At 51.2% G+C, this 230,686-nt stretch carries 221 protein-coding genes, 5 tRNA genes, 5 pseudogenes and 1 riboswitch (2 of these 232 only partly in view); of the genes and pseudogenes, 136 read left to right on the top strand and 95 right to left on the bottom strand.

The annotated features are described in order from the left end of the window. A protein-coding gene (gene sulA / locus HV350_RS15640) for an SOS-induced cell division inhibitor SulA (protein WP_181628870.1) crosses the window boundary here: on the bottom strand, positions 1–126 show its beginning. Its footprint begins 384 nt before the window's first position; the window shows 126 of its 510 coding nt (coding positions 1–126); the start codon lies at positions 124–126; the stop codon falls past the left edge of the window. Between the two features lie 216 nt (positions 127–342). On the opposite strand from sulA, the gene HV350_RS15635 reads away from it, so the two are divergent. After that, positions 343–957 carry a TfoX/Sxy family DNA transformation protein gene (locus HV350_RS15635; RefSeq protein WP_103766104.1) on the top strand — a complete coding sequence of 205 codons (615 nt, stop codon included), beginning with the start codon at positions 343–345 and terminating at the stop codon, positions 955–957. On the opposite strand, the gene yccS is transcribed toward HV350_RS15635, so the two are convergent. Both yccS and HV350_RS15625 read right to left on the bottom strand, forming a co-directional pair. Next, positions 935–3,088: a YccS family putative transporter gene (gene yccS / locus HV350_RS15630; RefSeq protein WP_016152484.1), complete on the bottom strand. Its 2,154-nt coding sequence runs from the start codon at positions 3,086–3,088 to the stop codon at positions 935–937. The genes HV350_RS15635 and yccS overlap by 23 nt on opposite strands. A gap of 18 nt (positions 3,089–3,106) precedes the next feature. Next, a complete protein-coding gene (locus HV350_RS15625; RefSeq protein ID WP_181628868.1) occupies positions 3,107–3,553 on the bottom strand; it encodes a YccF domain-containing protein in 447 nt (148 codons plus the stop codon). Positions 3,554–3,678: 125 nt separating this feature from the next. Between HV350_RS15625 and helD the strand changes: the two genes are divergently transcribed. Continuing rightward, positions 3,679–5,733: a DNA helicase IV gene (gene helD / locus HV350_RS15620; protein ID WP_181628867.1), complete on the top strand. Its 2,055-nt coding sequence runs from the start codon at positions 3,679–3,681 to the stop codon at positions 5,731–5,733. 32 nt (positions 5,734–5,765) lie between these two features. Here helD and mgsA read toward each other — a convergent pair whose 3' ends face one another. Beyond that, positions 5,766–6,224, bottom strand: coding sequence for a methylglyoxal synthase (gene mgsA / locus HV350_RS15615; RefSeq protein WP_016152487.1), 459 nt, complete (start codon positions 6,222–6,224; stop codon positions 5,766–5,768). Positions 6,225–6,317: 93 nt separating this feature from the next. Further along, positions 6,318–6,980, bottom strand: a complete 663-nt coding sequence (locus HV350_RS15610; protein ID WP_019076417.1) for a DUF2057 family protein — start codon at positions 6,978–6,980, stop codon at positions 6,318–6,320. A gap of 171 nt (positions 6,981–7,151) precedes the next feature. On the opposite strand from HV350_RS15610, the gene HV350_RS15605 reads away from it, so the two are divergent. Next, entirely contained in the window at positions 7,152–7,565 is a 414-nt protein-coding gene (locus HV350_RS15605; protein ID WP_016152489.1) for a CoA-binding protein, read from the top strand. Between the two features lie 67 nt (positions 7,566–7,632). On the opposite strand, the gene hspQ is transcribed toward HV350_RS15605, so the two are convergent. Then, on the bottom strand, positions 7,633–7,950 hold the full coding sequence (gene hspQ, locus HV350_RS15600) for a heat shock protein HspQ (RefSeq protein WP_016152490.1): 318 nt from the start codon (positions 7,948–7,950) through the stop codon (positions 7,633–7,635). A 57-nt stretch (positions 7,951–8,007) separates the two neighbouring features. Further along, entirely contained in the window at positions 8,008–9,219 is a 1,212-nt protein-coding gene (rlmI, locus tag HV350_RS15595; RefSeq protein ID WP_181628866.1) for a 23S rRNA (cytosine(1962)-C(5))-methyltransferase RlmI, read from the bottom strand. Positions 9,220–9,332: 113 nt separating this feature from the next. Here rlmI and HV350_RS26690 point away from each other — a divergent pair. Further along, a pseudogene (locus HV350_RS26690) lies at positions 9,333–9,515 on the top strand (hypothetical protein); the annotation flags it as partial. Beyond that, positions 9,514–9,795: an acylphosphatase gene (yccX, locus tag HV350_RS15590; RefSeq protein WP_016152492.1), complete on the top strand. Its 282-nt coding sequence runs from the start codon at positions 9,514–9,516 to the stop codon at positions 9,793–9,795. The pseudogene HV350_RS26690 and the gene yccX, both read left to right, overlap by 2 nt. Here yccX and tusE read toward each other — a convergent pair. The 6 genes from tusE to HV350_RS15560 form a co-directional block, all read right to left on the bottom strand. Beyond that, entirely contained in the window at positions 9,792–10,121 is a 330-nt protein-coding gene (gene tusE, locus HV350_RS15585; protein WP_016152493.1) for a sulfurtransferase TusE, read from the bottom strand. The two genes, yccX and tusE, sit on opposite strands and share 4 nt — an antisense overlap. Positions 10,122–10,190: 69 nt before the next feature. Continuing rightward, positions 10,191–10,742: a LuxR C-terminal-related transcriptional regulator gene (locus HV350_RS15580; RefSeq protein ID WP_016156140.1), complete on the bottom strand. Its 552-nt coding sequence runs from the start codon at positions 10,740–10,742 to the stop codon at positions 10,191–10,193. A gap of 10 nt (positions 10,743–10,752) precedes the next feature. Further along, a complete protein-coding gene (locus HV350_RS15575; protein WP_153690547.1) occupies positions 10,753–11,910 on the bottom strand; it encodes a CfaE/CblD family pilus tip adhesin in 1,158 nt (385 codons plus the stop codon). Between the two features lies 1 nt (position 11,911). After that, positions 11,912–14,629, bottom strand: coding sequence for a TcfC E-set like domain-containing protein (locus tag HV350_RS15570; protein ID WP_181628864.1), 2,718 nt, complete (start codon positions 14,627–14,629; stop codon positions 11,912–11,914). Between the two features lie 72 nt (positions 14,630–14,701). Next, entirely contained in the window at positions 14,702–15,208 is a 507-nt protein-coding gene (locus tag HV350_RS15565) for a CS1 type fimbrial major subunit (RefSeq protein WP_016152497.1), read from the bottom strand. 74 nt (positions 15,209–15,282) lie between these two features. Further along, positions 15,283–16,026 (bottom strand): fimbrial protein, encoded by a 744-nt coding sequence (locus tag HV350_RS15560; protein WP_181628862.1) that lies wholly within the window; start codon positions 16,024–16,026, stop codon positions 15,283–15,285. 308 nt (positions 16,027–16,334) lie between these two features. Between HV350_RS15560 and HV350_RS15555 the strand changes: the two genes are divergently transcribed. Beyond that, positions 16,335–17,090, top strand: coding sequence for a winged helix-turn-helix domain-containing protein (locus HV350_RS15555; RefSeq protein ID WP_181628860.1), 756 nt, complete (start codon positions 16,335–16,337; stop codon positions 17,088–17,090). After that, positions 17,087–17,563, top strand: coding sequence for a hypothetical protein (locus HV350_RS15550; RefSeq protein WP_181628858.1), 477 nt, complete (start codon positions 17,087–17,089; stop codon positions 17,561–17,563). The genes HV350_RS15555 and HV350_RS15550 overlap by 4 nt, the downstream gene beginning before the upstream one ends. A gap of 56 nt (positions 17,564–17,619) precedes the next feature. Here the strand turns inward: HV350_RS15550 and yccA are convergent, their stop codons facing one another. Then, positions 17,620–18,279, bottom strand: a complete 660-nt coding sequence (gene yccA / locus HV350_RS15545; RefSeq protein WP_016152501.1) for an FtsH protease modulator YccA — start codon at positions 18,277–18,279, stop codon at positions 17,620–17,622. Positions 18,280–18,549: 270 nt separating this feature from the next. Between yccA and HV350_RS15540 the strand changes: the two genes are divergently transcribed. Together HV350_RS15540 and HV350_RS15535 are read left to right on the top strand one after the other, a co-directional pair. After that, positions 18,550–20,178, top strand: coding sequence for an ABC transporter substrate-binding protein (locus HV350_RS15540; protein ID WP_181628856.1), 1,629 nt, complete (start codon positions 18,550–18,552; stop codon positions 20,176–20,178). 142 nt (positions 20,179–20,320) lie between these two features. Beyond that, a tRNA-Ser gene (locus HV350_RS15535) sits at positions 20,321–20,408 on the top strand. A gap of 156 nt (positions 20,409–20,564) precedes the next feature. On the opposite strand, the gene HV350_RS15530 is transcribed toward HV350_RS15535, so the two are convergent. The 8 genes from HV350_RS15530 to HV350_RS15495 all read right to left on the bottom strand — a co-directional run bounded on the left by HV350_RS15530 (position 20,565) and on the right by HV350_RS15495 (position 27,760). After that, entirely contained in the window at positions 20,565–21,368 is an 804-nt protein-coding gene (locus HV350_RS15530) for a cytochrome c1 (RefSeq protein ID WP_181630669.1), read from the bottom strand. Positions 21,369–21,370: 2 nt separating this feature from the next. Next, positions 21,371–22,531 (bottom strand): cytochrome b N-terminal domain-containing protein, encoded by a 1,161-nt coding sequence (locus tag HV350_RS15525; RefSeq protein WP_181628854.1) that lies wholly within the window; start codon positions 22,529–22,531, stop codon positions 21,371–21,373. A gap of 1 nt (position 22,532) precedes the next feature. Beyond that, a complete protein-coding gene (petA, locus tag HV350_RS15520; protein ID WP_101700007.1) occupies positions 22,533–23,084 on the bottom strand; it encodes a ubiquinol-cytochrome c reductase iron-sulfur subunit in 552 nt (183 codons plus the stop codon). A gap of 27 nt (positions 23,085–23,111) precedes the next feature. Next, positions 23,112–23,552, bottom strand: coding sequence for a pseudoazurin (locus HV350_RS15515; RefSeq protein ID WP_103766115.1), 441 nt, complete (start codon positions 23,550–23,552; stop codon positions 23,112–23,114). A 10-nt stretch (positions 23,553–23,562) separates the two neighbouring features. Further along, the gene (locus HV350_RS15510; protein WP_181628853.1) at positions 23,563–24,378 is read right to left on the bottom strand and encodes an ABC transporter ATP-binding protein; all 816 of its coding nucleotides are present in this window, start codon (positions 24,376–24,378) and stop codon (positions 23,563–23,565) included. Next, positions 24,375–25,442 (bottom strand): iron ABC transporter permease, encoded by a 1,068-nt coding sequence (locus HV350_RS15505; RefSeq protein ID WP_016156150.1) that lies wholly within the window; start codon positions 25,440–25,442, stop codon positions 24,375–24,377. The genes HV350_RS15510 and HV350_RS15505 overlap by 4 nt, the downstream gene beginning before the upstream one ends. A 66-nt stretch (positions 25,443–25,508) precedes the next feature. Next, a complete protein-coding gene (locus tag HV350_RS15500) occupies positions 25,509–26,564 on the bottom strand; it encodes an ABC transporter substrate-binding protein (RefSeq protein ID WP_181628851.1) in 1,056 nt (351 codons plus the stop codon). A gap of 220 nt (positions 26,565–26,784) precedes the next feature. Next, positions 26,785–27,009: riboswitch (cobalamin riboswitch) on the bottom strand. Between the two features lie 211 nt (positions 27,010–27,220). Beyond that, on the bottom strand, positions 27,221–27,760 hold the full coding sequence (locus HV350_RS15495) for a GNAT family N-acetyltransferase (protein ID WP_181630668.1): 540 nt from the start codon (positions 27,758–27,760) through the stop codon (positions 27,221–27,223). Positions 27,761–28,312: 552 nt separating this feature from the next. Here HV350_RS15495 and HV350_RS15490 point away from each other — a divergent pair. The 5 genes and pseudogenes from HV350_RS15490 to HV350_RS15475 all read left to right on the top strand — a co-directional run bounded on the left by HV350_RS15490 (position 28,313) and on the right by HV350_RS15475 (position 32,394). Continuing rightward, positions 28,313–29,122, top strand: a complete 810-nt coding sequence (locus HV350_RS15490) for a CatB-related O-acetyltransferase (RefSeq protein WP_181628850.1) — start codon at positions 28,313–28,315, stop codon at positions 29,120–29,122. Between the two features lie 147 nt (positions 29,123–29,269). Next, a pseudogene (locus HV350_RS26685) lies at positions 29,270–29,377 on the top strand (hypothetical protein); the annotation flags it as partial. Between the two features lie 184 nt (positions 29,378–29,561). Next, complete coding sequence (deoD, locus tag HV350_RS15485) at positions 29,562–30,269, top strand: purine-nucleoside phosphorylase (protein WP_016152566.1); 708 nt, start codon at positions 29,562–29,564, stop codon at positions 30,267–30,269. Between the two features lie 38 nt (positions 30,270–30,307). Continuing rightward, positions 30,308–31,462: an MFS transporter TsgA gene (gene tsgA, locus HV350_RS15480; RefSeq protein WP_181628848.1), complete on the top strand. Its 1,155-nt coding sequence runs from the start codon at positions 30,308–30,310 to the stop codon at positions 31,460–31,462. Between the two features lie 95 nt (positions 31,463–31,557). Further along, positions 31,558–32,394, top strand: a complete 837-nt coding sequence (locus HV350_RS15475) for an outer membrane protein OmpK (RefSeq protein WP_016152568.1) — start codon at positions 31,558–31,560, stop codon at positions 32,392–32,394. Positions 32,395–32,441: 47 nt separating this feature from the next. Here the strand turns inward: HV350_RS15475 and HV350_RS15470 are convergent, their stop codons facing one another. From HV350_RS15470 to dsbA, 4 genes are all read right to left on the bottom strand, one after another. Then, complete coding sequence (locus HV350_RS15470) at positions 32,442–33,128, bottom strand: Crp/Fnr family transcriptional regulator (RefSeq protein ID WP_016152569.1); 687 nt, start codon at positions 33,126–33,128, stop codon at positions 32,442–32,444. Between the two features lie 121 nt (positions 33,129–33,249). Continuing rightward, positions 33,250–33,543 (bottom strand): chaperone modulator CbpM, encoded by a 294-nt coding sequence (gene cbpM / locus HV350_RS15465; RefSeq protein WP_016152570.1) that lies wholly within the window; start codon positions 33,541–33,543, stop codon positions 33,250–33,252. Then, positions 33,543–34,463, bottom strand: coding sequence for a curved DNA-binding protein (gene cbpA / locus HV350_RS15460; protein ID WP_016152571.1), 921 nt, complete (start codon positions 34,461–34,463; stop codon positions 33,543–33,545). The genes cbpM and cbpA overlap by 1 nt, the downstream gene beginning before the upstream one ends. 206 nt (positions 34,464–34,669) lie before the next feature. Then, positions 34,670–35,293: a thiol:disulfide interchange protein DsbA gene (dsbA, locus tag HV350_RS15455; RefSeq protein WP_016156157.1), complete on the bottom strand. Its 624-nt coding sequence runs from the start codon at positions 35,291–35,293 to the stop codon at positions 34,670–34,672. A gap of 397 nt (positions 35,294–35,690) precedes the next feature. On the opposite strand from dsbA, the gene HV350_RS15450 reads away from it, so the two are divergent. The 8 genes from HV350_RS15450 (at position 35,691) to agp (ending at position 42,569) form a co-directional block, all read left to right on the top strand. Further along, positions 35,691–36,095 (top strand): VOC family protein, encoded by a 405-nt coding sequence (locus HV350_RS15450; protein ID WP_016156158.1) that lies wholly within the window; start codon positions 35,691–35,693, stop codon positions 36,093–36,095. 70 nt (positions 36,096–36,165) lie between these two features. Then, positions 36,166–36,528, top strand: coding sequence for a hypothetical protein (locus HV350_RS15445; RefSeq protein ID WP_016152574.1), 363 nt, complete (start codon positions 36,166–36,168; stop codon positions 36,526–36,528). Positions 36,529–36,576: 48 nt separating this feature from the next. Beyond that, entirely contained in the window at positions 36,577–38,457 is a 1,881-nt protein-coding gene (locus HV350_RS15440) for a protein-disulfide reductase DsbD domain-containing protein (RefSeq protein WP_181628846.1), read from the top strand. Continuing rightward, a complete protein-coding gene (locus HV350_RS15435; RefSeq protein WP_046274457.1) occupies positions 38,454–39,077 on the top strand; it encodes a DsbA family protein in 624 nt (207 codons plus the stop codon). The genes HV350_RS15440 and HV350_RS15435 overlap by 4 nt, the downstream gene beginning before the upstream one ends. Then, entirely contained in the window at positions 39,067–39,573 is a 507-nt protein-coding gene (locus HV350_RS15430) for a protein disulfide oxidoreductase (protein ID WP_181628844.1), read from the top strand. Before HV350_RS15435 ends, HV350_RS15430 begins: the two co-directional genes overlap by 11 nt. A gap of 134 nt (positions 39,574–39,707) precedes the next feature. Then, positions 39,708–40,463: a sulfite exporter TauE/SafE family protein gene (locus tag HV350_RS15425; RefSeq protein WP_016156161.1), complete on the top strand. Its 756-nt coding sequence runs from the start codon at positions 39,708–39,710 to the stop codon at positions 40,461–40,463. A gap of 69 nt (positions 40,464–40,532) precedes the next feature. Further along, a complete protein-coding gene (locus tag HV350_RS15420) occupies positions 40,533–41,240 on the top strand; it encodes a winged helix-turn-helix domain-containing protein (RefSeq protein ID WP_016152579.1) in 708 nt (235 codons plus the stop codon). A gap of 87 nt (positions 41,241–41,327) precedes the next feature. Further along, positions 41,328–42,569, top strand: coding sequence for a bifunctional glucose-1-phosphatase/inositol phosphatase (gene agp, locus HV350_RS15415; RefSeq protein ID WP_181628842.1), 1,242 nt, complete (start codon positions 41,328–41,330; stop codon positions 42,567–42,569). A gap of 38 nt (positions 42,570–42,607) precedes the next feature. On the opposite strand, the gene HV350_RS15410 is transcribed toward agp, so the two are convergent. Then, positions 42,608–42,835: a YccJ family protein gene (locus HV350_RS15410; protein ID WP_016152581.1), complete on the bottom strand. Its 228-nt coding sequence runs from the start codon at positions 42,833–42,835 to the stop codon at positions 42,608–42,610. Between the two features lie 20 nt (positions 42,836–42,855). Continuing rightward, positions 42,856–43,452, bottom strand: coding sequence for an NAD(P)H:quinone oxidoreductase (gene wrbA / locus HV350_RS15405; protein ID WP_003832057.1), 597 nt, complete (start codon positions 43,450–43,452; stop codon positions 42,856–42,858). Positions 43,453–43,838: 386 nt separating this feature from the next. Between wrbA and HV350_RS15400 the strand changes: the two genes are divergently transcribed. The 3 genes from HV350_RS15400 (at position 43,839) to rutR (ending at position 45,789) form a co-directional block, all read left to right on the top strand. Continuing rightward, positions 43,839–44,012, top strand: coding sequence for a general stress protein (locus HV350_RS15400; protein WP_003036022.1), 174 nt, complete (start codon positions 43,839–43,841; stop codon positions 44,010–44,012). A gap of 165 nt (positions 44,013–44,177) precedes the next feature. Further along, entirely contained in the window at positions 44,178–45,092 is a 915-nt protein-coding gene (locus HV350_RS15395) for a DMT family transporter (protein ID WP_181628841.1), read from the top strand. Positions 45,093–45,150: 58 nt separating this feature from the next. Further along, positions 45,151–45,789, top strand: a complete 639-nt coding sequence (gene rutR / locus HV350_RS15390) for an HTH-type transcriptional regulator RutR (protein ID WP_016152583.1) — start codon at positions 45,151–45,153, stop codon at positions 45,787–45,789. On the opposite strand, the gene HV350_RS15385 is transcribed toward rutR, so the two are convergent. Together HV350_RS15385 and putA are read right to left on the bottom strand one after the other, a co-directional pair. Continuing rightward, positions 45,786–46,181 carry a lysozyme inhibitor LprI family protein gene (locus HV350_RS15385; RefSeq protein ID WP_016152584.1) on the bottom strand — a complete coding sequence of 132 codons (396 nt, stop codon included), beginning with the start codon at positions 46,179–46,181 and terminating at the stop codon, positions 45,786–45,788. The genes rutR and HV350_RS15385 overlap by 4 nt on opposite strands. Before the next feature lie 777 nt (positions 46,182–46,958). Continuing rightward, complete coding sequence (putA, locus tag HV350_RS15380; protein ID WP_019076440.1) at positions 46,959–50,921, bottom strand: trifunctional transcriptional regulator/proline dehydrogenase/L-glutamate gamma-semialdehyde dehydrogenase; 3,963 nt, start codon at positions 50,919–50,921, stop codon at positions 46,959–46,961. A gap of 422 nt (positions 50,922–51,343) precedes the next feature. On the opposite strand from putA, the gene putP reads away from it, so the two are divergent. The 6 genes from putP to phoH all read left to right on the top strand — a co-directional run bounded on the left by putP (position 51,344) and on the right by phoH (position 57,685). Continuing rightward, positions 51,344–52,852, top strand: a complete 1,509-nt coding sequence (putP, locus tag HV350_RS15375; RefSeq protein ID WP_016152586.1) for a sodium/proline symporter PutP — start codon at positions 51,344–51,346, stop codon at positions 52,850–52,852. A 214-nt stretch (positions 52,853–53,066) separates the two neighbouring features. Further along, positions 53,067–53,900, top strand: coding sequence for an iron uptake transporter permease EfeU (gene efeU / locus HV350_RS15370; protein ID WP_019076441.1), 834 nt, complete (start codon positions 53,067–53,069; stop codon positions 53,898–53,900). 58 nt (positions 53,901–53,958) lie between these two features. Next, positions 53,959–55,086 (top strand): iron uptake system protein EfeO, encoded by a 1,128-nt coding sequence (gene efeO / locus HV350_RS15365; protein WP_016152589.1) that lies wholly within the window; start codon positions 53,959–53,961, stop codon positions 55,084–55,086. Positions 55,087–55,091: 5 nt separating this feature from the next. Then, on the top strand, positions 55,092–56,375 hold the full coding sequence (efeB, locus tag HV350_RS15360) for an iron uptake transporter deferrochelatase/peroxidase subunit (RefSeq protein WP_181628839.1): 1,284 nt from the start codon (positions 55,092–55,094) through the stop codon (positions 56,373–56,375). A 246-nt stretch (positions 56,376–56,621) separates the two neighbouring features. After that, positions 56,622–56,918: a hypothetical protein gene (locus HV350_RS15355; protein ID WP_016152591.1), complete on the top strand. Its 297-nt coding sequence runs from the start codon at positions 56,622–56,624 to the stop codon at positions 56,916–56,918. Next, positions 56,897–57,685: a phosphate starvation-inducible protein PhoH gene (gene phoH / locus HV350_RS15350; RefSeq protein WP_016152592.1), complete on the top strand. Its 789-nt coding sequence runs from the start codon at positions 56,897–56,899 to the stop codon at positions 57,683–57,685. Before HV350_RS15355 ends, phoH begins: the two co-directional genes overlap by 22 nt. Before the next feature lie 57 nt (positions 57,686–57,742). On the opposite strand, the gene HV350_RS15345 is transcribed toward phoH, so the two are convergent. Together HV350_RS15345 and HV350_RS15340 are read right to left on the bottom strand one after the other, a co-directional pair. Next, positions 57,743–58,111 carry a hypothetical protein gene (locus HV350_RS15345; RefSeq protein WP_181628837.1) on the bottom strand — a complete coding sequence of 123 codons (369 nt, stop codon included), beginning with the start codon at positions 58,109–58,111 and terminating at the stop codon, positions 57,743–57,745. A gap of 187 nt (positions 58,112–58,298) precedes the next feature. Next, positions 58,299–58,386 (bottom strand) — tRNA-Ser (locus HV350_RS15340). 235 nt (positions 58,387–58,621) lie between these two features. On the opposite strand from HV350_RS15340, the gene ghrA reads away from it, so the two are divergent. The 4 genes from ghrA (at position 58,622) to HV350_RS15320 (ending at position 61,546) form a co-directional block, all read left to right on the top strand. After that, a complete protein-coding gene (ghrA, locus tag HV350_RS15335; RefSeq protein WP_016152594.1) occupies positions 58,622–59,560 on the top strand; it encodes a glyoxylate/hydroxypyruvate reductase GhrA in 939 nt (312 codons plus the stop codon). Between the two features lie 86 nt (positions 59,561–59,646). Continuing rightward, positions 59,647–60,384 carry a phosphatase gene (locus tag HV350_RS15330; protein ID WP_016156173.1) on the top strand — a complete coding sequence of 246 codons (738 nt, stop codon included), beginning with the start codon at positions 59,647–59,649 and terminating at the stop codon, positions 60,382–60,384. A 23-nt stretch (positions 60,385–60,407) separates the two neighbouring features. Then, positions 60,408–60,962 (top strand): molecular chaperone, encoded by a 555-nt coding sequence (locus tag HV350_RS15325; protein ID WP_016152596.1) that lies wholly within the window; start codon positions 60,408–60,410, stop codon positions 60,960–60,962. Positions 60,963–61,063: 101 nt separating this feature from the next. Beyond that, positions 61,064–61,546, top strand: a complete 483-nt coding sequence (locus HV350_RS15320) for a DUF1097 domain-containing protein (protein ID WP_016156175.1) — start codon at positions 61,064–61,066, stop codon at positions 61,544–61,546. Between the two features lie 47 nt (positions 61,547–61,593). Here the strand turns inward: HV350_RS15320 and csgG are convergent, their stop codons facing one another. The 4 genes from csgG to csgD are packed head-to-tail and all read right to left on the bottom strand — an operon-like array spanning position 61,594 to position 63,939. Then, complete coding sequence (csgG, locus tag HV350_RS15315; protein ID WP_181628835.1) at positions 61,594–62,427, bottom strand: curli production assembly/transport protein CsgG; 834 nt, start codon at positions 62,425–62,427, stop codon at positions 61,594–61,596. 25 nt (positions 62,428–62,452) lie between these two features. Then, a complete protein-coding gene (gene csgF, locus HV350_RS15310; protein WP_016152599.1) occupies positions 62,453–62,866 on the bottom strand; it encodes a curli production assembly/transport protein CsgF in 414 nt (137 codons plus the stop codon). 25 nt (positions 62,867–62,891) lie between these two features. After that, positions 62,892–63,284: a curli production assembly/transport protein CsgE gene (gene csgE / locus HV350_RS15305; protein ID WP_016152600.1), complete on the bottom strand. Its 393-nt coding sequence runs from the start codon at positions 63,282–63,284 to the stop codon at positions 62,892–62,894. A gap of 4 nt (positions 63,285–63,288) precedes the next feature. After that, the gene (csgD, locus tag HV350_RS15300; RefSeq protein ID WP_003036091.1) at positions 63,289–63,939 is read right to left on the bottom strand and encodes a biofilm master transcriptional regulator CsgD; all 651 of its coding nucleotides are present in this window, start codon (positions 63,937–63,939) and stop codon (positions 63,289–63,291) included. Between the two features lie 759 nt (positions 63,940–64,698). Between csgD and csgB the strand changes: the two genes are divergently transcribed. From csgB to HV350_RS15270, 6 genes are all read left to right on the top strand, one after another. Continuing rightward, on the top strand, positions 64,699–65,154 hold the full coding sequence (gene csgB / locus HV350_RS15295; RefSeq protein ID WP_019076446.1) for a curli minor subunit CsgB: 456 nt from the start codon (positions 64,699–64,701) through the stop codon (positions 65,152–65,154). 40 nt (positions 65,155–65,194) lie between these two features. Beyond that, on the top strand, positions 65,195–65,644 hold the full coding sequence (gene csgA, locus HV350_RS15290; protein ID WP_016156176.1) for a curli major subunit CsgA: 450 nt from the start codon (positions 65,195–65,197) through the stop codon (positions 65,642–65,644). A gap of 61 nt (positions 65,645–65,705) precedes the next feature. Beyond that, positions 65,706–66,038 (top strand): curli assembly chaperone CsgC, encoded by a 333-nt coding sequence (gene csgC, locus HV350_RS15285; RefSeq protein ID WP_046274771.1) that lies wholly within the window; start codon positions 65,706–65,708, stop codon positions 66,036–66,038. Positions 66,039–66,189: 151 nt separating this feature from the next. Then, positions 66,190–66,510 (top strand): type 1 fimbrial protein, encoded by a 321-nt coding sequence (locus HV350_RS15280; RefSeq protein WP_016152603.1) that lies wholly within the window; start codon positions 66,190–66,192, stop codon positions 66,508–66,510. A gap of 100 nt (positions 66,511–66,610) precedes the next feature. Next, on the top strand, positions 66,611–67,153 hold the full coding sequence (gene ymdB / locus HV350_RS15275; protein WP_016156177.1) for an O-acetyl-ADP-ribose deacetylase: 543 nt from the start codon (positions 66,611–66,613) through the stop codon (positions 67,151–67,153). After that, positions 67,137–68,576 carry a phospholipase D family protein gene (locus HV350_RS15270; protein WP_275370809.1) on the top strand — a complete coding sequence of 480 codons (1,440 nt, stop codon included), beginning with the start codon at positions 67,137–67,139 and terminating at the stop codon, positions 68,574–68,576. The genes ymdB and HV350_RS15270 overlap by 17 nt, the downstream gene beginning before the upstream one ends. Before the next feature lie 24 nt (positions 68,577–68,600). On the opposite strand, the gene mdoC is transcribed toward HV350_RS15270, so the two are convergent. Next, complete coding sequence (gene mdoC / locus HV350_RS15265; protein ID WP_181628834.1) at positions 68,601–69,761, bottom strand: glucans biosynthesis protein MdoC; 1,161 nt, start codon at positions 69,759–69,761, stop codon at positions 68,601–68,603. Positions 69,762–70,032: 271 nt separating this feature from the next. Between mdoC and mdoG the strand changes: the two genes are divergently transcribed. The 3 genes from mdoG to HV350_RS15250 all read left to right on the top strand — a co-directional run bounded on the left by mdoG (position 70,033) and on the right by HV350_RS15250 (position 74,392). After that, complete coding sequence (gene mdoG / locus HV350_RS15260) at positions 70,033–71,568, top strand: glucans biosynthesis protein MdoG (RefSeq protein WP_085951042.1); 1,536 nt, start codon at positions 70,033–70,035, stop codon at positions 71,566–71,568. Continuing rightward, a complete protein-coding gene (gene mdoH, locus HV350_RS15255) occupies positions 71,561–74,089 on the top strand; it encodes a glucans biosynthesis glucosyltransferase MdoH (protein ID WP_019076449.1) in 2,529 nt (842 codons plus the stop codon). Before mdoG ends, mdoH begins: the two co-directional genes overlap by 8 nt. A 75-nt stretch (positions 74,090–74,164) precedes the next feature. Continuing rightward, positions 74,165–74,392 carry a YceK/YidQ family lipoprotein gene (locus tag HV350_RS15250; RefSeq protein ID WP_016152609.1) on the top strand — a complete coding sequence of 76 codons (228 nt, stop codon included), beginning with the start codon at positions 74,165–74,167 and terminating at the stop codon, positions 74,390–74,392. A 1-nt stretch (position 74,393) separates the two neighbouring features. Here the strand turns inward: HV350_RS15250 and HV350_RS15245 are convergent, their stop codons facing one another. The 3 genes from HV350_RS15245 to HV350_RS15235 all read right to left on the bottom strand — a co-directional run bounded on the left by HV350_RS15245 (position 74,394) and on the right by HV350_RS15235 (position 77,149). Continuing rightward, on the bottom strand, positions 74,394–74,771 hold the full coding sequence (locus HV350_RS15245; protein WP_016152610.1) for a MysB family protein: 378 nt from the start codon (positions 74,769–74,771) through the stop codon (positions 74,394–74,396). Between the two features lie 81 nt (positions 74,772–74,852). After that, the gene (gene mdtG, locus HV350_RS15240) at positions 74,853–76,073 is read right to left on the bottom strand and encodes a multidrug efflux MFS transporter MdtG (RefSeq protein ID WP_046274768.1); all 1,221 of its coding nucleotides are present in this window, start codon (positions 76,071–76,073) and stop codon (positions 74,853–74,855) included. A 155-nt stretch (positions 76,074–76,228) separates the two neighbouring features. Next, entirely contained in the window at positions 76,229–77,149 is a 921-nt protein-coding gene (locus HV350_RS15235; protein WP_049282344.1) for a Kdo(2)-lipid IV(A) acyltransferase, read from the bottom strand. A gap of 219 nt (positions 77,150–77,368) precedes the next feature. Between HV350_RS15235 and HV350_RS15230 the strand changes: the two genes are divergently transcribed. After that, positions 77,369–78,421 carry a rhodanese-related sulfurtransferase gene (locus HV350_RS15230; RefSeq protein ID WP_016152613.1) on the top strand — a complete coding sequence of 351 codons (1,053 nt, stop codon included), beginning with the start codon at positions 77,369–77,371 and terminating at the stop codon, positions 78,419–78,421. A gap of 46 nt (positions 78,422–78,467) precedes the next feature. On the opposite strand, the gene HV350_RS15225 is transcribed toward HV350_RS15230, so the two are convergent. From HV350_RS15225 to mdtH, 9 genes are all read right to left on the bottom strand, one after another. Next, the gene (locus HV350_RS15225; RefSeq protein ID WP_016152614.1) at positions 78,468–79,043 is read right to left on the bottom strand and encodes a YceI family protein; all 576 of its coding nucleotides are present in this window, start codon (positions 79,041–79,043) and stop codon (positions 78,468–78,470) included. A 1-nt stretch (position 79,044) separates the two neighbouring features. Then, a complete protein-coding gene (locus HV350_RS15220; protein WP_016152615.1) occupies positions 79,045–79,611 on the bottom strand; it encodes a cytochrome b in 567 nt (188 codons plus the stop codon). Between the two features lie 261 nt (positions 79,612–79,872). Then, complete coding sequence (locus HV350_RS15215; protein ID WP_003036148.1) at positions 79,873–79,986, bottom strand: YceO family protein; 114 nt, start codon at positions 79,984–79,986, stop codon at positions 79,873–79,875. A gap of 52 nt (positions 79,987–80,038) precedes the next feature. Next, the gene (solA, locus tag HV350_RS15210) at positions 80,039–81,157 is read right to left on the bottom strand and encodes an N-methyl-L-tryptophan oxidase (RefSeq protein WP_181628832.1); all 1,119 of its coding nucleotides are present in this window, start codon (positions 81,155–81,157) and stop codon (positions 80,039–80,041) included. Positions 81,158–81,271: 114 nt separating this feature from the next. Further along, positions 81,272–81,526, bottom strand: coding sequence for a biofilm formation regulator BssS (gene bssS / locus HV350_RS15205; RefSeq protein WP_003036154.1), 255 nt, complete (start codon positions 81,524–81,526; stop codon positions 81,272–81,274). 339 nt (positions 81,527–81,865) lie between these two features. After that, the gene (gene dinI / locus HV350_RS15200) at positions 81,866–82,111 is read right to left on the bottom strand and encodes a DNA damage-inducible protein I (RefSeq protein WP_003036157.1); all 246 of its coding nucleotides are present in this window, start codon (positions 82,109–82,111) and stop codon (positions 81,866–81,868) included. Between the two features lie 65 nt (positions 82,112–82,176). Then, positions 82,177–83,223: a dihydroorotase gene (pyrC, locus tag HV350_RS15195; RefSeq protein ID WP_049259720.1), complete on the bottom strand. Its 1,047-nt coding sequence runs from the start codon at positions 83,221–83,223 to the stop codon at positions 82,177–82,179. A gap of 105 nt (positions 83,224–83,328) precedes the next feature. Further along, positions 83,329–83,889 (bottom strand): lipoprotein, encoded by a 561-nt coding sequence (locus tag HV350_RS15190; protein WP_016152618.1) that lies wholly within the window; start codon positions 83,887–83,889, stop codon positions 83,329–83,331. Between the two features lie 114 nt (positions 83,890–84,003). After that, the gene (mdtH, locus tag HV350_RS15185; RefSeq protein WP_049040972.1) at positions 84,004–85,212 is read right to left on the bottom strand and encodes a multidrug efflux MFS transporter MdtH; all 1,209 of its coding nucleotides are present in this window, start codon (positions 85,210–85,212) and stop codon (positions 84,004–84,006) included. Between the two features lie 259 nt (positions 85,213–85,471). On the opposite strand from mdtH, the gene rimJ reads away from it, so the two are divergent. The 4 genes from rimJ (at position 85,472) to murJ (ending at position 89,422) form a co-directional block, all read left to right on the top strand. After that, a complete protein-coding gene (rimJ, locus tag HV350_RS15180) occupies positions 85,472–86,056 on the top strand; it encodes a ribosomal protein S5-alanine N-acetyltransferase (RefSeq protein WP_006685101.1) in 585 nt (194 codons plus the stop codon). Between the two features lie 34 nt (positions 86,057–86,090). Then, positions 86,091–86,738, top strand: coding sequence for a YceH family protein (locus tag HV350_RS15175; RefSeq protein WP_181545791.1), 648 nt, complete (start codon positions 86,091–86,093; stop codon positions 86,736–86,738). A gap of 1 nt (position 86,739) precedes the next feature. Beyond that, a complete protein-coding gene (locus tag HV350_RS15170; protein ID WP_181628831.1) occupies positions 86,740–87,663 on the top strand; it encodes a Gfo/Idh/MocA family oxidoreductase in 924 nt (307 codons plus the stop codon). Between the two features lie 223 nt (positions 87,664–87,886). Then, positions 87,887–89,422: a murein biosynthesis integral membrane protein MurJ gene (murJ, locus tag HV350_RS15165; RefSeq protein ID WP_016152622.1), complete on the top strand. Its 1,536-nt coding sequence runs from the start codon at positions 87,887–87,889 to the stop codon at positions 89,420–89,422. A gap of 85 nt (positions 89,423–89,507) precedes the next feature. Here the strand turns inward: murJ and flgN are convergent, their stop codons facing one another. From flgN to flgA, 3 genes are all read right to left on the bottom strand, one after another. Continuing rightward, positions 89,508–89,930, bottom strand: a complete 423-nt coding sequence (flgN, locus tag HV350_RS15160) for a flagella biosynthesis chaperone FlgN (RefSeq protein WP_016152623.1) — start codon at positions 89,928–89,930, stop codon at positions 89,508–89,510. Between the two features lie 3 nt (positions 89,931–89,933). Then, complete coding sequence (flgM, locus tag HV350_RS15155; RefSeq protein WP_016152624.1) at positions 89,934–90,227, bottom strand: flagellar biosynthesis anti-sigma factor FlgM; 294 nt, start codon at positions 90,225–90,227, stop codon at positions 89,934–89,936. Between the two features lie 93 nt (positions 90,228–90,320). Then, positions 90,321–90,980: a flagellar basal body P-ring formation chaperone FlgA gene (flgA, locus tag HV350_RS15150; protein WP_016156187.1), complete on the bottom strand. Its 660-nt coding sequence runs from the start codon at positions 90,978–90,980 to the stop codon at positions 90,321–90,323. A gap of 157 nt (positions 90,981–91,137) precedes the next feature. On the opposite strand from flgA, the gene flgB reads away from it, so the two are divergent. From flgB to flgL, 11 genes are all read left to right on the top strand, one after another. Continuing rightward, positions 91,138–91,554 (top strand): flagellar basal body rod protein FlgB, encoded by a 417-nt coding sequence (gene flgB / locus HV350_RS15145; protein ID WP_016152626.1) that lies wholly within the window; start codon positions 91,138–91,140, stop codon positions 91,552–91,554. A 3-nt stretch (positions 91,555–91,557) separates the two neighbouring features. Next, positions 91,558–91,962, top strand: coding sequence for a flagellar basal body rod protein FlgC (flgC, locus tag HV350_RS15140; RefSeq protein ID WP_006685091.1), 405 nt, complete (start codon positions 91,558–91,560; stop codon positions 91,960–91,962). A gap of 12 nt (positions 91,963–91,974) precedes the next feature. Then, complete coding sequence (flgD, locus tag HV350_RS15135) at positions 91,975–92,673, top strand: flagellar hook assembly protein FlgD (protein ID WP_016152627.1); 699 nt, start codon at positions 91,975–91,977, stop codon at positions 92,671–92,673. Positions 92,674–92,699: 26 nt separating this feature from the next. Next, positions 92,700–93,953 carry a flagellar hook protein FlgE gene (flgE, locus tag HV350_RS15130; RefSeq protein WP_181628829.1) on the top strand — a complete coding sequence of 418 codons (1,254 nt, stop codon included), beginning with the start codon at positions 92,700–92,702 and terminating at the stop codon, positions 93,951–93,953. A 20-nt stretch (positions 93,954–93,973) separates the two neighbouring features. After that, positions 93,974–94,729: a flagellar basal body rod protein FlgF gene (locus HV350_RS15125; RefSeq protein WP_016156188.1), complete on the top strand. Its 756-nt coding sequence runs from the start codon at positions 93,974–93,976 to the stop codon at positions 94,727–94,729. A 13-nt stretch (positions 94,730–94,742) separates the two neighbouring features. Continuing rightward, positions 94,743–95,525, top strand: coding sequence for a flagellar basal-body rod protein FlgG (gene flgG, locus HV350_RS15120; protein ID WP_003036202.1), 783 nt, complete (start codon positions 94,743–94,745; stop codon positions 95,523–95,525). A 57-nt stretch (positions 95,526–95,582) separates the two neighbouring features. Further along, on the top strand, positions 95,583–96,281 hold the full coding sequence (gene flgH, locus HV350_RS15115; protein WP_016152630.1) for a flagellar basal body L-ring protein FlgH: 699 nt from the start codon (positions 95,583–95,585) through the stop codon (positions 96,279–96,281). Between the two features lie 33 nt (positions 96,282–96,314). Next, positions 96,315–97,391: a flagellar basal body P-ring protein FlgI gene (locus HV350_RS15110; RefSeq protein WP_019076467.1), complete on the top strand. Its 1,077-nt coding sequence runs from the start codon at positions 96,315–96,317 to the stop codon at positions 97,389–97,391. Further along, positions 97,391–98,341: a flagellar assembly peptidoglycan hydrolase FlgJ gene (flgJ, locus tag HV350_RS15105; RefSeq protein WP_016152632.1), complete on the top strand. Its 951-nt coding sequence runs from the start codon at positions 97,391–97,393 to the stop codon at positions 98,339–98,341. The genes HV350_RS15110 and flgJ overlap by 1 nt, the downstream gene beginning before the upstream one ends. A 64-nt stretch (positions 98,342–98,405) precedes the next feature. Beyond that, positions 98,406–100,064: a flagellar hook-associated protein FlgK gene (gene flgK, locus HV350_RS15100; protein WP_046274758.1), complete on the top strand. Its 1,659-nt coding sequence runs from the start codon at positions 98,406–98,408 to the stop codon at positions 100,062–100,064. 14 nt (positions 100,065–100,078) lie between these two features. Beyond that, on the top strand, positions 100,079–101,032 hold the full coding sequence (gene flgL, locus HV350_RS15095) for a flagellar hook-associated protein FlgL (RefSeq protein WP_016152634.1): 954 nt from the start codon (positions 100,079–100,081) through the stop codon (positions 101,030–101,032). A 242-nt stretch (positions 101,033–101,274) separates the two neighbouring features. Here the strand turns inward: flgL and rne are convergent, their stop codons facing one another. Continuing rightward, on the bottom strand, positions 101,275–104,505 hold the full coding sequence (gene rne, locus HV350_RS15090; RefSeq protein ID WP_181628827.1) for a ribonuclease E: 3,231 nt from the start codon (positions 104,503–104,505) through the stop codon (positions 101,275–101,277). A gap of 698 nt (positions 104,506–105,203) precedes the next feature. On the opposite strand from rne, the gene rluC reads away from it, so the two are divergent. Then, complete coding sequence (gene rluC, locus HV350_RS15085) at positions 105,204–106,157, top strand: 23S rRNA pseudouridine(955/2504/2580) synthase RluC (RefSeq protein WP_049259723.1); 954 nt, start codon at positions 105,204–105,206, stop codon at positions 106,155–106,157. 90 nt (positions 106,158–106,247) lie between these two features. On the opposite strand, the gene HV350_RS15080 is transcribed toward rluC, so the two are convergent. Continuing rightward, positions 106,248–106,832, bottom strand: coding sequence for a nucleoside triphosphate pyrophosphatase (locus HV350_RS15080; RefSeq protein ID WP_016152637.1), 585 nt, complete (start codon positions 106,830–106,832; stop codon positions 106,248–106,250). Positions 106,833–107,029: 197 nt separating this feature from the next. On the opposite strand from HV350_RS15080, the gene yceD reads away from it, so the two are divergent. The 14 genes from yceD to ptsG all read left to right on the top strand — a co-directional run bounded on the left by yceD (position 107,030) and on the right by ptsG (position 119,523). Then, positions 107,030–107,551 carry a 23S rRNA accumulation protein YceD gene (gene yceD / locus HV350_RS15075; RefSeq protein ID WP_003036239.1) on the top strand — a complete coding sequence of 174 codons (522 nt, stop codon included), beginning with the start codon at positions 107,030–107,032 and terminating at the stop codon, positions 107,549–107,551. A 16-nt stretch (positions 107,552–107,567) separates the two neighbouring features. Continuing rightward, entirely contained in the window at positions 107,568–107,741 is a 174-nt protein-coding gene (gene rpmF / locus HV350_RS15070) for a 50S ribosomal protein L32 (RefSeq protein WP_003036242.1), read from the top strand. Between the two features lie 122 nt (positions 107,742–107,863). Beyond that, positions 107,864–108,943, top strand: a complete 1,080-nt coding sequence (gene plsX / locus HV350_RS15065; RefSeq protein ID WP_072161016.1) for a phosphate acyltransferase PlsX — start codon at positions 107,864–107,866, stop codon at positions 108,941–108,943. Positions 108,944–109,020: 77 nt separating this feature from the next. Next, the gene (gene fabH / locus HV350_RS15060) at positions 109,021–109,974 is read left to right on the top strand and encodes a beta-ketoacyl-ACP synthase III (RefSeq protein WP_181628825.1); all 954 of its coding nucleotides are present in this window, start codon (positions 109,021–109,023) and stop codon (positions 109,972–109,974) included. A 15-nt stretch (positions 109,975–109,989) separates the two neighbouring features. Then, the gene (gene fabD / locus HV350_RS15055) at positions 109,990–110,919 is read left to right on the top strand and encodes an ACP S-malonyltransferase (RefSeq protein WP_016152640.1); all 930 of its coding nucleotides are present in this window, start codon (positions 109,990–109,992) and stop codon (positions 110,917–110,919) included. A 12-nt stretch (positions 110,920–110,931) separates the two neighbouring features. After that, entirely contained in the window at positions 110,932–111,666 is a 735-nt protein-coding gene (gene fabG / locus HV350_RS15050; RefSeq protein ID WP_016152641.1) for a 3-oxoacyl-ACP reductase FabG, read from the top strand. 155 nt (positions 111,667–111,821) lie between these two features. Beyond that, entirely contained in the window at positions 111,822–112,058 is a 237-nt protein-coding gene (acpP, locus tag HV350_RS15045) for an acyl carrier protein (protein ID WP_000103754.1), read from the top strand. A gap of 85 nt (positions 112,059–112,143) precedes the next feature. Continuing rightward, a complete protein-coding gene (gene fabF / locus HV350_RS15040; RefSeq protein WP_003036260.1) occupies positions 112,144–113,385 on the top strand; it encodes a beta-ketoacyl-ACP synthase II in 1,242 nt (413 codons plus the stop codon). Between the two features lie 135 nt (positions 113,386–113,520). Further along, positions 113,521–114,330, top strand: coding sequence for an aminodeoxychorismate lyase (gene pabC, locus HV350_RS15035; RefSeq protein ID WP_181628823.1), 810 nt, complete (start codon positions 113,521–113,523; stop codon positions 114,328–114,330). A 2-nt stretch (positions 114,331–114,332) separates the two neighbouring features. Further along, entirely contained in the window at positions 114,333–115,355 is a 1,023-nt protein-coding gene (yceG, locus tag HV350_RS15030; protein WP_019076480.1) for a cell division protein YceG, read from the top strand. After that, on the top strand, positions 115,345–115,986 hold the full coding sequence (tmk, locus tag HV350_RS15025; RefSeq protein WP_016156195.1) for a dTMP kinase: 642 nt from the start codon (positions 115,345–115,347) through the stop codon (positions 115,984–115,986). Before yceG ends, tmk begins: the two co-directional genes overlap by 11 nt. Next, on the top strand, positions 115,983–116,987 hold the full coding sequence (gene holB / locus HV350_RS15020) for a DNA polymerase III subunit delta' (protein ID WP_181628821.1): 1,005 nt from the start codon (positions 115,983–115,985) through the stop codon (positions 116,985–116,987). The genes tmk and holB overlap by 4 nt, the downstream gene beginning before the upstream one ends. 10 nt (positions 116,988–116,997) lie before the next feature. After that, on the top strand, positions 116,998–117,795 hold the full coding sequence (locus tag HV350_RS15015) for a metal-dependent hydrolase (RefSeq protein ID WP_016156196.1): 798 nt from the start codon (positions 116,998–117,000) through the stop codon (positions 117,793–117,795). Between the two features lie 294 nt (positions 117,796–118,089). After that, positions 118,090–119,523, top strand: a complete 1,434-nt coding sequence (ptsG, locus tag HV350_RS15010; protein WP_016152655.1) for a PTS glucose transporter subunit IIBC — start codon at positions 118,090–118,092, stop codon at positions 119,521–119,523. A gap of 55 nt (positions 119,524–119,578) precedes the next feature. Here the strand turns inward: ptsG and HV350_RS15005 are convergent, their stop codons facing one another. The 5 genes from HV350_RS15005 to HV350_RS14985 form a co-directional block, all read right to left on the bottom strand. Beyond that, positions 119,579–121,357, bottom strand: a complete 1,779-nt coding sequence (locus HV350_RS15005) for an aminopeptidase P family protein (RefSeq protein ID WP_181628819.1) — start codon at positions 121,355–121,357, stop codon at positions 119,579–119,581. Between the two features lie 15 nt (positions 121,358–121,372). Further along, on the bottom strand, positions 121,373–122,827 hold the full coding sequence (locus HV350_RS15000) for an AMP nucleosidase (protein ID WP_016152657.1): 1,455 nt from the start codon (positions 122,825–122,827) through the stop codon (positions 121,373–121,375). A 118-nt stretch (positions 122,828–122,945) separates the two neighbouring features. After that, a complete protein-coding gene (shiA, locus tag HV350_RS14995; protein WP_181628818.1) occupies positions 122,946–124,262 on the bottom strand; it encodes a shikimate transporter in 1,317 nt (438 codons plus the stop codon). Positions 124,263–124,475: 213 nt separating this feature from the next. Further along, positions 124,476–124,551, bottom strand: a tRNA-Asn gene (locus tag HV350_RS14990). 113 nt (positions 124,552–124,664) lie between these two features. Beyond that, on the bottom strand, positions 124,665–124,817 hold the full coding sequence (locus tag HV350_RS14985) for a hypothetical protein (protein WP_016152659.1): 153 nt from the start codon (positions 124,815–124,817) through the stop codon (positions 124,665–124,667). A gap of 59 nt (positions 124,818–124,876) precedes the next feature. Between HV350_RS14985 and nac the strand changes: the two genes are divergently transcribed. Next, positions 124,877–125,794, top strand: coding sequence for a nitrogen assimilation transcriptional regulator NAC (gene nac, locus HV350_RS14980; RefSeq protein WP_016156200.1), 918 nt, complete (start codon positions 124,877–124,879; stop codon positions 125,792–125,794). Positions 125,795–125,895: 101 nt separating this feature from the next. Beyond that, positions 125,896–126,846, top strand: a complete 951-nt coding sequence (gene cbl, locus HV350_RS14975) for an HTH-type transcriptional regulator Cbl (protein WP_016152661.1) — start codon at positions 125,896–125,898, stop codon at positions 126,844–126,846. Positions 126,847–127,024: 178 nt separating this feature from the next. On the opposite strand, the gene HV350_RS14970 is transcribed toward cbl, so the two are convergent. The 4 genes from HV350_RS14970 to HV350_RS26675 all read right to left on the bottom strand — a co-directional run bounded on the left by HV350_RS14970 (position 127,025) and on the right by HV350_RS26675 (position 133,651). Then, positions 127,025–127,156 carry an AAA family ATPase gene (locus HV350_RS14970; protein ID WP_223870083.1) on the bottom strand — a complete coding sequence of 44 codons (132 nt, stop codon included), beginning with the start codon at positions 127,154–127,156 and terminating at the stop codon, positions 127,025–127,027. A gap of 131 nt (positions 127,157–127,287) precedes the next feature. Then, a complete protein-coding gene (locus HV350_RS14965; RefSeq protein ID WP_181628816.1) occupies positions 127,288–129,747 on the bottom strand; it encodes a hypothetical protein in 2,460 nt (819 codons plus the stop codon). Positions 129,748–129,751: 4 nt separating this feature from the next. Next, a complete protein-coding gene (locus HV350_RS26680; RefSeq protein ID WP_225623020.1) occupies positions 129,752–131,809 on the bottom strand; it encodes a hypothetical protein in 2,058 nt (685 codons plus the stop codon). 54 nt (positions 131,810–131,863) lie between these two features. Further along, positions 131,864–133,651 carry a hypothetical protein gene (locus tag HV350_RS26675; RefSeq protein WP_249418015.1) on the bottom strand — a complete coding sequence of 596 codons (1,788 nt, stop codon included), beginning with the start codon at positions 133,649–133,651 and terminating at the stop codon, positions 131,864–131,866. A gap of 611 nt (positions 133,652–134,262) precedes the next feature. Between HV350_RS26675 and HV350_RS14955 the strand changes: the two genes are divergently transcribed. After that, positions 134,263–134,520 carry an antitoxin gene (locus tag HV350_RS14955; protein WP_049282110.1) on the top strand — a complete coding sequence of 86 codons (258 nt, stop codon included), beginning with the start codon at positions 134,263–134,265 and terminating at the stop codon, positions 134,518–134,520. Further along, the gene (locus HV350_RS14950; RefSeq protein WP_049282111.1) at positions 134,521–134,853 is read left to right on the top strand and encodes a type II toxin-antitoxin system PemK/MazF family toxin; all 333 of its coding nucleotides are present in this window, start codon (positions 134,521–134,523) and stop codon (positions 134,851–134,853) included. A 72-nt stretch (positions 134,854–134,925) separates the two neighbouring features. On the opposite strand, the gene HV350_RS14945 is transcribed toward HV350_RS14950, so the two are convergent. Further along, a tRNA-Asn gene (locus HV350_RS14945) sits at positions 134,926–135,001 on the bottom strand. A 99-nt stretch (positions 135,002–135,100) separates the two neighbouring features. Next, positions 135,101–136,588, bottom strand: coding sequence for an EmmdR/YeeO family multidrug/toxin efflux MATE transporter (locus HV350_RS14940; RefSeq protein WP_306459930.1), 1,488 nt, complete (start codon positions 136,586–136,588; stop codon positions 135,101–135,103). 160 nt (positions 136,589–136,748) lie between these two features. Here HV350_RS14940 and HV350_RS14935 point away from each other — a divergent pair. After that, positions 136,749–136,824: transfer RNA gene (locus tag HV350_RS14935), tRNA-Asn, on the top strand. 98 nt (positions 136,825–136,922) lie between these two features. On the opposite strand, the gene fhuE is transcribed toward HV350_RS14935, so the two are convergent. Next, positions 136,923–139,109 (bottom strand): ferric-rhodotorulic acid/ferric-coprogen receptor FhuE, encoded by a 2,187-nt coding sequence (gene fhuE / locus HV350_RS14930; RefSeq protein ID WP_181628813.1) that lies wholly within the window; start codon positions 139,107–139,109, stop codon positions 136,923–136,925. A gap of 348 nt (positions 139,110–139,457) precedes the next feature. Between fhuE and hinT the strand changes: the two genes are divergently transcribed. From hinT to HV350_RS14890, 8 genes are all read left to right on the top strand, one after another. Further along, complete coding sequence (gene hinT, locus HV350_RS14925; protein ID WP_016156204.1) at positions 139,458–139,817, top strand: purine nucleoside phosphoramidase; 360 nt, start codon at positions 139,458–139,460, stop codon at positions 139,815–139,817. Between the two features lie 2 nt (positions 139,818–139,819). Continuing rightward, entirely contained in the window at positions 139,820–140,194 is a 375-nt protein-coding gene (locus HV350_RS14920) for a YcfL family protein (RefSeq protein ID WP_019076489.1), read from the top strand. A gap of 13 nt (positions 140,195–140,207) precedes the next feature. After that, positions 140,208–140,849: a penicillin-binding protein activator LpoB gene (lpoB, locus tag HV350_RS14915; protein ID WP_016152673.1), complete on the top strand. Its 642-nt coding sequence runs from the start codon at positions 140,208–140,210 to the stop codon at positions 140,847–140,849. Then, complete coding sequence (gene thiK, locus HV350_RS14910; RefSeq protein WP_053390188.1) at positions 140,830–141,654, top strand: thiamine kinase; 825 nt, start codon at positions 140,830–140,832, stop codon at positions 141,652–141,654. The genes lpoB and thiK overlap by 20 nt, the downstream gene beginning before the upstream one ends. A 10-nt stretch (positions 141,655–141,664) precedes the next feature. Beyond that, a complete protein-coding gene (gene nagZ / locus HV350_RS14905) occupies positions 141,665–142,690 on the top strand; it encodes a beta-N-acetylhexosaminidase (RefSeq protein WP_016152675.1) in 1,026 nt (341 codons plus the stop codon). Between the two features lie 21 nt (positions 142,691–142,711). Then, positions 142,712–143,254, top strand: coding sequence for an alpha/beta hydrolase YcfP (gene ycfP, locus HV350_RS14900; RefSeq protein ID WP_003030817.1), 543 nt, complete (start codon positions 142,712–142,714; stop codon positions 143,252–143,254). Positions 143,255–143,490: 236 nt separating this feature from the next. After that, positions 143,491–144,795, top strand: a complete 1,305-nt coding sequence (gene ndh, locus HV350_RS14895) for an NADH-quinone dehydrogenase (protein ID WP_016152676.1) — start codon at positions 143,491–143,493, stop codon at positions 144,793–144,795. A gap of 167 nt (positions 144,796–144,962) precedes the next feature. Next, entirely contained in the window at positions 144,963–145,502 is a 540-nt protein-coding gene (locus tag HV350_RS14890; RefSeq protein ID WP_003030814.1) for a glycine zipper 2TM domain-containing protein, read from the top strand. A 57-nt stretch (positions 145,503–145,559) separates the two neighbouring features. Here the strand turns inward: HV350_RS14890 and HV350_RS14885 are convergent, their stop codons facing one another. Further along, positions 145,560–147,740, bottom strand: a complete 2,181-nt coding sequence (locus tag HV350_RS14885) for a TonB-dependent siderophore receptor (RefSeq protein WP_181628811.1) — start codon at positions 147,738–147,740, stop codon at positions 145,560–145,562. Positions 147,741–147,993: 253 nt separating this feature from the next. After that, the gene (gene comR, locus HV350_RS14880; protein WP_016156207.1) at positions 147,994–148,629 is read right to left on the bottom strand and encodes a TetR family copper-responsive transcriptional repressor ComR; all 636 of its coding nucleotides are present in this window, start codon (positions 148,627–148,629) and stop codon (positions 147,994–147,996) included. A 243-nt stretch (positions 148,630–148,872) separates the two neighbouring features. Between comR and bhsA the strand changes: the two genes are divergently transcribed. Beyond that, positions 148,873–149,130: a multiple stress resistance protein BhsA gene (gene bhsA / locus HV350_RS14875; protein WP_029139491.1), complete on the top strand. Its 258-nt coding sequence runs from the start codon at positions 148,873–148,875 to the stop codon at positions 149,128–149,130. Positions 149,131–149,214: 84 nt separating this feature from the next. Here the strand turns inward: bhsA and HV350_RS14870 are convergent, their stop codons facing one another. The 3 genes from HV350_RS14870 to HV350_RS14860 all read right to left on the bottom strand — a co-directional run bounded on the left by HV350_RS14870 (position 149,215) and on the right by HV350_RS14860 (position 154,958). Then, complete coding sequence (locus HV350_RS14870; RefSeq protein ID WP_181628810.1) at positions 149,215–150,180, bottom strand: L,D-transpeptidase family protein; 966 nt, start codon at positions 150,178–150,180, stop codon at positions 149,215–149,217. Positions 150,181–150,328: 148 nt separating this feature from the next. Then, complete coding sequence (gene mfd, locus HV350_RS14865; RefSeq protein WP_016152681.1) at positions 150,329–153,775, bottom strand: transcription-repair coupling factor; 3,447 nt, start codon at positions 153,773–153,775, stop codon at positions 150,329–150,331. Positions 153,776–153,893: 118 nt separating this feature from the next. Continuing rightward, positions 153,894–154,958 (bottom strand): acyltransferase family protein, encoded by a 1,065-nt coding sequence (locus HV350_RS14860; protein WP_181628808.1) that lies wholly within the window; start codon positions 154,956–154,958, stop codon positions 153,894–153,896. 261 nt (positions 154,959–155,219) lie between these two features. On the opposite strand from HV350_RS14860, the gene lolC reads away from it, so the two are divergent. From lolC to cobB, 5 genes are all read left to right on the top strand, one after another. After that, the gene (lolC, locus tag HV350_RS14855; protein WP_003030806.1) at positions 155,220–156,419 is read left to right on the top strand and encodes a lipoprotein-releasing ABC transporter permease subunit LolC; all 1,200 of its coding nucleotides are present in this window, start codon (positions 155,220–155,222) and stop codon (positions 156,417–156,419) included. Next, complete coding sequence (lolD, locus tag HV350_RS14850; RefSeq protein WP_003832278.1) at positions 156,412–157,113, top strand: lipoprotein-releasing ABC transporter ATP-binding protein LolD; 702 nt, start codon at positions 156,412–156,414, stop codon at positions 157,111–157,113. Before lolC ends, lolD begins: the two co-directional genes overlap by 8 nt. Next, positions 157,113–158,357: a lipoprotein-releasing ABC transporter permease subunit LolE gene (lolE, locus tag HV350_RS14845; protein WP_016152683.1), complete on the top strand. Its 1,245-nt coding sequence runs from the start codon at positions 157,113–157,115 to the stop codon at positions 158,355–158,357. Before lolD ends, lolE begins: the two co-directional genes overlap by 1 nt. Before the next feature lie 141 nt (positions 158,358–158,498). Next, positions 158,499–159,410 (top strand): N-acetylglucosamine kinase, encoded by a 912-nt coding sequence (gene nagK, locus HV350_RS14840; protein WP_016152684.1) that lies wholly within the window; start codon positions 158,499–158,501, stop codon positions 159,408–159,410. A 15-nt stretch (positions 159,411–159,425) separates the two neighbouring features. After that, complete coding sequence (gene cobB, locus HV350_RS14835) at positions 159,426–160,247, top strand: Sir2 family NAD+-dependent deacetylase (protein WP_016152685.1); 822 nt, start codon at positions 159,426–159,428, stop codon at positions 160,245–160,247. A gap of 51 nt (positions 160,248–160,298) precedes the next feature. Here cobB and potD read toward each other — a convergent pair whose 3' ends face one another. Next, entirely contained in the window at positions 160,299–161,345 is a 1,047-nt protein-coding gene (gene potD, locus HV350_RS14830; protein WP_029139492.1) for a spermidine/putrescine ABC transporter substrate-binding protein PotD, read from the bottom strand. Positions 161,346–161,372: 27 nt separating this feature from the next. Further along, entirely contained in the window at positions 161,373–162,152 is a 780-nt protein-coding gene (potC, locus tag HV350_RS14825; RefSeq protein ID WP_003030794.1) for a spermidine/putrescine ABC transporter permease PotC, read from the bottom strand. A 238-nt stretch (positions 162,153–162,390) separates the two neighbouring features. On the opposite strand from potC, the pseudogene HV350_RS14820 reads away from it, so the two are divergent. Next, positions 162,391–162,498 (top strand): annotated as a pseudogene (locus HV350_RS14820) (antitermination protein); the annotation flags it as partial. A gap of 138 nt (positions 162,499–162,636) precedes the next feature. On the opposite strand, the gene HV350_RS14815 reads toward HV350_RS14820, so the two are convergent. Beyond that, a complete protein-coding gene (locus HV350_RS14815) occupies positions 162,637–162,849 on the bottom strand; it encodes a KTSC domain-containing protein (protein WP_016152687.1) in 213 nt (70 codons plus the stop codon). Between the two features lie 553 nt (positions 162,850–163,402). Here HV350_RS14815 and HV350_RS14810 point away from each other — a divergent pair. From HV350_RS14810 to HV350_RS14800, 3 genes are all read left to right on the top strand, one after another. Beyond that, positions 163,403–163,615, top strand: a complete 213-nt coding sequence (locus HV350_RS14810) for a cold-shock protein (RefSeq protein ID WP_005127641.1) — start codon at positions 163,403–163,405, stop codon at positions 163,613–163,615. Between the two features lie 428 nt (positions 163,616–164,043). After that, entirely contained in the window at positions 164,044–164,232 is a 189-nt protein-coding gene (locus HV350_RS14805; protein ID WP_071600303.1) for a cold-shock protein, read from the top strand. Positions 164,233–164,574: 342 nt separating this feature from the next. Then, the gene (locus HV350_RS14800; protein WP_223949811.1) at positions 164,575–164,745 is read left to right on the top strand and encodes a hypothetical protein; all 171 of its coding nucleotides are present in this window, start codon (positions 164,575–164,577) and stop codon (positions 164,743–164,745) included. A 203-nt stretch (positions 164,746–164,948) separates the two neighbouring features. On the opposite strand, the gene HV350_RS14795 is transcribed toward HV350_RS14800, so the two are convergent. Beyond that, complete coding sequence (locus HV350_RS14795) at positions 164,949–166,034, bottom strand: FUSC family protein (protein WP_047359316.1); 1,086 nt, start codon at positions 166,032–166,034, stop codon at positions 164,949–164,951. Positions 166,035–167,374: 1,340 nt separating this feature from the next. Here HV350_RS14795 and cspG point away from each other — a divergent pair. The 6 genes from cspG to HV350_RS14770 all read left to right on the top strand — a co-directional run bounded on the left by cspG (position 167,375) and on the right by HV350_RS14770 (position 178,071). Continuing rightward, positions 167,375–167,587 (top strand): cold shock protein CspG, encoded by a 213-nt coding sequence (cspG, locus tag HV350_RS14790; RefSeq protein ID WP_047359315.1) that lies wholly within the window; start codon positions 167,375–167,377, stop codon positions 167,585–167,587. 10 nt (positions 167,588–167,597) lie between these two features. After that, complete coding sequence (locus tag HV350_RS14785) at positions 167,598–167,786, top strand: cold-shock protein (RefSeq protein ID WP_087121842.1); 189 nt, start codon at positions 167,598–167,600, stop codon at positions 167,784–167,786. Between the two features lie 73 nt (positions 167,787–167,859). Continuing rightward, the gene (locus HV350_RS14780; protein ID WP_019076503.1) at positions 167,860–168,090 is read left to right on the top strand and encodes a hypothetical protein; all 231 of its coding nucleotides are present in this window, start codon (positions 167,860–167,862) and stop codon (positions 168,088–168,090) included. Positions 168,091–168,296: 206 nt separating this feature from the next. Beyond that, positions 168,297–168,470, top strand: coding sequence for an addiction module toxin, GnsA/GnsB family (locus tag HV350_RS14775; protein ID WP_016152691.1), 174 nt, complete (start codon positions 168,297–168,299; stop codon positions 168,468–168,470). A 697-nt stretch (positions 168,471–169,167) separates the two neighbouring features. Continuing rightward, complete coding sequence (locus HV350_RS26530) at positions 169,168–169,332, top strand: YnfU family zinc-binding protein (protein ID WP_175299807.1); 165 nt, start codon at positions 169,168–169,170, stop codon at positions 169,330–169,332. Positions 169,333–169,488: 156 nt separating this feature from the next. Continuing rightward, entirely contained in the window at positions 169,489–178,071 is an 8,583-nt protein-coding gene (locus tag HV350_RS14770; protein WP_181628807.1) for a glucoamylase family protein, read from the top strand. 19 nt (positions 178,072–178,090) lie between these two features. Here the strand turns inward: HV350_RS14770 and HV350_RS14765 are convergent, their stop codons facing one another. Next, positions 178,091–178,324 (bottom strand): hypothetical protein, encoded by a 234-nt coding sequence (locus tag HV350_RS14765; protein ID WP_029139493.1) that lies wholly within the window; start codon positions 178,322–178,324, stop codon positions 178,091–178,093. Positions 178,325–178,727: 403 nt separating this feature from the next. Between HV350_RS14765 and HV350_RS14760 the strand changes: the two genes are divergently transcribed. Beyond that, positions 178,728–179,006 carry a hypothetical protein gene (locus tag HV350_RS14760; protein ID WP_227021707.1) on the top strand — a complete coding sequence of 93 codons (279 nt, stop codon included), beginning with the start codon at positions 178,728–178,730 and terminating at the stop codon, positions 179,004–179,006. A gap of 150 nt (positions 179,007–179,156) precedes the next feature. On the opposite strand, the gene potB is transcribed toward HV350_RS14760, so the two are convergent. Together potB and potA are read right to left on the bottom strand one after the other, a co-directional pair. Continuing rightward, positions 179,157–180,020, bottom strand: a complete 864-nt coding sequence (gene potB / locus HV350_RS14755; protein WP_016150058.1) for a spermidine/putrescine ABC transporter permease PotB — start codon at positions 180,018–180,020, stop codon at positions 179,157–179,159. Continuing rightward, positions 180,004–181,140, bottom strand: coding sequence for a spermidine/putrescine ABC transporter ATP-binding protein PotA (potA, locus tag HV350_RS14750; RefSeq protein ID WP_016152695.1), 1,137 nt, complete (start codon positions 181,138–181,140; stop codon positions 180,004–180,006). The genes potB and potA overlap by 17 nt, the downstream gene beginning before the upstream one ends. 250 nt (positions 181,141–181,390) lie before the next feature. Between potA and pepT the strand changes: the two genes are divergently transcribed. Next, positions 181,391–182,617, top strand: coding sequence for a peptidase T (pepT, locus tag HV350_RS14745; RefSeq protein ID WP_016152696.1), 1,227 nt, complete (start codon positions 181,391–181,393; stop codon positions 182,615–182,617). A gap of 104 nt (positions 182,618–182,721) precedes the next feature. Here the strand turns inward: pepT and roxA are convergent, their stop codons facing one another. The 5 genes from roxA to znuC form a co-directional block, all read right to left on the bottom strand. Then, positions 182,722–183,843: a [50S ribosomal protein L16]-arginine 3-hydroxylase gene (gene roxA / locus HV350_RS14740; RefSeq protein WP_181628805.1), complete on the bottom strand. Its 1,122-nt coding sequence runs from the start codon at positions 183,841–183,843 to the stop codon at positions 182,722–182,724. A gap of 92 nt (positions 183,844–183,935) precedes the next feature. Next, the gene (gene phoQ, locus HV350_RS14735) at positions 183,936–185,399 is read right to left on the bottom strand and encodes a two-component system sensor histidine kinase PhoQ (protein WP_181628803.1); all 1,464 of its coding nucleotides are present in this window, start codon (positions 185,397–185,399) and stop codon (positions 183,936–183,938) included. Next, positions 185,399–186,070, bottom strand: coding sequence for a two-component system response regulator PhoP (phoP, locus tag HV350_RS14730; protein ID WP_003846709.1), 672 nt, complete (start codon positions 186,068–186,070; stop codon positions 185,399–185,401). Before phoP ends, phoQ begins: the two co-directional genes overlap by 1 nt. A gap of 153 nt (positions 186,071–186,223) precedes the next feature. After that, entirely contained in the window at positions 186,224–187,009 is a 786-nt protein-coding gene (gene znuB, locus HV350_RS14725) for a zinc ABC transporter permease subunit ZnuB (protein ID WP_016152760.1), read from the bottom strand. After that, on the bottom strand, positions 187,006–187,761 hold the full coding sequence (gene znuC, locus HV350_RS14720; protein WP_016152761.1) for a zinc ABC transporter ATP-binding protein ZnuC: 756 nt from the start codon (positions 187,759–187,761) through the stop codon (positions 187,006–187,008). The genes znuB and znuC overlap by 4 nt, the downstream gene beginning before the upstream one ends. A 78-nt stretch (positions 187,762–187,839) precedes the next feature. Between znuC and znuA the strand changes: the two genes are divergently transcribed. The 3 genes from znuA to lpxM all read left to right on the top strand — a co-directional run bounded on the left by znuA (position 187,840) and on the right by lpxM (position 191,210). Then, positions 187,840–188,784 carry a zinc ABC transporter substrate-binding protein ZnuA gene (gene znuA / locus HV350_RS14715; protein ID WP_181628801.1) on the top strand — a complete coding sequence of 315 codons (945 nt, stop codon included), beginning with the start codon at positions 187,840–187,842 and terminating at the stop codon, positions 188,782–188,784. 15 nt (positions 188,785–188,799) lie between these two features. Then, on the top strand, positions 188,800–190,119 hold the full coding sequence (mepM, locus tag HV350_RS14710) for a murein DD-endopeptidase MepM (protein WP_016152763.1): 1,320 nt from the start codon (positions 188,800–188,802) through the stop codon (positions 190,117–190,119). A gap of 119 nt (positions 190,120–190,238) precedes the next feature. Continuing rightward, positions 190,239–191,210 (top strand): lauroyl-Kdo(2)-lipid IV(A) myristoyltransferase, encoded by a 972-nt coding sequence (lpxM, locus tag HV350_RS14705; protein ID WP_047501988.1) that lies wholly within the window; start codon positions 190,239–190,241, stop codon positions 191,208–191,210. 44 nt (positions 191,211–191,254) lie between these two features. Here the strand turns inward: lpxM and pyk are convergent, their stop codons facing one another. Both pyk and HV350_RS14695 read right to left on the bottom strand, forming a co-directional pair. After that, positions 191,255–192,697, bottom strand: coding sequence for a pyruvate kinase (gene pyk, locus HV350_RS14700; RefSeq protein ID WP_016152765.1), 1,443 nt, complete (start codon positions 192,695–192,697; stop codon positions 191,255–191,257). 118 nt (positions 192,698–192,815) lie between these two features. Continuing rightward, a complete protein-coding gene (locus HV350_RS14695; protein ID WP_181630666.1) occupies positions 192,816–193,685 on the bottom strand; it encodes a MurR/RpiR family transcriptional regulator in 870 nt (289 codons plus the stop codon). Positions 193,686–194,053: 368 nt separating this feature from the next. Between HV350_RS14695 and zwf the strand changes: the two genes are divergently transcribed. The 3 genes from zwf (at position 194,054) to kdgA (ending at position 198,249) form a co-directional block, all read left to right on the top strand. Continuing rightward, positions 194,054–195,529 (top strand): glucose-6-phosphate dehydrogenase, encoded by a 1,476-nt coding sequence (gene zwf / locus HV350_RS14690; RefSeq protein ID WP_003034896.1) that lies wholly within the window; start codon positions 194,054–194,056, stop codon positions 195,527–195,529. A 232-nt stretch (positions 195,530–195,761) separates the two neighbouring features. Then, on the top strand, positions 195,762–197,573 hold the full coding sequence (gene edd / locus HV350_RS14685) for a phosphogluconate dehydratase (protein ID WP_049271196.1): 1,812 nt from the start codon (positions 195,762–195,764) through the stop codon (positions 197,571–197,573). A gap of 34 nt (positions 197,574–197,607) precedes the next feature. After that, on the top strand, positions 197,608–198,249 hold the full coding sequence (gene kdgA / locus HV350_RS14680; RefSeq protein WP_016152768.1) for a bifunctional 4-hydroxy-2-oxoglutarate aldolase/2-dehydro-3-deoxy-phosphogluconate aldolase: 642 nt from the start codon (positions 197,608–197,610) through the stop codon (positions 198,247–198,249). Between the two features lie 66 nt (positions 198,250–198,315). Here the strand turns inward: kdgA and purT are convergent, their stop codons facing one another. Continuing rightward, positions 198,316–199,494: a formate-dependent phosphoribosylglycinamide formyltransferase gene (purT, locus tag HV350_RS14675; protein WP_047501996.1), complete on the bottom strand. Its 1,179-nt coding sequence runs from the start codon at positions 199,492–199,494 to the stop codon at positions 198,316–198,318. Positions 199,495–199,626: 132 nt separating this feature from the next. On the opposite strand from purT, the gene yebG reads away from it, so the two are divergent. The 4 genes from yebG to ptrB all read left to right on the top strand — a co-directional run bounded on the left by yebG (position 199,627) and on the right by ptrB (position 203,314). Continuing rightward, positions 199,627–199,917, top strand: coding sequence for a DNA damage-inducible protein YebG (gene yebG, locus HV350_RS14670; RefSeq protein ID WP_003833810.1), 291 nt, complete (start codon positions 199,627–199,629; stop codon positions 199,915–199,917). A 121-nt stretch (positions 199,918–200,038) separates the two neighbouring features. Further along, positions 200,039–200,392, top strand: a complete 354-nt coding sequence (yebF, locus tag HV350_RS14665) for a protein YebF (protein ID WP_016152770.1) — start codon at positions 200,039–200,041, stop codon at positions 200,390–200,392. Positions 200,393–200,492: 100 nt separating this feature from the next. Next, on the top strand, positions 200,493–201,152 hold the full coding sequence (locus HV350_RS14660) for a tellurite resistance TerB family protein (RefSeq protein WP_181628800.1): 660 nt from the start codon (positions 200,493–200,495) through the stop codon (positions 201,150–201,152). A gap of 86 nt (positions 201,153–201,238) precedes the next feature. Beyond that, a complete protein-coding gene (ptrB, locus tag HV350_RS14655) occupies positions 201,239–203,314 on the top strand; it encodes an oligopeptidase B (protein WP_181628799.1) in 2,076 nt (691 codons plus the stop codon). Here ptrB and exoX read toward each other — a convergent pair. The 3 genes from exoX to HV350_RS14640 form a co-directional block, all read right to left on the bottom strand. Beyond that, on the bottom strand, positions 203,296–203,958 hold the full coding sequence (gene exoX / locus HV350_RS14650) for an exodeoxyribonuclease X (protein WP_016152773.1): 663 nt from the start codon (positions 203,956–203,958) through the stop codon (positions 203,296–203,298). The two genes, ptrB and exoX, sit on opposite strands and share 19 nt — an antisense overlap. 23 nt (positions 203,959–203,981) lie before the next feature. Beyond that, positions 203,982–204,638, bottom strand: coding sequence for a carbon-nitrogen hydrolase family protein (locus tag HV350_RS14645; RefSeq protein ID WP_016156222.1), 657 nt, complete (start codon positions 204,636–204,638; stop codon positions 203,982–203,984). A gap of 106 nt (positions 204,639–204,744) precedes the next feature. Then, on the bottom strand, positions 204,745–204,975 hold the full coding sequence (locus HV350_RS14640) for a DNA polymerase III subunit theta (protein ID WP_003034925.1): 231 nt from the start codon (positions 204,973–204,975) through the stop codon (positions 204,745–204,747). A 143-nt stretch (positions 204,976–205,118) separates the two neighbouring features. Between HV350_RS14640 and yobA the strand changes: the two genes are divergently transcribed. From yobA to pphA, 5 genes and pseudogenes are all read left to right on the top strand, one after another. Continuing rightward, positions 205,119–205,493: a CopC domain-containing protein YobA gene (gene yobA, locus HV350_RS14635; protein ID WP_181628797.1), complete on the top strand. Its 375-nt coding sequence runs from the start codon at positions 205,119–205,121 to the stop codon at positions 205,491–205,493. Between the two features lie 3 nt (positions 205,494–205,496). Then, on the top strand, positions 205,497–206,369 hold the full coding sequence (gene copD, locus HV350_RS14630; protein WP_137379898.1) for a copper homeostasis membrane protein CopD: 873 nt from the start codon (positions 205,497–205,499) through the stop codon (positions 206,367–206,369). Positions 206,370–206,389: 20 nt separating this feature from the next. Further along, positions 206,390–206,728 (top strand): YebY family protein, encoded by a 339-nt coding sequence (locus HV350_RS14625; protein WP_003833793.1) that lies wholly within the window; start codon positions 206,390–206,392, stop codon positions 206,726–206,728. 613 nt (positions 206,729–207,341) lie between these two features. After that, positions 207,342–207,941 (top strand): annotated as a pseudogene (locus HV350_RS14615) (GIY-YIG nuclease family protein). A gap of 321 nt (positions 207,942–208,262) precedes the next feature. Beyond that, a pseudogene (gene pphA, locus HV350_RS14610) lies at positions 208,263–208,904 on the top strand (protein-serine/threonine phosphatase). On the opposite strand, the gene HV350_RS14605 reads toward pphA, so the two are convergent. From HV350_RS14605 to yebS, 5 genes are all read right to left on the bottom strand, one after another. Further along, positions 208,905–209,096 carry a YebW family protein gene (locus HV350_RS14605; RefSeq protein ID WP_016152779.1) on the bottom strand — a complete coding sequence of 64 codons (192 nt, stop codon included), beginning with the start codon at positions 209,094–209,096 and terminating at the stop codon, positions 208,905–208,907. Between the two features lie 102 nt (positions 209,097–209,198). Further along, positions 209,199–209,435, bottom strand: coding sequence for a YebV family protein (locus tag HV350_RS14600; RefSeq protein ID WP_029139506.1), 237 nt, complete (start codon positions 209,433–209,435; stop codon positions 209,199–209,201). A 100-nt stretch (positions 209,436–209,535) separates the two neighbouring features. Continuing rightward, entirely contained in the window at positions 209,536–210,957 is a 1,422-nt protein-coding gene (gene rsmF, locus HV350_RS14595) for a 16S rRNA (cytosine(1407)-C(5))-methyltransferase RsmF (RefSeq protein ID WP_225622958.1), read from the bottom strand. An 83-nt stretch (positions 210,958–211,040) separates the two neighbouring features. Further along, on the bottom strand, positions 211,041–213,674 hold the full coding sequence (locus tag HV350_RS14590) for a PqiB family protein (protein WP_181628794.1): 2,634 nt from the start codon (positions 213,672–213,674) through the stop codon (positions 211,041–211,043). Beyond that, complete coding sequence (yebS, locus tag HV350_RS14585; RefSeq protein ID WP_181628793.1) at positions 213,643–214,926, bottom strand: membrane integrity lipid transport subunit YebS; 1,284 nt, start codon at positions 214,924–214,926, stop codon at positions 213,643–213,645. Before yebS ends, HV350_RS14590 begins: the two co-directional genes overlap by 32 nt. Positions 214,927–215,054: 128 nt before the next feature. Between yebS and HV350_RS14580 the strand changes: the two genes are divergently transcribed. From HV350_RS14580 to htpX, 5 genes are all read left to right on the top strand, one after another. Beyond that, the gene (locus HV350_RS14580) at positions 215,055–215,552 is read left to right on the top strand and encodes a GAF domain-containing protein (protein ID WP_016152783.1); all 498 of its coding nucleotides are present in this window, start codon (positions 215,055–215,057) and stop codon (positions 215,550–215,552) included. A gap of 96 nt (positions 215,553–215,648) precedes the next feature. Then, complete coding sequence (gene proQ / locus HV350_RS14575) at positions 215,649–216,335, top strand: RNA chaperone ProQ (RefSeq protein WP_003833781.1); 687 nt, start codon at positions 215,649–215,651, stop codon at positions 216,333–216,335. 19 nt (positions 216,336–216,354) lie between these two features. Next, entirely contained in the window at positions 216,355–218,403 is a 2,049-nt protein-coding gene (prc, locus tag HV350_RS14570) for a carboxy terminal-processing peptidase (RefSeq protein WP_181628791.1), read from the top strand. A gap of 178 nt (positions 218,404–218,581) precedes the next feature. Continuing rightward, positions 218,582–219,040: an IS200/IS605 family transposase gene (tnpA, locus tag HV350_RS14565; RefSeq protein ID WP_181628790.1), complete on the top strand. Its 459-nt coding sequence runs from the start codon at positions 218,582–218,584 to the stop codon at positions 219,038–219,040. 266 nt (positions 219,041–219,306) lie between these two features. Next, on the top strand, positions 219,307–220,188 hold the full coding sequence (htpX, locus tag HV350_RS14560; RefSeq protein WP_003034964.1) for a protease HtpX: 882 nt from the start codon (positions 219,307–219,309) through the stop codon (positions 220,186–220,188). Between the two features lie 284 nt (positions 220,189–220,472). Here htpX and HV350_RS14555 read toward each other — a convergent pair whose 3' ends face one another. Continuing rightward, positions 220,473–222,560, bottom strand: coding sequence for a TonB-dependent receptor (locus HV350_RS14555; protein WP_181628788.1), 2,088 nt, complete (start codon positions 222,558–222,560; stop codon positions 220,473–220,475). A 432-nt stretch (positions 222,561–222,992) separates the two neighbouring features. Here HV350_RS14555 and HV350_RS14550 point away from each other — a divergent pair, with 432 nt between their 5' ends. The 10 genes from HV350_RS14550 to HV350_RS14505 form a co-directional block, all read left to right on the top strand. After that, complete coding sequence (locus HV350_RS14550) at positions 222,993–224,579, top strand: ABC transporter substrate-binding protein (RefSeq protein WP_137381114.1); 1,587 nt, start codon at positions 222,993–222,995, stop codon at positions 224,577–224,579. Next, the gene (locus HV350_RS14545) at positions 224,579–225,553 is read left to right on the top strand and encodes an ABC transporter permease (protein WP_016156289.1); all 975 of its coding nucleotides are present in this window, start codon (positions 224,579–224,581) and stop codon (positions 225,551–225,553) included. The genes HV350_RS14550 and HV350_RS14545 overlap by 1 nt, the downstream gene beginning before the upstream one ends. After that, positions 225,543–226,355 carry an ABC transporter permease gene (locus tag HV350_RS14540; protein ID WP_181628787.1) on the top strand — a complete coding sequence of 271 codons (813 nt, stop codon included), beginning with the start codon at positions 225,543–225,545 and terminating at the stop codon, positions 226,353–226,355. The genes HV350_RS14545 and HV350_RS14540 overlap by 11 nt, the downstream gene beginning before the upstream one ends. Continuing rightward, positions 226,349–227,143, top strand: coding sequence for an ATP-binding cassette domain-containing protein (locus HV350_RS14535; RefSeq protein WP_131348377.1), 795 nt, complete (start codon positions 226,349–226,351; stop codon positions 227,141–227,143). The genes HV350_RS14540 and HV350_RS14535 overlap by 7 nt, the downstream gene beginning before the upstream one ends. Beyond that, positions 227,127–227,717: an ATP-binding cassette domain-containing protein gene (locus HV350_RS14530; RefSeq protein WP_016156291.1), complete on the top strand. Its 591-nt coding sequence runs from the start codon at positions 227,127–227,129 to the stop codon at positions 227,715–227,717. The genes HV350_RS14535 and HV350_RS14530 overlap by 17 nt, the downstream gene beginning before the upstream one ends. Before the next feature lie 124 nt (positions 227,718–227,841). Then, positions 227,842–228,453, top strand: coding sequence for a metal-binding protein ZinT (gene zinT, locus HV350_RS14525; protein WP_230330239.1), 612 nt, complete (start codon positions 227,842–227,844; stop codon positions 228,451–228,453). A gap of 140 nt (positions 228,454–228,593) precedes the next feature. Continuing rightward, positions 228,594–229,232: a leucine efflux protein LeuE gene (gene leuE, locus HV350_RS14520; protein ID WP_016152793.1), complete on the top strand. Its 639-nt coding sequence runs from the start codon at positions 228,594–228,596 to the stop codon at positions 229,230–229,232. A gap of 173 nt (positions 229,233–229,405) precedes the next feature. Continuing rightward, positions 229,406–229,768 (top strand): DUF1971 domain-containing protein YeaR, encoded by a 363-nt coding sequence (gene yeaR / locus HV350_RS14515; RefSeq protein ID WP_005120376.1) that lies wholly within the window; start codon positions 229,406–229,408, stop codon positions 229,766–229,768. Positions 229,769–229,771: 3 nt separating this feature from the next. Further along, on the top strand, positions 229,772–229,954 hold the full coding sequence (locus HV350_RS14510) for a DUF1869 domain-containing protein (protein ID WP_003832433.1): 183 nt from the start codon (positions 229,772–229,774) through the stop codon (positions 229,952–229,954). 216 nt (positions 229,955–230,170) lie between these two features. Beyond that, positions 230,171–230,686, top strand: partial view of a hypothetical protein gene (locus tag HV350_RS14505; protein WP_181628785.1) — the 5' portion only. The gene runs 132 nt beyond the window's last position; the window shows 516 of its 648 coding nt (coding positions 1–516); its start codon is at positions 230,171–230,173; its stop codon lies beyond the right edge, outside the window.

Here is a 230,686-nt window from a genome sequence, read left to right as displayed (position 1 = left end):
CTGGTCCTCGCGATAGACCACTTCACTAATAAGCCCAGCGGTAGCGTTCTCTGCTGAAACGCGCGCAATGCTGCTCGATGCGGAAGAGAACGACGAAGAACGATTTGCATAACCTAAAGTGTACATAATCAATCCAGCCCTGTGAGTTACTGTATGGATATACAGTAACCCTGCCATCAATAAAGATCAACCTTATTTTCGGAAACAGGTTCGCAATTTTTAGTCATCATCACGGGAAAAATAAAATTCATCTTGCCCCATACGCATAAGTTGCCTATTTTCGTCATTAACGGATCTGCTACTGCAAATTATTTGCTTACGTTATGATTTAAAAGGATTTTTATGAAAGAAAAATCTTATGCAAGAATCTATAAATCACAAGAATATCTGGCTTCTCTGGGAACAATTCACTACCGCTCACTGTTTGGCAGCTATAGTCTGACGGTTGGTGATACGGTCTTTGCCATGGTTGCCAGCGGTGAGTTATATCTTCGCGCCTGTGAGCAGAGCGCCCAGTACTGTGTAAAAAATTCTCCTGTCTGGCTAACATTTATCAAGCGCGGGCGTCCGGTTGTACTCAATTATTACCAGGTGAACGATACCCTGTGGCAGAACCAGCAGCAGTTAGTGTCGCTATCACAATTTTCACTCGATGCAGCCGTTAAGGAAAAACAGAGTCGCTTTGCACAACATCGCCTGCGGGAATTACCGAATATGACGTTTCATCTCGAGACCTTGCTAAATGAAGCAGGAATTACGGATGAGGGGACATTGCGATCGCTGGGAGCTCAGATGTGCTGGTTGAAACTTCGGCAAAATAACCCTGCCTTAACGGTAAAAATACTCTATGCCCTTGAAGGGGCGGTTGACGGGGTGCATGAAGCCGCTCTCCCGGCGACGCGTCGCCAGGAGCTGGTGGAGTGGGTGAGTTCTCTTACGCCGGAACCGGGGTATTAGATGGCAGCACAGCAATTTGTTGCTGTAATCGCCGAATCTCCGGGAGCAGGGCAATCAGTAACCCAACTTGCTGTACGACCAGCGGCTCTTTACTGTCCGGACGTGGCTCGAGATGCTGAATTCGCTGCTTCAGATCTTCCAGCGCCTGGTATACGCGCTGCTCATCAGCAGGTTGATGGTGAAGCGCATCATCTACATAGCAGACGGCATCATCCAGCAATGCCAGGACGTCAGGATTGGTTAACTGCTCGCGATGTGCGCCGAGGGCGGAAATATAGCTGGTAAACGTATGGTTAAGACACAGCAAGCGGAACGCCGTTTCGCGTGTTTGGGCCGTGACATCCGGTTCACTCGACATGTTCGACACCACCGAAGCAAGTTCCGCATCACGATTGTGCGCGTCACGGCGGGCGATACGGTATGCCAGACGATTATCACGCCCCTGATGATATTGTTCGAGAATAGCATCAAGATAACGACAGTTAGCGTCAGTGGCCCGTTCAATCACTCGCGGCAGATTCCGAAAACGCCAGTCTGGCCAGATAAAGCTGACAGCAGCCCAGGCGATGGCACAGCCGATCAACGTATCGATGACGCGCGGAAGTGCAACTTCAAAACCTTCACCGAGCAGGTTAAAGCACAGCAGCACCAGCAGCGTGATAAACATGGTGGCATGCGCGTACTGGACGTTACGAAAGGCAAAGAACAACACGCCGGTGATCACCAGAAGGATCAATTGCCCTTCGAGAGAAGGTACAAACCACAGGATCGGTAACCCAATGGCGATCCCGACTAATGTGCCGATAATCCTTAGTGCCAGACGATGTCGGGTGGCGTTGTAGTTTGGCTGGCAGACAAACAGACTGGTCAACAGGATCCAGTACCCGTGGTTCATTCCGGTTATCTGGATAATGGCATAGCCGACGCATAGCACCAGCGACATGCGAACAGCATGACGAAACAGGGCGGACTCAGGCGTGAAATTACGGCTCAGACGCAACCAGATATCACTGAACCCATGCGGGCTGTCATCGGCAAGCTGATTTTCAGACTCATTGCGCGAAAGTACCTGAGCCTGTTCGGACTCAATGGTAGCCAACTGGGCATCAATGGCCCGCAGGTTTGACAGCAAAAATCCCAACGTGTTGAGCAGGTCGGCAGGCTCACCACTCGCGCGCATGCGCTCAAGTGCAGCATCAATATGGGTGAAGACGCGCTCAAAGTGCGGATCGTGCTGATAAGGCGTGCGTAATAAAATACAGCGAGACAGTTGCGAACACGCTTGCCCCTGCATCGACATCAGGCGCTGGAAGCGGAACATCACGTCGCTGTGGCGGAAATGGTCGCGCAGCGTTTGGTACTGAATATGCGAGGAGCTTGCGCGTTCGTGAATATCCTGCGCCACAAAATAGTAATGTAGCGTGCGACGTGTTCCTCGCTGTCCGCGGTCGCCGCGCAGGCGGGTCAGCAGCGACACCTTTGTCTGGTTTAGGGTCGCCATCAGTTGCCCATTCGCAAGAGCTAGATCATACAACGGCGCCTGGCTTTCATCTTCTATGTCGGGATCAAAAAGACGCGATTTCAGTTCCAGATAGTGCGCTAACTGTTCATAGCTACGCGCCAGATTGTCCTGCAACGGGCGAATAGGGAACAGAAGATGTCCGGTCAGGGTTAACAGGTTGTACCAAATGGCGCCCGCGAGCAGCAGGATTGGCTGCTGATACCACTGATCGTAAAGCGAGGTGCCGAGCATCGTGTAAATGGCGATCAGCAACGCGCCAAAGGCGATGGTTGCATAGCGCTGCCCTAATCCCCCCAGCAGTATAAAGCCGCTGGTGGAAAGCGTTAACCCAAGGGCAAACAGCCATGGCCATGGGAAGAGCAGTTCGACCGAGGCCGAGGCAATGAAAAAGCACACCAGCGTGATGATCAAATTGCGCAGGCGGCCTGCAAGACGATCGTCCAGGTCGGTAAGCGCGGCTGCGACCATACCCAGCGTGAGCGGGATGGTCAGCTTAACGTCACCCAGCCACCAGGGCAGCGCTGTTGTGCCGCAAAGCGCGATAAAAATCCGCACGTAGTACAGCCAGGTGCTGTTCCAGGTATAGCGTTTGAGCAGAGGACTTAACATAAAGGCCATCGGTCCTGATTATTCGAAGCGACGACGCGCGTTGGTTTCACGCGCTGCGCGAGCAACTTCAACTGACACTACCCGGCGACCCACCGGCCACAGTGCAATCGCCGCGATTTTGAAATTCGCAATGCCAACGGGGATACCAATAATCGTAATGCACTGGGCAATACCGGAGACAATGTGCATCAGGCACAACCACCAGCCGAAGAAAATCAGCCAGAAAATATTGAGCACGGTGCCTCCGGTATTCAACAGGACGTTTTTGCCCGCTGGATTAAGCTCATCGACATGAATCGCTTCGTTACCGTAGGGAAACAGCGAGAGTCGGGTTATTTCCCAGCATGAGCGGGTCAGGGGGAGAGTAAAAATCAGCACAATACTGACCAGCGTAGCCAGTAACCAGGCTAAGGTGGTGGCGAATCCCCCGAGCACAAAATTTAAAATATTCAGAACAGTACGCATAAACCCTCGGTTAACTCTGGTTTTCTGTGAATTCGGCAATTGTAACGTTTTTTTGGGCTGGAGCACGTTTTCTCTGGCGGTTACACTGATAAGCAAACCTCTTCGTGTGGATCCGCTTGAGTCTTATGGAACTGAAAGCAACTTCTCTTGGAAAACGTCTGGCACAACACCCTTACGATCGGGCCGTTATTCTCAATGCCGGGATTAAGGTTTCCGGCGATCGTCACGAGTATCTTATTCCCTTCAATCAGTTACTGGCTATTCATTGTAAACGCGGCCTGGTATGGGGTGAGCTGGAGTTTGTGCTCCCGGATGATAAGGTGGTTCGTCTTCACGGCACTGAATGGGCTGAAACCCAGCGCTTCCATCACCATTTGAATTCGCTCTGGCAGCAGTGGAGTCAGGAAATGAGCGACGTCGCTGCGGGAGTTTTACAGCAGCAGTTGGAGGCGATCGCCACCCGTACCAGTGAGAATAAATGGCTGACGCGCGAACAGACGTCAGGGCTACAGCAGCAGATCCGCCGCGCCTTTGCCGCATTGCCGCTCCCGATCAACCGGCTGGAAGAATTTGAAAATTGCCGTGAGGCGTTACGTCAATGCCAGGCATGGTTGAAGGACATTGAAGCTTGTCGCTTGCAGCACAACCAGGCGTATACCGATGCCATGCTGGAAGAACATGCCGATTTTTTCCAGCAAATTGAGTCCTCGCCGCTGAATCCGGCCCAGGCGCGGGCGGTGGTGAACGGCGAACAATCATTACTGGTTCTTGCGGGGGCCGGAAGCGGCAAAACATCCGTATTGGTCGCCCGTGCGGGCTGGCTCCTTGCGCGAGGGGAAGCGGCGGCCGAACAAATCCTGCTGCTGGCGTTTGGACGCAAAGCGGCCCAGGAGATGGACGATCGCATCCGTGAACGTCTGCATACGGAAGAGATCACCGCGAGGACGTTTCATTCACTGGCGTTGCACATTATTTCTCAGGGGAGCAAAAAAGTCCCGACGGTTAGCAAGCTGGAAAATGATGTTGCCGCGCGTAGCAAACTTTTTATCACGACCTGGCGTCAGCAGTGCAGTGAGAAAAAAGCACAAGCCAAAGGCTGGCGGCAATGGTTAGAAGAAGAGATGCAGTGGTCTGTACCCGAAGGTAACTTCTGGGATGACGAAAAATTACAGCGCCGGCTGGCTTCCCGGCTGGATCGTTGGGTTAGCCTGATGCGTATGCATGGCGGAGCGCAGGCGGAGATGATCGCCAATGCTCCGGAGGAGATTCGCGATCTGTTCAGTAAACGCATTAAGCTGATGTCTCCCCTGCTCAAGGCCTGGAAGGGCGCCCTGAAGGATGAGAATGCCGTCGATTTTTCCGGGCTGATTCATCAGGCCATTGTCATTCTGGAAAAAGGCCGGTTTATCAGTCCGTGGAAACACATTCTGGTCGACGAATTTCAGGACATTTCTCCTCAGCGTGCCGCCCTGTTAGCCGCACTGCGCAAGCAAAACTCACAGACTACGCTGTTCGCCGTAGGGGATGACTGGCAGGCAATTTACCGGTTCAGCGGAGCACAGCTTTCGTTGACCACCGCATTCCAGCAAAACTTCGGCGAGGGCGACCGTTGTAATCTGGATACGACTTACCGTTTTAATAGCCGCATTGGTGAAGTCGCAAACCAGTTTATCCAGCAAAACCCTCATCAGCTTACGAAACCGCTCAACAGTCTGATAGCAGGCGATAAAAAAGCCGTCACGTTGCTCGATGAAAGCCAGCTGGATCTGCTACTGGATAAGCTGTCGGGATTTGTGAAGGCAGAAGAGAGAATTCTGGTGCTGGCGCGATACCATCACCTGAAACCTGCCAGTCTGGAGAAAGCAGCTACCCGTTGGCCTAAGCTACAGCTGGATTTCATGACTATCCATGCCAGTAAGGGACAGCAGGCAGATTACGTTATTGTTGTGGGGCTTCATGATGGGAATGACGGTTTTCCCGCCCCGGCCCGCGAGTCGATTATGGAAGAGGCGTTGCTTCCGGCGGTGGAGGATTTCCCGGATGCTGAAGAGAGACGCTTGCTGTATGTGGCGCTAACGCGGGCACGGCATCGGGTATGGCTGCTGTTTAATAAAGAAACACCGTCGTGCTTTGTGGATGAGCTTAAACAACTGGATGTTCCGGTAGCAAGAAAACCCTGAATAGCAGGCGGCAATTGCCGCCTGCCCGGCGTTTATTTGAGGCGCTCTGCCAGATAGCGGGCGTAATCTGGGATCAAGATGTCCGTTGCATCGTTGAAGTTTGGCGACTGGATAATAAAATCGGCGGTCGACACGTTGGTGGCAACCGGAATGTTCCATACCGTCGCCAGGCGCAGTAGCGCTTTGACATCAGGATCGTGAGGTACGGCGTTCAGCGGGTCCCAGAAGAAAATCAGCACATCAATTTTCCCTTCTGAAATCAGCGCACCCACCTGCTGGTCACCCCCCATCGGACCGCTCAGCATGGCGTTGACGTCCATTCCCGTTGCGCGTTGGATTAAGTTTCCCGTCGTGCCTGTGGCGTACAGAACGTGCTTTTCCAGCAACGGCTGGTGGCGTTCCACCCAGCTCATCAACATCTTTTTACAGTGATCGTGTGCAACCAGCGCAATATGTTTACGCGCTGGCAATGTGCGAGTTGTTAATTCCATAGTACAGCTCCCAAGTTAACCTGGTTACAGAGTACTGGAAGCTCTTGACGCTGCAAGAGAAAGACAAAAAAAATGCGTATGCGAACATAAATGTCATGAAGGAGGCTGTTTCTGAGCCCATTGCAAAAAGTTACTTCGCGTTTGTGCGTCGGCCTGCTGGTACCAATATTTTAAGCGCTGTTCGGTCAGCGTTTGCGACTGAGGCGGCACGCGATCCAGTTCAGATACCCCGGAAAGCAGCGAGCTGTCATCGGCCATCATCGTAGCAAACTGCGGTAATGACGCATGTTTAGCCGCTTTGTTATAGCGTTCAGTTTCCATTTCATAATTCACGATTTTCGCTGTGGATGTGATTGACAGAATATCCAGCTTGACGGGGATAGGCATGGAGTCCCCATCCAGCAATTCCACACGTGGAACGTCATCAAAATGCGCTGTATCCCGCTCATTGTTCAGACGCGGGAGGTGGAAATTAACCTGGCTGACGAGTTGCGTATCAAAGCTGATGACCAGCGGAGGCGAAATATACAGACGTTCTTCGTGGCTGGACAAGCGAATGGTTTTTTCTACGCGAAATACGAGCTGGTGGCGACCATTTTCCAGCTCGATACTGTCGGCGCCACGCAGTAATGAGCTGGAGACTTTTTTTCCGTCCAGCACCAAAAGGTCAATATCATTAGACAGGCGTAATGAGGTAGCAAAAACGGTTACCGGCAAACACAGGGCAATTAAGGCTGTCACAATGCCGGCTTTCATAGGTTTCTCCTGTCCAGAAAATAGCTGCAAACATGTATCTAAATTTTTCGATAATCACGTTTACTAACATATAGACATATTTTTGAGTTTAGCTCTCATACGCCAGTATGGGATGAATGGTTGCGGGGGCAGGTTTGTCGTACACTTTGTTAAACAGCCTGGAGGAAAACGATGAAAGAGACCGATATTGCTGGCATTTTGACATCTACCCGTACGATTGCACTGGTTGGCGCAAGCGATAAACCCGATCGCCCAAGCTATCGCGTGATGAAGTATTTACTCGATCAGGGCTATCACGTTATTCCCGTTTCACCGAAGGTTGCCGGGAAAATGCTGCTGGGGCAGCAGGGCTATGCAACGCTGGCGGATGTGCCAGAGAAAGTGGATATGGTCGATGTCTTCCGTAATTCTGAAGCGGCGTGGGGCGTCGCTCAGGAGGCTATCGCCATTGGCGCGAAGACGCTATGGATGCAGCTTGGCGTAATTAACGAGCAGGCGGCCGTGCTGGCGCGTGATGCGGGGCTGACGGTGGTGATGGATCGTTGCCCGGCGATTGAGATCCCGCGACTGGGACTGGCGAAGTAAAGTTTGACTGTCGCCGGATGAAACGCACAGGCCCGATAAGCGAAGCGCCATCGGGCCTGTGTTAGTATCAATTACGCAGGCGCGGAGCCTGAAGCTGTTTACGGATTGTGCGCGCCAGTTCATCCATTGACGGTTGCTCCGGATGTTCTTCCTGTAGCTCGCTACTCAGTTGCGCTTCGGCCAGATACGTATGCACTGGCAGACCATTATCGTCTTCCATCACCACGTGATACCAGGGAGCGGCGCGAAGTTCGCTGTTAACCGCCAACTCATCGGCTGACGGCTCATCAAGCGAATATTCCGGGTCGATATCCACGACCACTCCGAGGTAACCTAACAGGGAATGGCGGACCTGCTGGCCGATACCGAATTTGCTGGCAATCATAGTCACCTCCCGGGAAATAGATACCCTCTATGTAAGGGTAATATTCCACTTTTCAAGTTACATGATGCGACAGGCAAACCCTTTCAGATACAGCCCTTCCGGGTAGGTAGCGATCACCGGATGATCGGCGGCCTGACGGAACTGCTCTATAAATTGTACATCACGACCAGCATCTATTGCGGCATCAGCGATGATTTTCTGAAATAAATCGGTCGTCATCAGCCCGGAGCAGGAAAATGTTAGCAGTACGCCGCCTGGGTTCAGCAACTGAATAGCCAGCATATTGATGTCCTTATAACCGCGGCAGGCGCCCATCAACTGGCTTTTGTTTTCGACAAATTTCGGCGGATCCATCACGATGACATCAAATTTCTCACCGCGATCGCGATAGGCGCGCAGCAGTTTGAACACATCATCTCGCACGAACTCGGCTTTACTCAGATCCAGCTTGTTCAGTTCCACGTTCTGGCGGGCAATATCGAGTGCTTCCTGAGAGGTGTCGACGCTGACCACCTGACGGCATCCGCCCATTAATGCTGAGACCGCAAAGCCGCCGGTATAGGAGAAACAGTTCAGGACACGCTGGTTTTCCACATAACGACGCGTAGCCAGGCGGCTATCGCGTTGATCGAGGTAATAGCCGGTTTTGTGACCGTGCTGAATATCAACCAGCAGCTTCATCCCGTGTTCTTCGATAGGCAGCAGAGCAGGCGGCAGTTCGCCCGTGACGGGCCCTTGAGTCAGCTCCATACCTTCTTTTTTACGCACGGCCACATCGCTACGGTCATAAATAGCGCAGTCCGGGAAAACAATTTGCAGAGCACTAATCAGCGCGGCGCGTTGGTATTCAGCCCCCGCGCTGAGCAACTGCAATACCAGGAAGTTGCCGAAGCGGTCAATAGTGACACCTGGCAGGCCGTCGGATTCTCCGGCGATCAGACGGTAGCTGTCCAGACCGTCCTTTTTCGCCAGCCAGTCACGCCATGTCTGCGCCTTCTGCAGACGACGGGTAAAGAAATCGATGTCGATGGATTCAGACTTATCGAAGCTCCAGACGCGCGCACGGATCTGCGACGCCGGAGAAAACGCACCGCGCGCTAACCATTTCCCCTGGTGGTCAACAATATCAACGGTTTCACCGAGGTTGGCTTTACCTTCCATACGTGCGACAGCACCGGAAAATACCCATGGATGGCGGCGAAGTAATGATTTTTCGCGCCCCTTGGCTAACACTAAACGAGGATAATGTGGAATTGTAGATTCAGTCATGCGGAGCAACCTCTCACAAACAGTGACGCGGGTTGGATGAAAGTACCAACCTGAAACCATTAAAATAAAATGGCGCGTAGAGTAGCACAGATGATGAGGTCAATCATCAGCGTCTGGCGCTACTGCATGATGGTATGGCGGGGCCTCTGCTTATCGAGCGACGGTTTAATCTCACTGAACAGGTGCGACAACTTATTCTGTTATCCCCTGCTAATCTATGGACAGATCAGGAGATTGCCGGTCATCTGTCCATCGGTACCTGTTCTTTCATTTATGTTGATAAGGAGAACCGCAATGTCGAAAGTCTGCATCATCGCCTGGGTCTATGGCCGGGTTCAGGGGGTAGGATTTCGCTACACCACCCAGCATGAAGCGCAACGGCTGGGGTTGACCGGCTATGCGAAGAATATGGATGACGGCAGCGTAGAAGTTGTCGCCTGTGGCGAAAGCGAGCGGGTGGAACAACTGATGAAGTGGTTGAAAGCCGGGGGACCGCGCAGCGCCAGGGTTGATCGGGTTCTCAGCGAACCGCACCGCCCTGGCGACGAGCTAAAGGGATTTAGTATCCGCTATTAAATACATTTCACCGGTTTCGGCAGGCCGGCAATTTTAGTTGCCTGCTTAGCTGGGCCTTTCGGAAACAGGCGATAGAGATAACGGCTGTTGCCTTTTTCTTCGCCAAACTTGTTGGCCATCGCTTTTACCAGCATGCGGATAGCGGGGGAGGTATTAAACTCCAGATAAAACTCGCGAACGAAACGCACCACTTCCCAGTGTTCGGGGGAGAGAACGATACCTTCGTTTTCGGCGATTTTCTCCGCCAGCGGCTCGCTCCATTGCGTAGTGTCTTTCAGATAGCCTTCGCTATCGGTCTCAATTTCATGGCCTGCAAAAATGAACATAGTGCTCTGTCGATAAAGTAAAAACCGCCCTTAGTTTAGCAAATAAGGGGCGGCGTGAGAAACCTCGACCTACAGAAGTAGCTGTAGCAGATTGTTGGCATTAAGCTTCTTCAGCGCGTTGCATTTATACGTCGAAACCTGTTTTTCGCTAATCTGCGTCATTTGCGCAACATGTTTTACCGATTGACCGTTAACCAGCCTGTCGAGAACATTGAACTCCATGCCAGTCAGGCAGCAATTCAGACTGCGTACCCGACGGGGCTCTTTAGCAAGCAGATACGCCGCATCCACGACGGCAATTCTGTCATCAATGATATGTAAGGTCAGCGTGGCAAAACGCTTTCGTAAATGCGTGGCCAGTGCCCAGCCTTTTTCATTGCACACCAGATAAACCGTTCCCTCCCAGCGCCTGGCCTCCAGTTGAAGCAGAATGTCGACCAGCGCCAGATGCGTCCTCGCGACGGAAAAGCGGCAACGCACAACGAGGGTGTCGCAGGCCAACAGCGAACGGTGCCACTGTAACGCGCCACTCTCAACTTGAGTGTGAGCGTTACGGCGCAGAAGGGCGTAGCGCAACCCTTCGGCATAAAAACGATTATTATCAAGAATGACGTAATTCACGGCGGCCTCTTTATAACGTACTGGGTGTGTAGATGATGCGTAGCGTGCCGGTGTAATCCCCGGCGTTTTTACTGCTGGCTGCAAACGCTGGGGTTTTCAGAACAATAGGGGCAGGTACGCACAGTACGCTCTCACGTCCGCCGGGCAGGACGACCTGACGCAGATGCTGCGGATCGTTGGTGCCTTGCCAGACTAGGGTTTTACCGTTGGCGACGGTTTCGGTTGCGCCCGTGACGGGATTAGTGACGAAAACCTGATAGTCGAGACGATCCCGCGCATCGGTCTGACTTCCGCCGCGTCGCCGGATTGAAAATGCCTCTTCAGCACGGTCCGTTGAGGGGAGTCCGTCGTCCTCAAACCGAAGATAAGTGCGGGTGCTGGTACTGTTTTTGCCGTCGTACAGGCACATATCCAGCGTGTTTTCACCCTGGATTTCACTGCCACCCGGCCGCCCCGGGAAGTTGGTCAGGTTGAGGTTAACGATAGGCGTTGAGTGCGGAAATGCCGGCAGATAAATCTGCTGATTACCCGGATCGACAACCTCAATGCGCATCGTGGCCTGCCAGCTAGCAATGGCGCGATAGCCTGGACATCCGGTATTGGGGTCAGCGAAGTTCCCGCCGCAGTTGCCACTATCCCATTGACGCAGGTTCTGCCTCAGCGTTGCGGTCCAGATACCCGGCAGAGCGAGCTTTTCCAGTTCGCTTTTCACGATATAGAAATCGAAGTAGGGTTCTCTGGTCCAGTTTGCAACAATCTCTGTCCCTCCCGTGATAAAACTGGGATAGGTAAAGACTTTATTATTGAAAAACATGTAGTGGTCGCCATAGACCTTAAGATCCACCGTTTTGCTGGTAAGGGCATGCGTAAAACGTAAATTGATGGCATAAGGTGTCCCCGGGTTCGCCGTGAACCAGGCCGGGGCGGTCATGCAGGCGCCAACTGCGGAGTCGGTACGGGACAGACACGTCAGAGTATTACGTCCCCACTTTTGCGGATCGGCGACATCATAGCCGCTCGGTTCATGAACCCAGATATCAAAGCGCGCGGGGGGGGCCATGCGATCGAAGCTGATATCGACGCTGGTGTTTCTTCCGGCAGGGGCCGCTGCCTGAGTCTGACCCGCCCACAGGCTTAAAAAAAGTAAAATAATTAAGTGCTTGTTCACATCATTTCCCTTTTGTGACGTTGTCTGCATTCATGGCAGTTGGACCCGTTGGTACCGGTCGTCCGGCGAGCATCAGCTGTGCCTGTTGCTGGACAGTATCCGGCAGGGCAGAGAAGGTTAATTCCCGGCAAGGGATCGACCCGACGTAACGCACGACGTCGCGCATACTCTTTACATTCAGCTCGCACTGATAAAACTGCTGCTGACGCACCAGGTAGAGGTTATGCAGCAGAGCGTCGCTTTGAGCGCTAAACCCGCCGTTGCCAAGGTCGCTCCAGCCGTTAACGTTCAGTGGCACGCCGCCGATAAACGGCGAATGTTGCTCGTCAGTTAACTGGCCGAGCCAGGTGTAGCTTGCCGTGGTTTGCACGTCCCGGCGGAGCAGTTTGCCAGGCACCATAAACAACGTTCTGCTGCCTGAACCTTGTGTGATTTCACTGCTGGCACCCCGCGAGACATCCAGCGATTCGTTAATCGTCAACGTAGTCTGCTGATAGCCCGGCACGGCGAAGAGGGCGCGGCTATTGCCTGGAATGTCTGCACTGCCGCCGTTATCCAGCGACACGGCAATGCTCGGATCCTGGGAATCTTCCGGTGTGGCAACGTTAACCGCGATGGCTGAAGCAGGACGTCCGTCGCTCCAGCGGCCCAGCCACAGACCAGAGCGCGACAGCGCAAGCGTGGAGTTGTAATTGCCGCTGCTGCTCAGGGTATGGCGCCGATCCTGACGATCCCAGGCATCGCTGACTGTCAGGCTCCCGTTGCCATATCGTCCGCCCTGGCGCGTGTAGGCAGAGGTATTGAGTGAATCGCTGTTAATACCTGATGCGCTCAGTCCATACTCATTTTCACCACGTGCGTCGGCATACCAGTTGTGCGCCACGTTATAGCTCAGCTGGTTTTTATCATGCTGCTGGTGCTGCCATGTCGCGCCCAGAGAGGTATAGCTTGTCGCATTGCCCTGACGGTTATGCGCCATTGACAGACTCACGCTCAGGTAGCCGCCTTTATCCCTGCCTTCGCGCGAGTCATCGTTACGCATGAAAAGGTTAATACTGCTGTTGATGTTCAGACCGCGCGTGCTGAAAGCCGTACTCAAGCCACCCTGCCAGGCCCGCGTGCGTGAGCGGGTCATATAAACCGACTCCCAGGGCAAGCCTGCATCGTGGCGATCGTCACTGTCCGGGAGTTCCCGACGAGAAACGTATCGTCCTTCGTTGCGGTTATCCGAATATCCCAGGCTGGCGTACCAGGTGCCGACAGGGACGGAGAACATCACCGACAGGCTTCGGTAACAGCCATTTACGGCGTCATATCCCGCGCTTCGGGTATTGCAGTTTTCCGCTGATAACGCGTTGCGATAGAAGCTCAGTGAAAAACCGTCGTTATAGCTGATTTGCTGAATATTGCCGCGTTGTCCTTCGCTGCCGTAAAGGTAGCTAAACCGGGTCGAGAGTACGCCATCGATCGGACCCGCATTGAAACCACGACTCCAGTCGAGTGCATTTTCCAGAAAACGTTGGTTTTTCTTTATCGCTGCGCCACTGGTGAGTGCCAGCGTTGGAGTGACAGGCAGGCGGACACCCGCCTGCGCGACCGCGCTGCGTTCATCGTTTTGATTGTTATTGTCGGTTTCGCCCGCCTGCAGGAACCACTCGACACGGTCAAACGGCGTAATGCCGGTGCGGGTAAACGGTATCTGCTCGGTACGTGTCAGCCGGTTATTTTCATAGACGGACAGCGTCACGGTATAGCTCCCATCGGGGAACGATCGCGTGTCCAGGGTCTGAGCCCCGGCATAGAGATAAAAACTGGCCAGCAGCTGATTGCCCCGGCGGGCGTCAATACGCGCATCATGGGAAAGCAGCACGGTGATGGGGGTACCCTTTGACTGCTGAACCGGATTGATCCATGCCCTTGTCGAGCCTGTGCGCAGGCCGCGAATTTTGCCCAGCGGCAGTTGGCTGAGGTTGATATTCCCACCAGCATTACTGAACAGATCGCGGGTATCCATCTCGCCTAACTGAATATAGTACTGACGCCAGATATCCTGGCGAAACCAGGCATTGTTGACGGTTATTTCTTGTTGCTGCTGGTGCCTTGAACGCTGCCCCAGCCAGGTCCAGTCGAGATTAAAGTAGCCGTCCTGCGTCATGGCCAGCGCGCCATTGCCCTGAACGGTGGCTGACTGGTAATCCCTGTCGGCAACAAAATTGATATTCTGTTGATGGATCAACGCATTCTCAGTGCCCTGCGTAGGCTGATACCACTGGTTTTCTGTGGTCTGTTTAGGCAGAAATTTCTTGTCCAAAAACAGGCTAATGCGCGCGTTATTCTCATCATAGATAATGGCCGCGCGATGGGTATCAATGTAATCACATCCCGTTGCGGAGCCATTGCTGCTGCACGCCAGGTTGCCGTTACGGGCAAGTGGAACGGCGAGAGCTGCAGACACGGTGGCAACGAGGGCAGGAGCGTCATTAAACTGACGTTTGATAGCCGCGACCACGGTTTCGGGTGCGACAAAACTTACCGATTCAAGTGTGATATCCGTTTCAAAAAGGCCAAGCGATTCGCCATAGAGGTTAACCTCTATCCACAGGCGCTGCGTTTTCGCCAGATCTTCAAACCCTGCCGGGACGGCCATCTCGGCGCAGGCGAGTTGGATGGATGCGGGTAATAAAGCAACTAAGAGGAGAGTATTTCTGTGAAACGCCATGACCAAGCCTCGACATCATCCTGACGTCAGAGGGTGGGCACCCTCTGACGTTATCCCTTATGTACTGTGGTGTTACGCACCGCCTTCCGTGGTCGTCGCCTGCGTCAGCATCAGGCTGACAACGCCGCTGTACTGACCGGTTTTCAGAATGCCTTTGGTGGTCTGAGAAATGGTCAGTGGCAGTACCGCTGAACCGTTTTCAATGCTGCCTGGGAACAGTTCAGTTCCGGTAAATTCGGCATCGGTGGTAGACAGTGTTTTATCACCCAGAATCACCGTCATCGGTACAGTCTCGTCGCCATCCATATTGGTGAGCTTAGCTGCGCTAACGAGGCGCACTTTGACATTGCTGGTGGCGGAGTTCGACCACACCTTGGTGTTCAGGCGGTAGCTTTCCAGCCCACGACCTGGCAGGTACTGCATGTCGATGCTGGCCGGCAGTGGCGTGTTATCGGCCTGAGTCATATCCAACTGTGAGTCAACGCTGGCGTTGACGGTAATATCTTTTTGAATCGCCAGCGCGCTAAAGGACGAGGCCATCGCGGCAACAATCATCAGAGGTTTAATATAGTTACGCATTGATATCTCCATATTTACAAATGAGCACCTTGGCTCTTTAAACAAACTACGTGGGTTTTTACTGTGCCGTCGTGTTATTGCACGACGGGTAAATCAGCTTCTTCAGCGGTTTTATTCACCCAGTTGAAGTAGCGGAACTTATATTTCTGACCCTGTTTCATAGTGAGCGTTTTTAATTTCCGTTCAGTGTCCGGATAAATCGTCGCGTCTTCTTTTATCCATTTACACGATGAAACAGCATCACAAATACCAATCTCTCTGAGCGGCACACGCAATGTGCCGTTGTTTTTTAACGTTCCCCGGCGAGGGTCAATCGACAGTGAAATTACGTTTTCTTCTGGAGCAATGTGGACCAGTGCACCCCAGATCACATTGACACCTAATGTCGCCATTGCTGCAGGGGTTTTTGCCTTGCCCGGAATAATGCTGTCAGGTTGTTTTACCCCTTCAAAATAGACACGCCAGGTGGTCTCTTTTTTCGGCGGTATAAGCGATACCAGACGAACAACGCGCATCGCGCCTGCAGCCAGAGCAAATTTCTCGGGCGTAACCACCACGCCACCTTCTTTCCACGAAGCGACGTCAATTTCTTTTTCCTGGGCTGTTCCGGGATTAAGAATTTTCTTTTGCCTCACCCGAATGAACTGAATATCATCCGTTTTTGAAGCCACCTTAATTTGCGCCGCACCGGATCTGTCTACATTCAGCTCCATGGGATACACGCTCATATTGGCCATTGTCATTTCTGAGAAAAATGGCAATGACAGCGCGGCGACATAAAAGGCGGTTGTCATGCTCACTCTTTTTTTCTGTTTCACAATCAGTCTGCCTGCTCTGAGTTTAAAGGCGGCGCGTTAACACCAGGACACCGTCTGCTTTCGTATCGCTTCAGGGCAGGGAAACTTTAACCAGAACAGCGATTTGTGAAAATTTGTATTAGTTAACTCGTTATATACAGTTTTTTATCCTGCTTTTCTGGCTTTAAGGTTGTATAGTTAAGCGAAAATACCGCGGCCAAGGATGGGAGGAAAATTCCTTCTGATGAAAAAATAAGCAGGTCAGGGGGCGGTTTTCATATCGACGTACCAGGGAATAAAAAGCATGCGGTAACAGCCGAGAATAAAAGATGTTTTTTATATGCAATAATTCGTTGTTATTTGATCCTGAAGCACATGCAATAAGTCTTGTTGGACAACCCGAGTCTGTATTAACACTTTCGGCGCCAGCCGTTCGTCTTTTACAGGAATTCATTAAACACCGAGGACGCAACTTAAGCCGGGAGGAATTGATCGCTCGCGTGTGGGAAGAATTTGGCTTTACGCCATCAGGAAATAATCTCAATAAAGCGGTAAGCGAACTGCGTAAAAGCTTCCAGTCTCTGGGAGAGGGGCACGAATTGATCGTCACTGTCCCGCGCTATGGTTTCCGTTTTGATGCTGATGTGATTTTTCAGCCTGGAGAGAAAATTCAAGCCGTTGATCCGCAACCCCCCTCAGCGCAACAAGATGTACTGCCCCGGCGAGTATCCCTGAAAAAGTGGTTCAGAATAGGGGCATTGATTGCCGTGCCGTTGGGAGCGATCTTTTACGTTAGCCGCCCGCAGGAGATAACTGTTCCGGCGAAATTAAAGCCGGTCCAGGAAAAAATCGCGCGTTGTAGTATCTGGGTTATCGAAGATCATGGACGGCCGTTAGTGCTATCAAAATTAGCTGAGCGACTGGAGGCCAATGACGTGGCTTGCGAGCGCGAGGAGTATGCTATTTATTTTTTCAGCGCCCGTTTTTCGCTTGCAACTGCTGATGAACTGTTTATCGGGGCCTGCCCGGTCAATAAAACACGTCTGTGCAAGACCATTCGCTATAAAAACGGGGCTGGAAAATGAAAATAAGGCTTCTTTTTGGACTGGGCGGAGCCCTGGTCGGCGGCGCGCTGGCGCTGTTTTACTATTGCGGCGCGACGGGAAAAAGTGATGTGCTGGCCTGCAGCACTGAATTTAACTTTACGCGCAATGAGGGGAAAACAAGTGAAGTGAAGGTAAATGCCCTTGCTCAGTTCTATTTTCATCGGGACGGTACAGGGTTGACCACCTATAAAGGTGCGGCAAGAGCTGGCGGGCAAAATTTTATCGTTGACAGGGATGTAGACTTTACGTGGGAGCAGCGGGACGATGACAACGTCATTGTATTGACCTACACCAAAACCTGGCTTCGCCACAGTGACAATACGCCGAATGCCCAATGGGGGAGCTTCGCCTATCCGACCTCACGCTACTACCTGACGATCTCTGAACTTTCACCTGCTGTGTGGCTTATTCAGGACCGGCGCTATCCTACCTATATCTGCCGGGGTCAATAAGGTATAAAAAAAGAGAATGCCATTGGCATTCTCTTTTTTCGTATCAGTGATGCTGATTAATCGCGGCTGGCGAAGCCCAAAATGCTCAGCAGGCTGACGAAGATGTTGTACAGCGAAACGTACAGGCTGACGGTGGCACGGATGTAGTTGGTTTCACCGCCACGGATGATATTACTGGTTTCAAACAGGATTGCGCCTGAAGAAATCAGAATAAACACCGCGCTGATCGCCAGATGTAAAGCAGGCAACTGCAGGAAGATATTCGCAACCATACCAATCAGCACCACCACGATCCCTGCCATCAGCATACCGCCGAGGAAAGACATGTCTTTCCGCGTGGTCAGCACGTAGGCTGAGCAGCTGAAGAAGACCAGCGCCGTACCGCCCAAAGCCATGGCGATAACATCACCCATGCCCGCAGACAGGTATGTGTTCAGGATCGGTCCCAGAATGTAGCCCAGGAAGCCGGTGAAAGCGAAAGCTGACAGAATACCAACCGGTTTATCCGCCGTTTTATAGGTCAGGAACATCAGACCATACATACCCACCAGCGTCAGGATAAGCCCCGGAGAGGGCAACATCAGTACGGTACTGGCAGTCGCAGTGAGCGCCGAAAACGCCAGCGTCAGGCTGAGCAGGAAATAGGTATTGCGCAGCACCTTATGCGTGCTGAGTAGCGATGTACGATCGCGTGAAGAACTAATAATACGATCCATGAGTCACTCTCTTATGACAGATGTAATTAATGATGGAGGATAATGAAATCAAGGGGAATGACACAGCGGTTTTACCCATCTTTACGCATTTTAACCCGCCAGGCTTAAGCATATTATTTCAACAAAAGCTCCCGAATCAGATGTTAGCACTATATGTGTAAAAATGCCTGTTAGATATCTGCCAGGTAACTGAAAAATATTGCGTTATTCCTGTTTCTCTCTGACAGTGACAGCGGTGTCTACATAAAACAGAGCAATAAGGTAAAGGGAATGATTCAACATAAATCGAAGATATTGACGTTTACGCTGTTGACTGTCTGTTTGATGTCTATCAACGGCGCGGCGATGGCGGCAAATGTTCCCGCAGGAACAATACTTGCAGAAAAACAGGAACTGGTCAGAAACAATGGCAGTGAGCCAGCGTCGCTGGATCCGCATAAAGTCGAAAGCAACGTTGAGTTTAATTTAATCAGCGATATGTTCGACGGACTGGTGGCGGTTAAGTCGGATGGGTCTATCGAACCCCGGCTGGCCGCGTCCTGGGAGAACAAAGACAACACCGTCTGGACCTTTCATTTACGTCCGGGCATAACCTGGTCAGATGGGTCTGCCATTACCGCACAGGATGTCGTCTGGAGCTGGCAGCGTCTGGTCTCACCGCAAACAGCTTCACCTTATTCCTCGTATCTGGGCAATATGCACGTAGCAAACGCCCTCGATATTGCCCAAGGGAAAAAAGATCCTGTCGATATCGGGGTCAAAGCCCTGGATGATAGCACACTGGAAATTACCCTGACGCAGCCAACGGCGGCTTTTCTGGCGATGCTGGCGCACCCGTCACTGGTTCCGCTGGATAAAGTGCTGATCGGCCGCTTTGGTGATAAGTGGACCCGGCCAGAACATTTTGTCTGCAGCGGGGCGTACAAGTTATCGCAGTGGGTAGTCAATGAGCGCATCGTTGCCGTGCGTAACCCGCATTATTGGGACGATCGGCACACCGTCATTGATAAGGTCACTTATTTGCCCATCAGTTCAGAGTCCGCAGACGTTAACCGCTATAAGGCCGGCGAAATCGACATTGTGTATAGCGTCCCGGTCAATCAGTTTGCGCAGTTGAAAAAGACGATGGGCAATGAACTCCATGTCTCACCTCAGCTTTCAACCTATTACTATCAGTTCAATACGACTCGAGCGCCGTTTAATGACCCGCGCGTGCGCCGGGCGCTGAATATGGCGTTAGATAAAGACATCATCGCACAAAAGGTGATGGGGCAGGGGCAACGCGCGGCGTGGGTTATCAGCCAGCCGGAAATAGGGGGAGTGCAACTGCATGCGCTGGAATATGCGGCGTGGCCGCTCGAAAAACGCATTACCGAGGCTAAGAAACTGCTGGCTGAAGCCGGTTATGGCCCTGAGCATCCGCTTAGCCTAAATCTGCTCTATAACACCTTCGAAACGCACCAGCGTATTGCCATTGCCGCATCGTCAATGTGGAAGAAAAACCTCGGCGTAGAGGCGAAGCTGCAAAATCAGGAATGGAAAACCATGCTGGATACCATGCACACCGGTAATTTTGACGTCGTGCGCTACGCATGGATCGCCGATTATGATGATGCCTCAAGTTTCCTCAATATTTTCCGTACCGGAGATAGCGAGAATACCACCAGGTACAGCAATCCCGCTTTTGATGACGCGATGCGCAAGGCGGCGAAAGCAACTTCGCTGGAGGAGCGAGGCAAATACTACCAGCAGGCTGAAGACCTTTTAGGAGAGGATGTGCCAGCGATTCCGGTTTACCACTATGTCCGCACGCATCTTGTGAAGCCGTGGGTGGGAGGATTTGCGCCAGATAACCGGGGAAATTACTACACCAAAGATATGTTCATCAAAAAACATTAAGCGCTGTAGCCAGTATTTGTGCTGAATAAACGGTCAATCTGTTGTTATTTCAGTCGATTAACAATATTTTGGCTGTTTTTCAGGCAAACGAACGCATTGGTGCTTTACAGGTCCGTTCGGGATGTTTATAGTGCGCCTCATTGGAAGCGTGGCCGAGCGGTTGAAGGCACCGGTCTTGAAAACCGGCGACCCGAGAGGGTTCTAGAGTTCGAATCTCTACGCTTCCGCCAAACATAAACCCCGAGCTATTTAATAGCTCGGGGTTTTTTCGTTTTGTGCAGTTTATGTCATGCCATCTTTCACCAGCCTTAGTCGCGCAAGGGCAACTCAGCGCTGCTGCCCGGCGGAAAGCTGACGAACTGAATCATCTTCATATCTGGCAATGCCTACATGAGCGAACGTCTTTTCATTCGTCGTAATATCCATAGCAGCCCCAGCATAAAGGCCAGGTAGCCCATAACGTAATATCCCTGCTGTCTTCGTTCTGCGAGCGTTGGGTCGGCTGCCCATGCCAGAAAGGCGGTAACATCCCTGGCATATTGCTCCTCCGTTTCAGCTTGTAGCGACGCCGGGCGCCATTGAATCTCTCCGCTGGTTAGCGGTTTCGGCATGTTAATCACGCCACCGGGAAAATAGCGATTAGCCTTCAGTTCGGGATCGGCAGGTTGATAGCCGGTTAGCAGCGCGTAGACGTAATCTGATCCCTGGTCCGTGTAGGGCAGAAAAGCATCCAACAGAAATTGCGGGAATCCGCGATCGTATGAACGGGCACGCACGATATAGCTCAGGTCAACGGGAGAAGCGCCATTGTTAAGGTATCGTGCTTCCTGCTCGTTTAGATACGGCGAGATGAAGCTGTCATTTAGCGTCCCGTCTCGCTCGCCAATCTGGCCGTCATCCTGAATCTCAGGAAACTGATAGCCGCTGGCGATACTTCTTGCTTCTTCAGCCGTGAGTTCCGGACCGCCGGGCCTGGTCAACGACCGAAAGCTAAGGTGCTTTATGCCGTGACAAGCGCGACACTTCTCTTCATAAACCTGCAGGCCACGCCGAAGCTGCGCTTTATCATACTGGCCATTGATGCCGCTGAAGCTCCATTCCTGCCGTTCAGGCGTGGCTTCCTGCGCATAGGAGGAACCCAGTCCCAACAGAGAAAAGGACAGAATGCTGATTTTCAATAGTTGTTTCATCATCAGTCCTGTTTTTCCAGAAAACGACGGCAAGGTAATACGATTAAAAACCAGGCAAACCAAATCAGAGTCGAAAGCTGCGATGCGGCACGGATCCAGCCCTCTTCGTTACGGAAACCGTCAATAAGATCGGGGCCAACAAGCGCTTTCGACCCTAACCAGCCTAAAAAGCAGGCATTAATGACCCACAGCCAGAATCCGCATTTAACCAGTTTGCTGTAATGGCGAAAACGAGCCCGGGAAGTATCAAGCCAGGGAAGGAAATAGAAAATCAGTACCGAGCTGCACATTGCGGCTAAGCCAACGAATTCATTTGGGAAGCAACGCAAGATGGAGAAGAAGGGGAGAAAATACCATTCCGGCGCAACAATCGCGGGTGTAACTGTTGGATCCGCAGGAATAAAGTTATCGGCGCTGCTCAGATAGTGCGGCGCGAAGAATAAGAACCAGACGAAGATCATCAAAAAAAGGATGATTTTGATGGCATCAAGATCGGTAATTTTGTAATCGAACAGCAGGCTCCTGGACTCTTTCTCGCTAAACCTCTTTTTCATCGCCTGTGCAAACGCCGACTGTACGGTGCGAATATGAAAAACCGTTGCGCCGGCAATCACAAAGGGAAGAATAAAGTGGAGAACAAAAAAGCGGCCAAGCATCGGCGTTCCTGGAGTATGGCTGCCGACTAAATATGCGTAAAGGGTATCACCCACCAGTGGAATGGCCTGGGCAAAGCGGGTAATTACCATGACCGCCCAGTAGCTTTTTTGCCCCCAGATAAGGCTATAACCAAGAAATGCGGTCATCATCAGCAGGATATACAGCGTAACGCTAATCATCCACATTGTCGTCCAGGGCTTGCGGTAAACGCTGTAGTACATGCCACGAAAAATATGCAGATAACAGGCAAAGAAAAAGAGCGACGCGCCAATAGCATGCATGTTGCGTAACAGTTCTCCATGGCGAACCGCACGCATAATATGAATAATGGAGTCAAATGCCAGCTCGGCCGTCGGTACGTAAAACATCGCCAGCACGATACCCGTAAGGATCTGCACACCGAGTATAACCAGCAGGATGGCGCCGATTGCGAATACCCAGAGTCCGGCAATCGAGCGAGGAAACGGGATACGCCAGCGAAGCGAATAGACGCGCTCACTCCTCATTTCAGGCTTCCTTCGTGCCGATACGCACGGCCTGACCATCCGAATGAATAACATAGTCCGGGATTGCCAGGTTGGTCGTCGCGGGGCCGCGCGTCACGCGCCCGGAGGTATCAAACTCTGAGCCGTGGCACGGACAGATCCAACCCACGCCTCCTGGTCGGGCGTTGGGTACGCACCCGGCATGTGGACAATACCCTTGAACCACCAGCCATTGAGGATGAGCTGCTGAGACCCTCTCGCTGTCCGGTTGTGGGTCGATAAGCGTATGCCAGTCGGCACTTCTGGCAGTAATAATCTCATCCTGGGTGCGATGGTGAATAAGAATCAGCTTTCCCTGCCATACGCGTCTGACGGTTTGTCCAGCAGCAACCCCCGCAAGAGAGACATCAATCGGTTCATTTTCCGCAAGAGTCTTCTCATCCGGGCCCAGGGCCGAAACCAGCGGCCAGACGGCAGCAGCGACGCCTGCCGCGCCGACGAATTTTGTCAGTTTACACAGGCATTCCCGGCGCTGTTCCTGGATTTCGCCATCTGCAAGTTTATTCTCTGTCACCTCGTATTTCTCCCTGAGTATCGCGGATTAACGTTTGTCGATACGCGCGTAAATTTCCTGAAAGCGCTTATCAGCAATACCCGGCGCTTTGAATGCCCGATAGCTTGCTGGTAACGTGGCATCTCCAACCTTTATCAGCATCACCATGCCCTGAGCGTAATGTGGTGTACATTTGATGCCGTAAAATCCGGCATTGTCATAAGTTACTTCGATCTCTTCATCTATTTTTCCCATAAAACCGGGATAGTTAGCCGGAGACAATTCAGCGATTGAAGCCGCGTTGTGGCTCTTATGTTTACGGATAAACTTCACCGTATCCCCGGGCTGGATCTCCAGATAATCCGGCTCATAGACCATTGGTCCCGCAGACCCACGATTTTTCATCAAAACGTCGTGAGTTTGTGCGAAGGTTGAAGAGGCGAGGGCGAGTAAACATAAAACTTTCAGACTCTGTTTGAGATATTTCATCGATTCTTCCTTAAAATTCATCAGGTCTTTGATAACGGATAAAACAGTTTTCAGCGCCTGTTTCATGTTCAACAATGGCGTCGATACCAAACCAGGCATGGAGGTTTTCTCGGGTAAACACGGTGCAAGGAGTCCCCTGCATCGCCATATGCCCGGATGTCATGACGATGATGCGATCGCAGAACATCGCGGCATGATTGAGGTCGTGCAGAGCGGCAATGACCGTGAGCTTTTCACGTTTAACCAGACTAAGCAGGCCAATCTGATGTTGAATGTCGAGATGGTTGGTGGGTTCATCCATCAGTAACAACTGCGGCTGCTGCGCCAGCGCCCGGGCGATATGCAGGCGCTGTTTTTCTCCCCCGGAAAAGGTATGCCAGCATCGGTGCTGTAATTCACGGAGATCGACCTTCTCCAGCATAGTTTGCACGATATCGTCATCTTTGGTGGACCAGGGCGAGAGCAGGCTAAGCCAGGGCGTCCGCCCCAAAGAAACGGCTTGTAAAGCGGTAAGACGCTCGCTGGTTTCTGCCTGTTGTTCGACCAACGCCACTCGCTGCGCAAGGTGACGCCGCGAATAATGCTGGAGCGCCTTTTGCTGCAGGGTGATACGCCCGGAAGTTGGCTTCAGCAAACCGGCCAGCAGTGAAATCAGTGACGTTTTGCCCGAGCCGTTGGGACCGATGATGCCGACAAACTCGCCGGGCGTTACGCTGAGTGAAATATCTTCAACAATCGTCTTACCTTTTACCTTCCAGTACAAATTACAGGCTTCAATAACGGCTTGCGCAGAGGTAACGAGTGGCTGTACGAGATTCACCGTCATTTGTTCTGGTTTCCTCTAATCAGAATGATTGAAAACGCAGGAGCGCCAACCAGAGCCGTGATCACGCCTATTGGGAGTACCTGACCGGGTAGTAACGTGCGGGAAATAACATCAGCGATAATGAGGAAAATAGCTCCGGTAAGCGCACTAACCGGCAGCAGTCGATGATGCTGGTTGCCGACCAGCAGACGAGCAGCATGAGGGATCACCAGACCGACAAAGCCGATCGCACCCACAATGGAGACCATAATCGCCGTCATGCCGGTGACGGCGGCAATCAGTACTGCACGGGTACGTTTTACCGGAATGCCCAGCGATGCCGCAGACTCCGCACCAAAGGAGAAAGCATCAAGATGGCGGGCATAACAGAAGCACAGCGCGATACCGACCAGAGCGGTAGGAATGGCTAAGACTACATCGGGCCAGCGTACACCGCTCAAATTGCCCAACAGCCAGAACATAATACCGCGTGCTTGCTCGGCGTTTGCTGAGCGGGTGATGATAAGCGATGTAATCGCATTGAAAAGCTGGGAGCTGGCGATCCCGGCAAGGATGATTTGGGTTGTTACACCCCCACCTTGTCTACCGCCAGCGGCCATCGCCAATAGCGCAACGAACAGAAATGCCGTCAGCGCACCAATGAAAGCGCCCAATGACATACTGATGATGCCAGCCCCAAGTCCAGTGAGGGCAATCAGCACCGCACCGGTGGACGCTCCGGCAGAAATCCCCAGTAGATAGGGTTCGGCGAGCGCATTGCGTAGCAGCGACTGTAACACTACGCCGGAAACAGCCAGGCACGCGCCGCAACTGGCCGAGACCAGCGCTCGGGTCAGGCGGTAGTTCCAGACGATCCCTGCATCCAGCGCATCGACAGGATAGTGTGTATCAAAAAGATGATTTGCCAGCGTGCTGAGAACATGCTGCCAGGGGATAAGCGTTTCGCCGATGGAAATCCCCGCCAGCAGCACGCCACACATTAGCGCACTGACCCAAACGGCATGCCCACTGACTCTCACCGCAAGCTGACCAACAGCGCGACGCATCCTGCGTGAATCACTCATGATTATCTGCGTTCCTGAGTAACGGAGATGCGCTACACCGTGCGAGGATATAGCGCAAAACGTAGATTAATGAGCAGCCTGCGGATGTGCTAAGCCATATTCAACAAGGGCATCAGCCAGTTTTTCCACACCATCAATAGTTCTGATCCCGGCATTCATGGTCTGTACGTCAATGACCGGTAGATGGTTTTCCTTGACGGCAGGAACCAGTTTGGCGACAGGATCGGACTTGAGGTATTCCATCTTGACCTTCCAGTCATCCGCCGGGAAGCGGCGACGGCTCATCTCACCGAGCACAATGAGTGAAGGATTCGCTTTTGCGATGGTTTCCCAACCCACCGTTGGCCACTCTTCAGCAGAATCAATCACATTCTTCACTCCCAGCGTTTGGGCGATCCATGCCGCCGGACCAAACTTCCCGGCAACGTAAGGGTCAAGCTGGAGGTCGGCGCTTGAGAACCAGAACACGGCGGAAACATTCTCATTCATTCCGGTAATTTTGTTTTTCGCTGCGGCTTCACGTGCTTTAAGGCTGGCAATCAGCGCCTCGCCTTTATCCTGAACATCGAAGATTTTCGCCAGATCGGCGACTTCCTGATACACCATGGCAATATCAAACATGCCCTTACGGACACCATCACCACCATCTTCGTTATCTTTCGCGCAGTCAGCTGGCGCGGTGTAAACAGGAATTTTTAGTTCACGAAACTGTTCGTAAGAGGCAACCGTGCCAGCAGGGCCGATTTGCCACTCAAACTGACTGGCGATCAGATCCGGTTTTTTCGCCACGATCCCTTCAAAGCTTGGAATATTTTGCGCGATAACGGCGACTTTTTCGTTTGCTGTTTTATAAGCCTCCAGTACCGGGCCAAACCACAGCGAAGTACCCACGACGCGATCGGCCAGCCCCAGTGAATAGAGAATCTCGGTACTGTTCTGACCCACCGTCGCCACGCGCGTTGGTGCCTGATTGAAGGTAATATCGCGGCCACAGTTTTTAATCGTCAGAGGATATTCGGTTTTTGCTGCCTCGGAAAAACCGGAAGTAAGCAGGAGAGCAGTCGTGCCAAAAATAGCCAGAAGCGTTTTTTTAGAGAAGTAAAAGGTAGAATTAGCGTGCATTATCATCGTCCCGTTGATGCCAGAATCTTAAGGTCTGGTCATGGCTTATTTCATTCCATATATCGGGAGGAGACATGAAGATAGATGACATTGAATCGTGAAATTTAAGAATGAAGATATGCAAAAAATGCAAATAAGCTTTACTCAGCCAAAATCTTATTCATAAATACACTACCGCTTGCGTCAAATAATTCATCCCATGGACCATCCCGTCCACTCAATGGCATACACCTTTGACAGCAGGTCTCCTGACTCACGGTAATCAGAATATCGGCCTTCCCATAAAGATGAACTTTACAGTGACCTGTGGTTTATGAGCCACACAGGGATATTCTGCATCCGCCTACAGTTGCGGGGGCAGTTATGGAATTGAATTGAATAATTCTCACCATATTCCTATTCATATACAAAAATGTAATGAAATGCTGTCGAAAGCGACTCTAGCGGCAATTGTTAACAAGGTCAACCATAGAGGGTAAGAGATAAAAGGTAGTGGTGTAGAAAAAAATACCCATTTAATACAGTGAGTTATGATTTTGTTGGTTACTGCGATGTTGTAAATGAAAATAACAACAGGAAGCTAAATGAGAATTGGTTGATATTGATCAAATTACACGCATGCTGAAACTTCTGTGTATGAAACATATTGATCACCATCAAAAGTTCCGCATATCAGCGCTTGACTCTTTTTTTTGTGTACTCTCCATATGTACCAATTGCCATTCATCCTGCATATCCATAATCACGTTAAAATTGTTACGCAACCAGAAATAATACCCTCCGGGTAAAAAATGATGTGTGTGGAGATACAATGTCTTATATTGATGTTTCTGACAGAATACCTCAGCTAAAGCAAACAACTGACTTCCGATCCCCTGTCTGCGGTAGCGCTCATCCACGTAGCAACGACAAATTTCCGCCGTTTCAGACAAGTTATAGCGACCACGTAGTTCAGTAATACGATCATCATATTGACATACCGCCAGTGTGGCGATTAATTCCTGGTTTTCACTCCACGCGCAAAGTAATGAATTCCTTTCCTGCAAGATATACTGTTGTTCGAGATCAAAGAGATCTTCTTCGGCAGAAGGCATGGCTCTACCGGCATTGAAGAATAAATTAAGATGCTCAACAAGAAACGACTGAACAGCAGGAATATCGGTGGGAGTCATCTCACTAAACCTAAATGGGATCATGGCAGCATAACTCAAATTTAGAACGGAAAATGATAATAACAATAAGACCACTTTAAAAACAATATTGAGCAGTAAGAGACAGATTCGCAATTGCATACGGAGCTATTCTCATTACGGGTTATAAGTGGTTGTTTGGGCGGTCTCCATAGAGTGCAATCAGGCAGAAACACTTAACAAAACTCTTCGCGCAGAAGGTCAGGCTGTCGCGAGAACTAAGGTTTTCAGCGTCTTCTTGGGACAGAAAAAAGAATTGCATCCTATTGGGCTGCCAGGCATTTGCAACTGGGGCTGCATTTTTTTCTTCATTACCTGAATTGCCCTTATAGAAAAGCATCTGACATTTTGTTTTTGAAAACGACGTCTCAAAACATATCTGTATTCATTCTCTAAGCAGAATATTATAGAAACTAAATTATGAGTGGTAAGAGGAAATGTCACAACAAGGTGATTTACAATATGTATTATTTCATACTGTAATAGTTGATTAAGGTTAGGGTTTAGAGTATCTTTAATCTAATCGTAGATTTTCAAATAAAAGCAGACAATAACAGTATGAAAACCAGACTCTATAATTTTTCAGAAGACACAAATGAAATTTTTGTTTTTAGATGGACTCGGAAGCACTATGAATTTTGCATGGATAACGATATCTTTTTGAATCATAGAGGTAAGAAAGTTTATAAAGAAAGGAATTTGTTACTGTTCTCGAAAGGTGACAAAATTAGAATTGAAGCTGATGTTATTGCTGAACAATATTCCACAATGCCAGTAAAAAGTTTTTCTAGCGTTGGTGCGTTTTCATTTCCAACCTGTTATTTTCCGGGTAATGTAAATATCGGAAGATTTTGTAGTATTGCATCAAACGTAAAAATCATGGGAGGAAACCATCCTATGAATCGTTTTACAACTCATATGCTTACTTATAATGGCGAGTTTGATAAATATGCTGCCAACGAGTTCGGGCAAAACTGGGTATTGAAACCATTTATTACAAAGCCTAAAAATACAACGATTGGCAATGATGTCTGGATTGGCAATGATGTCGTTTTAAAAGGTGGTATTTCAATTGGTGATGGTGCTGTTGTTGCAGCAAATTCCGTTGTTACTAAAGATGTGCCTCCATATGCTATTGTCGCAGGGGTTCCTGCGAAAATTATCAAATACAGATTTGAGTCAGATATTATTGAACAGCTGTTAAAAATAAAATGGTGGAACTATAATTACACCGATTTACCCGATAACAGCAAGTGTGATGATATTATGAATTTTGTCACTGAAATGAGCACGTTGATATCGAATGGCACTATAAAAGAAAAAGCATATAAAAAATTTAACCTTACCGAAATATTTACAACTCTTTAGTTTAATAGGTCATTGTTGGGACTGTTATCCGGCGCAAGCAAAATGAGATAAGGACAACACGATGACAAAAGTTAGCATCTTGCTAGCGATGAGCGTTTTGCCATTGTCAGCATACGCAGCAACGACCGGACTAACCAGACTGGCACCGAGCGTCTGTGTAGAAACGATCGCTATTTCGGGCCAGATGGTAAGCGTAGCGGGAAAGTGAATACTCGTTACACCGCTCTATTGTTCAGACAGAACGATAAATCCTGATAGTCCTGCGCGCTTTCCCTGCCTGCGCGGCGGGGACGCCGTTTTCTGCTTTTCCATCTGCCCGCAACACTAACTCTCAGAAATGAGAGGCCGATCCTCTGAGCAGGACTTTTGTCCTCAATCCTGTGCAATCCTCTGGTTACAATCCCTGCATATCTTCAATACCCATAATTCAGGAATTGTTATGACTGCACATATTAATGCCAAAGCGGGTGATTTTGCGCCAACCGTTATTATGCCGGGCGATCCGCTTCGCGCTAAGTTTATTGCCGAAAATTATCTAATGGATTACCGCGAAGTCACCAATGTACGCAATATGCTGGGCTATACCGGTCTTTATTTTGGGCAACCTGTTTCGGTGATGGGACATGGCATGGGTATTCCGTCAATGACGCTTTATGCTCATGAACTGGTACATGACTTCGGTGTACAGAGAATTATTCGTGTTGGCAGTCTTGGGGCAACACAACATCATGTCAAAATGCGAGATATTATTCTTGCCGTCGCCGCCGGAACGGATTCCGTCACAAATTTAAAACGTAGCGCGGGCTACACGATGGCGACATCTGCCCATTTTCCATTATTGCAGCAGGCGTGGGCATTGGCGCAGAAGGCCGGTATTGACGTTAAAGTCGGCAATGTCTTCAGTGGCGATCTTTATTACGATCCTGACGAAAATTTAATACCTGCACTGGAAAAGTTTGGTGTGCTGGGTGTGGATATGGAAGTGGCAGGGTTATACGCTTTAGCGCATCAGTTTAATATTGAAGCGTTGGCTATATTAACCGTATCCGACCATTGCCTGACAGGAGAAGAAACAACGGCGGAAGAACGGCAGTTAACCTTTAAAAATATGATAGAGCTGGCGCTAAATACAGCTGTTACGGCTTAGCATCAGCATTTAAATGAACCAATCAGAGATGGCATTATATGAAGAATAAAATAGCACTTACGCTGATTAGTTTTCTGGCAAATTTTATTATGGCAGGATTTGCCAGTCAGTTTGGCATGCTGATTGAACCGATTGCAGTACGCTACAGTGCCGATGTGAATACCGTCGCCTCGATATTTTCGTTGCTTAACGGTGGGGCGTTAGCCGGGACCATCGCCGCCTTTTTCCTGATTGAGAAAATCGGCGTTAAGCGTATGACGTTCATTATCTATTCGATAGTGTTCCTCTGCGCTCTGGCAATGCACTTAAGCCCTGGCTTATGGCCGGTGATGGTCGCCATGACCCTGGTGGGTTTCTGCGGCGGGATTGGTCTGTGCGTGGCGGGAACGATCGTGGTGTCGGTTTGGCAGGATCGCATTCAAAGTACGATGCTGGTGGTGCAGGACGCCACCTTTAACGTCGCGGGCGTAGTTTTCCCGCTGATTACCACCTTCGCCCTGACGCACAATATGTCGTGGAGTTACAGCTATCTGAGCGTAGGCATAGTGGCCTTACTCACGCTGGGCGTTGTGGCTCTCACCCGCTTTACCGCCTGTGAAACGGCTCCTGCAGCGGACAGCGCAGACCCGGTGAAATCCGAGTGGAATCCAGGGATTATCAGCGGAGGCATTGGCCTGTTCTTAGGTATGTTGGCGCTGTATACCTTCCTGACCTGGGCACCATTATTTGTGAAGAACAAATTTGGTATTCCCTTCGAAGAAGCAGGTAATATTATTACGCAATACTGGGGTGCTGCGCTGGTCGGCGCGTTAGTCTCAACCGTTATTGTTTCCCGCGTAAAGATACATTATTTTCTGCTTAGCATTATTTTGTTAGCTTGCGTTATTACTACCATCATTGTCACGAAGGAAAATATCTCCGGGCTTGATTATCTGGCCTATAGTTACGGGTTTGTCTGCGCAGCGCTGTATAACTCCTTTATTGCCTACGGGGTTTCTTTCGTGAAGCGCGCGAGTAGCCAGAACGTTTCTTATATTTTAATTAGCGGTAGTGCTGGCGCCATGTTTAGTCCGGCGATCAGTGCGCTAATGGAAAAAACTATGGGATTGCAGAAAATTATGTACGCAATACCGGTGTTGTATTTAATTATCTTTATTATGTTGATGGGTACATTAAAACTCAAACGTAATTAAAAAGTGTAATAACGCTTACCTCTTTAATTAGAAAGCCCGCCGTCACGCCATTTAACTGGTGGGGCGACACTCAACTTTGCTCAAAGGAATTGAAAATGCTGAAGAAAAATAAATCAATGATGAAAAAAACAGTTCTGGGTGCGGTAATTGCGATGTGCTGTACGCAAGCGCTTGCGGCTGATTATGCCGATGGCAACATCCGCAAAAATGATTTTAACTGGATGCAGATGAACTTAATGCAAAGTGTGGATGCGAAAGTGCCTTATGGTATTCGTAATGACACCTATCTTGAGCTGGAGTTTGGCGCACGATCCGGGATTATCGATCTGTATGGTTATGTGGATTTCTTTGATATTTTGGATCGCGAGCAGGACGATCGTCACGGGGGTGATAACTTCTTTGCCAAGATATCTCCACGTTTTTCCCTCGACGCCATTTTTAATAAAGATTTATCCGTTGGGCCATTTAACGAATTCTATATCGCAACGGTAAATAACATTGGTGACCGGGAATTATTTGAGCATTACGTTGGTCTTGGCACGGATGTTAAAGTGCCGTGGTTTGGTCTGGTGGGAATGAACATTTATGCGCACTATGTACGTGAAAATTACGGTGCGGATAACGAAGGCAAGTGGGATGGTTACATGTTCTCGACCAACTGGTCGACGCCGTTCTATACGTTCGCCAACGGCAGTTATTTGAACTATCAGGGTTACTTTGACTACCAGTTCGCCGCGAACAAGATTGCTAACCAGCCGTTATATAGCAATAACGCGATTGAATGGTATAACGGCATCTACTGGCATTCAGAGCATTATGCGGTAGGTTATGGCTTAAAATATTTCCGCAACATGGCATTGATGGAAAACCACGGTGGAGCAGGGCGTACCACCGGGCTGGGTCACTATTTCAACCTCACCTATAAGTTCTGATTGCGCTGAAATGACACACCAATGCTCCGTTTGCCAGGGTTGGTGTGTCAGTCAATGATGTCATTGCCGAGAAATTTACGCAGCCCATCCAGATCCTTAATCTCCAGTCCTTGCTTCGTGCGCGTTACCAGCCCGGCATCCGTCAGCGCTTTCACCGCCCGTCGATAGACCCGGTCGGTGGTGCCGAATCGCTCAGCTTCCTGGTATTTTTTATGAAAACCATCCATTGGCTGCTTGTCCTGATGCTGGCGATACAGGTCATACGCTACGTTATGTACGATAGGGTAGAGCATCCGGTGCAGGAAGATTTCCAGCATATCCTGATAATCAACGGCCATTGCGCTGGCGAAAAATATCGCCAGTCTGGGGTGCTGGTTCAGCGCTTCCTCCAGACGGTCACAGTTGCATACCGCCACGGTCAGCGGTTCTTCGGCTACGATATCAAGCTGGCAACGATACCCGGTAAAAAACTCCATTTCGCCAAACAGTTGCTCATCACATTCCATTGCACCCAGTTGGAAACGGCGACCATTCTCCGCGCTATAACGCAGAGAAATTCTCCCTGACTGCACCATGATTAGTCGATCGACTACCTGTCCCTGGCGGTAAAGATAGTCATCTTCCTGGATAATCTGTGTTTCAGAGAGCAACTCCTGGAATATCTTCTCAATTAAGGCATCATCTTGCTGCCAGATATTGTGAAAACGACCTTTTGTGAGGGGCTTAAGCTGCATGGCTCAACGTCTTATTGTTTGAGATAATTCTTATCGCTGACTGTATGCCATCTGCTGCGCAATGTCATTAAGAGCGGGTTGCGGATAATAAAAGGGCCAGCATCATGCTGGCCTTGACACATTAAGGATGGCTGATAAAACGAGACAATCGCTGGCGCAGCAGGCGGTTTTCCTGCCGCAGTTGAGCGTTCTCTTCCAGCAATGTCAGCGCAACGGCAATTCCCGGCCAGTCAAGTTCCAGCTCCTGACGCAGGCGTATCGCGCGACGCATGACGGTCAGCGCATGATCGTCAAAAGTCTCGTCTTCATGAGGTTCTATCACCCCTAAGCCGACAATCTCATGTAGCTCTTCTTCTGACACACCGGTGTACAGACAAAACTCGGTAATGGTAAAGGTGACGGTGACGTTAGCCATTATGCTTTCCCCCACTCTTTGCGCGGATCAAAGGTCTTTTGTGCATCCGCCAGCTGCTGCCACAGGGCGGCGCTGGCGTCGTCAGGTTTCGGCGGCATGACGATTTTGATCACCGCATACAAATCGCCGGTATGTTTTTTACTTACCAGACCTTTGCCCTTAATGCGTAACCGCTGCCCGGCCTGGCTGCCTGCAGGAATGGTCAGCAGGATGCTCTCTTTTAACGTCGGAACGGTTACTTTCGCGCCCAGCGCGGCTTCCCACGGCGCCAGAGGAACGACCACTTCCAGATCCTGATTAACGATATCGAACAGCGGATGTGGCGCGATATGAATCACCAGCCACAAATCACCGTTTGGTCCGCCGTTTTCACCGGGGGTGCCCTGGCCTTTCAGACGAATACGCTGACCGTTACCGACGCCAGCCGGAATTTTCACATTCAACGTTTTAGGAATTTCACGTTCGACCATGCCGAACGCATTGTAAACCGGCAGGGTGTAACTGATCGTGCGGCTATGCTCAGTAAGCGTTTCTTCGAGGAATACGGCGACTTCAATTTCAATATCGTGCCCGCGGCTGGCATGACGCTGGCGAGACTGTTGCGCATGCTGACCAAAAATGGAGGAGAAGATATCGTCGAAATCTTCGGCGTTATAGCGTTGATTCTCTCCTTGTTGGAATTGACGGTTGAACTGTGGGTCGTTGCGGTGCTGCCACAACTGGTCGTACTCGGCGCGTCGCTGTTCATCACTCAGGACTTCCCAGGCTTCAGCAACCTCTTTAAACCGGGCCTCCGCGTCAGTCTCTTTGCTGACATCAGGATGATATTTACGGGCGAGTCGACGATAGGCGGTCTTGATTGTCTTGAGATCGTCTGTCGGTTTCACGCCCATAATGGCGTAATAATCCTTTAATTCCATAGCGTTCTCTCGTGTAAATCAACACTTGCAGAAGGTGAACCCTGACAACAGGTATCACCGCTAAGTTTAGGGTAATCCTGATAACGGAGAATGCCAACCGGGAAGGGAGGATATTGCTATAAACGATGCGGGCGTTGCACCACCAACAGCGCTTTTTAACGTTATGGCGTCTGTTGTGTGGTGCGAATAGAGAGATTAGCTAAACATCAGGATTTAGTGATCAGGAAGCGGACCGTATCAGCATAGTTTTGTACGAACGCGTTAAGGTCATCAGATTTCAGTCCTTTCGGATTGATCATATATTTACCGTTGATAAAAATGGCGGGCACCCCGGTTAAATCTACGGCTTTAGCCATTTCTTGCTGTTTGGCGGTTAGTGATTTTACGGCAAAACTATTCCATGCGGCATCATAATCACTGGCACTGACGCCCGCGCTGATAAATACGTTACGAATATCGTCCGCCGATTTAATGGTTTGTTTTTTCTGCACGGCATCAAAAAGCAACGGTTTAACTTTATCTTGCACGTTCAACAGCATGGCGACGGACCAGGCGTGCGTCATGTCTTGCCCCAGAGGGCCTAAAAAGTCGACGTGGTATTCGGTGAGTTTGACGTCAGCAGGCAAAACTTTTTTCACGTTATCAGTGATTTCAAAAACTTCATCGTACTGATAGCAGGAAGGACAATAGAATGAGAAAAACTTCAGCGCTGCCGGGGCTGAAGCGACGGGTTTTTCCAGTGAGATAAACTCTTTGCCGTCGGTAAATGGTGCTGCCTGAGCGCTAACGGTAAAAAGTAACCCAATCAGGGGTAATAAATATTTTTTCATTTCCATATACTCTAAATAACATTCAATAAACAAATTTTCTGCGAATGAATACGCTCTTCATTGCGTCGGGCTATAATACGATAATCACCTAAAAATGCGCTGACCCTTACTTTCATTTACGCATCAATACGTAGCGGGACAGTATTTATGTACTGTTCTGCGAATATCCTTTGGTACTCTTCGTAAATAGTGAATGATCACTTCCGTGATATTTTCGCAATTATTTTGGCAATGTTATATTGTAATAAATAAAAACGAAAATATGATTAATTATCATTTAATTTATAAAACGTGAGCCGCAACGCCTTGCGCTATGTTCTGTCAACGCAGCCGTAAGATTCTCTTTTTCTTGTAGCGTGTGAATGAATAGGGTAAGTGTCTGAGATGAGCAACCAAAATGGATATCGCTATGATTGACCACCTGGATCATCTGGTATTGACCTCCAATAATGAAGAGGCATGCGTTCGTTTTTATGTCGAACTTTTAGGGATGAGGCTGGAAACCTTCGCGCAAGGGCGGAAAGCCTTCGTCTTTGGCAATCAGAAAATTAACCTCCACATTCGGGGAAAAGAGTTTGAACCCAAAGCTTACGCGCCAACGCCGGGGGCGCTGGATTTGTGTTTTATCACCACACGTGCGCTGGAAGAGGTGATAGCCACGTTTCAAACGCACGGGGTAGATATTGTTGAGGGACCGGTTGCACGAACCGGTGCGATGGGACCGATTCGCTCGGTTTATGTCAGAGATCCCGATCTCAATCTGATTGAAATCGCGGTATATCCTGCTGATGACAGGACATAACTTTACAGCGCAAAGGTTGCCAAAACCTGGTGAGTGGTTAAGATAACTCGCATCAATCAGTGAGGGTATAATGGCGAAACGTCAACGGATGGGATGGTGGTTCCTCTGTCTGGCATGTGTTGTGGTGATGGTTTGTACCGCACAACGCATGGCGGGCCTGCACGCGTTGCAGATGGACACCGTTGCCACAAGCGTGGTCGTAAGCGCACAAGCGCAGACCGATGAGGCCTCGTCCGTTACCCCTTGTGAACTGAGTGCGAAGTCATTACTGGCGGCGCCCCCGGTACTGTTCGAAGGCGCTATTCTGGTGCTGTGTCTGCTACTGTCGCTGCTGGCGCCAGTGCGGGCGTTTCGTCTGCCTTTTTTCCCACCGCGAGCCATCTCGCCGCCCACGCTAAGGGTACATCTGCGATTTTGCGTCTTCCGTGAATGACAGAACAGCCGTTGCTGACTGTTAGATAATTATTCACGGAGAAAATATATGATGACTGTTTTCAGGCAGGCGCTGCTCTGTCTGTTATTGCTATGGCTGCCCGTATCCTGGGCGGCTGAACCCGGCTGGCTGCGTTCACCCGATAACGATCACGCCAGCGTGCGGTTACGCGCTGATACGTCCTCAGGCGGCGAAACTCGTCTGTTGCTGGATGTTAAACTGGAGGACGGCTGGAAAACCTACTGGCGTTCGCCGGGCGAGGGAGGCGTCGCGCCATCTATCTCCTGGCAAGGGGAAATACCTGCGGTCGACTGGTTCTGGCCAACCCCTGCACGCTTTGAGGTCGCTAATATCACGACCCAGGGCTATCACGATAATGTGACGTTCCCGATGGTTGTGCGCGGCAGATCGCCCGCCACGCTTAGCGGTGTTTTGACGCTATCCACCTGTAGCAACGTTTGCCTGTTGACGGATTTTCCTTTTTCCGTGACCTCCACGACCCAGGACCCGACTTTTGCGCATGACTATGCGCAGGCAATGGGGCAGATCCCGCTTGCCAGCGGCCTGACCGATACTTTGCGCGCTGGCGCACGGGCCGGCGAGCTGGTCGTCGAGGCTCACCGCGCGGGAGGCTGGACTGCGCCTGGGCTGTATCTGGACGCCGTTGATGATGCTGATTTTGGCATGCCGCAAATTCACGTCGCAGGTGAGACGTTACGCGCCACGGTACCCGTTCATGACGGTTGGGGGGAAGGCGCGCCGGATTTACGCGGTAAGTCGGTCACGCTGGTGCTGGCAGATAACGGTGTTGCCCAGGAAAGTCGTCTTGCGATTGGCGAAGCCCCGGTTATTGAGAACGCCTCACTCCCATTGTGGCAGGTGGTGCTAATGGCGCTGCTGGGCGGTTTGATCCTCAACCTGATGCCCTGTGTGTTACCGGTTCTCGGCATGAAACTGGGCTCTATTTTGCTGGTTGAGGAAAAAAGCCGTCGCCAGATCCGCCGTCAGTTCCTCGCATCGGTAGCCGGGATCCTGGTCTCCTTTATGGCCCTGGCGCTATTGATGACGGTGCTACGTTTAACCAATCAGGCGCTGGGTTGGGGGATCCAGTTTCAGAACCCGTGGTTCATTGGCGTCATGGTCGTGGTGATGCTGACATTCAGCGCCAGCCTGTTCGGGTGGTTTGAATTCCGCCTGCCTTCGGCGATGACCACCACGCTGGCGACTCACGGTGGCAACGGCTTGTCGGGACATTTCTGGCAAGGCGCATTTGCGACCCTGCTCGCCACGCCGTGCAGCGCCCCGTTTCTGGGAACAGCGGTAGCGGTGGCATTGACCGCTTCGCTGCCAACGTTGTGGGGACTGTTTATCGCACTTGGTCTGGGGATGAGCTTGCCGTGGCTGCTGGTGGCTCTGCGTCCCGGTCTGGCGCTGCGTTTGCCGCGTCCGGGACGCTGGATGAATATTTTGCGGCGTCTTCTCGGTGTCATGATGCTGGGTTCGGCTATCTGGCTTGCGACGTTGCTGCTCCCACATTTAGGGCTGGCCGGACACGCTAGCGCTAAAGAAAGCGTGAACTGGCAACCGCTTAGCGAGCAGGCGATTGAGGATGCGCTGGCGCAACATAAGCGAGTGTTCATTGACGTCACTGCCGACTGGTGCATCACTTGTAAGGTCAACAAATACAACGTGTTGCATAAAGATGACGTACAGGCCGCGTTGCAACAGCCGGATGTAGTGGCGCTGCGCGGCGACTGGACGCTCCCTTCTGAAGCCATCACCGAATTTCTGAAAAAACGCGGCCAGGTTGCTGTGCCGTATAACCAAATTTATGGCCCCGGTCTGCCGGAAGGCCAGGCGTTACCAACGTTGTTGACCCGCGATGCGGTATTGCAAACGTTGACCGATGCCAAAGGAGTAACCCCATGAAAATAATGATTGTTCTGCTGTTAACCCTGTTTTCTGCCGTCAGCGTAGCGAAAGAGCCTGCACCGTTTACCCCGGAACAGGAAAAGCAAATTGAAGCATTAATCCAGGAGGCTCTGTTTAACGATCCCAACAGCCCGCGGATTGGCGCTAAGCAGGCGAAACTGACCCTGATAAACTTCACCGATTACAACTGCCCGTACTGCAAGCAACTGGATCCCATGCTGGAAAAAATTGTGCAGAAATATCCTGACGTGGCGGTAGTGATTAAACCGCTGCCGTTTAAAGGGGAAAGTTCGGAACTGGCGGCGCGGACCGTGCTGACTACCTGGCTTGAGCATCCGCAGCAGTTTCTGGCGCTACATGAAAAACTGATGCAGAAAAAGGGTTACCATACCGATGTCAGTATCAAACAGGCGCAGGAAAAATCGGGAGCCAGTCCGGTGACGTTGGATGCCCAAAGTGCTGAAACGCTAAGCACTAACCTGCAATTGGCGCGACTGGTGGGCGTGCAGGGCACCCCCGCAACGATTATTGGTGATGAGCTTATTCCCGGTGCGGTGCCGTGGGAAACCCTTGAGGAAGTGGTCAAAGAAAAGCTGGCGGCGGCCAATGCTCAGTAAACTGCGCCGCTGGCTGCGCGAAGGGCTGATCTTACTGGCGCTGTTGGCAGGGGCGATGCTGCTGATGGATGTCTGGCGCGCGCCGCAGCTCCCTGGCTCTTTTGACAGCACGCCTTTGCAAACGCTGGATGGTGAAACCGTCACGCTGGCGGCGCTCAGCAAAGACGAGCCGGTGCTGCTTTATTTCTGGGCGAGCTGGTGCGGCGTTTGCCGCTTCACAACGCCGGAAGTCGCCAGGCTGCGTTCGGAAGGGGCAAACGTGATGACCATTACGTTACGCTCCGGCAGTGAAGCTGAGGTGTCTCGTTGGCTGTCGCGTAAAGGCGTGGACTTTCCGGTCATCAATGATGCGAACGGGGCAATCTCCCGCAGTTGGGCGATTAGCGTCACGCCCACGCTGGTGGTAGTGTCACAAGGTCGGGTGGTGTCAACAACCAGCGGCTGGACCAGCTACTGGGGCATGAAGCTGCGGCTGTGGTGGGCAAAAACGTTCTGATAATGTGCCGGGGAAACCCGGCATTTTTTATATTATTACCCGTAAGCGGGAAGACATATTTCGTTGTCTGGCGAAGCGAGCACCGCGATTAACGTCCAGAATGGGTCATCTTCTCTTTTTCAGGAAAGTGCAACATGACGAGTTCGTTAGCGTTTGGGCCCGCTCTGGTGATGATGATTGCCGCCACGTTTGTCCTCGCCGGGATGGTAAAAGGCGTCACTGGTATGGGATTGCCCACCGTGGCTATGGGGATCCTCGGATCGCTTATTTCGCCGGTTGCGGCGGCGGCCATGCTGCTGTTGCCTTCGCTGATTAGCAATCTGTTTCAGTTTGGCGGTGGCGGAAATACGCGTCAATTAGTCAAACGACTGTGGCCGATGTTATTGACGGTGGTGGTGGCGACACTGCTTGCCAGCGCCTGGATTACCGGCGGCGATACCACCCGTACCCAGTTTGCGCTCGGCGTGGCGCTGGTGGCTTACGCTATCTGGACGCTGGCCGGAAAGAAAATCGCAGTGGCTCCGCAGCATGAAAAACCGTACTCCCTCGTCATAGGATTTGTTACTGGCTTATTGACTGGCGGAACCGGTGTATTTGTGATGCCCGCAGTGCCCTGGATCCAGTCATTGGGTTTTGAGAAAGATGAGCTGGTTCAGGCGCTCGGGATCTCTTTTACGTTTTCGACATTGGCTTTGGCGCTTGGTCTGTGGTGGCACAACGCGCTGCCCGTACAGTCGTTGAGCTTATCGGCTTTGGCCATTGTTCCTGCGCTGATTGGTCAGTGGTTAGGAACCCGTGTACGACGGGTTATTTCTCCGCTCGTGTTTAAACGCTGTTTTCTGTTTTGTTTGGTCGGGTTGGGTATCGAGATGATGCTGCGTGCGGTGTGACCTGTGCGGTGACTTTAGAACGCATTCATGGCATCGTTAATTCAGACATTCAGGGTCAAAGAGGTCGCTATGGCATCAGTGATGTTAAGTGAGGAAGAGGGCGCTCTGGAGTCGCGAATGGCGCTCACCGCGGCGGCGATGGCCGATAAATCGCGCTCGCGAATGTTGTGCGCCCTGATGGATGGCCGCGCCTGGACCGCGACCGAGCTCAGCGCAGTGGCGGATGTGTCAGCGTCAACCGCCAGTGCGCATCTGGCGCGTCTGTGCGAACAACGTTTTGTTGTGGCGCTCGCGCAGGGCAGGCATCGTTATTTTCGCCTTGCAGGCTCTGATATCGCTGAACTGCTGGAGCGCCTGATGGGCGTGGCGTGGGCTACATCTACGCCACGAAAAATCACGACGCCGCCAGGCTTACGACATGCCCGAACCTGCTACGATCATCTCGCTGGCGAGGTGGCGGTGAGGCTGTTCGATACGCTGGTTTCCCGTCAGTGGTTAACGCCGGATGGTGAAACGCTGACCTCTCTTGGGCAGGAAAAACTGGCACAAATGGGGATTGTCCTTGCTGCGAGCGCATCGCGGCGGAAATTAACCTGCGGTTGTCTGGACTGGAGTGAACGACGTTACCATCCCGGCGGCGTTCTTGGCGCATCGCTGCTACGCTGGTTGATTGAAAAACGATGGATAAAAACGGAGCTGAGTGGTCGCCGCGTCACCTTCACCCCGCTTGGCATTCGCAAATTAGAAACCGAGTTCGGTATTAAAACGACACCATAGATGGTGCGTTTTGCGAAAGCGTTCCGGGAAATATGTCATATTTCTGTCACACTCTGTTGTGATTGATAACAACAAGAGGTCGTAGGGATGAATAAATCGTTAATCGCCGCAGCCGTGGCAGGGGCTGTATTAATGTCAACCGCCGCGCAGGCGCAGACCGCGCCGGAAGGCTATCAGCTTCAGCAAGTATTGATGATGAGTCGGCATAACTTACGCGCACCTTTAGCCAATAATGGCAGTGTTCTTGAGCAGTCCACCCCCAAACAATGGCCAGAATGGGATGTCCCCGGCGGACAACTCACCACCAAAGGCGGCGTGCTGGAAATCTATATGGGCCACTATATGCGAGACTGGCTGGCAGAGCAGGGGATGGTGAAATCGGGCGAATGTCCGGCGCCGGGTACGGTCTATACCTATGCTAACAGCCTGCAGCGTACGGTCGCGACGGCGCAGTTCTTTGTCACCGGTGCTTTCCCGGGTTGCGACGTCCCGGTCCATCATCAGGAAAAAATGGGCACCATGGATCCCACCTTTAACCCGGTGATCACCGATGATTCCGCCGCCTTCAGCCAGCAGGCGGTTCAGGCAATGGAGAAAGAGCGTAGCCAAATGCAGCTCAACGACAGCTATCAGTTGCTTGAGCAAATGACCGACTACAAAGACTCTCCATCCTGCAAAGAAAAACAGCAGTGTTCCCTGACCGATGCCAAAGATACGTTTAGCGCGAAATACCAGCAGGAGCCTGGGGTTTCGGGGCCGCTGAAGGTCGGGAATTCGCTGGTTGATGCCTTCACTCTGCAATATTACGAAGGCTTCCCGATGGACAAGGTCGCCTGGGGCGAGATTAAATCCGATCAACAGTGGAAGGTTCTGTCGAAGCTGAAAAATGGCTATCAGGACAGCCTGTTCACCTCCCCGGAAGTGGCGCAGAATGTCGCCAAACCGCTGGTGAAGTATATTGATAATGCGCTGGTTACTGAACGCGTAAAAGCGCCAAAAATAACCGTGCTGGTGGGGCATGACTCAAACATCGCATCGCTGCTCACCGCGCTGGATTTCAAACCGTACCAGCTTCATGATCAGAACGAGCGTACGCCGATTGGCGGGAAGATTGTCTTCCAGCGCTGGCATGACAGCAACGCGAATCGTGATCTGATGAAAATCGAGTACGTGTATCAGAGCTCGCAGCAGTTGCGTAATGCTGACGTTCTGACCCTGAAATCCCCGGCGCAGCGTGTAACGCTGGAGCTGAAAGGGTGTCCGACAGATGCGGATGGCTTTTGCCCGATAGATAAGTTCGACAGCGTGTTGAATGAGGCGGCTAAGTAAAAGAAAAACTCCCCCGTGTTCGCGGGGGAGTCTGAGCGCTAGACGTTTTTGCGTTCGATAGTCTGTTCACCCCAAAAGAGCGAATCTTTGTCTGTTTTCTTAAAGGCTTTGATGAGCACCTCGTCGCTACCTTCTTCCCAAATTTTTTCCGCCAGTTTCTCGTCATAATGCGCGACTTCAAAAATGGCTTCGGCTATTTCCGGCGATGTATTGCGCAGACTTGCCCATTCGCCGACGCGATGGGCTTTAGCTTCTTGAGTTGGCATTCGAATCCTCCTGTTGAAGATTAGCCGTTGAGTTTTACTGCCAGACCTGCGACATATTCACCCTGATAGCGGGCGATAGATAATTCTTCCTGACTTGGCTGGCGAGAGCCGTCGCCTCCGGCGATGGTGGTTGCGCCGTAAGGGGTACCGCCGCGAACTTGAGAAACATCAAACAGCTCTTGCGCCGCGTAACCGATAGGCACAATCACCATCCCATGGTGAGCAAGCGTAGTCCAGGTTGATGTAATGGTTTGTTCCTGACCACCGCCGGTTCCTGTCGAGCTGAATACGCTGGCGAGTTTGCCGTACAGGCCGCCTGAAGCCCACAGCCCGCCAGTCTGGTCGAGGAAGGTGCGCATCTGACCGGACATATTGCCAAAGCGTGTGGGGGTACCAAAAATAATGGCATCGTAATCTGCCAGTTCTTGCGGGGTTGCGACTGGTGCGTTTTGTGTTTTGCCGCCAGCTTTGAGGAAAATCTCCGGCTGCATGGTCTCTGGTACGCGCTTAATAATCACTTCCGCGCCATCAACCTTATTTGCGCCTTCTGCGACTGCATGGGCCATAGTTTCAATGTGTCCGTACATGGAATAATAAAGCACCAGAACTTTTGCCATTTTACACTACTCCTCGAGTTAACCGTGTCCGTAGCGACTCGCTACCTACCTTTAAAGATATGACGTACTGTCAGGAGTGCAAATTTCACAATCACTTCTTTGATTTATAACAATTTTTATAACAACTTCTCTTGTTGCAAAATGATACATATTTAACCGGGTGGAATTTGGTAGTCATAAGAAAGACTTATTGATTTCTCGCTGTGATTATTTCTCTATCACCGCCAATCCTGTTGCAGGATATTACAGTTAGCGGCTGCTCAGGCCACGCTTCACTATGCTTAATCCCACGCAGTTATTTTCAGGGTATCGCCCGTAACGCTGCGTGAGGTATCACTCCTCAGTACCTATGCAATATGATGTCTAATCAATGACGGAGGTCAGTAATGGCAAACCATCGAGGCGGTTCCGGCAACTTTGCGGAAGATCGCGAAAGAGCATCAGAAGCAGGTCGAAAAGGTGGCCAGCACAGCGGGGGCAACTTTAAGAATGACCCGCAACGCGCTTCAGAGGCAGGCAAAAAAGGGGGCAAAAATAGCCACGGCAACAACAAATCGTAATTGCCGGGCTAGCTGTCAGATATGCCGTGACGGCTGAGGATCAGAGTCAGACGTTACGTAGCCACCCACCGCCGCCGGTTTCTTCCGGCGGTTTTTTTTGTCTGCAAGGTTGAACTGTAACAAAACGCAACGCAGACTAACGACATTCAGTTAATTGGGTGTCTCATGTCATTACTTTCTCGTTATTCCTTCTCTGTTAAACCTCAGGAAGCGATCCTCATTGTGATCACTATGTTCTGGGGTGGCACGTTTTTGGCCGTGCAATATGCCGTTACCCTGAGCGGACCTTTTTTCTTTGTCGGCGTGCGTTTTGCCACCGCTGCGCTGGCGGTCGCGCTTTTGTCACTACGCTCATTGCATAAACTGACGTGGCTGGAAGTCAAAGCAGGCGTTGCGATCGGTATCGCAATTGCGTTGGGCTATAGTCTGCAAACCTGGGGGCTACAGTTTATTCCCAGCAGTAAATCGGCGTTTATTACCGCGATGTATGTGCCGTTGGTACCGCTTTTACAATGGCTGTGTCAGGGGCGTATGCCCGGCCTGATGCCGTGTGTCGGCATTGTGCTGGCCTTTATCGGGTTGATTTTTCTCGCCGGACCGGGAGGCAATTTGCTGGCTTTAGGCGAAGGCGAGTGGATCACACTCGCCGGCGCGGTGGCGATTGCGGCAGAAATTATCCTGATTAGCGCGTGGGCGGGAAAAGTGGATGTGCGGCGGGTAACGGTGGTACAACTGGCAACCGCTTCGATAGTGGCGTTTATTGCGATGGGACCGGCCGGAGAGACCGTACCACCGATGTCTACGGGATTGCTGGTGGTGGCGCTGGGATTGGGGATTTTCAGTGCGATTATTCAGGTCACCATGAACTGGGCACAGCGCAGCGTTTCGCCGACGCGCGCCACGGTCATTTATACCGGTGAGCCGGTGTGGGCGGGGATCTTTGGTCGCCTTGCGGGGGAACGCTTACCGCTACTGGCTTTGCTCGGCGCAGCATTCATTATTGTTGGCGTGCTGGTCAGCGAACTGAAGTTCAAAAAGAAAAAAGGGGGAGTGCAAGAGGCGCCGCCGGAGTCGCTTTAATTTAACCATTCACCGCGTGATTTGGTATGCTGACGCCCTCACAAGAAGGAGAGGGCGCATGGTCCAACGCGCAGAGAAAAAAACAGGTAAGCGCTCGCAGGCCGTCAGTGCAAAACGCCAGGCCATATTAACCGCGGCATTAAATATCTTCTCCCAATATGGGATCCACGGCACGCGTCTCGAACAGGTCGCTGAGCAGGCGGGTGTGTCAAAAACGAATCTGCTTTATTACTACCCGTCAAAAGAGGTGCTCTATATTGCCGTTTTGCGGCAAATCCTCGACGTCTGGCTGGCTCCGTTGAAGGCCTTTCGCGAAGACTTTGCGCCGCTAGTGGCCATTAAAGAATACATTCGCCTTAAGCTGGAAGTGTCGCGCGATTACCCTCAGGCTTCACGACTGTTTTGTATGGAGATGCTGGCAGGTGCGCCTTTATTGATGGCTGAATTAACGGGCGATCTCAAAACGCTAATTGATGAGAAATCGGCGCTGATTGCCGGTTGGATCAAAAGTGGGAAACTGGCTCCGGTCGATCCGCATCATCTGATTTTTATGATTTGGGCTTCAACCCAGCACTACGCCGACTTTGCCCCACAGGTAGAGGCGGTAACGGGCGCAACGCTGCGTGATGAAGCCTTTTTTAACCAAACGGTGGAGAGCGTGCAGCGGATGATTATTGAAGGGATCCGCGTGCGTTAACTGGCTGGCGGTAACGGACAGCTTAAATCGCCCTCTTCGCACTGTAAGAGTGAGGCGAGAAACGCTTCACGCTCGTTGGTTTTATCCGTCAGACACTGGCTGGAAATCATCGCCTGGACGCTACCGCCTTCGGTGCCGGAACTGATTAACGCGCAGTCCGCATCGCGCAGGGTTATCCATGAGATTTGCGCTTTTTTCAGTAAATCGCGCTGGGTTGGGGCGGCGCGCTTAAGCGCATTCTGATAAGTGTCATTAAGTTTGGTGTCGGCCGCCTTAAACTGCTCTGCCGCACAGGTGTTCATCTCAATCTGAGTGTTCGCGTTGGCGCAGTCATCCGCCAGCGCCTGGCCGCTCAACAGCAGCGCTGCACATGTCAGTACGATTCGTTTCATGCTTCCCTCTGGCTCCATAAAAAAAGGCCCCGTTACCGGAGTCATGCTTGTCAGTTAACGAGGATGAGTGGCACATACGGAGGTAATGAATCTGTTGCCTCCGGTATATTGCTACGTTCACCTTATGTTTGTCACTTCTCTGAAACGATCCTCTCTGTGAACGTGTTAAGGGTACTATCGCCGTACCCTTAACAATCCCGGCTCCCGGCGGGAAAATTGCCACTTCGTGGTCCCCTCCGTTTATTCCTCCAGGCTACCGGGCCGGGCGCGAGGAAACTTCCCTGTAAAACGCGCCCTGAACCCGCATCCCTGCGGGTTCTCCCGGCCTTACGGAAACACGTCGGCAATTTTCAGCCGGACCAGCCCACACCTGACCCCCTGCGTTTTTTATCTGAACAGCAAAACAGAGTTAACTGGAAGTCAGTGCGTTGCAGCGATGACCCCGGTCCGGCTGAAAATCGATGAGGCGTTGACGGCTGACCGGGTCTGCCCGCAGGGATGCGGGCAGAGGGGGCGGCCTGCAGGGACGCAGGCCCGGCCCCGACCCGACAGGCAGACGGCATAAGACGAATGAATCGCGCAGCGACGATTTTCCCGCCGGGAGCCAGGGATGCAAGGGAGGCGGCGGTGAGCCTCTCTTGCACGTTCACGGGTGTCTGAGCCTCAGAAAAGTGATACCACTGAGGTGAACGGAACCCTGAGCCGAAATCACATGTTCGCCGTAATGCTTAATTGACAGGCATTACCCCCTAACCGGAGCCTTAATTAACCACAACCTTAGCCGATTGTCATCAGGCTGGCGTTCCCCCCGGCAGCGGCGGTATTGACGCTCAGGGAGCGTTCAATGTACAGCCTCTCCAGCAGAATATTGCTTTCGCCACGGGCAAAGCCCTGGACTGATACAATCGCCCCTTCGCGGGCAGCTACCGCTTCGCACAGTGAACGCAGTTGGTCGGAATCGCCGTGGAAAATAACGGCATCAAACGGCTGCGTAGTGATGTTGTCCGCTTTGGCAAACTGAATGCGCCCGGAGACGGCGGCTGGCAGACGTTTTGCCAGTTCACGATGGAACGCATCATCTGGCCACAGGATTAAGCTACCAACGGAAGCCACGGCGGCAACCTGTACCAGCGCGTCCTGTTCATCATCGGCGATACACAGTACGCGTTCACGCGGCAACAGCGTCCAGGTATTGCGCTCGCCAGTGGGTCCTGGCAGCAGACGCTGGGTACCGGCCTGCGCCAGTTCGCCAAACTGCTGACAGAGCGCATGCAGCGAGGGTCGATCGGTTGCCCATTCGCTGAGCGCTTCCAGCGGCTGAACGAGTGCAGCTTTAAGCTGCGCATCGACCGGGTAGTCGGCATCCTGGCGGGCAAGCGTAATGCCTAACGCATTTTCCGGGCGGTTAGCCAGCAGGCGATACAGATACAGCGGTCCACCTGCTTTTGGCCCGGTACCAGACAAGCCTTCGCCACCGAATGGCTGCACGCCGACGACGGCGCCGACCATATTGCGGTTAACGTACAGGTTCCCCACGTGTGCCGATCCTGTGACCTGGGCGATGGTTTCATCGATACGGGTGTGTACGCCCAGCGTCAGGCCGTAGCCGGAGGCATTAATTTGCTCAATCAGGTTGCCCAGATTGTTACGGGTGTAGCGCACGACGTGCAGTACCGGACCAAACACCTCTTTTTGTAATTCGTCGAAGCTTTCCAGCTCGATCAGCGTCGGAGCAATAAATGTACCGGTTTGCCATTCACGCGCATCGTCGCTGTTTTCGCGCACGGCCTGAAACACCGGGCGTCCTTTGGCGCGCATGGCCTGAATATGGCGTTCAATATTGGTTTTGGCTTCTTCATCAATTACCGGCCCAATATCGGTGGTCAGGCGACCTGGATTACCCATGCGACATTCCGCCATCGCGCCGCGCAGCATTTTCAGCGTATGGTCGGCTACATCGTCCTGCAGACACAGGACGCGCAGCGCGGAGCAGCGCTGTCCGGCGCTGTCAAACGCTGAAGCCAGAACGTCGACCACGACTTGTTCCGTCAACGCGGAGGAGTCGACAATCATTGCGTTCATCCCACCGGTTTCGGCGATAAGCGGGATTGGACGCCCCTGAGCATCAAGGCGGGTGGCAATATTGCGTTGCAACAGCGTGGCGACTTCCGTTGAGCCGGTAAACATGACGCCGCGTACGCGCTCATCGGAAGTGAGCTGAGCCCCGACGGTTTCACCCTGACCAGGCAACAGTTGCACCACGCCCGGCGGTACACCCGCTTCGAGCAAAATAGCGATGCCCTGGGCGGCAATTAACGGGGTTTGTTCCGCCGGTTTCGCCAGCACGCTGTTACCCGCCGCCAGCGCGGCGGCAATCTGCCCGGTGAAAATGGCCAGCGGGAAGTTCCATGGGCTGATACAAACCACGGGTCCTAACGGTCGATGGGTTTCATTATCGAAATCATCGCGAACCTGACCGGCATAATAATGCAGGAAGTCTACCGCTTCGCGCACTTCCGCAATGGCGTTGCTGAAGGTTTTACCCGCTTCGCGTACCAGGATGCCAATCAACTGCTGCATCTGACCTTCCATCAGAACGGCGGCACGATGCAAAATGGCGGCGCGCTCTTGTGGCGGTGTGGCGAACCAGATCGGCGCGTTATTCGCTGCGTTCTGTAACGCCTGTTCCACTTCAGCGTGAGTCGCCTCACGCACGTAACCGACAATGTCTTTCGGCTCGGCCGGGTTAACGACTGGCGTCATTTCTCCGTCAGCAACCGGGTGCTCCAGAATGGGTTTAGCGTGCCATTTTTGTAGCGCGCTGTTGAGCAGGGCAGAGGACAGCGAGGCCAGACGATGTTCGTTAGCTAAATCCAGCCCGCCTGAGTTTTCGCGGCCTTTACCGTACAGGTCACGCGGCAGGGCAATCTTCGGATGCGGCAGACCGGCCTGACCTTCTTGCTGCGCCAGTTTTTCAACAGCCTCGACCGGATCGGCAACCAGTTCATCCAGCGGCAGGGTCGTGTCGGCAATGCGGTTGACGAACGAGGTGTTGGCGCCGTTTTCCAGCAGACGACGCACCAGGTAAGCCAGCAGCGTTTCGTGCGTGCCGACCGGTGCATAAATGCGGCATGGACGATTCAGTTTGCCATCCGCAACTTTGCCGGTGACCTGCTCATACAGCGGTTCGCCCATGCCGTGCAGGCACTGGAACTCGTACTGACCCGGATAGTAGTTTTGACCGGCTAACTGATAAATCGCCGCCAGCGTATGGGCGTTGTGGGTGGCGAACTGCGGGTAGATCAGATTCGGTACGGCAAGCAGCTTTTTCGCACAGGCCAGGTAGGAAACGTCGGTGTACACCTTACGGGTGTAGACCGGATAACCTTCCAGACCGTCCATCTGGGCACGTTTAATTTCGCTATCCCAGTAGGCGCCCTTAACCAGACGGATCATCAGGCGGCGGCGGCTGCGCGTGGCGAGGTCAATCAGGTAGTCGATAACATACGGGCAGCGCTTCTGGTAGGCCTGGATAACAAAACCGATCCCGTTCCAGCCTGCCAGTTCGGGTTCAAAGCACAGTTTTTCCAGCAGATCGAGGGAGATCTCCAGTCGGTCAGCCTCTTCGGCGTCGATATTAATGCCGATGTCGTACTGACGTGCCAGCAGAGTAAGCGATTTCAGACGAGGATAGAGTTCATCCATCACGCGATCGTACTGCGCACGGCTGTAACGCGGATGCAGTGCCGACAGCTTGATAGAAATACCTGGCCCTTCGTAGATACCGCGCCCGTTAGAGGCTTTACCAATGGCGTGGATCGCCTGCTGGTATGAAACCATATAAGCCTGTGCATCGGCGGCGGTCAGGGCCGCTTCGCCCAGCATGTCATAGGAGTAACGGAAGCCTTTTTCTTCCAGTTTACGCGCGTTAGCCAGCGCTTCAGCGATGGTCTCCCCGGTGACAAACTGCTCGCCCATCAAGCGCATGGCCATGTCGACGCCTTTACGCACTAGCGGCTCACCGCTCTTGCCGATAATACGGTTGAGTGAGCGTGAGAGGCTGGCTTCGTTATGCGTTGAAACCAGACGACCGGTAAACAACAGCCCCCAGGTCGCCGCGTTGACGAACAGAGACGGGCTGCGGCCAATGTGCGACTGCCAGTTACCGTTGCTGATCTTGTCGCGGATTAACGCATCGCGGGTCGCTTTATCTGGAATACGCAGCAAGGCTTCGGCCAGACACATCAGCGCGACGCCTTCCTGTGAAGAAAGGGAGAATTCCTGCAATAAACCTTGTACCATCCCGGCGCGACCGCTGGCGGTCTTCTGGTTACGCAGTTTGTCTGCCAGATCGTATGCCAGCTTATGCGCCTGCTCGGCGATGGGCTGCGGCAGACGAGCCTGCTCCATCAGCATAGGTACGGCGTCAGTTTCGGCGCGGCGGTAAGCAGCGGTGATTGCCGCGCGGGAAACTGACTGCGGCAGGATCTGTTCAGCAAATTCCAGGAAAGGCTGATGCGCTTCATTTTGCAGCGTGGTCGACTCATCGCCCTCATTCGCAGCACCCGCCAGCAGGGCCGGTAGTTCAGGAAGCGCGTCGTCATTTTCCAGTCTTTCGAGATAATTAAAAATGGCTTGTTTGATCAGCCAATGTGGCGTGCGATCGATTCGTGATGCTGCTGTTTTAATACGCTCGCGAGTGGCGTCATCCAGCTTAACCCCCATCGTGGTGGTTCCCATGCCGTTTACTCCTGTTGTACTGAAATACGGGTCTGATAGTTACCGAGAAATATCCACTATGTTGCAACTTTGTGCAACCGTGTTAAATGTGACTTGGTTTGCAAGCTTGGAAATGAATGAAATGTTAATAAATGTGAGTGTTTTGACGGGGGCTATAAAAGTTGCCGAATCTTTTTCTCTGCGGTAGTTAACACTTTTAAAAGGTGCAACCGAAAAAAGTGTGAGAGAGTGCAACCTACAGAAAAATGCTATCTACTCTGGATTAAATTTGATGTAAATGGTGTGTTAAATCGATTGTGAATGACCATCGCTTCCGGCAGGATACGGTCGCCCTGGTAAACATAGATATCTTTGCCACGTTCCGGCAGGGTAATAAAACGGCAAGCCACGGCATTGCTGATACATAATTTTGGAGAGTTTTGATGGCTATTAGCACACCGATGTTAGTGACATTCTGTGTCTATATTTTCGGCATGATATTGATAGGGTTTATTGCATGGCGTTCAACCAAAAACTTTGACGATTACATTCTGGGTGGACGCAGTCTGGGTCCATTCGTGACCGCGTTATCCGCCGGGGCATCTGACATGAGCGGCTGGTTGCTGATGGGCCTGCCTGGCGCGATTTTCCTGTCGGGGATTTCAGAAAGCTGGATCGCTATTGGCCTTATTTTGGGTGCGTGGATCAACTGGAAACTGGTGGCCGGACGTTTACGCGTGCATACCGAATACAATAACAATGCGCTGACGTTACCGGATTACTTTACCGGTCGCTTTGAAGATAAAAGCCGTATTCTGCGTATTATCTCCGCGCTGGTTATTCTGCTGTTTTTCACCATCTACTGTGCTTCCGGTATTGTGGCAGGGGCGCGTCTGTTTGAAAGCACCTTTGGCATGAGTTACGAAACAGCGCTGTGGGCAGGGGCGGCCGCGACGATTATTTATACCTTTATCGGTGGTTTCCTGGCGGTAAGCTGGACCGATACCGTCCAGGCCAGCCTGATGATCTTCGCCCTGATCCTGACGCCGGTGATGGTAGTCATTGGCGTGGGTGGGTTTGACGATTCGCTGGAAGTGATTAAACAAAAGAGCATTGAGAACGTGGACATGTTCAAAGGGCTGAATTTTGTTGCCATTATTTCCCTGATGGGCTGGGGTCTGGGCTACTTCGGGCAGCCGCATATTCTGGCGCGCTTTATGGCGGCTGATTCTCACCATAGCATTGTTCATGCTCGCCGCATCAGTATGACCTGGATGATCCTGTGTCTGGCAGGTGCAGTTGCCGTTGGCTTCTTTGGTATCGCTTACTTTAACAACAACCCACAGCTTGCCGGTGCTGTTAACCAGAACGCCGAACGCGTGTTTATTGAACTGGCGCAAATCCTGTTCAACCCGTGGATTGCCGGTATTCTGCTGTCAGCGATCCTCGCTGCGGTGATGTCGACTCTGAGCTGCCAACTGCTGGTGTGCTCCAGCGCAATTACCGAAGACTTGTATAAAGCGTTCCTGCGTAAAAATGCCAGCCAGAAAGAGCTGGTATGGATTGGTCGCATCATGGTGCTGGTTGTGGCGCTGGTGTCTATCGCGCTGGCGGCGAACCCGGAGAACCGTGTGCTTGGTCTGGTAAGCTACGCCTGGGCCGGCTTTGGCGCGGCGTTTGGTCCGGTGGTTCTGTTCTCCGTAATGTGGTCGCGTATGACGCGTAACGGCGCGCTGGCCGGGATGCTCATCGGTGCGGTGACGGTAATCGTCTGGAAGCAGTTTGCCTGGTTGGGTCTGTATGAAATCATCCCGGGCTTTATTTTCGGCAGCATCGGTATTGTGGTCTTCAGCCTGTTGGGTAAAGCGCCTTCAGCCGCTATGCAGCAACGTTTTGCCGAGGCTGATGCGCATTATCACACAGCTCCGCCATCACGTTTACAGGCAGAGTAATCCGCCTCGCTCCTTAAGCCCGCCGCGTGCGGGCTTTTTTATTTGTCCCCGCTGCAAAACCGCCCTAATCGTTACCCGCCTAACTGTTTACATTAAGTCATCATTCTCAAAACATTCTGCTTGAGTTTTTCTGTGCTGTAATGATAATCACTATCACTGTAATTTACTTTTCTTTTCATCAATTGACTGAGAATAACGTTTAAGGGTTCTTCGCATGTTTGTTCCATTTCTTATTATGTTGCGCGAAGGGTTAGAGGCCGCGCTGATAGTCAGCCTGATTGCCAGCTACCTGAAACGGACTCAGCGTGGTCGATGGATTGGTGTGATGTGGATTGGTGTTCTGCTGGCGGCGGCGTTATGCCTGGCGTTAGGCGTTTTCATCAATGAAACCACCGGTGAATTTCCGCAAAAGGAACAGGAGCTGTTTGAAGGTATCGTGGCGGTCATTGCCGTGGTGATCCTCACCTGGATGGTGTTCTGGATGCGTAAAGTTTCGCGCAACGTCAAAGTCCAGCTTGAACAGGCTGTCGATAACGCGTTGCAACGCGGCAATCATCACGGCTGGGCGCTGGTAATGATGGTCTTTTTTGCCGTTGCCCGTGAAGGCCTGGAATCGGTGTTCTTCCTGCTGGCGGCATTCCAGCAGGATGTAGGCATTTGGCCACCGTTAGGTGCGATGCTGGGGCTGGCCACCGCAGTGGTACTGGGTTACCTGATTTACCTCGGCGGCATTCGCCTCAACCTCGGGGCATTCTTCAAATGGACCAGCCTGTTCATTTTGCTGGTGGCCGCTGGTCTTGCCGCTGGGGCCATCCGCGCGTTCCACGAAGCCGGGTTATGGAATCATTTTCAGGATGTGGCGTTTGACATGAGCAGCGTGCTTTCAACGCATTCGCTGTTTGGCACATTGATGGAAGGTATTTTCGGCTATCAGGAAGCGCCGAGCGTCAGTGAAGTCGCCATTTGGTTTATCTACCTGATTCCGGCATTGATTATGTTTGCACTGCCGCCGCGTTCAGGCACTACGGCATCGCGTACCGCACCCTGATAAAAACGCGATGCAGAATACTCCTTAGTTACAACATACTTATTTATAGGGATAGGTTATGACGTTTAATTTTCGCCGTAGTGCGCTGCAGTTGGGTATTGCCGCGCTGTTTGCCTCCGCTTTTTCTGCACAAGCCGCCGATATCCCGCAGGTGAAAGTCACGGTTAACGACAAACAGTGTGAGCCGATGACGATCACGGTTAACGCTGGGAAAACGCAGTTCATCATCCAGAACCACAGCCAGAAAGCGCTGGAGTGGGAGATCCTTAAAGGGGTTATGGTGGTTGAAGAACGTGAAAACATTGCGCCGGGCTTTAGCCAGAAAATGACAGCTAACCTGCAGCCTGGTGAATATGATATGACCTGCGGTCTGTTGACCAACCCGAAAGGTAAACTAATTGTAAAAGGTAGCGCAACGGCGGATGCCGCGCAGGGCGATGCTCTGCTGAGCCTAAGTGGCGCAATTACCGAATACAAAGCCTATGTGACAGCCGAAACTGCACAACTGGTTGCGGGCACCAAAGCATTCACCGATGCGATTAAAGCCGGCGATCTGGAAAAAGCGAAATCGCTGTATGCGCCAACCCGTCAGCATTATGAGCGTATTGAACCGATTGCTGAACTGTTCTCCGATCTCGACGGCAGCATCGATGCACGTGAAGATGATTATGAGCAAAAAGCCGCCGATCCTAAATTCACCGGCTTCCACCGTCTGGAGAAAGCGTTGTTCGGCGACAACACCACCAAAGGCATGGACAAGTATGCCGACCAATTAAACAGCGATGTTCTTGACCTGCAAACGCGTATTAGCGAGCTGGCCTTCCCACCGTCAAAAGTGGTTGGCGGGGCCGCAGGACTGATTGAAGAAGTCGCTGCCAGCAAAATCAGCGGAGAAGAGGATCGCTACAGCCATACCGATCTGTGGGATTTCCAGGCCAATATCGATGGCGCGCAGAAAATCGTCGATCTCCTGCGCCCTCAGTTACAAAAATCCAATGCTGAGCTGTTGGCGAAGGTGGATGCGAACTTCAAAAAAGTCGATACCATTCTGAGCAAGTACCGTACCAAAGACGGTTTTGAAACCTATGACAAACTGACCGACGCCGATCGCAATGCGCTGAAAGGGCCAATCACGACGCTGGCGGAAGACTTGTCGCAATTACGCGGTGTTCTGGGTCTGGATTAAGCAAAATGCAGCAAGATAATGAAAACGGTGTGAGCGAACCTTCACGCCGACGTTTACTGAAAGGGATGGGCGCCCTGGGTGGGGCGCTGGCGCTGGCGGGGGGATGTCCGGTTGCCCACGCGCAAAAACCACAAAGCGCGCCGGGAACGCTGTCCCCTGATGCGCGTAGTGAAGCGCAGCCGTTTTATGGTCAGCATCAGGCAGGGATCCTGACGCCACAGCAGGCATCGATGATGCTGGTGGCGTTCGATGTTCTCGCCAGCGATAAGGCTGATCTGGAACGCTTGTTCCGCTTGCTGACCACCCGATTTGCGTTTCTGACCACGGGCGGGCCGGCGCCGGATACGCCGAACCCGCGTTTACCCCCTATGGATTCCGGTATCCTCGGCGCATACATTGCGCCAGACAACCTGACGATGACGTTGTCAGTCGGCGCCTCGCTATTTGATGAACGTTATGGCCTGAAATCGCAGATGCCGAAAAAGCTACAAAAAATGACCCGCTTCCCGAATGATTCGCTGGATGCGGCGCTGTGCCATGGTGATTTGCTGCTGCAGATTTGTGCCAACACGCAGGACACCGTTATCCATGCACTGCGCGATATCATTAAACATACGCCCGATCTCCTTAGCGTGCGCTGGAAACGTGAAGGGTTTATTTCCGACCATGCCGCGCGCAGCAAAGGCAAAGAGACCCCGGTCAACTTGCTTGGCTTTAAGGACGGCACCGCGAATCCGGACGCGACGGATGCGAAGTTGATGCAAGACGTGGTGTGGGTTACGGACGGGCAGGGCGAACCTGTCTGGGCGCAAGGTGGTAGCTATCAGGCCGTCAGGCTCATTCAGTTTCGCGTCGAGTTCTGGGATCGTACGCCGCTGAAAGAGCAGCAAACGATATTTGGTCGAGATAAACACACCGGCGCGCCGCTGGGTATGCATCACGAGCACGATGTGCCTGACTATGCCAGCGATCCCGAAGGTGAGGTGATTGCGCTTGACAGTCATATCCGCCTGGCGAATCCGCGCACGAAAGAGACCGAGTCCAGCCTGATGATGCGCCGTGGCTACAGCTATTCGCTCGGTGTGACCCCATCCGGTCAACTGGATATGGGACTGTTGTTTGTCTGCTATCAACACGATCTGGAAAAAGGCTTTTTGACTGTGCAGAAACGCCTCAACGGTGAAGCGCTGGAAGAGTATGTCAAACCAATTGGTGGGGGCTACTTCTTTGCTTTGCCGGGTGTCAAAACCGCAGATCAATATCTGGGACAGTCTCTACTCGAAGCCTGATGATTACGCCCCGTTGTACAGCGGGGCTTTTCCTGACATCTGTATGAATGAACAAATTATTTTTTATGATCGGTACGAGACCGAAATAATTCTGTCATCTCTCTGCAAGAGACTGTCTCTGGTGATTAGATAGAATTTAAGTTAACAGCAAGTAAAAATATTGTTGCATTAACGAAAGATTATGATGTAATTATAAGAAACAGCGGTAGTTCCCGGCGGTGATAGTCGTTCACTATGGAGATCGCGATGGAAAAGTCCTGTATTGGACACATTTTTCACAGTAGCTGCAGTACGTTACGCGGACGTTTCTCTTCCGGTAGCCACCTCGTCACCGCTAAATCTCTCTCCCTTTCACTTCTTATCTTCGTAACTGACACCTTGTACGGTGCGCGTAGCCGTGTGTGGCGTCTTATCCGAAAGCAAGCAATGGCTTACAAGGAAGCCAACCCTCAGATGTTCGTGCGCATAATCGTGCCGCCAACGGCGCGTGTGATGTATACCTACAACTCAAGGTGCTATCCATGGGAAGACAAAAAGCAGTGATCAAAGCTCGTCGTGAAGCAAAACGTGTGCTGAGGCGGGATTCGCGTAGTCATAAACAACGTGAAGATGAATCGGTCACCTCGCTTGTGCAGATGGGCGGCGTAGAAGCGATTGGTATGGCGCGTGATAGTCGCGACGCCACGCCAATCACGGCGCGGAATGAAGCTCAGGCCCAGTACCTGAATGCTATCGAGAGTAAACAGCTGATCTTCGCTACCGGTGAAGCCGGGTGTGGTAAAACCTGGATCAGCGCGGCAAAAGCAGCAGAGGCCCTGATCCACAAAGACGTGGACAGGATCATTGTAACCCGTCCAGTTCTGCAAGCTGATGAAGACCTCGGCTTCTTACCTGGAGATGTTTCCGAGAAGTTTGCGCCTTATTTTCGTCCAGTGTATGACGTGCTGGTGAAACGTCTGGGCGCCTCCTTCATGCAATATTGCCTGCGGCCTGAGATTGGTAAGGTGGAAATCGCGCCATTCGCTTATATGCGTGGACGCACATTTGAAAATGCAGTGGTCATTCTTGACGAGGCTCAGAATGTTACTGCAGCACAGATGAAGATGTTTTTGACTCGCCTCGGGGAGAATGTGACGGTGATTGTGAACGGGGATGTGACCCAGTGCGATCTACCCGCCCACGTTCGCTCAGGGCTAAGCGATGCGCTGGCCCGTTTCGAAGAAGATGATATGGTTGGGATTGTTCGTTTCAATAAAGACGATTGCGTCCGTTCGGCACTCTGTCAGCGGACGCTCAATGCTTACAACTGATAAGTACTCCGTCTTCAAGGCCCGGGAAACCGGGCTTTGTTATTTGACGTCAGCAGATTACTTTCTTTTGCTGCTCCAGTAGTTGGCGCAGGCCTGGTCAAACAACTGGTTATTTTCGTCTATTTTCTTTAGCGCTTGTGCCAGAAAGGTCAGCAGGTCATCCTTATAAATCCCGCCTACCGTAATTTCTTTTCGTAAGATCCCATTGCTGGTGTAGGTTTTTTTAATGGTGACGTTATGCCTGACGTTGCAAATAACCGTTCGCTGATACTCTTCGTAGAATCGGCTGTCAGGATCGAAAAACGTATTTATTTCATTCGGTGTACGTTTGAGGATTTTTCGCGAGAAAACCTTCAACGGAATAAATCCTGCTTCGTCTGCCTGCGACATGAGCTCATCCAGCAAAGTTCCTTCTATGTTTAACATGCCGTTATTTTCCTGATTGCTTGAGAAAGCGGTAGTTACAGCATAAGAGTGGTTTAGATAATGTGCAACGGGGCGGGGGATGATGCCTGATAGCACGTTGCTTATCAGACCTACAGGTTAACGCTATTCAGGACGGCTCACATGCGAAAAAAAAGCCCGTACTTGCGTACGAGCTCTTTCTCGAATATGGCGGTGAGGGGGGGATTCGAACCCCCGATACGTTGCCGTATACACACTTTCCAGGCGTGCTCCTTCAGCCACTCGGACACCTCACCATATTGTTGTTCCTGTGCTACCGGAACGGGCGCTAATTTAGGGAAATACCGTTCCGGCGTCAATCAACTTTTTGAAAAAAACGTGCATTTACACAAACTTCAATCAATATGCAGCTTAAATAAGCGGGAATTGTTTTTTTTGCCAGCACCCTAAAATTTGCTACTCTGATGTTCCCTCGAAAAATGATGATTATAAGTGCGAGTACGTTCCGCATAACAATGTTCAGGAGACGTTATGGATATAATTTTCTATCACCCAACATTCGATACAACCTGGTGGCTTAATGCGCTGACAAAGGCCATACCTGGCGCGCGGGTCCGTGAGTGGAAGGCAGGTGATAATGCGCATGCTGACTACGCGCTGGTCTGGCATCCTCCGGTTGAAATGCTCGCCGGACGAAAATTAAAAGCCGTATTTGCGCTGGGTGCGGGCGTCGATTCTATTCTCAGTAAACTAAACGCTCATCCGGAAATGTTGGATGCGTCGATCCCGCTTTTCCGTCTGGAAGATACGGGGATGGGCCTGCAAATGCAGGAATATGCGGTTAGTCAGGTATTGCACTGGTTCCGTCGCTTTGATGACTACCAGGCATTAAAAAACCAGGCGAAATGGCAACCGTTGCCAGAATATACTCGCGATGAGTTTAGCGTCGGGATCATGGGCGCTGGTGTTTTAGGCGCAAAAGTTGCAGAAAGTCTGCAAGCATGGGGGTTCCCGCTACGCTGCTGGAGTCGTACGCGTAAATCCTGGTCTGGTGTGGAAAGCTTCGCCGGTACCGAGGAACTGGGCGCGTTTTTGAGTCAAACTCGCGTGCTGATCAACCTCCTGCCTAATACGGCAGAAACCGTAGGCATTATTAACGCTGATTTACTCAGCCAATTGCAGGATGGCGCTTACGTGCTCAACCTGGCGCGCGGCGTTCATCTCAATGAAGACGATCTTCTGGCATCGCTGGACAGCGGCAAAGTGAAAGGTGCCATGCTGGATGTCTATAGCCGTGAACCGCTGCCGGAAACCAGCCCGCTATGGAAACATCCGCGTGTGGCAATGACGCCGCATATCGCCGCGGTAACACGCCCGGCAGAGGCGGTGGACTACATCTCCCGTACGATTTTGGACCTGGAAAGTGGGAAATCCGTAACGGGTCAGGTCGATCGCGTTCGGGGATATTGATGGTAACCCGGCAAGTGCCGGGTTTGAGCTAATAAATGGCGACGATACCTGCTATCCTTGACGGAAAATGACTACAGGAGAGAGTTATGTATCCCGTTGACCTGCATATGCATACCGTCGCCAGTACCCACGCCTACAGCACTTTAAGTGATTACATCGCTGAAGCCCATCGCAAAGGCATCAAGCTGTTTGCCATAACCGATCATGGACCGGACATGGCGGATGCGCCTCATCACTGGCACTTTATTAATATGCGCATTTGGCCTCGTATCGTCGATGGCGTAGGGATCCTGCGCGGTATCGAGGCGAATATTAAGAATATTGAAGGCGAAATCGACTGTTCAGGTCCGATGTTTACTTCCCTGGATCTCATCATTGCGGGCTTCCATGAGCCAGTTTTTGCACCTCACGATAAAGACACCAATACCCAGGCAATGATAGCCACGATGGCCAGTGGTCACGTGCACATCATCAGCCATCCGGGGAATCCCAAATATCCCGTTGATATCACAGCGATTGCGCAGGCGGCGGCAAAATACCAGGTCGCGCTGGAAATCAATAACTCCTCGTTTTTGCATTCGCGTAAGGGGAGTGAGGACAATTGTCGCGCGGTCGCTGCGGCAGTGCGTGATGCCGGAGGCTGGGTGGCGTTAGGATCGGATTCACATACCGCTTTCACACTGGGTGAATTTGGTGAATGCCGTAAAATTCTGGATGATGTAAATTTCCCGGAAGACAGAATTTTAAACGTCACCCCTAAACGCCTGCTGGCGTTTCTGGAATCGCGAGGCATGGAGCCGATCGCGGAATTTGCTGAACTGTAATTGTTACTAACTGGAATATATCAATGAACGAGTTTTCTATCCTGTGTCGTGTACTGGGCTCGCTGTTTTACCGCCAACCGCAGGACCCTTTACTGGTTCCTCTGTTTACCCTGATTAGTGAAGGTAAACTGTCCGCCAACTGGCCGCTGGAACAGGACGAACTGCTCACTCGTCTGCAGAAAAGCTGCGATATGCCTCAGCTGGCTGCGGATTACAACGCGCTGTTTGTCGGCGACGAGTGTGCGGTGCCGCCTTATCGTAGCGCCTGGGTAGAAGGGGCGAAAGAATCCGATGTTCGTGCTTTTCTTTCTGCCCGCGGAATGCCGCTGGCAGATACGCCTGCAGATCATATTGGCACGCTGTTGCTGGCGGCTTCATGGCTTGAAGATCAGTCTGCGGAAGATGAAAGTGAAGCACTCGAAACCTTGTTTGTGGAATACCTGTTGCCCTGGTGTGGCACGTTCCTTGGCAAAGTTGAAGCGCACGCAAACACACAGTTCTGGCGTACCATGGCACCGTTAACGCGTGATGCCATTGGCGCGATGTGGGACGAATTGCAGGAAGATACTGAAGAATAAATGTGATTTAGATCTCATTAAACTGCAACTCAAATTACATCATTGCATGAATTGTGTGCACGATCTCATTCCCATGCCGTTTTTCTGCTAAGATACGCGGCATGAACATACTTCTCTCAATTGCAATCACAACGGGCATTCTCTCTGGGATTTGGGGATGGGTGGCCGTATCTCTTGGTTTACTCAGTTGGGCTGGCTTTCTGGGCTGCACGGCCTATTTTGCCTGTCCGCAGGGTGGACTGAAAGGGCTGTGGATCTCGGCGTGTACGCTGCTAAGCGGTGTGGTGTGGGCGTTGGTGATTATTAACGGTAGCGCGCTTGCCCCGCATATGGACATTATTGGTTATGTCATGACGGGAATTGTCGCGTTTCTCATGTGTATTCAGGCAAAGCAATGGTTGCTTTCATTTGTGCCGGGCACCTTTATTGGCGCATGCGCAACGTTTGCAGGGCAGGGTGACTGGCAGTTGGTCGTGCCTTCTCTGGCGCTGGGGCTGGTATTTGGCTATGCGATGAAAAACAGCGGATTGTGGCTGGCATCTCGTCGTGAGAATCGGCTATCGTCGACGCTGACCAGTAAATAAAAAAAGCGTGAGGGTTTTCCTCACGCTTTTTATGCTGTATCGACCACTCAGGATTCCGGAGGTACCGACAAATGGCGGTATTTAACCAGGATGTCATTATCAACTTGTTTCTTATCCTGCAAATCCCACAATCCGCGATCAATCCCGTCATTAATCAGGAAGATAACGCCGGTTTCAATTGCTGACATCAGACAAAGCATAACCGGTTCGTTAGAGGTGTAGCCAATTTCACCTTCCAACAGTCGCTGGTAGTCAATGAAGCGGAATACCCCAGCCTGCACTTCATAAGACAAGATAGTTTTGCTGGTATTCACCGATGAGAGGATTACACCGGTACTGACGTTAACTACGCGCAGGTTGACCGCTATCTGGTCGAGCTGGTACTGCGTATCGGCGCCAATACCGAAATAGCGCGCACCAACGCCACCCGATTTAACGTTGCTTTCATAACCAATAATTGACCCTTCTACCATGATGTTTGCCGCGGTCAGAGACTGCAGAGGGATCCGGTTATTAATGGCAACTGTGCCGTTTTCCTGAGCTGCACGAATGATTTTTCGTTCGTTAAGCAAGTTTTGCAATCCCTGACGTTCCAGCGGAACGAACCAACGAGAATCCTTCAATGCGGTGACAAGCATCGCTGTGGCGCTTTGCGGGACGGCGGTTGAGAAGTTACTTGCCGGATAAGGTTTAAACTGGCCAGTCTCATCCTGAATATTGTATACCGAGACAAATATCTTACCTGTAGGCATGGGCAGGTGCGTCAAGTCTTTATAGCTTTGGGCTCGGGGCATTAATGTCGGCTTAGCGGCTTCTTGCGGCGGGGCTGTTAAACATCCGCTGAGTAAAATTACTGCCACCATGATAAGTAAGCGCTGCATGATTTTTTCCTTTCGTGGCTATAATTTAGAAATCGGTCGACTGATTTTGTAAACCCGACACTTCAATAGTCGACGTTCTCCCCGTTTTCCTGTCCGTGACATTGAGTTGCAGTTGTCCATCCCGGTTGGCGATATCAACGATAAAATCGCTGGTTACCATCCTTCCCGGCTTACCGGTATTGATATTGGTAAGTAAGCCACCGAGTATTTGTGACTGGATCGCCTGGGTAAAGTTATCCAGCGCTGTTGGGGTTTCAATCCCGTAGTCGCCGGCACTCGGATCTTTATACGAGTTTTGCGCCTGGGCGCTGTTCAGTAAAAAAGAGCCGTTATTTGGGTTACCACCAAAGTTAGGGTTGCGGAACTGGAACGTCATATTTCCGGCCCAACTTAATGGTGAAATCAGCATGAGCAAAACCACTGCATGTTTGACACGCATGAAAGCCTCCGGACAAAATCATGTTTTAGAATTCATCGCGCGCTAAATCGCTCGTGCTTAATAGTGTTTGATCTATTTGCCGACGATTTAATGCTTCCTCAGTTTCTGCCAATGCAAAGACCACAATTTTGTCGAAGTCTCTTTTCGTCGGGAATAAAAAAGTCTGGAAGATAACGTCCTGATTGACCGTTATGGTGATCCAACTTCCCCAACGTGCACTGGGTCTTTCATTAATGGTTAAGTTTCCTGTGTACTTACTTTCCCACTTGTCACTAAAGGCCCGGTAAAAATCATGGCCAATGGAAGAGACAGTGTGGTCGGTTAACAGTCCGGGAACCTCCACCTCTACAGCCGCGTGTAGATTCCCGGCAGCAAGGAACAAATTTGCTGCCACAATCCAGGTCAAATAGCGTTTCATGGCTTTATCGCCTGAGGTTATCATTGGCCCACGAGACCGCCTGCGTACGATTTTTGACAGCTATCTTTTTGAAAAGATTATAAAGATGTGTTTTCACCGTATTTTCACTAATAAATAGTGAACGCGCGATTTCAATATTTGAGGCGCCGATACGCAGTTTATTAAGGATCTCTTTTTCACGGTGCGTAAGTAATGCCGACTCCGTGCTGTTATAGCGGTAGTTCCCGGAATGCGTGATCAGGTAGCTGGCAAGCTTTTGCGAAAAGTAGCATTCGCCCCGCAACACACCCTGCAAACCGCTGACTACACGCTGCTCATCTTCAGTTGCGTAAAATACCCCATTGATATGCGGCCAGTTTTCAATATCCCGGTAAGGATAATCATCTGGAGTATTCAACAATAAAGTTTTTATATTGTTGTTTTTTCTGCTCAAATTATCTTGCCAGTAATGGATCAGTTTTTTATCTGCCTCCATCATATCCAGTAAAACAATGCAGCTGGAGGATATATCATCCAGAGAACGTTGAATATTATGTAGTTTTCCGGTTAACGCCAGCGATTGCTTTAAATGCTGTAATAACGCAGTTGCCTGCAGGGATGGTTTAGTGATCAACAATAATGTATGACCATGAATACTATGGACTTCATTAAACATGATGAAACTCCACTTTTTTAGTCGCACACCTGACAGTTGCCTCTACTAAAATAGAGGCACCAGAAGTACTGACAGATGTTGCACTGCTGTGTAGAAATAAAACTTCGACCCAACGGGGTGAAAATATTAAAACAAATGGACTTCAACTGATTTCAATCTAGCTATTACAAATCTTAAAGCAAGTGTTAAACATGTTACATAATGTAAATTTATATATTAAAATGTGATTTTTTCGTTTTTGTGGAGTTTAGATTTGATAGTAAAGTTGTACATTTTAGCGTTACTGCATAGATTTAAAAAATCATACAAATTATAATATCTTATTGAATTTTAAGAGATAAAATTATAATTAGATGGTTTTAGATTTCTAATGAATTTTGATTTTATGGTCTCACTTTAAGTTGAACAATTTTAGATAGAAAAAAATGACACTTGTCACGACTTGTACCGAGGACAATCCCACTACCGTCTGCAAGGCCCAGAAAACGCGGGAAACGCGTTTTTTTGTTACTGCATAGAAATTCAGTCATTGGGTTACAAAAGAAATAAAATCCAGAGCTATAACGGTGTTAATTGCGGTTAATTAGTACTTTGGGGTGAATCTGGATATAAAAATACAACTGGTGGGTGAGTTATTTAAAATGTTTCAACGGACATACTCTTCATCGTAACGTGGCGTTAACAAATGTAAGTCACGTTAACAATAATTTGAGTGGTAAATAATTTAACCTTATGTACGACCAGGTCCAGGGTGACAACATGAAAAACAAGTTGTTATTTATGATGTTTACAATGCTGGGTGTGCCTGGGATTGCATCCGCTACAAGTTATGATTTAGCTAACTCAGAATATAACTTTGCGGTAAATGAATTAAGTAAGTCTTCATTTAATCAGGCAGCCATTATTGGTCAGGTTGGCACTGCGAACAGTGCAAATACTCGACAGGGGGGCTCGAAGTTATTGTCGGTTATTTCGCAAGAAGGTTCTGGTAACCGAGCGAAAACAGACCAGACGGGGTCATATAACTTTGCATATATTGATCAAACGGGTAGTTCCAATGACGCGAGTATTAAACAAGGTTCATACGGTAATACGGCGGTAATTATCCAGAAAGGTTCTGGTAATAAAGCCAATATTACTCAGTACGGTACACAAAAAACAGCAGTTGTGGTGCAGAGACAGTCGCAAATGGCAATTCGCGTTACTCAACGCTAATCCATTAACGACGATTAAATCAATCCGATGGGGGTTTACCATGAAACTTTTAAAAGTGGCAGCATTCGCAGCAATCGTAGTTTCTGGCAGTGCTCTGGCTGGTGTTGTTCCGCAATGGGGCGGCAATCATCATGGTGGCGGTAGTAATTATGGCCCAGACTCTTCACTGAGTATCTACCAATATGGGTCAAACAACGCTGCGAATGCTCTGCAAAGTGATGCGCGTAAATCAGATGTCACCATCACACAACAGGGGCGCGGTAACGGGGCTGTAGTTGGTCAGGGCGCTGATGACAGTACCATTAGCCTGAAACAGACTGGCTTCCAGAACAATGCCACTATCGATCAGTGGAATGCTAAAAATGCTGATATTAGTGTAACCCAGTTCGGTGGCCGTAACGGTGCGTTGGTTAATCAGACCGCTTCTGACTCCAATGTGCTGATTCAGCAAGTTGGCTTTGGCAACAACGCTACAGCTAACCAACACTAATTCAGTTTTCTGACTGATAATAAACAGGGCGTGAGCCCTGTTTTTTTTTCGGGAGAATATGATGCATACGCTATTACTCATTGCCGCGCTGGCAAATCAAATAACATTCAATACTACTCAGCAAGGTGATATGTACACCATTATTCCTCAGGTGACGTTAACCCAACCGTGCGTATGTGAGGTACAAGTCCTTGCCATACGTCAAGGGCAGGGGGGACAAAGCCAGTCGCAGCAGAAAATAAGCCTTTCGGTCCCTGCTAATCGACCGATTGAATTAACCAAACTGAGCTTTAATATTTCATCTGAGGATTCGGTCAAAATTATCGTTACCGTTTCAGATGGGCAGTCTCTGCATCTGTCGCAACAATGGCCTGACTCAAACAGTCACCCATAATTTTTTGCTGTATTTGCATTAAGGGTGTGGCTGGGAATGCGCTGCTGTTCTATGAATATAGAAGCGTGTGAGCGTTTGTATTTGATCGTTAATCGTAGCGGTGAAGGATCATTTCGATCCCTCAAAGATGGCTAATCATTGAGGAACCCTTATGTGTACATTATTAAAGCGTATTTTAAGTACCAGTTTATGTGCTTTTTCTCTTTTAACCCTCCCTGCAATTGCGCAGCAAATCACAACCGGCGGGGTTATTCATTTTCGCGGAGCGATAGTTGAATCACCTTGCGACGTTAACAGACAGCAGCAGCAAATTGAATTGTCATGTATCCGCAACGGCACCAACCAGAATAGTCTTTACAACCCGCAGCAGCTCGCGACAGCCCCTCAGAATGTGCAGGAAATTGCCACAGTCAAAATGCACTACCTCAATGAACAGAAAAACATGGCGATTCTTAATATTGAATATAAATGACTCGCTGTGGCGTAGATATGCACACTTACGGTTAAAAAGAGAGATTTAAGGGAAAACCCTGCTGTACACTTAACGAATGGTGTTTTGTCAGGGGGAACTTATGCAATCACGTGTTCATGTGTTACATGGCGATATTACGACTGTCGCTGTTGATGTGATTGTCAATGCGGCGAATTCATCGCTACTGGGAGGCGGTGGCGTCGATGGCGCAATCCATCGCGCTGCCGGACCAGCATTGCTGGAGGCCTGCAAACAGGTTATCCAGCAACAAGGAGAATGCCCGACAGGGCATGCGGTGATCACTCTGGCGGGGGCGCTTGCGGCAAAAGCGGTCATTCATACCGTAGGACCGGTCTGGCAAGGGGGAGGTCATCATGAGGCCGAACGCCTCGAAGAAGCTTACTTAAACACCCTGCAACTGGCCCTGGCCAATGGTTATCACTCCATTGCTTTTCCGGCGATTAGCACTGGGGCTTATGGCTATCCACGCGCCGCAGCGGCAGAAATAGCGGTGAAAACGGTGCTGAAATTTATTACCCGCCGCGCACTTCCTGATCAGATATACTTCGTGTGCTTTGATGACGAAAACGCTCAACTTTATAAGAGATTGCTAACACAACAAGGCGATGATCACACGGACTGATATGACGCGACTTGAGCGTGCCATCACGCCCCTTTGCGAAGACCACCCGGGAGAATGCGGCATTCTTGCGTTGGATGACAGCCTGGATGCGTTTGCTGCTCGCTATCGGTTAACGGAAATGGCGGAACGTACCCTGGATGTGCAGTATTACATCTGGGAAAACGACATGTCCGGGTTATTGCTATTTTCCGTACTGCTGGCCGCTGCGAAGCGAGGCGTACGGGTGCGTTTGCTGCTGGATGATAACAACACGCCGGGTCTGGACGACACGCTGCGTCTGCTGGATAAGCACCCCAATATAGAAGTTCGCCTCTTCAATCCGTTTTCCTTTCGCATCCTGCGCGCGCTGGGCTATTTAACCGATTTTGCCCGGCTTAATCGGCGCATGCACAATAAAAGTTATACCGCTGACGGCGTGGTGACTCTCGTTGGTGGGCGTAATATTGGCGATGCCTATTTTGGCGCGGGTGAGCAACCGCTATTTTCCGACCTGGACGTCATGGCTATCGGGCCGGTTGTCAAAGATGTGGCGGATGATTTTGAGCGTTACTGGCACTGCCGCTCGGTTTCAACGTTACAAAATGTGCTTGAGATGTCCGAGCCAGATTCTGCGCAGCGTATTGAGCTACCCGAATCCTGGTATAACGATGATATTACCCGCCGCTATCTGCATAAGCTGGAAACCAGCCAGTTTATGTCCAGTCTCGATCAAAGATCGCTGCCGCTGATTTGGGCCAAAACGCGTTTGCTGAGCGATGATCCTGCAAAAGGAGAAGGGAAAGCGCCGCGCCACTCGCTATTACCGCAGCGTTTGTTTGACGTAATGGGCTCGCCGACCGAACGTATTGATATTATTTCTGCCTACTTTGTGCCGACGCGTGCCGGTGTGGCGCAGCTCCTGAGACTGGTAAGAAAAGGCGTCAAGATTGCCATTTTAACCAATTCACTGGCGGCGAATGATGTGGCGATCGTCCATGCGGGCTATGCGCGCTGGCGAAAAAAACTGCTGCGCTACGGTGTAGAATTATACGAACTTAAACCGACCCGCGATCGCGTCTCGGTCGTTCACGATCGTGGATTAACCGGGAATTCAGGGTCCAGCCTGCATGCGAAAACGTTCAGTATTGATGATCGCAAAGTGTTTATCGGCTCGCTTAATTTTGATCCTCGTTCGACGCTGCTCAATACAGAAATGGGATTTGTGATTGAGAGTGAAGTGCTGGCCGAATTGATTCATAAACGGTTTATGCAAAGCCAGCGTGATATGGCCTGGCAGCTACGCCTTGACCGTTGGGGGAGAATTAATTGGGTCGACCGACTTTCTGGCAGTGAACAGGTCCTGAAAAAAGAACCCGCCACAGGATTCTGGAAGCGGGTTCTGGTAAAGCTGGCGTCCGTGTTACCCATTGAATGGCTGCTTTGAACCACACAATGATTGAGGGAAAAACTAGCCGGCTACGGCCTTGTTTTTATCCTGCTTAACGGGCGGTTTACCCGAAAAGAGAAACTTCAGCACCGGTATGCGTAAATGGATTTCGTACAGTATTACCGCAATCCCAACCACAAACAGCAGACCGCAGAAAAAACCCAGCAGATTCGACGTGATATGCGGTGTGATGTAAGCGCCAAAAAACAGCGTTAACGGGTGGTGCACCAGATAGATAAATAGCGACGCGTTGACAAAATAGGTCACGCGGGCAGACTGGAAATTAAGCAAACGGTGACCCAACGAAAAGACGACGTTCACCATCCACAGTCCCATGACCATGGTAATGACATATTCGGTTTCATACATCCAGGCATCGCCGTTGCCGTAACGCTGATTGAGCAGGTATGCCACAAATGCGAATGCAGCACCTAGCGTGCAACCGCGTGACGGCGTGGTAAACAGCGCTTTCAGATTCGGGTTGATAAACGCCAGTGCGCCGAGGATAAAGAACGGCGCATAGAACAGCGTTTGCATAACGATAAAATTGAACATGCCATCGCTGAGAATCGAAGGGTAGAGGATGAAAATTGTCCTTCTGACGGCAGCGTAACCGACACCTAACAAGATGAAGATCAGCGATAATTTAGTCATCGACACCGCCGGGGCGCTGGCGGCGTCACTACGCGTCAGTCTGTTTTTCATCTGGGTGAACACCCACATGCTCACGGTCGTTAATACGACCAGAACCAGTAAAAACCACAGATGGGAAATCAGCTCCCAGGCCAGCGCATTGTATTTATCGTAGCCGCTGAGAGTATGCCAACTGTCTGCTTTTCCCTTTACGTATTGCAGCATGATAAATTGCGGCAGCGTAAGTAATGGAATCGCGGTCAGCATCGGGATCCCCACGCGTTCTACACGCACCTTCCACCAGCGCTTTAGTGGATAGCGCAAAAATAGCATGTAGGAAAAATAACCCGAAATGACAAAGAAGACTTGCATGCGAAAAGCATGGATAAAGTCGTTAAACAGGGTCAACCACCACGACGGTTCAGCGCTGTTCACGTGCCAGGTGTGGGTCGAGTAAATCAATGAAATATGGAATGGGATCCCTAACAACATTAGCCAGGCACGGATGGAGTCAAGAAAATATTCGCGTGGTGGTGATACAGAGCTCATAGACAGTTATGTATTCTCAGACTTTTCGTCTTATCCCTAAGACGAATAATGGTTACATTCGAGGGCAACCCTACACGAAGTCCAACAACCTGTCTCCAGGATAAGCACGCAAAGTGAAAACAGGTAGTTGAACCTGATTAAACCATGAGCCAGCGCGCGAACAATACAGGGATTCAGTTGTCGGAATACCCGATTATCCATTAAAATGGATCGGATCAATATAAGCACACAAAGGGGGAAGTGCTTACTAATTATGAAACATAAACTACAAATGATGAAAATGCGTTGGTTGGGTGCAGCAGTTATGTTAACGCTGTACACATCATCGAGCTGGGCGTTCAGCATCGATGATGTTGCAAAACAAGCTCAATCCTTAGCCGGTAAAGGCTATGAGGCGCCAAAAAGTAACTTGCCCTCCGTTTTCCGCGACATGAAATATGCGGATTATCAGCAGATCCAGTTTAACCGCGATAAAGCCTACTGGAGCAATCTCAAGACCCCATTTAAGCTCGAGTTCTACCACCAGGGTATGTACTTCGACACGCCGGTCAAAATCAACGAAGTTACCGCTACAGCGGTGAAAAGAATCAAATACAGCCCGGATTATTTTAATTTTGGCGATGTTCAGCATGATAAAGACACGGTAAAAGATCTCGGTTTCGCCGGGTTCAAAGTGCTGTATCCGATCAACAGCAAAGATAAAAACGACGAAATCGTCAGCATGCTCGGTGCCAGCTATTTCCGTGTTCTGGGGGCAGGGCAGGTCTACGGTCTGTCTGCGCGCGGTCTCGCGATTGATACCGCTCTGCCTTCTGGCGAAGAATTTCCCCGCTTCCGTGAGTTTTGGATCGAGCGTCCGAAACCGACTGACAAACGTTTGACCATTTATGCCTTGCTGGATTCTCCGCGCGCAACCGGAGCGTATCGCTTTGTCATCATTCCGGGTCGTGACACGGTAGTCGATGTTCAGTCCAAAGTTTATCTGCGCGACAAAGTGGGCAAGCTGGGCGTGGCACCGTTAACCAGTATGTTCCTGTACGGACCAAACCAGCCTTCTCCGGCGACCAACTATCGTCCGGAACTGCATGACTCTAACGGTTTGTCGATCCACGCTGGCAACGGCGAGTGGATTTGGCGTCCGCTGAATAACCCGAAACATCTGGCGGTGAGCAGCTTTGCGATGGAAAACCCGCAAGGTTTCGGCCTGCTACAGCGTGGCCGTCAGTTCTCGCGTTTTGAAGATATCGACGATCGTTACGATCTGCGCCCAAGCGCCTGGATCACGCCAAAAGGTGATTGGGGTAAAGGTAAGATTGAGTTAGTTGAAATCCCAACTAACGATGAAACGAACGATAACATCGTTGCGTACTGGACGCCGGATCAACTGCCTGAAGCCGGCAAAGAGATGAACTTCAAGTACACCCTGACGTTCACGCGTGACGAAGACAAGCTTCATGCCCCTGATAGCGCCTGGGTCCAGCAGACTCGTCGTTCTACCGGTGATGTAAAACAGTCTAACCTCATTCGTCAGCCTGATGGCACCATCGCGTTTGTGGTGGACTTTACCGGCACGGATATGAAAAAGCTGCCGCAGGATACCCCGGTTACCGCACAAACCAGTATTGGCGACAACGGCGAGATCGTTGAAAGTACTGTGCGCTACAACCCGGTAACTAAAGGTTGGCGTTTGGTATTGCGCGTGAAAGTGAAAGATGTGAAGAAAACCACTGAAATGCGTGCTGCCTTGGTCAATGCCGATCAGACGCTGAGTGAAACCTGGAGCTACCAGTTACCTGCCAATGAATAAGACAACTGAGTATATTGACGCAATGCCGCTTTCGGATATCGAAAAAGCGGCACTGCCGAAAACTGACATCCGCGCCGTTCATCAGGCGCTGGATGCCGAGCATCGTACGTACTCGCGCGAAGATGATTCACCGCAGGGTTCGGTGAAAGCTCGCCTGGAGCAGGCGTGGCCTGATTCTCTGGCCAAAGAGCAGTTGGTTAAGGACGATGAGGGGCGCGATCAGCTGCAGGCGATGCCAAAAGCAACGCGTACCTCTATGTTCCCCGATCCCTGGCGTACCAACCCGGTTGGCCGCTTTTGGGATCGCCTGCGCGGGCGCGATGTGACTCCGCGTTATCTTTCGCGTTTGACGAAAGAAGAACAGGAGAGCGAGCAAAAATGGCGTACGGTTGGCACCATCCGCCGCTATACGCTGTTGATCTTAACGCTGGCGCAAACGGTCGTCGCAACCTGGTATATGAAGACGATCCTTCCGTATCAGGGTTGGGCATTCATTAATCCTGTTGACATGATGGGGCAGGATTTATGGGTTTCCTTTATGCAACTGCTGCCCTACATGCTCCAGACCGGCATTCTCATTTTGTTTGCCGTGCTTTTCTGTTGGGTTTCAGCAGGATTCTGGACCGCGCTGATGGGCTTCCTGCAACTGTTGATTGGGCGAGATAAGTACAGTATCTCCGCCTCAACGGTTGGGGACGAACCGTTAAATCCCGAACACCGGACCGCGTTGATTATGCCGATCTGTAACGAGGACGTTGACCGCGTATTCGCGGGACTTCGCGCCACGTGGGAGTCGGTCAAAGCGACGGGCAACGCCGAGCATTTTGATGTTTACATCCTGAGCGACAGCTACAACCCCGATATCTGCGTAGCAGAACAAAAAGCGTGGATGGAGCTGATTGCCGAAGTGCAAGGCGAAGGGCAGATTTTCTACCGTCGTCGTCGTCGTCGCGTGAAGCGTAAAAGCGGTAACATTGATGACTTCTGCCGTCGCTGGGGAAATCAGTACAGCTACATGGTGGTGCTGGACGCTGACTCCGTGATGAGCGGTGACTGTCTGAGCGGGCTGGTGCGCCTGATGGAAGCGAATCCAAATGCCGGGATTATCCAGTCTTCACCGAAGGCTTCCGGTATGGATACGCTGTATGCACGCTGTCAGCAGTTTGCGACCCGTGTTTATGGTCCGTTGTTTACCGCTGGACTTCACTTCTGGCAATTGGGGGAATCGCACTACTGGGGCCATAACGCGATTATTCGCGTGAAGCCGTTTATCGAACACTGTGCGCTTGCGCCGTTACCGGGCGAAGGCTCGTTTGCGGGTTCGATTCTCTCCCATGACTTCGTCGAAGCGGCGTTGATGCGTCGTGCCGGCTGGGGCGTGTGGATTGCTTACGATCTGCCGGGCTCTTATGAAGAGCTACCGCCGAACCTGCTGGATGAACTCAAGCGTGACCGTCGCTGGTGTCATGGCAACCTGATGAACTTCCGTCTGTTCCTGGTGAAAGGGATGCACCCGGTTCACCGTGCGGTGTTCCTGACCGGCGTTATGTCCTATCTGTCCGCGCCGCTGTGGTTTATGTTCCTCGCGTTATCAACCGCATTGCAGGTGGTGCATGCGCTGACGGAACCACAGTACTTCCTGCAACCGCGCCAGCTGTTCCCGGTATGGCCGCAGTGGCGACCTGAACTGGCGATCGCGCTGTTTGCTTCTACGATGGTGCTGCTGTTCCTGCCGAAGCTGCTGAGTATTTTGCTCATCTGGTGTAAAGGGACGAAAGAATACGGCGGGTTTATCCGCGTCACGCTGTCGCTGCTGCTGGAGGTTCTGTTCTCCGTGCTGCTGGCGCCGGTGCGTATGCTGTTCCATACCGTCTTCGTCGTGAGCGCCTTCCTCGGTTGGGAAGTGGTGTGGAATTCGCCGCAGCGTGATGACGATTCCACCCCGTGGGGTGAAGCATTTATGCGTCACGGTTCTCAGTTACTGCTGGGGCTGGTGTGGGCGGTAGGTATGGCCTGGCTGGATCTGCGTTTCCTGTTCTGGCTGGCGCCGATTGTCTTCTCGCTGATCCTGTCGCCGTTTGTTTCCGTGATTTCCAGCCGTTCCACGGTTGGGTTACGTACCAAGCGCTGGAAGCTGTTCCTGATCCCGGAAGAGTATTCTCCGCCGCAGGTGCTGGTGGATACGGATACCTATCTGGTGATGAACCGCAATCGTACACTGGACGACGGCTTTATGCATGCGGTGTTTAACCCGTCATTTAACGCACTGGCAACGGCAATGGCGACTGCACGCCACCGCGCGAGTAACGTGCTTGAGATTGCCCGTGACCGCCATGTGGAGCAGGCGCTGAACGAAACGCCGGAGAAACTAAACCGTGACCGCCGTCTGGTGCTGTTGAGCGATCCGGTGACGATGGCGCGTTTGCACTATCGCGTCTGGAATTCACCTGATAAGTATTCTTCGTGGGTGAATTACTACCAGGGACTGACCCTGAATCCGCTGGCGCTCAGGAAAAAGTAAGCGTTAAGTAACGTGAAAATACCGGCCTGGTGCCGGTATTTTTTTATACTAAATAAAAGAGCTGTGAGGTATCAGGTGCGAATATTGGCAGTGGCAATCATGGTGTGCTTGCTGAGCGGATGCGGCAGTATTATTAGCCGAACTATCCCAGGGCAAGGGCACGGAAACCAATACTATCCTGGCGTGCAATGGGATGTCCGGGACTCCGCGTGGCGCTACGTCACCATCCTCGACCTGCCATTTTCGCTGGTGTTTGATACCTTGCTGCTCCCGCTCGACATTCACCACGGACCTTACGAGTAAGCTATCGCTCATCCCATTCATCGGCCGCGGTCTGACCCTCTTCGGTATCCAGGGGAGGTTCCAGCTGGAATTCACCTTCATCCCATTCGTGAAGCGTGTTTTCTTCCTGCCACTCCTGACGGATCTCAATTTCATCATAGTCGCCATCAAAAACGCTTTGGGCCGCTTCACCACTCAGCATTGGCAGGCATTCACCCTCGCCCTCATCCTCATCAGCAAAGAATTCCGCCTGCCACATAATGTCACCATCCTGTAGCACGTATTTTTGTACGCTTAGCTGTTGAACGCTGGCTTCGTCGGGCTCAAGGTCAGGGTTATCAGCCAGAAATTCTTCACGAGCGGCATCAATGGCTTCTTCCAGCGTGGCATACATGGTCATCAGAGTCTCCCTTTGATTTAATGAAGTATTCAGGGAAATAATAGTTGATTCTCCGATATTGCAAGTATGAATGCACAAAAATCATCCCGTAGCCTCAGTGCTCCGGCGACGGCGCAGACTATTCCACGAGTAGAAAGCGTTAAACAGTACGACGCCCGCGGTCACGCAGAAGACGGCGCGAAAACCGTAGTTGGCGGAAATTGCCGCCCCCATTAACGGTCCCGTTACGTTACCGATATCGCGAAATGACTGGTTATAACTGAAAATACGCCCGGCGATCTGATTGGTTGAGTTATAGACCAGCAGCGTTTGTACTGCCGGGAGCAGAGCCCCATCAGCGGCCCCCAATAAAAAGCGCAGAACGGCAAGTTGCCAGGGCGATTGTACAAACGACATTGGAATAAGCAGCAGCACGGAGATGACCAGAGCAACAATCAGGATCTTCTCCGGGCCAATTCGATCACCTAATTTGCCAAGTCGCGGGGCGCTGATTAACGCAGCCACGCCTGGTACGGAAGCAATCATCCCGCTGATAAAGGCGATGTTACTGACGTTGCCAGCCAGCTCTCGAACGTACAGCGTCAGAATTGGCGCGATGGACCCGGTTGCCACCTGGATTATCAGCGTTGTGACAAACAGGCTCAGCACCAGTTTGGGATTTTTTAACGAGGCCACGACTTCGCGAATGTGCAGCATCTCTTTCTTGCTCACCGGTTGGAAACGTTCGCGAATAAAAAATAGCGTCAGGATAAAACAGACCAGCAGTACGCTGGCGGTGATGAAAAATACCGGGCGTAGTCCGTACTGATCCGCGAGCAGCCCCCCAGCTAACGGTCCGAGCAGTGCGCCGCTGACGCCGCCGGTGGAAAGCGTTCCCAGCGCCCAGCCGCTTTTATTGCGCGGAACCTGGGTGGCGATGAGTGCATTGGCGTTGGGAATGAAACCGCCGAGCAGACCCAACAGGGCGCGCAGGACCAGGAACTGCCAGATATTTTGCGCCAGCCCCATCAGCAGCATCACAATCGCCATACCCAATGCGGAACGCAGCAGCATGATTTTTCGCCCTTTGCGATCGGCAAGGCCACCCCAGAAAGGAGAGGCGATGGCGGAAAAGAGAAAAGTGATGCTGAAGACCAGACCTGACCACATATTCAGGGCGCTATGACCCGTGACGCCGAGACTCTCGACATAGAGGGGCAAAAAGGGCATAACCAGGCTAAATGCTGCACCGGTTAAAAAACAACCCAACCAGGCAACGGTGAGGTTACGTTTCCAGTTTATGGGAGCATCTGAGGGTGACATAGCGTTCCGCAGTGTGGCGCGCTGTTTGCGCTATCGATTGAATATAAGCAAGCAGGCTAATTATGCGCCTGGTTGATAGTTGCTGCAATGCGGATAGCAGTTAAACCTAAAGCGGGCAGGGAAGGTGTTGCAGTCCACAGGACTGCAACCGTGCTTTAGTACAGGGAAGGTGAACCTTCAGGACGCGTCTTGAAACGACGGTGTAGCCACATGTACTGCTCCGGGGCCATCATGATGCATTGCTCAACAATCTTATTCATCCACGCTGCCGTAGTCTCCGCGTTGTCTAACGGCGGTGAACACTCCGGAGGCAGCATAATCAATTGATAACCTTTACCGTCAGGTTTGCGGCGGGGAACAAACGGTACCAGGCAGGCATTCGACATGCGTGAAAGCATCCAGGTCCCGGAGGTTGTTGCGGCCTGTTCAACAGCAAAAAGCGGGACAAATACGCTGGCGCGGGGACCGTAGTCATGATCCGGCGCGTACCAGACCACTTCGCCTTTTTTCAACGCTTTAATCATTCCTTTCAGGTCTTTACGATCGAGCATGGATTTATTAGAGCGCATACGGCCCCAGGTTTGTAGCCAGTCGAGCAGTGGGTTGTCGTTGGGGCGATATACGCCTATCCCCGGCTCCTGCAAACCAAACTGACGCGCACCCAGTTCAAGGGTCAGAAAGTGCAGACCCACTAACAAAATTCCCCGTTTTTGCGCCTGAACGTCGCGGATATGTTCCATCCCGATAACTTCCGTCCAGCGTGAAATGCGCTTGTCAGACCAAAACCAGGCCATTCCGGTTTCCATCACGCCCATGCCCACGGACTCGAAGTTCTTGATGATCATCTGCTGGCGTTCCTGCTCGCTCATTTGCGGGAAGCACAGTTCCAGATTACGGGAAACAATTTTTGCCCGACGTTTCATCAAACGTAATGCCAGACGACCTAATGCGCAGCCCAACTTGTAAAGAATCGGGTAGGGTAACTGCACGATTAACCAAAGGATGCCAATGCCCAGCCAGGTTAACCAATAACGTGGATGCAGTAACGCAGCCGAAAACTTGGGTAAATTCGTCATGTCTATCCTGTCTTCAAACGACCAATTGCCTGTATTGTCGCATTTTTTCGCGCATATCAAAAATTTGTGACGGGAGAACGGTGATTAAACCAGCAATTGTTGTTGCACTTTTATATTGGAGTAAGAAATGTAGCGTAAAATGTGTGGATGTAAATTGGCGGTGTTTGCTTTATTATGCCGCCGATTTTCATTTTTCCCTATTTGCAGGATACGTACACCATGCCAGTGTTACACAACCGCATTTCGAACGATGCGCTCAAAGCCAAAATGTTGGCTGAGACCGAGCCGCGCACGACGATCTCATTCTATAAATATTTCACCATCGCCAATCCTCAGCACACGCGTGATGCGCTGTACCAGATGTTCACTGCATTGAACGTCTTCGGGCGCGTTTATCTTGCCCATGAAGGAATCAATGCGCAAATCAGCGTACCGCAAAGCAACGTCGAGGCATTCCGCCAGCAGCTTTATGCGTTTGATCCCGCATTCGCCGGGTTACGTCTGAATATCGCGCTGGATGATGATGGTAAATCGTTCTGGGTGCTGCGCATGAAAGTGCGTGAACGCATCGTGGCGGATGGCATTGACGATCCGCAATTTGACGCCAGCAACGTAGGTGATTACCTGAAGGCGGCGGAAGTAAACGCCATGCTGGACGATCCTGACGCGGTATTCATTGATATGCGCAACCACTATGAATATGAAGTGGGCCATTTCGAGAATGCGCTAGAAATCCCGGCAGACACGTTCCGCGACCAGTTACCGAAAGCCGTTGAAATGATGCAGGCGCATAAAGATAAAAAAATCGTTATGTATTGCACGGGCGGGATCCGTTGTGAGAAAGCCAGCGCCTGGATGAAACACAACGGATTTAGCAAAGTCTGGCACATTGAGGGCGGTATTATTGAATATGCCCGCAAGGCACGTGAACAGGGGCTTCCTGTACGTTTTGTCGGTAAAAACTTCGTTTTTGATGAGCGTATGGGCGAAAGGATTTCTGAAGATGTTATTGCGCATTGCCATCAGTGCGGAACGGCGTGCGACAGCCATACTAATTGCAAAAATGATGGCTGCCATCTGTTGTTTATCCAGTGTCCGGCCTGCGCGCAGAAGTATAACGGCTGCTGTAGCGAGTTGTGTAGCGAAGAGAGTAAGTTGCCGGAAGAAGAGCAACGTCGTCTTCGAGCAGGACGTGAAAATGGCAACAAAATATTTAATAAGTCACGCGGTCGTCTGAATACCAAACTGGGTATTCCGGACCCTGCGCAATAGTCATCATGCCGGATGGCGGCTTTAGCCCCATCCGGCAACTCATACGTTACTTCTGTTGGACGCCTTCCACTGAGATGATCAGATCGACTTCCTGAGACGCCGGGCCGAGATCGGTGGTGATGTTGAAGTCCTTCAGCTTAATTTTACCTTCTGCTTCAAAACCCGCACGCGTGCCACCCCACGGATCGCCGCCCTGACCGATCAGCTTCGCATCCAGCGTAACAGGTTTAGTGACGCCGTTCAGGGTCAGATTACCGGTGATATCCAGGTCGTTCCCCTCTTTCTTCACGCTGGTAGAGCTAAAGGTCGCCTGCGGGAATTTGGCCACGTTAAGGAAATCTGCGCTGCGCAGGTGCTTGTCGCGTTCGGCGTGATTGGTGTCAACGCTGTTGGTGTTGATGGTGACGTTAACCTTATCGGCTGCGGGATTTTTCTCATCAAAGGTAAAAGTCCCGTCGAAATCTTTAAATGTGCCGTACAGCCAACTGTAACCCAGGTGCTGAATACGGAAATTAACAAAGGCATGCTGTCCTTCTTTGTCAATTTTGTAATCTGCCGCCACGGCTGACCCGGTGGTGAATAACAGAGAGGCGAGTGTAAGTCCCAGCAGGTTTTTTTTCATTTTAAGCTCCATAGTCAGATGACGATTTTCCCAACATGCGATTCAGGGTATCGTCGTTATCGATAAAGTGATGTTTCAGGGCCATCAGTCCGTGCAGAAGCGATAAAACCACCACGGTCCACGCAAGCCACAGGTGCAGACTACCGGCGAGGTCGGCCTGAGCGCCCGCATTGGCAAGGGTGGCAGGAATGTCGAACCAACCAAATACGCTTATCGCTTTGCCATCAGCGGTGGAAATCAAATACCCGCTGATGACAATTGAAAAGAGCAATGTGTATAGCGCGAGGTGACCCAGTGCCGCCGCGATGCGGGTGAAACGGGAATAACTTGCCAGCGCAGGAGGAGGAGGGGAGATCAACCGCCAGACGACGCGGATAACCAGCCCCATCATGAGCACAACGCCGATGCTTTTATGCAGTTCAGGGGCCTGGTGATACCAGCCGTCGTAATAGCTGAGTGTGACCATCCACAATCCCAGCGCAAACATGCCATATACAGCAATCGCAATCAGCCAGTGTAAAGCGGCAGACACCACGCCATAGCGTTGTGGAGTATTATTGAATTGCATAAGTGCACCGTTAGATATTTCAGAAGTGAATGAAAATGGCGCGTAAAAGACATTAATGCAACTAATAAATAACAATAATGGTGATATTTGTTTTTGATTCAATAAAATTGATTGAATTGTGAAGTAATCATCAAGGAATTAGTGGGGTGGATGACATTAAGGCTTGTTATCAGGGTGTTTAAGGTATTTTTCTTGTTCAGTTAATTGCAATGAAAATTAAGTTAATATCAGTTTATGTCAATTAGTGTCAGCGTTGTGGGTTCAGAAAAACATAATATATATCACATCCATAATTGCCAGCAGCGACCATAAAATAATGTAGAGCATAAGATGCTCGCGAATATTATTAACCAGATAGTGAAAGATGCGGCGCATCAACGTTATTCCTGTCATTAAAAATGGCCTCACCAACGAGGCCATTCATTTATTATCGCTTAAAACGATTTAGCCTGAAGGGAGTCAGGTCAAAGTCAGACGGTTTGTCCTGGGCGAAGTCTGCCGCAATCTCTCCGAGGACGGAGGCAAACTTAAAGCCATGTCCGCTCAGCCCGGCGATGATCAACGTGTTGTCATGCTCCGGTAGAGTATCAATAATAAAGTCTTCATCTGGTGAGTTATCATAGGTGCAGGACGCACCGTGCAGACAGCAGCCCACGCCTGGCAGAATTGTGCGCAGGAATGGGAAGGCTTCAGAACCATCGCTGGCTACAGCGGCAAACGGCTTGCGCTCTTCTGCCGAATGAATTACCTGTCCGCCATTGTGCTTACCAATTTTTAGCTCGTCATTTTCTGCCGGGAAACCGTAGAATTGATCGCCATTTGGTAGCTCCCCGGTGAAGGCAGGGAAGTTATTCTTAACGCTGTAACGCCCATCGGCTTGATACCAGGCGAACACTTTGCGTACCGGTTGTATCGGTAGTTCAGGGACTAATGACTGTACCCAGGTTCCGGCGCTGATCACCGCTTTTTGCGCGTGATAGTCACCATCGGCGGTTTCTACCGTGACGCCATCATCACTATGACGAATTGCGCTGACCGGGCATTTAAATAGCTGCGCACAGCCTGCTTCTTCCGCCAGACGGATCCAGGTTTTAATCGCTAACTCACTACGTAAAAAACCAGACTCCGCTTCAAACAGACCGATATAGTTTTCAGGTACGCGAATCTCTGGCCAGCGCGCCATAATGGCTGCTGCATCCAGTTGTTCAACATTGAGTTGCCACTGTTTTGCACTTTGCGCCGCGGTCGCTAAGAAGGTTGAATCTGCCGGACCAAGGTTGATGACACCAGAGCGCACAAAAATCGGCTCTTCATTTTGGGTGGATAATTCATCCCATAATGTTTGCGCACGCAGCACCAGCGGAACATATTTTTCACCTTCGCCATAGGCATGACGAATTAATCGAGTGTCGCCGTGGTGGCTGCCCTGCTGATGCGGTGGCATATGCGCATCGATCATCAGAACCTTCAGACCGGCGCGAGTGGCATAGTATCCGGCTGCGGCGCCCACGGAACCGCTGCCAATTATGATTAAGTCGTATTTCATCCGCTTCTCTCTGCAATCGCGATAGTAGCAGGGTAAATAAGTGACCCGGAATATTCAACCTGGAAATAAGAAAGGCACCGGAAAGGTGCCTTTTGATGGTTGGATGTATCAGATTTAATGTCGCTGATACTCATTTACCTGGTAATCGCCGGATTCAATTTTAGCGATTCCTGCTTCTAATATCGAAATAAATTGCCTGGCAACATCAGTGGTTAACCAGAGCGTTTGACCAACTTCAGTCCCATCCGGGTCAGGACGATTCGGGGTCTGGTAGTGCAAACGCAGCATCAGCGCATCGTAGCTATCAACAGTGCTGATGTCCCATCCTACTAACGGATGAGTCTGAATGACTTCATTATTCTTTTCCATCATGCCCCCTAATTCGTGTTACTAGACAACGGTTTTCGAGGTTCAATGCGTTTTTTCTGAAGCAACTTCAGTATATCAATAAATAAGGGTATTCATTGAAAATTTAAAGAGGTAAGCACATAAAATTTTCGTTTTCAGCGTTATCTGACTAACAAACCGACATGTTATTCATTTTTTTTAAGCATGTTGCACAATTATTTTGGTGTTGTGGTTAAAAGATAGCCAGGAATTTATTATTAAAATATCAGTTTGCCAGAAGGAATGAACTATTGATTAAAAGATGGTGTGTATAAAAAAGCCGGGGCGACCCGGCAAACAAACATCACTGCATATCATTATTTATTCATTGATGAACCAGTCATCCGCGCTTTCCCAGGTCTCCTGGAGGATCTCGCTGATGCGTTCTTTATCCTCTTTGGTGGCACCAATAACCGACAGATTGTTTGCGCCGGCATAACGGACGGTAACGTTACCTTCGTTATCCGGAAAATGGTGCTGAATACGGCGGGAGAGTTCACCTGCCAGCGCGTCAATTGCACCAGCAGGTAAAGGTGAAGTTTTGGCAATAGTGACTTCAATACGCATAGTAGCCCCCTGTGGAATATACTGTTTATTTATACAGTTATTCTCGCCAGTTGGCTACACTTTTTTTAGCTTTTCACGGACCAGTGTACCGTTTCGCCACCCAGGAAAGGCACCAGCGTATCATCTTGCAGCGCAATGCTCTCCGGGACCTGGTGCTCCACGCGTTCCAGCTCAATAAAGGTTTCATTCACCGGCAAACCGTAGAACTGTGGGCCATTGAGTGAGCAGAAGGCTTCAAAATGGTCCAGTGCATTCATCTCTTCAAACACGGTGGCATAACTGCCCAGTGCGGTCGGCGCATTAAAGCAGCCCGCACAGCCACAGCTTGACTCTTTGCGATGACGCGCATGCGGCGCTGAGTCGGTACCGAGGAAGGCGCGGTTAAACCCGCTGGCGACCAGCTCACGCAGCGCCTGTTGATGGACGTTACGTTTGAGGATCGGCAGGCAGTACAGATGAGGGCGAATCCCGCCGACCAGCATGTGGTTGCGGTTAAACATCAGGTGCTGCGGCGTAATGGTCGCCGCCAGAAGGTCATTGCCGTCGCGCACGTATTCGGCAGCATCTTTAGTCGTGATATGTTCGAACACCACTTTCAGCGCAGTTAAACGCTGACGCAGTGGTTCCATTACCGTCTCAATAAAGCGCGCCTCGCGATCGAAAATATCGATATCCGCATGCGTCACTTCGCCGTGCACCAGCAGAGGCATACCCAATTTTTCCATCCGTTCCAGCACTGGCATGATGGCATCAATAGAGGTTACGCCATGCGTCGAGTTGGTGGTGGCATTGGCCGGATAGAGTTTTGCGGCGGTGAACACGCCTTCGTTGAATCCACGTTCCAGCTCATTGGGATCCAGCGTATCCGTTAAGTAGCAGGTCATTAATGGCGTGAAGTCGTGTCCGGCAGGTACCGCGTCAAGAATTCGCTGGCGGTAAGCGATAGCCGCGTCCACCGTGGTGACGGGCGGAGCCAGGTTCGGCATGACAATGGCGCGGCCATAAACTTCGCTGGTATAGGGCACGACAGTTTTTAACATGTCGCCATCGCGAAAGTGAAGATGCCAGTCGTCTGGGCGGCGGATCTTTAAAACCTGGGATGGTGCAGTCATCAATATGCTCCGGCTGAGGATAGTCTTTTTTGCCGGAAACAAAGGATAAGCGGAAACGTTTTCGTTTGCACGAAAAAAAAGGGCGCATCGGCGCCCTCTGTCATATTAGTCGGTGAACGGGATAATGATTTCTCCCGGTTTCACCTCAATGCCTTTCGCCAGTTTTTTCGCCAGCGCTTCCCCCTGGCTGCTGTCATCCCGCAGAATGTACGCCGGCTGCTGGTTGAAATAGTTGCGCAGCGACTGATTTAAATAAGGCATCAGCGTTTGCAGTACCGACTGCATTTTTTCCGGCGTGACGGTAGCGTCCACGACTTCCATTTCTTGCAGATAAATCGCGCCTTTTTCTTTATTGAAAACCGGTAAGGCTTTTAGCTTCAACTTCATGGTCGCTTTCTGACTGCCAAACAGGGAGTTCATGTCCAGGTTGGCGTCTCCGGTCAGCGTCACTTTATTGGGTTCTTCACGGCCTATCTGGCTGGCGAGATTGTTCAGTACGATATGTGCTTCAGCGACGCCAGGCAAACCGATATCTTTTGAAAAGTTATTATTCTTCGCCAGGGCCTGATTAATCTCTTGCTCGCTAACCGTGTATTGCGTGAGTTGATTACAACCAACCAACAGGCCGCTGACAATTAGTGCAGCGGCAAAAAAAAACTTTTTCATGGGGTTCCTCAACATGATGCTTGTGGTGTAATCGTGACACAAAGCATCATCGAGCACCAGCGCTGCGGGTAACAGCAGAAAAAACTGAAAAATGCGCGTACACCAGATTGGCTATCAGGCGTCAGGCTCCAGCATACCACGCGTTGGGCGTTTGAGACTGAATTGCCAGCCCAGCGCCAGGAAAGTGATGAAGCCGATAATGCCGAGCATCATCCAGGGCAGCTCCGGTTGTGCCAGGGCTTTACCCATGTCAAACAGCCAGCCGCCGCCGATATAACCAATGGCGCCGCCGATGGCGAGTCCCAGTCGACTGAAACCCATATAGCTTCCCCGGGCACGTGCATTCGCCAGCGAGGCGCTCAGGGTTTCACGCGCCGGTTCGGCGATGATTGAGCCAATATAGAACGTGCAAATCAGGGTGAACAACTGCTGTAAATTTCCGACCAGGCCGATGGGCATCATGCTGAAAGACATCACCAGCAGACCGGCCATCAGGCGATGCTCAAGGCGAAAGCGTTTTTCACTCCAGCGGGCAATCGGGTAGAGTAATGTTAAAGAGAGGCACGCCTCGATGGCATACATCCATTTCACAGCGGCCGGTGAGCCAGCGATGTCGTTCACCATTATTGGCAGCATCAGCATCACTTGCACCGCCAGCATGTAATATCCCGCCAGCGTCAGCACATAAGTGACAAAGCGCTTGTCATGCATCACATGGCTCATTCCTTCGCGCACCGGAATTTTCACCGTTGACAGTTTCCATGCCGGAAGCAGCCAGGCGTTAAACGCCGCGCACAGAACGAACAAAATTGCGCCGGTGGCACACACCAGACGGAAATCGTATTGCAATAACCAACTGCCGAGCAACGCGCCAACCACGGCCCCGGCGCTATCCTGCATCATCAGAATAGAGAAAAAACGCCCGCGCTTTTCCGGACGGATCAGTTTGACCACCAGCGCCGAGCGGGGAGGGTCGAACAACGTGCCGCCCAGCCCGGAAAGAAAGCAGGAAAACCACAGCAGCCACGGTTCATGGGCAATGCCCATGGTGGCGAATCCGGCAGCACGCATCAGCATGCCGGTGACGATCATCGGTTTTGCCCCGAAACGGTCAGCAATAGCACCGCCGAAGATACCTAAACCTTGCTGGATAAATTGACGTAATCCAAGCGCGATACCGACCATCACGGCGGCCCAGCCCATTTGATCGACGAAACGAATTGAGATCAGCGGGAAAACGACGAAGAAACCCAGCACGACCAGCATGTTATCGATAAGAAGGAAGTATTTACCCAGGTTCCTTGCCTGCGAGACTTGCGACATTTCCCCTCCAGGGAAAAACTCGTCACTCTGGATAGAGTTTAAAAGATAAGCACCTCCTATTCTGCGGTGTCGTCATCGCTTTTCCCACCCTTCGCGGGACAATATTTTTTTATCAAAAGTCCGTCTTGATAGAGAGTTTTCATCAAAATGTGTGAATAATTCAAAAAATGGCATTTTGCTCTTTTCACAGGGCGTATTTGCGCAGGTATAGTAATGCGAATAGCGTATTGAAGACGTTACGGGAAGGAGTAGGTATAGAATGTTTGGCTATCGCAGTAACGTGCCAAAAGTGCGCTTAACCACGGACCGCCTGGTCGTGCGTTTAGTGCATGAGCGTGATGCCTGGCGTCTGGCAGATTATTACGCAGAAAATCGTCATTTCTTAAAACCCTGGGAACCTATTCGCGATGAAAGCCACTGTTATCCGTCAGGCTGGCAGGCGCGTCTGAGCATGATATCTGAGTTTCATAAACAGGGCACCGCTTATTACTTTGCGCTGCTCGATCCGGAAGAAAAAGAGATTATTGGCGTCGCGAACTTCTCGAACGTCGTGCGGGGATCTTTCCACGCCTGTTATCTCGGTTACTCCATTGCGCAGAAGTGGCAGGGGCAGGGGCTGATGTATGAAGCCTTAACCTCGGCCATCCGCTATATGCAGCGCACGCAGCATATTCACCGCATTATGGCTAACTACATGCCACATAATAAACGCAGCGGTGACCTACTGGCGCGACTGGGTTTTGAAAAAGAAGGGTATGCCAAAGACTACCTGCTGATTGACGGGCAGTGGCGCGATCACGTGCTGACGGCGTTGACCACATCAGAATGGACCCCCGGCCGCTAAGTTTCAGATGCAGCCATGATTAATGGAGAAGACGATGAAATACGAATTAACCGCCACCGAAGCACGGGTGATTGGCTGTTTATTAGAAAAACAAGTGACTACACCTGAACAGTATCCGCTCTCCGTTAACGGAGTCGTAACCGCCTGCAATCAAAAAACGAATCGTGAACCCGTGATGAACCTGTCGGAATCCGACGTGCAGGATCAGCTTGATAACCTGGTGAAACGGCATTTCCTGCGTACGGTGAGTGGCTTTGGTAATCGCGTCACGAAATATGAGCAGCGTTTCTGCAACTCTGAGTTTGGCAATCTTAAGCTCAGCGCGGGGGAAGTCGCGCTCATTACCACGCTGTTGCTGCGCGGCGCTCAAACACCAGGTGAGCTACGTAGCCGCGCCTCCCGGATGTACGAATTCAGCGACATGGCCGAAGTAGAGTCGACACTGGAGAAACTGGCAACCCGGGAAGATGGTCCTTATGTCGTTCGCCTGGCGCGTGAGCCGGGCAAACGTGAAAGCCGTTATATGCACCTGTTTTGCGGTGACGTTGATGAAGCGATGGCCACGGCAGATGAACTTCCGGCAGCTTCGGGTGATCTACAGGCGCGCGTTGACGCGCTGGAAACAGACGTCGCGGAGCTTAAGCAGCGGCTTGATTCCTTACTGGCGCACTTGGGAGACTGATGTGAATAAATTACGTATCGGCATTGTCGGGCTCGGCGGAATTGCGCAAAAGGCCTGGCTGCCCGTGCTGGGCGCTAGTGCAGACTGGACGCTGAAAGGGGCATTTTCACCTTCGCGTGAAAAAGCGCAGCGTATCTGTGATACCTGGCGGATACCCTACGTTGATTCACTGGTTAATCTGGCGCAAACCTGCGATGCGGTTTTCGTCCATTCCAGTACCGCAACGCACTATGCGGTGGTCAGCGAACTGCTGAATGCCGGGGTTCACGTGTGCGTGGATAAACCGCTGGCGGAAAACCTGCACGAGGCTGAACAATTGGTGGAGCTGGCCGAGCGGAAAAAGCTGACGCTGATGGTGGGGTTTAACCGTCGATTTGCGCCGCTGTATCAGGATCTCAAATCCCAGTTGGGCAATGCGGCGTCCGTACGCATGGATAAGCACCGGACGGACAGCGTCGGGCCGCACGATCTGCGCTTCACTCTACTGGACGACTATCTGCACGTTGTCGATACCGCATTGTGGCTGGCGGGAGAGAAAGCGCAGTTAAATCACGGTACGCTGTTAACCAATGAATCCGGCGCGATGCTCTATGCGGAGCACCATTTTTCTGCCGGGCAAATGCAGGTAACGACCAGTATGCACCGCCGCGCCGGTAGCCAGCGTGAGAGCGTGCAGGCGGTGACGGATGGTGGCCTGATTGACGTCACGGATATGCGGGAATGGCGGGAAGAGCGCGGGCAAGGAGTGGTGCACAAGCCGGTAGCAGGCTGGCAAACTACCCTGGAACAGCGTGGTTTTGCCGGATGCGCACGTCATTTCATTGAGTGCGTGCAAAATCAGACGGTTCCCCAAACGGCAGGTGAGCAGGCGCTCCTGGCCCAGCGCGTTGTCGAAAAGCTGTGGCGGGAGGCAATGGCTGAATAACCCCCTGTAACATCTGGCGGTAGTAATTCATTGTAATCCAGGTACTATATGCCAACTCAAAAATAACACCTCTTTTCAACCATAGGCTGGTTTGTCGGCCTGATAAGACGCTACGGCGTCGCCATCAGGCACAGCAAAAGTGCCGGATGGCGGCGATCATGCCTTATCCGACCTACGGGCAGGTTTGTCGGGGTTTTGCCTCAGAGTCTGGAATACAACATAGATGAATTTATTAAAGTCGCTGGCAGCCGTCAGCTCGATGACGATGTTTTCACGTGTGCTGGGTTTTGCGCGTGATGCGATTGTCGCCAGAATCTTTGGCGCAGGGATGGCGACTGATGCCTTTTTTGTGGCATTCAAACTTCCTAACCTGCTGCGCCGAATCTTTGCTGAGGGCGCTTTTTCGCAGGCGTTTGTGCCTATTCTTGCCGAATATAAAAGTAAGCAGGGGGAGGATGCGACCCGCGTCTTTGTCTCTTACGTTTCCGGGCTGTTGACTCTGGCGCTGGCCGTGGTGACGGTCGCCGGAATGCTGGCTGCCCCGTGGGTGATTTTAGTCACCGCGCCTGGGTTTGCCGACACAGCGGACAAATTTGCGCTGACCACTCAACTGCTACGGATCACCTTTCCGTATATTCTACTGATCTCGCTGGCTTCGCTGGTGGGTGCGATCCTGAATACCTGGAATCGCTTTTCCATTCCGGCGTTTGCGCCGACCTTTCTGAATATCAGCATGATCGGTTTCGCGCTGTTTGCTGCGCCTTATTTTCACCCTCCGGTGCTGGCGCTGGCGTGGGCCGTTACCGTTGGCGGCGTGCTACAGCTGATTTATCAGCTTCCGCACCTGAAGAAAATTGGCATGCTGGTGCTGCCGCGCGTGAACTTCCGTGATGCGGGGGCGATGCGCGTCGTCAAGCAAATGGGCCCGGCGATCCTTGGGGTATCTGTCAGCCAGATTTCACTGATCATCAATACGATTTTCGCTTCGTTTCTGGCCTCTGGCTCAGTGTCATGGATGTATTATGCTGACCGTCTGATGGAGTTTCCGTCTGGCGTACTTGGCGTCGCGTTGGGGACTATCCTGCTGCCCTCGCTGTCCAAAAGTTTTTCCAGCGGTAATCATGATGAGTATTGCCGTCTGATGGACTGGGGGCTGCGTTTGTGTTTTCTGTTGGCATTACCGAGCGCCGTGGCGTTGGGGATTCTGGCCAAACCGCTGACGGTTTCTCTGTTCCAGTACGGTAAATTTACCGCCTTTGACGCCGCGATGACGCAGCGCGCGCTGGTGGCATACTCGGTAGGTTTGATTGGCTTGATCGTGGTGAAAGTGTTGGCCCCAGGTTTTTATTCGCGCCAGGATATTAAAACGCCAGTCAAGATTGCCATTGTCACGCTGATTATGACCCAGGTAATGAACCTGGCATTTATTGGGCCGCTGAAACATGCCGGGCTGTCGCTGTCGATTGGTCTGGCGGCGTGTCTGAACGCTTCACTGCTGTACTGGCAACTGCGTAAACAGAAAATTTTTACCCCACAACCGGGTTGGGCCTGGTTCCTGGCGCGACTGGTGATTTCTGTGCTGGTGATGTCGGCGGCGTTGGTTGGGATGCTCTACATCATGCCGGACTGGTCGCAGGGAACGATGTTATGGCGTCTGCTGCGTCTGATGGCCGTTGTGGTGGCAGGTATTGCTGCTTACTTCGCTGCGCTCGCGGTGCTGGGCTTTAAAGTGAAAGAGTTTGTGCGCCGGACGGCGTAACTGATTAATGCCGGATGGCGGCATGACGCCGTATCCGGCCTACAAAACGCGTAGGCCTGATAAGCAAAACGTTATCAGGCTAGCATCAGATAGAGAATTTTTTCCCGCCGCGGTGCGCAGCAGAGGTTTGACCGTTTGCGCCATACAGCGCCGGTTCCTGGTGCGGTTTCAGCACTTGAATCGCTTGTTGATTGCGCTCGATCTGCCCTTCCAGCAGCCAACCGTTGTGCTGGTTGAGTTCGCGTAGGTCCTGTGTTTTTCGGGTAATGGTCTGCCAACGCTCGGCAATTTCATCATTGGCGCTGCGCGTGGCGTCATGCTCCAGACGGCGCTGCTGCTCCAGATAATCAAGGGTTGCCAGCAAAGAGCTTTTTTCTTCTGTAATACGCTGTAGCTGGCTGCCGTTAATATATCCTGCGGAAAGCTGCTGCTGTTCAGCATCCATTACCGTTTTCAGGTCATTGAGGACGGTCGTCATCTGGTCAAGTATTTCTGACAAACGAGTCATACTTTATTTACTCTGTAAGTAGCTCTGCGCCTCGCGGATCAGCGAGTCGGCAATTTTTCCGGTGTCCATTTTCAGCTCGCCATTACGGATTGCGGTTTTGAGTGCTTCCACGCGTTCCATATTGATGTCATTGGTGCCGGGCTGCATCAGTTTGGCCTGGGCGTCGCTCAGCATGACGCTGGTGCTGGTGGTGGCGGTGGTTTTTTCCTTCCGCGTTTTTTGTACCGGCGCATCGCTGGTTTCACGTGGCTGAACGGTACTTACTGGCTTCAATGGTGAGGTACGATCAATGCTCATTTTGTTTATCCTCATCGAGGGGTTACGCTATAGCGGCCCGCTGTAATCATTGGTTGTTTATCTATCGGCACACGCTAAAAAATCTTTAACCTATTATAGGTTAATAAGAATATTCCCATCAGAATCGACGACACCGCTCACCACCTGGCCTGAAATCATCCGTACTCGGGCATTCTGGGCGACGGCGGCATTGTTCAGCGCTTTACCTTCGGCATTCACCCGAAAGCCATCTCCGTTGGCGATAACCAGGACGCGCTGACCGGCCTTGATTCGCCATGCCTGGCGCAACATGGAAAGCTGTATCGGCTGACCAGGGACCAGATCGCGCAAGCTTACGGCATCCTGCACCTGATTCATATCCAGCACGGCGCGCGGAGGGAGTTGGTCCAGTCGACCTCGTTTTAGCGTTACGCTGGCCGAAGTCAGGGCGCTACCCCGAGCGACGGGCGCGGCGGCAACAACGTAGTTTCCCGTGGCCTGCACGTTCACCTGCAGATAACGTTTCTCGTTAGCGCAGCGCGCCAGCACGTTCACATTACCCCACAATTTTGCACTCCCGGACACGCTTAATGCTGGTTGTTCGCAGCTCGGCAATAAGTTTGGCGACGTTCGGATAGTAACGACGACCTCATCGCTAAATCCGGCCAGTCGCTGGGAAAACCATGCCGTCAGCTGTGAATTCAGGTCTTGCGCCAGCGTCATAGGACTGAACAGCAGTGCTGCCACGACGACTCCACGTTTAAACGTTTGCATCAAAACCTCGCGCTTTTTCAGGTAGTGACAGGATTCTACCTGTGTGACGCAGTCATCAACGCAACAAATAGCGACGCATTTTGCGTTTATTCCGGCGATAACGCGCGCGTAATGGGATTTAAGCTGTCGGCTGAATTTTGTCATTTGCGGAGGAGATATGCTCGATAAGCTCGACGCCGCCTTACGTTTTCAACAGGAAGCGCTGAATTTGCGCGCCCAACGCCAGGAAGTATTGGCGGCCAACATAGCCAATGCCGACACGCCGGGGTATCAGGCGCGCGACCTGGATTTCGCCAGTGAATTAAAAAAAGTCATGGTGCGAGGACGGGAAGAAACCGGCGGTGTCTCGTTGACGCTGACCTCTGCACAACACATTCCGGCCCAGACCGTTTCCGCTCCTTCTACGGAACTGCTCTACCGCATTCCTGATCAGCCGTCTCTCGATGGCAACACGGTAGATATGGACCGGGAGCGTACGCAATTTGCAGACAACAGCCTCAAGTATCAAATGGGGCTGACCGCGTTGGGTGGACAAATCAAAGGCATGATGAACGTGCTGCAAGGAGGGAACTAATTCGTGGCGCTGTTAAATATTTTTGATATCGCAGGCTCTGCGCTGACGGCTCAGTCTAAGCGCCTGAACGTGGCGGCCAGCAACATGGCGAATGCGGATAGCGTCACCGGACCTGACGGTCAGCCCTATCGCGCGAAGCAGGTTGTGTTTCAGGTTGATGCCGCGCCAGGTGCGGCAACCGGTGGCGTAAAAGTCGCTGACGTCATTGAAAGCCAGGCACCGGATAAGCTGGTTTATGAACCCGGTAATCCGCTGGCCGATGCGAACGGTTACGTAAAAATGCCGAATGTGGACGTCGTCGGCGAAATGGTCAACACCATGTCAGCCTCGCGTAGCTACCAGGCAAACGTCGAAGTGCTCAATACGGTGAAAAGCTTGATGCTCAAAACGCTGACGCTAGGCCAGTAAAAGGAGGCGCACATGTCTATTGCTGTAAAAATGAATGACCCGAGCACGACGGGTGTGAATGACGCAACGGGGAAGAGTTCACTGACGGGCAGCAACGCCGCGGACCTGCAAAGCAGCTTCCTTACGCTGCTGGTTGCACAGCTGAAAAACCAGGATCCAACCAACCCGCTGCAAAACAACGAACTGACCACCCAGTTGGCGCAAATCAGTACCGTGAGCGGAATTGAGAAACTGAACACCACGCTGGGATCGATCTCCGGGCAGATCGACAACAGTCAGTCGCTGCAGGCCAGTACGCTGATTGGCCACGGTGTCATGATCCCAGGTACCACCATCCTGACCGGTAAAGGTACGGAAGAGGGCGCAAAAACCACCACCACGCCGTTTGGCGTTGAACTGCAGCAACCGGCAGATAAGGTTACCGCAACCATTACCGATAAAGACGGCAAGGTGGTACGCACCATTGATATTGGTGGGTTGAAAGCGGGCGTTCATACCTTTACCTGGGACGGCACCATGACCGATGGCACGGATGCGCCAAGCGGTTCTTACAACGTGTCAATTGCTGCCAGTAATGGCGGAACACAACTGGTGGCTCAGCCGCTTCAGTTTGCGCTGGTGCAGGGCGTTATTCGCAGTAACGGCGGTAATACGCTGGATCTGGGCACCTATGGAACCACCACCCTCGACGAAGTACGGCAGATCATTTAAGCCTTCACACTTATCAGGAGTAAGTCATGGCCTTTTCACAAGCGGTCAGCGGTCTGAACGCTGCAGCGACCAACCTCGATGTCATTGGTAACAACATCGCCAACTCCGCCACCTATGGTTTTAAATCCGGTACGGCTTCTTTTGCCGATATGTTCGCCGGTTCTAAAGTGGGTCTGGGCGTTAAAGTTGCGGGTATTACCCAGGACTTTACCGACGGCACCACGACTAACACTGGTCGCGGTCTGGATGTGGCTATCAGCCAGAACGGTTTTTTCCGCATGGTAGACAGCAACGGTTCCGTTTTCTACAGCCGTAACGGTCAGTTCAAGCTCGATGAAAACCGCAATATCGTTAACATGCAGGGACTACAACTGACGGGCTATCCGGCTACCGGTACACCGCCAACGATACAGCAGGGTGCTAACCCGGCACCGATCACTATCCCGAATACGCTGATGGCGGCTAAAACCACCACGACTGCGTCAATGCAGATCAACCTGAACTCTACTGACAAAGTGCCAACGAAGACCCCGTTTAATCCAAACGATGCGGATTCCTACAACAAAAAAGGCACCGTTACCGTTTTCGATAGCCAGGGTAACGCTCATGACATGAATATTTTTTATGTCAAAAATGCGCAAAGCAACACCTGGGAAGTTCACACGCAGGATGCTTCCACCGGAGACGCTGCAAAATCAGCAGGGTTTATGCGCTTTAATGAAAATGGTGTGTTCTTAGGGATTAGCGCCACAGCCGCCGAGGCGGTACCAACGCCTCCTACCGTCTGGCCAAAGGAAATCAACATCACAACCGGGCAGATTAACGGTGCTGATGCGGCAAATTTCTCTCTGAGCTTCCTCAATTCCATGCAGCAGAACACTGGCGCCAACAACATCGTTGCCACGAATCAGAATGGCTATAAGCCGGGCGACCTGGTGAGCTACCAGATTAACAATGACGGTACTGTGGTCGGTAACTACTCCAACGAACAGCAACAGGTTCTGGGGCAGATCGTGCTGGCAAACTTTGCCAACAACGAAGGTCTGGCTTCTCAGGGTGACAACGTCTGGGCAGCCACGCAGTCTTCCGGCGTGGCGCTGCTGGGTACCGCAGGCGAGGGTAACTTCGGCAAGCTGACCAACGGCGCGCTGGAAGCATCAAACGTGGATTTGAGTAAAGAACTGGTGAATATGATCGTCGCCCAGCGTAACTATCAGTCGAACGCGCAGACCATCAAAACCCAGGACCAGATCCTCAACACGCTGGTCAACCTGCGCTAAGCGCCTGACGGGATGGCTTAATGGATCACGCAATTTATACCGCCATGGGCGCGGCCAGTCAGACGCTGAATCAACAAGCGGTGACGGCCAGCAACCTGGCAAACGCCTCAACGCCGGGTTTTCGTGCGCAACTCAATGCGCTGCGCGCGGTTCCCGTTGAAGGATTGTCTTTACCGACGCGTACGCTGGTGGTGGCCTCCACGCCGGGGGCCGATATGACGCCGGGTCAGATGGACTATACCTCACGTCCGCTGGACGTGGCGCTGCAACAAGATGGCTGGTTGGCTGTGCAGACCGCGGACGGTAGCGAAGGATATACCCGAAATGGCGCCATTCAGGTAAGCCCTACGGGGGAACTGACCATTCAGGGACACCCGGTGATTGGCGAAGCCGGACCAATAGCCGTACCGGAAGGTTCAGAAGTCACCATTGCGGCAGACGGCACGATCTCGGCGCTCAACCCTGGCGATCCGGCTAACACCGTTGCGCCAGTTGGGCGACTGAAACTGGTGAAGGCCACGGGGAGTGAAGTGCAACGTGGCGATGACGGTATGTTCCGTCTGACCCAGGCCGCGCAGGCTACCCGTGGCGCTACGTTACAGGCTGACCCCAGCATTCGCGTTATGTCGGGTGTGCTGGAAGGCAGTAACGTTAAGCCGGTAGCCGCGATGAGTGACATGATCGCCAACGCCCGTCGTTTCGAAATGCAAATGAAGATTATCAGTAGCGTGGATGATAACGCGGGTCGCGCCAACCAACTGCTGTCGATGAGTTAATACAGGACATTTTATGATCAGTTCATTATGGATCGCCAAAACCGGCCTGGATGCGCAGCAAACCAACATGGATGTGATTGCCAACAACCTGGCAAACGTCAGCACCAACGGATTTAAGCGTCAACGTGCCGTGTTTGAAGATCTGTTGTACCAGACGATTCGCCAGCCTGGCGCCCAGTCTTCTGAACAAACCACACTGCCGTCTGGTTTGCAGATTGGTACCGGTGTGCGCCCGGTCGCGACTGAGCGTTTACACAGCCAGGGGAACCTGTCGCAGACCAACAACAGTAAAGATGTGGCGATTAAAGGGCAGGGCTTTTTCCAGGTCATGCTGCCTGATGGCACGTCCGCCTACACCCGTGACGGTTCTTTCCAGGTGGATCAGAACGGTCAACTAGTGACTGCGGGTGGTTTTCAGGTTCAGCCGGCTATCACCATCCCGGCTAACTCGCTCAGTATCACCATTGGACGCGACGGTATCGTCAGCGTAACCCAGCAGGGCCAGGCAGCACCGGTTCAGGTTGGGCAGCTTAACCTGACTACTTTTATGAACGATACCGGTCTGGAAAGCATTGGTGAGAATCTGTACACCGAAACGCAGTCATCCGGTGCGCCGAATGAGAGCACTCCGGGGCTGAACGGCGCGGGTCTGCTGTACCAGGGTTATGTTGAAACCTCTAACGTCAACGTGGCGGAAGAGCTGGTAAACATGATCCAGGTTCAGCGCGCTTACGAAATCAACAGTAAAGCGGTATCGACCACCGATCAGATGCTGCAAAAACTGACGCAACTCTAAAGTGTGGCCCGGTGGGGTGAGAGCCTCACCGGCACACTGATTTTGAAGATGACCGCAATGCGAAAATACGCGCTTCACCCATACCCAATTTTAGCCCTGTTGGTGGTTTCATTGACAGGATGCGCCTGGATCCCGGCCACGCCCCTCGTGCAGGGCGCAACATCTGCCCAGCCTGTTCCTGGCCCGACGCCGGTGGCGAATGGATCTATCTTCCAGTCGGCCCAACCGATTAACTACGGTTATCAGCCGCTATTCGAAGACCGCCGTCCGCGCAATATTGGCGATACGTTGACCATCGTATTGCAGGAAAATGTCAGCGCCAGCAAAAGTTCTTCGGCTAATGCCAGCCGCGACGGCAAGACCAACTTTGGTTTTGATACCGTACCGCGTTATTTGCAAGGACTGTTTGGCAACGAGCGTGCTGACGTAGAAGCTTCAGGCGGTAACACCTTTAACGGTAAAGGCGGCGCGAACGCCAGCAATACCTTCAGCGGTACGCTGACCGTAACGGTCGATCAGGTACTGGTGAATGGTAACTTACATGTTGTGGGTGAAAAACAGATCGCCATTAATCAGGGCACTGAATTCATTCGCTTCTCCGGGGTCGTTAACCCGCGCACCATCAGTGGCAGCAACTCCGTACCGTCAACTCAGGTTGCGGACGCACGTATTGAGTATGTCGGCAACGGCTACATCAATGAAGCGCAGAATATGGGCTGGTTGCAGCGTTTCTTCCTTAACTTGTCGCCGATGTAAGCGAGGTAGCCAGTGTTTAAATCTTTAGTTGGAATGGTACTGGTGCTGATAACCACCTTTGCGCATGCCGACCGTATTCGGGACCTGACCAGCGTTCAGGGCGTGCGGGAAAACTCGTTGATCGGTTATGGGCTGGTGGTCGGTTTGGATGGCACGGGTGACCAGACTACGCAGACGCCGTTTACTACGCAAACGCTCAACAACATGCTTTCGCAGTTGGGAATTACCGTGCCAACCGGCACCAATATGCAGTTGAAAAACGTGGCGGCGGTGATGGTGACCGCGCAATTCCCGGCCTTTGGTCGTCAGGGGCAAACCATTGACGTGGTGGTCTCTTCCATGGGGAACGCCAAAAGCCTGCGCGGCGGAACGTTGCTGATGACCCCGCTGAAAGGGGTCGATAGCCAGGTATATGCGCTGGCGCAGGGGAATATTCTGGTAGGCGGTGCAGGCGCGGCTGCGGGTGGCAGCAGCGTGCAGGTAAACCAGCTCAATGGCGGACGTATTACCAACGGCGCGACCATCGAACGTGAATTACCCAGCCAGTTCGGCGGCGGTAACACCATTAATCTGCAGCTCAATAATGAAGATTTCACTATGGCGCAGCAGATAACCGACACCATTAACCGTTCGCGCGGCTTTGGTAGCGCCACTGCGCTGGACGCCCGGACGATTCAGGTACGCGTGCCAAGCGGCAACAGTTCGCAGGTGCGTTTCCTTGCTGACATCCAGAATATGGAGGTGAACGTCACGCCGCAGGATGCGAAAGTGATTATCAACTCGCGCACCGGATCCGTCGTTATGAACCGTGAAGTCACACTGGATAGCTGTGCCGTCGCGCAAGGCAACTTGTCGATTACGGTAAACCGCCAGGCGAACGTCAGCCAGCCGGATACACCGTTTGGCGGTGGACAGACCGTGGTGACACCTCAAACCCAGATCGATCTGCGCCAGAGCGGCGGTTCGCTGCAAAGCGTGCGTTCCAGCGCCAACCTGAACAATGTTGTGCGTGCGCTTAATGCGCTAGGGGCAACGCCGATGGATCTGATGTCCATTCTGCAATCGATGCAGAGCGCGGGATGCTTACGCGCCAAACTGGAAATCATCTAATGATTGGTGACAGCAAACTGCTGACCAGTGCCGCCTGGGATGCGCAATCACTGAACGAACTGAAAGCGAAAGCGGGTCAGGACCCGGCGGCGAATATCCGCCCGGTTGCCCGTCAGGTTGAAGGGATGTTCGTACAAATGATGCTGAAAAGCATGCGTGAAGCGCTGCCGAAAGATGGCGTTTTTAGCAGTGATTCAACACGTTTGTATACCAGCATGTATGACCAACAAATTGCGCAGCAGATGACCGCAGGTAAAGGTCTGGGACTGGCTGAAATGATGGTTAAGCAGATGACTGAAGGGCAGGCGCAACCCGCAGACGATGCGCCGCAGGTGCCAATGAAGTTCTCCCTGGAAACGGTGACCAGCTATCAAAACCAGGCGCTGACGCAACTGGTCCGTAAAGCCATTCCCCGCGCGACGGAAAGCAATGATGAGCCGCTGTCAGGTGACAGTAAAGACTTCCTCGCCCAGCTATCGCTGCCGGCTAAGCTGGCAAGTCAGCAAAGCGGGGTTCCGCATCATCTGATTCTGGCGCAGGCGGCGCTGGAGTCCGGATGGGGCCAGCGACAAATCCGGCGTGAGAACGGTGAACCGAGCTTTAACATTTTTGGCGTGAAGGCTTCGGGAAGCTGGAAAGGCCCAACCACCGAAATCACCACCACCGAATATGAAAACGGCGAGGCGAAAAAGGTGAAAGCCCGATTCCGCGTCTATAGCTCTTACCTTGAGGCACTGTCGGATTATGTCGGTCTGATATCGCGTAACCCGCGCTATGCGGCGGTAACCGCCGCTGCTACCGCCGAGCAGGGGGCACAGGCTTTGCAGAATGCCGGTTACGCGACTGACCCTAACTATGCGCGTAAATTAACCAGCATGATCCAGCAGTTGAAATCGATGAGCGAAAAAGTGAGCAAAACCTATAGTACGAATATCGATAATCTCTTTTAAATAGCTCAAGTCTACCAACCTGCTGCCGATAATAACGAGTATTGAAGGATTACAAGGAACCTCCATGTCCAGCTTGATTAATAACGCGATGAGTGGACTCGCCGCAGCGCAGGCCGCGTTGAATTCTGCCAGTAATAACATCTCCAGCTATAACGTTGCCGGATACACCCGTCAAACGACAATTATGGCGCAAGCGAACAGCACGCTGGGTGCGGGGGGCTGGGTTGGCAATGGCGTCTATGTTTCTGGCGTACAGCGCGAGTATGACTCCTTTATCACGAATCAGTTACGTGCCGCGCAGAACCAAAGCAGCGGCCTGACAACGCGCTATGAACAAATGTCGAAAATTGACAATCTGCTCTCCAGCAAAACCAGTTCCATTTCGACCTCAATGCAGGACTTTTTTACCAGCCTGCAAACGCTTGTCAGTAACGCGGAAGACCCGGCGGCGCGCCAGGCGCTGATCGGTAAAGCTGATGGTTTAGTCAACCAGTTCAGAACAACCGACCAGTATCTGCGCGATCAAGACAAGCAGGTTAATACTGCGATCAAGGCCAGCGTTGACCAGATCAACAACTATTCAAAACAGATTGCCAGCCTCAACGATCAGATTTCCCGTCTGACCGGCGTCGGCGCGGGCGCATCGCCTAACGATTTACTTGACCAGCGCGACCAACTGGTCAGTGAACTGAACCAGATTGTCGGTGTTGAAGTCAGCGTTCAGGACGGCGGGACTTACAACATAACCATGGCGAACGGTTATTCACTGGTGCAGGGCAGCAATGCACGCCAGCTGGCGGCTGTGCCCTCCAGTGATGATCCCAATCGAACCACAGTGGCCTACGTCGACGGGGTTGCCGGCGAGGTTGAAATTCCCGAAAAACTGTTGAATACCGGTTCACTGGGCGGGCTGTTGACCTTCCGTTCTCAAGAGCTTGACCAGACGCGTAACACGCTGGGCCAACTGGCGTTGGCGTTTGCCGATGCGTTTAACACCCAGCATAAAGAGGGTTTTGACGCGAACGGCGATCAGGGTAAGGATTTCTTTGCTATCGGTAGCCCGGCAGTATTCAACAACGCTAAAAATACAGGAACAGGATCGTTAAGCGCGAAGATTACCGACAGCTCTGCTGTACAGGCGACCGATTATAAAATCGTTTATGACGGGACGGACTGGCAGGTAACTCGCCTGGCGGATAATACCAGCTTCAAAGCTACCGTTACCGGTGGGAAGATGTCCTTTGACGGGATGGAAATCACCGTAAATGCTGGCGCAAAAGCAAATGACAGCTTCACAGTGAAACCTGTCAGTAACGCCGTTGTTGATATGAAAGTCATGGTGACCGATGAGTCGAAAATCGCCATGGCCCAGGTCTCAAAAAATGATCCGGACCCGGATATTGATAAGGGAAAAAGCGATAACCGTAACGGTCAGAAACTGCTGGATCTGCAGACCAAAGCTACCGTGGGTAATAAGACCTTCAACGATGCTTATGCCACGCTGGTAAGCGATGTCGGGAACAAAACCGCGACGCTGAAAACCAGCGCCATTACCCAGAACAACGTGGTAACGCAGCTTTATAAGCAGCAGCAGTCTATTTCCGGCGTCAACCTCGACGAAGAATACGGTAACTTACAGCGCTACCAACAGTATTACCTGGCTAACGCGCAAGTGCTGCAAACTGCAAATGCGCTGTTTGATGCACTGATTAATATTCGCTAAGGGAGAGGGACACAATGCGTATCAGCACCCAGATGATGTACCAGCAGAATATGCGTGGCATCACTAACTCTCAGGCTGAATGGATGAAGTTCGGCGAGCAGATGTCAACGGGAAAACGTGTGATCAACCCATCTGACGATCCGATCGCTGCCTCGCAGGCCGTGGTGCTTTCTCAAGCTCAGGCGCAGAACAGCCAATATACGCTGGCGCGTTCATTTGCGACGCAAAAAGTATCGCTGGAAGAGAACGTACTGAGTCAGGTAACGACGGCAATTCAGACCGCGCAGGAAAAAATTGTCTATGCCGCGAACGGCACGTTAAGCGATGACGACCGTGCATCGCTGGCAACCGACCTGCAGGGGATCCGCGATCAACTGATGAACCTGGCGAACAGCACCGACGGTAATGGGCGCTATATTTTTGGCGGATATAAAACAGAATCTGCACCGTTTGCTCAGGCAGATGGCGCTTACAGCGGCGGTACAACAAATGTGACCCAGCAGGTCGATGCCTCCCGTACCATGGTGATTGGTCATACTGGCGATAAAGTATTTGTTAATCTGACCAGCAATGCCGTACCGGAACCTGGCGGCGGTACTCAGGAAAAGAACCTGTTCAAAATGCTGGATACCGCTATTGATGCGCTCAAAACCCCGATTGAGGGCAATGACGCGGCAAAAGCTACCGCCTCTGCAGCCATTGATAAAACCAGTCGTGGCCTGAAAAATTCATTGAATAACGTGCTTTCTGTTCGTGCAGAATTAGGGACTCAGCTCAGCGAGTTAAGTTCACTGGATTCACTGGGCGCCGATCGCGCATTGGGCCAGACTCAGCAGATGAGCAATCTGGTGGATGTCGACTGGAACGCAGCGATTTCGTCCTACGTGATGCAGCAGGCCGCACTGCAGGCATCGTACAAAACGTTTACCGATATGCAGGGAATGTCGCTATTTCAACTGAACCGGTAACACCTTTTTGAACATATCATGAAACTGGATATGTTTGTCTGCCCGCTCCTTTAACACCCCGGAGCGGGCATTTTTTTAGGCCACTGTTATTTTCTCAGCGACAGATTACCCGTTAATCTTATTACCCGCGCAATCGCACTGCTAAAGATTGCCAGCGTAACCACGCCTTCTCAGTTTGTCAGTGTGTAGAGCAGAGATAAAAAAAAACCGACCCGAAGGTCGGCTTTGATGTTGATTATGACTTACTCAACGGGCTGCGGGCGTGTTGCTGGCGCAGTCGCCTGGTGCGTGGCGCTGTGTCCACCTGCGGCACCTTTACCTTCAAAGGTGAATTCCGGGCGTTGCCAGTCACTATGACGCGGCGCTTCAGGCACATACTCTGGTGCCGGAGCACGGGTCATCGGGGCGGCCGCGTGGCTGTGAAGATGTTCTGCGTCAACGCGGGTTGCGACAACTTCAGCCTTAACGACTGCGTCTTCGACGACCGGTGCGGCAACAACCTCTTGCGGCGCGGCAACTTCTTCAACCACTGGCGCTGTTTCCACAACCTCGGCAATCTCTTCAGCCACTTCAGGCTGAGAAATAACAACCTCCGCAGATTCTTCGACAACCGGCGCAGCCACGATTTCAGCGACAGGTTCGGCTTTCGCCGCGGTATCCTCAGCAACAGGCGCGTCAGATTCAGCGATAATTTGCGGTTGTTCCTCGACCGGAGTAGCGATGACTTCCGGATGCGTGGTTTCAACGACGGTAGCCTGAGGTTCAGCAATGACCACCTCTGGCTGTACGGTTTCAACCGAAGCAGGGGCGTTCACAATATGCTCAACGGCAGCTGCAGCAACCTGAGGCTCTACGGCGACTGGCGTTTCCTGCTCGCGCTGCTCTGCATCCTGCTGATCCTGAGGACGAGCAACAGGGTAGCGGATCCAGACTTTACCGGACGCTAATTCTGGAGATGCGCAGGCAACCGTTAACGGCATCGGCGACTGAACCGGGTAACGCTCGTCACGATAGCGACGACGGCGTTGTCCACTGACGCGCAGATGGCGAGGTGAGCGACGGGAACGACGCGGCATACCATTAGAGTCACGCGCTTCGCTGTTGTCTTCCTGCTCAGTCGCAACGACGGCAGGGAGATCAACTTTCGCCAGTTCAGTACGCTGTGCCGGTACGGGCTGTTCAGTTGGTTGAGCGACAGCCGTTTCAGCGACCACCTCGGCAGTAGCGACTTCGGCTTCAACAGCCGGGCTGTCTGTGTAACGAACTTTCTGAGTCAGCTGACGCTGTTTACGGCGAGTCTGAGGCTGACGAACGCGCTCTTCCTGCTCGTTATCCTGCGCAGGTTGTTCTGCAAGGTTCAGCTCTTTAACTTCCTGCTGCGCCTGACGCTTATCATCGTTGCGACGGCGGTTGCGCTCGCGACGCGGAGCCTGCTGCTCATCACCGGATTTCGCTTTGTCGGCGACCTCAGTAGACTGCTGGCGGTTATCGCGCGCTTCCGCATTTTGCTGCTGCGACTGACGGCGGTTACGGCGGTTGTCTTCACGGTTTTCGCCGCTTTCTGAACGCTCGTTACGGTTATCACGCTCGCCACGGTTGTCGCGATTATCACGACGATCGTTACGGTCGCGACGATTGTTCTGACGCGGTTTACGACGATCCTGCGGGCGATCAGTTTTCTCTTCCGCTTTCGGCGCAGGTTGTTCAACCGGTTTCACTTCTTCGCTACCGCTGAAGATGGACTTCAGTGCGCCGAAGAAACGGCTAATCAAACCTGGCTGTGCGGCGACGGCCGCGGTCGCTGCTGCGGCTTTAGGCGCGGCGGCCTTCGCAGTAGGTTCCTGCAAAGCAGGGGCTGGCGGCACCTCTGGCATTGCAAAGGTGGCTAATGCCGGCTGCTCTGGCTGTTTACGCTCGACGAACTCTTCTTCCGTCGGCAATGCCATCGCTTCTTCATGCAGTTTCGGCAGCAGGTAGCTCAGGGTTGGTGTTTCTTCCCCTTTGCGTACGCGCAGCACGGAGTAATGCGGGGTTTCCATCTGATCGTTTGGCACAATCACACAGCGCACGCCATTCTGACGTGTCTCGATGGCATTTACCGCGGTACGTTTTTCGTTGAGCAGGTAGGATGCGATCGGCACAGGAACAATAGCGTGAACTTCCTGCGTATTTTCTTTCAGCGCTTCTTCTTCGATCAGACGCAGAATAGACAGCGACAGTGATTCGTTATCACGTACGGTACCCGTGCCGGAGCAGCGTGGGCATACGTGATGGCTGGATTCACCCAGCGACGGGCTCAGACGCTGGCGGGACATCTCCAGCAGGCCGAAGCGAGAAATATGGCTGATTTGAATACGCGCTCTGTCCTGACGCACGGCTTCACGCAGACGGTTTTCAACCGCACGCTGGTGACGAACCGGCGTCATATCAATGAAGTCGATTACGATCAGGCCGCCGAGGTCACGCAGACGCAACTGACGAGCAATTTCATCGGCTGCTTCAAGGTTGGTGTTGAACGCAGTTTCTTCGATGTCGCCGCCGCGGGTCGCGCGTGCGGAGTTGATATCGATGGCGGTCAGCGCTTCTGTGCTGTCGATAACGATTGAGCCGCCGGACGGCAGACGCACTTCGCGCTGGAATGCGGACTCAATTTGAGATTCGATTTGATAGTGGCTGAACAGCGGGATTTCACCGGTGTACAGTTTGATTTTGCTGCTGAAATCCGGACGACCCAGCGCGGCGATGTGCTGACGCGCCATCTCCATAACTTTCGGGTTGTCGATGAGGATTTCGCCGATGTCCTGACGTAAATAGTCACGGAATGCGCGAACGATAACGTTGCTTTCCTGATGGATCAGGAACGGAGCAGGGCGGCTGTCAGCGGCTTTTTGAATCGCTTCCCAGTGCTTCAGGCGGAAACTCAGGTCCCACTGCAGCGCTTCGGCAGATTTGCCGACACCTGCGGTACGCACGATAAGTCCCATGCCGTCAGGCAGTTCCAGGCTTGCCAGCGCTTCTTTTAATTCGGTACGGTCGTCGCCTTCAATGCGACGGGAGATACCGCCCGCGCGCGGGTTGTTCGGCATCAGAACCAGATAACTACCTGCCAGGCTGATAAAGGTGGTCAGCGCAGCGCCTTTATTGCCGCGTTCTTCTTTATCGATCTGAACAATGACTTCCTGACCTTCGCGCAACACGTCTTTAATGTTGGGACGACCATGGGAGTTGTAGCTAGCGGGGAAGTATTCGCGGGCAATTTCTTTTAACGGGAGGAAACCGTGACGTTCAGCGCCGTAATCAACAAAAGCAGCTTCCAGACTCGGTTCAATACGGGTAATTTTGCCTTTATAGATGTTGGCTTTTTTCTGTTCGTGTCCAGGACTTTCGATATCCAGATCGTACAGACGCTGCCCATCTACAAGGGCGACACGCAACTCTTCCTGCTGAGTCGCGTTAATTAACATTCTTTTCATCGTAACTTACTCATTATTCTTACATTGACGACTAAGCTGCGGGCAGAGTAATGCCTTTCCGGGTGTGAACCGATGGCCTCGTGTCTATTCGCGTCGCCAACCTCACGGTTATCGTCAGCTCAAAGAGGCGCAGAGTGTCGGTTGCCTGTATTTCATACGGAAACACAGCGCAATTATCAGGGGAACAGTCTGGGTGTTACTCTCCAGAGAAGCTTCCATTGTGCTTATCGTCTTTCACGCTGTGGGTGCGTTGGCTTCATCTTTTTACCCCAACCACTTACAGGAGTAAGCACCTGGGGTTCCCAGACTTGCCGCCTTCCTACAACGCGAAATCTATAGAGCACTTACCGGTAAGGACTGCAACCCGCAGCCCGCTAACTGCCTGAAAGATCAATACGTCTTACGCCATTGCTGCGTTGATGATCGGTCGGGCAAAATTGGGTCATTCCGGAAAAGGTCTTGTTTTAACAAGATTCAACACGGAAACAACCTCATTATTCCACTGCTAACCTTGTTATAGCAAGATGACTTTTGCCATTTATCACCCGGTTACTCACAGTTTTTTCACTTCCGCGTAGTGATTGCTTTAATAACCACCAAATCGGCTATGTCAAACTTAAGTAATAAGGTATAGCAGTTAATATAAGCATAGAAAAATGTGTGGCGCGAATCTTGATGGCTATTTAAAATCGGCCCCCATGAAAACAGAGACTCCAGCCGTAAAAACAGTTGCCATTACTGCCGACGAAGCAGGGCAACGCATCGACAACTTTTTGCGCACCCAGCTCAAGGGCGTGCCGAAAAGTATGATTTATCGCATTTTGCGTAAAGGCGAAGTGCGGGTGAACAAAAAACGCATTAAGCCCGAGTACAAACTCGAAGACGGGGACATTGTGCGTATTCCACCTGTACGTGTCGCTGAACGTGAAGAAGAGGCCATTTCACCGAATTTGCAGAAGGTCGCGGCGCTGACCGATGTCATTTTATATGAAGATGACCACATTCTGGTGCTTAACAAGCCTTCAGGTACGGCCGTGCATGGTGGAAGCGGGTTAAGCTTTGGCGTCATTGAAGGCTTACGAGCGCTGCGCCCGGAAGCGCGTTTCCTTGAGCTGGTGCATCGCCTCGACCGGGATACCTCCGGCGTGCTGCTGGTGGCCAAAAAACGATCTGCTTTGCGTTCGTTGCATGAACAACTGCGTGAAAAAGGCATGCAGAAAGACTACCTCGCGTTGGTACGCGGCCAGTGGCAGTCGCATGTCAAAACCGTGCAGGCCCCGCTGTTAAAGAATATTCTGCAAAGCGGCGAGCGTATCGTGCGGGTGAATCAGGAAGGCAAGCCATCGGAAACACGCTTTAAAGTGGAAGAGCGTTATGCGTTCGCTACGCTTGTGCGCTGCAGTCCCGTGACCGGACGCACGCACCAGATCCGCGTGCATACGCAATATGCCGGACATCCGATTGCCTTTGACGACCGCTATGGCGATCGTGAGTTCGATAAGCAACTGGCGGATACCGGGCTGAGCAGGCTCTTTTTGCACGCCGCAGCGTTGAAATTTACTCATCCTGGGACGGGTGAAGTAATGCGTATTGAAGCGCCAATGGATAAGCAGTTGAAGCGCTGCCTCGAGGTGTTACGCAGTAAAGGCTGATGCGCATTGATATTATCGCGCATTACCTGTAGGCCTGATGGCGCTGCGCCTATCAGGCCTACAGGATTGGCCTGTACAGCCGTCAACCCGTCAGGCTTTTAACGGGTTCATATCTTCTCGTCGCAGCATTTGACACAGTGCGATTAGCGGCAAACCGATTAAAGTATTTGGGTCACGACCTTCCAGGCGCTCAAAAAGTGCAATGCCCAATCCTTCGCTTTTAAAACTACCGGCACAATGCAGCGGGCGCTCTTTGCGCACGTAATCTTCAATTTCCGTTTCGCTTAAATGACGAAAATGCACGTCGAACGGTTCAACTTCAGTTTGTAAATGTCCGGTCGCAGAATTATACAGCGCCAGTCCGGTATAAAACGTCACAATATTGCCACGGGCTTTGAGTAACTGCTGACGTGCATTTTCTTCTGTTAACGGTTTGCCGGTTATTTCACCATCGAGAACACAAATTTGATCGGAACCAATAATAAGGTGCGATGGATAACGGTGGGCGAGAGATTGCGCTTTTTTCTGCGCCAGTCGCAAGACTAAGTGCCGGGGGGCTTCGCCCGGTAACGGCGTTTCATCAACCTCTGGTGCTGCGCATTCGAACGGGATTGCCAGTTTTTCTAGTAAAGCGCGACGCCAGGGAGAGGTAGAAGCAAGAATAAGTTGAGGCATATTTTTTCCCTCGCATATAGCGTATTGATGAGAGCCATTTTAAACTATGGACTTCGTCCTACAAGCTGGCTGTAATGGCTTGTGTTGAGCGATTTTAAGTCGATGACCCGCAATGTGTGCGAATTATTGGCAAAAGGCAACCACAGGCTGCCTTTTTCTTTGACTATATGACGTTACAAAGTTAATATGCGCGCCCTATGCAAAAGGTAAAATTACCCCTGACTCTTGATCCGGTTCGTACGGCTCAGAAACGCCTCGATTATGAAGGTATCTATACTTCTGATCTGGTTGAGCGTGTCGCCGATTCTGTAGTCAGTGTGGACAGTGATGTGGAATGCTCCATGTCGTTCGCTATCGATAACCAGCGCCTTGCCGTTATAACCGGTGATGCAAAGGTGTCGGTTACGCTCGAATGTCAGCGTTGCGGGAAACCGTTCCCACTTCATGTTCACACAACATATTGTTTTAGTCCTGTCCGTTCTGACGAGCAGGCTGAAGCACTCCCGGAAGCGTATGAGCCGATTGAGGTTAACGAATTCGGTGAAATCGATCTGCTTGCAATGGTTGAAGATGAGATTATCCTCTCCTTGCCGGTAGTTCCGGTGCATGATTCTGAACACTGTGAAGTGTCCGAGGCGGACATGGTCTTTGGCGAATTGCCTGATGAAGCGCAAAAACCAAACCCATTTGCCGTATTAGCCAGCTTAAAGCGTAAGTAATTGAGGAGTAAGGTCCATGGCCGTACAACAGAATAAACCAACCCGTTCCAAACGTGGCATGCGTCGTTCTCATGACGCTCTGACCGCAGTCACCAGCCTGTCTGTAGACAAAACTTCTGGTGAACAACACCTGCGTCACCACATCACTGCCGACGGTTTTTACCGTGGCCGTAAGGTAATCGCTAAGTAATCACGCATGACTCAATGGCTTTCCCGCTACGGTGAGAAAGACAAAGAGCACACGCGTGATGAAGCTTAGTGAGGCTTTCCCCGGGTAACTGGGGAAACACCTAACCGGGCAGCGACGATACCTTGACACGTCTAACCCTGGCGTTAGATGTCATGGGGGGTGATTTTGGCCCTACCGTGACAGTGCCTGCAGCATTGCAGGCACTGAATTCTAATTCGCAACTCACACTTCTTTTAGTCGGGGATCCCGATACAATCACGCCATTACTTGCCAAAGCTGACTTCGAACAACGTTCACGTCTGCAGATTATCCCTGCTCAGTCAGTTATTGCCAGTGATGCCCGGCCCTCGCAAGCTATTCGCGCCAGTCGTGGAAGCTCAATGCGCGTTGCCCTGGAGCTCGTGAAAGAAGGACGAGCGGAAGCCTGTGTGAGCGCCGGTAATACAGGCGCGCTAATGGGACTTGCGAAGTTATTGCTCAAACCCCTTGAGGGGATTGAGCGTCCTGCGCTGGTGACGGTTTTACCCCATCAGCAAAAGGGCAAAACGGTGGTGCTGGATTTGGGTGCCAACGTGGATTGTGATAGCACGATGTTGGTGCAATTTGCCGTCATGGGTTCCGTGCTGGCAGAAGAGGTGGTTGGAATTGCCAATCCCCGTGTTGCGTTGCTCAATATCGGTGAAGAAGAAACCAAGGGTCTCGACAGTATTCGGGATGCTTCTGCAGTGCTAAAAACAATCCCTTCTATCAATTATATCGGCTATCTTGAAGCCAATGAGTTACTGACTGGCAAAACTGATGTGTTGGTCTGTGACGGCTTTACAGGTAATGTCACATTAAAGACGATGGAAGGTGTTGTCAGAATGTTCCTTTCACTGCTGAAGTTTCAGGGTGAGGGCAAAAAACGGTCGTGGTGGCTGCTGTTATTAAAACGTTGGTTACAAAAAAGCCTGACAAGGCGATTTAGTCACCTCAACCCCGACCAGTATAATGGCGCCTGTCTGTTAGGATTGCGCGGCACGGTGATTAAGAGTCATGGTGCGGCCAATCAGCGAGCATTTGAAGTCGCGATTGAACAGGCAGTGCAGGCGGTGCAGCGACAAGTTCCTCAGCGAATTGCCGCTCGCCTGGAATCTGTATACCCAGCTGGATTCGAACTGCTGGACGGTGGCGAAAACGCAAACTCGCGAGCACACAGATAACGGTGCGTTTGTGAATGCTGCCAACGTATCAGCGATTTGCTCGTGGCGGTATATAACCAAAAAGTGACTGAGCGTACATGTATACGAAGATTATTGGTACTGGCAGCTATCTGCCTGAACAAGTGCGTACTAACGCCGATTTGGAAAAAATGGTTGAGACATCTGATGAGTGGATCGTCACTCGCACAGGTATCCGTGAACGCCATATTGCAGCGCCAAATGAAACAGTTGCGACGATGGGCTTTGCCGCCGCAAACCGTGCAATTGAAATGGCGGGCATCGACAAAGAACAAATTGGTCTGATTGTGGTTGCCACCACATCATCCACACACGCATTTCCAAGTGCGGCATGCCAGATCCAAAGTATGCTGGGGATCAAAGGCTGTCCGGCGTTTGACGTTGCAGCCGCTTGTGCCGGTTTCACCTACGCCCTGAGCATTGCCGACCAGTACGTTAAGTCTGGCGCAGTGAAGCATGCTCTGGTGGTTGGCTCAGATGTCCTCGCTCGTACCTGTGATCCAACCGATCGCGGAACGATCATTATTTTCGGTGATGGCGCAGGGGCGGTTGTACTGAGCGCATCAGAAGAGCCCGGCATTCTTTCTACGCATCTGCACGCTGATGGTCGCTATGGCGAACTGTTGACGCTGCCTAATGCCGATCGCGTGAACCCGGAAAACCCGATCCACCTGACGATGGCGGGTAACGAAGTATTTAAAGTCGCGGTGACCGAGCTTGCACACATCGTTGATGAAACGCTGGAAGCAAATAATCTCGATCGTTCTGCACTGGACTGGCTGGTGCCGCATCAGGCAAACCTCCGCATTATTAGCGCAACCGCGAAAAAGCTGGGTATGTCGATGGATAATGTTGTCGTGACGCTCGACAGACATGGCAATACCTCCGCGGCCTCCGTACCGTGCGCGCTGGACGAAGCCGTCCGCGACGGGCGTATTAAAGCTGGGCAGTTGATATTGCTTGAAGCCTTTGGGGGTGGATTCACCTGGGGCTCTGCGCTGATTCGTTTCTAGTATAAGGATTTAAACATGACGCAATTTGCATTTGTGTTCCCGGGGCAGGGTTCCCAGACCGTTGGGATGTTGTCTGAAATGGCAGCAAACTACCCAATTGTTGAAGAAACTTTTGCTGAAGCATCAGCTGCGCTGGGCTATGATCTGTGGGCGTTGACTCAGCAGGGGCCGGCCGAAGAGCTGAATAAAACCTGGCAGACGCAGCCAGCACTGTTGACTGCCTCTGTTGCGCTTTATCGCGTATGGCAGCAGCAGGGTGGTAAAACACCTGCGCTGATGGCAGGTCACAGCTTGGGCGAATACTCTGCGCTGGTATGTGCGGGTGTTATCGGTTTTGCCGATGCCGTACGTCTGGTTGAACTGCGTGGCAAATTCATGCAGGAAGCGGTACCGGAAGGCACTGGCGGCATGTCTGCTATTATCGGTCTGGACGACGCTGCTATCGCTAAAGCGTGTGAAGAGTCTGCTGAAGGCCAGGTGGTTTCACCGGTAAACTTTAACTCACCAGGTCAGGTGGTTATTGCCGGGCACAAAGAAGCCGTAGAACGTGCCGGCGCAGCTTGTAAAGCGGCTGGCGCTAAGCGTGCTCTGCCACTGCCGGTCAGCGTTCCTTCTCACTGCGCGCTGATGAAGCCTGCTGCTGAGAAACTGGCCGTTGAACTGCAAAAAATCACTTTTAACGCGCCGACTGTTCCGGTTGTGAACAACGTCGACGTGAAGTGCGAAACAGATGCAGACGCTATTCGCGATGCGCTGGTTCGCCAGCTGTACAGCCCGGTTCAATGGACTAAAACCGTTGAATTTATGGCGTCCCAGGGCGTAGAGCACCTGTATGAAGTTGGTCCGGGCAAAGTTCTGACCGGTTTGACGAAACGTATTGTTGACACCCTGACTGCTTCGGCACTGAATGAGCCGGCGGCATTATCTGCGGCGCTAGAGCAATAAAAGAGGAAGACCATGAGTTTTGAAGGAAAAGTCGCGCTGGTTACCGGTGCAAGCCGTGGCATTGGCCGCGCAATTGCTGAAACACTCGTTGCCCGTGGCGCGAAAGTTATCGGTACTGCAACCAGCGAAAGCGGTGCGCAGGCCATTAGCGATTACTTAGGTGCAAATGGTAAAGGTCTGATGTTGAATGTGACCGATCCGGCATCTATCGAATCTGTTCTGGGAAATATTCGCGCAGAATTTGGTGAAGTCGATATCCTGGTCAATAATGCCGGGATTACTCGTGATAACCTGTTAATGCGCATGAAAGATGACGAGTGGAACGATATCATCGAAACCAACCTGTCATCTGTTTTCCGTCTGTCAAAAGCGGTAATGCGAGCTATGATGAAAAAGCGTCATGGGCGTATTATCACTATCGGTTCTGTGGTTGGTACCATGGGAAATGCGGGTCAGGCAAACTACGCTGCGGCGAAAGCGGGTCTGATCGGCTTCAGTAAATCACTGGCGCGCGAAGTTGCGTCTCGTGGCATTACTGTAAACGTTGTTGCTCCGGGCTTTATTGAAACGGACATGACGCGTGCGCTGTCTGATGATCAGCGTGCGGGTATTCTGGCGCAGGTTCCTGCGGGTCGCCTTGGCGGCGCTCAGGAAATCGCCAGTGCGGTTGCATTTTTAGCTTCTGACGAAGCAAGTTACATCACAGGTGAGACTTTGCACGTCAACGGCGGGATGTACATGGTTTAACCACGAGATAAAAAAATTTGCGTTATTAGGGTGAATGCCCTCAAAATAACGTAAAATCGTGGTAAGACCTGCCGGGATTTAGTTGCAAATTTTTCAACATTTTATACACTACGAAAACCATCGCGAAAGCGAGTTTTGATAGGAAATTTAAGAGTATGAGCACTATCGAAGAACGCGTTAAGAAAATTATCGGCGAACAGCTGGGCGTTAAGCAGGAAGAAGTAACCAACAATGCTTCCTTCGTTGAAGACCTGGGCGCAGATTCTCTTGACACCGTTGAGCTGGTAATGGCTCTGGAAGAAGAGTTTGATACTGAGATTCCGGACGAAGAAGCTGAGAAAATCACTACCGTTCAGGCTGCCATTGATTACATCAACGGCCACCAGGCGTAAGTGAACATCTCCAGGCGGTCATTCGACCGCCTGAGTTTTATCTTTTTATCCCACTTGAATTATTTTCCCTCCCTGGAGGACAACCGTGTCTAAGCGTCGTGTAGTTGTGACCGGACTGGGCATGTTGTCTCCTGTCGGCAATACCGTAGAGTCTACCTGGAAAGCTCTCCTTGCCGGTCAGAGTGGCATCAGCCTGATCGACCATTTCGATACTAGCGCCTATGCAACGAAATTTGCTGGCTTAGTAAAGGATTTTAACTGTGAAGACATTATCTCGCGCAAAGAACAGCGCAAGATGGATGCTTTCATTCAATATGGAATTGTCGCTGGCGTTCAGGCCATGCAGGATTCTGGTCTCGAAATTACGGAAGAGAACGCTCACCGTATTGGCGCCGCTATCGGCTCTGGTATTGGCGGTCTCGGATTGATCGAAGAAAACCACACCTCTTTGGTGAATGGCGGTCCACGTAAGATCAGCCCGTTCTTCGTTCCGTCAACGATTGTTAACATGGTGGCAGGTCACCTGACCATCATGTACGGCCTGCAAGGGCCAAGCATCTCCATTGCGACCGCCTGTACTTCAGGTGTGCATAACATTGGTCATGCAGCACGTATCATTGCATACGGCGATGCAGACGCGATGGTTGCGGGTGGTGCAGAAAAAGCCAGTACCCCTCTGGGCGTGGGTGGTTTTGGCGCGGCACGTGCGCTGTCTACACGTAATGATAACCCTCAAGCGGCAAGCCGTCCGTGGGATAAAGAACGTGATGGCTTTGTGCTGGGCGACGGTGCAGGCATGGTGGTACTGGAAGAGTACGAGCATGCGAAAGCGCGTGGTGCAAAAATCTATGCTGAAGTCGTTGGTTTTGGCATGAGCAGCGATGCTTACCACATGACGTCACCACCTGAAAACGGTGCGGGCGCTGCGCTGGCAATGGTCAACGCACTACGCGATGCGGCTATCGAAGCGGGTCAGATCGGCTATGTCAACGCGCATGGCACGTCTACTCCTGCTGGCGATAAAGCCGAAACCCAGGCAGTGAAATCTGTCTTTGGCGATGCGGCAAGTCGTGTGATGGTAAGCTCCACTAAATCCATGACCGGACACCTGTTGGGTGCGGCGGGCGCGGTAGAGTCTATTTTCTCTATCCTGGCGCTGCGCGATCAGGCTATTCCGCCAACCATCAACCTGGATAACCCGGATGAAGGTTGTGACCTGGACTTCGTACCTCACGAAGCGCGTCAGGTTAGTGGTCTGGAGTACGCACTGTGTAACTCCTTCGGCTTTGGTGGGACTAACGGTTCGTTGATCTTTAAAAAGATTTAAGTCTGCCAGGTGGTGCGTTAGCATCGATAGCAATTTAAAAAGGTCCGCTTGTCGGGCCTTTTTTTATTCGGTTTTCCACCCTTGTCCTGTGTTGTTCATCCTGCCAAACTAGCGGACCAGAAATAAGGAGCCACCATGTTCTTAATTAATGGCTGCGAGCAGAATATGCTGGCCGCAAGCGATCGAGCGACCCAATTCGGTGATGGCTGTTTTACCACTGCGAGTATTATTGACGGCGAAATTTGCCTCTTTGCAGCGCATCTTGCGCGTTTACAAGACGCCTGCCAAAAATTGCTGATCTCTTTCGAAGATTGGTCAGAGCTGCAAAGTGAAATGAAAATGCTGGCGCAAGGGCATGCGCGGGGCGTGTTAAAAGTGATTATCAGCCGTGGTAGCGGTGGCCGTGGTTACAGCGGCGCAAACTGTCGCAGTGCCACACGTATTCTCTCTGTTTCAGCCTGGCCCGATCATTACGATCGTTGGCGGCAGGAGGGGATAACGCTGGGGTTAAGTCCAGTGCGTCTGGGGCGTAATCCGTTGCTTGCCGGACTTAAGCACCTGAATAGACTGGAACAGGTGTTGATTCGCTCTCATCTTGAGCAGACGGCAGCTGATGAAGCACTGGTTCTTGACAGTGAGGGATGGGTTACGGAATGCTGTGCGGCTAATTTGTTCTGGCGTAAGGGGGATGTGGTTTACACTCCCCGGCTGGATCAGGCCGGAGTGAACGGCATTATGCGACAATTCTGTATCCGGATGCTGGCACAATCGTCGTTCAGCATTGTCGAAGTATATGCCGGGTTGGAAGAGGTTATGCAGGCCGATGAAATCGTCGTCTGTAATGCGTTAATGCCTGTTATTCCCGTACGCACCTGTGGCGACACGCTGCTGTGTGCACGTATGTTGTTCGATTTTTTAGCCCCACTTTGTGAGCACCCGAATTAGTCATGAAAAAACTGTTACTTGTTGTCCTGTTATTGCTGGTTGTGCTGGGCATAGCTGCGGGAGTGGGAATGTGGAAAGTTCGCCATCTGGCGGACAGTAAGTTATTGATTAAAGAAGAGACGATTTTTACGCTGAAAGCGGGTACGGGCCGTCTGGCTCTCGGTGAACAGTTGTATGCGGACAACGTTATCAATCGTCCGCGTGTGTTCCAGTGGCTGCTGCGTGTGGAACCCGAACTGTCGCATTTTAAAGCCGGAACCTACCGTTTTACGCCCGACATGACAGTCCGGGATATGTTGCAACTGCTGGAAAGCGGTAAAGAGGCGCAGTTCCCGTTACGTCTGGTTGAAGGGATGCGTTTGAGCGACTACCTCAAACAGCTTCGTGACGCCCCGTACATCAAACATACGCTGAGCGATGATAATTACGAGACCGTTGCTCAGGCGCTGAAGCTGGAGAACCCGCAATGGGTAGAAGGCTGGTTCTGGCCAGATACCTGGATGTATACCGCCAATACAACCGACGTGGCGTTGCTAAAACGCGCGCATCAGAAAATGGTTAAAGCGGTAGACTCGGTCTGGGAAGGGCGCGCTGAAGGCCTGCCTTATCAGGACAAAAATCAGCTGGTAACCATGGCCTCTATTATCGAAAAAGAGACTGCGGTTGCCAGCGAGCGTGACCAGGTGGCTTCCGTCTTTATTAACCGCTTACGGATTGGCATGCGTTTACAGACCGATCCGACGGTGATTTACGGGATGGGGTCACGGTATAATGGCAAGTTGTCGCGTGTGGATTTAGATACCCCGACCGCCTATAACACCTATACCATTACGGGGTTGCCGCCTGGCCCGATTGCCATGCCGGGAGAGGCCTCATTGCAGGCCGCGGCGCATCCGGCAAAAACGCCGTACCTCTATTTCGTGGCTGACGGTAAAGGCGGTCACACGTTTAACACCAATCTTGCCAGCCACAACCGGTCCGTGCAGGATTACCTGAAAGTGCTTAAGGAAAAAAATGGGCAGTAACTATATCGTCATCGAGGGCCTGGAAGGCGCCGGAAAAACCACTGCGCGTAACGTGGTGGTAGAGACACTTGAGCAACTCGGTATTCGTGACATGGTTTTTACCCGCGAACCGGGGGGAACTCAGCTCGCGGAGAAACTAAGAAGTCTGGTGCTGGACATTAAGTCGGTGGGTGACGAGGTCATCACTGACAAAGCTGAAGTTCTGATGTTTTACGCTGCGCGCGTACAGCTGGTCGAAACCGTTATTAAACCTGCGCTGGCAAAAGGCGCATGGGTAATTGGCGACCGTCACGATTTGTCGACCCAGGCGTATCAGGGGGGCGGACGCGGCATCGATCAAAACATGCTGGCAACCCTGCGCGATGCTGTGCTCGGTGATTTTCGCCCGGACCTGACGCTCTATCTGGACGTGACTCCAGAAGTCGGATTGAAGCGTGCCCGTGCACGCGGCGAGCTGGATCGTATTGAGCAGGAATCTTTCGATTTCTTTAATCGCACCCGCGCGCGCTATCTTGAACTGGCTGCCAAAGATGCCAGCATTCGTACCATCGACGCTACGCAGCCGCTGGAAGCTGTGATGGCTGATATCCGCAATACCATCACCCAGTGGGTGCAGGAGCAGGGCGCATGAAATGGTACCCATGGTTACGGCCAGATTTTGAAAAACTGGTAGCCAGCTACCAGGCGGGTCGTGGTCACCATGCGTTACTGATTCAGGCGTTACCCGGAATGGGTGACGACGCGCTGATTTACGCGCTCAGTCGCTATTTAATGTGCCAGCAGCCGGAAGGGCATAAAAGCTGCGGACACTGCCGGGGCTGTCAATTGATGCAGGCGGGGACGCATCCTGATTACTATTCGCTGCTGCCGGAAAAAGGCAAAAGCACGCTGGGGGTTGATGCGGTACGTGAAGTGAGTGAAAAGCTGTACGAGCATTCACGCCTTGGCGGTGCGAAAGTGGTGTGGATCCCTGATGCTGCCCAGTTAACTGATGCTGCTGCCAATGCTCTGCTAAAAACGCTGGAAGAACCGCCGGCACAAACTTGGTTTTTCCTCGCCAGCACAGAGCCTGCGCGATTGCTGGCGACATTGCGCAGCCGCTGCCGGTTACACCATCTTGCGCCGCCGGCTGAGTCGTACGCTATCTCCTGGCTCGCCCGTGAAGTGACCGTATCTCCAGAAGCTCTGTTGAGCGCATTACGCCTGAGCGCGGGTTCGCCTGGTGCGGCACTCTCGTTGTTACAGGCTGAAAGCTGGGCGCATCGCACAGATTTTTGTGCGGCACTGGCAAACACATTAAACGCAGGTGACTGGTATATCCTGCTCGCGGCGTTAAACCACGATCAGGCCGCCGCCCGTTTACACTGGCTGGCAACGTTGTTGACGGATGCCTTGAAGCGTCCGTATGGGGTTTCCCATTTAACCAATCCTGATGCGCTGGACCTGATATCTTCTATCGCAGAACGGCTATCCGTCGCCTGGATACAGGCGATACTCGGTGACGTTTGTCATTGCCGTCAGCAGTTGCTGAACGTAACAGGCGTAAACCGTGAACTGGTGTTAACCGATCTTATCCTGCGTATTGAGCATTACCTGCAACCAGGCACCGTATTGCCTGTTCCCCATCTTTGAGAGAGACATTATGTTTTTAGTCGACTCACACTGCCATCTTGATGGCCTGGATTATCAATCTCTGCATAAGGACGTGGATGACGTGTTGGCGAAAGCAGCCGCACGCGATGTGAAATTCTGTCTTGCCGTCGCGACCACTCTGCCAGGATACCGCAGTATGCGCGAACTGGTCGGTGAACGTGACAATGTGGTGTTCTCCTGCGGCGTGCATCCGTTAAATCAGGATGAAGCCTATGATGTTGAAGACCTGCGCCGTTTTGCCGCCGAAGAGGGCGTTGTGGCGATGGGGGAAACCGGGCTGGACTATTTCTATACGCCGGAAACAAAGGTGCGCCAGCAGGAATCTTTTATCCATCATATTCAGATTGGCCGTGAGTTACAAAAGCCAGTTATCGTACATACCCGCGATGCGCGGGCCGATACGCTGTCTATTCTGCGCGAAGAAAAAGTGACGGATTGTGGTGGCGTACTACACTGTTTTACAGAAGACAGAGAAACGGCGGGCAAATTGCTGGACCTCGGATTTTATATCTCGTTTTCCGGCATCGTCACTTTCCGTAACGCAGATCAGCTCCGTGATGCCGCCCGCTATGTTCCTCTGGATCGGTTGCTGGTTGAGACGGATTCTCCCTACCTTGCGCCTGTACCGCATCGTGGAAAAGAGAACCAGCCTGCCATGACCCGTGACGTTGCGGAGTATATGGCCGTAGTGAAAGGTGTTGCCGTTGAAGAACTGGCGCAGGCAACCACTGATAACTTTGCCCGCCTGTTTCACATCGACGCTTCTCGCCTGCAATCCGTTCGTTAACTGACTTTTTTTAAAGCTCGTAATTAATAAGCAAAGCGAGTAAAGTTCACCGCCTCAAAATGGGCGGTGAATAACCGGTTTGACACATTCAGAAACGCATTTTATCGGAATGTGTGGATTTTACGGCCATCCACGACTGAATTGTGATAGCCGTCAAACAAAAACAAACTGAATTATTTTACTCTGTGTAATAAATAAAGGGTACTTAGATGCCCTGTACACGGCGAGGTTCTCCCCCCCTCGCTAATGCGTGAGAACGTAGAAAAGCACAAATACTCAGGAGCACTCTCAATTATGTTTAAGAATGCATTTGCTAACCTGCAAAAGGTCGGTAAATCGCTGATGCTGCCGGTATCCGTACTCCCAATTGCAGGTATCCTGCTGGGTGTCGGTTCCGCTAACTTCAGCTGGCTGCCAGCCGTTGTATCGCACGTAATGGCAGAAGCAGGCGGTTCTGTTTTTGCAAACATGCCGCTGATTTTTGCCATCGGTGTCGCGTTAGGCTTCACCAATAACGACGGCGTATCTGCACTGGCATCCGTTGTTGCCTACGGCATTATGGTTAAGACCATGGCTGTTGTTGCGCCGCTGGTTCTGCATTTACCTGCTGAAGAGATCGCAGCTAAACACCTTGCTGATACGGGTGTTCTCGGGGGGATTATCTCCGGTGCGATTGCAGCGTATATGTTCAACCGTTTCTACCGTATCAAATTGCCTGAGTATCTTGGCTTCTTTGCGGGTAAGCGCTTCGTTCCTATCATTTCTGGTCTGGCCGCTATCTTCACCGGTGTGGTTCTGTCCTTCATTTGGCCGCCGATCGGGACTGCTATTCAGACGTTTTCCCAGTGGGCTGCATACCAGAACCCGGTCGTAGCGTTCGGTATCTATGGCTTCATTGAACGCTGCCTGGTGCCGTTTGGTCTGCACCATATCTGGAACGTTCCATTCCAGATGCAGATCGGTGAATACACCAATGCTGCGGGCCAGGTATTCCACGGCGATATCCCTCGCTATATGGCGGGTGATCCGACTGCGGGCAAACTGTCTGGTGGCTTCCTGTTCAAAATGTACGGTCTGCCGGCTGCCGCTATCGCTATCTGGCACTCTGCTAAACCAGAAAACCGCGCGAAAGTGGGCGGTATCATGATCTCCGCGGCGCTGACCTCGTTCCTGACCGGTATTACCGAACCGATCGAGTTCTCGTTCATGTTCGTGGCACCGATCCTGTACATCATCCACGCAATTCTGGCTGGTCTGGCATTCCCGATCTGTATCCTGCTGGGTATGCGTGACGGTACGTCGTTCTCCCACGGTTTGATCGACTTTATCGTTCTGTCCGGTAACAGCAGCAAACTGTGGCTGTTCCCGATTGTCGGTATCGGTTATGCGATTGTTTACTACACCATCTTCCGTGTGCTGATCAAAGCGCTGGACCTGAAAACTCCGGGTCGTGAAGATGCTACCGAAGACACCAAAGCGGGTGCGTCCGGCGAAATGGCTCCGGCCCTGGTTGCGGCATTCGGCGGTAAAGAAAACATCACTAACCTCGATGCGTGCATCACTCGTCTGCGTGTCAGCGTCGCTGACGTTGCCAAAGTGGATCAGGCTGGCCTGAAGAAACTGGGTGCGGCGGGCGTTGTAGTGGCGGGTTCCGGTGTTCAGGCTATCTTCGGTACTAAGTCCGATAACCTGAAAACTGAAATGGATGAGTACATCCGTCACAGCTAAGCAGTAAAAAGTTGGGGAGAATTAAGGCAGCCTGCGGGCTGCCTTTTTTAATGCATTAATTGGCCTGAACGCGAATCGGCGCAGTGGCGGCGAACAACCACGGACGAGCCTCTGCGTTCACGCGTGGGGATAACGTCTCTCTGACCTGCTGGTGGTAATCATCAATCCACTGTTTTTCTGCCTCACTTAGCAGATGCAGTTCAACCAGACTTAAATCAATCGGCACCAGCGTCAGCGTTGAGAAGCGACAGAAGCCAGGACGACTGTTGATAATCTCCACCTGATTCTCAATACGGATCCCATATTCTCCGGCCAGATAATAACCCGGCTCGATGGTAATGATATTGCCCGCAACCAGAGGCCAGGGGTTTACTTTTTTGGCAATGCGATGGGGCTGCTCATGGATCAGGAGCTGATGGCCTACGCCGTGTCCCGTACCGTGATCAAAATCCAGACCCAGATCCCACAGCGCCCGACGGCTAAAGGCATCCAGTTGATGACCCTGAGTGCCGCTGGGAAATTGCAGCGAGATAAGCGACAAAAAGCCTTTCAACACAGCGGTGTAATGCAGACGACGCTGCGGATCCTGTGGACCAAACGCGAGGGTGCGCGTTGTATCCGTCGTACCATTATGGTACTGGCCGCCGGAATCATTCAGATACATGGCCTGAGAGGTAATGGGCGTATTGGTTTTTTCGCTGGAATGGTAATGGCACATTGCGGCATTGCTGGCTGAGGCCGAAATCGTGTTGAAGCTTTGCTCGATAAATCCCGGCTGCTGCTGGCGAAATTCCAGTTGCCTGGCCTGCGCTTCCAGCTCAGTGACCGGATTGCCTGCCGCTTCGCGCAAGGGAACTTCATGCGTAAGCCATGCCAGAAAGTTAACCCAGGCCGCGCCATCTTGTTCATGGCATTCCCGATAACCCGCCAGTTCAACGTCATTCTTGTGCGCTTTCATCAAGGTGATGGGATCGGGTGCCCATAAGACTTCGCCACCGTGTTCTACAATGGCAAAACGCAGCGCGACCGGGGCGTAGTCTTTATCGACCAAAAAGCGTTTCCCTTTGGCCAACTGCTGGCAGCGGGCAAGAAAACTCTCTTGTGGGGCCAGCGTGAGCGTATTCAGCAGTGCAGCAGGGAGCTGCTGGGTTTTGTTGCTATCAACAAACCATTCCAGCTCGCCGCTGCGATGGAGCAGGGCGAACGAAAACGGCACTGGCACCATTGGCAGATCGGAACCGCGCACATTCAGCAGCCAGGCAATGTTATCCGGCAGCGTGATCGCCAGAACGTCGGCCTGTTGTTGCGTGAGCAGATCCACGACGCGGGCTCGTTTTTGTGTGCTGCTTTCCCCGCTGATTTCAATGGGCATTTCACGAATGATGCCGCAGGGGGCTGCCGGGCGGTCAAGCCATACCTGGTCGAAAGGATCTTGCTCAAGAGGCACCAGCTCGCAATGGGTCGCCGACAGTGCTTCAAACTGGCTGTTGACCATCAGCAACGGTTCAAAACCGATACGCGCGCCCGCAGCAACGTGAGACTGCAAATAGTCGGCCAGCGGTTCGTCATGTAAATGGTGAATTTCAAAATCATCCAGCGAGACTTCATTGCGCACCTGGACCTGATAGCGTCCATCGACAAACATTAATGCGCGGTCGCGCAGGACCAACGCGAGACCAGCGGAGCCGCTAAAACCGGTCAGCCAGGCCAGCTTATTGTCATGCGGTGTACAATCTTCGCTTTGGTGAGCGTCGGCGCGCGGAACAATCATGCCATCCAGCCCTTGCGCTAACAGCAGGTTGCGCAGAGCGGAAAGAGGAGTTGAGTTGTGCATAGTTACCTTCAGGCCTTAACGGAACGGCGGTTCGTTGAACGTACGTAATTTACGGGAGTGCAGTCGATCGCCTTCAGCACGCAGACGATCGATTGCCCGGATACCTATTTGCAGGTGCTCGGAAATGGCACCTTCATAAAAACGGTTGGCCTGACCAGGTAGTTTGATCTCGCCGTGTAGCGGTTTATCGGAAACGCACAGCAGCGTGCCGTAAGGGACGCGGAAGCGGTAGCCCTGGGCGGCAATGGTGGCGCTTTCCATATCAATAGCCACCGCGCGACTGAGGTTAAAACGCAGCGCAGAAGCGGAATAGCGTAACTCCCAGTTGCGATCGTCGGTGGTGACGACGGTACCGGTACGCAGGCGCTGTTTAACCTCTTCGCCGGGCATGCCGCTGACTTCTTTGGTGGCGTCATACAGTGCGCGTTGTACTTCCGCAATGCTCGGAATCGGAATATCCGGCGGTAGTACGGCATCCAGCACATGGTCGTCACGCAGATAAGCGTGGGCCAGAACATAGTCGCCAATCGCCTGGCTTTCGCGCAGGCCGCCACAGTGTCCAATCATCAGCCAGACGTCAGGGCGCAGTACGGCCAGATGATCACAAATGGTTTTAGCGTTAGACGGGCCAACGCCGATATTGACCAGCGTGATCCCCTGACCGTCGGCGGTGATTAGATGCCAGGCGGGCATCTGATGTTTCTTCCAGGCGAGATCGGAGATGGCCTCTTCTGGAGCTTCCGTTTCAGCGGTGATCCAGATCCCGCCCGCGCATGACAGCGCGATATAGGGGCTGTTCGGATCGAGGATCTGGCTGCAACCCCAGCGCACGAACTCATCGACATAGCGGGTGTAGTTGGTGAACAGCACAAATGGCTGGAAATGTTCAACCGGCGTTCCCGTGTAGTGACGCAGTCGTGCGAGCGAAAAATCAACTCGTCGGGCGTCGAAGTGCGACAGCGGGGAGAATTCCGCCGGATGATAGGTACCATCGGCTGTTTCATCGCCAATTTGTGACAACTCGGTAGTGGGGAAATGGCGCGTTAATCCGGCGCTCATTGAGCGGTCGAGCGTCAGTTCAGAACCGTCGATCACATAGGGATAAGGGATTTCATGCTGCGACGGTTCGACGGAGATATGCGCATCATAATCCTGATACAGCAGCGTGAGTTGTTCTTCAAGATAGGGACGAAAAAGCGACGGACGGGTGATCGTAGTGGTATAGCTGCCCGCATGGGTAAAACGGCCATAAGCGCGGGTTTTCGGGGGATTGGTGGCGCTGCCATCCCAGGTGACACAAAGCGATGGGTAAACAAAAAGACCATTATGGCGGGCAATTATGTCAGGGAGCGTCCCTGTTTCAATGTACTTACCAATGGCGCTACGCAGTGCTTTAACCGACTGCTCGTACAGCGCGTCCAGTTTATCCAGTGCCTGAGTTGGGGTCAGGCTGGAGCCCTTATTGTTCATGTCTGTCTCCTTGTTCCACAGATGTACTGCTCTCCCGATAGTATGTCACAGGAATATGAAACAAAAGTCAGACGTTGAGGAAGATTGTGCGAAGGTCGAATGACCTTCGCATCAGGGCTTAACTGTGCTGCTTATCCCGCATCAGCAATGCAGTGGCGGCGGAAATAAGACACCCGACCATCAGATAAATGGCCACGCTGTGCCAGTCTCCTCCAGAGAATGTCACCAGTGCCGCAGCAATGAAGGGGGTAAAACCACCGCCAACCACACTTGCCACCTGATAGCCAACGCCTGCGCCGCTGTAGCGATAACTTGCGCCAAACAAACCGGTAAACATAGGCTGCTGTACGCAGACCACCATATCGTGCGCAATATTGGCCAACATAATCGCGAAGAACACGATCCAGAAAATAGACTGTGCTTCCAGCGCCATAAAGAACGGGAAGGCGCTCAGCGTACCGACCAGTGCACCGGTAATGTACACGCGCCGTCGACCAAAGCGGTCGGCAAGCCAGGCAAAGCAGGGGATGGTCAGACAGCTCAGTCCTCCCACTAACAAACCGATATTCAGAAACAGCTCGCGGGGTAGGCCCAGGTTCTGCGTAGAGTAATTAAGGGCAAACGCGGTGACGATATACATCGTCAGCAGTTCACATAAGCGCAAGCCGATAATTTTTAAGAATGCGCCCGGATGACGGATTAACGCCTCGATCACCGGTAACCGCTTTTTCTCTGGTTGCGCTGCCTGTTGCTGCTGTTCGAATTCGGCTGATTCATCCATTCTGTTACGCATCCACAACGCGCCCAAAACCAGTACGATGCTGAACAGGAACGGAATACGCCAGCCCCAGCTCAGGAACTGCTCATCGGTAGTTTGCGAGCTAATCAGTGAGACCAGACCGGTAGAAAGCAGCAGTCCGACGCCGTAACCGACCTGAACGCCACTGCTGTAGAAGGCTTTTTTATTTTTCGGCGCGCTTTCGACCGAGAGCAACGCCGCGCCGCCCCATTCACCACCAACGGCGAATCCCTGAATGGCGCGTAGCGTCACCAGCAGCACAGGGGCCCACCAGCCAATAGTGTCAAAAGAAGGAATAATCCCTATCAGCGCAGTGGCAATCCCCATCATCCAGACGGTGAGCATCAGCATGCGTTTACGGCCAAGGCGATCGCCAAAGTGGCCGAAGATAACCCCGCCTAACGGACGGAACAAAAATCCGACGCCAAAGGTGGCAAATGCGGCAAGTGTTCCCATTGCCGGGCTAACCTGCGGGAAGAACTCGCGATTAAAGACCAGTGCGGCGGTGATGCCATAAAGCAGAAAATCATACCAGTCGACCACGGCGCCAGCGAAGCTACCAAGCGCAGCGCGTCGGGCACGATGAAGCGAAGAGACGTCCTCTTGGGGACCCGCGGAGGTGAGAGTGGAATCCATAGTTATCCTGTCTGTACTGTCTTTTAGTTATTAGTATTTGAATTGGGCTACACACATTGCAGTCGATATATTAACGACCGTTATGAGATTACCGCGACAGACGGGAAGAGAAAACGATTATCTCCCTCACCAGAGGGCTACATGAAAAATAAGATGAATGAAAAACAGAAAAGCAAAAAGCCTGCTTAGTTTCCTAAGCAGGATTCTTAAATTTGGCTCCTCTGACTGGACTCGAACCAGTGACATACGGATTAACAGTCCGCCGTTCTACCGACTGAACTACAGAGGAATCGTTTGAACGAGGCGCATATTAGCGAGGGCGATGAGGCTTGTCAAAGGGGGAAATACATTTGTGCGTTCGTTTGCTGACAAAATCAGCAAAGCGGTGATCTTTCCGTCTTTTTATGCTTTTGCCCCATTCTGGTGCGCGCCTACCTCTTCCAGGGCAGCCAGAATGAGAGATTCAGGTGTGCAAAAAGTCCATTCTTCACCTTTGATCCTGACTTTACGCGGTTTTAACCGTAAAACACGGCTGCTGGCTAAACTGGCAAGCATCTTGCAATCCTGAATTAATGACTGCCAGCACGGGTTCTGGTATTCCGACAGGAGGCAAAATGAACTTCAGACGACTGAAATATTTCGTGAAAATCGTCGATATTGGTAGCCTGACCCAGGCAGCGGAAGTGTTGCATATCGCGCAACCTGCGCTGAGCCAGCAGGTTGCTACGCTGGAAGGCGAACTGGATCAGCAACTGCTGATTCGCACCAAGCGCGGCGTCACACCGACGGAAGCGGGGAAAGTGTTGTATGCCCATGCGCGGACGATTTTACGCCAGTGCGAGCAGGCGCAACTTGCGGTCAATAACGTAGGTCAGACCCTGGGGGGACAGGTCTCTATTGGCCTTGCGCCGGGGACGGCGGCGTCAGCCATCACTATGCCGTTATTACAGACAGTACGAGCAGAGCTGCCCGATGTGCTGGTCTATTTGCATGAAAACAGTGGGGCGGTGCTGAATGACAAGCTGCTCAGCGGGCATTTAGACATGGCGGTGCTCTACGAGCGCTCACCCGTGGCGGGTATCAGCAGTCAACCGTTGCTTAAAGAGGATCTGTACCTGGTCGGGACGCGTGATTGCCCGGGGCAAAGCGTCGATTTAGCCGCGGTGGCGCAGATGAATCTGTTTTTGCCACGGGATTACAGCGCAGTTCGCCTGCGTGTAGATGAAGCTTTTTCGCTTCGTCGCCTGACGGCCAAAGTGATTGGCGAAATTGAATCTATCGCCACCTTAACGGCTGCCATCGCCAGTGGGATGGGCGTCACAGTGTTGCCTGAGTCGGCGGCCCGTTCATTATGTAATGCAGCGAACGGCTGGATGGCGCGGATAACAACCCCGTCGATGAATCTGCCATTATCGCTGAACGTCTCAGCCAGAGGGAGCTTATCGCCGCAGGCACAGGCCGTGAAGGAGATCCTGTTGTCGCTGGTAAGCCGTCCGGCACTGGAAAACCGCGAGCTACAGCTGGTCAGCTAAACCTTATTCCCTTCAGGAATAAGATGCGGGTTTTTATTATTTGTTATGCCGGGCATCAGACTTTAACAATAGCGTAATGTCTGATGTGCCCGGAGCAAAAAGTGAATTTCCAGCAACTTAAAATAATCCGCGAGGCGGCCCGTCAGGATTACAACCTGACGGAAGTCGCGAATATACTGTACACCTCGCAGTCGGGAGTCAGCCGACATATTCGTGAACTTGAAGATGAACTTGGCATTGAGATTTTTATCCGTCGCGGTAAACGCCTGCTGGGCATGACCGAACCGGGCAAAGCCTTGCTGGTTATTGCCGAGCGTATTCTGAATGAGGCCAGCAACGTTCGCAGACTGGCGGATCTGTTTACCAATGACACGTCCGGTGTACTGACGATTGCCACCACGCATACACAGGCACGCTATAGCCTGCCCGCGGTGATTAAAGCCTTTCGTGAGCTCTTCCCTGAGGTGCGTCTGGAACTGATCCAGGGTACTCCGCAGGAGATTGACGTACTGTTGCAAAACGGTGGGGCAGACATTGGGATTGCCAGCGAGCGACTTAGCAGCGATCCGCTGTTGGTAGCTTTTCCCTGGTTCCGTTGGCACCACAGCCTGCTTGTTCCTCACGATCATCCCTTGGTGAAAACGTCTCCTCTCACACTGGAATCTATCGCCCACTGGCCATTAATTACGTATCGTCAGGGGATTACGGGGCGTTCCCGTATCGATGAGGCATTTGCCCGTAAAGGGTTAGTGCCGGATATTATCCTCAGCGCCCAGGACTCGGATGTGATTAAAACTTATGTGTCGCTGGGGCTGGGAATCGGGCTGGTGGCAGAACAATCCAGTGGAGAGCAGGAGGAGGGGAGCTTAACCCGTCTGGATACCCGGCACTTATTTGATGCAAATACCGTCTGGCTGGGCCTGAAACGCGGGCAACTGCAGCGCAACTACGTTTGGCGATTCATTGAGCTATGCAACGCAGGGTTATCCGTCGATGAAATCAAGCGCCAGGCGATGGAGCCAGATGAAGCCGTGATTGATTATCAGATATAATGCAAAAAGCCTGCTTAGTTTCCTAAGCAGGCTTTTTGTGCACAGAAAACCCCCAGCTAGGCTGGGGGTTCCGGAAAGCTTTCAGCTTTGGGCCAGTTATTAAAACTGGACTGCCCCCACAACTATAGAGCAGGATCGTCTACCGGGGTGGGGGCAGTCCACAACGGCTCGGAAGTGTCTAGATTATCCGTGGCGATTCAGTTTTCCCACTGTTGTTTCGACCAACAATGACTGTTGTCTGTTCCTCTAATACAAGCTCCACGTCAGCTAAAAGTCGGAAATTCTTTATTTGAACCTGATGAATGCGCATACGTCCCTCAATCTGTGTATAGGATATCGACAAAGCTGATGTTATTACATTGCATGTAAACTTCATTCTTCTAATAGCTTAGTTGTTCACAATGCCTCAGGTCCTATATTATTACCTGAGGCATTGAAACTTTACTCTGTCAGTGATACATCACGCACATCATCCAGCTGAACCTGACATTCCTTCCATCGACGCACAAGCGTAGCCACACAGGGATTGCCCGCTAGTTGATTCATTCTGACCCAATCAACATCAACTAGCCCGGCAAGAAGTTCGGAATTAAGTTCACCCTGCAATGCATGCCATTGGCGAATACTGGGTTGACGTTGAATAATAGGTTGAGGGGAGGAAAGACTGCCAACAATGACGTAATTTTGCTCTGGATCATGCCAGAGTCGTGTAATACCTGGTACGTTCTTGAGCCAGTTGCGAGGATCGCCTAAAGGTAAATCGAAGACACGAGATAATAATTTATTCCATGATGCTATTAATGATGTACTGGCTCTTTTTACTGATTTTTTAGCGACTTCCACCATAAGCGCATTTTTCTTTTCAGGCCATTGGGAAAAAACATAATTTTTTAAAACATCATAAGTGACATTGAATTCATTGTCGGAATAATATTTTCTTAAAGCACATTTCCATAGGTCACACAACAACTCTAGTTCACGAAGTAACGTATTTTTATTTGTATCGGATAATTCACCTTCTTCAGTAAGTTGGTCTATATGAAACATTAGTTCATCCATTTCAGGTAATAACCATTTATTAAGAGGGAGTTGTTGCCGTTGAGAATCCAGAATAGTCATTAAATCGTTTAATTTCTCCGGAAGCATATGAGGTGCTCCATATTGTGGATCCTGAAGGAGGATAGTCACTTCTTCCGTTTTGTGAATTATCACCGTCAACCGATTAATAAATCGGGTCAACTTCTCTGCTTCATTCCAAATCCCTTGTGTAATATCTTGGGGGCGATAATGGTAAGGCCACTTTTCGTTAAGCAAAGCGAGTAGTGCTGTTACAGAGGTATCAAATGAACAGAGTATATCATCACAGGCTGAAACAGCATCTGGCATAGCTGGGTGGAAAGGTAATATTATTGGGCGGTCTTGTTTAACAGTAAACAAACAGCCATTAGTGATTACAGCGAGACTGCTAGTGAGTAGATCCTTCTGCTGCGGAAGCGTCACACTAATTTTGGTCTCATTGCATAGCAGCAAATGCTTCAGGGCTAATTCTTTATATACAATTTCAACATTACGTGCCAAAGATTCTTGAACCGCTTTTTTCTCAAAATCACTGATACTATAATCATAGTAACGAGAATCTGTGGCAGGAATAAGCCTCGTGTCACCGTCAGGGGTAGACTGTTCTATTAGTAAGTTATCCGTAATTGGGTCGACTGTGAGATCAAAAGGATTAACATTAATATGCTGGCAGGCAGCTTTTGTTCTTAATATTTGTGTCAATGGATAGCGATCGTCAATGATACCCGGAGTCTGATCCAGCAAAACAAGTAGACACTGTGATCCATCAATTTTTATGTTCACAATCTGATCCGGTTCTATATCAGGTAGTAATGACATGCGTGCATCAGGATATTTTTCATTCAGCAGGGATTGAATGTTATTAACAATGTATTGTGGGGATACATTTTTCGAAAAACGTAGATCAAGAACCTTTATCTCTTTATCAAGCTGTACACTTGGGAATTTAGCCTTGTCAGCTGTTTTGAATTTTGTTTTAAGCGGTAAAGGGCGTAACTTAAGTACTACTGGAGATAATCCGAAGCCAAATTTTCTTGCTTGCTCAATAAATTCATTTTGAACGGGTTGAAGAATCCAAGGCCAGCTATTTTTGAGTGAGGTTGAAGACGAAAGGTCGAGAAAAGGGCGTAGCTTGCGTTTATCTTTATTTTTGGCTACTTCCCGGTAAATTTGAGATTTAGGTTTTGTCGTTTTTTCCGCTTTCCAGCGGGCAAGAACATTATTTTTATCATAAATCCATAATGGTTGATGAATATTAAATAATTCGTCTTTTATATCGACTGGACGTAGTGGGACATTTTTATGAAATAATATAACCTCAGTGATATTTTTATCGCTTCTTTGTTGAGTGCGACAGTCCAGACTAATTGCATTGATACCGCAACTATTCTTACTTTTCCAGACGTCAGTCTGTAGTAATGGGCATCCCAGTGTATGGCTACCTTTGCAATGTGAACCAAAGGCGGAGACTTTACGCATGATAAGTCGGATCCATACTGGATTCAGCATAGCCTCGTAATGGACACGCGTTGGCTCAACAATAATCCCATCACCATTTTTTATTATTGGTGGCTTGTCTTGCTCTGAGTCCAAAGCAACGTATAGTCCAAATTGATCCTTATGAGATTTCATCAAATAAGGATAATAACGACTGCCTAACTCATCATCAATTCGGCTTTGCCATTCATTCCAGCGATAGTTTTTACTTAACGGATAATGATAGACAACTAGTTTTTCAGCTTTCTCCCGATCGATCTCGTTGTCCCGGTAAATCATGTGTGAAAGAGGGAGAGAACGGATTATTTCGTCATTACGTTTCGCCATGATGTTATGCTCTTTCCATAATGTTTTGATTGATGATTTTTTTGAGTTGCCCGAATCCGGGTGTTTCCACTGAAATGGTGTCTGGGGTCACGCATCCGCCGAGAATCAGAATGTCCGCCTCATAAGGATTTTGAACAGGGGTTAATTGGTGAGAGAAACCCAGTAATTGACTATCAGCATGTGGAGCAACAAAGTTAGCGATAACCAATTTGGTTTTATTACCCTCGATAGCGCGAATTTGTGCCAGTTTTTTACTCAGACCCAGAGGGGTATGCTCTTGATTTGCGCCAGATGCCAACCATTGTTGATATTCTTCATCTGCCTTATCGAGAGTATCTTGTCTCCAAAACTTAGCATCCACACGATAATCAGAATTTTTTATGCTGAAATCATACTGCTCAAAAAGCCGGTGATTGCTCACTTGGCTGGTGGTAATGATGCTCTCTGAATAAAGAAGTGCCCGGATAGCTTCTTCTCCCAGACGTCCCATCAGTAGGCGTTGTATAACTAGTGGATGGAATGCGTAACGCTCTTCCAAATCGTTCGCGAAGGGCATAATAGACGTTCTGTAACCCTTACGGTTGAACCAGTCAGTAATGACAGGATGACGTTGGATATACTGATACAGTTTCTGAGGGTTGTATTGGCGCAGCCCTTCTGCTGTTTTGTCAAAAAACTGCCATGTCTGTGGGGAGTACCAGATTTTGCCGTCAGTATTAGCTAATTTCGGCTTTTCAAAGCAAGCCCATTTATATAATTCAAGATCAATGTCGAAAGCGTTTTTTCCCGGTTTCCAGGCTAAATCATGTTGAAGTACTGCTTTACCGAGTTGTCGCCAGAGTAATGGGATGTCATCTCTTGGTGTTGACTGTTCCCGTAACAATCGAATAGCCGGAACTAGTCGCTGATCGATATAATCCACTGCTAGTTTTCCAGGCTGTGTCGGCGTCATGAGCTGGCTGAAGAAATTATTCTGTGTCAGTTCATCACGCTCCCGAAGTGTATCCAGTAATTGACGATTGAGTGCCGAAAGCTGTCGACGATTTGATGTATAGATAGGTAATGAAGCAAAGCGGGACAGGTCTTTTGCTAGTTCAGCATCAAGGTGAATCTCAGCGTTGGGTACTTCGCACCAGGCTCTCTCAATACGACCAACCTGCTGTTGAACATTGGCTGCCGTATTTTTTATATAATCGCTGGTTCTCTTATACTCTCCGTTTAACCGGGAGATTTCGTTCTTCCTGTTCAACATCAGTGGCAGGATGAAGCGCTGATGCTGTTTACGTGAAATTTCCCCTGCTCGTAGTAGTTTTTCCAGATTGCGTAACTGGAAGCCTGCATGTGCCATATCATCATTGCTATCTGCACTGGTCTGGAAAGCGGAAAAGTAAAAATGCCGTGATTCCAGTAAATATAAACAGGTCAAATCCATATTTTTGCCGGATTCAGGCAGGCTGAAATCTAGATTTATACCGTTGGTAGCAGAGGCAGTTTGTGTCAGCACAATAACAATACGTCGGGAAGCAAATGCAGCCTGATAGGCATCACTGAAGCCCTTTTTTTTCTGACATTCTGCGGTTAACAGACAGATTAGTGCGGGCTCGTTATGTATAGTCAACGGGATAAATACATCAGTAAAATTCTTTAGCAGAAGATTGTCGGATAAAGGCGGATCCAGCTTTAACCATGTGAGGCAATCTCTGCTTTGTGTCGCTATTGCAGCGGTTAGCCATTTTCTTAAATAAGATATGGAATTAACAAAAGCCAGATGCCCTCGGTGCTGAGGCCTTTTTCCTGCTAGATCCAGCACATCAAGCAGTTTAAGTAGAATATTCTGGCGATACTCTGATTCGAAATCTGTTGAAGGTTCATCATCATTCTGGAAAAAATCGGGGGGCAGAGAAGCGAGAAGATCGGCTGAATGCGGGCTGTTCTTTGTTCTATTAAAATCATGAATCTCAGTATTCAGTTGTGTCTTTCTGATGCTTTCCTTGCTGCTATTGATTTCTTCAATCGCGGTATTTTGTAACTGAAGGTCATCATCGGTCTGAACGTAGGGCATCGGTTCTTTAAACTAGGAATCAGGTCGGTTTTCAAAAGTAGTTCCGAGAAAGCTTTACGTAACTGTAGGGTTACGTGCTTCTGCAATATAGCGTAAGGCTGAGTTTATCCACCGGACATCAAAGTGGTTGCAGGCTCTTTCAATATATGATGTGGCCGACAGTGCAAAAACGAGATTACGGCTGGCTAGTGACAGTAGTAAACCTTCTGCTGTTGTTGGCAAGAACGCACGCTTGATCTGTATTCGTAATGGATCGATATCGGTATCCACAACATTTTGTTTCAGTAACCAGTTAGTTAACCCAAAAATACTGGCATGTGTATTGGGCAAAATATTACTTTTTCTTAGTTCCCGCAGTTCAGGCAGATCGGTACGTGGCAACAAAAACCGAGACATATTTGGCAGGGTTGAACCATAATATGACGGTCTGTAGTCATTAACCGGGTCGAACAGAAGTCGGGTTAACTTTTTGATGTATTCATACGTTTCATCTTCGCTGGCTGTCAGGTCCGTTAACATCAGACTGAACTTTCGAATAAACTTTTCCATCAGGCGCAAAAAATCACTGATATCGATAGCCTGATCGTTATCCTGAAATGAGGAATCTGGTCTGATAATTTCGTAGCCATGTTCAGCTTGTCGCATGATAAGGCGCTCACTGCTTACCAGTTGATCGGAGCGAAATAAATAATGTTCACCGAAGGGTTTATTATCCAGATATCTTTGCAGAGGAATTACTAGCGATCTGGCATGAGTTAAATCAATTTTTTTTCCTTTTAAGGCCTCATCCAGTTCGTTAAGAAATGTCCCAAGACGTTCACGGATCATCGGTGCAGGTGCTGTTTCAACATACTGCATTCGTTGCAGTAATCTGCGTCCCCCCTCAAGTAACTGCCCCAAGCATTCAGGTGGTTCCTGAACCCATTGGGCTTGCGCCAGATATTCCTGTAGTACCTCAGCCTGATAATCAAATTCATCAATAAAAATGACATAATTGCGCAGCTCTTTGCTGGACATTCGTACTTTGCGCCGCCCATCGTAAAATGATGAAACGAGTTTTTGGGTTGTCATAATCAGCAGGTGTTGTTTTTCGTCGCGCCAGGCGATGGCGGGCAGAATGCGTCTGACCCAGGCATGACGACGGAAGTCATCAACTCGTTGCTTGGCGGCCTGCAAGAGTTCATGTTCTTCACCATATTTTTCTTTTTGCTTCCTGGCTTCTTTTTCCAGCAATTTGATATTTTGAATTAACGATATCTCAACTGCCGCACATGATCTTATTAACGCCTCTTTTTCACTGGCGATAGCTGCACGTAAATGTGTCGGGTATCCTTTCAATAATTTATTGATATATAGGATATTCCTGCAATTCTTACGCAGTTTGTCTGCAATATCTGGGTCGACAAATAAGTTTTTTCCCTCAAGTTCGTTGATGGAATTAAAGGGATCCGGGAGTGAATCTGCGGAAATATCTTTCTCATGAGGTAGTGGCGTAACCTCGATTGCAGAAACAATTTGTTCATCCTGCGCATAAAGCACACTAACGTTAAATGGTTTTCCATTGCTGTCTTCATGCGAACCTGTTTTTTCGTAAATGTCGTGGAGTATATTCCAGCGATGGGTAACCAGAATGGCCTGAGAGCCTGACTTTTTTATTGTTTCCAACGCCGGAGGGACGTTATCGGCGAAGCCAGAACGGTAGAGAGCGCTAGTTTTTCCACTGCCCGTGGGCCCCTGTAACTGACAAAAACCGGCAATGTGTTTCGTTGTTCTGGATTTTTTTGCTTGGGATAACGTATGTTCGATAACGGCATTATAGGAACGCAGTAAAGGGGAATTCACATATCACCTCATCTATCTCGACTTTTCGACGACTAATATTTCAACAATTTATGTTACGCCGCTCGGATGACATTGCAATAGTTGTGGTTAATTTTTCTTTATAAATCAATGAGCATGATATATTTTGTAAAGTTATGATTAGTCTTGATGTCATATTGTTACTTTAGGTCATATGTTCTCTGTAAACGCGTGTTCGTCCTTTTTCTCTTGCCTAATTGCCGGGTGTCACATCTGAACTAATTTGACCTTTGCACTATCGCTGATACTTCTCCGGAGAAGGTCCGTGCCGGAAGCTGCGCCGCATTTCGTTTATCTGATCCGCCATAATCCTTTGAACCGCAAACATAGTTTTCTATTATCGGTCTTCTTACCACGAACTAAGCTCCCACCTGCATAAAATGCTTCATGACCTGAAAGAAGCGCCTGATGTATCAGGGATGGTTGCCGTTTTACCGATAATGCAGCCTTTGAAAACTGCCGGATCTGTCTTAGGACGGATTAAGGCCTTCTTCACGCTTAGCCACGCTAAGGAAATAACAATGAATCTGACTAAAAATTGCGCACCATCCATCATTGATGTTATATTAAAATATAATATTCGGAGGTGTTCTATGTATACCACTCGCCTGAAAAAGGTCGGCGGATCCATCATGCTGGCGGTTCCTCCCGCCGTGCTGAAAACGCTGGCGCTGTCGACAGACAGCGAAGTGGGTATGACCATTGATAATGGCTGCCTGATTATTGAACCCCAGAAACGGCCCCGTTATTCGCTTGAGGAACTACTGGCGCAGTGCGATCCGCACGCCGAAATGAGTGAAGAGGAGCGGGAATGGATTGATGCGCCTGCGGTGGGCAAGGAGATCCTGTAAATGGACAGAGGAGAAATCTGGCTCGTCTCACTGGATCCTACAGCCGGACATGAACAAAGCGGAAAACGTCCGGTGCTTATCGTTTCTCCTGCATCATTTAATAAGTTCACCCGGCTACCCGTTGTCGTTCCCGTCACCAGCGGCGGAAACTTTGCCCGCGCAGCCGGTTTTACCGTCTCCCTGGACGGTGTGGGAACAAAAACAACGGGCGTTATTCGCTGCGACCAACCCAGAACGATTGATATGGGGGCCCGGAACGGTAAGTGTCTGGAACGTATACCCGAAGCTGTCGTAAATGAAGTGCTAGCCCGACTGGAAGCCATTCTAAACTGAGGCTTTCGGTGTGATTAACAAACGTAGAAAAGCAAAAAGCCTGCTTAGTTTCCTAAGCAGGCTTCTTAAATATGGCTCCTCTGACTGGACTCGAACCAGTGACATACGGATTAACAGTCCGCCGTTCTACCGACTGAACTACAGAGGAATCGTGTGAACGAGGCGAATATTAGCGATGCCACTCAGCGTTGTCAAAGCCTGAATAGATAAATGCGATCGTTTGCTGAAATATTCCCCATTTCGCCGTTTATTCAGACGCAACCGGTTGTTTTATGCACTTTTCACGCTCGGCGCGAGGGTATTTCCATAACCAGCGGCCTGTAACCATACGCCAGTAAAATAACGCGGCGCGCACGGCCCAGTCGAAGAACATCCCTAACCAAACGCCGACTACGCCCCATCCTAATACGATTCCCAACGTGTAACCCGCCACAACGCGACAGCCCCACATGCCCAACATCGATACCCACATCGCAAAACGCACATCACGTGCGCCCTTAAACCCTGATGGTAGCACCCAGGATGCCGCCCATATCGGCATAAACGCTGCGTTGAGCCAAATTAGGATGACTATGACCTCTTTTACATCCTGATCGTGGGTATAAAATGAGGCCATAACGCCGGCAAAAGGGGCGGTTAGCCAGGCGATGGCGGTTAAGCCGATTGTTGAGAGCCAGAATATATGGCGTAACTGGATTTCCGCTTGGGCAATCTGACCATTTCCCAGACGCCTGCCGGTAATGATTGTCGACGCGGAGCCTAAAGCATTCCCCGGCAGGTTGATGAGCGCGGCGATAGAAAAGGCAATGAAGTTTCCGGCAATTACGCTGGTTCCCATGCCGGAGACAAACATCTGCGTTAACAGTTTACCGCCATTAAATAGCACTGACTCAATACTTGCCGGAATACCGATCCCCATAACTTCCCAGATAATGGCGAGATTGAGCGGTTTAAAATAGCTTTTGAAAGGAATACGCAGCGCCGGATTAAAACCAATCATCAGCACCCAGATAATGGCGAACGCACCGATGTAGCGTGAAATGGTCAGCCCGAGTCCTGCCCCCACAAATCCCAGCCCTTGCCAGGAAAAGACCCCGTAGATCAGGATGCTACTGATGATGATATTTAGGATATTCATACCGCCATTAATCAACAGCGGAATTTTGGTATTACCGGCTCCGCGGAGTGCGCCGCTACCGATCAAAGCAATAGCTGCCGCCGGGTAGCTGAGCACCGTTAGCTCCAGATAGGTGAGTGCCAAAGCCTTAACATCGGGGGTTGCTTCACCGGCGACAACGTCAATAATCTGTTCACCAAAATAGTGAATGACCGCTGCCAGCACGGTAGCAAAAATCGTCATGATCACCAGCGATTGTCTGGCTGCTGCCCTTGCCCGTCGACGATCTCGTTTTCCCAGGCTAAATGCTACCACCACCGTGGTTCCCAGATCGATGGCGGCAAAAAACGCCATGATGACCATATTGAAACTGTCGGCGAGACCAACGCCAGCCATTGCTTCTTTTCCCAACCAGCTAACAAGGAAGGTACTCAGTACGCCCATCAACAGCACACAGGTGTTTTCCAGAAAAATGGGGACCGCAAGCGGAGTGATTTCGCGCCAAAAGAGAACCTTATAACTCTTGCGTTTGGCATACCAGGGCGTGCGGGAAGCGACCTGGCGTAAGGCAGCGGAGACGTTCAAAGTGGACCTTAAAGAAGAAAGTTGAAACCTCATTTCAAATGATGAGGGAGAAACCAAAAAGCTGCAAAGTTTTTTCCATTTAAAATGTCTGGAAATGCAACAAATTGTCGAGAGAAGCATCAATTGAAACTTATTCGGGGAAATGGGGTTTGACAAAAATTTTTTCGCCGCTAAGATAAGCCTCCACAACGATTCCTCTGTAGTTCAGTCGGTAGAACGGCGGACTGTTAATCCGTATGTCACTGGTTCGAGTCCAGTCAGAGGAGCCATATTTAAGAAGCCCGCTTAAGGAAACTTAAGTGGGCTTCTTGTGTTCTCAGTCCAATGCATCCACCTGACGAGCAGGTGGAGCGTGATGTGTTTCGAATCAGAACTGATAGCTGGCGGTGACGCTGACGTTGCGCGGCTCGCCATAGACGATAGATCCGTCGACATTGGTGTCGTAGGTTTTATCGAACAGGTTATTGAGGTTACCCTGCACAGAGAAGTTTTTCGTCACCTGATAGCGGGTGAATAAATCGACCATGGCGTAGCTTCCCTGTTCCGTGCGGAATGTGCCATACGGCGTGACCGTATCGCTATAAACACGATTCTGCCAGTTAACCCCACCGCCCACGGTCAGTTCCGGCATGGCTGGCAGGCGATAACGGGTAAACAGTTTTACTGTGGTACGCGGTAGGTTCGGGTTTACCGCATTGCCTTCGTTGTCTTCAGCAACATAGCGTGTCGCGCCGAACGTCATCTGCCAGTTATCGGTGATCGCACCGTTAACTTCGAATTCGACCCCTTTGCTGACCGTTCCATCCATCGCTCTATAGGCCGTGTCGCCATTGCTACCGGCAATTGGTACGCCGGTTGATTGGCCCACGTTATCCTGTTCAATGCGGAACACCGCGAGGGTGGTGGTTAAACGGCTGTTCATCCAGTCGGACTTCAGGCCAAGTTCATAGTTATTGCCGGTAATTGGGGAAAGGTATTTACCGGAACTGTCGCGCTTGTTCTGCGGCTGAAAGATTGAGGTATAGCTGGCGTACGTAGACCAGTTATCGTTAATGTCATACACCAGGCCCGCATACGGCGTGGTGTGGTTTTGTTCCATGCTGTAGGCGAGGGTGTCAATACGCCAGTTGGTATAACGCGCGCCGACAATCAAATGCAGTGGGTCGGCCAGCGAAATACGTGTTGCGGCGTAGAGCGATTTCATGTGCGTGGTATCGTCCTGGGCCAATGACTGCGGGTTCCAGTTGGTTTCCGGGAAGTTACCATCGAAGGTATAGAAACTGCCGATTTCGTTGGGGAATACGTTCGCCCACGCGCTTTCGTAACGGTTATTCTGTTTACTGTAGCTGCCACCCAGCATCAGATTATGCTGACGACCAAACAGGTCGTAACCGCCGTCGGCGAACAGATCGACGGCATCTACCTTACGCTTGCCGCTGTTCCAGCCGGTACCTCCGACGTAGTCATAGCCCGGACCATAGCTGCCATACGGGCCAATCAGCGTACCATCGGCTTTATTGACATAGGCATCGACGTACATCATTTTACTGTCAAACTTGACCTCGGAGTGGGTGGCATTCATTGTCGCCTGCCAGGTATCGGCAAAACGTTGCTTGATGGTGACAAACACTTTGTTGAAGTCTTTATCGTTGTACGCCCAGTCCGGCGCAGTGCTGCGCGAGCGGTCATAGCTGTTTTTGCTGCCGTCGGTATTCCAGCGCGGCAATCCACCCCAGGTTGGGCTGTTGATATCAATGCGCTGGTATTCATAACCCGCAGACAGGCTGGTGGTGTCGCCCAGATCGGCATCGACAATCCCGGAGAAGAACATTTTTTCGCTATTGTAGCGATCAAGCCAGGCGTCGTTATTCTGGTAGCCTGCCACGATGCGCCCGCGCACGTTGCCCTCTGCCGTGAGCGGGCTTTGAAGATCGGTCACATATCGTTGTTTATTCCAACTGCCATATTCCGCAGAAACATTACCGGTGAACTCGCGGCTGGTGGCATGCTTACGGATCATATTAATCGACGCTGAGGGGTTACCCGTCCCGGTCATTAGCCCGTTTGCGCCACGGACCACTTCGACACGCTCAAAAAGGGCCGTGTCGGAAAGGGCATCACCGAGATTCCAGCGGGATTCAAAATAGGTCGGAATCCCATCGACCATATAGTTATCAATCTGAAATCCGCGAGAGTAATAGCTACTGCGATCTGAATCCGCCTGACTTCTGCTTATCCCCAACGTGTTGTCCATCACATCGCCCAGCGTTTGCAGTTGCTGATCTTCCATGCGCTGCTGACTGATAATACTGACTGATTGCGGAATATCGCGCTGCGTCATCTGCATTTTGGTGCCAGCAGTCGTTGATTTAACGCTGTAATCCTGCTCCTCGCTGGATGTAGCTGGAGCAGAGCCTTCAACGATAACCGTCTCTTCAGCAGGGGCTGCGAGGCTGGTGGAAGGCAATAGTGCTAACGTGATGCAGGCTGCCAGTACAGAAGGGGCAAGCCCCGGTTGGCGTTGGTCATCCCCGTTGTGTGTTGTGAAAGACATCGAAAAGTCCTTGATAATTATTAATATTAAGTTCGAATCACTGAGGTTGTGATGAACCCTTTGGTTGTAAATTATTAAGTTCGCACTCGAATACAAATGCGAAATATACGCATTCACATTCAATGTGTAAACAGATGCTACGGCATAAGTGAAATGTTGTTTCAGTACTATGCTTAAGCAATAGCGACGGGAAATGGTTATAAGAACAGCAGTGGCAGGGCTTTTTGCTTAAAAAATCGAGGGTTAAAGTTGAAAGAGCGTGAGTAACTCGCTCATACTCTATACTCGCAGAGTGACCCGGCGTAGCATGGCATAACGCTTGGGCTGTTAATGAAAAAGGAAAACGTCGTGGCAGAAGAAACTATATTCAGCAAAATTATCCGTCGTGAAATTCCGTCAGATATCGTGTACCAGGATGAACTGGTCACTGCGTTTCGTGATATTTCCCCTCAGGCACCTACGCACATTCTGATCATTCCTAACGTCCTGATCCCGACCGTCAACGATGTGACGGCGGAACACGAGCAGGCGTTGGGTCGCATGATCACCGTAGCGGCGAAAATCGCCGAGCAGGAAGGCATTGCTGCGGATGGGTATCGTTTAATTATGAATACCAATCGTCACGGCGGTCAGGAGGTGTATCACATTCATATGCACCTGCTGGGTGGACGTGCGCTGGGTCCAATGCTTGCGCATAAAGGTCTGTAAGCATGACCAGAGGATGCATTGCACTTTCACTGAGCTTGCTGCTACTGGCTGGCTGTCGGGCACATCCTGAAATCCCGGTAAGTGATGAACAGTCGCTGGTGATGGAATCAACGATTCTGGCGTCGGGCATTACAGCAGAACAGCCGACGTTAACCACGTCTGATATTCAGGCCTCAGCATCCTCGCGACTTTATAACGAAAGACAAGAACCCGTTACCGTTCATTATCGGTTTTACTGGTATGACGCCAGAGGACTGGAAATGCATCCTCTGGAAGCGCCACGCAGCGTGACTATCCCGGCTCATTCGTCGGTGACGCTGTACGGCAGCGCCAATTTTCTGGGGGCGCACAAGGTTAGACTTTATCTTTATTTGTAAGGGGTGAATCTTGATGATCAAAATGAATCGCTACGCACTGATTGCCGCGCTGGCGATGTTTCTCTCTGGCTGTGTGGCGCAACGTGAGCCCGCACCAGTAGAGGAAGTAAAGCCAGTGCCGGAACAGCCCGCGCAGCCGCAACAGCCGGTGCCGGTTGTACCAACGGTGCCAAGCATACCGCAGCAGCCGGGTCCGATTGAGCACGAGGACCAAACGGCGCAGCCGACGCCACGTCAACGTCACTATGACTGGAACGGAGCTATGCAACCGATGGTCGGCAAAATGCTGCAGGCTGACGGTGTCAAAGCGGGAGGCGTTCTGCTTGTTGATAGCGTGAATAACCGGACCAACGGCTCGTTGAATGCCGGTGAAGCTACCGAGACCTTGAGGAACGCGCTGGCGAATAACGGCAAGTTTACCCTGGTTTCCGCCCAGCAGTTGGCTGTCGCCAAACAGCAGTTAGGTCTGTCGCCGAACGACAGTCTGGGAACGCGCAGCAAAGCGATTGGTATCGCCCGTAACGTTGGCGCACAGTATGTGCTCTATTCCAGCGCCTCCGGCAACGTCAATTCGCCGGCGCTGCAAATGCAATTAATGCTGGTACAAACTGGCGAGATAATCTGGTCAGGTAAAGGTGCCGTACAGCAACAATAACCGGCTGACGCGCGACGAGGTGTTGTCGCGCTATTTCCCGCAGTATCATCCCGTCGTAGCCAACCAGAGCGGCCTGAGCGGCGGGAGCTGCATCATCGAACACGATACCCACCGCTTAGTGTTGCGCTGTCATCACGACCCTGACGCGCCGGAATCGCATTTCTTACGCCACTATCACGCGTTAAAGCATCTGCCTGAAAGCCTTGCGCCGCGCCCCCGCTTTTATATACGTGGGTGGATGGCGGTCGACTTTTTTCACGGTAAGGTTGAATCCAGATTACCGGACGCCGACGAACTCGCTGGCTTATTGTATCATCTGCACCAACAACCCCAATTGGGCTGGCGAATCAGTCTGCTGCCGCTACTCGAACAGTACTGGCAGTGTGGCGATCCGGCGCGTCGCACGCCATGCTGGTTGCGAGCGTTGAAGCGACTCAGGAAAAGCGGTGAGCCTCGACCTTTGCGTCTGGGGCCTCTGCATATGGATGTCCACGGTGACAACATCGTACGTACAGCATCAGGGCTGCGGCTGATTGACTGGGAATATGCCGGAGACGGTGATATCGCTCTGGAGCTGGCGGCGGTTTGGGTCAACGACGAATCTCAGCACCAACGGCTGGTGAGCGCCTACGCCCAACGAGCGCACATTGAACAAAACGCGCTGTGGCGGCAGGTCAGACGATGGCGGCCCTGGGTCATAATGCTGAAAGCGGGGTGGTTTGAGTATCGCTGGCGACAAACCGGCGATCGACAATTTATCAGGCTGGCCGATGAAACCTGGCGGCAGCTAATAATGAAAGGATAAGGAGAGCAGTGTGGGCCCAGTAATGTTGGATGTCGAAGGGTATGAGCTGGACGCTGAAGAGCGTGAGATTCTGGCGCATCCGCTGGTAGGTGGGTTGATCCTCTTTACCCGAAATTATCATGACCCGGAACAGTTGCGTGAATTAGTGCGCCAGATTCGCGCGGCATCACGCAATCATCTGGTGGTGGCGGTAGATCAGGAAGGCGGCAGGGTACAGCGTTTTCGCGAAGGATTTACGCGTCTGCCCGCGGCCCAATCCTTTGCTGCGTTGCACGGTCTGGAAGACGGTGGCAATCTGGCTCAGGACGCCGGATGGCTAATGGCCAGCGAAATGATCGCAATGGATATAGATATCAGTTTTGCGCCGGTGCTGGATGTGGGGCATATCAGCGCGGCGATTGGCGAACGCTCTTACCATGCCGATCCGCGGAAAGCGCTGGCTATGGCGACTCGCTTCATTGACGGTATGCATGCTGCTGGCATGAAAACTACCGGTAAACATTTCCCCGGGCATGGGGCAGTGACGGCGGATTCGCATAAAGAAACCCCAACCGATCCACGTTCAGAAGCCGAAATTCGTGCAAAAGATATGTCCGTGTTCCAGACGTTGATTACGGAAAACAAACTCGATGCCATTATGCCTGCGCATGTCATCTACAGTGACGTGGACCCGCGTCCGGCGAGCGGTTCGCCACACTGGCTGAAAACGGTGCTGCGTCAGGAGCTTGGTTTCGATGGCGTCATTTTCTCCGATGATTTGTCGATGGAAGGGGCGGCGATTATGGGAAGCTATGCGGAGCGTGGTCAGGCATCGCTGGATGCGGGTTGCGATATGATCCTGGTCTGCAATAATCGTAAAGGCGCGGTCAGTGTGTTAGATAATCTGTCGCCGATCAATGCAGAACGTGTTACACGTTTGTATCATAAAGGTTCATTTTCACGTCAGGAACTGATGGACTCGGCACGCTGGAAGACGGTAAGCGCCCAGCTCAACCAGCTTCATGAGCGCTGGCAGGAAGAGAAAGCAGGTCATTAACGCAAGTTTGGCGAGGATGCGATGATTATCTATTTACACGGTTTTGACTCTAACAGCCCGGGCAACCACGAAAAGGTGTTGCAGTTGCAGTTCATCGACCCGGATGTCAGGCTGATTAGCTACAGTACGCGGCATCCTAAACATGACATGCAGCATCTACTGAAAGAAGTGGACAAAATGCTGCAGCTTAATGTGGACGACCGTCCGCTGATTTGTGGCGTGGGGCTCGGGGGATATTGGGCTGAACGGATTGGTTTCCTGTGTGATATTCGTCAGGTAGTGTTTAATCCCAACCTGTTCCCGTATGAGAACATGGAGGGAAAAATCGACAGGCCTGAAGAGTATGCCGATATCGCGACAAAATGCGTGACCAATTTCCGCGAAAAGAATCGCGATCGCTGCCTGGTGATCCTGTCACGTCATGATGAAGCGCTCAATAGTCAGCGTTCGTCAGAAGAGCTGCATCATTTTTACGAGATAGTCTGGGACGAAGAGCAGACGCACAAGTTTAAGAATATCTCCCCGCATTTGCAGCGCATCAAAGCGTTCAAGACGTTAGGTTAATCCTCAATGAACGTGTAAAAAACCAGCCTTTGGGCTGGTTTTTTTGTTCTTAAAGTTCGTGTTGTCTATCTTTTCAGCATCAAAACTTGATACACATCAATTTTGGTATGACCAATGCACCGTTCGTGTTATTCTCACTCTCGAAGAACATTTTCATTATCGTAACTTGTTGTTAATTAAAGGCTATGCCTATAACTTTTAATTAACAATTGGTTAATAAATTTAAGGGGGTCACGTTGACTACACCATTAAAAAGAATCGTGATTGTCGGCGGCGGTGCTGGCGGACTGGAAATGGCGACGCAGCTGGGTAAAAAGCTGGGGCGCAAGAAAAAGGCCAAAATCACGCTGGTGGACAGAAACCACAGCCATTTATGGAAACCGTTACTGCATGAAGTCGCGACGGGTTCCCTGGACGAAGGCGTGGATGCGCTGAGCTATCTGGCGCATGCCCGTAACCACGGTTTCCAGTTTCAGTTGGGTTCGGTGGTGGATATCGATCGCGAAGCGAAAACCATTACTCTTGCCGAGCTGCGCGATGAGAAGGGCGAGCTGCTGGTTCCTGAGCGCAAAGTCCCGTATGACACGCTGGTGATGGCGTTGGGCAGTACCTCCAACGATTTCAATACGCCGGGCGTCAAAGAAAACTGCATTTTCCTGGATAACCCGCATCAGGCGCGTCGTTTCCACCAGGAGATGCTGAATCTGTTCCTGAAGTATTCCGCGAATCTGGGCGCTAACGGCAAAGTAAATATCGCCATTGTCGGCGGCGGTGCGACGGGGGTTGAACTCTCAGCCGAGCTGCACAATGCGGTAAAACAGCTGCACAGCTATGGTTACAAAGGGCTGACTAACGAAGCGCTGAACGTTACGCTGGTAGAAGCCGGTGAGCGTATTCTGCCTGCGTTGCCGCCACGTATTTCCAGTGCTGCGCATAATGAGTTAACCAAACTGGGCGTACGCGTACTGACCCAGACGATGGTAACCAGCGCTGATGAAGGCGGACTGCATACCAAGGATGGCGAGTACATTGAAGCCGATCTGATGGTGTGGGCTGCGGGGATCAAAGCGCCAGACTTTATGAAGGACATTGGCGGTCTGGAAACCAATCGTATTAACCAACTGGTGGTTGAGCCGACTCTGCAGACCACGCGCGATCCCGACGTGTACGCGATTGGCGACTGCGCTTCCTGCGCTCGCCCGGAAGGTGGTTTTGTGCCGCCGCGCGCTCAGGCTGCGCACCAGATGGCAAGCTGCGCAATGAACAACATTTTGGCGCAGATGAACGGCAAGCCGCTGAAAGCGTATCAGTACAAAGACCACGGCTCTCTGGTTTCACTTTCTAACTTCTCTACCGTGGGTAGCCTGATGGGTAACTTGACCCGTGGTTCGATGATGGTAGAAGGGCGTATTGCGCGCTTTGTGTACATCTCACTGTACCGCATGCACCAGATTGCTCTGCACGGTTACTTTAAAACCGGTCTGATGATGCTGGTTGGCAGCATTAACCGGGTGATCCGCCCGCGTCTGAAACTGCATTAATACGGCTTATGGCGTCGGATGATTGTACTTATCCGGCGCCTTCCTTCAGAGTTCTCCGAATCATCCTGCCTTCGCTCCTCCTCGTGCTATTTTCATCCGTAATCTGATTGGCATTCCTTACCTTCTGTTGCAAAGTTGTTGCTAATAGCAAAAAAGGAGGAAGTCCCGTGAATAAATCTATGTTGGCGGGTATAGGGATTGGCGTAGCTGCTGCGCTGGGTGTTGCAGCGGTGGCCAGTCTTAACGTTTTCGAGCGTGGCCCACAGTATGCACAAGTTGTCTCTGCAACACCGATTAAAGAGTCGGTAAAAACACCGCGCCAGGAGTGTCGGAACGTGACGGTCACGCACCGTAAGCCGGTACAAGATGAAAACCGTATCGCGGGTTCCGTGCTGGGTGCGGTTGCTGGTGGCGTTATCGGCCATCAGTTTGGCGGCGGACGCGGTAAAGATATTGCTACCGTGGCCGGTGCTTTAGGCGGCGGTTATGCAGGTAACCAGATCCAGGGTTCGATGCAAGAAAATGATACGTACACTACCACGCAGCAGCGTTGTAAAACGGTGTATGACAAATCTGAAAAAATGCTGGGCTACGACGTGACGTACAAAATTGGCGATCAGCAGGGGAAAATCCGTATGGATAAGGACCCCGGCGCGCAAATTCCGTTGGATAACAACGGACAGTTGGTACTGAATAACAAAGCGTAAAATAGCATTATCCTGAACATTAGCCCCCCATTCGCTCAGGCTGGGGGGCTTTTTTTATCAGAAGGTTAAGGCGTAGTTCAGACCAAAGGTGCGGCCCCGGCCTTTGTATTCATACAGTGACGGGCTACCGTAGGTTGGGCTGTACAGCAGTGGCGCACGTTGTCCCCACAGCGTGGTGTATTCTTCATTCAGCAGGTTTTCCACGCTAAAGGTCAGTTTACCCAACGGGAGCTGATAGCTGCCGATAAAGTCCATCGTGTTATAGCCGTCCAGCTTATTGCCGCTGGCGTCCGTCAGATCATATGTTTGCTGGCTCTGTACGCGCAATGTCCACGGTTCAGGTGCCCAGCCGACCCACGCGGTGGCTTTGGACGGGGAAGCCAGGGTGACATCCCATTTCTGCCACTTACCGTTTTGCTTCACTTCCGATTTAATGACGTTGAAGTTGCCGCCCAGACTCCAGTCCGTATCCGCAATGAAATAATCCACCGCACCTTCAAGGCCATAAATACGGCGATCGTCGGGCTGGACGTTAATGGTCATATCGCTGCGGTTGATAACGATCGATTTATCCGAAGTAGAGTAGTAAGCGGCCAGCTGCGTGCGCAGACTGTCGCCAGTGTAGCGCCATCCCAGTTCGTAGGAGTTAACTTTAATCCCCTCCAGGCGTGAGTCCGCCACGTTGACGCTGCGCTGGAGCTGGTAATGATCGCCAACCAGGGAATAGGTGCCGTTACCGTAATATTTCCCCGGGTCCGGAAGCTCCACGCCCTGAGAGAAGTTAAACCATGTCTGCTGACGGTCGGTCAGGTGGGCGAGGATACCGGCGTTAAACAGGAAATTATCGTAATCGGTTTTACCGCCAGGAATGGTATCGGCGGAGTTTGCCAGGCCGGTGGCAATTCCCTGTTGTTGGGCATAACCCACGAAATCATCCACCCTGTTTTCGGTCCATTGATAGCGCACACCGCCGCTGAGGGTAAAGATGTCGTTAATGTCATAGCTGTTCTGCAGGAAAGGCGCGAAGTTGGTGATGCTGTAACCGGGGTAACGCCCGGTGGTATAAGCGGTTCGGTTGTCCATACCGCCGGAGGGCAGGGACCAGGCCAGATCGAAGAATTTCTGATTGGAATCGAAGGTTTCGTGATCGGCATCGACACCCCACGTCAGCTCCCAGTTGTCCATCAGCTGGCTGTTGAGGGTGATTTTGGCACCAAACTGGTCTGTGTCCTGCTGCGATGCGGAGAAACTGGTGACCTTACCTTTGCTCAGCGTAGGGAAGGGGTAGAATTTCAGCGATTCGTCACGGTAATAGATTTGGCTGACCAGGTTCTGGCCGAAGAAATCCGCGTCTGAATACTGCAGGCTGATCAGATGACGCTCGGTGCCGGGAATACGATCGGAATTCAGTCCGCTGCTGGTATAAGCCTTACCGTTTCCCGTCACGGCGGACATGTTCTCGCCAAGATCCAGTCCGTAATCGTCATCCCCCTGGCTCTTATAATACTGCGTAACCAGTTGTAACTGACGGTTGTTGTCAAGCTCAATCGTTCCGGTGCCCATCACGTCCAGACGATCGGAGTGCTGCAGGCCGGTTTGGGTGTTATCCAGCAGCAGGGCATCGTGATTGCCGTCATACCAGCCGCCAAACCGTTGATACGCGACGGACATGCGCCCGGAAGCGCGATCGGTTCCTCCGCTCACCGCCGCGGCAACGCGTTCATCATGATCGTTACTGTTATTGAAGCCGCTTTTACTCCCCAGTTCGAGTTCTACTTCACGCTCCGGCTGGCCTTTTTTGGTGACAATGTTGATTAACCCACCGGTACTGCCGCCGCCATACAGTGAGGTTGCACCTGAGATGACTTCAATGTGTGCGATGTTAAACGGATCAATAGAATCCAGTTGACGACTGTCAGTACGCGAGGAGTTCAGACGGACACCGTCTATCAGTACTACGATGGCACGACCGCGCATATTCATGCCGTAGTTTGTGCGCCCCTGGCTGCTGACATCGATTCCTGGGATTAACTGAGCAAGAACATCTTTGAACTCTTTCCCCCCCTGAACCTGCTGTTCAATCTCGCTTCCTTCAATAACCCAGGTCGTTTGTGCCATTTCTGCCACGGTGCGTTGACTACGGTTGGCACTGACGATGAGGTTATCTTCCTCAGCCGCGATGGCTGGGAGAGTTAAAGACAACAAGAGAGGATTGAGCACCCAGAGACGCTTATGCATTCGTATTCCTTTTAAAAAGAGTCGATCTTTTTTGTTATGGCGGTAGAGAAACCGATGGTTACATTGTGAAACCGGCGTTAAAACAAATGCGAATATTGCTGATAATAATTGTTGTTATCAATACATTTTACAAAAAATGATCGGATAAGATGCTGAAAACACTGAATAATGTAGGGGTAATCCGCGGGAATCTAACCGGGGGCTTAATCAGCTCCCGGTGGTGTCAGTACTGCGGGGAAATAGCGGGAAAGGGTTAAACTTTGATAAGTTCAGGCCACAGTCGCAGAGTCGTGTGTGCGATTTGCATCAGTTTTTCAAACGTTGCGCCTTCACGGGCGCTGATCGACATACCCTGTAAAATACAGTTCAGGTATTCGGCCAGTTTTTGCACGTCGCAATGGGCAGGAATTTCGCCTCGTTGCTGGCGCTGGTGAAGGAACTGGGTAAGCGTCTGTTCCTGCATTGCATGGCGGGATTTCACCGTGTGCGCAATATCCCGGGAAGAGGCCGCCAGTGTCGCGGATGTGTTAATCATGAAACATCCCGCCGGGGTGTCTTTACTGGTAAAGCAGGTTGCTATTGCGGTGAAATAGTCTTCCAGCGCGCACTCAAGACTTTTTTCTTCACAAAATAACTGGGCTTCATGTTTCGCCGCGAAGCGGGTGATGTAGCGGTCCAGTACGGCACGAAACAACCCCTCTTTATTGGTGAACTCCGCATACAGCGTGGGCGCTTTTGCGCCGGTTGCTTCTACCAGATCGGCGAGCGATGTCGCTTCATACCCGTGCTGCCAGAAGAGTGTCATGGCCTTATCAAGCGCGGCTTCCCTGTCGAACACTTTTGGTCGGCCACGGCTTTTTTTAGCACAACCTGTCATTTCAGTTGTCATGGCGCCGATGTACCTTTGTTGGGTTTATTGAATAACCATTATAAAAATATTCGACTGCACACTCCAGCGGATTAGCGATAAAAATAATTTAACGCTATTGATATGAAAAATAAGGTCTTTGTATTTTATATAACGATCATTATAAAAAAATGTTGACGTGTGACCTGTATCACATCTATGATTTACCTATCGATCGTTAAGTTAATCTTTGCGACACACATTCATCTGCTAAAGGTCACTATCATGAAAAACGTAAAAACTCTGTTTGTTGCTGCTGTTCTTAGCTCACTCTCATTTGCAAGCTTTGCTGCCGTTGAAGTTCAGGCCACACCTGCGGGCCAACAGAAAGTCGGTACTATTTCTGCGAATGCGGGGACTAACTTAGGTTCTCTGGAAGATCAACTGGCGCAGAAAGCGGATGAGATGGGGGCGAAGTCTTTCCGTATTACTTCTGTTACCGGTCCTAACACCCTCCACGGGACTGCCGTTATCTACAAATAAGATTTAACCCATCGCAATGCCACTGCGAGTTAAATAAAAAACCCCCGAGGAATAAAATCCAGCGGGGGTTTTTTATGCGCTGAATTACAGCGGTTGTTGAGCAACGTCGTGATGACGGGTGACATCGACCGGCATGCCTGAGCGAATCTCCATCGCATGTTCCATGACGGCAGAGTCCGTTTGCGCCGCATTCTTAAACGCCTGCATGGATGCGTTCAGCACGATCGGCAGCAATTGCGGGTCGTCATTGATTTTTTCGGACAACGGCTGGTGTACTTCAACCAGGCGCACGCCGTTAGGTTCAACAGATGCTTTGATTGGCGTATTGATAATATTGACCTTGGTTCCTGGCTTCACCTGACGGAACAGGGTTTCGATATCACCGTCGCGTAGACGAATACAGCCGGAACTGACGCGCATTCCGATGCCAAAATCAGCATTAGTTCCGTGCAGCAGATACACGCCGCCGTATGCCGCTAAGCGAATGGCATGATGGCCCATCGGGTTATCCGGCCCGGCAGGCACCACGGCAGGAAGGTCGATCCCGTTCGCTTTGTATCGCGCGCGGATATTTGCCGTAGGCGTCCAGGTTGGGTTGGCACGTTTATCAGAGATGGTGGTTACCATTGTGGGCGTCAGCGTGTCACCGCCTAACTGGCCAATACCAATAGGATACACGGTCACCGAATTTGTCCCCGGCTGGTAATAATAAAGACGCAGTTCGGCGAGGTTGATAACAATGCCTTCGCGCGGCGCGTCCGGCAGCAGAGTTTGTAACGGAATAGTCAGCACGCTGCCCGGACGTGGTACGTAAGGGTCAACGCCGGGGTTGGCCTGTAGCAGCGCCAGAAAGCCGACATTGTATTTTTTCGCAATTGCTTCCAGAGAACCGCCATTGTCTTCGACAACATGAACGGCATTCTGACCCACCACGCGGCTTCCCGGTGGCGGCAGCGGCCAGGTATTTGCCTGGGCCGGAAGTGCTAACGCGAAGGTCGCGGCAAGCGTAAAAAATGCTAACCAACGAGAGAGTCGTTTATTGTTTAACATCACCATAAATCCATTGTTTTTACGTGGTTTTTATTATGTAAAAGTAAACAAGAATTATGGCGGTTTGCAGTGTCGGGAAGTGCAGGGAAGTGCAAAGAGTTTGTAAATTCATCAGGCCGGGTGAGTGGAGGACTCACCCGGCTTGACGCTAGGCTACGGCGTTCTCTTCAAGCTGGCGCATAAACTGGCGAACCCAGTCGATCCGTGCTTTACGCTCGCCCAACTCCTGCATGAATTTCAGGCGTGTTGGACCATCCAGACGGAAGTGCTGCGGTTGTTTTTGCAGTAAACCAATTAGCCAGACTGGGTTAACATGGTTTTTCTCGGCAAACTCAATAGTACCGCCTTTTTCATTGCCTTCGAGCTTTCTGATCCCCAGTTTCTGCGCCTGCTGGCGTAAACGGGCAATATCCAGCAACGTCCGGGCCGGGTCGGGCAGCAGGCCAAAACGGTCTATCAGCTCGACCTTAATTTCTTCCAGCTCGGTTTCGCCTTTCGCACTGGCAATGCGCTTGTAGAACGACAGTCGCGTGTTGACATCCGGGATATAGTTATCCGGGAGAAGCGATGGCATGCGCAGTTCGACTTCGGTTTGCTGGCTGGTGAGATCTTCCAGCGACGGTTCACGCCCTTCTTTGAGCGCATCGACAGCGTTTTCCAGCAGCTCCATATACAGTGAGAAACCGATGCTTTCCATGGAGCCACTTTGATCTTCGCCCAGCAGTTCCCCTGCGCCACGAATTTCGAGGTCGTGGGTCGCCAGCGCAAAACCTGCACCTAAATCTTCCAGCGAGGCGATGGCTTCCAGGCGTTTTTGTGCGTCGGTGGTCATCGCTTTTGGATGCGGCGTTAGCAGCCAGGCGTATGCCTGATGGTGTGAGCGTCCCACACGACCCCGTAGCTGATGCAATTGCGCTAAACCGAAGTGGTCAGCTCGTTCAATGATGATGGTGTTGGCAGTGGGAATGTCGATCCCGGTTTCGATAATGGTGGTACACACCAGCACGTTAAAACGCTGGTGGTGGAAATCGTTCATCACGCGTTCCAGTTCGCGCTCGCGCATTTGCCCGTGGCCGATACCAATGCGCGCTTCCGGCACCAGTTCCGCTAATCGGTCAGCGGTTTTCTGGATATTTTCGACGTCGTTAAAGAGATAATAAACTTGTCCCCCGCGCATAACTTCACGCAGGATAGCCTCGCGTACCACCAGGTTGTCATATTCGCGCACAAAGGTTTTGACCGCCAGACGACGAGCGGGTGGTGTGGCGATGATCGACAGATCGCGCATGCCGCTCATCGCCATGTTGAGCGTGCGCGGAATTGGCGTTGCCGTCAGAGTCAGAATATCTACATCCGCGCGCATTGCCTTGATACGTTCTTTGTGGCGAACGCCGAAACGGTGCTCTTCATCGACAATCAGCAGCCCCAGATCTTTTAGCTTCACATCCGCTTGCAGCAGTTTGTGAGTGCCGATGAGAATATCGATTTTACCTTCGGCAACCTGCTCCAGAATCTGCGCTTGCTCTTTGGCGCTACGGAAACGGGACAGCATCTCAATGCGTACCGGCCAGTTGGCAAAGCGGTCGCGGAAGTTGTCGAAGTGCTGCTGAGCGAGCAGGGTGGTCGGTACCAACACGGCAACCTGCTTGTGATTCTCTACGGCGAGAAAGGCGGCACGCATCGCGACTTCGGTTTTACCAAAGCCGACATCGCCACACACCAGTCGGTCCATGGCCAGTGGTTGACACATATCGCTGAGTACCGCGTTGATCGCCTGTGCCTGGTCGGGCGTGGTTTCAAACGGGAAGCTGTCGCAAAACAGCTGGTACTGTTCACGGTCATGCTTAAAGGCAAAGCCTTCTTTCGCTGCGCGCTGGGCATAAATATCCAGCAGCTCTGCCGCGACATCGCGGACTTTCTCAGCGGCTTTCTGTCGGGCGCGTGACCAGGCATCACCGCCCAGTTTATGCAGCGGCGCATTCTCTTCCGCGCCGCCGGCGTAGCGGCTTATCAGATGCAGCGACGACACCGGCACATACAGTTTGGCGTCGTTGGCATAGGTGAGCATCAGGTATTCACCGGTAATGCCGCCTGCTTCCAGCGTGGTCATACCGGCATAGCGACCCACGCCGTGCTCCAGATGCACCACTGGCTGACCGGGATGCAGCTCCGCGAGGTTACGAATTAACGTGTCCGGGTTGATGGTGCGACGAGAATCCTGGCGGCGACGCGCCACACGTTCACCGAGCAGATCGCTTTCACAAATCAGCGCCAGATTGCGTTTGCTATCGATGAAGCCGTGCTCGGCTGAGCCAATCATCAGATAACGACCGTTGTCTACGGCTTCGTCGAGTCGCAATATCCGCTTCGGCGCGACTTTGATGCGGGCGAGTAGTTCGCCTAGCGCTTCCCGGCGTCCTTCACTTTCCACCGAGAAAATTACCGGACCGGTAAAGCCTTCAAGGAATTTACGTAATGCATCTAACGGTGCTTTTTGCTGTGCCTGAACGGCGATATCCGGCAGCTTCTGGAACCCGAGGTTGGTATTCGCCGCTTTCTTCGGCAGACTCTCGGTTTTCAGCTGAACGCGCGGCCAGCGTTTAAGTTCAGAAAACAGCTCATCAACCCGCAGCCACAGCGATTCCGGTGGCAGAAGCGGGCGCATCGGATCAACGCCGCGATTCTCAAAGCGTGACAGGGTATCGGCCTGGAAGCGTGCTGCGCTGGTCTCGATATCGCCGGTATTTACCAACAACGTATTGGCGGGGAAGTAGCTGAACAGCGGCGGCAGCGGCTCGCTGAAAAACAGCGGCTGCCAGTATTCAATCCCCGTAGGTAACGTGCCTTTGCTGACCTGTTGATAAATATGCTCGGCGTCGCGTTTTACCTCAAACGTATCACGCCACTGACTACGGAACAGCTCAATGGCCGTTTTGTCAGTCGGGAATTCGTGTGCGGGCAGCAAATTAATGGCATCGACTTCTTCCAGCGTGCGCTGAGTGTCAGTATCAAACAGACGCAGGCTGTCGATTTCGTCATCAAAGAAATCCAGACGATAAGGCAATTCGCTGCCCATCGGGAACAGATCTAACAATGCGCCACGCGTGGCGTATTCGCCGTGTTCCATGACCTGATCAACATGGCGATAGCCAGCACTGTCCAGTTGTTCGCGCAAGGCGTCGCGCGAAAGCCGCTGGCCTTTTTTCATGACCAGCGCATGACCGTGCAGATAGCTGTGCGGACAGACACGCTGCATCAGCGTATTTACCGGAACGATCAGTACGCCGCGCTGCATGGCGGGCAGTTGATACAGCGTGGAGAGCCGTGAGGAGATAATCTCCTGATGGGGAGAAAAGCTGTCATAGGGAAGCGTTTCCCAGTCGGGCAGGTTCATCACCATCTGGTCAGTAAACTGACGAATTTCATCATGCAGACGCAAAGCATTTTGCATGTCCGGTGCGATCAGCACCACTGGACCCGCGTGACGTTCGGCGATTTCGGCGACCAGCGTTGCGCAGGCGGCACCCGTAAGCTCACCCAACTGGCGCTGATCGGAAGCGCCCGTTGGGAGCGTGTAACGATGTTGTTCAGGCATTCGGTTGTCAGGATCTCGTTTAGATATACATCTGATAAGCAATGTTCTTTATTATCCGTGATCGTTTCTCATAAGCAAATTGATTCGCCCCCGAATGGGGGCAAAAAGCGCGAAGGGGTTAGCGCGAGGCGAGCGATAAAGAGGGTGGGGAAAAGAGCAGATCGGCCACGGTTTTTTGTGAAATCTTACGCACCAGCAGGCCAAACAGGGTGCACAGCAGCAGACAGGCGAACGGATACACCAGTAGCAGGGCCAGCTCCGCGTATGCAGGCCAGGCGGCATGATTGATTTTGGGGATAAGCGTTAAGCTGAACAGCTCAACCAGAATACGGTGAGTGGTGTAGATGGCGATGGTATTGGCGCCAATCACGCTTAACGGACTGGACGCGCGCATGCCAAAGTGGAGCTCGAACTGATAAAACAGCTTCATGATCAGCACAATGGAAAGGAGAGAAAGCAATAGCGAGACATTTGCCAGCCACGCGACGACGGCGACGATTGTGCAACCCAGAACAATGACCGCATGACGGCGCAGGGGCACCTCCTTGATCCACGCCATCAACATTGCGCCAAACCATGCGCCGAGGCTATACCAGGGCAAATTGCGAATCACGCTGTTCATTCCCCACCATGGGGTCGGGAAAAAATTGATCGCCACGCTCAGCGCCACAAATAATGCTAACAACGGTATCGCCCAACGGCTGAAAATTTTACACAGAACAAAATAGACAATCAGCGCGTACAGATACCACAGGCTGGTGCTGGCGGTCAGCATCCCGTGGGTAAAACCCGCAATCGAATCCGCATAAGCGGCGTTGGCGGCATGGGTCAGATCGCGCTGCGGGGCGAGCCAGTTATTGAGCGTCACCAACGCCAGCCATTGCACCACTCCCCAAAGCACCAGCACCCAGGCGATACTCCAGATCCGTTTCTCCACGCAGGTTGTCCACGGGACGTTATCGATGTAGCGACGGATCAGATACCCCGAAATAAAGAAAAACACCGGCATGCGAAACGGTGCCAGGTACAAATTGAGGTAAATCCAGCATTTGCTCAACACCTCTGACAGTGGATGCTGAAAAGTGGTGAGGTGCGGGTAAAATGTGATCACCGAGTGGTAAATCACCACCAGGCAAATGCATAACCCCTTGATTTGATTAATCCATAGTTCTTTTTTATTCATTGAGACGGCGCATCCATATTGATTGCAATAGCCTGCCATCCTGCGCAACCCGCTGTGCGCTGTAATGCGTAACTGTCTGCATTTTGTTTTTTTAGGATAAAGGTCAGGGAGCAGGGTTGCAGGGGAGAGGGACAACTTTAGCGGTTTGATTTATTTATACTTTTAAGAATAGTGCTGACGAACACTTACGGTTCAGTCATTTACCCATTCCGCTTTCGCTTATATACTCGTGACTTTGCTAACAGCAACCAGACGGATTTCATGTACCAACCTGTCGCTCTATTCATCGGCCTGCGTTATATGCGTGGGCGTGCAGCAGATCGCTTCGGTCGCTTCGTTTCCTGGCTCTCCACCATTGGCATTACTCTCGGGGTAATGGCGCTGGTTACGGTGTTGTCGGTGATGAATGGTTTCGAGCGCGAGCTGCAAAACAATATTCTTGGCCTGATGCCTCAGGCCGTCCTCTCGTCTGAACAGGGTTCCCTAAACCCGCAACAGCTACCGGAAAAAGCGGTGGTGTTGAACGGCGTCAACCGCGTCGCACCGATAACCACGGGGGATGTGGTACTGCAAAGTGCGCGTAGCGTGGCAGTCGGCGTGATGCTGGGTATTGACCCGGCGCAAAAAGATCCATTAACGCCATATCTGGTCAATGTGAAGCAAACAGATCTGCAGCCGGGTAAGTATAATGTCATCCTCGGAGAGCAGCTTGCCGGGCAACTGGGTGTTAATCGTGGCGATCAAATTCGCGTGATGGTGCCCTCAGCCAGCCAGTTTACCCCCATGGGGCGTCTGCCGAGCCAGCGTCTGTTTACGGTAATTGGCACCTTCGCCGCCAACAGCGAAGTCGACGGCTACCAGATGCTGACCAACATCCAGGATGCGTCACGTTTGATGCGTTACCCGGTGGGCAATATTACCGGCTGGCGTCTGTGGCTCAACGAACCGTTAAAGGTTGATACGCTGAGCCAGCAAACGCTGCCGCAAGGTACCAAATGGCAGGACTGGCGCGAGCGCAAAGGGGAATTGTTCCAGGCCGTGCGTATGGAGAAAAACATGATGGGGCTGCTGCTTAGCCTGATCGTGGCGGTGGCGGCATTTAATATTATTACCTCGCTGGGTCTGATGGTAATGGAGAAGCAAGGGGAAGTGGCGATTCTACAAACGCAGGGGCTGACGCCGCGGCAGATAATGATGGTGTTTATGGTTCAGGGGGCCAGTGCCGGGATTATCGGCGCGCTGCTGGGCGCGGTGCTGGGCGCATTACTCGCCAGTCAACTGAACAACCTGATGCCAATTATCGGTGTGCTTCTGGATGGGGCTGCGCTGCCGGTCGCCATTGAGCCGCTGCAGGTTATCGTCATTGCGCTGGTGGCGATGGCCATCGCGCTGCTGTCTACGCTTTATCCTTCCTGGCGCGCTGCCGCCACTCAACCCGCTGAGGCTTTACGTTATGAATAAGATCCTGTTGCAATGCGACAACCTGTGCAAACGCTATCAGGAAGGCACAGTGCAGACCGATGTACTGCACGATGTCAGTTTTTGCGTCGGTGAAGGTGAGATGATGGCTATTGTCGGCAGCTCCGGTTCCGGTAAGAGTACGTTGCTGCATCTGTTAGGCGGTCTGGATACGCCAACTTCCGGCGATGTCATTTTTAGCGGTCAGCCGATGAGCAAACTCTCGTCGGCGGCGAAAGCGGAACTGCGTAATCAGAAGCTGGGCTTCATTTATCAGTTCCACCATCTGCTGCCGGACTTTACCGCGCTGGAAAACGTGGCGATGCCGTTGCTGATCGGCAAGAAAAAACCGGCTGAAATCACCGAGCGCGCACGGGATATGCTGAAAGCAGTAGGGCTGGACCACCGTGCCAGCCATCGTCCGTCTGAACTTTCAGGCGGTGAACGCCAGCGCGTGGCCATCGCTCGTGCGCTGGTGAATAACCCGCGCCTGGTACTGGCGGATGAGCCAACGGGTAACCTTGATGCGCGTAACGCGGACAGCATTTTCGAGCTTCTGGGTGAGCTGAACCGCTCTCAGGGCACGGCATTTTTGGTGGTGACACACGATCTGCAACTGGCGAAGCGCATGAGCCGCCAGCTTGAAATGCGCGATGGTCGCCTGACGGCTGAACTGAGCCTGATGGGAGCTGAGTAATGGCTTCGCCTTTATCGTTATTGATTGGTCTGCGTTTTAGCCGTGGCCGGCGGCGCGGCGGCATGGTCTCGCTGATTTCCGTGATTTCCACCGTTGGCATTGCGTTGGGCGTCGCGGTGTTGATCGTCGGCTTAAGCGCCATGAACGGATTTGAGCGTGAGCTGAACAACCGTATTCTGGCCGTGGTGCCGCACGGTGAGATTGAAGCCGTGAACCAGCCGTGGAACAACTGGCAGGAAGCGCTCGACAAGGTACAGAAGGTACCAGGCATTGCCGCTGCGGCGCCTTATATTAACTTTACCGGGCTGGTGGAGAGTGGGGCGAACCTACGCGCAGTGCAGGTGAAGGGCGTTGATCCGCAGCAGGAGCAGCGTTTAAGCGCGCTACCCTCGTTTGTGCAAAACCACGCATGGGATAATTTCAAAGCGGGTGAGCAACAAATCATTATTGGTAAGGGAATTGCCGATGCGCTGAAGGTGAAGCAGGGCGACTGGGTATCGATTATGATCCCTAACGCCAGTGCGGATCATAAGTTACAGCAGCCTAAACGCGTGCGTTTGCACGTCACGGGGATCCTGCAACTGAGCGGTCAGCTCGATCACAGCTTTGCCATGATCCCAATGGAAGATGCGCAGCAATACCTGGATATGGGATCCAGCGTTTCCGGGATCGCGCTGAAAGTGAACGACGTGTTTAACGCCAATAAGCTGGTGCGAGACGCGGGTGAAGTCACCAATAACTATGTGTACATTAAGAGCTGGATCGGTACTTACGGTTATATGTATCGCGATATCCAGATGATCCGCGCCATTATGTATCTGGCGATGGTGCTGGTGATTGGCGTGGCCTGTTTTAATATCGTTTCCACGTTAGTGATGGCGGTAAAAGACAAGAGCGGCGATATTGCGGTATTAAGAACCCTTGGGGCTAAAGATGGCCTTATCCGTGCCATTTTTGTCTGGTACGGCCTGCTGGCGGGTCTGTTCGGTAGCCTGATAGGCGTCGTCATTGGGGTGGTTGTCTCGCTGCAACTGACGCCGATCATTAACGGTATTGAGGCGCTTATCGGCCATCAGTTCCTGTCCGGCGATATCTATTTCATTGACTTCCTGCCATCGGAATTACACTGGCTGGATGTGATTTACGTGCTGGTGACAGCACTCGTGCTGAGTCTTTTGGCAAGTTGGTATCCGGCGCGTCGCGCCAGCAATATTGATCCTGCGAGAGTACTTAGCGGCCAATAACAATATATACACGAAAGCATTCATGCGGCGGTAAGGCGGCAAACCGAAATCTCCACGAGCATAGATAACGATGTGACTGGAGGGGGAGGGCGCAGCCAACCCCAAGGCATCTTGAAGGATGACGTGTATCAAGGAGCGGTGATGTATTACGGATTTGACATCGGCGGGACCAAAATTGCGCTGGGCGTGTTTGATAAGCAACGTCGTTTGCAATGGGAAACACGCGTCCCTACGCCTCGCGACAGCTATGACGCTTTCCTTGATGCGGTCTGCAATCTGGTGACGGAAGCGGACCAGCGGTTCGGCGTTAAAGGTTCGGTAGGCATCGGCATTCCTGGCATGCCGGAGACGGAAGACGGCACGCTGTATGCGGCCAACGTTCCTGCTGCCAGTGGTAAGCCGCTCCGCGCCGATCTCAGCGCTCGCCTTGACCGCGATGTGCGTCTGGATAACGATGCTAACTGTTTTGCTCTTTCCGAAGCCTGGGATGACGAGTTCACCCAATATCCGCTCGTGATGGGGTTGATCCTCGGCACCGGTGTTGGCGGCGGTCTGGTGCTTAACGGGAAATCCATCACCGGACGCAGCTATATCACCGGCGAGTTTGGTCATATCCGTTTGCCAGTCGATGCGCTGACGTTGATGGGCTTTGATTTCCCATTGCGCCGCTGCGGGTGCGGTCAACTGGGATGCATCGAAAGCTATCTTTCCGGCGGTGGATTTGCGTGGTTGTATCAGCATTACTACCATCAATCGCTGGATGCCCGTGAAATTATCGCGCTGTGGGAGCAGGGTGATGAACAAGCACGTGCCCATGTTGAACGCTATCTGGATTTGCTGGCGGTGTGCCTTGGGAATATCCTGACTATCGTCGATCCTGATTTGGTGGTGATTGGCGGAGGCTTGTCGAATTTTACCGCTATTACGACGCAACTGGCGGACCGACTGCCACGTCATCTGCTGCCGGTTGCCCGGGTGCCGCGTATTGAGCAGGCGCGGCACGGTGATGCGGGCGGGATGCGCGGAGCCGCTTTCCTACATCTTACCGATTAATACAAAGAGGTTGTTATGCTGTCGCGCCGGGGTCATCGGTTAAGCCGCTTTCGTAAAAATAAACGCCATATGCGCGATCGCCTGCGTCAACGAATCTTTTTCAGAGACAGAGTGGTGCCTGAATTGATGGAAAAACCAAGAGTGCTGGTACTGACGGGAGCGGGAATCTCCGCTGAGTCAGGAATTCGAACCTTTCGCGCGGCGGATGGTCTCTGGGAAGAACATCGGGTAGAGGACGTTGCGACTCCGGAAGGATTTAGTCGTAATCCGCAACTGGTCCAGTCGTTTTATAACGCCCGTCGTCATCAGTTGCAACAGTCAGAAATCCAGCCTAACGCGGCGCATATCGCGCTGGCAAAACTCGAAGCCGAGCTGGGCGACCGTTTTTTACTGGTGACGCAGAACATTGATAATCTGCATGAACGTGCGGGCAGCCAGAACGTAATCCATATGCACGGCGAACTGCTCAAGGTTCGCTGTTCTCAAAGCGGGCAGATTCTGGAGTGGACTGGCGATGTGACTGCGGAAGATAAATGCCATTGTTGCCAGTTTCCGGCGCCACTGCGCCCGCACGTGGTGTGGTTTGGTGAAATGCCGCTGGGCATGGATGAAATTTATATGGCACTGGCAATGGCCGATGTGTTCATTGCGATTGGTACATCGGGCCATGTATACCCGGCAGCGGGGTTTGTGCATGAAGCTCGACTACATGGGGCGCATACGGTAGAGCTAAATCTCGAACCGAGCCAGGTAGGAAGCGAGTTTGAAGAGAAGTATTACGGTCCGGCAAGCCAGGTGGTGCCTGAGTTTGTTGAGAAATTATTGAAAGGACTGTGATTTTTATGCCCGATACGCGCAGCGCCATCGGGCATTCCTTACAACGCTGAATTAACGTCCTGCTTTCAGCTTCTGATAATACTCTTCATAGATAGCGCTGGCGGAACCGACATCGTTCTGCCATTCCCCTTTGTTGATGGTTTCTGCATCCGGGTAAAGGGTTTTATCGTTCGCGACTTCAGGGCTTAACAGCTTACGTGCTGCCAGGTTTGGCGTCGGATAACCGATGGTTTCCGCGACTTCTTTCGCCACGTCCGGGCGTAGCAGGAAGTTAATCAGCTTCAGCGCACCTTCTTTATTTTTTGCGTTTGCTGGAATAGACAGGCTGTCCATCCAGAAAATCCCACCTTCTTTCGGCCATACCACTTCCAGCGGTGTACCTGCCTGACGCGCAACATACGCGGAGCCGTTCCACACCATCCCCAGATTGACTTCGCCTTCCATATACGGGTTGGCCGGGTTGTCAGAGTTAAATGCCGCGACGTTAGGCATCAGCTTCTTCAATTCGTTATAGGCGGCTTCAATCTCTTTAGGATCGGTGGTATTGCCGGAGTATCCCAGCTTGCGCAGCGCCATCTGGAACACTTCTCGCGCATCATCCGTTAACAGCAGGCTACCTTTGTACTCCGGTTTCCACAGATCGGCCCAGCTGGTTACTGTTTTCGGGTCGATGGCATCGCTATTGATGCCAATGGCCGTCGCACCCCAGATATACGGGATAGAGTAGTCATTGTTGGGGTCGAATGGCTTGTTGAGCATTTCCGGATCGAGGTTGTGGAAGTTGGTCAACGTCGACTTGTCGATCTTCTGGATCATGCCTTCTTTGCGCATTTTATCGACGTAATAGGTGGACGGAACCACCAGATCGTATGCGCCGTCTTTATAGGTTTTGAGCTTGGCGTACATGGTTTCGTTCGACTCGTAGGTCGAATAGATAACCTTAATGCCGGTCTCTTTGGTGAACTGCTCCAGCAGTCCAGGCGGGACATACTCGGTCCAGTTATAGAAATAGAGCGTGTTGTTGTCATTAGCGTGAGCGGCGCTCATGCCCAGTGCCAGAGCACCCGCCGCGAGCAGGTGGCGTGACCATTTTTTCATCATTTAACGTCCCCTGAATTAAGGGCCTTAGCGGCCCTTGGTTTTATCACGTGCAATAAGCTGGCTGGCAATCACCATAACCAGCGACAGAACCAACAAAATGGTCGCCAGCGCGTTCACCTCTGGTGATACGCCGACTTTTACCATTGAGTAGATTTTTAACGGCAAAATTTCATAACCAGGCCCGGTAACGAAGGACGACACGACGACATCATCCATCGACAACGTAAAGCTCAGCAACCAGCCGGCAGCCACTGCAGGCATTGCCAGAGGCAGTATAATCTTGCGCAGAATAGTCACTTCACTGGCGCCGAGATCTTTGGCGGCTTCAAGCATTCGTACATCAAAACCTTTCAGACGTGAGTAAACCGTCACCACCACAAAAGGTAGACAAAAAGTGATATGCGAGAACAGCAGTGACCAGAAACCCAGTTGAATGCCGATCAGCATAAACAGCACCAGCAAAGAAATCGCCATTACGATATCCGGCGACATCATCACCACGAACAGCATGCCGCTGACAAACGGTTTACCGCGAAAACGGTAGCGGTACAGTGCAACCGCTGTGAGTGAGCCGATCAGCGTGGCAAACGTGGCGGATAGCACCGCCATCGTCAGCGAGTGTTGCGCTGCCTGTAGCAGGCTGTCGTTGTTCATCAGCAGGCCGTACCATTTGGTGGTAAAACCCTGCCAGTTGATGCCAAAGCGCGAGCTGTTAAAGGAGTTCACAATCAAAATAATGATTGGAATATACAGATACGCGTAGATGGCGGTCATAAAACCGCCTCTGAGCAGCCGACCGATCATTCGCGTTTCACCTTCTTGTTCAGAAGGCGCGATGTTTTCAGAGTATTGAAAATAATCAACTTTTTCTCTTCTCCAAAATCTCTCCAAAACTTCCCGCCAAAACAGATAGCCAAAAAGAAGCAGCTATCACTAAGGCCGCGAATTTTACAACAATTTTTAGGATGATCGGGAAAAAAAGGCCATTTAAATGACCAGCTTTACTCATTGCTGACTGCGAGTGGCGGTATAGCAATCGGTTCAGGGAACAATTAGCGCAAGCTACCGCTGTGGTGGTAAAGGGGAGGTACTTGACTGCAAAGCCACGAAAGAGCATGGCGTCCCAGTGTTTGAAACCTGTGAACGCTGCAGGGAGCATGCTTAACGAAGGGTAACGAAATTGACGGGAATAGTGGTTTTTGGGATATCAATTTCCTGGCCCGGTGGTAACAAAAACAGAAAACACCAGAACGGCGTTTTACGCTATCTACAGCGTAAATTTCTTGAATCACCCTGTTTTACGACACAAGAATTTACCTTTAATGACACCGTCAAAGAAACGGCCTTTAGATTGCACCGTGAGAAAAGAGTTATAGATGCTTTCAGGAACGCCCACATACTGGAAAGTTGAAGAATTTACGAAACCAATCTCCAGTATCTTTTCTAATGGGTAGTAACCAATAAATTTTATTTTTGATGAAATCATTGCCTGTCGTTGCATTTTTTCTCCTTCAATTTTTTTAATTTTCCTTCTCTGATAATACACTGATATGAAACAAAAGGAGCATAGTTTTGTAAATGTTATGGCTGTTTCAGAATTTACTGGTTGGAAGAAATGATTTTCTTTGTTGCTATTAATTTCCTCAGCTGCGAAAAATAGCACGAAAATTCGTTGCTGGATTTTTACGGATTGAAACGGGGTTTCCTTTAAGTTGCTGATAAATATATTCTATTTTATTTTTCGTTATCCAGGGGACGACCGGCAGTATGTTATTGCTAGTGAACAGAACTCATTGATTATGCTGTCTCAGTTTCCATTTCTAAGATTTTGCGAAAAATTAAATGAAAAAATAACTTGCTATTGTTTGTGGGGTGTGTGATTAATGAGGGGTTGGTTAGGTACACAGACCCATTAAAGCGGTTTAGTAAAGCAGTTCTCATCTCAAGCGTTATCCACAGATAATCCTTTCTTTTGAGCCTTCTTATCGTTACTAATTAGATTGTGTGCGAAGCCCTTTTCGCCGTAAGGCTACATAGAATTTAAGGAATTACCTGTGTCTAATAAAATGACTGGTTTAGTAAAATGGTTTAACGAGTCTAAAGGTTTTGGTTTTATTACCCCTGACAATGGTAGTAAAGATGTGTTTGTACACTTCTCTGCTATTCAGAGTGGTGGCTTTAAAACGCTGAATGAAGGCCAAAAAGTTGAGTTCAGCATTACTGCTGGTGCAAAAGGGCCGTCAGCTGAAAACGTTGTAGCTGCCTGATATTTTTCCTGATGTAAACCAATATACGATAGCGAAGACGGTGAATGCCTGAGTAGATATATTGGTTTTTCAGAAACTCAACATCTGTCGACATAAAGCTGAACAGATGTCTGAGTCTAATCATTGGGTAGAACAGTTGAAATGATTATTTTATGAATGTCATTTGTTGTTTTACCTCTGTAGTTTTTCTTGCACGCTTAAGTGCATTCGTAAAAGCTAACAACATCCCAAAAATCGCTGGTGCTATAATATAAAGAAAATTATATTATTTTAGATTCCTCATGTGAACTGATAAGAAATATTTATTTTTTATTGCTTTTAATAGTGAGTTGTAACCTGATACTGAAAACCAAGAGAAACTATTAGTTAAATAGATCTTTTGGATATCACTGCGGTAGTGAGTGTTGTAGCAAATAAAGGCTAACATCATGACCGACCATATTTATTTTAAGTGCCCTTGTTGTCATGGGTCACAGTACAGAACTTCCCATTTTGATGTGACTGAGAAAAATCCCTTTGGTGCAAAGTGTATTTTTTGTAAATCATCAATGATCACACCAGATAACTATGCGCCATATACTTCCAGTAAATCAAATGAACAGGTGTTGCGAAAGTAACATTTGGCTCTGACCTTCCAGTTAAGGCGGCAAGATTCATTATCATTGCCAGGCACTGGTTTAAGTCCAACAAGGGCCGTCAGTCAGCTACTACCTCATCGAATTGAGCGGGCGACTTTTGAACTTGCAGGAGACGAGGGTTTGATCCTCTATGGCTACACCATGAATAAAAACCTCGTTCTAACGGGGTTTTGTCATTTCAGGGGTATCCGTGCAACATACAAGTAAGTTGGGCAAAGAATTGTATTTTTTGTTTTGCTATTAACATCATGCCTGATGTGTAACGGTATTACTAATAACCATATAAAGGGCAACGCATTGAGAATCATACAAAACCATATTATGGCCCAGGAAATTGGTGAAACAGTTATCCAGCTACTTGAAAATGGCAAAAGGGTTACGACAGGGAATATCATTGATTTGCTCGAACGGAAAAGTCATGCCTTGCACGGTCAAGAGGCCGATGAGATAAGAGAAATATTGATATTTATCAGGAAAAAATCTGTTCTGTAAACGTGTTATAAATCACGTACGGTGCTCACGGATTATGGTTTCTCAATCAAAGACCTACTGAGAGGCATCCAGCCTGGTAGTGCAAAACTCTTCTTTTCTGGCCCACACAATAGAATGGGCCTTTTTCATTACTAAAAGATAGGTTGTGATATCTGGACGGTGTGAGGCAATAATGATTACATATTTGTCGGTTGACATTGAAATCAATTATTTTCTGTAAGCGCTTTTGTGATTAGGGTTGATAGTGCTTCAAGTTGAATAGCAAGTTGAATGCTCAACCAGACATATCCGTGAACGGCGCTTTCAATGATTTCCTCGCCCTCATTGGCGAGTAAAAGACAATGCAACTCTTTAGTAATTTCGAGAAGATGCTCGCTATTTGATGCTATCGGCGTTGGGTTTCCTTCATGCAAGGCATGTGCGAGGGTGTTGAGGGTGCTACGGGTCATTTGTTCCATATCTGACAGCGTATGAGTATTCAATATGAGAAATCGACTGCCACGGGATGCCCAGTGGGCATTTATCTGAAATTTTTGCGCCGCTATCATATCGCGGGTTATCGATTGAATATCTTCAAGTAGACTCTTCGCAATCTTTGTTTCTTTATTTACTGGTGTAATAAGGCTGCGCATTTTTACTACATTATTCAGCGCTCGCGTTTGAAGTTTGGCCATTCTCGGGGGCGCAAGAACGTTTCGGGAGACTCCCGCAGTTGTTATTTTTAGATAATCAGAAAGAAAGTCAGCAAGTTGTATACGCCAGTTAATGAATGCTCTTTGGGGAAAAATGCTGGTAAACAACATCGCCAGAATGCATCCTATAATAATGTTGGTGCTTCGCCACAATGCTGTTTGTAAGTCTCCTGCAGGAGCGCTGCTGACAACCGCTAGCGTGATACCAATCAATAATGCGGCATAGGGACGTTTACTCATGGCCAGAAAACCACAAAGGAAAGCTGCGCATCCACACCACAGCATCATCATAGTGAGAGAGTACATTTCAATGTGTAATGCGATGATCCCCAAAATCGCACCCCCTACAGTTCCCGCCATACGTTCAAGTGCCCTGGGTATCACATTGCCCATGTAACTAATTGGTCCCATGACCACAACCAGTGTAATCAGGGGCCAGGAGTGGTCTGGTAAATTCAACATTCTTATCAGTAAGAAAGTTATAACAAATGCTAAAGCAATACGGATCCCATGAACTACGCGATAGTTGCGGTAAATCTTAAGTTCTAAAGGACTTATCGGTTTATTCCGTTCAATGGAAAAAATATTGTTTTTCATTGGTTAAAATCTTTAACATAGACAGAATTATAAAGAATGTTCAGATATACACTGAAAAAATAATCTCGTCTTACTTTTTTAACTTATAAAAAAGGAGGGCGATGCCTGACATAGGTTATTGTTAATCAATTGCTAATGCAGTAGCGAAAGAAGAGGTAATTTTTAATACCCACATTATCTTTGGATTTGCCATTATGGTGGTAAGCGGTTCTACACATCTTGAGTGGCCCCTGACTTAAATTCAACATGTTGACTTTGACAGATATTAAAAAGTTGTGGACTTCCAAAATACTGGTTAGCATGTTTAAAACGTTTTCTTTTTCAGGTTGTTATAAGGCTAAGCAAAACAGGTCAGATGGTTTCTGTGCACGGCTTTATATCAGCAACGGTATCATTATATTTATAACATATGCACTTTGATGAGCTAAGGCCCGGACCAAAGCTCATGAGATATAAGTTCTGGCTACATTAGATGGAAGCAGTACACAACCTATTCATGTGTTATCGAAAAGCAACTACGTAAACAGAAAGTGCAAGTGCGAGAAATATCCAGTATTGAGAATGGTAATGGAAAAGTTTGAGCATAAATATCCTCCACAGATTCGGTTCCTAATTAATGGCAGATTTAAATGTCAACAACAAACAAAAAAGCATGGGCATTGATTGTTTGATTGTTTCATATTGTTTCAGTGATGCGCTATGACGGTGCGTTTGCACCAACAATAGGATTTTTGCATTGTTATGGTGAGCTTAGTGTCAGCCGGGCATTAAGACGCGATCAATCTACTGATAAATATAACCCAGGCAGCCATATGCGGCTTTTTCTATCCTGTCTGTTACTCTTTGCCAGTCGCACACCGATACCACAAATCTTGCCCGCCGCCTGAATGCCGCAAAGCACACCGGAAATCTTGCCGTTCCTGCCAAAAGCAAAACAGCCGGAGCTGACGTTGTAATCCTCTCTGACATGCTCGGAAATTTCGTAGTAGAAGCTAAATATTATGCTGAGATGGAGGAAATACGACTCTTCCGTGAGTCAAAATCCCTGAAAACTTAGGGTGATAGATAAAGGTCTTAAGCAGCATGACATAATTTTCGATTTAAGCTATTTAAATTCATTTTTATGATAAGAATCATGTGCGATTTCCCTATAAAACTAAATCTTGCTATGTTTGGTTAATCATGCGTTAATGAATTCTTGGTTTGTAACGAATTTATCTAAAGCAAGTGCTGTAATAATTTTATTTCTTGTTCCTGTTGAGACTTCCTTGCTGGCTTTTCTCTCTGATGATTTTTTCGGACCATTCTGCCCAAGGGCTTACTCAAGAAAGGTAATAATTATGTCTAATAAAATGACTGGCTTAGTTAAATGGTTCAATCCTGAAAAAGGTTTTGGGTTTATCACCCCTGAAGATGGCAGTAAAGATGTGTTTGTACACTTTTCTGCTATCCAGAGTAATGATTTCAAGACGCTGAATGAGAATCAGGAAGTTGAGTTTAGTGTTGAACAGGGACCTAAAGGCCCCTCAGCAGTTAATGTCGTGGTTGTATAAGGTAACTGTTATTACACATCATATTCACTTCAGATGCCCGTGTTGCCACGGATCTCAGTACAGAACGTCGAGCTTTGATGTTACTGAAAAAAATCCTTTCGGAGCAAAATGTATTTTTTGCAAATCGGTAATGATTACATTTGACAATATTGCGCTATACATTCGTTCTGGTCAGACTTTGTTAGATTTTAGAAAATAAAGTTCAGGTTCCTTATGGAGCCTTTTTTGTATGCTAAACCGTTCATCTTTGTACGAACAATCACGGTATCATTATGAAAAAAGTAATCGTTTTTTTTAACTCAGAACCGGCAGTTGTTGTATCCGTAATGAAGGGAATTACTTCGATAATGCGTGAGTTTCCCAATGGGGAAAAAGCACACCTGTCCGTGATGTCAGCAGGATTTCCATCTCTGACAGGAGACCATAAAATAGTTTATGTTGCCTCTGATCGCGATGTCAGTTCCGAAGAGATTCTCGAGGCAGCATCGAAGCTTTTGAAGTGACATCTGATTGTTTCTTTACCGACCGAGATAGTAGTCCAGTGGTTTGCAGATGTTTTGCGCTTTTCTTGTATGAAGATTGTACTGCAACCTCTTGATTATTGAGTCTTTCCATTCTATCTTTTAAACATGTCAGCGCTGTTATAAGTGCTCCACGGGGAATGTTACATACTTGGCGTTGATACGTTAGAGATCAAGAGAGGTAAATAATGAACGTCGAAGAGTTAAAAACAAAAACTGAAGCGGATATTTCTGAATTCATTACAAAAAAAATTGTTGAACTCAAAAAAAAGACAGGAAAAGAAGTTTCCGACATCCAGTTTACTGCTCGTGAAAAAATGACTGGGCTTGAAAGCTATGATATTAAAATTACATTGATCTAATTGTTAAAAGACCCAGCTTGAATGAAAAGCATTATCTTAAAAGGTAATGCTTTTTTATTGCTGTCAAAAAATTTGGATGTTGTCAAAACCTTCATTTTTAACCATAGAGACAAGGCCTGACTTTTTAATGGGGCTTTTCCGATGCCAGCCCGCGCTATCGGGCTACTGCTGGCTCAGGGCAGGGAATGCACTTGTCGAATATTTCGTGGTCAGTGGGTATCACATTGAGGGGAGTGGGATGACGTAGTAGCCTGCGAATGGGTTAATTATCATTTCGGTCGGGATTGTTAGATAACCCAACACCTACTTTTACCGCAGCAAACAACATAATGCACAGAGCGGTAATGACGGTAAATACCAATGAAAGGCTGGTAATCATAAATTTTCTTCATTTCAGATGGATTTGATTATTAGACTAAGACATAAAGGAAAAGTTCAGGGTAAATATCATAGTATTTCCCGGAAAAAATATCGAAGCGGGTCATTGTATACCTGAGCGGGCTGCAGGGAGCCGTATCCAAGAGTGGCGGAGCAACGGTCTCAACGGCCCCTGTGGCTGCAAATATCTATCTTGGCAAACGTCGTCATCTACACTGTGATATCCCCCTTTTGGATAAAAAATAGGAAGATAAATTAAATGGTTAAATTTTATCCAAACGTGGTACAGTGAATCTCATTCATCGAAAGGGTAATCACCATGTCTCTCATCGATTACGCAATGAAGTACCTCGGCGGCGTATCGACGACTACTGTCATCTGCCCGGCCTGCGGCTTACGTTCATCCCAATCTATTTCTAAAATTCGTCTTAAGCAGACAATGCTGTGTCCTGGCTGTAAAACACTGTTTGTTTCACCACGATAACCCTGACACTTAGTTGCACCTAAACCCGGTGTTCTATACTTAAGTCAAATCCCGGCAGCTGTTAAATCCCTGATGCCTTACGCCCATCCTGAGAGAACGTTTCTGAACTGATTTCGCAACTGCTCCTGCATGCTAACTCTGCATCAGAGCAATGCTATGAAAATGAACCCCAGGGCGTGGTTTAACCGCTCCCTTATTCCGATGAATGCTACCGAAAGCGTAACGTTTTCGGCGAACGATCCTGCCGGTGAAAGCACTCTGCAGTCAGAACTCTTTTCGACCGCCCAGATGGAACGCTACGGTCAGAAGCTCGCACGGACCCATAAATTATCGCCGGATAAACATCCTTATTATCTTCTAAAAAGACTCGGCGAGAATGAGGCCATCATTACCCAAAGCTGTTATGAGCTTAACGCGGGTAAAAAGACCAGTATCATGCCTGCCGGGGAGTGGTTGCTGGACAATTATTATCTGATTGAGGAACAAATCCGCACTGTCCGCCAGCACTTGCCGAAAAGCTTTGGTAAAGGTCTCCCGTCGCTGATGTCGCCGCTGAATTGCCCACGAATTTACAATATTGCATCAGAGGCCATTGCTCACGGTGACGGGCGCTGGGATGCTGCCAGCCTGACCAGCTATCTCACCGCCTATCAACAGGTGACCCCGCTGACATTAGGTGAAGTCTGGGCGTTACCGGGAATGCTGCGCCTGGCGCTGATTGAAAATCTTCGTCGTATCAGTATCGAAGTGATCAAAGCGCAGCAGGACAGAACGCTGGCTGATATGTGGATAACAAAGATTTTCGGATGTGCAGAGAATGCCCCTGGCGATTTAATCATGGTTGTTGCCGATATGGCACGCTCCCGACCTACGTTAACCAGTGCGTTTGTCGCAGAGCTGGTGCGGCGCCTGCAGGGGCATGGCAATGCGCTGTCGTTACCTCTGACCTGGGTTGATCAGTGCCTTCGGGAACAGGGGATCACCACCGACGTTCTCATACATAATTTCAATCAACAGCTTGCCGCCAGCCAGCTATCTGTCAGTAACAGCATCGCGGGTCTGCGATTACTGAGTGAAACGGATTGGGCTGATTTTGCCGAAACGATAAGTGTCGTCGAACAGGCATTACGCAATGATCCTGCCGGTATCTATCCTCGGATGCACTTCAATACCCGGGATCATTACCGGCACGTTGTTGAGGTACTGGCCAGAGACAGTGGTCTCAGCGAGCCTGAAGTTGCTGACAGGGTGCTGACGCTTTCAGGAAACAGTGCTCCCGATACACTGGAACATCATATTGGTTATTATCTCGCAGGCGAAGGTCGGCAGGCGCTGGAAATTCATCTGTTAGCTGACACCTCAAGGCTCATGCGCCTGCGGCACAGTTTCAACAGAATAACCCTGCTGTCATGGCTTGGAAGCCTGGCGTTGTTGACAACCGCAACGACCGCGGCAATTTTGCACGAAACAGCCATGCAGGGCGCAGACTGGCTGTTGATCGCGGTGATATTCCCTCTGATTATCGCTGTAACTCAGTTGATGAGCGATTTACTCAGTGACGCCACCACCCGTTTTCGCGTTCCTCGCCCCTTGCCGCGGATGGATTTCTCAACCGGCATTCCCCCTGACAGCGCCACCCTGTTAGTCATCCCCTGCATGCTGACCAGCCACGCAAGTTTCAGCCAACTCCTCACCAGTCTTGAAGTCTGCTGGCTGGGGAATGAAAACGAAAATCTCAGGTTTGCGCTGCTCACTGATTTCGCTGATTCTGCAAATGAACCCTCGCCGGAAAGCCAGATGCTGCTCAGACAGGCGATCGCCGATACGCAGGCGCTGAATCGCCGCTATCCCTCCAGCCGCCCACGTTTTTACCTGCTACACCGCCAGCCTGAATGGAACCCCGCGGAAGGAACGTGGATGGGCTATGAACGCAAGCGGGGAAAACTGGCGTTACTGAACAGCTGGTTGCGCCATCCGGGGACACAATTCGTCAGCGTTGCAGACATGCCTGCTAACCTTTTACCGGGCCAAATTAAATACGTCATTACCCTGGACAGTGATACGGTGCTGCCGCGCGATACGGCGCACAAACTGGTCGCGACGATGGCGCATCCGCTGAATACGCCAGAGTATGATCCGGTACGCCAGAGGGTTGTCAAAGGATTTGGCATTTTACAACCCGGCCTTGCGGAGGAGATACCACGCAACGGTCAGGGACGTTACGCCGCCATGCGCAGCAGCATACCGGGCAATAATCCCTATTCGATGATGTCTTCGGATATCTATCAGGATCTTTTTGGGGAAGGATCGTTCGTGGGCAAAGGGATTTACGATGTTGACATTTTTATGCAGGCCACGGCCAACACCTGCCCGGAAAATCTGGTTCTCAGCCATGATCTACTCGAAGGATGCTATGCACGTTCGGGTCTGCTCAGTGAGGTGTTACTCTATGAACAGTACCCGAATAATTATCTGTCGGATGTTGCACGCCGTTCACGCTGGATCCGGGGTGACTGGCAACTGCTTAACTGGCTGAAACCACGTGTCAGAAGAGCCGATGGAACCCGGACCAGGAATCCGCTGACCGCGCTTTCTTACTGGAAATTACTCGATAATCTGCGTCGCAGTCTGGTCGCCCCCTCATTACTGGTATTGCTGTTCTTCACCCTGCTAGGGGTACCTAATCCGGTTTACTGGCTGGGCGTACTGTCGCTGATATGGCTGTTGCCAACCATCCTCTGCATCACCCATGACCTGCTGCATAAACCTCTGCGTCGCCGCCTGAAGCCGCATCTGTTACTGGTAGGGGCGGGCGCGCTGAAGCGTTTGTCAGGTATCGGCCTTAATTTTGCGATACTGCCGCACGAAGCCGGATATTCGCTAAAAGCAATCGCCGTGACGTTATGGCGATTGGGGATCAGCAGGCGTCACCTCAGCCAGTGGGTCAGCCACAGCCAGGACAGCAATCAGGCCGGACCCACTGTCGCGCTTTTTTATCAGGCGATGTGGCTGAATGTTGCATGTGGTGTGATGCTGATAATACTGACCGGACAATTTGCTCCACAACTGCTGGGGATTGCGTTGCCGATCGGTTTGTTATGGTGTGTGGCACCGCTGCTGATGAGCTGGTTGAGTCGCCAGCCTGCGCGTAAGGTGTTTTCGCCCAATCCGGAACAAAAACAGCTGTTGCGCCAAACAAGCCGTGAAATCTGGGCGTTTTTTGAAACCTTTGCCACAGAAAAAGAGAACTGGCTTCCGCCTGATAACTACCAGGAAATACCGCAGCCGACGGTGGCCCATCGAACTTCTCCTACCAATATTGGCCTTTCCCTCATGGCTAACCTGACGGCATGGGACTTTGGCTACCTGCCCGGCGGGGAAGTGCTCCGGCGCGTATCGCTCACGCTCGACACAATGGATAAAATGGAGCACTACCGGGGCCATCTCTACAACTGGTATGACACTCGTACGCTGGCCCCCCTCAGCCCACGCTATATCTCAAGCGTTGACAGCGGCAACATGGCAGGGCATTTGTTGACACTGCGTGCAGGGCTGTCCGCCATGCGTCATCAGCCAGTTCTAAACAGCCAACATATACTGGCAGGGCTGAACGATACGCTGGATATTCTGGAAAAACAGTGGGGTCAGAACCCGCCTGACAGCTTGCGGTTGCTGCGAAAACACTGCCTGAGCGCGGTGTCGCTCTCTCCGCAGACATTTTTCAGCGAGCTGAAAAATATGCGCACCCAGTGCAATCACCTGAACACGCTATGCCATCAGGGATCTCCTCTTCAGATGCGTTGGGCAGGACATCTGGAGCATCAACTGGTTCAGCTTTGCCATGAGTGGTCGCTGCTGCTTGGTTGGTTACCTGCATCCTGGAACGAACAGACGCTGCCGACTTTATGCGAGCTTGCGCGCGCAACATTTACTGGTGTAGGAACCCCCCCGGCGTCAGCGACGGAGCAGGCACGGATGCGACTCAATATTATCACTGAACTTGAACAACGGCTGGATGAGCATGCCCGGATGGATTTCGCCTTTCTGTACAGCGAAGCAACCAGTCTGCTCAGTGTTGGCTATAACTGTGACACGAATATGCCTGACAAGAGCCACTACGATCTTCTGCCGTCTGAAATCCGCCTGACCAGCTTTCTTGCCATTGCCACTAATCAGCTACCTCTTAAAAGCTGGTACGCGCTGGGGCGACTGTTCACCACCATTGACAATGAAACCGCCCTGATGTCATGGAGCGGGTCAATGTTTGAATACCTGATGCCGAATCTGGTAATGCCCACCTGGCCTGGCAGCCTGCTCGATGAAATGAGTCAGTCGGCGGTAATGCGCCAGATTCATTGGGGGAAAGAACGCGGAGTACCGTGGGGCGTTTCAGAGTCTGGTTATCATGCTTTTGATGTTCAGCATAATTATCAATATCAGGCATTTGGTGTGCCGGGTCTCGGCCTGCGCAGGGGGCTTGCTGATGACATGGTTGTCGCCCCTTACGCCACACTGCTGGCGTTAATGGTCTCGCCACAGAAAGCCTGTGAGAACCTGATCAGGCTGCAAAAAAATGGCGCGCATGGTGAATACGGTTTTTATGAAGCGCTGGACTATACTCCCTCTCGCCTCGCAACCGGTCAGCTCTATGCGGTGGTTCAGTCCTGGATGGCGCATCACCAGGGCATGGCATTTCAGGCGCTGGCTCATGTGCTACTTGACGCCCCGATGACTGAACGCTTCATGTCCAGTACGGTCTTCCGCTCAGCGAGCCTGCTGTTACAGGAACGCGTGCCAGATGCGGTCGATCTGTACAGTCCGCGCCGTCATTTTGAATCTCATGAGGGCAGGGTCAAACCCGTTCGCTATGAACCCCGTATTTTCTATGGCGTGGACACGCCGGCCCCGGATATTCAACTGCTGTCCAACAACCATTATCATCTGATGTTGACCACGGGCGGCGGCGGCTACAGTCGCTGGAATAATATTGCGCTTACGCGCTGGCGCAGTGATACCACCCGCGATAACTGGGGAGCATTCTGCTATATCCGCGATATACAGACGGGGAATGTGTCGAGCAATACCTGGCAACCAACAGCCCACACCAGCGGGCATGACGAGGAAGTGATATTCACCGATGCGAGTGCTGAATTCAGACGCACTTTTGATGGGCTCAGCGTCAAAACTCAGGTTGTGATCTCCCCGGAGGATGATATTGAGTTGCGACGGCTCACACTGATTCATCGTGGTCGCCAGCCCCGCTCTCTGGAACTGACAACCTATGCCGAAGTAGTACTGGCACCTGAAGCCAGCGATTTGGCACACCCGGCATTTAGCAATCTGTTTATTCAGACGGAACTGGATCCTGAGCGTGACGCTATTCTTTGCCACCGGCGCCCGCGTTCTCCGGGTGAAACGAGTCCCTGCCTGTTTCACATGATGGTGGTGCATGGCGATAACCGTCATAACGTTTCGTTTGAAACAGACAGGGCAAAATTTCTTGGTCGTGGCAGAAACCCTGCGGATGCCCAGGCAATAAAGGCAGGCGGGGCGCTCAGCAACACGTCGGGGTCAGTGCTGGATCCGATCCTGGCAATACGCCACACCATCACTCTGCAGCCGGGGCAGCCGGTCACGATTGATATCATTTATGGCATCAGTGAGGCCCGCCAGCAGAGTCTGGCGTTGCTGGAAAAATACCGCGATTACCCTATCGCTGATCGCGTCTTTGAACTGGCCTGGTCTCACAGTCTGGTGGTATTACGCCAGATGAACGCCAGTGAAGATGATGCCACTTTGTTTAATCGTCTTGCCAGCGCGGTGCTTTACCCTGTCCAGGAGCTGCGCGCCGAAGGCCAGGCGATCAGCCGCAACCGGCGTGGTCAGTCCGGTCTGTGGGGCTGGGCAATTTCAGGCGATCTGCCGATAGTGCTGCTCAGTATTACCAGCGAGGAAAGTATTGCTTCAGTGACCACACTGATTCAGGCACACCGTTACTGGAGACAGAAAGGACTGGATGTTGATTTGGTTATCCTGAATAACAGCCCCGGCGGCTACCAGCAGGGCTTACAAAATCAGATTATGGACTTAATTTATGCCGGGTCTGAAGCCAGTCTGCTGGACAAAACGGGCGGTATTTTTGTTCGTAATGGCGAGCATCTCTCTGCTGAGGATAAGTTGCTTTTGATGAGCGTGGCCTGTCTTTATCTTGATGACCGCACAGGCAGTATCAATGAGCAGCTTAATCAGCGTACTCACACCCTTAAACCTCAGGCCAGAGCACTCATTCCACGAGCTGTACGCGAGCGTAATCAACATACGGACTGGAGTCCCGATATCAGTCAGTTATGCCATTTCAATGGGTACGGTGGATTTTCTCAGGATGGTCGGGAATATCAGATTGTTCTGCGGGAAGATGCGCAGACACCGGCACCCTGGTCAAATGTACTGGCAAATGCCCGTTTTGGCACTGTGATTTCAGAGGCGGGACAGGCCTACTCCTGGTATGAGAATGCACATGAATACCGGTTGACACCGTGGGAGAACGATCCGGTGAGCGATCGCAGCGGCGAGGCGTTTTATCTGCGCGATGAAGAGAGCGGTGAGTGTTGGTCACCGACGGCTTTACCTGTTCGCGGACATGGTGATTACCTGACCCGCCATGGTTTTGGTTACAGCGTGTTTGCCCATCGAGAGAATGGTATAGACAGCGAGCTGACGGTTCTGGTTGCCGAAGAGGCGCCGGTTAAACTGGCGCTCCTGACGCTCAGTAACTCTTCGGGGCGGACACGAAAACTTTCCGTCACCGGCTATGTGGAGTGGACGCTCGGAGGAACACGAACTCGTTCAGCCCCTCACATTGTGACACATGCGGCCAGACCGCCTGGCGGCTGCGGAGTGCTGGCGAACAACTTTTATGGCGATAACGGTAGCGGTCGTACTGCCTTTTTTGCCGTCAGCGGTAATGACTGTTCGTTGACCGGGGATCGCCGGGAGTTTATCGGTCGTAATGGTTCTCTGCACGCCCCGTCGGTCATGAAGCTACGCAGGCTTTCAGGTAAAACGGGCGCCGGTCTGGATCCCTGCGGGGCAGTACAATCGGCGGTAACATTAATTGATGGGGATCAGAGGACGTTTATTTTTATCCTCGGCGCAGAGGAGAATCATATTCGAGCTCAGGAGACGCTTGCCCGTTATATGAATGAGGAGACGGTCCGCGAGGAGCTGAACCGGGTTCACAACCACTGGCACAATGTGCTCGATAAAATCGTGGTTAACACCCCCGACACATCGGTAAATTTACTGGTGAATGGCTGGCTATTGTACCAGACGGTAGCCTGTCGCCTGATGGCTCGCAGCGGTTACTACCAGTCCGGCGGCGCATTTGGTTTTCGCGATCAACTGCAGGATACGCTGGCGCTGAGCCATGCTGATCCGAACCGGATGCGAGAACAGATAATCCTGTGTGCATCACGGCAATTTATTGAGGGTGATGTACAGCACTGGTGGCACCCGCCACACGGCAACGGGGTGCGCACGCGCTGTTCCGATGACTATCTGTGGCTTCCGCTTGCCGTTTGCCACTATGTTGAAACGACGGGGGATATGGAGGTACTGGAAACACGTATTCCTTATCTGGAGGGACGTCCGCTTCAGCCTGGTGAAGAGTCTGCCTATGATACGCCGGTGATCAGCGGTACCGAAGAGACTCTCTGGTTACACTGCGTCAAAGCCATTAAGTATGGACAACAGTTCGGGGAGCATGGTCTGCCGCTGATGGGGGCGGGTGACTGGAATGACGGCATGAACCGGGTGGGGATCGACGGCAAGGGTGAAAGCGTCTGGCTGGGCTTCTTCCTGTTCGACATTTTGCAGCGGTTTGCGGCGCTGGCTGATCGCAGGCTGGATGAAAGCGTCGCCTCAATGTGCCGTTCACAGGCTGTACGCCTGCAAAGCAATCTCGAAGCCCACGCCTGGGATGGGGAATGGTACCGGCGTGGATATTTTGACGATGGTACTCCCCTAGGGTCGAAAGCCTCACAGGACTGCCGGATTGATGCGATTGCCCAGAGCTGGTCAGTATTGTCCGGGGCCGCTAGCCCGGGACGGTGCGCAAAGGCCATGCAGGCGCTGGACAAACACCTTGTGGATAGTGAGGGGGGACTGATAAAACTATTAACGCCGCCTTTCGATGGGCACGGTCCAAATCCGGGTTACATACAGGGCTACCTGCCTGGTGTGCGGGAAAACGGAGGGCAGTATACACATGGCGCTATCTGGGCTGTGATGGCATTTGCCCGAATGGGGAATGCCGAACGTGCCTGGCAACTCTGGTCCATGCTCAGCCCGATAAATCATACTCTGAATGCGAACTCAGTCGGGATTTATAAAGCCGAGCCTTATGTCATGAGCGCTGATGTCTACAGCGTCGCTCCCCACATCGGACGTGCCGGATGGAGCTGGTATACCGGTTCATCAGGCTGGGCCTGGCGTTTACTTACCGAGGAATTACTGGGGATAAAACGTTCCGGTGCTGACCTTACGGTTCATGCCCGGTTGCCGGATGGGTGGCCGTCTTTTTCTATGACTTATCAATATGGCGAAAGCCATTATCAGATTAGTGTCTCACGCGGCGATGCAGAATATCGCGTTACACTGGATGGTGTTCTCCTCCCTAATGACAGAATACCGCTGCGGGATGATGGACAAAACCATACGGTTGAGATTATTCAGAACTGACACTGAGTCCGGACGCGCATTAACGTCTGCCGTTAATGCGCTGATTATCCCTGAGAACCTCAATTGCTGTCTGCATGGCGATTTTGTCATCTCGTTTTTTTTGCTTGTCCTGCATGACCTGAAGGTATTCCAGCAAAGTTCGGGTATTAATAGGTCGGCCCTGTTTGCCCACTGCCAGCACGGCTTCGCCAAGAATAATTTTCACTGGTGGCAACTGGGCCGGGTACCAGTCAAGGGTGTCTTCTGATTTCATGATAAATTTCTCACGGAAGGGTATTATATCATAAATCAGACGTTTAATTTTCAATATCTGATATCCTGATTTAATCATAAATTAACATAACTTAAGCCAGTTATTTTTATATTAAGGCGTATAATAATTACTGTGTTCCTCAGAGAATTATTTATGTCTTATACAAAAGGACTCAGGCACTTTAAAGAAAGACTGGTGCATGTTGCCTGCCCGGTATGCGCATACAGAGCCGATCAGAAAGCAGGTAAACTAAGAAAAGATGCGGTTCTGGAGTGCCCTGCCTGCGGGCTGTTGTTCAGACCATCAGAATGCTGGTGTATCGGCGGCTGATCGGCTTCTGCCACCTAACGTGAGTGATGTTGGGAAATGACAATATTGCTCCTGTACTGCAGTTTGAGAGGATATGATGATGAAATCTAAAAAATCTATTTTTATTGAAGGACATATCCTTTCGAACAGCTGTCATGGGCAGGTTGGTCAATCTTTCTGTATCCACAGGGCCAGGTTTAATAATGGTAAATATGCGATTATCCGGGAAGCATCAGGAATATGTTTCAAGCCTGGCGAAATTATTCAACGAAACGATTGCGAGTGGTTTTATAACCTTACCAAAATTCGCCTTCTCTCATTTGAGTACCTTGAAGATGATGAATCCAGAAGACAATTTCTTGAATATCGATAATAAATTCATGAGTATCATGACGGCATATTTTTGCGCGTTTACAATTCCTTTCTGATTTTACAAATCTTATCCCCGTCCGTGACCTGACATGCAGTTTACTTGAGGGTAAAAAGCATGCCATGATCATTTTAACTTATTGAGTAATAACGGTTAACTATCAATGTCGCTAACCTTCTTGTTCAGCAAGCGGGAGGCGCGCCAGTAGATCAGCAGCATCAGACCCATGACAATGGTCAGCGTAATGCTGGTGGCAGCACCGAACGGCCAGTCGCGGATGTTCAGGAACTGAACTTTAATCACGTTGCCAATCAGCAGGTTTTTCGCCCCGCCCATTAAGTCGGAAACGTAAAACAGCCCCATTGCGGGCAGCATAACCAGCAGGCATCCGGCGATAATTCCCGGCATCGTTAACGGAATAATGATGCGGGTGAAGGTCTGAAGTTTACTGGCGCCCAAATCGCGCGCGGCTTCCAGCAGCGGTTTATCGAGCTTTTCAATGCTGGAATAGAGCGGCATCACCATAAACGGCAGCAGGATGTACACCAGGCCGATAATCACCGCGCTGGGGGTAAACATGATGCGAATGGGGGTATCGATCACGCCGAGCCACAACAGAAATTCGTTGAGGTAGCCCTTGGTACTGAGGAATATTTTGAGTCCGTAGATGCGAATAAGCGAGTTGGTCCAGAACGGAACAATCAGCAGGAACAGCAGCAATGGACGTACTTTTTCCGGCAGTTTCACCAAAAACCAGGCAAACGGATAGCCGAGCACCAGACAGGCGAGCGTGGCAATCAGCGCCATATTGAGGGAGTGAACCAGTACCTCAAAATAGAGCGGATCGAGCAGGCGTGTATAGTTTTCCAGCGTAAAGACCATTTTGACGAAATTGGCGTCGTCGCGGGTCAAAAAGCTGGTGCCGATGATCATCAGGTTGGGCAGAAAGACAAATAACACAAGCCAACCGACAATGGTGACGATCACCACACTCTGGAATTTACTTGTGTTCTTCATCAGCCAGTACGACCTCCCAGCTTTCTACCCAGTTAATCGCCATTTTCTGGTCGAGAGAGTGGTCAAAGTCAGGATCGTCTTCGTTGAAGAATTCACTGACCATCACCATCTTGCCATTTTCCAGTTCCACAACCGACTCCAGCGTCATGCCCTTGTAGTTGCGTTCACGCACGTAGCCGATCAGGCCTTCGATATGATTGTCGTCGTTGATTTCATCAACGCGCAGATCTTCAGGGCGTAACAGGACGTGCAGCTTCTGCCCGGGAATCACCGCGAAGTTGACATAAATATTGCACTCGCGACCTTCAACGTTAGCACGAACGCGCTGTTCGTCCAGACGTTCTATCACCGTCGCGTTAAACATATTGATCTCACCGATAAACCCGGCGACGAACAGATTTTTCGGCTCTTCGTAGATTTCGCGCGGCGTACCGTCCTGCTCAATCTTGCCATCGCGCATCACCACGATACGGTCTGACATGGTCAGCGCCTCTTCCTGATCGTGAGTGACAAAGACAAAGGTGATACCAAGCTTACGTTGCAGCGCTTTCAGTTCGTTCTGCATCTGCTTGCGCAGTTTGTAGTCCAGCGCAGAGAGAGATTCGTCTAACAGGAGTAAACGGGGTTTATTGACCACCGCTCGGGCAATCGCTACGCGCTGCTGCTGTCCACCGGAGAGTTGATGCGGTTTTCGCTGGGCGAACTCTTCCAGCTGCACCATGCGCAGAGCTTCGGTAACGCGGGGAGGAATGTCGGCTGCGGGCGTTTTTTGCATGCGTAAGCCAAAGGCCACATTCTCAAAAACGGTCATGTGGGGAAATAACGCATAGCTTTGGAAGACGGTGTTCACGTAGCGGTTTTCCGCAGGAACGTGAGTGATGTCCTGGTTGTCCAACATGATATGACCGGAATCAACCGTTTCCAGACCGGCAATCAGGCGAAGAACGGTTGTTTTACCGCAGCCAGAGGGGCCAAGCAGCGTGAGAAACTCGCCATTATTGATGGTCAAATCCAGGCTGGAAATCACCTCTTTGCCATCGAAACTTTTGCGAATTCCCGCTAATTGCACCAGTGGAGAAAGCGAACGCGGTTGTTTATTCAATTTTTTACTCTGTCCCATGTAAACGCAACGGATGGCTGACCGCTGCGGGGTTCGTGGTTAACCACCTTGATGACTCTTAATGAGGGCCGTTATTCTACGGCAAACCATGGTAATCGCCAATCCTTGTTGCGAATTACTGACTTAGCCCTATAGTCAGAGGGGATGTCAGGGCGAAATATTCTCACTTGCGGGGATAAAAGTGACCTGACGCAATATTTGTCTTTTGTTGCTTATTGATAATGTTGTCACAAAAAGTGAGGGTGACTGCATGGATAAACTACTTGAGCGTTTTTTACACTACGTGTCGCTGGACACCCAATCAAAATCGGGCGTGCGGCAGGTACCCAGCACCGAAGGACAGTGGAAGTTATTACAACTGCTCAAACAACAGCTCGAAGAGATGGGGCTGGTTAACATTTCACTGAGCGAAAAGGGGACGCTGATGGCCACGTTGCCCGCTAACGTTGCTGGCAATATTCCCGCGATCGGCTTTATTTCCCATGTGGATACCTCACCGGATTTCAGCGGTAAAAACGTTAATCCGCAAATCGTTGAAAACTATCGCGGCGGCGATATTGCGTTAGGCATTGGTGATGAAGTTCTGTCGCCGGTGATGTTCCCGGTGCTGCATCAACTTCTGGGTCAGACGCTGATCACCACAGACGGTAAAACGCTGCTGGGCGCGGATGATAAAGCAGGCGTGGCGGAAATCATGACCGCGCTGGCGGTGCTCATCCAAAAAGATATTCCGCACGGTGATATCCGCGTGGCCTTTACGCCGGACGAAGAGGTTGGTAAAGGGGCGAAGCATTTTGACGTTGCGGCATTTGATGCGCAGTGGGCCTATACCGTTGACGGCGGTGGCGTGGGAGAGCTGGAATTTGAAAACTTCAACGCCGCGTCGGTTAATATCAAAATTGTCGGCAACAATGTCCATCCCGGTACCGCAAAAGGGGTGATGGTGAATGCGCTGTCGCTGGCTGCTCGTATTCATGCTGAGGTTCCGGCAGACGAAAGCCCGGAAACGACGGAAGGCTACGAAGGCTTTTATCATCTGGCGAGCATGAAAGGGACGGTCGATCGGGCGGATATGCACTACATCATCCGTGATTTTGACCGCAAGCAGTTTGAAGCGCGCAAACGCAAGATCATGGAGATCGCCAAAAAGGTCGGCAAAGGGTTACACCCGGATTGCTATATCGAACTGGTGATTGAAGACAGCTACTACAATATGCGCGAAAAAGTGATTGAGCATCCGCATGTGCTGGATATCGCCCAGAAGGCGATGCGCGATTGCGATATTGAGCCAGTGCTGAAACCTATTCGTGGCGGCACCGACGGCGCGCAGCTGTCGTTTATGGGATTACCGTGTCCGAATCTGTTCACCGGAGGCTACAACTATCATGGTAAACATGAGTTTGTAACTCTGGAAGGAATGGAAAAAGCGGTGCGGGTGATTGTACGTATTGCGGAATTAACCGCAAAGCAGCAGTAAATTTATCGATAGATGCCGGATAGCGCGTTGCTTATCCGGCCTACAGTATTTCACTCCAAAAGGCCTGATAGGACGCGCTAGCGTCGCATCAGGCACCGTTCGTATTATCCTTCGAAGAACCAGTATCCGCTGTTAACCAGTGCGGCAAGCATGGCAAGGAAAGACGGATCTTCCAGCGCATCCTCAAAGTTCTCGGCCGTCAGAACAATATGGCTGGCAAGCGCTTCCAGGGCAGGGCGATGCGGTGAATCAATTTTCTCACCGTTGGCGTAGACGTCATCGCCGATGCGCAATACGCGCAATCCGCCCAGACGCACTAACACATCCCCTTGCTTCAGGGCATCGTAAATTTCGTCTGGCTGATACGGCGGCTCCGGTGGAGCAATATCCAGCTCATGACGAGACTGAGAAATAAACTCGCCAAACCACTGCTGGAAATGTTCCGGCTGATTAATCAGTCCGAGCATCATTTCACGCAGCTTGTCCATTTCCTGTGGCAGAACGTCAGCCGGATGATCGCGCGACGGCAGGTCAGGATCGCTGTAATACGTGCTGCCCAGCTCACGTTGCAAAACGTAATCGGCGAAGCCGCTGATCAGTTCGCGAGTATTCGGCGCGCGGAAACCGACCGAGTAGTTCATGGCGTTTTCCAGCGCATAGCCTTCGTGCGGGAATCCTGGTGGAATGTACAGGATATCGCCGGGTTCCAGCTCTTCATCGATGATGGCTTCAAACGGGGCGACCTGCAGCAGGTCCGGGTGAGGGCAGTGCTGCTTCAACTGCAGTTTTTCGCCCACGCGCCAGCGACGTCGCCCGGTTCCCTGAATGATAAACACATCGTACTGATCAAGATGTGGGCCAACGCCGCCGCCGGGTACGGAGAAGGAGATCATCAGATCGTCAATCCGCCAGTCCGGCAGTTCGCGAAACGGACGCATCAGCGCGGCGGTTGGCTCATGCCAGTGATTGACCGCCTGTACCAGCAGCGACCAGTTGTTCTCGCCGAGATGATCATAGCTTTCGAACGGACCGTGGCTAACCTGCCATTTACCGTCCTGGTGGCTGACGAGTCGGCTGTCGACTTCGCTTTCCATTGCCAGTCCAGCCAGTTCGTCAGGAGAGAGTGGATCAATAAAGTTGTTAAACCCGCGTTTTAAGACCACCGGGCGTTTCTGCCAGTGGCGTTCAAGAAAATCGGGCCAGTTAAGTGTGAGTTGGTATTCCATAATGAGCATCCCGCAGGCTGGTATCTGCAACCGATTATAACGGATACTTAACCGCAAGCGGGAAATCAGTACATATTTATTACATGCGGCGATTACTCGTCTATCTGCCCCGGCTGCTGGCGGCCAAAAATAACTTCCATGCGCGCGCCACCCAGCAGGCTATCGCCTGCAATAATCTGCCCGTCATACTGTTCGGTGATTTCTCGCGCCACCGCCAGTCCAACGCCTTGCCCTGGTCGTAGCGTATCGACACGCTGTCCACGGTCAAACACCACTTCCCGTTTGCTTTGCGGAATACCAGGACCATCATCTTCAACCAGAATGTGTAGCTGATCCTCGGACAGATGCGCTGAAATCTCGACAAACTCCAGACAATATTTACATGCGTTATCCAGCACGTTGCCCATCACTTCGACAAAATCGTTCTGTTCGCCCACAAAACTGATTTCTGGTGAGATATCGAGATTTATGTTGACGCCTTTACGCTGATACACCTTATTTAGCGCCGAGGTGAGTTTATCCAGCAACGGCGCGACCGGATGCAGTTCGCGGCTAAGCAGCACGCTGCTGCCACGCATGCTGGCGCGATGCAGGTAATAGCCAATCTGCTGGGAAATACGGCTGATTTGTTCCAGCATGATGGGTTCCGCGTCGCTCACGTTCATTTTTTCATTACGCATCGAGCGGAGCGTACTCTGTAATACCGCCAGCGGTGTTTTCAGGCTGTGGGTGAGGTCTGTTAACGTCGTACGGTATTTGTCGTAGCGCTCGCGTTCGCTTTTTAAAAGTCGATTAAGATTGCGGACCAGGCTGGTCAGTTCGCGCGTGGTGGCGGGGTTTAGCATCTCTCGATGATGTTCCTCAAGCTCACGGACTTCACGCGCCAGCGATTCGATAGGCCGCAGACTCCACCAGGCGGCTACCCATAACAGCGGAATGACCAGCAACAGATTGGCGACCAGCACATAAATAAACCAACTCCAGACCATATACGAGCGCTTTAGCTCAATAGGAATGGTATCGACAACCACAATGGTCAACTGTGGCATTCTGGCAGTGGCGGGGTAGATGTTCACGGCGACCGAGTGGGTCATTTCGGCATCGTCGTCGTCTTCCCTGACTTCTTTTAGCTGCTGCTGAGCGGAGTGATCTTCGCCCAGTAAGGTGCTGGTGGCATCTACATTGGCTTCAATCTCATGAAAACCGTTCGCTTTTAGCCATTCCGGTTGGATACTGTGCGTCAGCCAGGGAACATTGCGCTGCGCCCACAACAACTCACCGTCTTCGTTATAGATCAGCGACATTGTTGGGCTTTGCATATCGAGATTCTCAGGCAGCTCGACGTTTATCTTACCGTTCTCCCATTTTGCCAGGGTATAGAACAGGTTACTTTCACCCCGCAGCAGGCGGAACGTTGTTTTATCAAAGCTGACGCTGTAACCCACCAGGGCAACCATGCCGTAGGCCAGCGAAAGCACCAATACCACGCCCGCGGTTGCCAGTAAAAAGCGCAACCGCAGTGATAACGGGAATAAATGACGCAATAATTTATTCATTAGCGCAGTTCAAAAAGATATCCCTGGCCACGCACGGTGGTGATGACATCATCCGGGTATTGCGCCTGTATTTTTTTACGCAGACGCCCCATCAGAACATCAATGGTGTGGCTTTCACGCAGCTCGGCATCCGGGTAAAGCTGTAACATGAGCGAATCTTTACTGACCACTTTGCCGTTATTACGGATAAGTGTTTCCATAATGGTGTATTCGAACGCCGTGAGCTTGATAACTTCATCATTGACGGATAACTCGCGCCGAGAGAGGTCCACCTGGAAAGGAGGAAGAGAGATAATCTGCGATGCCAGACCGCTGTTGCGACGCATCAGTGCCTGCATGCGCGCAGCCACCTCTTCGATGTGAAACGGTTTGGTGACGTAATCGTCGGCTCCGGCGCTGAGTACTTCCACCTTGTCTTGCCAGCCTTCACGCGCGGTTAACACCAGAATCGGCAACGAAACCTCATTGCTGCGCCAACGGCGGATCAATGACAAACCGTCTTCATCGGGGAGTCCTAAATCAACGATCGCGATATCCGGCAGATGTTCATTCAGATAATAGTCCGCTTCCTTCGCATCTTCTGCATCATCCACCTGATGCCCTAAATCCTGTAACTGAACCTTGAGGTGGTGGCGTAATAAAGCATTATCCTCGACAACCAGTACGCGCATCATCGTTTCTCCCTAAAATAACGGTATAAATAGTTTAACGCTGATTATGTGGCTGTGGGGATAAACATTTAATAAACCGCGGGAAGGGAGTCATTTCGCTCATGAAATAAAAAACCGGATAAGGCGATAGCCTCCATCCGGCTAAAATACGCATTAGCTCGCCTGTTTTTTCATCATGCTGAAGATAAACAGCAGCGCAGCACACAGCACCACGGAAGGACCTGCCGGGGTGTCATAGAAGGCCGAGAAGGTCAGCCCGCCTGTAACCGCTATCATTCCCACACCAACGGCAACCCCTGCCATCTGTTCTGGCGTACGGGCAAAGCGACGGGCGGTTGCCGCAGGGATAATAAGCAGTGAGGTGATAATTAATGCCCCGACAAATTTCATCGCCACGCCAATAGTTAATGCTGTGACCAGCATCAGCAGTAGCTTAACGCGTTGCAGCTTCACGCCATCCACAAATGCCAGATCCGGACTGATGGTCATCGACAGCAGGTTGCGCCACTGCCAGAACAAAATCGCCAGAACGATAACCACCCCAATGGCGATGGAAATAAGATCTTCCGGCGTCACGGCGAGCAAATCACCAAACAGGTAGGCCATCAGATCCACACGGATGTTGGACATCAGGCTGACGACAACTAAGCCTAATGACAGTGCACTGTGGGCCATAATGCCCAGTAAGGTATCAATCGCGAGGTGAGGGCGTTTTTCCAGCCATACCAGACCGCCTGCCAGCAATAAGGTGACGACGATGACCGCATAGAAAGGGTTTACATCCAGCAGCAGGCCAAAGGCGACCCCCAGTAGCGAAGCGTGGGCCAGCGTATCACCGAAATAAGACATTCGACGCCAGACCACAAACGAGCCGAGCGGGCCAGCGGCACAGGCCAGCATGATCCCGGCTAACCAACCGGGTAATAACAATTCAATCATGAGTGACCATTTCCCCGGCGTAAGACGATACGACCCTGTAAATCGTGGCGGTGATTATGATTATGACGGTAAATTCCGAGTTGTTCGGCACCGCGTTGTCCGAACATTGAGATGAATTCCGGGTGCATGGAAACCACTTCCGGCGCACCAGAACAACAAATATGATGGTTCAGGCACAGTACCTCATCGGTTTTTGCCATCACCAGATGCAGGTCATGAGAAACCATTAGTACGGCGCAATCCAGTTCACGTCGCAACTGATCGATAAGATCGTACAGTGCGACCTGCCCATTGACATCCACGCCCTGGGTTGGCTCATCAAGCACCAGTAGCTGAGGTTTATTCAATAAAGCACGGGCCAACAGGACGCGTTGTGTCTCCCCGCCAGAGAGTTTTTGCATCGGCGCATTCATCAGATGTCCGGCCTGAACACGCTTCAGTGCCGGAAGGATATCTTCTTTTTTGGTGCCGGGACGTAGGCGCATAAACCGACTTACCGTCAGCGGAAGCGTCGTATCGAGGTACAGTTTTTGCGGCACATAGCCAATCCGCAATCGACCATTACGCTTGATAACTCCCTCATCAGCCTCTACCAGCCCTAATACAACGCGCACCAGCGTAGATTTCCCGGCACCATTTGGGCCGAGAAGCGTCAATATTTTACCGGGTCGAAGTTCAAGCGATACGTCAGAGAGGACGCGGCGTTGACCATAAGAGACCGAGACATTTTCCAGTGAAACCAAAGTCGTCATATCAATTTTAGTCTTGCAGAAGTTATAGAATGTTATAATATCACAATTCTCACATTCATTACGATGATTGGTCGCATTATGTTACATAAAAATACGCTTCTTTTCGCAGCATTATCCGCTGCTCTTTGGGGTACTGCAACACAGTCGGCAAATGCCGCTGTCGTGGCTTCTCTTAAGCCGCTGGGGTTTATCGCTTCAGCCATTGCTGACGGGGTTACTGACACCCAGGTTCTGTTGCCTGACGGGGCTTCCGAACACGATTACTCATTGCGCCCTTCAGACGTAAAACGCTTACAGGGCGCGGACTTAGTCGTTTGGATTGGACCTGAGATGGAAGCGTTTATGGAAAAATCAGTCAAGAATATTCCTAACGCAAAACAGGTAACGATTGCGCAGCTCAATGACGTGAAACCGTTACTCATGAAAGGTGCTGACGACGATGATGACGATCATGGACATAATGATGCCGGCAGTGAAAAAAGTGACGAGCATCACCATCACGGCGATTACAACATGCATCTTTGGCTTTCCCCAGAGATAGCACGGGCCTCAGCGGTTGCAATCCATGAAAAATTAGTGGAACTTATGCCGCAAAGTCGAGCCAAACTTGACGCCAACCTGAAGGATTTTGAGGCACAATTAGCCGCAACCGATAAGCAGGTAGGTAACGAGCTCGCGCCGCTCAAGGGAAAAGGTTACTTCGTTTTTCATGACGCCTATGGCTACTACGAAAAACACTACGGACTAACACCGCTTGGTCACTTTACCGTGAACCCTGAGATTCAACCTGGTGCGCAGCGTTTACATGAAATAAGAACACAGTTGGTTGAGCAAAAAGCAACCTGCGTTTTTGCTGAGCCACAGTTCAGGCCAGCGGTCGTTGAAGCCGTCGCGAGAGGGACATCCGTTCGAATGGGAACGTTGGATCCGCTCGGAACGAATATCAAACTGGGTAAAACAAGCTATTCAGCGTTTTTGAACCAATTAGCCAACCAGTATGCGAGCTGCCTGAAAGGAGATTAATGAGGAAGTGATTACGTGCAACAGATAGCCCGCTCTGTCGCTCTGGCATTTAATAATCTGCCGCGGCCCCATCGCGTTATGCTGGGGTCGCTTACCGTACTGACATTGGCCGTCGCTGTCTGGCGGCCCTATGTTTACCATCCTGATTCTGCACCCATCGTCAAAACTATCGAGCTGGAAAAAAGCGAGATTCGTTCACTATTGCCTGAGGCCAGCGAACCTATCGATCAGGCCGCTCAGGAAGACGAAGCCATCCCACAGGACGAACTGGATGACAAAACGTCTGGTGAAGCCGGCGTGCATGAGTATGTCGTCTCCACGGGCGATACGCTGAGCAGTATTCTGAATCAGTACGGCATTGATATGGGTGACATCAGCCAACTCGCTGCTTCCGACAAACAACTGCGTAACCTGAAAATTGGTCAGCAACTTTCCTGGACGTTAGGCGCGGAAGGTGACTTGCAGCGCCTGACCTGGGAAGTCTCCCGTCGTGAAACCCGTACTTACGATCGCACCGCGACGGGTTTCAAAATGAGCAGCGAAATGCAGCAGGGCGATTGGGTTAACAGCCGAATCAAAGGCACCGTGGGCGGAAGTTTTGTCGCCAGTGCCAAAGATGCCGGACTGACCAGCTCTGAAATCAGCGCAGTGATTAAGGCCATGCAGTGGCAGATGGATTTCCGCAAACTGAAAAAAGGCGATGAGTTCTCGGTACTGATGTCTCGCGAAATGCTGGACGGTAAACGTGAGCAAAGCCAACTGCTGGGCGTACGCTTGCGTTCTGAAGGCAAAGATTATTACGCAATCCGTGCTGAAGACGGTAAGTTCTATGACCGCAACGGTACCGGACTGGCGAAAGGCTTTATGCGTTTCCCGACGGCTAAGCAGTTCCGCATCTCTTCCAACTTTAACCCGCGTCGTCTGAACCCGGTGACCGGACGCGTTGCGCCGCACAAAGGTGTCGACTTTGCGATGCCGCAGGGGACGCCGGTGCTGTCGGTGGGTGATGGTGAAGTGGTTGTAGCGAAGCGCAGCGGCGCAGCCGGATACTATGTTGCGGTTCGTCATGGTCGCACCTATACCACGCGTTATATGCACCTGCGTAAGTTGTTGGTCAAACCAGGACAAAAAGTGAAACGTGGCGATCGTATCGCGCTGTCTGGCAATACCGGGCGTTCTACGGGTCCGCATCTGCACTACGAAGTCTGGATCAACCAGCAGGCAGTGAATCCTCTGACGGCGAAACTGCCGCGCACAGAAGGCCTGACTGGCTCGGATCGTACCGATTACCTGGCACAGGTGAAAGAAGTTGTTCCTCAGTTGCGTTTCGATTAATTAACACGCTGACAGAGCCGGTACGCTATGCGTGCCGGCTTTTTTATTTTGTACGGCGCATCGCGCGCCGCTACACTATCAGCAGATCTACTTTTCGCCGCACCAGACACTGGAAGAGCATGGAAACGAAAAAAAAGAATATTGAATATATCCCTGAGTTTCACAAATCATTTCGCCATCCGCGCTACTGGGGGGCATGGCTGGGCGTAGCGGCGATAGCAGGCATTTCGTTAACGCCAGCATCATTTCGCGATCCAATTCTGGCAAAGCTCGGAAGAATGGCCGGGCGGCTGGGAAAAAGCTCGCGTCGCAGAGCACTGATCAATTTATCCCTCTGCTTTCCTGAACGCAGCGAAGCTGAGCGTGAAGCTATTGTCGATGAGATGTTTGCGACTGCACCTCAGGCGATGGTCATGATGTCGGAACTCGCCATACGCGGCCCGGAAAAAATTCAGCATCGGGTTGACTGGCAGGGGCTGGAAATCATCGAAGAGATGCGTCGCAACGATGAAAAAGTGATTTTTCTGGTTCCTCATGGTTGGGGCGTAGATATCCCAGCGATGCTGATGGCTTCCCAGGGACAGAAAATGGCTGCGATGTTCCACAATCAGGGAAACCCGGTATTCGATTATGTCTGGAACACGGTACGCCGTCGTTTCGGTGGTCGTTTGCATGCGCGTAATGATGGCATCAAACCGTTTATTCAGTCTGTACGTCAGGGATATTGGGGATACTACCTGCCGGATCAGGACCATGGCCCTGAGCACAGCGAGTTTGTGGATTTTTTTGCTACCTATAAAGCCACGTTACCGGCAATTGGCCGCCTGATGAAGGTATGTCATGCCCGTGTGGTGCCGCTGTTCCCGGTATACAATGGGAAAACGCATCGCTTAACGATTCAGGTTCGTCCTCCGATGGATGACATCCTGACGGCGGATGACCACACCATTGCCAGACGAATGAACGAAGAAGTGGAAATCTTTGTGACGCCGCATCTCGAGCAATACACCTGGATTCTAAAACTGCTTAAGACGCGCAAACCCGGTGAAATTGAGCCTTATAAGCGCAAAGATCTTTATCCGAAGAAATAAAAAAAGCCTCTCAAACGAGAGGCTTTTTTACATCAAACGGGGCGTTACTCGACGGTCAGAATACGCGTGGTATTCGTTGAGCCAATGGTGCTCATGACATCGCCTTGCGTCACAATGACCAGATCGCCGGAAACCAGATAGCCTTTATCGCGCAGCAGGTTCACTGCTTCACTGGCGGCAACGACGCCGTCTGTTTCGCTGTCAAAGTGAACCGGGGTGACGCCGCGATACAAGGAAGTAAGATTCAGCGTACGTTCATGACGAGACATGGCGAAAATCGGCAGACCAGAACTGATACGTGAAGTCATCAGCGCAGTACGACCGGATTCCGTCATTGTGATGATAGCGGTGACCCCTTTCAGGTGGTTAGCGGCATACATCGCTGACATGGCAATCGCTTCTTCAACGTTATCAAATTGCACGTCAAGGCGGTGTTTAGAGACGTTGATGCTCGGGATCTTCTCAGCACCCAAACAGACGCGTGCCATAGCCGCGACGGTTTCAGCCGGGTACTGACCTGCTGCAGTTTCTGCAGAGAGCATAACGGCATCGGTACCGTCGAGGACGGCGTTAGCCACGTCCATCACTTCCGCACGGGTCGGCATTGGGTTGGTGATCATCGACTCCATCATCTGCGTGGCGGTAATGACCGCACGGTTCAGCTGACGTGCGCGGCGAATCAACGCTTTCTGAATACCTACCAGCTCAGGATCGCCAATTTCAACGCCCAGGTCGCCACGCGCCACCATCACCACGTCGGAGGCAAGGATGATGTCATCCATCGCATTCTGGTCGCAGACGGCTTCTGCACGTTCTACCTTGGCGACAATTTTCGCATCGCAGCCAGCGTCGCGCGCCAGACGGCGGGCATAGTTCAGATCTTCGCCGCAGCGCGGGAAGGAGACGGCCAGATAGTCAACGCTGATTTGCGCAGCGGTGACGATGTCGGCTTTGTCTTTTTCGGTCAGGGCTTCAGCAGAGAGACCGCCGCCCAGTTTGTTAATGCCCTTATTGTTGGACAGCGGGCCACCGACGGTAACTTCGGTGAAGACTTTCATGCCCTGAACTTCCAGCACTTTAAGCTGTACGCGGCCGTCGTCGAGCAGCAGGATATCGCCTGGGACGACGTCAGCAGGCAGTCCTTTATAATCAATACCGACTTTTTCTTTGTCGCCTTCGCCTTTGCCGAGGTTGGCGTCTAACAGGAACTTGTCGCCAACGTTAAGAAATACTTTACCTTCTTTGAAGGTTGATACGCGGATTTTAGGTCCCTGCAGGTCACCCAAAATAGCTACATGACGTCCCAGTTTTGCGGCAATTTCACGGACTTTATCCGCCCGCAGTTTGTGATCTTCTGGAGAGCCGTGAGAAAAGTTCATACGTACGACGTTCGCACCCGCGGCGATAATCTTTTCAAGGTTATTATCGCGGTCAGTTGCCGGGCCTAACGTGGTAACGATTTTGGTTCTGCGAAGCCTTCTGGACATGTAATACTCCGTTGACTGAAACAACTTGGTGTTGCGTGAACATTAATCCGGTCGTTCTCAAATTTTAACGGTAAATGAACGACCCGGATGATAAAAGGGTAGAACATTGTTATTGCTTTTAGCGGTCATCACTCTTGATGAGTAATTCTTTATCAAAACGCGATTCCTTGAGCGCTTCCTTGACACGCTTCAAGTTATCTCTAAATTTTGCCCCACGGCGCAAAGTAAATCCTGTAGCCAGCACATCTATCACGGTCAGTTGAGCAAGTCGAGAGACCATGGGCATATAAATGTCAGTATCTTCCGGTACATCGAGGGTAATTGCCAGCGTTGCTTCACGCGCCAGTGGCGTGCCGGGAGAGGTGAGGGCGATAACCATGGCGTCATTTTCCCGCGCCAACTGCGCCAGTTCCACCAGACTTTTGGTTCTTCCGGTATGAGAAATAAGCACAATGACGTCATCGTCGCTACAATTCATGCAACTCATGCGTTGCAGAACAATATCGTCGGAATAGATTACCGGTACGTTAAACCGGAAAAATTTATTCATTGCGTCATGCGCCACTGCGGCAGAAGAACCGAGGCCAAAGAAGGCAATTTTTTTCGCCTGAGTTAATAAATCTACTGCCCGGTTTACCGCTGCGTTATCCAGAGACTGGCGGACGTGGTCGAGGCTTGCCATCGCTGACTCGAAGATTTTCCCCGTGTAAGATTCTACGCTGTCATCCTCATCCACATTGCGATTAACATAAGGGGTGCCATTTGCCAGACTTTGCGCCAGACGCAGTTTAAAATCAGGGAAGCCGCGGGTATCCATGCTGCGACAGAAACGGTTCACCGTCGGTTCGCTGACATTGGCTTCCACAGCAAGTGTGGCGATGCTTGAATGGATTGCCCGCTCGGGAGAGGCAAGAATAATGTCGGCGACTTTACGCTCTGACTTGCTCAACTGTTCCAGTTTTAACTGGATTTTTTCCAGCATATTCATGATGTAGGTAGACTCATGGGTCATGGGCAAAAACGATTTCAATGATACGGAGAAATCGGGGCATAATTTCGTGTATAGATATTACCCCTGCTAATGCAGCAACGGGGCAAAATGGACAGAATAGTTGTTGTTTTTTTTCATTACATGATCGGAGTCGGGTTTTCTTACGTCTTCAGGGGTACGAAAAAAGATGACTTTTTTGTCCAATTTGCGACGACAAACGCCCATAAAGCGACTGTTCGCGGTAACAGCACGGCTGGATAAGCGTTTACGGTTTCCGGATTCACGTAAAAGCAGTACAGTGCACTGTAATAAAATTACAACCAGTGTCTGGCAAAAGCACCAGGCACTTAATTGAGGAGAATGACATGGCGGTAACGCAAACGGCCCAGGCATGTGATCTGGTCATTTTCGGCGCGAAGGGCGACCTGGCGCGGCGGAAATTGCTGCCTTCCCTGTATCAACTGGAAAAGGCCGGCCAGATTAACCCGGAAACCCGTATCATTGGGGTAGGGCGTGCCGACTGGGACAAAGCAGCCTATACCAAGGTTGTGCGTGAAGCGCTCGAAACCTTCATGAAAGAAAAAATCGACGAAGGTTTGTGGGAGACTCTCAGCGGTCGTCTGGAGTTTTGTAATCTGGACGTCAATGACACCGCCGCGTTTAGCCGTCTGGGCGAAATGCTGGATCAAAAATCACGCACCACCATTAACTATTTCGCGATGCCGCCGAGCACCTTTGGCGCGATCTGCAAAGGCTTGGGTGAAGCAAAGCTGAATGCTAAACCAGCCCGTGTTGTGATGGAAAAACCGCTGGGTACGTCGCTGGCAACATCCCGTGAAATCAACGATCAGGTCGGCGAGTATTTCGAAGAGTGTCAGGTTTATCGTATCGACCACTATCTTGGCAAAGAGACGGTCCTGAACCTGCTGGCACTGCGTTTTGCCAACTCCCTGTTTGTGAACAACTGGGATAACCGCACTATCGATCACGTAGAAATTACCGTGGCGGAAGAAGTGGGTATTGAAGGCCGTTGGGGCTATTTTGACCAGGCAGGTCAAATGCGCGACATGATTCAGAACCACCTGCTGCAGATCCTGTGCATGATTGCGATGTCTCCGCCGTCCGATCTGAGCGCCGACAGCATTCGTGATGAAAAAGTGAAGGTACTGAAATCGCTGCGTCGTATCGATCGTTCGAACGTACGTGAAAAAACGGTTCGCGGTCAGTACACCGCGGGTTTTGCCCAGGGCAAAAAAGTGCCGGGGTATCTGGAAGAAGAAGGCGCGAACAAGAGCAGCAACACGGAAACGTTTGTGGCGATCCGTGTGGATATCGATAACTGGCGCTGGGCGGGAGTTCCGTTCTACCTGCGTACCGGTAAACGTTTACCGACAAAGTGCTCTGAAGTGGTGGTTTACTTCAAAACGCCTGAGCTGAATCTGTTCAGAGAATCCTGGCAGGATCTGCCGCAGAACAAGTTGACCATCCGTTTGCAGCCTGATGAAGGTGTCGATATCCAGGTACTGAACAAAGTGCCGGGTCTGGATCACAAGCATAATCTGCAAATTACCAAGCTTGATCTGAGCTATTCCGAAACCTTCAACCAGACGCACCTTGCCGACGCCTATGAGCGCCTGCTGCTCGAAACAATGCGCGGAATTCAGGCGCTGTTTGTGCGTCGTGATGAAGTTGAAGAAGCATGGAAGTGGGTCGACTCAATTACCGAAGCCTGGGCGATGGACAACGACGCGCCGAAGCCGTATCAGGCAGGGACCTGGGGCCCGGTTGCTTCTGTGGCGATGATTACCCGAGATGGTCGTTCCTGGAACGAATTCGAGTAAAATATCATCTAGCCCATAGGTGTTATTTTACCGGTAACATGATCTAACACAGATTGTAGAATAATTTTTGCACTTTTAAGCTCCGCGTGGATTCACCCGCGGGGCTTTTTTTATTACACTGCCTGAAACGATTTTGCCCCTGAGCTACGGCCAACAAGCGATTCAGCTATTTTTACCCAACTGAAACACATTGTTGATCCAACGCTCTGACAGATAAATTTTAGGAGCCTCTATGAATCCGAATTTGTTACGCGTAACACAACGTATCGTCGAACGTTCTCGTGACACACGTTCCGCCTATCTCGCCCGTATTGAACAAGCGAAATCAACTACCGTTCATCGCTCGCAACTGGCATGCGGTAACCTGGCGCATGGTTTTGCTGCGTGTCAGCCGGACGATAAGGCCTCGCTGAAAAGCATGCTGCGTAACAATATCGCGATCATTACCTCCTATAACGACATGCTTTCCGCGCATCAGCCGTATGAACACTATCCGGCCATCATTCGTAAAGCACTGCATGAAGCCAATGCAGTAGGCCAGGTTGCTGGCGGTGTACCTGCAATGTGCGACGGTGTGACCCAGGGACAGGATGGGATGGAGCTTTCGCTGCTCAGTCGTGAAGTGATTGCGATGTCTGCTGCAGTGGGCCTTTCCCACAACATGTTCGACGGCGCGTTGTTCCTCGGCGTGTGCGACAAAATTGTCCCGGGCCTGGTAATGGCTGCGCTGTCATTTGGTCATCTGCCGTCAATCTTTATTCCTTCCGGTCCGATGGCGAGCGGTCTGGCGAACAAAGAAAAAGTGCGTATCCGTCAGCTGTATGCTGAAGGTAAAGTCGATCGCATGGCGCTTCTTGAATCCGAAGCGGCGTCTTATCACGCTCCGGGTACCTGTACGTTCTACGGCACGGCGAACACTAACCAGATGGTAGTGGAGTTTATGGGTATGCAACTGCCTGGCTCCTCATTTGTACATCCTGATGCGCCGCTGCGTGAAGCGCTGACCGCGGCTGCAGCCCGTCAGGTAACACGCCTGACCGGCAACGGCAATGAATGGATGCCGATCGGTAAAATGATCGATGAAAAAGTGGTTGTGAACGGTATTGTGGCGCTGCTGGCGACCGGGGGCTCTACCAACCATACGATGCACCTGGTGGCTATGGCGCGTGCGGCCGGGATTCTGATTAACTGGGATGATTTCTCCGATCTGTCCGATATCGTGCCGCTGATGGCGCGTCTGTACCCGAATGGTCCGGCAGATATTAACCACTTCCAGGCGGCGGGTGGCGTGCCGGTATTAATGCGTGAACTGCTGAATGCGGGTCTGCTACATGAAGATGTGAACACCGTTGCCGGATTCGGTTTATCCCGCTACACCATGGAACCGTGGCTCAACGAGGGGGAACTGGACTGGCGTGAAGGGGCAGCGAAGTCTCTGGACAGTAACGTGATCGCCACCTTTGACCAACCATTCTCCCACCACGGCGGCACCAAAGTGCTGAGCGGTAACCTCGGGCGTGCGGTGATGAAAACGTCGGCGGTACCGGTAGAAAACCAGATTATTGAAGCACCGGCAGTCGTCTTTGAAAGTCAGCATGATGTGTTACCCGCGTTCGATGCCGGTCTGCTTGACCGGGATTGCGTGGTGGTTGTGCGCCATCAGGGACCAAAAGCGAACGGAATGCCAGAATTACATAAACTCATGCCGCCACTTGGTGTATTATTGGACCGTTGTTTCAAAATTGCGTTAGTTACCGATGGACGACTTTCAGGTGCTTCAGGTAAAGTGCCTTCAGCAATCCATGTAACCCCGGAAGCCTATGATGGCGGGCTGCTGGCAAAAGTACGCGATGGCGACATCATTCGTGTGAATGGACAGACAGGTGAATTGACGCTGCTGGTGGATGAAGAGGAACTTGCCTCCCGTCAGCCACACATTCCTGATCTCAGCGCATCGCGCGTGGGTACGGGACGTGAAATGTTCAGCGCGTTGCGTGAAAAGCTGTCCGGTGCGGAGCAGGGCGCAACCTGTATCACTTTTTAAGACTTATTTTGTAATCAGGCGAGAGAAAACTCTGATGAAAAACTGGAAGACAAGTGCAGAAGCAATCCTGACCACTGGCCCGGTTGTACCGGTTATCGTGGTTAATAAACTGGAACACGCGGTGCCAATGGCAAAAGCGCTGGTTGCAGGGGGCGTGCGCGTTCTGGAAGTGACCTTACGTACCGCATGTGCGATGGATGCCATTCGCGCGATCGCAAAAGAAGTTCCCGACGCTATCGTTGGTGCGGGTACCGTGCTGAATCCACAACAGCTGGCTGAAGTCACTGAAGCGGGTGCGCAGTTTGCTATCAGCCCGGGCCTGACCGAGCCGCTGCTGAAAGCTGCAACTGAAGGCACTATTCCGCTGATCCCAGGCATCAGCACCGTTTCTGAACTGATGCTGGGTATGGACTACGGTTTGAAAGAGTTCAAATTCTTCCCGGCGGAAGCTAACGGCGGTACTAAAGCGCTGCAGGCAATTGCGGGTCCGTTCTCTCAGGTCCGTTTCTGCCCAACCGGCGGTATCTCTCCAGCGAACTACCGTGATTACCTGGCACTGAAAAGCGTGCTGTGCATCGGTGGTTCCTGGCTGGTTCCGGCAGATGCCCTGGAAGCTGGTGATTACGCACGCATTACCAAGCTGGCTCGTGAAGCAGTAGAAGGCGCGAAGCTGTAATAACGCCAAATGCCCGGTAATCATTACCGGGCCTGCGAGTCTGAAACGGGCCATCTGGCCCGTTTTTTATCCTGCGACTTTCACCTGTGCCGCCGCGTCTTTCGCGCGTGTCACCGCGTCTTCAATACTCTGCGCTGTTGCCAGCACAACGCCCATACGACGGCTCCCGTCGATGTCTGGCTTGCCGAAGAATCTGACTTGCATACCTGTGCCCACAGCGGCCTGTACGTTATCAAACGTGACATTCTGGCTGGTAAGCTGCGGCAGAATAACGGCGGAAGCAGAAGGCCCATACTGACGGATTGCGCCAACCGGCAGACCGAGAAATGCGCGTACATGCAGGGCAAACTCAGACAGATCCTGCGAAATCAAGGTCACCATACCCGTGTCGTGAGGGCGAGGGGAAACTTCGCTGAAAATGACCTCATCCCCGCAGACAAATAGCTCTACCCCAAACAGACCGTGGCCGCCCAGCGCCAGCACCACCTTACGGGCAATCTCCTGCGCTCGAGCCAGCGCCAGTTCACTCATCTGCTGCGGCTGCCAGGATTCGCGATAATCGCCATCTTCCTGACGATGTCCTACCGGTGCGCAGAAATGCACGCCATCAACGGCGCTGACGGTAAGCAGGGTGATTTCAAAATCAAAATTCACTACGCCTTCGACGATAACGCGTCCGGCACCTGCTCGGCCGCCTTGTTGAGCATAATTCCAGGCTTCAGTGAGTCGATCGGCGGAACGGATAAAGCTCTGTCCCTTACCGGAGGAACTCATTACCGGCTTCACGATGCAGGGATAGCCGATTTCGGCGACGGCCTCGCGAAAGCGGGCTTCGCTGTCAGCAAAGCGGTAAGAAGAGGTTGGTAGAGATAATTCTTCGGCGGCGAGACGACGGATTCCTTCGCGGTTCATGGTCAACTGCGTCGCCCGGGCGCACGGCACGATGTTTTGACCGTCCTGTTCCAGTTTTACCAGCATATCCGTGGCAATCGCCTCTATTTCCGGCACGATATAATGTGGTTTTTCACGCTCGACGAGCTGGCGTAAAGCATCGCCATCCAGCATGTTGATTACATATGAGCGATGGGCAACGTGCATGGCTGGCGCGTCGGGGTAACGATCCACGGCAATGACTTCCACACCCAGGCGTTGGCATTCAATCGCCACCTCTTTACCCAGTTCACCTGAACCTAATAACATCACTCGCGTTGCTGCGGGACGCAGCGCTGTGCCTAATAACGTCATAAATTAATCCCCTGTTTTATCTGGGCGCAGTATATACGAAAACGTTTGCGTCTGTCTTTATTACCAGGTTGATTTCAAGGCGCAAAAAGAATATACTGTACATAAATACAGGTAATTTAAGAGGCTGCAAAAATGGCGGTTGAAGTTAAATACGTAGTCATTCGGGAAGGTGAGGAAAAAATGTCGTTTACCAGCAAAAAGGAAGCCGATGCGTATGACAAAATGCTTGATACAGCAGATTTGCTCGACACATGGCTGGAGCAATCGCCGGTAGCGCTGGAAGACGAGCAGCGCGAAGCGCTTTCCCTGTGGCTGGCTGAGCAGAAAGATGTGCTGAGCGCCATTCTGAAAAACGGCAAGCTGCCCTCTCCGCAGGCGGTCGAAAACGATGCGCACGCTGAGGATGATACTCAGGCTGCCTGAAACGACTTGCGCTCCTGACGTTTTGTACCATGCTTTTCCCTGAATCATTGTGCAATCCCTGACGTCTTTTCAAGTTGCAACAGGCAACCTGAAGGACGAAGGGGAGATTAAGGAGAAAAGAATGTATAAAAAAAGAGCGTTGTTGAGCCTGCTGTTGTTATCTGCCAGCGTATCTGTATTTGCGGCAAATATGGAAAGCAAGAAAGTTCAGTTCCCCAAGTGCGAAGGACTGAATGCTGACGGTATCGCGGCGAGCGTGAAACGTGATTATCAGCAAAATCGCATCGCGCGCTGGGCTGACGATCAAAAACGCGTCGGGCAAGCCGATCCTGTCGCCTGGGTCAACACGCCCGATATTACGGGTAAAGATGGGAAATGGTCAGTTCCCCTCACGGTTCGCGGTAAAAGCGCGGATATTCACTACCAGGTAAAAGTCGACTGCAAAGCCGGAACGGCGGAGTATCAGTCGCAGTAACGAAGGTAGAAGGTATTTGCACTTCTTTTGATGACCTGAACACTTCCTGACATCCCCTCGGGTACGCTTTGATGATTATTCGTCTGTACTTGAGGGCAACATGGCTAACTGGCTGAATCAACTTCAATCTCTTCTTGGGCAAAAAGGATCTTCCGCGTCATCTTCTGGTGAGCAAGGGCTGAGTAAACTTCTGGTTCCCGGCGCGTTAGGCGGTCTGGCAGGATTACTGGTTGCCAACAACTCTTCACGTAAATTACTGAGTAAATACGGCACCAGCGCGCTTCTGGTGGGCGGCGGTGCGGTTGCCGGTACTGTGTTATGGAACAAATACAAGGATAAGGTTCGCGCGGCGCATCAGGGTGAGCCGCAGTTCGGTGCACAAAGCTCGCCGCTGGATGAGCGAACCGAACGACTGATCCTGGCGCTGGTTTTTGCGGCGAAAAGCGATGGTCATATTGATGCCAAAGAACGTACCGCCATTGAGCAGCAGCTCCGTGAAGCAGGCGTGGAAGAGCAGGGCCGTGTTCTGATCGAACGCGCCATTGAACAACCGTTAGATCCTCAGCGCCTGGCACAAGGGATCCGCAACGAAGAAGAGGCGCTGGAAATTTACTTCCTGAGCTGTGCAGCGATTGATATCGACCACTTTATGGAGCGTAGCTATCTGAACGCGCTGGGCGATGCGTTGAAGATCCCGCAGGATGTTCGTGAAGGCATTGAACAGGATCTCAAGGAACAAAAACAGGCTTTACCGGGTTAATTACTTACCGTTAAGGCGCATGTTTCGCTTGCATCATTGCTGTCTTTTGCCACCCTTATAGGATGTTTAAGCAAAAGAACAATGACATGCTACCAAAAGCTTCTCGTATCCCCCACGCCATGACGAAACATGGCGATACCCGCGTTGATAATTATTACTGGCTGCGAGATGACACCCGCTCGCAGCCAGAAGTGCTGGATTATCTGCAACAAGAAAATGCGTATGGCCGCCAGATTATGGCCTCGCAGCAGGCATTGCAGGATCGCGTCCTGAAAGAGATTATCGACCGTATCCCGCCTCAGGATGCTTCCGCCCCCTATGTGAAGAATGGTTATCGCTACCGGCATATTTATGAACCGGGGTGCGAATATGCCATTTATCAGCGTCAGTCTGCCTTCAGTGAAGAGTGGGATGAATGGGACACCTTGCTGGATGGTAACCAGCGCGCGGCCCACAGTGAGTTTTATACGCTGGGGGGACTGGCGATATCTCCGGATAACACCATCATGGCGTTGGCCGAAGATTATCTCTCTCGTCGGCAATATGGCGTGCGTTTTCGCAATCTGCAAAGCGGCAACTGGTATCCGGAAGTGCTGGAAAACGTTGAAGCGGATCTGGTCTGGGCGAATGACTCGCAAACCTTCTATTATGTGCGCAAACACGCAACGACGCTGCTCCCGTATCAAGTGTGGCGACATACCGTCGGCTCGCCGTCATCACTGGATGAGCTGGTGTATGAAGAAGCCGATGACATGTTTTATGTCAGTCTACATAAAACGACCTCGTTACATTATGTGGTTATTCATATCGCCAGCGCGACCACCAGTGAGGTTTTGCTGCTTGACGCAGAACTGGCGGATGCCGAGCCGTTAGTCTTTTTAGCGCGACGCAAAGATCACGAGTACAGTCTCGATCACTATCAGCATACGTTTTATCTGCGTTCCAACCGTCAGGGTAAAAATTTCGGCCTGTACCGTACCCGTGTGCGTGATGAACAAGCCTGGGAGACGCTGATCCCGCCGCGCGACAGCATCATGTTGGAGGGCTTTACGCTGTTCACAGACTGGCTGGTGGTGGAAGAGCGTCAGCGGGGCTTAACCAGCCTGCGACAGATTAATCGTAAAACGCGCGAAGTGGTCGGCATCGCTTTTGATGATCCGGCGTATGTGACATGGCTTGCCTACAATCCAGAGCCGGAGACATCGCGTCTGCGTTATGGCTATTCCTCCATGACCACACCGGACACGCTGTTTGAACTGGATATGGACACCGGAGAGCGTCGCGTACTCAAACAGACGGAGGTTCCAGGATTTGATGCGGCGAACTACCGTAGCGAACACGTCTGGATCACCGCGCGTGATGGCACCGAGGTTCCGGTTTCGCTGGTTTACCATCAAAAATATTTCCTTAAAGGGAAAAATCCGTTACTGGTCTACGGCTATGGCTCGTATGGCGCCAGCATGGACGCCGATTTCAGCAGCAGCCGCTTGAGCTTACTGGATCGCGGCTTTGTTTATGCCATTGCTCATGTGCGTGGCGGCGGCGAGTTAGGACAGCAGTGGTACGAAGACGGTAAGTTTCTGCTCAAGAAAAATACCTTCAATGACTACCTCGACGTCTGCGACGCGCTGCTAAAAATGGGTTATGGCGCGCCTTCGCTGTGTTATGGCATGGGGGGGAGCGCCGGAGGAATGTTAATGGGTGTTGCCATTAATGAGCGCCCGGAACTCTTCCATGGCGTCATTGCGCAGGTGCCTTTTGTCGATGTGGTGACCACGATGCTGGATGAGTCCATTCCCCTGACGACCGGTGAGTTTGAAGAGTGGGGGAATCCGCAGGACGAAGAGTATTACACCTACATGAAAAGCTACAGCCCGTATGACAATGTTACAGCGCAGGCTTATCCTCATCTGCTGGTTACGACGGGATTACACGACTCCCAGGTGCAATACTGGGAACCGGCAAAATGGGTGGCAAAACTGCGTGAGCTGAAAACGGACGATCGTCTGCTGTTACTCTGCACGGATATGGATTCCGGGCATGGCGGAAAATCCGGGCGTTTTAAATCATACGAAGGCGTGGCCCTGGAATACGCGTTTTTGATCGGACTGGCGCAGGGGACTCTGCCTGGGCATGCGTCTGCTCAGGCGTTATCCAGATAGTGCTTCAGCGTTAAGCGCAGCTCCGGGCTCATACTGTCGAGGTTATTAAATAACCAGCGCAGATAGCCCGGATCGCGTTCAGCCACTTCTGATACAGGTTTTCCGCGATACTTACCAAAAGTGAAAGTAGTGAGTAACGCAGGACGGCCGGTAATATCGACCATCTGTTCTGCTGACCAGCCTGACGTCTGTATGATGTCGATCAGCAGTGCCGCGGTGATGTAGCAGTCGTACAGGGCACGGTGATGATGCAGGCCAGCTGGCGTCTGCACGCTCAGCTTGCGCGATTTATACAGCGCCATGTTGCTGTATTTGATTCCTGGCCACAAACGACGGGAGAGTTTCATGGTGCAAATCCACTCCCCGGGCATGTCGGGTAATACGCGGCGATCAAAACTTGCATTGTGCGCCACGTACCATTCGCTGCCGTAATATTGTGGGATGACATCTTCAATCCACGGCTTATCGGCCACCATCGCTTCCGTAATGCGATGAATTGCCATCGCCTGAGGGCTGATGGGGCGGTCAGGACGCACCAGGTGGCTCATGGGATTGACTATTTTTCCGTCAACCACATCGACAGAAGCAATCTCAACAATGCCTCCCTGCAGACCACAGGTTTCTGTATCTATTATGCGCAACATGCCATGCTCCTGACCCAAAACAATTAGCGTAAAGGAATGATATCACCTTGCCAACCCCGTGGCGTGCGTTGACCGGTTAAGAGTAAGGAACCGCTGTCTGCGCGAACAATCAATCGACCTTGCTCATCCCATAACGCGCTGCTGCCACGCGCATTGGCCATTAATACCGCAATGGCAAATTTATGCGAGAAACTCTGTAGACGAGATGTGGAGGAGAGCAATTCGGGCTCACTGACAGACTGACTGCTGGTGAATAGCGAGTACGCCGGGTCGATATCGATACCTTCAGGCTGGCTATCCACAACGCTGATGGCATTTTGCTGTCTGGCGATACAGGCCCCGTGGCTCTGGTGAAACGTTAAGGGGGAGGTCATCCAGGGAGAGAAAAGCGCGATACCTTTTACGAACCGATTGTTATGTTCTACCGATAGCCCCGCAATAATCGTCATGCGATAAGTCACGGCTGCATGAGCGAGAGGTTCTAACAACGCTTCATCGGGTGGGGCAGGGAGCGCGTCATTCTCATCAACACAACCCAACAGGGAAAGGGAGGGGAAAACCAGCAATTCACATTGGCATTGAGCGGCTGCCTGAATGAATTGCAGGTGATGCGCGACATGTTCGGTAACTGAGGTTTGAAGAGGTTCGTACTGTGCTGCTGCGATTTTCCAGTGTGACATAATGATTTCCTTTTCATAGTGTCTACAACCATCTTTAAAGTATAGATTAAGAATATACTTATACTGTAGCAGGCATCATGTAAGGAATCGTAACGTAATATAAGTTTTATTTAACTTTAGGCTCGTAGGGTAAACGTGAAAGGGAAACGGATGCCAGACGGTGCGCGATCAGTCTTTCCCGAAACCAGTCGCGTAAATGTTCGGGCTGTTCACGCTCAACGACTTCGGCAACAACCGGCATGTTGTATCGCTCCTTAAATGCGACACCCGCCGCGGCCAGGTCAACATTGACCTTATCCATTTCAGCTTGCTCAAGTTTGGCCAGATTGATGTTCATGGGCTTCTCCTTTTCTCTGTCTTTCGGCGCGCAAAGTTACTAAGAGTGTGCATTAATGGCAAGACCGAAATGATGATTCTCGACTCGATCATTGTAGAAGGTTATTCTCTATAGATTAGACATAACAAAAAGGAATAGTTGAAATGGCTTCATCTGCATCTAAGCTTCGCAACGCTCTCATCGTACTCGCCAGCCTTTTGGCAACTCCCGCCGCCCTGGCTCATGCTCACCTGACAAAACAAAGCCCGGCGGCTAATGCCGAGGTTGCGGTATCTCCTCAGGCGTTGACGCTGAATTTCTCTGAAGGTGTCGAGCCGGGATTCAGCGGCGCAACGCTGACAGGCCCAAACAAAGAACAGATCAAAACGGGCAAGGCATCACGCAGTGAACAGGACAAAACACAACTGATTATTCCGCTTGCTCAAACGCTTGAGGCCGGAAAATATACTGTCGACTGGCACGTCGTCTCCGTGGATGGCCATAAGACAAAGGGGCAATATACCTTTAGCGTGAAATAACCGATGCTGGAATTTACCTGGGTTGCACTACGGTTTATCCATTTTACCACGTTGATGCTGGTGTTTGGCTGTGCGCTCTACGGCGCATGGCTGGCTCCCGTTTCGGTTCGTCGTTTAATGATGCGTCGTTTTTTGCGTCTGCAACGACATGCCGCAGCGTGGAGCTTTATTAGCGCGACGCTGATGCTGGCGATCCAGGGTGGTTTAATGGGCTCAGGCTGGCGGGATGTTATTTCTAGTGACATATGGGGCGCCGTGTTGCAAACGCAGTTTGGCGGCGTGTGGTTATGGCAGATTATCCTCGCACTGGTCACGCTGGTGGTGGTAATTATAGTACCGCGCAGCATGCCGCGACGGCTGTTAATGCTGACGATTGCGCAGTTTATTTTGCTGGCTGGCGTCGGACACGCGACGCTGCATAGCGGTATCGCAGGGGCAATCCAGCAAGTTAACCACGCCTTGCATTTGGTATGCGCTGCCGCCTGGTTCGGCGGTTTGCTGCCCGTACTTTACTGTATGCAAATGGCGCAAGGCCGCTGGCGGGAACAGGCCATCAATACTATGATGCGTTTCTCCCGCTACGGGCATCTTTTCGTTATCGGAGTTTTACTTACCGGCATCCTGAATGCGCTGTTTATTGTTGGTTTTTCTGTTCCCTGGCACATGGCTTACGGGCAACTGCTTTTGTTAAAAGGTGCTCTGGTGATGCTAATGGTGGCGATTGCGCTGGTGAATCGGTATGTTCTGGTACCACGCATGCGGCAGGATAACCGCAGTATGACACTCTATTTTGTTTGGATGACTAAGCTGGAATGGGGAATTGGGGCCGTTGTGCTGGCGATTGTCAGCCTGTTTGCAACCCTCGAACCTTTCTGATTGATGGATTGGCGAAACGCATGAAAAAAATCATTATCTCGTTATTACTACTGGCAAGTTCAGGGGCCGCGCTGGCTGCGCCACAGGTCATCACCGTCAGCCGTTTTGAGGTTGGCAAAGATAAGTGGGCGTTTAATCGGGAAGAGGTGATGCTGACCTGCCGTCCTGGTAACGCGCTGTATGTCATCAATCCCAGTACGCTGGTGCAATACCCATTGAATGATGTTGCCAGACAGCAGGTAGAGAGTGGGAAAACTACGGCGAAGCCAATCGAGATTATCCAGATTGACGACCCGGCGAAACCGGGCGAAAAAATGAGCCTCGCCCCGTTTGTGGAGCGTGCAGAAAAGCTCTGCTAATTGTCAGATGTAGCGTTCTGATTTCCAATAAAAAACCGCAAGGCTCGCTCAGGAGAACTTGCGGTTTTTACGTTTAGATGTGTGACAATCGTCCTTTTTTTCAGGCCACTTTAGTCGCGGACTGGAAAACCTGGCGCTGTCATCTATTCTTAAATGGCAGGGTAACTTAGCCTGCATTAATGCCAACTTTTAGCGCACGGCTCTCTCCCAAGAGCCATTTCCCTGGACCGAATACAGGAATCGTATTCGGTCTCTTTTTATGTACTTTATAAACCAAAAGGTTAGAAAGCACGGTGCCAAAATACACGAAATTCTTTGTGCGGCATTTTATGCCTGCTACAACAATCTAAACATTTTTGTCCCCATATCCAAGTACTTTTCTGTCATTTTTCACTTTGGTCTTGGACTCGGTGCTATCTGCATCCCTTTATGCAAATGTTCTCGTAATGTGGCAGATGGATATGATTTAAACGTTGTACTATTGAAAATGACAGTATATTAATTTGTTCATAGTCATGGGGATATCAGATAAAGTTAATTGGTAATAATCTAAGGATTATGATTTATTATGAGCGGATTATAGCGATAAAATTATTAAAGATGGAATGGATATATGAATGACTCAGATGGTTATGTTTATATTTTAAAGAATGATGCCTATCAGGATAATCTTTTTAAAATAGGGTTTACAAAGAACATGCCTGAGCATCGGGCGAAGTAATTGTTTAATGGAGTGACCGGTGTTCCACTACCATTTGATGTGGTTATGGCATGTAAAGTAGGAAATTATCGGGAAGCAGAAAAGAATATTCATCTTCGCTTAAAACCTTATAGATTAAACCATAGGAGAGAGTTTTTTGAACTGCCAATAGAAATTTGCAGTAAGGTAGTTCTAGATGAATGTAATAAGATAAATGAACGACTTAATTTCAATTTTATTAACCCTATAATATTGGTGGAAAAGAAAGAGATCGCTATTGAAATTGAAAAATATCATGAGTCTAACTTTCTGATATCTATGAAAGATATACTTATGCAAGAAAAACATAATTCTAAATTAAATAGCGAGCAAAAAGATAGAATCGAAATATTGATGCTTGTATTAGCTGAAGTGTTCCCTAACGATCTTGTGGGTTGGTATGATAGATTTATGAAAGACCATGATCCGGAAAAAGAAATACAAATTTGGGAATCGTTAGTTAAGGCTTTTTGAAAATCCAAGCGTTATTATGAATTCAAAGCATATAAACAAGAAGTTTTTAATAGCCTGCTTCTACGGACCATTAATGATAAATCGTTTGTCATGAAAGCTATGGCTTCATCGGAGGTTCCTCATGACTTACTTTCACGAATACTTGACTGTTACGATTTAAAGCCAACACCACTTGTCGTTATTACGGCGAATGGGATTAAAATGGATGCCAGATTACATATCCATAAATAATTATGTCTCGGATATAAATAGAAACGTCCCCGCCTTTCTGATGTATTTGCTAAAATTAAAGTTGCATGAGAACTGTGTACAGGAGGTCAAATGGGACTACCTGACAATGCTTATCAAAGAGTGGAAGCGACGCGCTGGCGACATGTTTGGGTGGTCGGGGATATCCACGGTTGCTTCTCATTATTGATGGCGAAATTGCGCCAGTGTCATTTTGATCCGTGGCAGGACCTGCTGGTTTCAGTGGGGGATGTTATCGACCGCGGACCAGACAGTCTGCGTTGCCTGAAACTACTGCGTAAACGCTGGATTATCGCGGTCAGAGGGAATCATGAACAGATGGGGCTGGACGCGCTGGCAACCGGGGAGCAATTCCTGTGGTTTATGAATGGCGGTTCGTGGTTTGCGCAGGCGGAGCAGCCAGCGGCGACAGCCGCTCTTGAAACGTGTCGGCAATTACCCTGGATTCTGGAGCTGCGTTGCCAGAACGGCATACACGTTATTGCTCACGCAGATTACCCTGATGATAATTATCAGTGGCAAAAAGAGGTCGATTTACAGCGGGTACTGTGGGATCGCACAAGGCTGATGAATAAAGGCAACGGCATTCGCGGCGCGGATCACTTTTGGTTTGGCCATACGCCTCTGCGTCAGTGACTGGACCACGAGAATCTGCACTATATTGATACCGGTGCGGTGTTTGGTGGCGAGTTGACGCTGGTGCAACTGCAATAATCAAAAATCGCTGTATTCTTGGGCCGGACGCCAGAAGCTGTCTATGTAGTCATCCGCGGGTAAACATCCGCCGTTACGAATACGCTGATCGTCCATCGATATCAGGCACTGCTGCTCAGTTTTGTAGACATCAACAACGATATCTTCACAACCGCCACCCAGGTAGCACACAAAAAGAACCAGCGTGAACATTCCATCCTCAAATGGTAAAGCCATACCTGTAGTGTAGAAGATGTTGATAGATGAGGGAAATTAACCAAGAAATAACCCGTCTGGCGACGGGTTCTTTTTGAATCAGGCAAGGCGCATGATCCAGGCATCTGACTTACGATCGTAGTGCTCGCGAAATAGAACTGAATGTTCTCCGTTAAGAAGAGCCGGGACGCTGGTGTCGGCATCCCAGGCATCAAGTTGCATGCATAAATCCGGATCGGATTTACACGGAATGGTTAACGTTCGGTCCCCTGGCGATTCGCCATGTAACTCGGCGTCGTCGATTTCAAAAGCGCCAATGCGCACACTGGTTTTCATCATCGTGCTCTCCGTTTATTTGCTGGTTGTGGTACGACCAGTTAGGCCGTCCATTTTTCAGCGTAGTCAACGTTAGCAAAAGCGCCAGTAAAAACGTGCGTTATCCTGTAAAGAGTTTGCCATCCCGGACAAGATCGCGCGGGTAGCTATTCTTTAATCGCGATCCAATACGTTTCGCCAGGCCAATCGGCTGATGCTGGAACGTAACCAGCACATCGTCGGTGGTCGGTGCGGTCTGCGGGTAGACATCCCGTCCGCGGTACCACTCTTCGGCTTCGGCAAGGGTCAGTTCGAACGCATGGCTGTGATTTGTGCTGCCGAGAGCAATGACGGCTTCATGCTGCCAGCGGTACCCTTTATTGTGCGTTTCAGCGAGTTTGATGCCGAGTCGGGAAAAGCGGACTTTGCCGATCAGGGTTTCAATCTCGGTTGGGAACAGCCAAATCTCTTTATCACGCTGCCACAGGCGCAGAGTGTCTTCCCACTGCAATCCACAGGCGTTAGCGGCCTGAGTGACAAGCGCGGATTCACGTCCTTTAAGCGGGCTGAACGGGAAGTTACCGATTTTGTATTTTGGCGTCGGTAGTGCAGGGATCGCGGCAGTTTTGCGCAGACGCGCGACGAAAAAACCTTCACAATCGTAGATCTGCGGGAACACATGCAGGAATCCTTCCGGGGTCAGGGCGCGTTCAGCCTGCGGGAATAAATCGCCCAGTGGTAAAAACTCGACGGCGTCCGGGTAGGTCTCAATCAGCCACTGCATAATGTCTTCATTTTCGTCACGGTTCAGCGTGCAGGTCGAGTAAACCAACGTGCCGCCGGGACGCAAGGCATGAAAGGCGCTGTCGAGAAGTTCGCGCTGGGTTGCGGCAATTTCCAGATTACTTTCTGGCGACCAGTTTTTTAGCGCATCGGGATCTTTACGCACCACGCCTTCACCGGAACACGGCGCGTCCAGCAAAATGGCATCGAAGGCTTCTGGCAACGCTGCGCCAAATACCCGCCCGTCAAAATGGGTTAGCGCGACATTGGCTATCCCGCATCGGCTGATATTGGCATGCAGGACTTTGACGCGACTGGCGGAAAACTCATTTGCCAGAATCGCGCCCTGATTTTTCATTTTTGCGGCAATTTGCGTGGTTTTGGAGCCGGGGGCTGCCGCGACATCCATCACGCGATCCGGGGTGTTACCATCGGCAAACAGCGCGGCGACCGGCAGCATTGAGCTGGCTTCCTGAATATAAAACAGGCCGCTTAAATGTTCCGCGGTACTGCCGAGCGGTACTGACTTTTCATCATCGCGTTCGATCCAGAAACCTTCAGCGCACCAGGGTATCGAAGTGAGCGACCAGTTGTAAGGTGCCGTCAGAGTGAGGAAGTCGGCAACGGAGATTTTCAGCGTATTGACGCGGATGCTGCGACGAAGCGGACGCTGGCAGGCAGCGAGAAAATCATCAAATGAGAGCGTGGAAGGCATTGCTTCACGCATTTGGTTTAGAAAGGCGTCGGGAAAATAAGCCACTTGGTACCACCGGCAAAAAAACAGGTGCGCAGTGTAGCATAAGTGCTCCGGCGCGAGTATGTACGCCGGAGCAAGGGGAGAGATTAACGTGGCAGGGCGGTTCCCCATTCACGCCACTCTTTTGGTTCGCTTTCGAGCAGCAGGAAGTGTTTACCTGCCTGCGCTTTCGGGGCCAGCGGCGTACCCGGTGGCGTAGCGAAGGCGATTCCGCCGCGAATGAACTGATTGAAGGTACCGGTCTTCACGACGCCGCCGGTCAAACCAAAGTCGAGATTGTATCCTGATGCCAGCCAGAACACGGAGTTGTTCCGCACCAGATGCTGATAGCGCTGGCTAATGCGCATCGCCACCATCACGCGGTCAGAAAGCGAGCCCAGCGTCAGCCCGGTGACGGTCCCCACTTCAATGCCTCTGAACAGGACTGGCGTACCGATATTCAGCGAACCTGCTTCCGGCGCTTCTACCACAATACTCAGACCATCGAGGTAACGAGAGTCGGTAATGGTGGCTTCCTGCAGTTCAAAATCACGGCGCGGGTTACCGCGTCCTGGTTCAACGTTAATATACGGCTGTAAGATCGTATCCAGATGCTCGACGCCTGCCGCTGAGATTTGCGGTGTGATCACGGAGAAGCGGGTACCGCTACGGGCAAAAGTCTGCACGTATTCCGGATACAAAACTGCTTTTGCCTGAACTTCGTTACGGGCGGTGATTAGCTCAAGCGTCTGGATCTGGCCGATATCGATCCCCAGGTAGCGAATTGGCATGCCGGCCGCGAGTTTACCGGCATCGAACGCGTGCAGGGTTATCTGGCCGCCCACCGCACGCGCGGCAGTTTCGGAAGCATACAGAATACGCTTGTCGCCTTTTCGTTGGCTGGCGCTGGCGCCGCTGAGGTTATCGAAGCTAATCGCCCCTTTGAGCGCTCGCGACAGGGGAGATGCCTGTACGGTCAATCCGCTACCGTTAAGCTGAACCTTTGCCCCGCCTTCGGCCCAGAATACGCTGTTGCTGGTCAGCAGGTTGCGATATTCCGGTTTGATATGCAGATCGATATCAAACGCATCGGCGCGTGGGCGAACGCTAATCACTTCACCGACCTCGAATTTGCGGTATAACACCACCGAACCGGCCTGCACATCAGGCAGCGTTTCGGCGCTCAGGCTGAGCGTGGTAGTTGGCAGATCGCTCAGGCTGTTTTCAATCGCTTTTTCCAGGTTGGCATACAGCGGGTAGCTTTTTTTCATTTCACCCTTGGTACCGGGCAAAATACGAATGCCGCCGCTGAGCCATTCGCTGGCGCTGGCGCCAAGGAATTCCACGCCATCAAGCCCGACCTTGACGTCAACGCGGCTGTTGACCACGAACTTACTGTCACCTTGCACCAGGGCGCGATGCTGTGGTTCGATGGCAACGGTAAATGAAACACCTTTGCCAGAGAGCGTGCGATCAATCACCTGACCGACCTGTACGCCGTGAAGAATCAGTGGCTGACCGGCATCAATACCGTAACTCTCCGGCGCGGTCAGCGTAAGCGTCATGACGCCCGGATCGTGTAACAACGACTTCTCAGCAGGAATAACCGCAAACTGGTTACGCGGCTCGCCCTCGCCAGGTACCAGCTCGAAAGTTTTGCCCGTCAGTAGCGAACTGATATTGGCATCGTTTAACGATAATTTAGGGCTGTGTAATTCAATCCGCGTATTGTCGCGCAGCAGCGTTACTACGCTGGGATCGACCGTCATTTCGCCGGTCACTTTACCGCCCGAATTTAAATCCAGTTTGGTCAGTTGCCCGACTTCTAATCCTTGATACATCAGCGACGTTGAGCCGGCCTTGAGTCCATCGCCGCTGGGTAAATCAAGCTTGACGATCACTCCCCGCTGGCTGTGCGCGAGATCCTGATACAAACCAAACGTGTCATCGGCCACCGCGGGTTTAGAGTCTTCGGGCGAATCAAAAGCAATGGCGCCATTGACCAGCGCCGCCAGACTCTCCAGCTTGATCTTCGCTCCGCTGAGGCTGACATCCGCATTCACACCGGACACGTTCCAGAAACGGCTGCCTTTTTTCACCAGGTTGGTAAAGCGACGTTCGATCAGCACGTCGATGGTTACGCCCTGATGATTTGGGTTGATGGTGTAGTCATACACCCGGCCCACCGGAATCTTGCGGAAATAAACCAGCGAACCGCTATTGAGCGACCCGAGGTCAGGGGCGCGCAGGTGCAGCATCAAATCGCCATTATCCAGACGATATTTGGGCTGCGTATCGAGGGCGGCGAAATGATCTTCCGGCTCGCCGGTTCCGGGCATCATGCCGATATAGTTGCCGCCAACCAACGCATCCAGACCAGAAACCCCCGCCAGCGACGCTTTCGGCGTGACCAACCAGAACTGGGTATCTTTGCGCAGAGCATCTTTCATGGTCGATTTGATGCTGACGCGCACTTCAATTTTGCGTAGATCTTCGCTGAGGTTGATATCCTGCACGGTGCCCACTTCAACGCCCTGATAACGAACGGGAGTACGGCCCGGCACAATGCCGTCAGCAGACATAAAGTCAATGGTTACGGTATTGCCGCGATCTTCATAGCTTCCCCAGATAAGCCATCCTGCAATCATCAGCGCGATGAAAGGCAGCAGCCAGAACGGAGAGATACGGCGTTTAGTTTTAATCTGCGCTTCAGTCTGCGAAGCGGGCGTTTCCTGACTCATGTGCATCCCAAAGTAAGCGGCTGTCCAGCCATTCCACAGCAAGAATAGTCAATATTACCGCTGCGCCGAAATAAAACGCAGCTGGCCCCATAGTAAAAGCAAGTATCTGATCGCGATTAATCAGCGACATGGTTAAAGCGATAACAAAGAGATCCAGCATCGACCAGCGACCAATCCAGGTCACCATACGCAGCAGTTTGATGCGGGTACGCAATCCTTGCTCACATCTAAAATGGATGCTGATGAGCAACGTAAACATCACAATCACTTTGGTGAATGGCACCAGAATACTGGCGATAAAAACAATCGCCGCTACGCCAACGTTGCTGTTCGCCAGGGACATTATGCCTGACAGGATCGTGTCTTCCTGGCGGCCGCCATTGACATAAATTACCGAGATGGGCAGCAGATTAGCAGGCAAAAGCAGGACGATCGAGGCTAGCAGAGCAGCCCAACATTTTTGGATACTTTGATTCCTGCGCCAGCGTAACGGGATATGACAGCGAGGGCAGCGACCTCGGGCGTCCGGATAACCTGTAAAGTGGCAGCCGAGGCAGACGCGGAGTTTTTCATCGGGCCGACGGGCTGGTCTTTGCGGGTAGAAACGGTCCCAAAGCTGCTCAACGTTAAGGTGCGACAGCGTCAAAACACTGAGGATCACCAGCGCAATAAAAGCAAACAGACCTACACCGGGTTGCAAAAAAGCATAGTCCTGAACTTTGATTGATGCGACGCCAATGCCCACCAGATAGATATCAAGCATCACCCACTCTTTGAGCCTTTCCAGCATCAGCAGCACTGGGCGCAGGTTCATCCCAAGAATATTGCCAAACCACAGATAAGCGATTGAGGTCACGAGAATGATGGGCGCGCCGGCAACGCAAAAGAGTACGAAGGATGCGGTGAGTGGGTCGCCTTGTCGGGTCATTTGCCAGATGCCTTGCAGCACATTGGCGTCAATGCGCACACCTAATAAATAGATGTGCAGGAGCGGTTCTCCCCAGGCAAAGGGCATCAGCAGCAGCATGGTGAAAGCCATAGCCGCCAGTCGTGTTAATGACCAGTCGCGTCCGTCACGAATTTTTGCCTGACAGCGTGGGCAAAATGCACTTTGGTGCGAACGCATTTTAGGCAAGCTACAGATCAGGTCACATTCAGGGCAACGATGGTAATGCGCACGAGGGAGTGCATCACCAATGGATCTGATGGCTATTTTTTTAGTCGGCGTGATGCGTGGTGTCGTTAAGGCCATGTATCGCGAATCAAATTGTTGAAGTAATGTTATCTTAACTCATGACGGGAATGATCTTGAGCATTAACGCATTTAATGTTTATTTTAGTAGGCTGCAGCTTTAAGTAAGACAACTAAGTGATTACATAATGAACAAAACAGAGCTATACACGGATCTGAACCGTGACTTTCAGGCATTAATGGCAGGTGAAACCAGTTTTCTGGCAACGCTGGCAAATACCAGCGCGTTGTTGTACGAACGTCTTGCAGAAGTAAACTGGGCCGGTTTTTATCTGCTCGAAAACGATACGCTGGTGCTGGGACCTTTCCAGGGAAAAATCGCCTGCGTGCGGATCCCGGTAGGGCGCGGGGTGTGTGGGACCGCAGTAGCGCAGAACCAGGTTCAGCGCATTGAGGACGTTCATGCTTTTGACGGACACATCGCATGTGATGCCGCCAGCAACGCTGAAATCGTCCTGCCAATCACCGTCGAAAATCAGATAATCGGCGTGCTGGATATCGATAGCACCGCGTTTGGCCGCTTTACTGACGAGGATGAACAGGGGCTGCGAACGCTGGTGGCACAGCTTGAAACCGTGCTTGCAACGACGGATTACAAAAAATTCTTTGCGCGCGTCGCAGGATAATCAACGGATAACGTAGCAATTACTGATGACGTCATTATAATGTCGCCTGTTCATGCCTGCGCTTGTTGGCTACGTCCGTTGTAATCAGGAAATTTCATGGAAAATCAACCTAAGTTGAATAGCAGTAAAGAAGTCATCGCGTTTCTGGCCGAACGCTTCCCGCAGTGTTTTAGTGCGGAAGGCGAAGCGCGCCCACTGAAAATTGGCATTTTTCAGGATCTGGTAGAGCGTGTTGAGGGCGAAATGAACCTCAGCAAGACTCAGCTCCGCTCTGCCTTACGTCTCTATACTTCAAGCTGGCGCTATCTGTATGGCGTTAAATTGGGCGCAACGCGTGTTGATCTCGACGGCAACCCTTGTGGTGAGCTGGATGAGCAGCATGTTGAACATGCTCGCAAACAGCTGGAAGAAGCTAAAGCCCGCGTTCAGGCGCAACGTGCAGAGCAACAGGCGAAAAAACGCGAAGCAGCCGCTGCTGCCGGTGAAAAAGAAGACGCACCGCGTCGCGAGCGTAAGCCGCGTCCTGCACCGCGTCGTAAAGAAGGCGCTGAGCGTAAACCTCGCGCTGAGAAACCAGCAGCAAAAGCACCGCGTGCTCCTCGTGAAGAACAGCATACCCCGGTATCTGATATTTCAGTACTGACGGTAGGGCAGTCTCTGAAGGTGAAAGCAGGTAATAATGCGATGGATGCCACCGTATTAGAAATCACCAAAGATGGCGTCCGTGTACAGCTGAATTCGGGTATGTCTTTGATTGTACGCGCAGAACACCTGGTGTTCTGAAACGGAGGCCAGGCCTGGCATGAACACTTTTTTTAGGCTTACTGCGTTAGCTGGTCTGCTTGCATTAGCAGGCCAGGCACTTGCTGTGGAAGATATCACGCGTGCCGATCAAATCCCCGTTTTAAAGGAAGAAACCCAGCATGCGACGGTAAGTGAACGTGTGACTTCGCGTTTTACGCGTTCGCACTATCGCCAGTTCGATCTGGATCAGGCGTTTTCGGCAAAAATTTTTGACCGCTATTTGAATCTGCTCGACTACAGCCACAACGTGCTGTTGGCGAGCGATATCGAACAGTATGCAAAAAAGAAAACGGTCCTTGGCGATGAACTGCGTACCGGCAAGCTGGATGTCTTTTACGATCTCTATAATCTGGCGCAAAAACGCCGATTTGAACGTTATCAGTACGCGTTAAGCGTACTGGAACGTCCAATGGATTTCACCGGTACCGACACCTTTAACCTCGACCGGAGCAAAGCGCCATGGCCGAAGAGCGAAGCAGAGCTTAACGCGCTGTGGGACGGCAAGGTTAAATTTGACGAACTCAGCCTGAAGCTGACCGGCAAAACCGATGCGGAAATTCGTGAAACGCTGACGCGTCGCTACAAGTTTGCGATTCGCCGTCTGGCGCAGACCAACAGCGAAGATGTGTTCTCTCTGGCGATGACGGCTTTCGCCCGTGAGATCGACCCGCATACTAACTATCTCTCTCCACGCAATACCGAACAGTTCAATACTGAAATGAGCCTGTCTCTGGAAGGTATTGGCGCGGTTTTGCAAATGGATGATGACTACACCGTCATTAACTCCATGGTGGCGGGCGGCCCGGCAGCCAAGAGCAAAGCAATAAGCGTTGGCGACCGTATTGTCGGCGTGGGTCAGACCGGTAAGGGAATGGTCGACGTGATTGGCTGGCGTCTGGATGACGTTGTTGCGCTGATCAAAGGACCCAAAGGCAGCAAAGTTCGCCTTGAAATCCTGCCTGCCGGTAAAGGAACCAAGACGCGTACCGTCACGTTAACGCGTGAACGTATTCGTCTCGAAGACCGCGCCGTGAAAATGTCCGTGAAAACCGTTGGCAAAGAAAAAGTCGGCGTACTGGATATCCCTGGCTTCTATGTTGGCCTGACGGATGATGTCAAAGTTCAGTTGCAGAAGCTGGAAAAACAGAACATCAGCAGCATCATTATCGATCTGCGTACTAACGGTGGCGGCGCGCTGACCGAAGCCGTTTCGCTCTCCGGTCTGTTCATTCCTTCCGGCCCGGTGGTTCAGGTTCGTGACAATAACGGTAAAGTGCGTGAAGACAGCGATACCGACGGCGTTGTGTACTACAAAGGCCCGCTGGTAGTGTTAGTCGATCGCTTCAGTGCTTCGGCATCAGAGATTTTTGCTGCGGCAATGCAGGATTATGGTCGTGCGCTGATCGTTGGTGAACCGACTTTCGGGAAAGGCACTGTACAGCAGTATCGCTCTCTGAACCGTATTTATGATCAGATGCTGCGTCCGGAATGGCCGGCGCTGGGTTCTGTTCAGTATACGATCCAGAAATTCTACCGTGTAAACGGTGGCAGTACGCAGCGTAAGGGCGTTACGCCGGACATCATCATGCCGACAGGTAATGAAGAAACGGAAACCGGTGAGAAGTTTGAAGATAACGCGCTGCCGTGGGATAGCATTGATGCTGCGACTTACACCAAATCAGAGAATCTGACGCCGTTCGGACCTGAATTGTTAAAAGAGCACAATGCACGTATTGCCAACGATCCTGAGTTCCAGTACATCATGAAGGATATTGCGCGTTTCAATGCGATGAAGGATAAACGCAACATCGCTTCTCTCAATTACGCTCAGCGTGAGAAAGAGAATAACGAAGATGACGCAATGCGTCTGGCGCGTATCAACGATCGGTTTAAGCGAGAAGGTAAGCCGCCGCTGAAAAAACTGGACGATTTACCGAAGGATTACCAGGAACCAGATCCCTACCTGGATGAAACGGTAAAAATTGCGCTTGACCTGGCGCATCTTGAAAAAGAAAAGCCAGCGGAACAGCCCGCAACCAGTAAATAACCTCCAACAGGCACAAGAAATTGTGCCTGTTTTTTGTGCACAGAAAACCCCCAGCTAGGCTGGGGGTTCCGGAAAGCTTTCAGCTTTGGGCCAGTTATTAAAACCCCTTTTGATTTGTTAAAACACATTGCGGTCTGGCAACTGCAAATGTTTAACAAGAAATCAAAAGGGGGTCCCAATGGGGGACGAAAAGAGCTTAGCGCACACCCGATGGAACTGTAAATATCACATAGTTTTTGCGCCCAAATACCGAAGACAAGCATTCTACGGTGAGAAACGCAGGGCGATAGGCAGCATCTTAAGAAAGCTGTGTGAGTGGAAAAACGTGCGGATCCTGGAAGCGGAATGCTGTGTAGATCATATTCATATGCTTGTGGAAATCCCACCCAAAATGAGCGTATCCGGCTTTATGGGGTATCTGAAAGGGAAAAGCAGTCTGATGCTGTATGAACAGTTTGGGGATATGAAATTCAAGTACAGGAATAGAGAGTTCTGGTGCCGGGGATACTACGTAGATACGGTGGGTAAGAACACGGTGAAGATACAGGAATACATAAAGCACCAGCTTGCAGAAGATAAAATGGGTGAGCAGTTATCGATCCCTTATGCGGTTAGCCCGTTTACGGGCCGTAAGTAACGAAGTCTGATGCAAATGTCAGATCGTATGCGCCTGTTAGGGCGCGGCTGGTAACAGAGCCTTATAGGCGCATCCGAAAAACCTCCGGCTATGCCGGAGGATATTTATTTAACAAACGCATGAAGACGTCAGTGTGATACGATAAAATGTAAAGTTGTGTCTTTCTGGTGACTTAGCACCTATGGATGCTTGAAAATAGCCATAAGACCCATACGATATGGGTAATCGCATAGTGCGTTTTGTTAAATTGAGGTTAAAAGAAAATTATGATGCGAATCGCGCTCTTCCTGCTGACGAACCTGGCTGTGATGGTCGTTTTCGGGCTGGTATTGAGCCTGACAGGGATTCAGTCAAGCAGCGTTCAAGGCTTGTTGATCATGGCACTGCTGTTTGGTTTTGGTGGTTCCTTCATTTCGCTGCTGATGTCCAAATGGATGGCGTTAAAATCCGTTGGTGGGGAAGTGATCGAACAGCCTCGCAATGAAAGAGAACGCTGGCTGATGAATACGGTAGCGAATCAGGCTCGCCAGGCTGGGATCGCTATGCCGCAGGTTGCAATCTACCATGCGCCAGATATTAACGCGTTTGCTACCGGTGCGCGCCGGGATGCTTCGCTGGTGGCTGTAAGTACAGGCCTGCTGCAAAACATGAGCCCGGACGAAGCCGAAGCCGTTATCGCGCATGAAATAAGCCACATTGCCAATGGCGATATGGTTACCATGACGCTCATTCAGGGTGTGGTGAACACCTTCGTTATCTTTATCTCACGTATTCTGGCGCAAATTGCCGCTGGCTTTATGGGCGGAAACCGCGATGAGGGTGAGGGCAGTAACGGCAACCCATTGATCTACTTCGCAGTGGCGACGGTGCTGGAACTGGTGTTTGGTATTCTGGCGAGCATTATTACCATGTGGTTCTCACGTCATCGTGAATTCCATGCGGATGCCGGTTCAGCAAAACTGGTGGGGCGTGAGAAAATGATCGCCGCGCTGCAGCGTCTGAAAACCAGCTATGAGCCGCAGGAAGCGACCAGCATGATGGCGTTCTGTATCAACGGTAAATCCAAGTCGTTGAGTGAGCTGTTTATGACTCACCCGCCGTTGGATAAACGTATTGAAGCGCTGCGCAGCGGAGAGTATTTGAAGTAAGTTAATGACTGTCACGGGGCACCCGTTGCTCCGTGACTCATAAAACATAATGGCTATTTAAAGCTATCGATTAAAGCCTCACCCAGCATATTCTGTCCCAGTTCAGCTTTACCTCACATTCCGTCATTTTCTCTGCCGGGGACGAAAATATTCCTTGCCGCTTTATCTCTGGTAAAAATATAGGAGCCCCGCTGGCTGGCAAAATGAACAGTGCCGGGCATTTGATGAAACCCAGTGGTAGACGGGCTATCATTGACAGCCCGTCTGGTAGGAAAAAAACTAAATCAGAACTGGTAGTTTAATGATACCCAATAGTTACGGCCCGGGTTTACGTATCCGGTAGTGGATTGTGCAGTCTGATAGTAATCTCCTGCGTAGGTGCTATTACGGCCCACCTGGTAAAGTTTAACCTCGCTAAAGTCTTTATCCAGCACGTTATTGACCGCAGTATTCAGCGTCAGATCTTTGGTCAGCTTATAAGACATTCCCATGTCGAGAACGGTCCAGGCTTTTAAATCCGCGCCTTTATCGTCATAGACGGCCTTTTGTACTGCGCTGAGGTTGTTGTAATTTTCGGTAAAGCGTGGGGCTTTACCGCGATAACGTGCGCTCAGCCAGGCATTCATATCTTCCGTTGCCTGCCAGTTCAGGCGAGCGTTAGCCATATGTTTTGGCGTGTAGCTTAACGGCGCGCCTTTATTGTCACCATCTTTTTGCTTGCTCTGGGTGTAGGTGTAGTTGAGGGATAAAGTCAGCACATCCGACCACAGAGGGAAGGTGCTGGCAAATTCAACGCCATCGGTCCTTGCCTTGCCGCTGTTGGTATAGCTGTTGGTATTATCATCGATAGAATACGAGACAATTTTATTTTTGTATTCGGTATAGAAGCCGGTAATGTTGGCGTTCAGCCCGGTGTCGTTCTCGTAATACAGCCCGGTTTCGTAGCTGATACTTTCCTCAGGTTTTAGGTCCGGATTACCGACCGTATTCACGGTTCCTTGCGCGGTTACGCCGCTGATCCCGTTATGTAACTGGCTCAGTGATGGCGCTTTATAACCTGTCGTCACGCCGCCTTTGAGCGTCCATTCGTCGGATACGTCCCAAACCATATACGCTCGTGGGCTGAAGTGACCGCCAAAGACATCGTTATGCTCGTAGCGTGTCCCTGCGGTTAAGGCCAACGAGTCGAGAATATGCCATTCATCTTCTACATAGGCTGCCCACGTTTTTTGATGGAACTTTTCGCCGGTATTGGCCAGCACCACACCGTCTTTCATGCGCGCATCCCAATATTCCCCGCCGAGGGTTAAGAGGTGCGAATCACCTAATGGCGTCAGCAGTACTGAGTCCAGAATGACGTTGGTGTTCTTCAGTTCACGTGCGTCACCGGCCCGGCCTGCGTTCTCTGGCGTGAGTGCGGAGGAGACCAGTTGTCGTCCTTTGTTCTCAGTTTCATTCCAGCCGAGGGAGGATTTCCAGGTGCCGAACGTTAAGGCGGTATCGTGGCCGAGGGTGACTTTGTTACGCTCATAGCGCAGCGTTTTATCGTAACCCCCCGTCAGGTTACCCAACTGACCGTCATCGTTATCATAGCGCTGTCTGGCGGAGTCGAGATCTAACCATAGCGTATTGCTTTCATTCGTCTTCCAGTCGAGTCGCGTGCCGATGTTATAGTTTTCTGACTCGGTAGGATAAGGTACGCGAGTGGAGGAGGTATCGCTCAGGGAGGTAACGCTGGAACCCTGACGTTGGGTGGTGCTACCCCGAACCTGCATATCCAGTACGCCAGCGATTAACGGGCCGCTTGACCAGAAGTTGGCGACCGTGCTGTTACCCCATTTATTACTCTCTTGCAGGTTAACGCCGGTATTGATGGAGGTGCTCCATTTATCGGTGCTTTTTTTGGTGATGATATTCACCACGCCACCGATTGCGTCGGAGCCATAAAGCGTCGACATCGGGCCGCGGATCACCTCAATATGATCGATTGCCGCCAGTGGAGGCATAAAGCTGGTATTCATAGCTGAGAAGCCGTTTGGCGTCACATCGCTGCTGCCGTTTTGACGAATACCGTCAATCAGGATCAGGGTATAACTGGCGGGCATGCCACGGATGCTGATCTCCAGGCCACCCGTTTTACCGGTGCTGCTTTCAACATCCACCCCTTCAACAGAACGCAGGGCTTCGCCTAAATCATTATATTTATTGGTTTGTAACTCTTGCTGTGAAATAACGGAGACGCTGGCGGCAGCGTTGGTGATTTTCTTTTCGTAACCGGAAGCGGTTACCACCATAACATCTTCAGCGAAGGCCAGGGGACTGGAAAATCCTAAACAGGACAGAACAACAGAAGCAACAGGTTTTAAACGCATAGTCAAACTTCCTTTGTTAAAAATTCAAAGGAAGTAAGATAATTGATGGGAATGATAATAAAAATAATTATCATTATATGTTTACATAACTTATCACTTCTGGTGTTTTTCTTGAATAAATATACATAAATTGTCATTAATTTTAGCTAAGTAAATAGCTGAAATGACCAATAATTAGTATTTGTAATCATTAGGTTGTAATTAATTTGCCATTAATTGAATGGCTAACATTTAATCTATTTTCTGTGATTCAGAGGGTACTCAATTAGGAGTATCAGAAAAAAGTATGATAATTTTAGAAAATCGTCATACTTTTCTGCGCCGCATCATTTTTTTCGTCATTTCAGTCCGCCATAATCCCTTCCCCAGGAGACCGTTTAACGGCATTGAATCGTTGAGCGGCATAAAAATAACGCAAATCTGGATAACATAATGATTAAAGGCAAGCTGGCACTGCTTACGTGCGCATTGACTCTCGCATTAACCTCACCACTTCTCGCCGCGCAAAATGTGAGCGAGGGGCAGACGTTGAAGCTGGCAATTGGACCTGAGCCAACGGAAGGGTTTGACCCGATGCTGGGCTGGAGTCATGGCAGCTATTTGCTTTTGCATGCACCATTATTAAAACAAAACGCAGATATGAGCTGGGGTAACCTGCTGACGGAAAAAGTTGAAACCAGTGCTGACGGCAAAACCTGGACGTTGACGTTAAAACCCGACCTTAAATTCTCCGATGGTTCCCCGCTAACCGCTGAAGATGTGGTGTTCACCTATAATAAAGCCGCAAAGAGCGGCGGCAAAATCGACATGGGAAACTTTACTCATGCCAGCCTGAAAGATAACCGCACGGTAGAAATCACGCTGCGCAGCCCGCAGAGCACCTTTGTGAACGTGCTGGGCTCTTTGGGTATTGTTCCCGAAAAACGGTATGACGAAAAAACATTCGCCAAAAATCCGATTGGCGCGGGCCCTTATCGGTTGGTGAGTTTTCAGCCGGGGCAGCAGCTGATCGTGGAGGCGAACCCCTGGTATGCCGGTAAGAAAAATGATTTCAGTAAGCTGGTGTTTGTCTTCCTTGATGAAGATAACGCTTATGCCGCAGCGCGCAGTGGCCAACTGGGACTCGTGCGTATTGCGCCTTCGATGGCGGTCGCCCCTCAACAGCAGAATTTGAAGCTTTGGGTACGCGACAGCGTGGAAAACCGTGGCATTGTGTTCCCGATGGTTCCTGCGGGTAAAAAAGACGCCAATGGTTATCCGGTCGGCAACGATATCACGGCTGATATCGCCATCAGACGCGCCATCAACTACGCCATCGATCGTAAACAACTTGCCGATCAGGTCATGGAAGGTCATGCGATTCCGGCGTATAGCGCGGTTCAGGGCCTGCCATGGCAGGGACAGTCAGTTGCGTTCAAAGATGGCGACAGCGAAAAAGCACGGATGATTCTGGAAGAAGCCGGCTGGAAGGTGGGGAAAGATGGCGTACGTGTGAAAGATGGTAAAGAGGCTCGCCTGACTCTGTGGTACGCCAGCGGTGACAGTACGCGCCGGGATTTAGCCGAGGCCGTACGTGCGATGCTGGAGCCCGTGGGTATTCAGGTCTCGCTACAATCCGGAAGCTGGGAAACCGTTGAGCGGCATATGCATTCGAATCCGACGCTGTTTGGCTGGGGAAGCCTGGATCCGATGGAGCTTTTCCATCACTACAGCAATCAGGCCGCGGGCGTGGAATACTACAATCCAGGCTATTACAGCAATCCCGTCGTTGAACAACATCTTAAACAGGCCATTGATGCTCCAGACTGGCAAAAAGCGTTGCCTTTCTGGCAACAGGTGGAGTGGGATGGCAAGCAAGGGGCTGGGGTGCAGGGCGATGCCGCCTGGGCATGGCTGCTGAACATTCAGCACACTTATCTGGCAAATCCGTGTATTGACTTAGGCAAAGGCGCGCCGGAGATCCACGGTAGCTGGTCCCTGCTCAATAATCTGGATGAATGGACCTGGACCTGCCGTTGATGAAGTCTGTTGTAGGCCATTTTCTACGGCTGATAGTGTTATTAGTGCTGGTTGCGGCTGGCACTTTTATGCTGCTCAGCTTTTCTCCTGTCGATCCGATTCGCGCCTATATCGGCAACGATCTCCTGCACGTGCCGCCGGAACAATATGCGCGTATCGCTGCTCGCTGGGGATTAGACCAGCCGTTATGGGAGCGTTTTGGTCACTGGTTTATACGTGTATTGCAGGGCGATCTCGGCTACTCAATGTTGTTTAATGCACCGGTTGCCAGCGTAATCAAGGAGCGCTTTGCGACTTCGTTTGCCTTGCTTGGCGGCGCGTGGCTGCTCTCCGGCATACTGGGGACGGCAATGGGATTTGTCGCGGGTCGTTATCTGAATCGCTGGCCGGATAAAGCAATCTGTCGACTCAGCTATCTGCTTTCGTCGTTGCCGACCTTCTGGATTGGCATGCTGTTGCTGGCGTTATTTGCCGTGCGCTGGCCGGTATTTCCGGTCTGCTGCGCGTGGGAGCCGGGCAACAGTGGTGATATGGCCACGCTGGCTGAGCGTCTGCGCCATTTAGTGCTGCCCGTTTGCGCGCTAAGTTTATTGGGACTTGGCCAAATTACACTTCATACACGGGAAAGTATCGCCAGCGTGATGAAAAGCGATTTTGTCCGTTTTGCGCGTTCTCAGGGAGATAAAGGCTGGTCGCTGCTGCGTCATCAGGTTCTGCGCCATGCTATCACGCCCGCGCTGTGCCTGCAGTTTGCCTCGCTGGGAGAATTGCTGGGCGGCGCACTGCTGGCGGAAAAAGTTTTTGCTTATCCGGGACTGGGACAGGCCACTATTGATGCCGGATTACGCGGCGATCTGCCGTTACTGATGGGAATTGTGTTGTTCAGTACCGTACTGGTGTTCATTGGCAACTCGTTGTCTACCTGGCTTGTCCATGTGTTGAACCGTGCTCTGGAGCGACCTGATGCTCTATAATCCGACGCCGACGCTGATTCGTCTTCTGCTCTCTTTTAGCTGCCTGCTAGGCATTGCGGTGTATGGCGCCGCGACGCAGGATAACCCATTGAGCGTTAATCTGCTTGCCCGTCATTTACCGCCTGATGCGCTGTATTGGTTTGGCACCGATAACCTCGGTCGCGATCTGTGGATTCGTTGCTTTCAGGGCGCGTTAACCAGTCTGCAAATTGGTATTGGCGCGGCGTTGTGCAGCGGCTTCATCGCATTACTGATGGCGGCGGTTTCACGTATACATCCGCGTCTGGATGTACTAATGCGTCTGATTACCGATGCCATGCTGTCAATGCCGCATTTGCTGTTGCTCATATTGATCTGTTTCACGCTGGGCGGCGGAAAAAATGGGGTGATTATGGCGGTTGCGTTGACCCACTGGCCGCGTCTGGCGCTAATCCTGCGTGCCGAAGCGCAGCGCGTGGCCCACAGTGACTATCTGACGTTAACCTGGCGTCTGGGACACGGACATTTTTATTGCTGGCGGCATCACTATCTCCCGGCATTGTTACCCCAGTGGTTAACGGGAACCTTGCTGATGTTTCCCCACGCGGTGTTGCACAGCGCGGCGTTGAGCTTCCTCGGTTTTGGGCTGGCGCCGCATGAACCATCGCTGGGCCTGTTGCTGGCTGATGCGCTGAGGTTTATCAGTCATGGCGACTGGTGGTTAGTGCTGTTTCCCGGGCTGATGCTATTCAGTCTGGTTATGTTATTCGATCAGCTCGCAAGGGCAGTGCATCGTTTATGGTTACGAGGTGACGCATGTTGAGTTTAAGACAGGTCTCGCTGGACGTGGCGCGTTATCGCTGGTACGGCGCGAGAAACTGGTCTTCGCTGTTGCAGGATATCTCTTTCGACGTAGCGCCTGGTCAGATGGTGGCGTTAGTTGGGGGAAGTGGGGAAGGTAAAAGCCTGTTGCTGCAATGTCTGCTTGATCTCTTACCGGACAATTTGCGCTTCAACGGCTCCATCACCCTGGAGGGGAAAACGCTGGACAGTGATGATATTCGCAAATGTCGTGGTAATGCTTTCAGCTATGTCCCGCAAGGCGTTCAGGCGCTTAACCCGCTGCTCTCGATTGAAAAGCATCTGCGCAGGGCAAGTCAGCTCTCCGGCCAGGCCTGGAATGCCGGAAAAATTGAACGATTGCTCCAGCGTAGCCAACTAGAAAGTCGCGTATTAGATGCCTTCCCACGCCAGCTTTCAGGGGGGATGGCGAAACGTGTTCTGGCCTGTCACGCGTCGCTGAGTCAGGCCCGCTATATTCTGGCGGATGAAATTACCGCCTGGCTTGATGCACCGCTGGCTAATCAACTGCTTGAACAGCTACGTGAGCAATGTGAGCAAGGGGCTGGCGTTTTATGGGTAACGCACGACCTCACGCTGGCCGCTCGCCACGCGGACCGCATTGTCGCGCTGCATCAGGGAAGGGTGTCGGATAACGTCAGCCGGGAACAGCTGTTACGCGGAGAGATCAGCGAGCATCTGCAACGCCAATGGCGGGCGCTGCCTGAAAGAAATCAACTTTTTGGAGAGCGCGATGCTGTGCTGTCGTGAAGTGACGATTTGTCAGGGAGGAAAGGTGCTATGGCAAAATCTGACCTTCTCTCTGCGCCCCGGAGAACGCATTGGGGTTTGTGCACCCAGCGGAACCGGCAAAACAACGCTGGGACGCGTACTGGCGGGCTGGCAAAAACCGACCTCGGGTGACATTCTGGTTGATGACCAACCGCTGCCAATGCACCAGTATTGCCCGGTGCAACTGGTGCCGCAGCATCCGGAATTAACCTTTAATCCGCGGCGCAGCACCGGCGATGCGGTTTATGATGCCTGGCGACCTGATGCTGAACTGCTTACCCGTCTTCACATCAACCCTGAGTGGTTAACCCGCCGTCCCGGACAGCTTTCTGGCGGTGAACTGGCGCGAATTGCTTTACTTCGCGCGCTGGATCCGCGGACACGTTTTCTTATTGCCGATGAAATTACCGCCCAGCTCGATCCTTCCATTCAAAAAGATATCTGGGTATTGCTGCTTGAAGAGTGCCAGCGTCGGCCATTAGGTATGCTCATTATCAGCCATCAGCAGGCTCTGCTTGAGCAGATTTGCTCCAGAAAACTCATTGAAGCGTGAGGCAATAACGTGCAGTAATGTCTATTGATTAAATTGTTACGTTATATTATAACAATTCACTCGCAAACGATTTGAGGGTGAAATTTTGGCTATTCGTTTTAACAAACTGACAATCGCTCTGGGGATGCTTTTAGTCAGTGGGCAGGTTTTGGCGCATGGTCATCATTCCCATGGTGCGCCGATGAGTGAAGCAGAACAAAAGGCGTCGGAAGGGGTATTTGATGATAACCAGGTGCAGAACCGGGCGCTGTCCGACTGGGATGGCATGTGGCAATCTGTCTATCCGTATCTGGTCAGTGGCGAACTTGATCCGGTTTTCAAAAAGAAAGCGGAGAAAGATAAAAGCAAAACGGCAGAACAAATTAAAGCTTATTACCGTACAGGCTATGCAACCAATGTAGACACCATCGGCATCGAAGATGGCGTGATGGAATTTCACACCGGTAATCAGGTCGCATCGTGCAAATACGATTATGCCGGGTATAAAATCTTGCACTATAAATCAGGCAAGAAAGGTGTACGGTATCTGTTTGAGTGTAAAGCCGCTGACAGCAAAGCGCCTAAATACGTGCAATTCAGCGATCATATTATCGCGCCGCGTAAATCGAGCCACTTCCATATCTTTATGGGAAATACCTCGCAGGCTGCCTTGCTTGAGGAGATGGAAAACTGGCCTACCTACTACCCTTATCAGCTGAAGGGCGAAGAAGTAGTGGATGAGATGCTGCACCATTAATCTGGGCTAACCTTATCTGTACACACCCGCCACCAGTGGCGGGTTTTTTTAATTAATAACCTGCTCTTTCCATCACCTGTCGCATTCGTTAGCATATTGTATCGCAGCAAGTGCATGTGTTTTTTAAGGAAGAGGTTAACGTGTTCGCAGAGTATGGAGTTCTGAATTACTGGACGTATCTGGTGGGGGCTATTTTTATCGTGCTGGTACCGGGGCCAAATACGATATTTGTGCTGAAGAACAGCGTCGGTAGGGGAGTAAAGGGGGGGTATCTCGCCGCCAGCGGTGTGTTTATTGGTGATGCCGTATTGATGTTTTTAGCCTATGCCGGTGTTGCTGCATTGATTAAAACAACGCCCGTTTTGTTCAATATCGTTCGTTATCTTGGCGCTTTCTATTTACTGTATCTTGGCGCGAAGATCCTGTATGCAACACTGAAATCGAAAGCAAGCGACGCCGCGCCTGAGGAAGTCCCGTTTGGCGCTATTTTTAAGCGCGCATTAATCCTGAGCCTGACCAATCCCAAAGCTATTCTGTTTTATGTGTCATTCTTCGTGCAGTTTATTGATGTCAATGCGCCGCATTCAGGGCTGTCATTCTTTATTCTGGCTATTACGCTTGAGATAGTGAGCTTTTTCTATTTGAGTTTCCTTATTTTCTCCGGCGCGTTTGTGACGCAATATATCCGTACGAAGAAGAAACTGGCCAAAGTGGGTAATTCCCTTATCGGCCTGATTTTCGTTGGTTTTGCCGCCCGTCTGGCCACGCTTCAATCGTGATGCCATCGGCCCGCTGATTGCGGCGGGCCTTTAATATTGCGCTCTGCTTTTCATTTATAATCGTAGGGTTGTAACCAATAAATGGTATTTTAAATGTATATTTTGAGGCGTACCCTGTGTACAGCGGCGGTTCAATATGACTCGCTGGTTGTCGACTGGAAAAGGGAAGAAAAATGCTTCAAATTCCACAGAATCATATCCATACACGCTCTACGCCATTCTGGAACAAAGAAACGGCGCCTGCCGGAATTTTCGAACGCCACCTTGATAAAGGGACCCGAGCCGGGGTTTATCCTCGACTTTCGGTTATGCAGGGGGCGGTCAAATATCTCGGATACGCAGACGAACACAGCCCGGAGCCAGTAGAGGTGATGATTATTGAAGCCGGTCAGTTTGGCGTTTTTCCACCGGAAAAATGGCATAACATCGAAGTGATGACCGACGACACTTACTTTAATATCGATTTTTTCGTCGCCCCGGAAGTTCTGATGGAGAGTGCAAATCAACGAAAAGTCGTGCGCACCGGCAAGGAGTAAATTATGGGTAAAGCAACCTATACCGTAACCGTGACCAATAACAGCAACGGTGTTTCTGTTGATTATGAAACAGAGGCGCCAATGACATTACTGGTGCCGGATGTGGCAGCTGAAGTGGTCAAAGATCTGGTCAATACAGTGCGTTCGTACGATACCGAAAATGAGCACGAAGTCTGCGGGTGGTAGGCATTAGTCACTGCTACTGATTGAATACATTAGTTTTTAATCTAAAAACTGCACTGCGCTTTGACGGCGCAGTGCGTTTTTTTATCTGGGCGAAACAGGGAAATATCCTGCAAGGATTCCTTAAGAATACCTTAAGAGATTCGCATTGATTGCTAATAGTTGATCATTCACAGGGGTTATGATCGCGAACCAGATATAAAACAGAACATCGCGCTTATGAAACTCAATACCCGACTTACATTACCCACAATCATTCTCGGATTAGCCATCGTGGCGATCCCGTTCGCCGCGAACTGGCATCTCCCGCTACTCAACGGTACTGTCGTCAGCTGGATTGAAAATGGCCAGGCGCTATGGCTGCTGTTTGGTGCCATATTTACACTCAGCTACATCAGGCCCTTATCACGTCCCGAAGGCGAGAAGCAATTTTGGCTTTGGGCGGCAGCGTGGTGGCTGGTATTACTGGGCCGAAGCACAAGTTGGGGCCGCGATTATTTTCCTGAGCATCCCAAACTCCTGTTCCGGGCTATCTCAGTGGTATTGATTGCCATGATTATTCTGCCAGTGCTGATTTCGAAGCGCTTACGCCAGGATATTGCCCGTCGCTTTCGCAATGAACCGCTACCGCTGTGGCTGTTAGCGATCACCACCTGTGCATTTTTGATCTCCGATACGGTAGAGCATCATCGTCTGCTGGCTCCCATCTTTCTGCACAATGCTCAGTATGGCGAT

Source organism: Citrobacter sp. RHBSTW-01013 (genome assembly GCF_013781985.1).
Classification (GTDB): domain Bacteria; phylum Pseudomonadota; class Gammaproteobacteria; order Enterobacterales; family Enterobacteriaceae; genus Citrobacter; species Citrobacter braakii.
The sequence above is the reverse complement of the archived record's forward strand: the minus strand, read 5'-3'. Positions and strand labels throughout refer to the sequence as shown.

Coding starts and splice junctions, on each gene's coding strand:
- shiA (WP_181628818.1), bottom strand. CDS start 124,262: ATGGATTCCACTCTCACCTCCGCGGGTCCCCAAGAGGACGTCTCTTCG.
- csgE (WP_016152600.1), bottom strand. CDS start 63,284: ATGAAACGCTATTTGACCTGGATTGTGGCAGCAAATTTGTTCCTTGCT.
- csgB (WP_019076446.1), top strand. CDS start 64,699: ATGAAAAACAAGTTGTTATTTATGATGTTTACAATGCTGGGTGTGCCT.
- HV350_RS15225 (WP_016152614.1), bottom strand. CDS start 79,043: ATGAAAAAAAACCTGCTGGGACTTACACTCGCCTCTCTGTTATTCACC.
- pabC (WP_181628823.1), top strand. CDS start 113,521: ATGTTCTTAATTAATGGCTGCGAGCAGAATATGCTGGCCGCAAGCGAT.
- HV350_RS14640 (WP_003034925.1), bottom strand. CDS start 204,975: ATGAACATCAATCTGGCCAAACTTGAGCAAGCTGAAATGGATAAGGTC.
- HV350_RS14590 (WP_181628794.1), bottom strand. CDS start 213,674: ATGAGTCAGGAAACGCCCGCTTCGCAGACTGAAGCGCAGATTAAAACT.
- HV350_RS15280 (WP_016152603.1), top strand. CDS start 66,190: ATGTGTACATTATTAAAGCGTATTTTAAGTACCAGTTTATGTGCTTTT.
- proQ (WP_003833781.1), top strand. CDS start 215,649: ATGGAAAATCAACCTAAGTTGAATAGCAGTAAAGAAGTCATCGCGTTT.
- fhuE (WP_181628813.1), bottom strand. CDS start 139,109: ATGTCTTTCACAACACACAACGGGGATGACCAACGCCAACCGGGGCTT.
- HV350_RS14625 (WP_003833793.1), top strand. CDS start 206,390: ATGAAAAAAATCATTATCTCGTTATTACTACTGGCAAGTTCAGGGGCC.
- HV350_RS26530 (WP_175299807.1), top strand. CDS start 169,168: ATGTCTCTCATCGATTACGCAATGAAGTACCTCGGCGGCGTATCGACG.
- murJ (WP_016152622.1), top strand. CDS start 87,887: ATGAATTTATTAAAGTCGCTGGCAGCCGTCAGCTCGATGACGATGTTT.
- yccS (WP_016152484.1), bottom strand. CDS start 3,088: ATGTTAAGTCCTCTGCTCAAACGCTATACCTGGAACAGCACCTGGCTG.
- HV350_RS15450 (WP_016156158.1), top strand. CDS start 35,691: ATGGATATCGCTATGATTGACCACCTGGATCATCTGGTATTGACCTCC.
- ghrA (WP_016152594.1), top strand. CDS start 58,622: ATGGATATAATTTTCTATCACCCAACATTCGATACAACCTGGTGGCTT.
- HV350_RS14605 (WP_016152779.1), bottom strand. CDS start 209,096: ATGTTCACGCTGGTTCTTTTTGTGTGCTACCTGGGTGGCGGTTGTGAA.
- HV350_RS15475 (WP_016152568.1), top strand. CDS start 31,558: ATGCTGAAGAAAAATAAATCAATGATGAAAAAAACAGTTCTGGGTGCG.
- HV350_RS15110 (WP_019076467.1), top strand. CDS start 96,315: ATGGTACTGGTGCTGATAACCACCTTTGCGCATGCCGACCGTATTCGG.
- csgC (WP_046274771.1), top strand. CDS start 65,706: ATGCATACGCTATTACTCATTGCCGCGCTGGCAAATCAAATAACATTC.
- solA (WP_181628832.1), bottom strand. CDS start 81,157: ATGAAATACGACTTAATCATAATTGGCAGCGGTTCCGTGGGCGCCGCA.
- HV350_RS15175 (WP_181545791.1), top strand. CDS start 86,091: ATGAAATACGAATTAACCGCCACCGAAGCACGGGTGATTGGCTGTTTA.
- HV350_RS14815 (WP_016152687.1), bottom strand. CDS start 162,849: ATGCAACGACAGGCAATGATTTCATCAAAAATAAAATTTATTGGTTAC.
- csgG (WP_181628835.1), bottom strand. CDS start 62,427: ATGCAGCGCTTACTTATCATGGTGGCAGTAATTTTACTCAGCGGATGT.
- bssS (WP_003036154.1), bottom strand. CDS start 81,526: ATGGAAAAGAATAATGAAGTCATTCAGACTCATCCGTTAGTAGGATGG.
- hspQ (WP_016152490.1), bottom strand. CDS start 7,950: ATGATTGCCAGCAAATTCGGTATCGGCCAGCAGGTCCGCCATTCCCTG.
- yceD (WP_003036239.1), top strand. CDS start 107,030: ATGCAAAAGGTAAAATTACCCCTGACTCTTGATCCGGTTCGTACGGCT.
- lolD (WP_003832278.1), top strand. CDS start 156,412: ATGAATAAGATCCTGTTGCAATGCGACAACCTGTGCAAACGCTATCAG.
- holB (WP_181628821.1), top strand. CDS start 115,983: ATGAAATGGTACCCATGGTTACGGCCAGATTTTGAAAAACTGGTAGCC.
- HV350_RS14920 (WP_019076489.1), top strand. CDS start 139,820: ATGACCAGAGGATGCATTGCACTTTCACTGAGCTTGCTGCTACTGGCT.
- nac (WP_016156200.1), top strand. CDS start 124,877: ATGAACTTCAGACGACTGAAATATTTCGTGAAAATCGTCGATATTGGT.
- HV350_RS14860 (WP_181628808.1), bottom strand. CDS start 154,958: ATGAATAAAAAAGAACTATGGATTAATCAAATCAAGGGGTTATGCATT.
- comR (WP_016156207.1), bottom strand. CDS start 148,629: ATGACAACTGAAATGACAGGTTGTGCTAAAAAAAGCCGTGGCCGACCA.
- deoD (WP_016152566.1), top strand. CDS start 29,562: ATGACTGCACATATTAATGCCAAAGCGGGTGATTTTGCGCCAACCGTT.
- bhsA (WP_029139491.1), top strand. CDS start 148,873: ATGAAAAACGTAAAAACTCTGTTTGTTGCTGCTGTTCTTAGCTCACTC.
- HV350_RS15425 (WP_016156161.1), top strand. CDS start 39,708: ATGACGAGTTCGTTAGCGTTTGGGCCCGCTCTGGTGATGATGATTGCC.
- tusE (WP_016152493.1), bottom strand. CDS start 10,121: ATGTTCATTTTTGCAGGCCATGAAATTGAGACCGATAGCGAAGGCTAT.
- mdtH (WP_049040972.1), bottom strand. CDS start 85,212: ATGTCGCAAGTCTCGCAGGCAAGGAACCTGGGTAAATACTTCCTTCTT.
- csgD (WP_003036091.1), bottom strand. CDS start 63,939: ATGTTTAATGAAGTCCATAGTATTCATGGTCATACATTATTGTTGATC.
- HV350_RS14950 (WP_049282111.1), top strand. CDS start 134,521: ATGGACAGAGGAGAAATCTGGCTCGTCTCACTGGATCCTACAGCCGGA.
- HV350_RS14940 (WP_306459930.1), bottom strand. CDS start 136,588: ATGAGGTTTCAACTTTCTTCTTTAAGGTCCACTTTGAACGTCTCCGCT.
- HV350_RS14775 (WP_016152691.1), top strand. CDS start 168,297: ATGAACGTCGAAGAGTTAAAAACAAAAACTGAAGCGGATATTTCTGAA.
- znuA (WP_181628801.1), top strand. CDS start 187,840: ATGTTACATAAAAATACGCTTCTTTTCGCAGCATTATCCGCTGCTCTT.
- HV350_RS15490 (WP_181628850.1), top strand. CDS start 28,313: ATGAAAACCAGACTCTATAATTTTTCAGAAGACACAAATGAAATTTTT.
- csgA (WP_016156176.1), top strand. CDS start 65,195: ATGAAACTTTTAAAAGTGGCAGCATTCGCAGCAATCGTAGTTTCTGGC.
- efeO (WP_016152589.1), top strand. CDS start 53,959: ATGACGTTTAATTTTCGCCGTAGTGCGCTGCAGTTGGGTATTGCCGCG.
- zinT (WP_230330239.1), top strand. CDS start 227,842: ATGCTTTTAGTCAGTGGGCAGGTTTTGGCGCATGGTCATCATTCCCAT.
- flgJ (WP_016152632.1), top strand. CDS start 97,391: ATGATTGGTGACAGCAAACTGCTGACCAGTGCCGCCTGGGATGCGCAA.
- HV350_RS14555 (WP_181628788.1), bottom strand. CDS start 222,560: ATGCGTTTAAAACCTGTTGCTTCTGTTGTTCTGTCCTGTTTAGGATTT.
- wrbA (WP_003832057.1), bottom strand. CDS start 43,452: ATGGCAAAAGTTCTGGTGCTTTATTATTCCATGTACGGACACATTGAA.
- HV350_RS15320 (WP_016156175.1), top strand. CDS start 61,064: ATGAACATACTTCTCTCAATTGCAATCACAACGGGCATTCTCTCTGGG.
- flgA (WP_016156187.1), bottom strand. CDS start 90,980: ATGCAAACGTTTAAACGTGGAGTCGTCGTGGCAGCACTGCTGTTCAGT.
- HV350_RS15565 (WP_016152497.1), bottom strand. CDS start 15,208: ATGCGTAACTATATTAAACCTCTGATGATTGTTGCCGCGATGGCCTCG.
- HV350_RS15345 (WP_181628837.1), bottom strand. CDS start 58,111: ATGTTAAACATAGAAGGAACTTTGCTGGATGAGCTCATGTCGCAGGCA.
- HV350_RS15435 (WP_046274457.1), top strand. CDS start 38,454: ATGAAAATAATGATTGTTCTGCTGTTAACCCTGTTTTCTGCCGTCAGC.
- HV350_RS14885 (WP_181628811.1), bottom strand. CDS start 147,740: ATGCATAAGCGTCTCTGGGTGCTCAATCCTCTCTTGTTGTCTTTAACT.
- HV350_RS14970 (WP_223870083.1), bottom strand. CDS start 127,156: ATGCGCATTCATCAGGTTCAAATAAAGAATTTCCGACTTTTAGCTGAC.
- potC (WP_003030794.1), bottom strand. CDS start 162,152: ATGATCGGTCGGCTGCTCAGAGGCGGTTTTATGACCGCCATCTACGCG.
- yobA (WP_181628797.1), top strand. CDS start 205,119: ATGGCTTCATCTGCATCTAAGCTTCGCAACGCTCTCATCGTACTCGCC.
- HV350_RS14760 (WP_227021707.1), top strand. CDS start 178,728: ATGATGATGAAATCTAAAAAATCTATTTTTATTGAAGGACATATCCTT.
- yceG (WP_019076480.1), top strand. CDS start 114,333: ATGAAAAAACTGTTACTTGTTGTCCTGTTATTGCTGGTTGTGCTGGGC.
- pyrC (WP_049259720.1), bottom strand. CDS start 83,223: ATGACTGCACCATCCCAGGTTTTAAAGATCCGCCGCCCAGACGACTGG.
- phoQ (WP_181628803.1), bottom strand. CDS start 185,399: ATGAATAAATTATTGCGTCATTTATTCCCGTTATCACTGCGGTTGCGC.
- lpxM (WP_047501988.1), top strand. CDS start 190,239: ATGGAAACGAAAAAAAAGAATATTGAATATATCCCTGAGTTTCACAAA.
- HV350_RS15245 (WP_016152610.1), bottom strand. CDS start 74,771: ATGACCATGTATGCCACGCTGGAAGAAGCCATTGATGCCGCTCGTGAA.
- pepT (WP_016152696.1), top strand. CDS start 181,391: ATGGATAAACTACTTGAGCGTTTTTTACACTACGTGTCGCTGGACACC.
- HV350_RS15500 (WP_181628851.1), bottom strand. CDS start 26,564: ATGCACGCTAATTCTACCTTTTACTTCTCTAAAAAAACGCTTCTGGCT.
- HV350_RS14780 (WP_019076503.1), top strand. CDS start 167,860: ATGAAAAAAGTAATCGTTTTTTTTAACTCAGAACCGGCAGTTGTTGTA.
- cbpM (WP_016152570.1), bottom strand. CDS start 33,543: ATGGCTAACGTCACCGTCACCTTTACCATTACCGAGTTTTGTCTGTAC.
- HV350_RS15555 (WP_181628860.1), top strand. CDS start 16,335: ATGTTTTTTATATGCAATAATTCGTTGTTATTTGATCCTGAAGCACAT.
- znuC (WP_016152761.1), bottom strand. CDS start 187,761: ATGACGACTTTGGTTTCACTGGAAAATGTCTCGGTCTCTTATGGTCAA.
- HV350_RS15215 (WP_003036148.1), bottom strand. CDS start 79,986: ATGCGCCGCATCTTTCACTATCTGGTTAATAATATTCGCGAGCATCTT.
- HV350_RS14660 (WP_181628800.1), top strand. CDS start 200,493: ATGGCTAACTGGCTGAATCAACTTCAATCTCTTCTTGGGCAAAAAGGA.
- efeU (WP_019076441.1), top strand. CDS start 53,067: ATGTTTGTTCCATTTCTTATTATGTTGCGCGAAGGGTTAGAGGCCGCG.
- efeB (WP_181628839.1), top strand. CDS start 55,092: ATGCAGCAAGATAATGAAAACGGTGTGAGCGAACCTTCACGCCGACGT.
- fabD (WP_016152640.1), top strand. CDS start 109,990: ATGACGCAATTTGCATTTGTGTTCCCGGGGCAGGGTTCCCAGACCGTT.
- HV350_RS15440 (WP_181628846.1), top strand. CDS start 36,577: ATGATGACTGTTTTCAGGCAGGCGCTGCTCTGTCTGTTATTGCTATGG.
- lolC (WP_003030806.1), top strand. CDS start 155,220: ATGTACCAACCTGTCGCTCTATTCATCGGCCTGCGTTATATGCGTGGG.
- helD (WP_181628867.1), top strand. CDS start 3,679: ATGGAACTGAAAGCAACTTCTCTTGGAAAACGTCTGGCACAACACCCT.
- yebG (WP_003833810.1), top strand. CDS start 199,627: ATGGCGGTTGAAGTTAAATACGTAGTCATTCGGGAAGGTGAGGAAAAA.
- lolE (WP_016152683.1), top strand. CDS start 157,113: ATGGCTTCGCCTTTATCGTTATTGATTGGTCTGCGTTTTAGCCGTGGC.
- HV350_RS14695 (WP_181630666.1), bottom strand. CDS start 193,685: ATGAATATGCTGGAAAAAATCCAGTTAAAACTGGAACAGTTGAGCAAG.
- flgB (WP_016152626.1), top strand. CDS start 91,138: ATGCTCGATAAGCTCGACGCCGCCTTACGTTTTCAACAGGAAGCGCTG.
- HV350_RS14765 (WP_029139493.1), bottom strand. CDS start 178,324: ATGAAATCAGAAGACACCCTTGACTGGTACCCGGCCCAGTTGCCACCA.
- HV350_RS15635 (WP_103766104.1), top strand. CDS start 343: ATGAAAGAAAAATCTTATGCAAGAATCTATAAATCACAAGAATATCTG.
- ptsG (WP_016152655.1), top strand. CDS start 118,090: ATGTTTAAGAATGCATTTGCTAACCTGCAAAAGGTCGGTAAATCGCTG.
- rutR (WP_016152583.1), top strand. CDS start 45,151: ATGGTCCAACGCGCAGAGAAAAAAACAGGTAAGCGCTCGCAGGCCGTC.
- zwf (WP_003034896.1), top strand. CDS start 194,054: ATGGCGGTAACGCAAACGGCCCAGGCATGTGATCTGGTCATTTTCGGC.
- mdoC (WP_181628834.1), bottom strand. CDS start 69,761: ATGAGCTCTGTATCACCACCACGCGAATATTTTCTTGACTCCATCCGT.
- HV350_RS14600 (WP_029139506.1), bottom strand. CDS start 209,435: ATGAAAACCAGTGTGCGCATTGGCGCTTTTGAAATCGACGACGCCGAG.
- yccA (WP_016152501.1), bottom strand. CDS start 18,279: ATGGATCGTATTATTAGTTCTTCACGCGATCGTACATCGCTACTCAGC.
- HV350_RS14955 (WP_049282110.1), top strand. CDS start 134,263: ATGTATACCACTCGCCTGAAAAAGGTCGGCGGATCCATCATGCTGGCG.
- HV350_RS15220 (WP_016152615.1), bottom strand. CDS start 79,611: ATGCAATTCAATAATACTCCACAACGCTATGGCGTGGTGTCTGCCGCT.
- edd (WP_049271196.1), top strand. CDS start 195,762: ATGAATCCGAATTTGTTACGCGTAACACAACGTATCGTCGAACGTTCT.
- putP (WP_016152586.1), top strand. CDS start 51,344: ATGGCTATTAGCACACCGATGTTAGTGACATTCTGTGTCTATATTTTC.
- HV350_RS15385 (WP_016152584.1), bottom strand. CDS start 46,181: ATGAAACGAATCGTACTGACATGTGCAGCGCTGCTGTTGAGCGGCCAG.
- HV350_RS14800 (WP_223949811.1), top strand. CDS start 164,575: ATGGCCCAGGAAATTGGTGAAACAGTTATCCAGCTACTTGAAAATGGC.
- nagK (WP_016152684.1), top strand. CDS start 158,499: ATGTATTACGGATTTGACATCGGCGGGACCAAAATTGCGCTGGGCGTG.
- HV350_RS14645 (WP_016156222.1), bottom strand. CDS start 204,638: ATGTCACACTGGAAAATCGCAGCAGCACAGTACGAACCTCTTCAAACC.
- flgH (WP_016152630.1), top strand. CDS start 95,583: ATGCGAAAATACGCGCTTCACCCATACCCAATTTTAGCCCTGTTGGTG.
- putA (WP_019076440.1), bottom strand. CDS start 50,921: ATGGGAACCACCACGATGGGGGTTAAGCTGGATGACGCCACTCGCGAG.
- HV350_RS15505 (WP_016156150.1), bottom strand. CDS start 25,442: ATGAGTGATTCACGCAGGATGCGTCGCGCTGTTGGTCAGCTTGCGGTG.
- znuB (WP_016152760.1), bottom strand. CDS start 187,009: ATGATTGAATTGTTATTACCCGGTTGGTTAGCCGGGATCATGCTGGCC.
- mdtG (WP_046274768.1), bottom strand. CDS start 76,073: ATGTCACCCTCAGATGCTCCCATAAACTGGAAACGTAACCTCACCGTT.
- purT (WP_047501996.1), bottom strand. CDS start 199,494: ATGACGTTATTAGGCACAGCGCTGCGTCCCGCAGCAACGCGAGTGATG.
- HV350_RS14770 (WP_181628807.1), top strand. CDS start 169,489: ATGAAAATGAACCCCAGGGCGTGGTTTAACCGCTCCCTTATTCCGATG.
- HV350_RS15080 (WP_016152637.1), bottom strand. CDS start 106,832: ATGCCTCAACTTATTCTTGCTTCTACCTCTCCCTGGCGTCGCGCTTTA.
- phoH (WP_016152592.1), top strand. CDS start 56,897: ATGGGAAGACAAAAAGCAGTGATCAAAGCTCGTCGTGAAGCAAAACGT.
- HV350_RS15395 (WP_181628841.1), top strand. CDS start 44,178: ATGTCATTACTTTCTCGTTATTCCTTCTCTGTTAAACCTCAGGAAGCG.
- HV350_RS15550 (WP_181628858.1), top strand. CDS start 17,087: ATGAAAATAAGGCTTCTTTTTGGACTGGGCGGAGCCCTGGTCGGCGGC.
- flgE (WP_181628829.1), top strand. CDS start 92,700: ATGGCCTTTTCACAAGCGGTCAGCGGTCTGAACGCTGCAGCGACCAAC.
- rne (WP_181628827.1), bottom strand. CDS start 104,505: ATGAAAAGAATGTTAATTAACGCGACTCAGCAGGAAGAGTTGCGTGTC.
- HV350_RS15000 (WP_016152657.1), bottom strand. CDS start 122,827: ATGAACAATAAGGGCTCCAGCCTGACCCCAACTCAGGCACTGGATAAA.
- HV350_RS15495 (WP_181630668.1), bottom strand. CDS start 27,760: ATGATCCCATTTAGGTTTAGTGAGATGACTCCCACCGATATTCCTGCT.
- kdgA (WP_016152768.1), top strand. CDS start 197,608: ATGAAAAACTGGAAGACAAGTGCAGAAGCAATCCTGACCACTGGCCCG.
- HV350_RS15570 (WP_181628864.1), bottom strand. CDS start 14,629: ATGGCGTTTCACAGAAATACTCTCCTCTTAGTTGCTTTATTACCCGCA.
- mgsA (WP_016152487.1), bottom strand. CDS start 6,224: ATGGAATTAACAACTCGCACATTGCCAGCGCGTAAACATATTGCGCTG.
- HV350_RS15625 (WP_181628868.1), bottom strand. CDS start 3,553: ATGCGTACTGTTCTGAATATTTTAAATTTTGTGCTCGGGGGATTCGCC.
- prc (WP_181628791.1), top strand. CDS start 216,355: ATGAACACTTTTTTTAGGCTTACTGCGTTAGCTGGTCTGCTTGCATTA.
- yebF (WP_016152770.1), top strand. CDS start 200,039: ATGTATAAAAAAAGAGCGTTGTTGAGCCTGCTGTTGTTATCTGCCAGC.
- flgD (WP_016152627.1), top strand. CDS start 91,975: ATGTCTATTGCTGTAAAAATGAATGACCCGAGCACGACGGGTGTGAAT.
- HV350_RS14550 (WP_137381114.1), top strand. CDS start 222,993: ATGATTAAAGGCAAGCTGGCACTGCTTACGTGCGCATTGACTCTCGCA.
- HV350_RS15190 (WP_016152618.1), bottom strand. CDS start 83,889: ATGAAAAAGTTTTTTTTTGCCGCTGCACTAATTGTCAGCGGCCTGTTG.
- HV350_RS14535 (WP_131348377.1), top strand. CDS start 226,349: ATGTTGAGTTTAAGACAGGTCTCGCTGGACGTGGCGCGTTATCGCTGG.
- phoP (WP_003846709.1), bottom strand. CDS start 186,070: ATGCGCGTACTGGTTGTCGAGGATAATGCTTTATTACGCCACCACCTC.
- cbpA (WP_016152571.1), bottom strand. CDS start 34,463: ATGGAATTAAAGGATTATTACGCCATTATGGGCGTGAAACCGACAGAC.
- HV350_RS15125 (WP_016156188.1), top strand. CDS start 93,974: ATGGATCACGCAATTTATACCGCCATGGGCGCGGCCAGTCAGACGCTG.
- HV350_RS15605 (WP_016152489.1), top strand. CDS start 7,152: ATGAAAGAGACCGATATTGCTGGCATTTTGACATCTACCCGTACGATT.
- HV350_RS14795 (WP_047359316.1), bottom strand. CDS start 166,034: ATGAAAAACAATATTTTTTCCATTGAACGGAATAAACCGATAAGTCCT.
- cspG (WP_047359315.1), top strand. CDS start 167,375: ATGTCTAATAAAATGACTGGCTTAGTTAAATGGTTCAATCCTGAAAAA.
- dsbA (WP_016156157.1), bottom strand. CDS start 35,293: ATGAAAAAATATTTATTACCCCTGATTGGGTTACTTTTTACCGTTAGC.
- HV350_RS15330 (WP_016156173.1), top strand. CDS start 59,647: ATGTATCCCGTTGACCTGCATATGCATACCGTCGCCAGTACCCACGCC.
- dinI (WP_003036157.1), bottom strand. CDS start 82,111: ATGCGTATTGAAGTCACTATTGCCAAAACTTCACCTTTACCTGCTGGT.
- HV350_RS15355 (WP_016152591.1), top strand. CDS start 56,622: ATGGAAAAGTCCTGTATTGGACACATTTTTCACAGTAGCTGCAGTACG.
- HV350_RS15270 (WP_275370809.1), top strand. CDS start 67,137: ATGATCACACGGACTGATATGACGCGACTTGAGCGTGCCATCACGCCC.
- fabH (WP_181628825.1), top strand. CDS start 109,021: ATGTATACGAAGATTATTGGTACTGGCAGCTATCTGCCTGAACAAGTG.
- acpP (WP_000103754.1), top strand. CDS start 111,822: ATGAGCACTATCGAAGAACGCGTTAAGAAAATTATCGGCGAACAGCTG.
- HV350_RS26680 (WP_225623020.1), bottom strand. CDS start 131,809: ATGCCCTACGTTCAGACCGATGATGACCTTCAGTTACAAAATACCGCG.
- csgF (WP_016152599.1), bottom strand. CDS start 62,866: ATGCGTGTCAAACATGCAGTGGTTTTGCTCATGCTGATTTCACCATTA.
- HV350_RS15470 (WP_016152569.1), bottom strand. CDS start 33,128: ATGCAGCTTAAGCCCCTCACAAAAGGTCGTTTTCACAATATCTGGCAG.
- mfd (WP_016152681.1), bottom strand. CDS start 153,775: ATGCCTGAACAACATCGTTACACGCTCCCAACGGGCGCTTCCGATCAG.
- flgM (WP_016152624.1), bottom strand. CDS start 90,227: ATGAGCATTGATCGTACCTCACCATTGAAGCCAGTAAGTACCGTTCAG.
- HV350_RS15015 (WP_016156196.1), top strand. CDS start 116,998: ATGTTTTTAGTCGACTCACACTGCCATCTTGATGGCCTGGATTATCAA.
- HV350_RS15610 (WP_019076417.1), bottom strand. CDS start 6,980: ATGAAAGCCGGCATTGTGACAGCCTTAATTGCCCTGTGTTTGCCGGTA.
- HV350_RS14545 (WP_016156289.1), top strand. CDS start 224,579: ATGAAGTCTGTTGTAGGCCATTTTCTACGGCTGATAGTGTTATTAGTG.
- mdoG (WP_085951042.1), top strand. CDS start 70,033: ATGATGAAAATGCGTTGGTTGGGTGCAGCAGTTATGTTAACGCTGTAC.
- potA (WP_016152695.1), bottom strand. CDS start 181,140: ATGGGACAGAGTAAAAAATTGAATAAACAACCGCGTTCGCTTTCTCCA.
- HV350_RS15230 (WP_016152613.1), top strand. CDS start 77,369: ATGCCAGTGTTACACAACCGCATTTCGAACGATGCGCTCAAAGCCAAA.
- HV350_RS14580 (WP_016152783.1), top strand. CDS start 215,055: ATGAACAAAACAGAGCTATACACGGATCTGAACCGTGACTTTCAGGCA.
- tsgA (WP_181628848.1), top strand. CDS start 30,308: ATGAAGAATAAAATAGCACTTACGCTGATTAGTTTTCTGGCAAATTTT.
- HV350_RS14540 (WP_181628787.1), top strand. CDS start 225,543: ATGCTCTATAATCCGACGCCGACGCTGATTCGTCTTCTGCTCTCTTTT.
- ycfP (WP_003030817.1), top strand. CDS start 142,712: ATGATTATCTATTTACACGGTTTTGACTCTAACAGCCCGGGCAACCAC.
- roxA (WP_181628805.1), bottom strand. CDS start 183,843: ATGGAATACCAACTCACACTTAACTGGCCCGATTTTCTTGAACGCCAC.
- HV350_RS14985 (WP_016152659.1), bottom strand. CDS start 124,817: ATGCTTGCCAGTTTAGCCAGCAGCCGTGTTTTACGGTTAAAACCGCGT.
- mdoH (WP_019076449.1), top strand. CDS start 71,561: ATGAATAAGACAACTGAGTATATTGACGCAATGCCGCTTTCGGATATC.
- HV350_RS15005 (WP_181628819.1), bottom strand. CDS start 121,357: ATGCACAACTCAACTCCTCTTTCCGCTCTGCGCAACCTGCTGTTAGCG.
- yccX (WP_016152492.1), top strand. CDS start 9,514: ATGTCGAAAGTCTGCATCATCGCCTGGGTCTATGGCCGGGTTCAGGGG.
- tnpA (WP_181628790.1), top strand. CDS start 218,582: ATGGGGGACGAAAAGAGCTTAGCGCACACCCGATGGAACTGTAAATAT.
- HV350_RS15510 (WP_181628853.1), bottom strand. CDS start 24,378: ATGACGGTGAATCTCGTACAGCCACTCGTTACCTCTGCGCAAGCCGTT.
- yeaR (WP_005120376.1), top strand. CDS start 229,406: ATGCTTCAAATTCCACAGAATCATATCCATACACGCTCTACGCCATTC.
- HV350_RS14870 (WP_181628810.1), bottom strand. CDS start 150,180: ATGTTAAACAATAAACGACTCTCTCGTTGGTTAGCATTTTTTACGCTT.
- flgK (WP_046274758.1), top strand. CDS start 98,406: ATGTCCAGCTTGATTAATAACGCGATGAGTGGACTCGCCGCAGCGCAG.
- HV350_RS15410 (WP_016152581.1), bottom strand. CDS start 42,835: ATGCCAACTCAAGAAGCTAAAGCCCATCGCGTCGGCGAATGGGCAAGT.
- copD (WP_137379898.1), top strand. CDS start 205,497: ATGCTGGAATTTACCTGGGTTGCACTACGGTTTATCCATTTTACCACG.
- agp (WP_181628842.1), top strand. CDS start 41,328: ATGAATAAATCGTTAATCGCCGCAGCCGTGGCAGGGGCTGTATTAATG.
- flgG (WP_003036202.1), top strand. CDS start 94,743: ATGATCAGTTCATTATGGATCGCCAAAACCGGCCTGGATGCGCAGCAA.
- HV350_RS15430 (WP_181628844.1), top strand. CDS start 39,067: ATGCTCAGTAAACTGCGCCGCTGGCTGCGCGAAGGGCTGATCTTACTG.
- pyk (WP_016152765.1), bottom strand. CDS start 192,697: ATGTCCAGAAGGCTTCGCAGAACCAAAATCGTTACCACGTTAGGCCCG.
- HV350_RS14965 (WP_181628816.1), bottom strand. CDS start 129,747: ATGGCGAAACGTAATGACGAAATAATCCGTTCTCTCCCTCTTTCACAC.
- HV350_RS15420 (WP_016152579.1), top strand. CDS start 40,533: ATGGCATCAGTGATGTTAAGTGAGGAAGAGGGCGCTCTGGAGTCGCGA.
- HV350_RS14530 (WP_016156291.1), top strand. CDS start 227,127: ATGCTGTGCTGTCGTGAAGTGACGATTTGTCAGGGAGGAAAGGTGCTA.
- HV350_RS15325 (WP_016152596.1), top strand. CDS start 60,408: ATGAACGAGTTTTCTATCCTGTGTCGTGTACTGGGCTCGCTGTTTTAC.
- yebS (WP_181628793.1), bottom strand. CDS start 214,926: ATGGCCTTAACGACACCACGCATCACGCCGACTAAAAAAATAGCCATC.
- HV350_RS15530 (WP_181630669.1), bottom strand. CDS start 21,368: ATGAAACAACTATTGAAAATCAGCATTCTGTCCTTTTCTCTGTTGGGA.
- HV350_RS14805 (WP_071600303.1), top strand. CDS start 164,044: ATGACCGACCATATTTATTTTAAGTGCCCTTGTTGTCATGGGTCACAG.
- HV350_RS14510 (WP_003832433.1), top strand. CDS start 229,772: ATGGGTAAAGCAACCTATACCGTAACCGTGACCAATAACAGCAACGGT.
- rluC (WP_049259723.1), top strand. CDS start 105,204: ATGAAAACAGAGACTCCAGCCGTAAAAACAGTTGCCATTACTGCCGAC.
- potD (WP_029139492.1), bottom strand. CDS start 161,345: ATGAAAAAATGGTCACGCCACCTGCTCGCGGCGGGTGCTCTGGCACTG.
- rlmI (WP_181628866.1), bottom strand. CDS start 9,219: ATGACTGAATCTACAATTCCACATTATCCTCGTTTAGTGTTAGCCAAG.
- HV350_RS15525 (WP_181628854.1), bottom strand. CDS start 22,531: ATGAGGAGTGAGCGCGTCTATTCGCTTCGCTGGCGTATCCCGTTTCCT.
- HV350_RS15400 (WP_003036022.1), top strand. CDS start 43,839: ATGGCAAACCATCGAGGCGGTTCCGGCAACTTTGCGGAAGATCGCGAA.
- HV350_RS15515 (WP_103766115.1), bottom strand. CDS start 23,552: ATGAAATATCTCAAACAGAGTCTGAAAGTTTTATGTTTACTCGCCCTC.
- ptrB (WP_181628799.1), top strand. CDS start 201,239: ATGCTACCAAAAGCTTCTCGTATCCCCCACGCCATGACGAAACATGGC.
- cobB (WP_016152685.1), top strand. CDS start 159,426: ATGCTGTCGCGCCGGGGTCATCGGTTAAGCCGCTTTCGTAAAAATAAA.
- rimJ (WP_006685101.1), top strand. CDS start 85,472: ATGTTTGGCTATCGCAGTAACGTGCCAAAAGTGCGCTTAACCACGGAC.
- HV350_RS15540 (WP_181628856.1), top strand. CDS start 18,550: ATGATTCAACATAAATCGAAGATATTGACGTTTACGCTGTTGACTGTC.
- HV350_RS15445 (WP_016152574.1), top strand. CDS start 36,166: ATGGCGAAACGTCAACGGATGGGATGGTGGTTCCTCTGTCTGGCATGT.
- flgN (WP_016152623.1), bottom strand. CDS start 89,930: ATGACTCGTTTGTCAGAAATACTTGACCAGATGACGACCGTCCTCAAT.
- HV350_RS15235 (WP_049282344.1), bottom strand. CDS start 77,149: ATGACGAATTTACCCAAGTTTTCGGCTGCGTTACTGCATCCACGTTAT.
- flgL (WP_016152634.1), top strand. CDS start 100,079: ATGCGTATCAGCACCCAGATGATGTACCAGCAGAATATGCGTGGCATC.
- htpX (WP_003034964.1), top strand. CDS start 219,307: ATGATGCGAATCGCGCTCTTCCTGCTGACGAACCTGGCTGTGATGGTC.
- ymdB (WP_016156177.1), top strand. CDS start 66,611: ATGCAATCACGTGTTCATGTGTTACATGGCGATATTACGACTGTCGCT.
- tmk (WP_016156195.1), top strand. CDS start 115,345: ATGGGCAGTAACTATATCGTCATCGAGGGCCTGGAAGGCGCCGGAAAA.
- lpoB (WP_016152673.1), top strand. CDS start 140,208: ATGATCAAAATGAATCGCTACGCACTGATTGCCGCGCTGGCGATGTTT.
- rpmF (WP_003036242.1), top strand. CDS start 107,568: ATGGCCGTACAACAGAATAAACCAACCCGTTCCAAACGTGGCATGCGT.
- fabG (WP_016152641.1), top strand. CDS start 110,932: ATGAGTTTTGAAGGAAAAGTCGCGCTGGTTACCGGTGCAAGCCGTGGC.
- potB (WP_016150058.1), bottom strand. CDS start 180,020: ATGAAGAACACAAGTAAATTCCAGAGTGTGGTGATCGTCACCATTGTC.
- exoX (WP_016152773.1), bottom strand. CDS start 203,958: ATGTTGCGCATAATAGATACAGAAACCTGTGGTCTGCAGGGAGGCATT.